General features: G+C 70.6%; 239 protein-coding genes (1 of these 239 running past the window's edge). 89 read left to right on the top strand and 150 right to left on the bottom strand.

Annotated elements, in window-relative coordinates; all coding sequences use genetic code 11:
- The 39 genes from KXC43_RS53525 to KXC43_RS03375 all read right to left on the bottom strand — a co-directional run.
- Positions 1-69, bottom strand: the start of a protein-coding gene (locus KXC43_RS53525; protein WP_438870849.1) for a phage tail fiber protein. Its footprint begins 312 nt before the window's first position; the window shows 69 of its 381 coding nt (coding positions 1-69); it begins with the start codon at positions 67-69; its stop codon lies beyond the left edge, outside the window.
- Positions 66-212, bottom strand: a complete 147-nt coding sequence (locus KXC43_RS03560; protein WP_221374395.1) for a hypothetical protein — start codon at positions 210-212, stop codon at positions 66-68. Before KXC43_RS03560 ends, KXC43_RS53525 begins: the two co-directional genes overlap by 4 nt.
- A gap of 55 nt (positions 213-267) precedes the next feature.
- The gene (locus tag KXC43_RS03555) at positions 268-639 is read right to left on the bottom strand and encodes a hypothetical protein (RefSeq protein WP_221374394.1); all 372 of its coding nucleotides are present in this window, start codon (positions 637-639) and stop codon (positions 268-270) included.
- 105 nt (positions 640-744) lie between these two features.
- On the bottom strand, positions 745-1,218 hold the full coding sequence (locus KXC43_RS03550) for a hypothetical protein (protein ID WP_221374393.1): 474 nt from the start codon (positions 1,216-1,218) through the stop codon (positions 745-747).
- Positions 1,219-1,229: 11 nt separating this feature from the next.
- On the bottom strand, positions 1,230-2,168 hold the full coding sequence (locus tag KXC43_RS03545; RefSeq protein ID WP_221374392.1) for a phage major capsid protein: 939 nt from the start codon (positions 2,166-2,168) through the stop codon (positions 1,230-1,232).
- 93 nt (positions 2,169-2,261) lie between these two features.
- The gene (locus tag KXC43_RS03540) at positions 2,262-2,660 is read right to left on the bottom strand and encodes a capsid cement protein (protein WP_221374391.1); all 399 of its coding nucleotides are present in this window, start codon (positions 2,658-2,660) and stop codon (positions 2,262-2,264) included.
- A 1-nt stretch (position 2,661) separates the two neighbouring features.
- Positions 2,662-4,434 (bottom strand): phage protease, encoded by a 1,773-nt coding sequence (locus KXC43_RS03535; protein WP_221374390.1) that lies wholly within the window; start codon positions 4,432-4,434, stop codon positions 2,662-2,664.
- A complete protein-coding gene (locus KXC43_RS03530; protein ID WP_221374389.1) occupies positions 4,427-4,753 on the bottom strand; it encodes a hypothetical protein in 327 nt (108 codons plus the stop codon). Before KXC43_RS03530 ends, KXC43_RS03535 begins: the two co-directional genes overlap by 8 nt.
- Before the next feature lie 6 nt (positions 4,754-4,759).
- Entirely contained in the window at positions 4,760-5,047 is a 288-nt protein-coding gene (locus tag KXC43_RS03525) for a hypothetical protein (RefSeq protein WP_221374388.1), read from the bottom strand.
- A gap of 34 nt (positions 5,048-5,081) precedes the next feature.
- Positions 5,082-6,053, bottom strand: coding sequence for a hypothetical protein (locus tag KXC43_RS03520; RefSeq protein WP_221374387.1), 972 nt, complete (start codon positions 6,051-6,053; stop codon positions 5,082-5,084).
- Positions 6,050-9,073, bottom strand: coding sequence for an ADP-ribosyltransferase (locus tag KXC43_RS52575; protein WP_221374386.1), 3,024 nt, complete (start codon positions 9,071-9,073; stop codon positions 6,050-6,052). The genes KXC43_RS03520 and KXC43_RS52575 overlap by 4 nt, the downstream gene beginning before the upstream one ends.
- Positions 9,074-9,084: 11 nt before the next feature.
- Entirely contained in the window at positions 9,085-10,527 is a 1,443-nt protein-coding gene (locus KXC43_RS03510) for a phage portal protein family protein (protein WP_221374385.1), read from the bottom strand.
- 17 nt (positions 10,528-10,544) lie between these two features.
- Positions 10,545-11,849, bottom strand: a complete 1,305-nt coding sequence (locus KXC43_RS03505; RefSeq protein WP_221374384.1) for a PBSX family phage terminase large subunit — start codon at positions 11,847-11,849, stop codon at positions 10,545-10,547.
- Positions 11,842-12,171, bottom strand: a complete 330-nt coding sequence (locus KXC43_RS03500; protein WP_255643338.1) for a hypothetical protein — start codon at positions 12,169-12,171, stop codon at positions 11,842-11,844. The genes KXC43_RS03505 and KXC43_RS03500 overlap by 8 nt, the downstream gene beginning before the upstream one ends.
- Before the next feature lie 295 nt (positions 12,172-12,466).
- Positions 12,467-13,009 (bottom strand): hypothetical protein, encoded by a 543-nt coding sequence (locus KXC43_RS03495; protein ID WP_221374382.1) that lies wholly within the window; start codon positions 13,007-13,009, stop codon positions 12,467-12,469.
- A complete protein-coding gene (locus KXC43_RS03490) occupies positions 13,006-13,257 on the bottom strand; it encodes a ParB/RepB/Spo0J family partition protein (RefSeq protein ID WP_221374381.1) in 252 nt (83 codons plus the stop codon). The genes KXC43_RS03495 and KXC43_RS03490 overlap by 4 nt, the downstream gene beginning before the upstream one ends.
- Before the next feature lie 306 nt (positions 13,258-13,563).
- Positions 13,564-13,983 (bottom strand): hypothetical protein, encoded by a 420-nt coding sequence (locus tag KXC43_RS03485; protein WP_221374380.1) that lies wholly within the window; start codon positions 13,981-13,983, stop codon positions 13,564-13,566.
- The gene (locus KXC43_RS03480) at positions 13,980-14,768 is read right to left on the bottom strand and encodes a hypothetical protein (protein ID WP_221374379.1); all 789 of its coding nucleotides are present in this window, start codon (positions 14,766-14,768) and stop codon (positions 13,980-13,982) included. The genes KXC43_RS03485 and KXC43_RS03480 overlap by 4 nt, the downstream gene beginning before the upstream one ends.
- A gap of 104 nt (positions 14,769-14,872) precedes the next feature.
- On the bottom strand, positions 14,873-16,096 hold the full coding sequence (locus KXC43_RS03475) for a hypothetical protein (protein ID WP_221374378.1): 1,224 nt from the start codon (positions 16,094-16,096) through the stop codon (positions 14,873-14,875).
- 210 nt (positions 16,097-16,306) lie between these two features.
- A complete protein-coding gene (locus tag KXC43_RS03470; RefSeq protein ID WP_221374377.1) occupies positions 16,307-16,828 on the bottom strand; it encodes an LOG family protein in 522 nt (173 codons plus the stop codon).
- A complete protein-coding gene (locus tag KXC43_RS03465) occupies positions 16,828-17,145 on the bottom strand; it encodes a hypothetical protein (protein ID WP_221374376.1) in 318 nt (105 codons plus the stop codon). The genes KXC43_RS03470 and KXC43_RS03465 overlap by 1 nt, the downstream gene beginning before the upstream one ends.
- Complete coding sequence (locus tag KXC43_RS03460) at positions 17,142-17,396, bottom strand: hypothetical protein (protein ID WP_221374375.1); 255 nt, start codon at positions 17,394-17,396, stop codon at positions 17,142-17,144. The genes KXC43_RS03465 and KXC43_RS03460 overlap by 4 nt, the downstream gene beginning before the upstream one ends.
- Positions 17,396-17,680 carry a hypothetical protein gene (locus KXC43_RS03455; protein WP_221374374.1) on the bottom strand — a complete coding sequence of 95 codons (285 nt, stop codon included), beginning with the start codon at positions 17,678-17,680 and terminating at the stop codon, positions 17,396-17,398. The genes KXC43_RS03460 and KXC43_RS03455 overlap by 1 nt, the downstream gene beginning before the upstream one ends.
- 80 nt (positions 17,681-17,760) lie before the next feature.
- Positions 17,761-19,092, bottom strand: coding sequence for a replicative DNA helicase (dnaB, locus tag KXC43_RS03450; protein ID WP_221374373.1), 1,332 nt, complete (start codon positions 19,090-19,092; stop codon positions 17,761-17,763).
- Positions 19,089-19,742 carry a P-loop NTPase family protein gene (locus KXC43_RS03445; RefSeq protein ID WP_221374372.1) on the bottom strand — a complete coding sequence of 218 codons (654 nt, stop codon included), beginning with the start codon at positions 19,740-19,742 and terminating at the stop codon, positions 19,089-19,091. Before KXC43_RS03445 ends, dnaB begins: the two co-directional genes overlap by 4 nt.
- Entirely contained in the window at positions 19,739-20,725 is a 987-nt protein-coding gene (locus KXC43_RS03440; protein ID WP_221374371.1) for a helix-turn-helix domain-containing protein, read from the bottom strand. The genes KXC43_RS03445 and KXC43_RS03440 overlap by 4 nt, the downstream gene beginning before the upstream one ends.
- Positions 20,726-20,757: 32 nt before the next feature.
- On the bottom strand, positions 20,758-20,967 hold the full coding sequence (locus KXC43_RS03435; protein WP_221374370.1) for a hypothetical protein: 210 nt from the start codon (positions 20,965-20,967) through the stop codon (positions 20,758-20,760).
- Positions 20,967-21,176: a hypothetical protein gene (locus KXC43_RS03430; protein ID WP_221374369.1), complete on the bottom strand. Its 210-nt coding sequence runs from the start codon at positions 21,174-21,176 to the stop codon at positions 20,967-20,969. The genes KXC43_RS03435 and KXC43_RS03430 overlap by 1 nt, the downstream gene beginning before the upstream one ends.
- A 250-nt stretch (positions 21,177-21,426) precedes the next feature.
- Complete coding sequence (locus KXC43_RS03425) at positions 21,427-21,765, bottom strand: hypothetical protein (protein WP_221374368.1); 339 nt, start codon at positions 21,763-21,765, stop codon at positions 21,427-21,429.
- Positions 21,762-22,022: a hypothetical protein gene (locus tag KXC43_RS03420; RefSeq protein WP_221374367.1), complete on the bottom strand. Its 261-nt coding sequence runs from the start codon at positions 22,020-22,022 to the stop codon at positions 21,762-21,764. The genes KXC43_RS03425 and KXC43_RS03420 overlap by 4 nt, the downstream gene beginning before the upstream one ends.
- Entirely contained in the window at positions 22,019-22,414 is a 396-nt protein-coding gene (locus KXC43_RS03415; protein ID WP_221374366.1) for a helix-turn-helix domain-containing protein, read from the bottom strand. Before KXC43_RS03415 ends, KXC43_RS03420 begins: the two co-directional genes overlap by 4 nt.
- Positions 22,411-22,611 (bottom strand): hypothetical protein, encoded by a 201-nt coding sequence (locus tag KXC43_RS03410; protein ID WP_221374365.1) that lies wholly within the window; start codon positions 22,609-22,611, stop codon positions 22,411-22,413. The genes KXC43_RS03415 and KXC43_RS03410 overlap by 4 nt, the downstream gene beginning before the upstream one ends.
- Entirely contained in the window at positions 22,608-23,042 is a 435-nt protein-coding gene (locus KXC43_RS03405; RefSeq protein WP_221374364.1) for an ASCH domain-containing protein, read from the bottom strand. The genes KXC43_RS03410 and KXC43_RS03405 overlap by 4 nt, the downstream gene beginning before the upstream one ends.
- Positions 23,039-23,374 carry a hypothetical protein gene (locus KXC43_RS03400; RefSeq protein ID WP_221374363.1) on the bottom strand — a complete coding sequence of 112 codons (336 nt, stop codon included), beginning with the start codon at positions 23,372-23,374 and terminating at the stop codon, positions 23,039-23,041. The genes KXC43_RS03405 and KXC43_RS03400 overlap by 4 nt, the downstream gene beginning before the upstream one ends.
- On the bottom strand, positions 23,371-23,577 hold the full coding sequence (locus KXC43_RS03395; RefSeq protein ID WP_221374362.1) for a hypothetical protein: 207 nt from the start codon (positions 23,575-23,577) through the stop codon (positions 23,371-23,373). The genes KXC43_RS03400 and KXC43_RS03395 overlap by 4 nt, the downstream gene beginning before the upstream one ends.
- A complete protein-coding gene (locus tag KXC43_RS03390) occupies positions 23,574-23,885 on the bottom strand; it encodes a hypothetical protein (protein WP_221374361.1) in 312 nt (103 codons plus the stop codon). Before KXC43_RS03390 ends, KXC43_RS03395 begins: the two co-directional genes overlap by 4 nt.
- Positions 23,882-24,298, bottom strand: coding sequence for a DUF4031 domain-containing protein (locus KXC43_RS03385; RefSeq protein ID WP_221374360.1), 417 nt, complete (start codon positions 24,296-24,298; stop codon positions 23,882-23,884). Before KXC43_RS03385 ends, KXC43_RS03390 begins: the two co-directional genes overlap by 4 nt.
- Positions 24,295-24,495 carry a hypothetical protein gene (locus KXC43_RS03380; RefSeq protein WP_221374359.1) on the bottom strand — a complete coding sequence of 67 codons (201 nt, stop codon included), beginning with the start codon at positions 24,493-24,495 and terminating at the stop codon, positions 24,295-24,297. Before KXC43_RS03380 ends, KXC43_RS03385 begins: the two co-directional genes overlap by 4 nt.
- Positions 24,492-25,415 carry a DUF5131 family protein gene (locus tag KXC43_RS03375; protein WP_221374358.1) on the bottom strand — a complete coding sequence of 308 codons (924 nt, stop codon included), beginning with the start codon at positions 25,413-25,415 and terminating at the stop codon, positions 24,492-24,494. Before KXC43_RS03375 ends, KXC43_RS03380 begins: the two co-directional genes overlap by 4 nt.
- A 98-nt stretch (positions 25,416-25,513) precedes the next feature.
- Here KXC43_RS03375 and KXC43_RS03370 point away from each other — a divergent pair, with 98 nt between their 5' ends.
- Entirely contained in the window at positions 25,514-25,759 is a 246-nt protein-coding gene (locus tag KXC43_RS03370) for a type II toxin-antitoxin system Phd/YefM family antitoxin (RefSeq protein ID WP_221374357.1), read from the top strand.
- A gap of 7 nt (positions 25,760-25,766) precedes the next feature.
- On the opposite strand, the gene KXC43_RS03365 is transcribed toward KXC43_RS03370, so the two are convergent.
- The 22 genes from KXC43_RS03365 to KXC43_RS03260 all read right to left on the bottom strand — a co-directional run bounded on the left by KXC43_RS03365 (position 25,767) and on the right by KXC43_RS03260 (position 34,226).
- A complete protein-coding gene (locus tag KXC43_RS03365; RefSeq protein ID WP_221374356.1) occupies positions 25,767-25,985 on the bottom strand; it encodes a hypothetical protein in 219 nt (72 codons plus the stop codon).
- Positions 25,978-26,226 (bottom strand): hypothetical protein, encoded by a 249-nt coding sequence (locus tag KXC43_RS03360; protein WP_221374355.1) that lies wholly within the window; start codon positions 26,224-26,226, stop codon positions 25,978-25,980. Before KXC43_RS03360 ends, KXC43_RS03365 begins: the two co-directional genes overlap by 8 nt.
- Positions 26,220-26,444, bottom strand: a complete 225-nt coding sequence (locus KXC43_RS03355; protein ID WP_221374354.1) for a helix-turn-helix domain-containing protein — start codon at positions 26,442-26,444, stop codon at positions 26,220-26,222. Before KXC43_RS03355 ends, KXC43_RS03360 begins: the two co-directional genes overlap by 7 nt.
- Positions 26,441-26,911, bottom strand: coding sequence for an NUDIX domain-containing protein (locus tag KXC43_RS03350; RefSeq protein ID WP_221374353.1), 471 nt, complete (start codon positions 26,909-26,911; stop codon positions 26,441-26,443). Before KXC43_RS03350 ends, KXC43_RS03355 begins: the two co-directional genes overlap by 4 nt.
- The gene (locus KXC43_RS03345; protein WP_221374352.1) at positions 26,908-27,150 is read right to left on the bottom strand and encodes a LexA family protein; all 243 of its coding nucleotides are present in this window, start codon (positions 27,148-27,150) and stop codon (positions 26,908-26,910) included. Before KXC43_RS03345 ends, KXC43_RS03350 begins: the two co-directional genes overlap by 4 nt.
- The gene (locus KXC43_RS03340) at positions 27,150-27,344 is read right to left on the bottom strand and encodes a hypothetical protein (RefSeq protein ID WP_221374351.1); all 195 of its coding nucleotides are present in this window, start codon (positions 27,342-27,344) and stop codon (positions 27,150-27,152) included. Before KXC43_RS03340 ends, KXC43_RS03345 begins: the two co-directional genes overlap by 1 nt.
- Positions 27,337-27,549 (bottom strand): hypothetical protein, encoded by a 213-nt coding sequence (locus KXC43_RS03335; protein WP_221374350.1) that lies wholly within the window; start codon positions 27,547-27,549, stop codon positions 27,337-27,339. The genes KXC43_RS03340 and KXC43_RS03335 overlap by 8 nt, the downstream gene beginning before the upstream one ends.
- Before the next feature lie 29 nt (positions 27,550-27,578).
- Positions 27,579-28,070, bottom strand: a complete 492-nt coding sequence (gene ssb / locus KXC43_RS03330) for a single-stranded DNA-binding protein (RefSeq protein WP_221374349.1) — start codon at positions 28,068-28,070, stop codon at positions 27,579-27,581.
- Positions 28,067-28,552 carry an HNH endonuclease signature motif containing protein gene (locus KXC43_RS03325; RefSeq protein ID WP_221374348.1) on the bottom strand — a complete coding sequence of 162 codons (486 nt, stop codon included), beginning with the start codon at positions 28,550-28,552 and terminating at the stop codon, positions 28,067-28,069. Before KXC43_RS03325 ends, ssb begins: the two co-directional genes overlap by 4 nt.
- Positions 28,545-28,820 carry a helix-turn-helix domain-containing protein gene (locus tag KXC43_RS03320; RefSeq protein WP_221374347.1) on the bottom strand — a complete coding sequence of 92 codons (276 nt, stop codon included), beginning with the start codon at positions 28,818-28,820 and terminating at the stop codon, positions 28,545-28,547. The genes KXC43_RS03325 and KXC43_RS03320 overlap by 8 nt, the downstream gene beginning before the upstream one ends.
- A complete protein-coding gene (locus tag KXC43_RS03315) occupies positions 28,817-29,005 on the bottom strand; it encodes a helix-turn-helix domain-containing protein (RefSeq protein ID WP_221374346.1) in 189 nt (62 codons plus the stop codon). The genes KXC43_RS03320 and KXC43_RS03315 overlap by 4 nt, the downstream gene beginning before the upstream one ends.
- The gene (locus KXC43_RS03310) at positions 29,002-29,442 is read right to left on the bottom strand and encodes a hypothetical protein (protein ID WP_221374345.1); all 441 of its coding nucleotides are present in this window, start codon (positions 29,440-29,442) and stop codon (positions 29,002-29,004) included. The genes KXC43_RS03315 and KXC43_RS03310 overlap by 4 nt, the downstream gene beginning before the upstream one ends.
- A 5-nt stretch (positions 29,443-29,447) precedes the next feature.
- Positions 29,448-29,693, bottom strand: a complete 246-nt coding sequence (locus tag KXC43_RS03305) for a hypothetical protein (protein ID WP_221374344.1) — start codon at positions 29,691-29,693, stop codon at positions 29,448-29,450.
- On the bottom strand, positions 29,693-29,836 hold the full coding sequence (locus KXC43_RS03300) for a hypothetical protein (RefSeq protein ID WP_221374343.1): 144 nt from the start codon (positions 29,834-29,836) through the stop codon (positions 29,693-29,695). Before KXC43_RS03300 ends, KXC43_RS03305 begins: the two co-directional genes overlap by 1 nt.
- Before the next feature lies 1 nt (position 29,837).
- On the bottom strand, positions 29,838-30,239 hold the full coding sequence (locus tag KXC43_RS03295; protein ID WP_221374342.1) for a hypothetical protein: 402 nt from the start codon (positions 30,237-30,239) through the stop codon (positions 29,838-29,840).
- Between the two features lie 89 nt (positions 30,240-30,328).
- Entirely contained in the window at positions 30,329-30,769 is a 441-nt protein-coding gene (locus KXC43_RS03290; protein WP_221374341.1) for a hypothetical protein, read from the bottom strand.
- Positions 30,766-31,470: an ERF family protein gene (locus KXC43_RS03285; RefSeq protein ID WP_221374340.1), complete on the bottom strand. Its 705-nt coding sequence runs from the start codon at positions 31,468-31,470 to the stop codon at positions 30,766-30,768. The genes KXC43_RS03290 and KXC43_RS03285 overlap by 4 nt, the downstream gene beginning before the upstream one ends.
- Positions 31,470-32,303, bottom strand: coding sequence for a PD-(D/E)XK nuclease-like domain-containing protein (locus KXC43_RS03280; protein WP_221374339.1), 834 nt, complete (start codon positions 32,301-32,303; stop codon positions 31,470-31,472). Before KXC43_RS03280 ends, KXC43_RS03285 begins: the two co-directional genes overlap by 1 nt.
- Positions 32,300-32,677, bottom strand: coding sequence for a hypothetical protein (locus tag KXC43_RS03275; RefSeq protein WP_221374338.1), 378 nt, complete (start codon positions 32,675-32,677; stop codon positions 32,300-32,302). The genes KXC43_RS03280 and KXC43_RS03275 overlap by 4 nt, the downstream gene beginning before the upstream one ends.
- On the bottom strand, positions 32,674-32,859 hold the full coding sequence (locus KXC43_RS03270) for a hypothetical protein (RefSeq protein ID WP_221374337.1): 186 nt from the start codon (positions 32,857-32,859) through the stop codon (positions 32,674-32,676). Before KXC43_RS03270 ends, KXC43_RS03275 begins: the two co-directional genes overlap by 4 nt.
- A complete protein-coding gene (locus KXC43_RS03265) occupies positions 32,856-33,095 on the bottom strand; it encodes a hypothetical protein (protein ID WP_221374336.1) in 240 nt (79 codons plus the stop codon). Before KXC43_RS03265 ends, KXC43_RS03270 begins: the two co-directional genes overlap by 4 nt.
- A 348-nt stretch (positions 33,096-33,443) precedes the next feature.
- Positions 33,444-34,226, bottom strand: a complete 783-nt coding sequence (locus tag KXC43_RS03260) for a BRO-N domain-containing protein (protein ID WP_255643336.1) — start codon at positions 34,224-34,226, stop codon at positions 33,444-33,446.
- 198 nt (positions 34,227-34,424) lie between these two features.
- Here KXC43_RS03260 and KXC43_RS03255 point away from each other — a divergent pair, with 198 nt between their 5' ends.
- Complete coding sequence (locus KXC43_RS03255) at positions 34,425-34,607, top strand: type II toxin-antitoxin system Phd/YefM family antitoxin (protein WP_221374335.1); 183 nt, start codon at positions 34,425-34,427, stop codon at positions 34,605-34,607.
- Positions 34,608-34,611: 4 nt separating this feature from the next.
- On the opposite strand, the gene KXC43_RS03250 is transcribed toward KXC43_RS03255, so the two are convergent.
- The 11 genes from KXC43_RS03250 to KXC43_RS03200 form a co-directional block, all read right to left on the bottom strand.
- On the bottom strand, positions 34,612-34,839 hold the full coding sequence (locus tag KXC43_RS03250; protein WP_221374334.1) for a hypothetical protein: 228 nt from the start codon (positions 34,837-34,839) through the stop codon (positions 34,612-34,614).
- Complete coding sequence (locus KXC43_RS03245) at positions 34,836-35,201, bottom strand: hypothetical protein (protein WP_221374333.1); 366 nt, start codon at positions 35,199-35,201, stop codon at positions 34,836-34,838. The genes KXC43_RS03250 and KXC43_RS03245 overlap by 4 nt, the downstream gene beginning before the upstream one ends.
- Positions 35,194-35,460 (bottom strand): hypothetical protein, encoded by a 267-nt coding sequence (locus KXC43_RS03240; protein WP_221374332.1) that lies wholly within the window; start codon positions 35,458-35,460, stop codon positions 35,194-35,196. Before KXC43_RS03240 ends, KXC43_RS03245 begins: the two co-directional genes overlap by 8 nt.
- On the bottom strand, positions 35,457-35,999 hold the full coding sequence (locus KXC43_RS03235) for an HAD family hydrolase (protein WP_221374331.1): 543 nt from the start codon (positions 35,997-35,999) through the stop codon (positions 35,457-35,459). The genes KXC43_RS03240 and KXC43_RS03235 overlap by 4 nt, the downstream gene beginning before the upstream one ends.
- On the bottom strand, positions 35,996-36,376 hold the full coding sequence (locus KXC43_RS03230) for a hypothetical protein (protein ID WP_221374330.1): 381 nt from the start codon (positions 36,374-36,376) through the stop codon (positions 35,996-35,998). The genes KXC43_RS03235 and KXC43_RS03230 overlap by 4 nt, the downstream gene beginning before the upstream one ends.
- Positions 36,373-36,723 (bottom strand): hypothetical protein, encoded by a 351-nt coding sequence (locus tag KXC43_RS03225; RefSeq protein WP_221374329.1) that lies wholly within the window; start codon positions 36,721-36,723, stop codon positions 36,373-36,375. Before KXC43_RS03225 ends, KXC43_RS03230 begins: the two co-directional genes overlap by 4 nt.
- A 46-nt stretch (positions 36,724-36,769) precedes the next feature.
- Positions 36,770-37,039 carry a hypothetical protein gene (locus KXC43_RS03220; RefSeq protein ID WP_221374328.1) on the bottom strand — a complete coding sequence of 90 codons (270 nt, stop codon included), beginning with the start codon at positions 37,037-37,039 and terminating at the stop codon, positions 36,770-36,772.
- Positions 37,036-37,716: a DNA cytosine methyltransferase gene (locus tag KXC43_RS03215; RefSeq protein WP_221374327.1), complete on the bottom strand. Its 681-nt coding sequence runs from the start codon at positions 37,714-37,716 to the stop codon at positions 37,036-37,038. The genes KXC43_RS03220 and KXC43_RS03215 overlap by 4 nt, the downstream gene beginning before the upstream one ends.
- Positions 37,713-37,883, bottom strand: coding sequence for a hypothetical protein (locus KXC43_RS03210; RefSeq protein WP_221374326.1), 171 nt, complete (start codon positions 37,881-37,883; stop codon positions 37,713-37,715). The genes KXC43_RS03215 and KXC43_RS03210 overlap by 4 nt, the downstream gene beginning before the upstream one ends.
- Positions 37,884-37,985: 102 nt before the next feature.
- Entirely contained in the window at positions 37,986-38,180 is a 195-nt protein-coding gene (locus tag KXC43_RS03205) for a hypothetical protein (protein ID WP_221374325.1), read from the bottom strand.
- Positions 38,177-38,683, bottom strand: coding sequence for a GIY-YIG nuclease family protein (locus KXC43_RS03200; RefSeq protein WP_221374324.1), 507 nt, complete (start codon positions 38,681-38,683; stop codon positions 38,177-38,179). Before KXC43_RS03200 ends, KXC43_RS03205 begins: the two co-directional genes overlap by 4 nt.
- A gap of 107 nt (positions 38,684-38,790) precedes the next feature.
- On the opposite strand from KXC43_RS03200, the gene KXC43_RS03195 reads away from it, so the two are divergent.
- Entirely contained in the window at positions 38,791-39,126 is a 336-nt protein-coding gene (locus tag KXC43_RS03195) for a hypothetical protein (RefSeq protein WP_221374323.1), read from the top strand.
- Here KXC43_RS03195 and KXC43_RS03190 read toward each other — a convergent pair.
- A complete protein-coding gene (locus KXC43_RS03190) occupies positions 39,075-39,344 on the bottom strand; it encodes a helix-turn-helix domain-containing protein (protein ID WP_221374322.1) in 270 nt (89 codons plus the stop codon). The two genes, KXC43_RS03195 and KXC43_RS03190, sit on opposite strands and share 52 nt — an antisense overlap.
- A gap of 135 nt (positions 39,345-39,479) precedes the next feature.
- On the opposite strand from KXC43_RS03190, the gene KXC43_RS03185 reads away from it, so the two are divergent.
- On the top strand, positions 39,480-39,944 hold the full coding sequence (locus KXC43_RS03185; protein ID WP_221374321.1) for a hypothetical protein: 465 nt from the start codon (positions 39,480-39,482) through the stop codon (positions 39,942-39,944).
- Here the strand turns inward: KXC43_RS03185 and KXC43_RS03180 are convergent.
- Positions 39,871-41,262, bottom strand: a complete 1,392-nt coding sequence (locus KXC43_RS03180; RefSeq protein ID WP_221374320.1) for a tyrosine-type recombinase/integrase — start codon at positions 41,260-41,262, stop codon at positions 39,871-39,873. The genes KXC43_RS03185 and KXC43_RS03180 overlap by 74 nt on opposite strands.
- A gap of 134 nt (positions 41,263-41,396) precedes the next feature.
- Here KXC43_RS03180 and KXC43_RS03175 point away from each other — a divergent pair, with 134 nt between their 5' ends.
- Complete coding sequence (locus KXC43_RS03175; RefSeq protein WP_221374319.1) at positions 41,397-42,371, top strand: hypothetical protein; 975 nt, start codon at positions 41,397-41,399, stop codon at positions 42,369-42,371.
- 4 nt (positions 42,372-42,375) lie between these two features.
- Here the strand turns inward: KXC43_RS03175 and KXC43_RS03170 are convergent, their stop codons facing one another.
- The 3 genes from KXC43_RS03170 to KXC43_RS03160 form a co-directional block, all read right to left on the bottom strand.
- Complete coding sequence (locus tag KXC43_RS03170) at positions 42,376-43,377, bottom strand: hypothetical protein (protein WP_221374318.1); 1,002 nt, start codon at positions 43,375-43,377, stop codon at positions 42,376-42,378.
- Between the two features lie 183 nt (positions 43,378-43,560).
- Complete coding sequence (locus tag KXC43_RS03165) at positions 43,561-44,241, bottom strand: SprT-like domain-containing protein (protein ID WP_308128944.1); 681 nt, start codon at positions 44,239-44,241, stop codon at positions 43,561-43,563.
- A 29-nt stretch (positions 44,242-44,270) separates the two neighbouring features.
- On the bottom strand, positions 44,271-45,200 hold the full coding sequence (locus KXC43_RS03160) for a M56 family metallopeptidase (protein ID WP_221374316.1): 930 nt from the start codon (positions 45,198-45,200) through the stop codon (positions 44,271-44,273).
- 83 nt (positions 45,201-45,283) lie between these two features.
- Here KXC43_RS03160 and KXC43_RS03155 point away from each other — a divergent pair, with 83 nt between their 5' ends.
- Positions 45,284-46,678 carry an MFS transporter gene (locus tag KXC43_RS03155; protein ID WP_221374315.1) on the top strand — a complete coding sequence of 465 codons (1,395 nt, stop codon included), beginning with the start codon at positions 45,284-45,286 and terminating at the stop codon, positions 46,676-46,678.
- A 33-nt stretch (positions 46,679-46,711) separates the two neighbouring features.
- Here the strand turns inward: KXC43_RS03155 and KXC43_RS03150 are convergent, their stop codons facing one another.
- Positions 46,712-47,314: a TetR/AcrR family transcriptional regulator gene (locus tag KXC43_RS03150; RefSeq protein WP_308128943.1), complete on the bottom strand. Its 603-nt coding sequence runs from the start codon at positions 47,312-47,314 to the stop codon at positions 46,712-46,714.
- 88 nt (positions 47,315-47,402) lie between these two features.
- Between KXC43_RS03150 and KXC43_RS03145 the strand changes: the two genes are divergently transcribed.
- On the top strand, positions 47,403-48,116 hold the full coding sequence (locus tag KXC43_RS03145) for an SDR family oxidoreductase (protein WP_221374744.1): 714 nt from the start codon (positions 47,403-47,405) through the stop codon (positions 48,114-48,116).
- 95 nt (positions 48,117-48,211) lie between these two features.
- Here the strand turns inward: KXC43_RS03145 and KXC43_RS52570 are convergent, their stop codons facing one another.
- Positions 48,212-49,471 carry an SGNH/GDSL hydrolase family protein gene (locus KXC43_RS52570; RefSeq protein ID WP_221374314.1) on the bottom strand — a complete coding sequence of 420 codons (1,260 nt, stop codon included), beginning with the start codon at positions 49,469-49,471 and terminating at the stop codon, positions 48,212-48,214.
- 117 nt (positions 49,472-49,588) lie between these two features.
- On the opposite strand from KXC43_RS52570, the gene KXC43_RS03135 reads away from it, so the two are divergent.
- On the top strand, positions 49,589-50,305 hold the full coding sequence (locus tag KXC43_RS03135; RefSeq protein ID WP_308128942.1) for an alpha/beta fold hydrolase: 717 nt from the start codon (positions 49,589-49,591) through the stop codon (positions 50,303-50,305).
- An 81-nt stretch (positions 50,306-50,386) separates the two neighbouring features.
- Here the strand turns inward: KXC43_RS03135 and KXC43_RS03130 are convergent, their stop codons facing one another.
- The gene (locus tag KXC43_RS03130; RefSeq protein WP_221374742.1) at positions 50,387-51,409 is read right to left on the bottom strand and encodes a methyltransferase; all 1,023 of its coding nucleotides are present in this window, start codon (positions 51,407-51,409) and stop codon (positions 50,387-50,389) included.
- A gap of 81 nt (positions 51,410-51,490) precedes the next feature.
- Here KXC43_RS03130 and KXC43_RS03125 point away from each other — a divergent pair, with 81 nt between their 5' ends.
- Positions 51,491-52,123 carry a helix-turn-helix transcriptional regulator gene (locus tag KXC43_RS03125; protein ID WP_221374313.1) on the top strand — a complete coding sequence of 211 codons (633 nt, stop codon included), beginning with the start codon at positions 51,491-51,493 and terminating at the stop codon, positions 52,121-52,123.
- A gap of 479 nt (positions 52,124-52,602) precedes the next feature.
- On the opposite strand, the gene KXC43_RS03120 is transcribed toward KXC43_RS03125, so the two are convergent.
- The gene (locus KXC43_RS03120; RefSeq protein WP_221374312.1) at positions 52,603-52,749 is read right to left on the bottom strand and encodes a hypothetical protein; all 147 of its coding nucleotides are present in this window, start codon (positions 52,747-52,749) and stop codon (positions 52,603-52,605) included.
- A 145-nt stretch (positions 52,750-52,894) separates the two neighbouring features.
- On the opposite strand from KXC43_RS03120, the gene KXC43_RS03115 reads away from it, so the two are divergent.
- Entirely contained in the window at positions 52,895-53,470 is a 576-nt protein-coding gene (locus KXC43_RS03115) for a GrpB family protein (RefSeq protein WP_221374311.1), read from the top strand.
- Between the two features lie 251 nt (positions 53,471-53,721).
- Here the strand turns inward: KXC43_RS03115 and KXC43_RS03110 are convergent, their stop codons facing one another.
- The 4 genes from KXC43_RS03110 to KXC43_RS03095 all read right to left on the bottom strand — a co-directional run bounded on the left by KXC43_RS03110 (position 53,722) and on the right by KXC43_RS03095 (position 56,632).
- Positions 53,722-54,459 carry a methyltransferase domain-containing protein gene (locus tag KXC43_RS03110; protein ID WP_221374310.1) on the bottom strand — a complete coding sequence of 246 codons (738 nt, stop codon included), beginning with the start codon at positions 54,457-54,459 and terminating at the stop codon, positions 53,722-53,724.
- A 285-nt stretch (positions 54,460-54,744) separates the two neighbouring features.
- The gene (locus tag KXC43_RS03105; RefSeq protein WP_221374309.1) at positions 54,745-56,025 is read right to left on the bottom strand and encodes an NAD(P)-dependent alcohol dehydrogenase; all 1,281 of its coding nucleotides are present in this window, start codon (positions 56,023-56,025) and stop codon (positions 54,745-54,747) included.
- Positions 56,022-56,249 carry a helix-turn-helix transcriptional regulator gene (locus KXC43_RS03100; protein WP_221374308.1) on the bottom strand — a complete coding sequence of 76 codons (228 nt, stop codon included), beginning with the start codon at positions 56,247-56,249 and terminating at the stop codon, positions 56,022-56,024. Before KXC43_RS03100 ends, KXC43_RS03105 begins: the two co-directional genes overlap by 4 nt.
- A complete protein-coding gene (locus tag KXC43_RS03095) occupies positions 56,243-56,632 on the bottom strand; it encodes a hypothetical protein (protein ID WP_221374307.1) in 390 nt (129 codons plus the stop codon). The genes KXC43_RS03100 and KXC43_RS03095 overlap by 7 nt, the downstream gene beginning before the upstream one ends.
- A 192-nt stretch (positions 56,633-56,824) precedes the next feature.
- Between KXC43_RS03095 and KXC43_RS03090 the strand changes: the two genes are divergently transcribed.
- Positions 56,825-57,109, top strand: coding sequence for a hypothetical protein (locus KXC43_RS03090; protein ID WP_221374306.1), 285 nt, complete (start codon positions 56,825-56,827; stop codon positions 57,107-57,109).
- Positions 57,110-57,174: 65 nt separating this feature from the next.
- On the opposite strand, the gene KXC43_RS03085 is transcribed toward KXC43_RS03090, so the two are convergent.
- A complete protein-coding gene (locus KXC43_RS03085) occupies positions 57,175-58,170 on the bottom strand; it encodes a zinc-binding alcohol dehydrogenase family protein (RefSeq protein WP_255643333.1) in 996 nt (331 codons plus the stop codon).
- Positions 58,171-58,244: 74 nt separating this feature from the next.
- Between KXC43_RS03085 and KXC43_RS03080 the strand changes: the two genes are divergently transcribed.
- Positions 58,245-58,619 carry a winged helix-turn-helix transcriptional regulator gene (locus KXC43_RS03080; RefSeq protein WP_221374305.1) on the top strand — a complete coding sequence of 125 codons (375 nt, stop codon included), beginning with the start codon at positions 58,245-58,247 and terminating at the stop codon, positions 58,617-58,619.
- Between the two features lie 466 nt (positions 58,620-59,085).
- Here KXC43_RS03080 and KXC43_RS03075 read toward each other — a convergent pair whose 3' ends face one another.
- Positions 59,086-60,318: an endonuclease/exonuclease/phosphatase family protein gene (locus KXC43_RS03075; protein ID WP_221374304.1), complete on the bottom strand. Its 1,233-nt coding sequence runs from the start codon at positions 60,316-60,318 to the stop codon at positions 59,086-59,088.
- Positions 60,319-60,425: 107 nt separating this feature from the next.
- On the opposite strand from KXC43_RS03075, the gene KXC43_RS03070 reads away from it, so the two are divergent.
- Positions 60,426-61,535 (top strand): erythromycin esterase family protein, encoded by a 1,110-nt coding sequence (locus tag KXC43_RS03070; protein ID WP_221374303.1) that lies wholly within the window; start codon positions 60,426-60,428, stop codon positions 61,533-61,535.
- Between the two features lie 312 nt (positions 61,536-61,847).
- Here the strand turns inward: KXC43_RS03070 and KXC43_RS03065 are convergent, their stop codons facing one another.
- The 7 genes from KXC43_RS03065 to KXC43_RS03035 form a co-directional block, all read right to left on the bottom strand.
- Complete coding sequence (locus KXC43_RS03065; protein ID WP_308128941.1) at positions 61,848-62,963, bottom strand: alpha/beta fold hydrolase; 1,116 nt, start codon at positions 62,961-62,963, stop codon at positions 61,848-61,850.
- Between the two features lie 156 nt (positions 62,964-63,119).
- A complete protein-coding gene (locus KXC43_RS03060; RefSeq protein WP_221374302.1) occupies positions 63,120-64,301 on the bottom strand; it encodes a serine hydrolase domain-containing protein in 1,182 nt (393 codons plus the stop codon).
- The gene (locus KXC43_RS03055; RefSeq protein WP_221374301.1) at positions 64,298-65,197 is read right to left on the bottom strand and encodes a hypothetical protein; all 900 of its coding nucleotides are present in this window, start codon (positions 65,195-65,197) and stop codon (positions 64,298-64,300) included. Before KXC43_RS03055 ends, KXC43_RS03060 begins: the two co-directional genes overlap by 4 nt.
- A gap of 132 nt (positions 65,198-65,329) precedes the next feature.
- Positions 65,330-66,202: a class I SAM-dependent methyltransferase gene (locus KXC43_RS03050; protein WP_221374300.1), complete on the bottom strand. Its 873-nt coding sequence runs from the start codon at positions 66,200-66,202 to the stop codon at positions 65,330-65,332.
- A 141-nt stretch (positions 66,203-66,343) separates the two neighbouring features.
- A complete protein-coding gene (locus KXC43_RS03045) occupies positions 66,344-66,577 on the bottom strand; it encodes a hypothetical protein (protein WP_221374299.1) in 234 nt (77 codons plus the stop codon).
- A 111-nt stretch (positions 66,578-66,688) separates the two neighbouring features.
- Positions 66,689-67,042, bottom strand: coding sequence for a helix-turn-helix domain-containing protein (locus KXC43_RS03040; RefSeq protein WP_221374298.1), 354 nt, complete (start codon positions 67,040-67,042; stop codon positions 66,689-66,691).
- A gap of 86 nt (positions 67,043-67,128) precedes the next feature.
- Positions 67,129-67,473 carry a GNAT family N-acetyltransferase gene (locus KXC43_RS03035; RefSeq protein WP_308128940.1) on the bottom strand — a complete coding sequence of 115 codons (345 nt, stop codon included), beginning with the start codon at positions 67,471-67,473 and terminating at the stop codon, positions 67,129-67,131.
- Positions 67,474-67,599: 126 nt separating this feature from the next.
- Here KXC43_RS03035 and KXC43_RS03030 point away from each other — a divergent pair, with 126 nt between their 5' ends.
- The gene (locus KXC43_RS03030; RefSeq protein ID WP_221374296.1) at positions 67,600-68,055 is read left to right on the top strand and encodes a hypothetical protein; all 456 of its coding nucleotides are present in this window, start codon (positions 67,600-67,602) and stop codon (positions 68,053-68,055) included.
- Here the strand turns inward: KXC43_RS03030 and KXC43_RS03025 are convergent.
- Genes KXC43_RS03025 through KXC43_RS03000 form a run of 6 tightly spaced genes read right to left on the bottom strand, consistent with a single transcriptional unit; the run spans position 68,037 to position 72,452 of the window.
- Positions 68,037-68,660 (bottom strand): maleylpyruvate isomerase family mycothiol-dependent enzyme, encoded by a 624-nt coding sequence (locus tag KXC43_RS03025; RefSeq protein ID WP_221374295.1) that lies wholly within the window; start codon positions 68,658-68,660, stop codon positions 68,037-68,039. The genes KXC43_RS03030 and KXC43_RS03025 overlap by 19 nt on opposite strands.
- 9 nt (positions 68,661-68,669) lie before the next feature.
- Complete coding sequence (locus tag KXC43_RS03020) at positions 68,670-69,665, bottom strand: hypothetical protein (protein WP_221374294.1); 996 nt, start codon at positions 69,663-69,665, stop codon at positions 68,670-68,672.
- A 25-nt stretch (positions 69,666-69,690) separates the two neighbouring features.
- On the bottom strand, positions 69,691-70,425 hold the full coding sequence (locus KXC43_RS03015) for a 3-keto-5-aminohexanoate cleavage protein (protein ID WP_255643332.1): 735 nt from the start codon (positions 70,423-70,425) through the stop codon (positions 69,691-69,693).
- Positions 70,422-71,249: an isocitrate lyase/PEP mutase family protein gene (locus tag KXC43_RS03010; protein ID WP_255643331.1), complete on the bottom strand. Its 828-nt coding sequence runs from the start codon at positions 71,247-71,249 to the stop codon at positions 70,422-70,424. The genes KXC43_RS03015 and KXC43_RS03010 overlap by 4 nt, the downstream gene beginning before the upstream one ends.
- 10 nt (positions 71,250-71,259) lie before the next feature.
- The gene (locus KXC43_RS03005; protein ID WP_221374292.1) at positions 71,260-71,952 is read right to left on the bottom strand and encodes a PIG-L deacetylase family protein; all 693 of its coding nucleotides are present in this window, start codon (positions 71,950-71,952) and stop codon (positions 71,260-71,262) included.
- 32 nt (positions 71,953-71,984) lie between these two features.
- Positions 71,985-72,452, bottom strand: a complete 468-nt coding sequence (locus KXC43_RS03000) for a hypothetical protein (protein WP_221374291.1) — start codon at positions 72,450-72,452, stop codon at positions 71,985-71,987.
- Positions 72,453-72,576: 124 nt separating this feature from the next.
- Here KXC43_RS03000 and KXC43_RS02995 point away from each other — a divergent pair, with 124 nt between their 5' ends.
- Positions 72,577-73,017 (top strand): diguanylate cyclase domain-containing protein, encoded by a 441-nt coding sequence (locus KXC43_RS02995; RefSeq protein WP_221374290.1) that lies wholly within the window; start codon positions 72,577-72,579, stop codon positions 73,015-73,017.
- Here KXC43_RS02995 and KXC43_RS02990 read toward each other — a convergent pair.
- A complete protein-coding gene (locus KXC43_RS02990) occupies positions 72,995-74,431 on the bottom strand; it encodes a nitroreductase family protein (protein WP_308128939.1) in 1,437 nt (478 codons plus the stop codon). The genes KXC43_RS02995 and KXC43_RS02990 overlap by 23 nt on opposite strands.
- A gap of 62 nt (positions 74,432-74,493) precedes the next feature.
- Between KXC43_RS02990 and KXC43_RS02985 the strand changes: the two genes are divergently transcribed.
- Positions 74,494-74,892, top strand: a complete 399-nt coding sequence (locus KXC43_RS02985) for an HIT family protein (RefSeq protein ID WP_221374289.1) — start codon at positions 74,494-74,496, stop codon at positions 74,890-74,892.
- A 12-nt stretch (positions 74,893-74,904) separates the two neighbouring features.
- Here the strand turns inward: KXC43_RS02985 and KXC43_RS02980 are convergent, their stop codons facing one another.
- Positions 74,905-75,858 (bottom strand): cyclase family protein, encoded by a 954-nt coding sequence (locus KXC43_RS02980; RefSeq protein ID WP_255643330.1) that lies wholly within the window; start codon positions 75,856-75,858, stop codon positions 74,905-74,907.
- Positions 75,859-76,127: 269 nt separating this feature from the next.
- Here KXC43_RS02980 and KXC43_RS02975 point away from each other — a divergent pair, with 269 nt between their 5' ends.
- A complete protein-coding gene (locus tag KXC43_RS02975) occupies positions 76,128-77,399 on the top strand; it encodes a delta-60 repeat domain-containing protein (RefSeq protein ID WP_221374288.1) in 1,272 nt (423 codons plus the stop codon).
- Between the two features lie 94 nt (positions 77,400-77,493).
- Here KXC43_RS02975 and egtD read toward each other — a convergent pair whose 3' ends face one another.
- Genes egtD through KXC43_RS02955 form a run of 4 tightly spaced genes read right to left on the bottom strand, consistent with a single transcriptional unit; the run spans position 77,494 to position 81,732 of the window.
- Positions 77,494-78,453: an L-histidine N(alpha)-methyltransferase gene (gene egtD, locus KXC43_RS02970; RefSeq protein ID WP_221374287.1), complete on the bottom strand. Its 960-nt coding sequence runs from the start codon at positions 78,451-78,453 to the stop codon at positions 77,494-77,496.
- Positions 78,450-79,241: an ergothioneine biosynthesis protein EgtC gene (gene egtC, locus KXC43_RS02965; protein WP_221374286.1), complete on the bottom strand. Its 792-nt coding sequence runs from the start codon at positions 79,239-79,241 to the stop codon at positions 78,450-78,452. Before egtC ends, egtD begins: the two co-directional genes overlap by 4 nt.
- The gene (gene egtB / locus KXC43_RS02960; protein ID WP_221374285.1) at positions 79,241-80,542 is read right to left on the bottom strand and encodes an ergothioneine biosynthesis protein EgtB; all 1,302 of its coding nucleotides are present in this window, start codon (positions 80,540-80,542) and stop codon (positions 79,241-79,243) included. The genes egtC and egtB overlap by 1 nt, the downstream gene beginning before the upstream one ends.
- Entirely contained in the window at positions 80,539-81,732 is a 1,194-nt protein-coding gene (locus KXC43_RS02955) for a glutamate-cysteine ligase family protein (RefSeq protein WP_255643329.1), read from the bottom strand. The genes egtB and KXC43_RS02955 overlap by 4 nt, the downstream gene beginning before the upstream one ends.
- Positions 81,733-82,027: 295 nt before the next feature.
- Here KXC43_RS02955 and KXC43_RS02950 point away from each other — a divergent pair, with 295 nt between their 5' ends.
- From KXC43_RS02950 to KXC43_RS02925, 6 genes are all read left to right on the top strand, one after another.
- Entirely contained in the window at positions 82,028-83,281 is a 1,254-nt protein-coding gene (locus KXC43_RS02950; protein WP_221374284.1) for a pyridoxal phosphate-dependent aminotransferase, read from the top strand.
- Between the two features lie 204 nt (positions 83,282-83,485).
- Entirely contained in the window at positions 83,486-85,054 is a 1,569-nt protein-coding gene (locus tag KXC43_RS02945; protein ID WP_221374283.1) for an alkaline phosphatase D family protein, read from the top strand.
- Positions 85,055-85,064: 10 nt separating this feature from the next.
- Positions 85,065-85,994: a diacylglycerol/lipid kinase family protein gene (locus KXC43_RS02940; RefSeq protein ID WP_221374282.1), complete on the top strand. Its 930-nt coding sequence runs from the start codon at positions 85,065-85,067 to the stop codon at positions 85,992-85,994.
- Positions 85,995-86,058: 64 nt separating this feature from the next.
- On the top strand, positions 86,059-86,577 hold the full coding sequence (locus KXC43_RS02935) for a SigE family RNA polymerase sigma factor (protein ID WP_285904621.1): 519 nt from the start codon (positions 86,059-86,061) through the stop codon (positions 86,575-86,577).
- A complete protein-coding gene (locus KXC43_RS02930; RefSeq protein ID WP_221374281.1) occupies positions 86,574-87,389 on the top strand; it encodes a hypothetical protein in 816 nt (271 codons plus the stop codon). The genes KXC43_RS02935 and KXC43_RS02930 overlap by 4 nt, the downstream gene beginning before the upstream one ends.
- Entirely contained in the window at positions 87,386-88,447 is a 1,062-nt protein-coding gene (locus KXC43_RS02925) for an amidoligase family protein (RefSeq protein WP_221374280.1), read from the top strand. The genes KXC43_RS02930 and KXC43_RS02925 overlap by 4 nt, the downstream gene beginning before the upstream one ends.
- On the opposite strand, the gene KXC43_RS02920 is transcribed toward KXC43_RS02925, so the two are convergent.
- Entirely contained in the window at positions 88,444-90,753 is a 2,310-nt protein-coding gene (locus tag KXC43_RS02920) for a putative bifunctional diguanylate cyclase/phosphodiesterase (protein WP_221374279.1), read from the bottom strand. The genes KXC43_RS02925 and KXC43_RS02920 overlap by 4 nt on opposite strands.
- An 87-nt stretch (positions 90,754-90,840) precedes the next feature.
- On the opposite strand from KXC43_RS02920, the gene KXC43_RS02915 reads away from it, so the two are divergent.
- The 3 genes from KXC43_RS02915 (at position 90,841) to KXC43_RS02905 (ending at position 93,414) form a co-directional block, all read left to right on the top strand.
- Positions 90,841-91,452 (top strand): class I SAM-dependent methyltransferase, encoded by a 612-nt coding sequence (locus KXC43_RS02915; RefSeq protein WP_221374278.1) that lies wholly within the window; start codon positions 90,841-90,843, stop codon positions 91,450-91,452.
- Between the two features lie 24 nt (positions 91,453-91,476).
- Positions 91,477-92,472 carry an LLM class flavin-dependent oxidoreductase gene (locus KXC43_RS02910; protein WP_221374277.1) on the top strand — a complete coding sequence of 332 codons (996 nt, stop codon included), beginning with the start codon at positions 91,477-91,479 and terminating at the stop codon, positions 92,470-92,472.
- A 273-nt stretch (positions 92,473-92,745) separates the two neighbouring features.
- Positions 92,746-93,414 (top strand): YceI family protein, encoded by a 669-nt coding sequence (locus KXC43_RS02905; protein ID WP_221374276.1) that lies wholly within the window; start codon positions 92,746-92,748, stop codon positions 93,412-93,414.
- Here the strand turns inward: KXC43_RS02905 and KXC43_RS02900 are convergent.
- Positions 93,411-94,361: a GlxA family transcriptional regulator gene (locus tag KXC43_RS02900; RefSeq protein WP_221374275.1), complete on the bottom strand. Its 951-nt coding sequence runs from the start codon at positions 94,359-94,361 to the stop codon at positions 93,411-93,413. The genes KXC43_RS02905 and KXC43_RS02900 overlap by 4 nt on opposite strands.
- Before the next feature lie 86 nt (positions 94,362-94,447).
- Between KXC43_RS02900 and KXC43_RS02895 the strand changes: the two genes are divergently transcribed.
- From KXC43_RS02895 to KXC43_RS02885, 3 genes are all read left to right on the top strand, one after another.
- A complete protein-coding gene (locus tag KXC43_RS02895) occupies positions 94,448-94,870 on the top strand; it encodes a hypothetical protein (RefSeq protein ID WP_221374274.1) in 423 nt (140 codons plus the stop codon).
- Between the two features lie 2 nt (positions 94,871-94,872).
- Positions 94,873-95,109: a DUF3817 domain-containing protein gene (locus tag KXC43_RS02890; protein WP_221374734.1), complete on the top strand. Its 237-nt coding sequence runs from the start codon at positions 94,873-94,875 to the stop codon at positions 95,107-95,109.
- Positions 95,110-95,211: 102 nt separating this feature from the next.
- Complete coding sequence (locus tag KXC43_RS02885; RefSeq protein WP_221374273.1) at positions 95,212-96,726, top strand: GGDEF domain-containing protein; 1,515 nt, start codon at positions 95,212-95,214, stop codon at positions 96,724-96,726.
- Here KXC43_RS02885 and KXC43_RS02880 read toward each other — a convergent pair.
- The 4 genes from KXC43_RS02880 to KXC43_RS02865 all read right to left on the bottom strand — a co-directional run bounded on the left by KXC43_RS02880 (position 96,723) and on the right by KXC43_RS02865 (position 101,103).
- Positions 96,723-98,225 (bottom strand): ricin-type beta-trefoil lectin domain protein, encoded by a 1,503-nt coding sequence (locus tag KXC43_RS02880; RefSeq protein ID WP_221374272.1) that lies wholly within the window; start codon positions 98,223-98,225, stop codon positions 96,723-96,725. The two genes, KXC43_RS02885 and KXC43_RS02880, sit on opposite strands and share 4 nt — an antisense overlap.
- Positions 98,222-98,857, bottom strand: a complete 636-nt coding sequence (locus KXC43_RS02875; protein WP_221374271.1) for a PulJ/GspJ family protein — start codon at positions 98,855-98,857, stop codon at positions 98,222-98,224. The genes KXC43_RS02880 and KXC43_RS02875 overlap by 4 nt, the downstream gene beginning before the upstream one ends.
- Positions 98,854-100,548: a putative Ig domain-containing protein gene (locus KXC43_RS02870; protein ID WP_221374270.1), complete on the bottom strand. Its 1,695-nt coding sequence runs from the start codon at positions 100,546-100,548 to the stop codon at positions 98,854-98,856. The genes KXC43_RS02875 and KXC43_RS02870 overlap by 4 nt, the downstream gene beginning before the upstream one ends.
- 63 nt (positions 100,549-100,611) lie before the next feature.
- Positions 100,612-101,103 (bottom strand): cupin domain-containing protein, encoded by a 492-nt coding sequence (locus KXC43_RS02865; RefSeq protein WP_221374269.1) that lies wholly within the window; start codon positions 101,101-101,103, stop codon positions 100,612-100,614.
- A gap of 64 nt (positions 101,104-101,167) precedes the next feature.
- Here KXC43_RS02865 and KXC43_RS02860 point away from each other — a divergent pair, with 64 nt between their 5' ends.
- The 6 genes from KXC43_RS02860 to KXC43_RS02835 all read left to right on the top strand — a co-directional run bounded on the left by KXC43_RS02860 (position 101,168) and on the right by KXC43_RS02835 (position 106,926).
- On the top strand, positions 101,168-102,178 hold the full coding sequence (locus tag KXC43_RS02860) for an AAA family ATPase (RefSeq protein WP_221374268.1): 1,011 nt from the start codon (positions 101,168-101,170) through the stop codon (positions 102,176-102,178).
- A complete protein-coding gene (locus KXC43_RS02855) occupies positions 102,175-103,137 on the top strand; it encodes a DUF58 domain-containing protein (protein ID WP_221374267.1) in 963 nt (320 codons plus the stop codon). Before KXC43_RS02860 ends, KXC43_RS02855 begins: the two co-directional genes overlap by 4 nt.
- Positions 103,134-104,084: a VWA domain-containing protein gene (locus KXC43_RS02850; protein WP_221374266.1), complete on the top strand. Its 951-nt coding sequence runs from the start codon at positions 103,134-103,136 to the stop codon at positions 104,082-104,084. The genes KXC43_RS02855 and KXC43_RS02850 overlap by 4 nt, the downstream gene beginning before the upstream one ends.
- A gap of 82 nt (positions 104,085-104,166) precedes the next feature.
- A complete protein-coding gene (locus KXC43_RS02845; protein WP_221374265.1) occupies positions 104,167-105,036 on the top strand; it encodes a S1C family serine protease in 870 nt (289 codons plus the stop codon).
- Between the two features lie 7 nt (positions 105,037-105,043).
- Positions 105,044-105,727 carry a response regulator transcription factor gene (locus KXC43_RS02840; protein ID WP_221374264.1) on the top strand — a complete coding sequence of 228 codons (684 nt, stop codon included), beginning with the start codon at positions 105,044-105,046 and terminating at the stop codon, positions 105,725-105,727.
- A complete protein-coding gene (locus KXC43_RS02835) occupies positions 105,724-106,926 on the top strand; it encodes a sensor histidine kinase (RefSeq protein WP_221374263.1) in 1,203 nt (400 codons plus the stop codon). Before KXC43_RS02840 ends, KXC43_RS02835 begins: the two co-directional genes overlap by 4 nt.
- Here the strand turns inward: KXC43_RS02835 and KXC43_RS02830 are convergent.
- On the bottom strand, positions 106,923-107,705 hold the full coding sequence (locus KXC43_RS02830) for a PaaX family transcriptional regulator (protein ID WP_221374262.1): 783 nt from the start codon (positions 107,703-107,705) through the stop codon (positions 106,923-106,925). The two genes, KXC43_RS02835 and KXC43_RS02830, sit on opposite strands and share 4 nt — an antisense overlap.
- 96 nt (positions 107,706-107,801) lie before the next feature.
- Here KXC43_RS02830 and KXC43_RS02825 point away from each other — a divergent pair, with 96 nt between their 5' ends.
- The 9 genes from KXC43_RS02825 to KXC43_RS02785 all read left to right on the top strand — a co-directional run bounded on the left by KXC43_RS02825 (position 107,802) and on the right by KXC43_RS02785 (position 116,834).
- Positions 107,802-108,974, top strand: coding sequence for an ABC transporter substrate-binding protein (locus KXC43_RS02825; protein WP_221374261.1), 1,173 nt, complete (start codon positions 107,802-107,804; stop codon positions 108,972-108,974).
- Positions 108,974-109,732 (top strand): ABC transporter ATP-binding protein, encoded by a 759-nt coding sequence (locus KXC43_RS02820; RefSeq protein WP_221374260.1) that lies wholly within the window; start codon positions 108,974-108,976, stop codon positions 109,730-109,732. Before KXC43_RS02825 ends, KXC43_RS02820 begins: the two co-directional genes overlap by 1 nt.
- Positions 109,729-110,409 (top strand): ABC transporter ATP-binding protein, encoded by a 681-nt coding sequence (locus tag KXC43_RS02815; RefSeq protein ID WP_221374259.1) that lies wholly within the window; start codon positions 109,729-109,731, stop codon positions 110,407-110,409. Before KXC43_RS02820 ends, KXC43_RS02815 begins: the two co-directional genes overlap by 4 nt.
- Positions 110,406-111,254 carry a branched-chain amino acid ABC transporter permease gene (locus tag KXC43_RS02810; RefSeq protein WP_221374258.1) on the top strand — a complete coding sequence of 283 codons (849 nt, stop codon included), beginning with the start codon at positions 110,406-110,408 and terminating at the stop codon, positions 111,252-111,254. Before KXC43_RS02815 ends, KXC43_RS02810 begins: the two co-directional genes overlap by 4 nt.
- Entirely contained in the window at positions 111,251-112,648 is a 1,398-nt protein-coding gene (locus KXC43_RS02805; protein WP_221374257.1) for a branched-chain amino acid ABC transporter permease, read from the top strand. The genes KXC43_RS02810 and KXC43_RS02805 overlap by 4 nt, the downstream gene beginning before the upstream one ends.
- Positions 112,645-113,559, top strand: coding sequence for an SDR family oxidoreductase (locus KXC43_RS02800; protein ID WP_221374256.1), 915 nt, complete (start codon positions 112,645-112,647; stop codon positions 113,557-113,559). The genes KXC43_RS02805 and KXC43_RS02800 overlap by 4 nt, the downstream gene beginning before the upstream one ends.
- Positions 113,560-114,441, top strand: a complete 882-nt coding sequence (locus tag KXC43_RS02795; RefSeq protein WP_221374255.1) for an amidohydrolase family protein — start codon at positions 113,560-113,562, stop codon at positions 114,439-114,441.
- A 35-nt stretch (positions 114,442-114,476) separates the two neighbouring features.
- Positions 114,477-114,932: a MaoC family dehydratase gene (locus KXC43_RS02790; RefSeq protein ID WP_221374254.1), complete on the top strand. Its 456-nt coding sequence runs from the start codon at positions 114,477-114,479 to the stop codon at positions 114,930-114,932.
- Between the two features lie 204 nt (positions 114,933-115,136).
- Positions 115,137-116,834 carry an acyl-CoA synthetase gene (locus KXC43_RS02785; protein WP_221374253.1) on the top strand — a complete coding sequence of 566 codons (1,698 nt, stop codon included), beginning with the start codon at positions 115,137-115,139 and terminating at the stop codon, positions 116,832-116,834.
- Positions 116,835-117,018: 184 nt separating this feature from the next.
- Here KXC43_RS02785 and KXC43_RS02780 read toward each other — a convergent pair whose 3' ends face one another.
- Both KXC43_RS02780 and KXC43_RS02775 read right to left on the bottom strand, forming a co-directional pair.
- The gene (locus KXC43_RS02780; RefSeq protein ID WP_255643326.1) at positions 117,019-118,314 is read right to left on the bottom strand and encodes a DUF808 domain-containing protein; all 1,296 of its coding nucleotides are present in this window, start codon (positions 118,312-118,314) and stop codon (positions 117,019-117,021) included.
- 81 nt (positions 118,315-118,395) lie between these two features.
- Entirely contained in the window at positions 118,396-121,059 is a 2,664-nt protein-coding gene (locus KXC43_RS02775; RefSeq protein WP_221374252.1) for a helix-turn-helix transcriptional regulator, read from the bottom strand.
- Positions 121,060-121,193: 134 nt separating this feature from the next.
- On the opposite strand from KXC43_RS02775, the gene KXC43_RS02770 reads away from it, so the two are divergent.
- From KXC43_RS02770 to KXC43_RS02760, 3 genes are all read left to right on the top strand, one after another.
- Positions 121,194-121,919, top strand: coding sequence for a tetratricopeptide repeat protein (locus tag KXC43_RS02770; RefSeq protein ID WP_221374251.1), 726 nt, complete (start codon positions 121,194-121,196; stop codon positions 121,917-121,919).
- 30 nt (positions 121,920-121,949) lie between these two features.
- Complete coding sequence (locus KXC43_RS02765; RefSeq protein ID WP_221374250.1) at positions 121,950-122,756, top strand: alpha/beta hydrolase; 807 nt, start codon at positions 121,950-121,952, stop codon at positions 122,754-122,756.
- Positions 122,757-122,825: 69 nt separating this feature from the next.
- On the top strand, positions 122,826-124,586 hold the full coding sequence (locus KXC43_RS02760) for a hypothetical protein (RefSeq protein ID WP_221374249.1): 1,761 nt from the start codon (positions 122,826-122,828) through the stop codon (positions 124,584-124,586).
- Positions 124,587-124,592: 6 nt separating this feature from the next.
- Here the strand turns inward: KXC43_RS02760 and KXC43_RS02755 are convergent, their stop codons facing one another.
- Both KXC43_RS02755 and KXC43_RS02750 read right to left on the bottom strand, forming a co-directional pair.
- Positions 124,593-127,139: a GGDEF domain-containing phosphodiesterase gene (locus KXC43_RS02755; protein WP_221374248.1), complete on the bottom strand. Its 2,547-nt coding sequence runs from the start codon at positions 127,137-127,139 to the stop codon at positions 124,593-124,595.
- A 57-nt stretch (positions 127,140-127,196) separates the two neighbouring features.
- Positions 127,197-127,511, bottom strand: coding sequence for a cold-shock protein (locus tag KXC43_RS02750; RefSeq protein ID WP_221374247.1), 315 nt, complete (start codon positions 127,509-127,511; stop codon positions 127,197-127,199).
- A gap of 60 nt (positions 127,512-127,571) precedes the next feature.
- Between KXC43_RS02750 and KXC43_RS02745 the strand changes: the two genes are divergently transcribed.
- Entirely contained in the window at positions 127,572-128,462 is an 891-nt protein-coding gene (locus KXC43_RS02745) for an NAD(P)/FAD-dependent oxidoreductase (protein ID WP_221374246.1), read from the top strand.
- A gap of 1 nt (position 128,463) precedes the next feature.
- Here the strand turns inward: KXC43_RS02745 and KXC43_RS02740 are convergent, their stop codons facing one another.
- On the bottom strand, positions 128,464-131,232 hold the full coding sequence (locus KXC43_RS02740) for an FAD-binding and (Fe-S)-binding domain-containing protein (protein WP_255643323.1): 2,769 nt from the start codon (positions 131,230-131,232) through the stop codon (positions 128,464-128,466).
- 16 nt (positions 131,233-131,248) lie between these two features.
- On the opposite strand from KXC43_RS02740, the gene KXC43_RS02735 reads away from it, so the two are divergent.
- Positions 131,249-131,902: a GntR family transcriptional regulator gene (locus KXC43_RS02735; RefSeq protein ID WP_221374244.1), complete on the top strand. Its 654-nt coding sequence runs from the start codon at positions 131,249-131,251 to the stop codon at positions 131,900-131,902.
- Here the strand turns inward: KXC43_RS02735 and KXC43_RS02730 are convergent, their stop codons facing one another.
- Entirely contained in the window at positions 131,903-134,221 is a 2,319-nt protein-coding gene (locus tag KXC43_RS02730) for a bifunctional glycosyltransferase/CDP-glycerol:glycerophosphate glycerophosphotransferase (protein ID WP_221374243.1), read from the bottom strand. It lies immediately after the preceding gene.
- Positions 134,222-134,593: 372 nt separating this feature from the next.
- Between KXC43_RS02730 and KXC43_RS02725 the strand changes: the two genes are divergently transcribed.
- On the top strand, positions 134,594-135,652 hold the full coding sequence (locus KXC43_RS02725) for an FAD-dependent oxidoreductase (RefSeq protein ID WP_221374242.1): 1,059 nt from the start codon (positions 134,594-134,596) through the stop codon (positions 135,650-135,652).
- On the opposite strand, the gene KXC43_RS02720 is transcribed toward KXC43_RS02725, so the two are convergent.
- A complete protein-coding gene (locus KXC43_RS02720; protein WP_221374241.1) occupies positions 135,606-136,151 on the bottom strand; it encodes a PPOX class F420-dependent oxidoreductase in 546 nt (181 codons plus the stop codon). The genes KXC43_RS02725 and KXC43_RS02720 overlap by 47 nt on opposite strands.
- 75 nt (positions 136,152-136,226) lie before the next feature.
- Between KXC43_RS02720 and KXC43_RS02715 the strand changes: the two genes are divergently transcribed.
- Positions 136,227-136,646: a Fur family transcriptional regulator gene (locus KXC43_RS02715; protein ID WP_308128938.1), complete on the top strand. Its 420-nt coding sequence runs from the start codon at positions 136,227-136,229 to the stop codon at positions 136,644-136,646.
- Positions 136,646-138,880 (top strand): catalase/peroxidase HPI, encoded by a 2,235-nt coding sequence (katG, locus tag KXC43_RS02710; RefSeq protein ID WP_221374240.1) that lies wholly within the window; start codon positions 136,646-136,648, stop codon positions 138,878-138,880. The genes KXC43_RS02715 and katG overlap by 1 nt, the downstream gene beginning before the upstream one ends.
- Before the next feature lie 49 nt (positions 138,881-138,929).
- On the opposite strand, the gene KXC43_RS02705 is transcribed toward katG, so the two are convergent.
- On the bottom strand, positions 138,930-139,322 hold the full coding sequence (locus tag KXC43_RS02705) for a DUF6188 family protein (protein ID WP_221374239.1): 393 nt from the start codon (positions 139,320-139,322) through the stop codon (positions 138,930-138,932).
- 275 nt (positions 139,323-139,597) lie between these two features.
- Here KXC43_RS02705 and KXC43_RS02700 point away from each other — a divergent pair, with 275 nt between their 5' ends.
- From KXC43_RS02700 to KXC43_RS02680, 5 genes are all read left to right on the top strand, one after another.
- A complete protein-coding gene (locus tag KXC43_RS02700; protein WP_221374238.1) occupies positions 139,598-141,592 on the top strand; it encodes a bifunctional copper resistance protein CopD/cytochrome c oxidase assembly protein in 1,995 nt (664 codons plus the stop codon).
- Positions 141,593-141,644: 52 nt separating this feature from the next.
- Positions 141,645-142,193 (top strand): copper chaperone PCu(A)C, encoded by a 549-nt coding sequence (locus KXC43_RS02695; protein WP_221374237.1) that lies wholly within the window; start codon positions 141,645-141,647, stop codon positions 142,191-142,193.
- Complete coding sequence (locus KXC43_RS02690) at positions 142,190-143,359, top strand: Dyp-type peroxidase (protein ID WP_221374236.1); 1,170 nt, start codon at positions 142,190-142,192, stop codon at positions 143,357-143,359. Before KXC43_RS02695 ends, KXC43_RS02690 begins: the two co-directional genes overlap by 4 nt.
- Positions 143,356-143,859: a copper resistance CopC family protein gene (locus KXC43_RS02685; protein ID WP_221374235.1), complete on the top strand. Its 504-nt coding sequence runs from the start codon at positions 143,356-143,358 to the stop codon at positions 143,857-143,859. The genes KXC43_RS02690 and KXC43_RS02685 overlap by 4 nt, the downstream gene beginning before the upstream one ends.
- A 349-nt stretch (positions 143,860-144,208) precedes the next feature.
- On the top strand, positions 144,209-144,391 hold the full coding sequence (locus KXC43_RS02680; protein ID WP_221374234.1) for a hypothetical protein: 183 nt from the start codon (positions 144,209-144,211) through the stop codon (positions 144,389-144,391).
- On the opposite strand, the gene KXC43_RS02675 is transcribed toward KXC43_RS02680, so the two are convergent.
- The 6 genes from KXC43_RS02675 to KXC43_RS02650 form a co-directional block, all read right to left on the bottom strand.
- On the bottom strand, positions 144,365-146,056 hold the full coding sequence (locus KXC43_RS02675; protein ID WP_221374233.1) for a hypothetical protein: 1,692 nt from the start codon (positions 146,054-146,056) through the stop codon (positions 144,365-144,367). The genes KXC43_RS02680 and KXC43_RS02675 overlap by 27 nt on opposite strands.
- An 853-nt stretch (positions 146,057-146,909) precedes the next feature.
- The gene (locus KXC43_RS02670) at positions 146,910-149,855 is read right to left on the bottom strand and encodes a 3-keto-alpha-glucoside-1,2-lyase-like domain-containing protein (protein ID WP_221374232.1); all 2,946 of its coding nucleotides are present in this window, start codon (positions 149,853-149,855) and stop codon (positions 146,910-146,912) included.
- 166 nt (positions 149,856-150,021) lie between these two features.
- The gene (locus KXC43_RS02665; RefSeq protein ID WP_221374231.1) at positions 150,022-151,974 is read right to left on the bottom strand and encodes a LysM peptidoglycan-binding domain-containing protein; all 1,953 of its coding nucleotides are present in this window, start codon (positions 151,972-151,974) and stop codon (positions 150,022-150,024) included.
- Between the two features lie 128 nt (positions 151,975-152,102).
- A complete protein-coding gene (locus KXC43_RS02660; RefSeq protein ID WP_221374230.1) occupies positions 152,103-153,074 on the bottom strand; it encodes an aldo/keto reductase in 972 nt (323 codons plus the stop codon).
- Between the two features lie 77 nt (positions 153,075-153,151).
- On the bottom strand, positions 153,152-153,844 hold the full coding sequence (locus KXC43_RS02655) for an esterase family protein (protein WP_308128937.1): 693 nt from the start codon (positions 153,842-153,844) through the stop codon (positions 153,152-153,154).
- Between the two features lie 98 nt (positions 153,845-153,942).
- Positions 153,943-154,740, bottom strand: a complete 798-nt coding sequence (locus KXC43_RS02650; RefSeq protein ID WP_221374228.1) for an alpha/beta fold hydrolase — start codon at positions 154,738-154,740, stop codon at positions 153,943-153,945.
- A 268-nt stretch (positions 154,741-155,008) separates the two neighbouring features.
- Here KXC43_RS02650 and KXC43_RS02645 point away from each other — a divergent pair, with 268 nt between their 5' ends.
- Genes KXC43_RS02645 through KXC43_RS02635 form a run of 3 tightly spaced genes read left to right on the top strand, consistent with a single transcriptional unit; the run spans position 155,009 to position 159,487 of the window.
- Positions 155,009-157,126, top strand: a complete 2,118-nt coding sequence (locus KXC43_RS02645) for a transglycosylase domain-containing protein (RefSeq protein ID WP_221374227.1) — start codon at positions 155,009-155,011, stop codon at positions 157,124-157,126.
- 58 nt (positions 157,127-157,184) lie between these two features.
- Positions 157,185-158,966 carry an alpha-amylase family glycosyl hydrolase gene (locus KXC43_RS02640; RefSeq protein WP_221374226.1) on the top strand — a complete coding sequence of 594 codons (1,782 nt, stop codon included), beginning with the start codon at positions 157,185-157,187 and terminating at the stop codon, positions 158,964-158,966.
- Positions 158,967-159,019: 53 nt separating this feature from the next.
- Entirely contained in the window at positions 159,020-159,487 is a 468-nt protein-coding gene (locus KXC43_RS02635; RefSeq protein ID WP_221374225.1) for a DUF3253 domain-containing protein, read from the top strand.
- A gap of 10 nt (positions 159,488-159,497) precedes the next feature.
- Here the strand turns inward: KXC43_RS02635 and KXC43_RS02630 are convergent, their stop codons facing one another.
- Positions 159,498-161,489 (bottom strand): alpha-1,4-glucan--maltose-1-phosphate maltosyltransferase, encoded by a 1,992-nt coding sequence (locus KXC43_RS02630; RefSeq protein WP_221374224.1) that lies wholly within the window; start codon positions 161,487-161,489, stop codon positions 159,498-159,500.
- Between the two features lie 97 nt (positions 161,490-161,586).
- On the opposite strand from KXC43_RS02630, the gene KXC43_RS02625 reads away from it, so the two are divergent.
- On the top strand, positions 161,587-162,762 hold the full coding sequence (locus KXC43_RS02625; protein WP_221374223.1) for an MFS transporter: 1,176 nt from the start codon (positions 161,587-161,589) through the stop codon (positions 162,760-162,762).
- Here the strand turns inward: KXC43_RS02625 and KXC43_RS02620 are convergent.
- Positions 162,743-164,362 carry a RecQ family ATP-dependent DNA helicase gene (locus KXC43_RS02620; protein ID WP_221374222.1) on the bottom strand — a complete coding sequence of 540 codons (1,620 nt, stop codon included), beginning with the start codon at positions 164,360-164,362 and terminating at the stop codon, positions 162,743-162,745. The two genes, KXC43_RS02625 and KXC43_RS02620, sit on opposite strands and share 20 nt — an antisense overlap.
- A gap of 191 nt (positions 164,363-164,553) precedes the next feature.
- On the opposite strand from KXC43_RS02620, the gene KXC43_RS02615 reads away from it, so the two are divergent.
- Positions 164,554-164,742 (top strand): Flp family type IVb pilin, encoded by a 189-nt coding sequence (locus KXC43_RS02615; protein WP_221374221.1) that lies wholly within the window; start codon positions 164,554-164,556, stop codon positions 164,740-164,742.
- A gap of 164 nt (positions 164,743-164,906) precedes the next feature.
- Positions 164,907-166,148: a formaldehyde dehydrogenase, glutathione-independent gene (gene fdhA, locus KXC43_RS02610; protein ID WP_221374220.1), complete on the top strand. Its 1,242-nt coding sequence runs from the start codon at positions 164,907-164,909 to the stop codon at positions 166,146-166,148.
- Between the two features lie 20 nt (positions 166,149-166,168).
- Here fdhA and KXC43_RS02605 read toward each other — a convergent pair whose 3' ends face one another.
- Positions 166,169-167,407, bottom strand: a complete 1,239-nt coding sequence (locus KXC43_RS02605; RefSeq protein ID WP_221374219.1) for a YndJ family transporter — start codon at positions 167,405-167,407, stop codon at positions 166,169-166,171.
- Between the two features lie 26 nt (positions 167,408-167,433).
- Here KXC43_RS02605 and paaI point away from each other — a divergent pair, with 26 nt between their 5' ends.
- Both paaI and KXC43_RS52565 read left to right on the top strand, forming a co-directional pair.
- Positions 167,434-167,862: a hydroxyphenylacetyl-CoA thioesterase PaaI gene (gene paaI / locus KXC43_RS02600; protein ID WP_221374218.1), complete on the top strand. Its 429-nt coding sequence runs from the start codon at positions 167,434-167,436 to the stop codon at positions 167,860-167,862.
- Between the two features lie 154 nt (positions 167,863-168,016).
- Complete coding sequence (locus tag KXC43_RS52565; RefSeq protein ID WP_221374217.1) at positions 168,017-170,767, top strand: AfsR/SARP family transcriptional regulator; 2,751 nt, start codon at positions 168,017-168,019, stop codon at positions 170,765-170,767.
- 5 nt (positions 170,768-170,772) lie between these two features.
- Here KXC43_RS52565 and KXC43_RS02590 read toward each other — a convergent pair whose 3' ends face one another.
- The 5 genes from KXC43_RS02590 to KXC43_RS02570 all read right to left on the bottom strand — a co-directional run bounded on the left by KXC43_RS02590 (position 170,773) and on the right by KXC43_RS02570 (position 174,670).
- A complete protein-coding gene (locus KXC43_RS02590) occupies positions 170,773-172,074 on the bottom strand; it encodes a VanW family protein (protein WP_221374216.1) in 1,302 nt (433 codons plus the stop codon).
- Complete coding sequence (locus tag KXC43_RS02585) at positions 172,071-172,937, bottom strand: serine/threonine-protein kinase (RefSeq protein ID WP_221374215.1); 867 nt, start codon at positions 172,935-172,937, stop codon at positions 172,071-172,073. The genes KXC43_RS02590 and KXC43_RS02585 overlap by 4 nt, the downstream gene beginning before the upstream one ends.
- A gap of 64 nt (positions 172,938-173,001) precedes the next feature.
- Positions 173,002-173,163 carry a hypothetical protein gene (locus tag KXC43_RS02580; RefSeq protein WP_221374214.1) on the bottom strand — a complete coding sequence of 54 codons (162 nt, stop codon included), beginning with the start codon at positions 173,161-173,163 and terminating at the stop codon, positions 173,002-173,004.
- Between the two features lie 103 nt (positions 173,164-173,266).
- Positions 173,267-173,563, bottom strand: coding sequence for a hypothetical protein (locus KXC43_RS02575; protein ID WP_221374213.1), 297 nt, complete (start codon positions 173,561-173,563; stop codon positions 173,267-173,269).
- Between the two features lie 159 nt (positions 173,564-173,722).
- Positions 173,723-174,670 (bottom strand): GlxA family transcriptional regulator, encoded by a 948-nt coding sequence (locus KXC43_RS02570; protein ID WP_221374212.1) that lies wholly within the window; start codon positions 174,668-174,670, stop codon positions 173,723-173,725.
- Between the two features lie 69 nt (positions 174,671-174,739).
- On the opposite strand from KXC43_RS02570, the gene KXC43_RS02565 reads away from it, so the two are divergent.
- The 7 genes from KXC43_RS02565 (at position 174,740) to KXC43_RS02535 (ending at position 186,838) form a co-directional block, all read left to right on the top strand.
- On the top strand, positions 174,740-175,666 hold the full coding sequence (locus tag KXC43_RS02565) for an EamA family transporter (RefSeq protein ID WP_221374211.1): 927 nt from the start codon (positions 174,740-174,742) through the stop codon (positions 175,664-175,666).
- Positions 175,667-175,753: 87 nt separating this feature from the next.
- Positions 175,754-177,100: a radical SAM protein gene (locus KXC43_RS02560; RefSeq protein ID WP_221374210.1), complete on the top strand. Its 1,347-nt coding sequence runs from the start codon at positions 175,754-175,756 to the stop codon at positions 177,098-177,100.
- 246 nt (positions 177,101-177,346) lie between these two features.
- A complete protein-coding gene (locus KXC43_RS02555) occupies positions 177,347-178,246 on the top strand; it encodes a hypothetical protein (protein WP_221374209.1) in 900 nt (299 codons plus the stop codon).
- A gap of 142 nt (positions 178,247-178,388) precedes the next feature.
- Positions 178,389-182,450, top strand: coding sequence for a SpoIIE family protein phosphatase (locus tag KXC43_RS02550; protein WP_221374208.1), 4,062 nt, complete (start codon positions 178,389-178,391; stop codon positions 182,448-182,450).
- A complete protein-coding gene (locus KXC43_RS02545; RefSeq protein ID WP_221374207.1) occupies positions 182,447-182,752 on the top strand; it encodes an STAS domain-containing protein in 306 nt (101 codons plus the stop codon). Before KXC43_RS02550 ends, KXC43_RS02545 begins: the two co-directional genes overlap by 4 nt.
- Positions 182,753-183,155: 403 nt before the next feature.
- Positions 183,156-185,570 (top strand): penicillin-binding protein, encoded by a 2,415-nt coding sequence (locus tag KXC43_RS02540; protein ID WP_221374206.1) that lies wholly within the window; start codon positions 183,156-183,158, stop codon positions 185,568-185,570.
- The gene (locus KXC43_RS02535; RefSeq protein WP_221374205.1) at positions 185,567-186,838 is read left to right on the top strand and encodes a diacylglycerol/lipid kinase family protein; all 1,272 of its coding nucleotides are present in this window, start codon (positions 185,567-185,569) and stop codon (positions 186,836-186,838) included. The genes KXC43_RS02540 and KXC43_RS02535 overlap by 4 nt, the downstream gene beginning before the upstream one ends.
- A gap of 95 nt (positions 186,839-186,933) precedes the next feature.
- On the opposite strand, the gene KXC43_RS02530 is transcribed toward KXC43_RS02535, so the two are convergent.
- The 6 genes from KXC43_RS02530 to KXC43_RS02510 form a co-directional block, all read right to left on the bottom strand.
- Entirely contained in the window at positions 186,934-187,701 is a 768-nt protein-coding gene (locus tag KXC43_RS02530) for a metallophosphoesterase family protein (RefSeq protein ID WP_221374204.1), read from the bottom strand.
- A 28-nt stretch (positions 187,702-187,729) separates the two neighbouring features.
- Positions 187,730-187,864: a hypothetical protein gene (locus tag KXC43_RS50475; RefSeq protein WP_255643318.1), complete on the bottom strand. Its 135-nt coding sequence runs from the start codon at positions 187,862-187,864 to the stop codon at positions 187,730-187,732.
- A gap of 50 nt (positions 187,865-187,914) precedes the next feature.
- Positions 187,915-188,190 carry a hypothetical protein gene (locus KXC43_RS02525; RefSeq protein WP_221374203.1) on the bottom strand — a complete coding sequence of 92 codons (276 nt, stop codon included), beginning with the start codon at positions 188,188-188,190 and terminating at the stop codon, positions 187,915-187,917.
- Entirely contained in the window at positions 188,187-188,366 is a 180-nt protein-coding gene (locus tag KXC43_RS02520) for a hypothetical protein (RefSeq protein WP_221374202.1), read from the bottom strand. The genes KXC43_RS02525 and KXC43_RS02520 overlap by 4 nt, the downstream gene beginning before the upstream one ends.
- Positions 188,367-188,425: 59 nt before the next feature.
- The gene (locus KXC43_RS02515; RefSeq protein ID WP_221374201.1) at positions 188,426-188,698 is read right to left on the bottom strand and encodes a dihydrofolate reductase family protein; all 273 of its coding nucleotides are present in this window, start codon (positions 188,696-188,698) and stop codon (positions 188,426-188,428) included.
- A 79-nt stretch (positions 188,699-188,777) separates the two neighbouring features.
- Positions 188,778-189,884, bottom strand: a complete 1,107-nt coding sequence (locus tag KXC43_RS02510) for a glycoside hydrolase family 12 protein (protein ID WP_221374200.1) — start codon at positions 189,882-189,884, stop codon at positions 188,778-188,780.
- 407 nt (positions 189,885-190,291) lie between these two features.
- Between KXC43_RS02510 and KXC43_RS02505 the strand changes: the two genes are divergently transcribed.
- From KXC43_RS02505 to KXC43_RS02495, 3 genes are all read left to right on the top strand, one after another.
- Positions 190,292-191,713, top strand: coding sequence for a family 43 glycosylhydrolase (locus KXC43_RS02505; RefSeq protein ID WP_308128936.1), 1,422 nt, complete (start codon positions 190,292-190,294; stop codon positions 191,711-191,713).
- Between the two features lie 251 nt (positions 191,714-191,964).
- A complete protein-coding gene (locus KXC43_RS02500) occupies positions 191,965-192,675 on the top strand; it encodes a DUF3159 domain-containing protein (protein WP_221374198.1) in 711 nt (236 codons plus the stop codon).
- Positions 192,676-193,008: 333 nt separating this feature from the next.
- Positions 193,009-193,182, top strand: coding sequence for a CsbD family protein (locus KXC43_RS02495; protein WP_221374197.1), 174 nt, complete (start codon positions 193,009-193,011; stop codon positions 193,180-193,182).
- A gap of 288 nt (positions 193,183-193,470) precedes the next feature.
- On the opposite strand, the gene KXC43_RS50470 is transcribed toward KXC43_RS02495, so the two are convergent.
- On the bottom strand, positions 193,471-193,602 hold the full coding sequence (locus tag KXC43_RS50470) for a hypothetical protein (protein WP_255643317.1): 132 nt from the start codon (positions 193,600-193,602) through the stop codon (positions 193,471-193,473).
- A gap of 172 nt (positions 193,603-193,774) precedes the next feature.
- Here KXC43_RS50470 and KXC43_RS02490 point away from each other — a divergent pair, with 172 nt between their 5' ends.
- Positions 193,775-194,353, top strand: coding sequence for a DUF3455 domain-containing protein (locus tag KXC43_RS02490; protein WP_221374196.1), 579 nt, complete (start codon positions 193,775-193,777; stop codon positions 194,351-194,353).
- Positions 194,354-194,392: 39 nt separating this feature from the next.
- On the opposite strand, the gene KXC43_RS02485 is transcribed toward KXC43_RS02490, so the two are convergent.
- Genes KXC43_RS02485 through KXC43_RS02475 form a run of 3 tightly spaced genes read right to left on the bottom strand, consistent with a single transcriptional unit; the run spans position 194,393 to position 197,099 of the window.
- Positions 194,393-195,505 (bottom strand): sensor histidine kinase, encoded by a 1,113-nt coding sequence (locus tag KXC43_RS02485; RefSeq protein WP_221374195.1) that lies wholly within the window; start codon positions 195,503-195,505, stop codon positions 194,393-194,395.
- A 5-nt stretch (positions 195,506-195,510) separates the two neighbouring features.
- A complete protein-coding gene (locus KXC43_RS02480; RefSeq protein ID WP_221374194.1) occupies positions 195,511-196,581 on the bottom strand; it encodes a sensor histidine kinase in 1,071 nt (356 codons plus the stop codon).
- Positions 196,582-196,595: 14 nt separating this feature from the next.
- Positions 196,596-197,099 (bottom strand): hypothetical protein, encoded by a 504-nt coding sequence (locus tag KXC43_RS02475; RefSeq protein WP_221374193.1) that lies wholly within the window; start codon positions 197,097-197,099, stop codon positions 196,596-196,598.
- Between the two features lie 118 nt (positions 197,100-197,217).
- Between KXC43_RS02475 and KXC43_RS02470 the strand changes: the two genes are divergently transcribed.
- The 5 genes from KXC43_RS02470 (at position 197,218) to KXC43_RS02450 (ending at position 201,865) form a co-directional block, all read left to right on the top strand.
- Positions 197,218-197,880 (top strand): response regulator, encoded by a 663-nt coding sequence (locus KXC43_RS02470; RefSeq protein WP_221374192.1) that lies wholly within the window; start codon positions 197,218-197,220, stop codon positions 197,878-197,880.
- A 208-nt stretch (positions 197,881-198,088) separates the two neighbouring features.
- Entirely contained in the window at positions 198,089-198,913 is an 825-nt protein-coding gene (locus KXC43_RS02465; protein ID WP_221374191.1) for an alpha/beta fold hydrolase, read from the top strand.
- 91 nt (positions 198,914-199,004) lie between these two features.
- A complete protein-coding gene (locus tag KXC43_RS02460; RefSeq protein WP_221374190.1) occupies positions 199,005-199,949 on the top strand; it encodes a S1 family peptidase in 945 nt (314 codons plus the stop codon).
- 105 nt (positions 199,950-200,054) lie between these two features.
- Positions 200,055-201,038, top strand: coding sequence for an ATP-binding cassette domain-containing protein (locus KXC43_RS02455; protein WP_221374189.1), 984 nt, complete (start codon positions 200,055-200,057; stop codon positions 201,036-201,038).
- Complete coding sequence (locus KXC43_RS02450) at positions 201,035-201,865, top strand: ABC transporter permease (RefSeq protein ID WP_221374188.1); 831 nt, start codon at positions 201,035-201,037, stop codon at positions 201,863-201,865. Before KXC43_RS02455 ends, KXC43_RS02450 begins: the two co-directional genes overlap by 4 nt.
- Here KXC43_RS02450 and KXC43_RS02445 read toward each other — a convergent pair.
- Positions 201,847-205,191, bottom strand: coding sequence for an AfsR/SARP family transcriptional regulator (locus KXC43_RS02445; RefSeq protein ID WP_221374187.1), 3,345 nt, complete (start codon positions 205,189-205,191; stop codon positions 201,847-201,849). The genes KXC43_RS02450 and KXC43_RS02445 overlap by 19 nt on opposite strands.
- Before the next feature lie 160 nt (positions 205,192-205,351).
- Here KXC43_RS02445 and KXC43_RS02440 point away from each other — a divergent pair, with 160 nt between their 5' ends.
- From KXC43_RS02440 to KXC43_RS02420, 5 genes are all read left to right on the top strand, one after another.
- Positions 205,352-206,347, top strand: a complete 996-nt coding sequence (locus KXC43_RS02440) for a Bug family tripartite tricarboxylate transporter substrate binding protein (RefSeq protein WP_221374186.1) — start codon at positions 205,352-205,354, stop codon at positions 206,345-206,347.
- A complete protein-coding gene (locus KXC43_RS02435; protein ID WP_221374185.1) occupies positions 206,344-206,841 on the top strand; it encodes a tripartite tricarboxylate transporter TctB family protein in 498 nt (165 codons plus the stop codon). Before KXC43_RS02440 ends, KXC43_RS02435 begins: the two co-directional genes overlap by 4 nt.
- A gap of 1 nt (position 206,842) precedes the next feature.
- Positions 206,843-208,351 carry a tripartite tricarboxylate transporter permease gene (locus tag KXC43_RS02430; RefSeq protein ID WP_221374184.1) on the top strand — a complete coding sequence of 503 codons (1,509 nt, stop codon included), beginning with the start codon at positions 206,843-206,845 and terminating at the stop codon, positions 208,349-208,351.
- 76 nt (positions 208,352-208,427) lie between these two features.
- Entirely contained in the window at positions 208,428-209,663 is a 1,236-nt protein-coding gene (locus tag KXC43_RS02425; protein ID WP_438870853.1) for an SGNH/GDSL hydrolase family protein, read from the top strand.
- A gap of 49 nt (positions 209,664-209,712) precedes the next feature.
- A complete protein-coding gene (locus KXC43_RS02420) occupies positions 209,713-210,573 on the top strand; it encodes an alpha/beta fold hydrolase (RefSeq protein ID WP_308128935.1) in 861 nt (286 codons plus the stop codon).
- On the opposite strand, the gene KXC43_RS02415 is transcribed toward KXC43_RS02420, so the two are convergent.
- The 3 genes from KXC43_RS02415 to KXC43_RS52560 form a co-directional block, all read right to left on the bottom strand.
- The gene (locus tag KXC43_RS02415; protein ID WP_221374182.1) at positions 210,538-211,371 is read right to left on the bottom strand and encodes an alpha/beta fold hydrolase; all 834 of its coding nucleotides are present in this window, start codon (positions 211,369-211,371) and stop codon (positions 210,538-210,540) included. The genes KXC43_RS02420 and KXC43_RS02415 overlap by 36 nt on opposite strands.
- A gap of 115 nt (positions 211,372-211,486) precedes the next feature.
- Positions 211,487-212,035, bottom strand: coding sequence for an enoyl-CoA hydratase/isomerase family protein (locus KXC43_RS02410; protein WP_221374181.1), 549 nt, complete (start codon positions 212,033-212,035; stop codon positions 211,487-211,489).
- Positions 212,036-212,218: 183 nt separating this feature from the next.
- Positions 212,219-213,121, bottom strand: a complete 903-nt coding sequence (locus KXC43_RS52560) for a TetR/AcrR family transcriptional regulator C-terminal domain-containing protein (protein ID WP_221374180.1) — start codon at positions 213,119-213,121, stop codon at positions 212,219-212,221.
- Between the two features lie 84 nt (positions 213,122-213,205).
- Here KXC43_RS52560 and KXC43_RS02400 point away from each other — a divergent pair, with 84 nt between their 5' ends.
- The 3 genes from KXC43_RS02400 to KXC43_RS02390 all read left to right on the top strand — a co-directional run bounded on the left by KXC43_RS02400 (position 213,206) and on the right by KXC43_RS02390 (position 217,332).
- Complete coding sequence (locus KXC43_RS02400; protein ID WP_221374179.1) at positions 213,206-213,940, top strand: ABC transporter ATP-binding protein; 735 nt, start codon at positions 213,206-213,208, stop codon at positions 213,938-213,940.
- Entirely contained in the window at positions 213,937-215,235 is a 1,299-nt protein-coding gene (locus tag KXC43_RS02395; RefSeq protein WP_221374178.1) for an FtsX-like permease family protein, read from the top strand. The genes KXC43_RS02400 and KXC43_RS02395 overlap by 4 nt, the downstream gene beginning before the upstream one ends.
- 216 nt (positions 215,236-215,451) lie before the next feature.
- Complete coding sequence (locus KXC43_RS02390) at positions 215,452-217,332, top strand: elongation factor G (protein WP_221374177.1); 1,881 nt, start codon at positions 215,452-215,454, stop codon at positions 217,330-217,332.
- A 301-nt stretch (positions 217,333-217,633) separates the two neighbouring features.
- On the opposite strand, the gene gap is transcribed toward KXC43_RS02390, so the two are convergent.
- Complete coding sequence (gap, locus tag KXC43_RS02385; RefSeq protein WP_221374176.1) at positions 217,634-218,629, bottom strand: type I glyceraldehyde-3-phosphate dehydrogenase; 996 nt, start codon at positions 218,627-218,629, stop codon at positions 217,634-217,636.
- Positions 218,630-218,681: the final 52 nt, after the last annotated feature.

Here is a 218,681-nt window from a genome sequence, read left to right as displayed (position 1 = left end):
GGTGTAGGTCGTCCCCCGCAGAACGTTGATGATGGCATGAGCGTGCGTAGTCGACTGACCGACCGTCATCGGGCGTTCTCCTCGTCAGTTGCCTGGGGTTCGTCGACGACGACCTGGCCATTGCGGATGATTTCCATGTCCCCGGTCACGACCATGTGGCCAACAGGGAACGACGCATCGGCCTCTTCCGGCCGCTCGTTTGTTTCGCTCATGGGCCCCTCCTTCGGGCAGCGCAATGGGCCGCCCGAAGCGGCAGGAAAGATCAGGTCAGCTGGTTTTGAACGCCACAACCTGCAACGTCGCCCCGGCAGCAACGGCCAGCAGCGGTGCCCGGACCAACACCGTCACTGTGTTCTCGGCTTTGGCCACGATCCCGGCCACGCTCAGATTGCCCAGCAGTGACGTGGACGCACTGTGCAGCACGGGGATGGCGACGTAGGCGGCACCGGGAATCGGCGGTGAGATCGAAACGACCACCTGGGCCGAGGCTCCCAACGCCAGCGCGGGCACCGTAGCCGAGCCGACAGACGGTGTCACCGCTGCGACCATGGCAGGCATTGCCGCCACCGCCTTGACAGCCTGAGCGGCCATCTGGCGGGCGACGACATCCTGCTGGTTCGGGCGCCACGGCGTGGTCATGCACACCCCCTGAGAGGTGGGTGGGCGCCGGCCGTCCGTACCGGCGCCCACACTCCGCGGGGGAGGAGCGCACGAGACAAGCCCGCACGCTCGACCTCCCCCGAGCTACTTGGCCAGCTTCTGAAGCTCGGCCTTGTCCTGCTTGACGAGCTCGTCGTAGTCGTAGCCGTTCGCGGCCAGGTACTCGACCCACACGTCCTTCGACGCGCGGCCGTCCGGCTCGTCGTTGTTCGCGGGCAGCTTCGCCTTCGCCGCGGCGCGCCGCTCCGCGAGCTCAGCCGCAGCCTTCTCCTCCTCGGAGGTGAGCGGCTGGCCGACGCCAGGCTCGACCGACTGGACGAGGTTGCCGTCCAGGCCCGTACGGATGTCACCGCCAGCCACCGCGCCGACCTCGTGCGTGCCGAGCAGTTCCCCGCCCATCGGAGCGATGAGCCGCAGCGACAGCAGGTGCTCGATCTCCTTGGCCGTCGCCGAGTCCGGGACGATCGAGCCCTTGTAGAGCAGCTCCGACCGCTTACCGCCGTCAACGTTGAGCGTGGTCACGTGGGCGCACTGCCCGACCACCTGATAAGTCGTCACGACAGTGCCTCTCAGTTCGATCCGGTGATGCGGATACCAGCGGCCGGGTCGGTGATCACCGGAACGGTGATGCGGCGGGCCCACATGTCGTGCGCGTCGCGACGGGCGATCCGCTCGACCTGCACCTGGATGCCGTTCGGGGCGGTGGCGTAGCCCGGGTCCTGCTCGACCTCGTCCGCCATGCCGCCGAGGCTGCCCGAGTCGATGAGCCAGATGTCGTCGACTCCGCCCGGCAGGTTGCCGACTGAGGTCTTGGCGACCTTCAGGCCGGCGAAGACGTCGATCAGGCCGCCGTACACCGGGTTGTCCGATGCTTCCCGTCGGCGCAGCGACGCAACCTTCTCGTCGGTGGCCAGGTCGGCGTACTTCTCGTTGCTGATCAGCATCATGTCGAGGGTGTGGCCCAGTTCCAGGTCTTCGACCTTGGCCTTTGCGCCCTCGATGTCACGGAGCATCTTCGCCCCGGCGTTGTCCCACGCCGCCGCCGCCGCGTACGTGGCGGTGATCTTCGAGGCGATCGCGGCGATCGTCAGCCGGTCAACCTTGCGCCGGACAGTATTCGTGACCTTCCGCAGCGCCCAGTCCACCGAGCCGCCCATGGGCAGACTCCGCTTGATCCGCTCGTCGGTGAGTCGGGTTGCCTGACCCCACTTCGTCACCGAAGCCACGGCAGGTACACCGGTCTGCGGGGAAGCGAACGGGTACTCAGCACCCGGGGCCACGCTCTCGACCTCACGGTCGGTGAACAGCGGCTCGTCCTCCTCGTACAGGACAGCGCCACCCGACGAGCGGAACCGCTGCGGCAGGAGCAGGTCGGCGACGAACTTGATGTCGTCGAGCTGCTTCATGCGCCGCGCCAGCAGGGTCGGCTCTCGGAGCAGGTGGTGGATCGTCTTCAGTTCGTCCGACACCGACACGGTCGGCAACGGGTAGGGGGATGCCACGGGCATGCGAGGTTCACCTCAATCTCGGATCGCCCGGAACCCGGGCATGAAAAAACCCGCCGTCGCGGGCGGGCTGGAAAGCTTGTGGAGCAGGGGTGGCTAGATGGCCATCCACTCGACGGCGGCACCGTCCGCAGCGGTCGTCAGGGCGATCCCATCGACGGCGCGCGCGTTGTTGATGTCGCCGGCTGCTGCGCCGGCGGCGGCAGCAATGGAAGCGACCTTCCCGCCGTCAGCAGAGGTCACCTGGTCGCCCGCGGTGATTGCTCCGGAGGCGACAGAGATGTGCACCATGCCCCGGCCGTACATCGTCACGTCAGCGTTGAGGGCGGCGTCGAACGCGGCCACACCCACGTACTTGGCCTTCGTTGCGGCGGTCGCAGTGGCGACGATGCCGGGCCCGGACACGCACACCCGCTGACCGCCGACGACACCACCAGTGCCAGCCTTGACGGTGATGGTGTCGCCGGGCATGTGCTTCGGCATGTAACCGGGCATGTCAGACCTCCTCGGTGATGCCGAAGACGCGGTTGTAGTCCGCGTCGCTGAACGTGCCTGCCCCGGCCAGGACCGGTTCCGGGCCCCCGGTGATGCCGGACGCCATCACCGGAACGGCAGTGCCGGGGGCGATGGACGCGAGAACGCGGGTGACGGCTCCGGGCGACTCGTCGTAGTCGCGCTCCCAGTCACCCTTGTCGGCAGGCTTGATCTTCCCGGCCTGCACGGCGGCATCGATAACGCTGGCCTTGACCGTGGCGGCCTTCTCGGCCTTGGTCGCGGCGAGTTCGTCGGAGACGGACTTCATCTGCGAGGCGAGGATCTGGACCTCCTTGCGGAGCTCGTCCTTCTCCGCCTCAGCCTTGGTGGCCTTCTCCGTCGCGGCGGCACTGGCGGCCACCATCTCCGGGGTCGGCTCGGGGGTCTTCTCGGCGTCTGCCTTGATCTGGTCGACCTTCGCCTCGATGGCGGTCAGGTCGGCGTCGTCGGGCAGGCCGAGCCGCGAGCGGAGACCGCTCAGTTCGGTGGACACAATGTCCTCCTCATTCGGTTCGGATGTGATTTCTTGCTCCGGCTCGGCGGCCGGGAGTTCGGGTGCCGGAATGTCCGGCGGTTCGGAGGCCGCGACCTGCTCGAGAGCGGCGATACGCGTCCGGATTGGAGCCAGCCGGTCGAGGACTGTGGCGGCCGAAGCGGCGACCGTGTCGTCTTCCTCGGGCGGGATCAGCGGGATGTCGGTGATCTGACCGCCCATCGCCACCCGGATCCGGTCGAAACGGATCGGGCCGATCCGGTCGGTGAACGTGGCGAGTTTCGACAGGTCGTCGGTGTATTCCAGGGTCATGTGCGCATGCCACGGACGGTGCGGCGGCGGCACGTCGATAGACCACAGCGCCTCGCGTAGCGCTTCCTCAACGAGGGAGTGCACTGCGTCGATCACGTCACCGGACAGGCCGAGCACGATGCACGTGTCCCGGTCCTTGCCGTCGTCACGTTGTGCGCCCGGCGGATTGAAGCAGTTCAAGGCGAACGCTTCGGCCTCGAACTGAGGAAGCCCGTTCGCGGCGGTGGACACTCCGTCGATGACGTCCTGCTGACCACGTGCGCCCAGTGCCGCCGCCTCGCCGAGGTAGGCGAGAGTGACGTGGAGTTCTTCGGCCGGCTCGCCCCCATCGACTGCGAGCCGCGCTGCATCCTCAGCTGTGGGGATGAGCGCGATCATTGCCCCGGTGTGTTCGGCCTCGGCTGCGACCACGGCGTAGACGCTGTCACCGGTGTGGTCCTCGGCGGCGGCGATGTCGACGCCGTACAGCTCAGCCACGTCGTTCAGCGACCGCAGTGTGGGGATCGCTGGCCGGGTTGTGCCGAGCAGCGACACCGCGTCGAGGGCGAAGTCGTGCCGGTGGTTCAGGGCGCAGCGGTAGTTGTACTTGCCCTCGATCGACCGCTTCGGCCACGCCGACGCCATGATCTGGTCGATCCAGGCGGGCACCCCGACGTAGTCACCTAGGAGCAGTTCGCCGTCTTCGCCGGCGCGGAGGTTGTCGACCCACCCAATGCCGGGCTCGCCGTCCTCGGTCTTGGCGCGCGGTGTGAAGCGCTCATCAAGGTGCCCGATGGTCAGGACCGGCTTGCCGACGGCCGGGCACTTCATGGCCTCGACGGCAGCGAGGATGTCCTTCTTGGTGGGGGTCCAAGATCCGGTGGAGGCACCCCAGGTTCCTGTGCGGATCAGCTCAACACCTTCACGGCGGGCGAGTGCGACGTCAGGCATCGGGCACCGCCTTGCCGCTCAGGAACTCGACGTTCGATGCTCTTGCCCAAGCAATCGAGTCCTGCCCGTACGCGCCGGCCAGGTTCTCGAGGCGTCCGCGCAACCAGCGGGTCTTGCAGTAGTCGGCATCCGGATCATCGGTGATCTCGAAGCACCAGCAGGCGTTCTGCCACGGGTCAGCCGACGGCGACACCCATGCGCCATGCACCTCGTGAGCGGCCCGGCGAATCAGGTCGTCGGTCGCGCTGCGGAATGTTGCCCAGTCGGCTTGCCCGAGCTTGTCGTCGCTGTTCCCGATCGTGACGTAAACGGTCGGCATCGGGCATCACACCCTCGGCGGCCAGTGCCACGTGCCCGGCGCGCCGGCGGGGTCGTAGGCGATGTTCATCTCGTGGAAGCCGGGTAGGCCCGGAGCGCCGTAGACCTCGTGGTCGGTGCGACTCTTCGTGGTGAACACCCACAGGTGCAGGTGCATGTCGGAGTCGAGTGGCACACCCTCGTCGTGTTCGACGTAGGTGGATTGGTCAACGGTGACGATCGCGGGTCGCACGGCATTGACGCCGTGCTTTCCGACGTATCGAACGATGCGGCCGACGCTCGGCTTCTGCTCCACCTCGACCTCCTTTCAGGTCAGGGGAGCGCCCAATTCAGCGCCAGATCATGCGAAGGTGCCCTCGGCAGCGTGACCTGCCCAAACATGCGCGGTTGCCGGAAACTGGGTAGTCCTTCAGCGCCGCGCGCAGGTTGGGGTAGACGTTGTTTGCGGCAGCCGAGCAGGGCTCACACCGGTTGATGTCGTTGATCTCGATCGCCTGCACTTTGTTGCCCGGCTGTTGTTCAAGCACCGCCAGCCGCCCCGCGTGCTGGGCGGCCGAGAGCAGTCCGCCGATCTCGGTGCCGACGAGCCCGTTGGTGGACTGGCTGAGTTCGGTCAGGTGCCGTTCGACTTCGTCACGGACCTCTTGCGGTCCGGCTCCGGCCAGTTGCAGCGCTGTCCGTGCCGCCCCGCTCGCGTACCCGTTGGCGATGATCCGCGCCACCACGTCGGCGTGCTGCCGGACCCGGTCGGCGCCAGGTTCGGACGGGGCGGTGATGGACACGTCTTGTGCTGCGGCTTCCTCCACGACACCCGCAGCTGCCTCCGCCGCCAGGTCGGTGCCTGTCTTGCGGATCGGCACCGCCACCGCCGCCACCACGCCGGCCGAGACTTCAAGCTCAGCCAGGGCGGCCACATCGCCTGCCTCGATGGCAGCTTCGGCCTGGTCGGCGAGTTCGGTGACCATCTTCGCGGCCAGTTTCGGCCAGCGGCGCAGCAGGCGTGCTTTCGCCTTGTCCCACTGCTCCTGCAACCGGCGGGCATCAGCGTCGCCGGCGGCGGCCTGCACCTCAACTTCGGGCGCGACCTCCACGAACCGGTCCGGCAGGACCGCCCGCACGGTCACGTAGCCGTTCGACCAGCCGACCAGCGACCGCAACGCCTGCACCCGGTCCGGGATCAGCTTCAGCCGCGACTCGATCAGCGACCGCGCCTCGCCGGTGGCATAGGTGATCTCGTCGCCAGTGAACGTGACCGTGTCCAGGACGTCGTCGCCGGACACCAGTTGGAGAACATCGGTCACGGTCTCACCCGATCCGTTGTGCCTGTGGCCCGGTCACCGATCTGATCCAAGCGCATCAGCGAATAGTCCAGCCAGTCGCCGCGGCCGAGGCGGACGAAATCGGGCCGCAACGCCTCGACCTGCTGCCGCATCCACGCCACATCAGCCCGGGTCAGGTCGTTGTCGCGCCACGTGTTGCGTTCACCGCCGTAGAACCGTCCAGCGAACTCGCTGGTGAACTGCGGCGGCTTGTTCGGCCCGCCCGTGGTGGACCGCCACGACAAGCCGTGATCAATACCGGCGATCGTGCCGTCCTCGCGGACCAGCCAGTTCTCAGTGTGCCGATCCCCGTTCCCGATGATCAGGTCGAGAACGCCCAGTTTGCGGCCGTCGTCGGAGTCCAGAAACCCCTCCCACGCCCCGCCGCGCGCCACCCCGTACCCGAAACGGCTCAGGGCACTCTCACCCGGTCTAGCGTTCGGGATGTACTCCATGAACACCTCGGCCGGGTTCGTGCGCACCACCTCCGGCACCGGCGCCCCGATCGCCCGGCCCAGCCTGCCCGCCAGATCTTCGGCGTCCGTCAAGTCCTTGACGCTGACCCCGGCGAACGTACGTTGGGCGAGTTTCTGCACTGCCTGGCTGCCGTCGCCGAACGTCACCAGACGAACGTCACCGACCGCGCCACCCGAGAGCAACTTCGCCGACACGATCCCCGACGCCAGACCTCGGCCCAGCGGGCTGTCCGGCAGGGCAGCGATCTGCTCCGTGCTCAGCGGACTACCGGCGGTGGTTTCTGCGGTTTCTTCGACCGTGAACGGGTCAACCTCGGCGCCGGTCTTCGGCAGGACTTCGACGTCGACACGCCGCTGCCCGTCCGCGCCCCGGCCGTGGTCCTTCACCACCCGGAACCGGTGACCGCGGTCCAGGAGGATTTCGGAGTACTGGCCCGCGGATACGACCAGCGCGCCCGTGCCGGCTGGGACGAGGTAGCGGACCAGCACGCCACGACCACCCGTGGCGCCGACCGCCGACTGCTCGGAAGCGGTCACCGCGGGCAAGCCCGGCTCCGACCACTCCTGCCCGGTCATGTCACCACTGGCACGGTCACCGAAGATGTCCTGGGCTGTGGCCGCACCCCGGTGGAACACCACGTCGGCGTCCAGCCGGGAAGCGTTCATGCCTTTGTCGAACGCGGCGATCGACGCTGCCGTGTCGGGGGAGATGACCCCGCCGTCACGCAGCGCCGTGTGGACGTCGCTGCCCTCGCCGATCAGGTAGTTGCGCAGGGCCCGGTTGGCTTCGGGTAGCGCAGCCATCGCCGGGCGGCTGCGGGGCAGCAATCCGAGCGGGACCGCGGCGAGGGCCTGCTTGTCAGTCAGCGCCGTCGAGACCCGCTCGTCGAACCCCTTCGCAGGCTCGGCGCCGGGCGCATCTACCGGGCGTGCACGGTCGGGGACGACTTCGACGTCGAGGTGACGTACCCCGTCGCGGGTGCCGTTGTCGCCAACGATCCGGTAGCGGGTGCCGCGGCCGAGGAGCACCTCGGACACCATCGGCGACATGCCCAGAGCTGGCGTGCCCGACGGGACGAGGACCCGCATCATCACCGGGCTGTTGCTGCGCTTCCCGCCGGCCATCAGACCCTTGGCGAAGTCGCCGGCGGTGAAGTCGTCAGCCGACGTGGACTGGTAGCCCTCCGCCGACCATTCCAAGCCGACCAGGTTCCGCCCGTCCCAGCCGGGAATGGACGCGGCCGGGTCCTGGATACCGCGGTGAACGATCAGGTTCGCCTTGAGCGGGACCGCCCCGACGAGCACGTCCAGGTCGCCGACGATCTGCTTGACCTCGTCGCTGGCGTTCGGGTCGACGTTCCCGTCGTGCCCACGCACCGCCGCGTTGATTGTCACATAGTTGAGGTCCCCGGCACGCGGGTCGCTGCCGTAGGCGACCATCGCCTTCTCGAGGCGCTGCAGCCCGCCCGGCCGTGCCTGGCGTTGCTGGCGCAGTTTGACGAACACGCCGCCGACGTTGGGGGCCAGCAGGAACGCGTTGTCGCCGGTTCGGGCCGTCTCCCACGCGGGGGACCGCTCGACCTCGACCGGGGCGGGCTGCTCAACCGCAGGCTCGACTTCCGGGGCTGCACTCGGCGCCGGGGTGGGCTCGGGGGTGGCAGGTTCAGGCGCGGACGGCGCGTCGGCTTCCGGCTCGGCCTGTTCGTCGCCGGTCTCATCCTTGACCAGCGCGTCGACCATCTGGCTCTTGCGCATCCGACCCGGCTTCAGGCCGCGCTCGCGCATCCGAGCCTGCAGCTCGGGCACGCGCAGCTTCATCAGCTCGGCGCGGCCCGCGTCGTCGCCAGTCTCGTTGCTGTTGTCTGCAACGTCGGGGGTCTCGATGTCCGTCTTCTGGTCGTTGTCGGCAACGGCGGGCTTGGGCGCGGCCTTCGCGCCCTGCTTCGGCAGGACGGTCAGCCACATGTCGTGCCCGCCCGCGTCGTTGCGCTCGACCTTCGCCACGACCATCTCGGTGTCGCGGTCCAACACCACTTCACCGGTGGCCGGGTTCACCGCGGCCTTGGTGCCCGCCGGGGCAGCAATGTGCATCCGCACCTGACCGTCAGTCGGACGGACCGTGCCGAACTGGGTGGGCGCGAAACCGGCGTCACGGACCTTCATGCCCTGCAGCGAGGCCGGGTCGGTCTTGCCGAACGCCGACAGGGGAACCGCCCGGGACAGCAGCACATCGTCCGGGAGCTCCGTCATCGCCGCGTCGACACGCTTCGCAGCGTCCGAATCCCGGCCCGACCGCAAAGCCTTGTTCGCCTCGAGCACGTCCGCGAACGCGCCCTCAGGCTGCCGGTCGGCGACCTGCCGCAGGTAGGCGGAGCGTTCCTGCCGGGACAGCTGCTTCGGCGCGAACCGCTCGGCCACCTCACGGGCAGCCTTACGGTCGGTCGTGTTCGCCTTGACCGTCCGCGACTTCGTGAACCGGCCGAACCGGTCCCTCGGGTGCTGCGCCGGGTTGAAGGTGCGCGCCACACCCGCCCCCATCAGACAGGGGCGAACCCGGCCAAGTCGATGTCCTCGTCGTCGGTGTCGTCGAACAGGCTGGGCTGGTCGGTGGCGTCCGTCTTCGGGCCGCCGAACAAGCCCCAGTCCAAGTCGGCCTGACGCGCGGCGACCTCGGCGGTTGCGTCATCGTCACCCGGTTCAGCGTCGGCGCCGGCTTCCGGCTCGAGGTCGACGCCCGGGGCTATCGCCTTCGGCGGCGTCATGCCGTCCCGTTCGGGAAGGCGGTACTCGCGGCGCACCCAAGCCTCGAGGCCAGGGTCGGCTGCGAGTGCGCCGGAGGACAGCAGTAGCTGCAGTGATTCGGCGGTGACTTCGCGGCGGGAGCCGACACCCGACACCACTACGCGGGGGACGGGTTCGTTCTCGCCGTAGTTCCAGTCGACGATCCGCGCGGCGATCTGCCGGGTGGCGACGTCGGCCGCGAAGTCGCCCTCGGACTCGAGCGCCAGATGGAGGGCGTCCACGAACACGCTGCCCAGGGCACGCGAGCCGTTGGGGGTCTCGCCGAGGTCGAACGCGCCCATGAGCGCGCTCGCCGTGCACTGCTGGTCGAGCCAGCGTAGGAACTCCTGCGAATTAGGCAGGGAGCCCGTGATGCCCAAGATCTTCATGGTGAAGCCGGGCGGCGACGAAGCACCCGCAGCGATCCCGGCGCGGGCGGCCTGGGCCATCTGCGCGGCCTCGCCCATCTGCGCCGGAGTCGGATTGGTGCCGGGCAGGGCTTCCATGACCGGCACGCCGGCGGACCAGCGGACGTTCGCCACGGCATACGCCCGGCGAACCTCTTCCTTGATCAGCCAGCTTGCGTAGGACGGTCGGAGCAGAGACGTGCCCGCCCAGTTCGAACCCTCACGTTCCCGGGCGTACCAGGCCAGGTTCTTGGCCTTAATCTGCGGGGAGTTGAGATTCGCGGCCTGATCCTGGGTGGCGCCGGTCAACAGACCCGTCTTGCCGTCGGTGTGGATGTGGCTGATGGTCCACTGCGGGCGTTCCCACAGCCCTTCGAGCTGGGCCCTGCCGTCGCTGACATCGGCCTCGAGCTCGAACGCCGAGAAGCCGAACGGAACCATGCGCAGCACTGCGCGCAGGTGATCCCCCCATGAGACGCCACGCAGGCGGGCCGCGCCCGGCTTGTCCTTGCCCTTGACCGCCAAGCCCATGCCGTCGGCGACCAGCTGTACAACCTCGGGCCGGCAGCCGGCCGGGTCGAGCTGCCACTGCGCGCGCAGCAGGTTCAACACCCAGCCGGACACGATCGAGGAAAGCTTCGGGTCGCGGCGCATCTTCGAATACACCGGGATCGACATCGGGAACGTCAGGTCCGGGACGTGCTCGAGCAGGTCCGTGTACAGCGAACCGAAGTTGTTGCTACCCAGCGCGTACGGGTCGACGTAGCCCTTCACGGAGGTCGGCGCGGTCATCGAGACCACCGCCTCGACTACATAGCTGCACCCATAAGGTCGACCTCATCGGCGGACCTTGCCGTATGAGGCATCTGGAAGCCGTTCGGCCGGCGCCAGGCGCCCTCAGTGGTCTTCACGCCGTACCTCAGGGCGTCCAGCCCATGGTCATCAACCTTGATCGGCGCGTCCTCGCCACGTAGCGCCTTCTTGTCGTCCCACGAATACCCGGGGAACTCGTCGATGAGCGCCTTGCAGGAGCGATGCACCTTCAACTTCCCGGCGCCGAGGACCGAGGAGACGAGGCGGATGCCGTCGGCCACGCTGTTGTCGGCCGGGGTCGGGGACATCCGATCGCGCCACAACTGCTCGATGAACGATGCGGCGGACGGGTCCACCACGATCGCCTCAGGTGTCACCCCGGTCGCCTGAAGTCCGGGCTGCCGGTAGTCGGCAAGCCACTTCTTCAAGGCAGCCGAGTACTCCGCATCCGTCATGGACCGGCGGGTGTCTCGAGCGCTGTGCCGCCACTCCGACGCCACATAGATCGTCTGGGAGGCGTCGATGCCGAGCAGCAACGCGTGAAGCGGGTTGCTCGTGCCGTAGTCGACGGACGCGCAGATCCACCGCCAGATCGGCGGAATGATGTCGATGACGTGGCGGTCCGAGTCCCACATGTCGTAGACGGCGCCCTCGGCGACAACCCAGAGGCCGTCGATGAAGCGCTTGTACCAGAGGCCCGTGTACTCCTGCTTCAGCGAAGCGATGTACGCCGGGTCGAGCGACGTGTTGTCGTCGAGGGTGAAGTGCCACCACTTCAGGTTCAGCTCGCCGGCCCGGTTGAGGAACTTCTTCCGCAGCCAGTGCGACGGGTTGTCCGGGTTGGTGGTGGCGAAGAGTTGGGCGCCCTTGACGCTGAGACGGGCCAGGAGCTGTGTCCAGTACGCCTCGGGGACCAGGGTGGCTTCGTCGACGTAGGCGCCGGCGCAGGTCATGCCGCGGAGCCGGTTCTCAGCGCGCGAGTCATTCGCCGTGATGATCTCAATGGTGCGGCCGAGGATTGTCGCCGTGGGCGCGCCGCGCGTGTAGTGGATCAGCTTCGACGCCGGGCCGGTGATCTCCGGGTCCATGAGTGGGCCGAACACGTTCCGGGCCACGGTGTCGAACGTCTTGCCGCCGACGATCAGCTGCCCGCCGCGGGGAGCGTTCGCTACGTAGATCAGCCAGCGCAGCAGCGACGCGATCGTCTTGCCCGATCGCACAGCCCCGGTCCACACGTTCACACGGGCCGTGGAATGGGCGATCGACAGTTCTTGCTTCGGCGACAGGCGCAGGTCAGGCATCGCCTGTGCCGTGCTTCGCCTGCAAGCCCTCGAGCAGGGTGCCGAGCAGCGAGCCCATGATGCCCGGGTCGGTGGCGTCGTGGCGCTCGAGGACGACGTGCTTGTCGACTGCAACGCCGAGGGCGACGTACGCCTCTTTGACTTCCTTCAGCGGCGGTAGGTCGAGGGTGACGAGCTCGGGGCCGGCTTGGGCGCGCTCGTAGTACGAGTACGGCTTCCAAGCGCGGGCACGCAGCCGCTCGGCGTCGTCGAGCAGGTCTGAGGCGAGTTGGGCTCGGCGAGAGCGGCTGTCGGCGACGGCAGCCTTCGTGGCTTTTTCCATCTGTGACCGGTCGAAGGCATCGGTCGAACCGGAGTCCTTGGCGATCTTTGAGACCGCGCCAACGGAGACGCCATGGTCGCGGGCTATCTGGTTGCGGCCCTTAGCGCCAACTTGGATGTCAGCGAGGATCGCTGCGCGTTTGTCGTCGGGGAGGCGGGGTGGCACACGTTCCCCCCGATTCTCTACGGACGGTTACGAAGCCGGTCTCAGGGCGGGTTTGAAGATCACTAGCGATCACGCTGTGTTGAAGTCGAGCCGCGCAGGGAGTCGAACCCCGCGCGGCCCACGCTTCAGGTCAGCGACGCCGGGCGTTGTTCTCGGCCTGCTCGGCCGGAACGTCGGTGACCGGCTCGACCGGGGCGTCGACCGGGGGCTGGCCGTCGGTCGGGGGTACGCCGTCGCCGGGCACGTCAGTCGGCACCTCTTCGACGGGCTCGAAGCCGTTGTCGGCGGTCTCAGCAGCCTTCTTCATGTCGTCGAGCGACTGGCCGATCTGGGCGGCGAGGGCCTGCATCTCGGGGGTGACCTCACCGGCCTGCTCGAGGAGCCGGCGCAGTTCGGCGATGTCGGCGGTCTGCCGGCCGATGGCGCCTTGGAGGTTGGAGAAGCTGGTGGCCTGGGCGGCGCTCGCGGCGGTGGTTTGCTGCACGAGTCCGTTGAGGGTGGTCAGCCAGTCGGCCATGTTCTGCTCCATTCGGGGAAGTCGGTCGGTGTTGAGGTAGGCGCGGATGCGGTCGCGTAGGTCCATGTCGGCCTCCAGCTCGTTGTCGAGGCGGCCGAGCAGTGCCCAGCAGGCGACCCAGGCGAGGGCGAGTGCGGCGGTGACGACGTACGTCACTCGTCGTTGGGCTCCACGATCGCGGCGATAGCGTCCCGGCCGGCCAAGTGTCCAGCGATGGTGCGGTGCCTGCCGTCGACGATGCGGTAGTAGTCGCCTTCGGGGCGGACGACGATGGGCGGGTCGACTGGTGAGCTGGTCTTCCGCTGGTGGGTGACCCATAGCCCGATGACGGCCCAGTCGCAACCGGCGGGGACCGGGCGCGGGAACAGGAGGCGGTCGAGGCGGATCTCGACGGGCTCACTCATCGGTGTGCTCGTGTTCCACCCAGTCGCAGATGATGCTGCCCAGGTCGGCGGCGAACGATCGCGGCTGCCAATGGGTGCGCTCTGCGACGACAAGGTGTCCTTGCCGGCAGACAGACAGCGGTTGGGCGCGTTCAGCGGCGCCGAGCAGTGTCTCGAGAGGGAAGGCGATTCTGTCGTCAGGCATTGTGCACCGCCCGCCGCCTGATCACTTCCGGACATGCGAAAAGCCCGCCGACTCGAGTGGAGTCTGGCGGGCAGTGGACGCATTGCGTCTGGACCAACGTAGCAGCCGACCGTCACGTCAAGCTAGTCACCACCGTTGGCGTGTCGGTATCGGGCCATCGCCGCGGCAGCCTCGAGAACGTGCTGGGTGAGGAAGGTTCGTTCCCGGCCGCGCATCTTGAACCGGGGTAGTAGTGGCCGGTTCCGGTCTTCGGGGTGGGTGGCTTGCGCCCAGTCGCGGATCCGCCGGATCGGGACGTTGATCAGTTCGGCGGCTTCGAGGGTGGTGAGTTCCCGGTCGCCGTCGACGATGTCGGGCTTGTCGAGCATCCACGTCTCGCCGAACGCGGCCACCGTGTCGTCGAGCCGGTTGCAGGCGTCGGGGTCGAGCAGGCGCAGGTGAGCGCGGTACATCGAGGCGACCCGCCGTGCCCGGTCGAGGGCGGTGTCGACAGGGTTGGGCCAGGCACCGCGGCGGGGTTGTCGGTTGAGGTCAGGGTTCACGCCGCCACCTCGAGCTCGGGCCACAGCAGCGTCGCCATGTACGTCTCGTAGTCGGGGTACGCCCGGTAGGCGGAGCACTTGTCGCAGTTGACCTGCATGGGGTCGCCCTCGAACTTCGGTTCGGAGCGGTACAGCGGCCCGTCTACCCCACGCACCGGTCGGGATGGGCAGGCCCAGCATTCGCCGGGGATCCAGAACCGGCGGGTGGTGCGCCCCAGCATGCCGCGTGCCCGGCCGTGGAGGTCGGTGAGCTGCTGGACGGCCTGCCAGCCGTACATGTCGGCGGGTTCGTCGTCGACGCCGGTGGGGCACACGACGGTGGCCGGCAGTTGCGAGAGCCGCTCGAGGCGGGAGCCGATGACTTCGACAGCGCGTTGCACAGCGGTCCCGGGCCGGGTCTTGAGCGCGGGTTCGTAGTTGCTGGTGGTGACCCGCCACGACGGGCGGACAGTGCCGGGGTCGGACAGGCGGCAGGCGACCCGCAGTTCGTACTCCCAGGTGGTGGTGACGTGCACGATTTCGGCTTGGAGTGCTTCGACGTGCTGGGAGATGGGGATGGGGCGTTCCTTGGAGCCCGAGGCCCGTTCGGCGATGGCTTGCGACAGGGTCGGCTCGTGCAGCTGGGCGAGGTCGAGGTAGTCGAAGACGAGTGAGCGGATGTTGCGGGCGGCCTGGTCGAGGCAGTCGCCGCACAAAGGCCGGCTGGTGTGGGCGCCGAGTTTCAGTTGCGGGTCGTAGCCGGCGCAGCGGTCAGCGTTGTTGCATGTGCCGTCGTGTCCATCCACGGGGTGAACTCCTCGCGCCGTTCGGGCAGGTACGGTGGCGTCGCTGAGTGCATGTTGTGGAGATCGGAAGAGCGGCGTCGGGTGTGCAGCCCGGCGCCGTTTCGCTATCTGCGCCCGATGTTTATATGGCGCTGTGGGCGCTGCGGGGTGCGTGGGCCATGGGCGACGTCACGGCGGCGCGCTGCCATCCGGGCGAGTGGATGCTCAGGCTCGGGCTTCTGCTCTGGGGCGATCAGCGGCTGCAGTTCACGCAGTCTGTTGACAGCGGAGCCGATCGCCTCACCCATGCTGCGGAAGGCTGATATGACGGCGGGCATCGAGGCGGCCATCGTCCTGAGCGCAGCAGCGTTGGCCTCTGTGGCACGTGCCCGATATGCCTCACCCCATTCGATGACGTCGGGCCGGTCAGGGTTCGCTCGGGCGTAATCAGCCTGCAGCTCGACCTCCAGCCGTTCAAGTCGGCGCCGGATGACGTCGTCGGGATACCGCACCCTTGTCAGGAATTCCTGCGTTACACGCCAACCTGCCTTACGGTCACCGATCCGCATCTGGAATTCGGTGGTGCCGTCATAGTGGTCGAACTGGGCGACCTCCAAGGAGGGGCCCGGGAATGCCCGACGGCAGTTTCCGCACAGGTCACATGACTCGTAGTCGGACATCTGGGAGACGGGTTCGTCGCTACCGAAAGCCGTCACGTCGAACCGCATCAGCCCGGGCCGCATGCCAGGCAAAGCGACGCTTCGCTCACCGCAGTGCAGGCACATCCGTTGCCAGGGGGCGAGCTCAACGCGGCGGCGTCGCGGCTCAGGCGTGTCGTGACGCACTGGGCGGCGCATGACGTCCGCCCATGGGTCGCCGCTCGCATGCCCCGGGTCCGGGTCGAGTCGGCGGCTGTCGGTGAGTTCCCGTTCGAGGCGCTGCCAGAACGCCTCCAATTCCGGGCGCCCCGCCGGGGTGACGCTGAGTTCGCCCGCCTGCTCCGCGGGGACGTCGACGCCGACGAACCGGTACCCGTCATGCAGGCGCAGATGCACGTCGAGGGTGCCGGTGCGGGCGTAGAACTGGGCGTGGAGCCGAGGACTGCGAGGTATCTCCGCGATCAGCGTGAGGTCGCTGTCGTCGACCTCGGTGACCATGTCGGGCCGCCAGCGCATCGCCGTCTCGTCGGTGGTGTGCACGCTGCGATGGGTGGGGGTGCAGTCCTCGGAGCAGTAGGCGGAGCCTTCGCGTGGTTCGGCCCCGCATGGGCAGCAACCATCGATGGCGCGTTCAAGCTGCTGGAGGATGTCCACCACGCCGTTGTAGCAGGCCGGGGCTGGTTTGCCCACGACGCGACAGGCTTTCGGGTTAGGTGTCGTCTTGGGCGGCGAGCAGGTCGAGCAGGTCCGGGCCTTCGTGGCCGATGTCGAGGGTGCTGCCGGTCAGGCCAAGCATGGCGGCGCAGACCGGCCCGAGGGCGTTCACCATGGACGAGGGGTTGGTCGGTGTACCGCAGCGGCGGCACGGGCGCTTAGCGATGCGCTGGGGGCCGTTTCCGGTCATGCTGCGTTCCGCTTCCGGGTACGGCGAAGGACCGTCGTCCGGGCCGCAGGGTCGACGTGGATGATCGGAACGCCTGCCCCGTCCAGCTTCCGCACCGCCGATGCCGTTCCACCCGAGGTCTTCCCCGGCAGCCACACGGCGATCGCCGCCGCCGAGACTTCGATCATCCCGTCGTTGCGGGCGTGCAGCGTCCGGACGTCGTAGTAGCCGCCGTAGGTCTTCACCTTGTCCGCAACCCGGCACAGCCTCTCCCACTCGACCCGGTCGGCGGGCTGCCACTTGTCGGGCTGCTGCGGGAACGGAATGTGCGCCCACAGCTTCAAGCCGGCGCGGTCCACCGAGTCCGTCCACCACAGGTCGGAGCCGATCGCCATGCCCGAGACGCCCACCTGCGTTCCGTGCTCGGCGCGCAGCTTCACGGCCAAGCGGTTGAGCTCGGAACGCACCCATGGGCGGTCGGCAGGGGCGAGGTGCTGCGGCCGGTGACCGGTGACCATCACGGTGGGCCAAGCGGCCATCAGTCGCCCTCACCCACGTCAATCACGCCAGCCGCCTTCGCTTTCCGCCAGGCCACCGCGGTTGCCTGCGGTGTCTCGTGGTCGCGCTGAAACGGCCTGGCGAGGACGCTGCTTGCGTGTCGTACGCAGCCACACGCACCCCACTCGGCGTCGACGAACTCGTGCCCGTGTCGTGCTTCGCGGGCGGCTCGCTCGGACATCTCGCCGCCCCAGTGGCAGCGGCCTTCGAGGCAGTCGCCGCAGGTATCGTCGAACAACTCCTGAAGGGCGTCGCCTTCGTCGTCAGTGAGATCAGGCCAGTACGGGTGCTTGGTCATCGCCGGATCTCGCTTTCCAGGATCTGCGGCGGTGTCGCCCCGCCCCACTGGTCCAGTTCGTAGCCGTGCTCGTCGAGCTTCGGGCCACCGGACACGTCGTACTCGGCGCACTCGGACCAGCCGCACGGGCAGCCGAACGGGCCGCAGATGATCCCCACGCCGTTGTCCACCTCGTCACGGGAGGTCGGCGTCAGGCAGCGCGGGCAGTCCATGGTGCGGCGCAGTTCGGCGTAGTAGGCGTCGGAGAACATCAGGCGCTCACCTTCGGCTTGGCCTCTCCGAGGTAGTCGGGCTTCCCGCACCAGGTGCAGCGCGACCACTTGTCGCCGTTCACGCCGTCGACCACCAGCCGCAAGACCAGCGATCGAAGGTCGGCGACGGCGATCCGGCCCACCTGCTCTCGCACCTGGTTGGCGAGCACGTTGTGCTGCGCATGGTCGGGCATCGGGCCACTCGTGGCGACCTGGCGCCGGTTGAGTTCGGCCTCGTGGAGTTCACGAAGGATGGTGTCGACACGATCGCTCTGGCTAGACATGTGGATCTCCGATCTTGGGGTGGGGCAGGATGAGGGCAGGGGAGCGGAGCGTTACCGGCGTTCCGCTCCCCGTCTGCGTCTTACGCGATGGTCATGTCCGCGAATTTGGACAGGTGGAGCTGGGCGGCGACCGTGATCGTGTCGGTCGCGCCGGCCCGATTTTTATCGACGATAAAATCGGCCTCCCCCGCACGCGGTGACTCGGGGTCGTAGTAGTCGTCGCGGTGGATCAGGACGATCACGTCGGCGTCGTTCTCGATAGCACCGGACTCGCGCAGGTCCGACTTCGTGGGTCGCTTGTTCGGCCGGTTCTCGGGTCCGCGGTTGAGCTGGCTGACGGCAATCACCGGGATGGCCAACTCCATCGCCAGCAACTTCAGGCCGCGCGACACGGCGGCGATCGCGTTCTGCCGGTTCTCGGCGCGAGCGGTTTCGATCAGTTGCAGGTAGTCGACGACGAGCAGGCGCAGCCCGTGCTGCCGGTGGAGTTTGCGCGCCCGTGACCGGATGTCAGCGAGGGTCATGTTGGGGCTGTCGTCGATGAACAGGGGGTGCTTGTCCCCGTCGTTAGCCAGCTCCTTGATCCTTTTCCATCCCTCCCCTTCAACGAGCCCCGACTTGAGCTGGTGCAGGGACACTCGGGCTTCGGAGGCCAGGATTCGGGTGCCGATCTCCACGTCGCGCATCTCCATCGAGAACACCGCCGCAGGGATGCCTTTCCGGAAGGCGGCGTTCACTGCGAACCCGGTCGTGGCTACCGACTTGCCGACGCCAGTACGGGCAGCGACCACGATGAGCTGACCAGGCAGCCAGCCGCCGAGGAGTCGGTCCAGATCGTCGAGCCCGGTCGGCACTCCGGGGAGGGTGCCCGTGTCCGCCTCGGCTTTGCTGACCGCGTCGAGTACGTCCGGCAACACCGCCGCCCAGCGGCGCGGCCCTCCGTCCTGGGCCAACGCGTCCTCGACGCCGGCCAGAGCCTCGCGGACGAAGTCCATCAGGTCGCCCGGGTCGGCGGGAGTTTCGCCGTAAACGCCGTGGCTGACCTTGTCGGCGAGCAGCCCGAGCCGGCGCAGCATGGCTTTGCGGGCGACGATGTCGGCGTAGTGCCCGACACCTGCGGCGAAGGGCACGGCGGCGTAGCAGTCGGTCAGGTAGCCCAAGCCGCCCACTCTGGTGATCTGTCCGAGGTTCAGGAAGTGCTCGGCGAGTGCGACGGGGTCAGTCGGGTGGCCCTTCGCCCGCTGATCGACCAGAGCGGTGAAGATCAGTTCGTGGGCTGGGCGGTAGAAGTCACCCGGCTTGAGGATCTCTTCTGCGGACTCCGAAGCCTCGGCGGAGGTCATCATGCAGCCCAGCACGATGCGCTCGGCGTCAAGGCTGTGCGGGGGCGTCCGCTTCAGCTCGCCGGTCATGCGGCGTTCGCCCGACGGTCAGGGCCACCCATGACGATCCGCTCGGCCGCGGACAGCCGGGACAGAACTCGGTCGCCAACGGCCTGAGCAAGGTCGGCGGGCGGAAGGTTGGTGGAGTAGATCGTCGGCTTACGGTGCTCCCAGCGGTGGTTGACCAGCCGGTAAAGGTTCTCGGCGGTCCATCCGGTGTTGAGGCCCGCGCTGATGTCGTCGAACACGAGCAGGTCGATGTTCATCAAGTCGTCGAGAACGGCTTCCCCGGAGATGTCGCCACCGGGACGCATGGCGGCGTTGAAGGTCGGGTGGGAGATTGTCTTCCAGTAGCAGCCGCGGCCCATCGCGGCGAGCCCCTCGGCGCATGCACCGATGATGCCCCACGCCTCCCAGGTCTTACCGCGCCCCGTCCGGCCGGACAGCAGCAGGGAGCCGACCTTGGTGGGGGCTTCGATGTAGCGGCGAACCCAGTCAAGGGCGACAGGATGGGTGGCCTTGGCGTTCTCGAACTCTCCGGGCCGCTTGGCGAGGTTCCTCTCCGCCTGTTCGAGCCGAAACGCGACGAGGTCGAACGGGGGGATCCTCTCGTCGAGGCGGGCGGGGTCGATGCCGAGGCGTCTGAGGATCTCGACGGCCTTCGGGTGGTGTTCGGTCATCGGGTTACTGCGCTCCAATCGTCGTAGGCGCTGTCGTCGTCGGCGTTGCGGTACTGGCCGGGGTTGCTGTTGTGGTTCCTCCGGCCTGACGCGTTGCTGTTGTAGCCGCTGCCGTTCGAGGCTTTGGCGCGCTGCTCGATGTCCTGCTGATCACGGAGAAGCCAGTTGCGCCAAGTTAGATCCCAATCCTTTTTTCGCTTGCCGTCACCGAAGTACGTGATGAAGCGCTCGGTAGCGATTCGGCAAATGACGTCGCGGGTTTTCTCTTTCGCCCACGCTTCCATTTCGGGGGAGACGGACCAGTCGACGGGCAGGGTCTCGGGGTTCTTGGTGACCGTGCGGCTGAGACGCTTCCGTTTCGGTGCGGCCTTCTTCGCGGGTTCCTCGGTGATGGTTTGTGTCTGGCAGCCTGGCTCGCGTTGGTTCGGCACCGAGAAGAGCGCATCGGGGTCAACGGTTTCGTCGCGCGGACCCTCCTCCGTAGGAGGAGGTGGTTCACCTTGGTACACATGGTTCAGTTCTTTGTGTCCCGCTGTGGCACTAGCCTGGTCCCGTTCTGGCACTAGCCCTAGTCCCGCTGTGGCACTAGTCCCGCTCTGGGACCAGCCCTCAAGTTGGTCCCGCTCCGGGACTAGTCCCGCTGTGGCACTAGCTCGCTCAGGCTCCTCGGGGTCGTCGGCGGGGGCGTTGGCAGGGATCACCAGAAGGTAAGAAGTGCGTTCCTTGTTCTTCTGCGATGCGTGCTTCGGCGGCACGGTCCGCTTTATCCATCCCCCATTCTCCGCTGAATTCAAAGCGCGAACAACGGTCGAGCGGCCCAACCCCGTGAATCCTGCAAGGTCCGTGAGGCTCGGCATGAACCGCTCCGGAATGAGGCCCGTTGCCGGGTCAATGAGGGTCGCCAGCGTCAGGAGGGTGTGCCGTTCCGGCGCCGGGAGCCCGGATCGTCGAATGGCACGCATGAGCGCCCAGATGTCGGGCACGAGACCTCCTTGGGGTGGGCGAAGGGGAAGGGCTAGTTGTCGTACTCATCGACGACGTAGGTGACTGGCCCGCCCTCGTCGCGCCGGGAGTTGATCCGTAGCGTCGTGCCGTTGAACTCGACCTCCGTGCCGCTGTAAACGCACGTCACGACGCCGGTCTGGGCCGACAGTTCGGTGAGACCGTCGAGGAAGGCCGTGAGCGCCCTCAGGTCGTCAGTGCTGGCGGTCCACGAGCCGGCCATCAGGCGACGTCCGCAGCGAAGTCAGCCCATTCGTCCACGGGCTGCACCTGCTTGCGCCGCTCGATCTCCTCGACGACGCGGGGGAGTTGTTTCTTGAGTGCTTCGGCGACGATCTGGCTGACGCTGAGGTCGGTTTGGTCGGCGACACGCTGTGCGGCACTCCAAAGCGACTCATCGGCGGAGCGGATGTACAGGGTCTTGTGCGCCATCGGGATCTCCTCTCCTGACTGCTGAAACATGCGAACCGTGTACGTACTCAACCTATCCGGTCGTGTACGTACACACAAGCTGCAAGGCTGATCAAGTGCGGCGAATCGTGTACCGACACGACGTACTCTCACGACATGGCCGAGCCGAACCCCAACCGGCGGCGAATCACCACCCGCCGTCAGATCGCGCTGTCCGACGCGCTGTGGGATCGACTCGGGTTACTCGTCGGTGACCGCGGACGCTCTGAAGTCATCCGGAGTCTGGTGGCCTGGTATCTACGAGAGCCGGGCGCGAAGTTGCCGGAACGGCCGCCCCGACAGGGCTGACCTGCCGCACGGTGACCGGCGCCGACCGTGCCGCCGCCTCAGCGAGTACCTGCTCGCCCAGCCCGGTCAGCCGGTACGTGCCGCCCGAGTCCGGCTGTTCGGTCACCCAGCCCTGCGTGACGGCTTTCGCGTGCAAGCTGTCGCGTCGGCCTGCGGACCACAGGCCGCGCAGGACGGGCAGACCGCCGTCGGACTGGGTGACCTGGCCGGCATCGACCTGGCGCAGGTAGCGGCGGTCTTCGAGGGTCACATAGGTGGTCATGGCGTGCCGTCCGGGACGTGCGTGGTGCACCAGGAGTCACCACATTGCGAGGGCTCGCCACACGTCTCGCAGGCACTGAGGGGCGCGCCGCAACGTCGGCAGACCCACTTGACCTTCACGGTGTCCGGCGGGACGAGGGCGCGGTCACGGCGTTCGAGGCGGTAGTCCCGCTCGACGATGGCGAGGACAGCCTCCAAGGCGCGATGCGCGGACTTGCCGAGCATCACCCGAAGCATCTCGGCGGTTGGCTCGATCATGACTTCCCTCCCGGCAGCTTGCGCAGGTCGTGGCGAATGTGGCTGATGACCGCCCCGACCCCGGCCGACAGCCCGAGCCCGTGGTCCCGTGCCCACGCCATCAGGTCGTCGTTGCCGACCGGCAGGGTGTCGATGCCCTGCGCGAGGGTCAGGTGCGGCGGGCTGTAGCTGGCGTCGATGGCGGCCCGTTCACCGTCTTCGGTGAGCCACGCCCGGACCGTCTTCGGTTCGATGCCGGACATCAGCGACACCAGGCCGGCCTTCTCCAGCTCTCGCAGCGCCTGGAGCACCGAGGTGGGGAACGTCCACAGGCGTTCACCGAGACGGCGGCGCGAGGCAAGAACTTCGAGGCAGAGGTACTGGGTGGCGGGGAGCTTGTCGGTGTCGATCACGACGCCACCTCCCGCCGCGCGTCCGTCAGTTCGACGAGCGCAGCCCACAGCCGGTCAGCTTCTTCCTCGTTGCGGCAGTACGCGGCGGTGTAGACCACCGAGCCCCGCCGAATGGTCACGCAGATGCTCTTGCGCAGCGGGTGGCGGGTGACGCCGACAGCGAGGTCGCCGCGTTCCAGTTCGCCCCAGCCGCTCACGATCGCACCGCCTCGGCAACTTCGGCCAGCGTCTGCGACGTCGGTTGCCAGAGCCCCTGCCTGCCGTTCGCGGGCACCGGACTACGTAGAGCCCGCACGTTGGTGAGCCGCCAGTGGCACTGGCCCGGCATGGCCCACTCGCCGCACCCGCAGCGGACGGTGTCCGAGTGACGCGACGTGTCGCAGGCGAAAGAAAGGTCCGCTACGGCGACGATCGCCGAGGTGTGCGGCTCGCCGATGCACTCGGCCGTTGCGGGTCCGCGATCCCAGCCCTTCCCGGCGTGGATCAGCAGCGTGTGGACGCCGTCCCAGGGCATCCAGGACCGATTCTCGACGTCCTTCCCGTAGTGGGCGATCAGGTGGGCCCACGGGTTCTTGAGGGTTATGGCGTGCGCGTCGCGCAGCTTGGACGGAATGATCAGATCGGTCACGGCTTCTCCCCAATGACGAGGCCCAGCGCGTCCACGTACGCCTTCTGCCGACGCTTCCAGTCGTCGCAGCAGTACTGCGAGTCCATCTCGTCGAATGCCTTCCGGCAGGACTCGCAGTCGTCGTTCATCAGGTGACCCTCCTGCTCGTGCTGGTCGGTCATGGCGTTGTGGAGCTGCCAGGCGACGGCCCGCAGCCGCTCCACCTCCCGGTACAGCTCCAACATGACGGGCCGGTAGTCGCCGGTCGGGCAGGTGCACGAGCCCATGCCGATGTCGCAGGAGCCGCACACGTTCAGAAACGGGTCGGCGCGCTTGAGCAGGTCGTCGGTCATCGGGCACCTTTGTTTCGGCGTCGGTCGCTGGTCAGCCATGCGAGCGGCGGCAAGGTAATGGCGGCACCGATGAGCGTTCCGGCCGCCGCCCACGCCACGAGGTCCATTTGGCGGGCGACGATCCAGGTGAGCAGCAGCATCAACGTCCCGACGGTGAACGCAACGACCAGCGCGACCTTCGCAAGGCTGCGCTGGGAGATCATCGGGCTACCTCCTTCTCGGCGTCGAGCTGGGCGGTGATCCACGCCTGCCGGTCGTCGTCGGTGTAGCCCTCGGCTTCGTCCCACCACTTCTGGGCGGCAGCGATGTTCTCTTGGCGCCAGCGCGGCTTGAACGGGCGCGGGTGCATCTCCCCGTCGGTCCACATGTCGCCGCAGTTCAGGCAGGTGATGGTTTGGCCGTACCACATGGCGAGGTAGCCGGCCATGCGCTGCTCCGAGTTGCAGGTGGGGCAGTGGATGGTGCGGCGGACAGGGAAGGTGTCGGGTCGGCAGAGCGCTCCAGCGGTCATCGTGTGGCCTCCTGATCGGCGGTGGCATAGCAGCAGCCGCGCAGATGGAAGCCGCCGTCGCAACCGATCGGCTGGCACGGCTCCGGCATGTCCATGCCCGGCTCCCTGGCGGCTTGGCGGCGGCGGACCGCGATGATCGCGCCCATGTCGCGCAGGTCGATCGCGGTCGCACCCATCGCAATGGCGGCAGTGCGCTTGCCGTCGACCACGTCGTAGTGGAAATGGACACAGACGCCGTCGAGGGTGGGGCACTTGGCGTGCTTGCAGTGGCCCTGGAACCACTCGCGGCGCTGACCGAGGCGGCCGGCGAACTCGTGCAGCTCCTCGACCGTGTCAGCGGTCAGATGCGACCAGCGGGCGTTGATGCGGCCGACGGTGGCAGGTGCGCGGAAGTTGTCGACGTAGACGGTCATCGGGCCTCCTCCATCGGCACGTCTGCCCGGTCGGTGAGCGCCGGCTCAAGCAGCCGCCGGAACGCCTCGTACTCGTCGGGGCGCATCGTCAGCAGCCCGCACAGGCCGAGGTGGGCATCGCCGGTTGCCGCGTACAGGCGGAACCGGACGTGGTAGCCGTTGTTGTCGTCGACCTTCAAGCCGAAACGGGCGGTCATCGGGTGGCCTCCGCAGCGACGCGCGGGTATTCACGGATGCGCAGCTCCGGCGACCAGAACTGCCAGTCGCCGCCCTTCTTGTCGACCGCCGAAACCGGGGAGTCGGATGCGGAGACCGACCACTCATCGACGGTTACCTGAGGCGTCTTGCTCGCCCAGACCGAGCCGAGCTGCTTGACGAACACGGCCGTGTTCGAGGCTTCAGCCATCGCGATCAGTTCGCGGAACCAGCCGAGGTCGAGCGGTCGGGAGCCGGGGCCGGACTCGCCGCCGAGGATCAGCCAGTCGATGCCGGTCAGATCGAGCGACGGGAGCGGTCCGAGGAGCGGTTCGGCGGAGATGAACCGGATGGCGGCGGGTGTCTCGCGCAGGGCGTCAGCACGGCGGACGTACTTGTCCGACTCGATCGATGTGCCGAGCCAGACGTTTCCCAGCGGCCAGGTCGGCAGGTCACGCGGCGGGCCGTTCAGGTCCAGGACGCTTTCGCGGGTGAACATCTCCGAGCGCCAGTTGCGGTCGGCGAGGATGCGCGCCATCCGCTCGGGTTGCTTGGTCAGCACTTGGTAGGTGTGGCGCGGGGTGGCGGCCATGACGGCGAAGACGCGGGTGAGGAAGTCGTTCGGCACCCGGGCGTGGAACAGGTCGCTCATCGAGTTGACGAACACGGTGGCAGGCTTACGCCACCGCAGCGGATCCCCGAGCGCGTCGGGGTGGACGGTCAGGCCGAAGCCGGGTCCGGAGGTGCGCGGGTCGCCGTCGTTCTGGTACTTGGCCTGGCCCATGCCCTTGAGGCGCTTGGCCATGGTCAGGGCGTAGCAGTTGTCGCAGCCGTTGCTGATCTTGTCGCATCCGGTTGTCGGGTTCCACGTCTTGCCGACGGTGCCCTCTCGGTGCGTCCACTCAATCGCAGTCTCGGTCATCGGAGCCTCTCTGTTCGCATCCGTTGCCTGGTCAGGCACTGTCGCCGTACTCTTAGCTGACAGGTAACCTCACAACGAACCTTACAGGAGAGCTTCCAATGATCGCTACGATGAGCGCGCCTGACGTTTCACCTGCCAGCGAGCTGTACGCTGCCGATGTGGCAAAGCGGCGACTGGTCGGCATCCAAGAGGCCCGTGACCACTTCCGCGCGCTCGTCGACAACGCCGTGAAGGACGACGAACACACGGTGGTTGCGCGGCGCGGCAAGGCAGTGGTCGCCGTCGTACCCATTGAGTGGTACCGACGTATGGCTGAGCTCGACGGCGAACCGACTGAGCTGTAGGCACAGCTCACGCCTTCACCCGCCGCAGCCCACCCCGCGACGTCACCACGAGGAACCCGTCGGCGAACTCCACCAGCGCCGAATTGCCTGCCCGGGACCGCACCACCACCCGGCAGCGCACCCCCGCCCGGTCCACGCCGTCGCCGAACCACGGCACCCGAACGGTCACGCCCGGCAGCGCCCAGGTGCGGGTGCGCCACGTCCACACGTACGGGAACTCAGTCACCGGTTCCTCCGGTGATCACAAACGACGCCTTGATGACGACGACGTCGCGGTCCTCGTCGTACGCCACGACCTGCTCGGCCGGGATTGCGTAAGGGGAGTGACCGGAGGTGTCGTCGCGAAGCTCAGTGCGTTTCTCCCAGATTGCGCGCTCACCTTCCGGGTCGTCGTCGACCAGCACCTCAATGCGGACGTCGTTGTTGCGCCGGGCCAGCAACGCCCGCGCCAACTCGTGACTCAGCACTCCAGATCTCCCGCCTTGCGCGCCAGTCCGACCATCTCCCGCTGGCTGGACGCCGAATACCGCCACAGCAGGTCCCGGATCCGCGTCCGCACCGTCCCCACCGTCGTCCCCATCCGGGCGGCGATCTCCGGACCGGTCAGTCCCTCCGCGACCAGGCCGAGCAGTTCACGCTGCCGCGGCGACAGCGGGCGCTGGCCGATCTGCGGGCCGCCCCTCACCACAACACCTGCGCGGTCACCAGGTCGAGCGCCTCACGGGCGTAACCGGGCACCTCCGAACGCACCCGCGACAGGCCATCCAGCGAGCTCAACGGCGCCCACACCGCCACGTTCACCTCGTCCTCGGCGTGACGCAGCGGCACCCGGGAATCGGCGAGGCCGACGAACAGAAGGTCGTCGTGGGTGTGGGGCGGCTCATCCGGCCTGCCGGGGCGGCCCGTCTTGGCCGGCGCCGCGTGGTCCTCCCGTTTGAACACCTTCACGCTGTACAGCTCCGCCAGGACGCCGGTCTCCTCGAACACCTCCCGCCGGGCCGCCTCCCACGCCAGCTCACCCGCCTCGACGTGCCCGCCCGGGAACTGCCACAGCCCCGACGCCAGGTGATGCACGAGCAGCACCAGCCGCTGGTCGGGGTCGAGGACCACCATGGACGCGGTCTGGTGGCGGGTGTCAGCGGTGACCGTCATGCCTGCCCCGTCGCAGGGTCCAGCACCACGATCGCCCTCGACCGGCCCGGCGCCCGCCGGATCCAGCCCTTCTCGTTCAGCTGGCCCAGCTGGTACTGCACCGACGACACCGACATGCCGCACACGTCAGCCACCTCCCGGATCGACGGCGCGTAGCCGTGCTCGGTGGCATAGCCGCGGATGGCGGACAGGATGCGCGTCTGGGTGCGCGACAGAAGCGGCGTCACGGTGGCGGGCATCAGGACTCCTTCTCGGTGGTCAGATGCCAGCCGGCGTTACGGATGTACACCGCCAGCTCGGCACCCTTGCGCTTGTCAATCAGCCGCAAATGGTTCGGCGACCACCGCTTGCTGTTGTTGGTGCCGGGCAGACACTCGAGCGCGTGGTAGGCGGCAGCGAGCATCTGGACGGCGTCGGGATCGGGATCAGTCACAGCTCGACGACGAGGACGAGCCGGAGTCCGACGAACTCGACGACGAGCCCGAGTCGAAGGAGCTCGACGGGCTGTAGGCGCTCGTGTCGTACGCGAACGTGTCCGTGTAGGGGGCACTCGAGTCGGAGCTGTCGGGCCGGCGACGGGCGGCGCGCTTACACGCGTCGGCAGTGCAGTTCTTGCGGTTGTGCGCGGTGCAGATCATGGTGTTCTCCTTCGGTTGGGCTGGTTGATCTAGAACGGAGGCTCGTCAGTGGCGGCTTGCTGGCGTCCACCGAACCCGCGGTCAGGCTGCGCGGCCTGACTCGCCCACGGGTCGCCGCCGCCCTGCTGACCCTGCGGCTGCTGGCCGCCACCGTTCGAGCGGGACATCCTGTTGACCTTCGCGGTGGCCCACTTCAAGGTCGGGGCGATCGTCGGGAACACCAGCTCGAAGACCGTCCGTTTGGTGCCGTCCTTCGCCTCGTACTCCCGCTGGCGCAGCTTCCCGGACACCAGCACCTCGTGGCCGCGCTGCAGCGACTCGGCGATGTGCTCGGCCTCCTCGTTCCACACCGAGGCTTCGAGGAAGATCTTGTCGCCGTCTTCCCACTGGTTCGTCTGCTCGTTCTTCTTGCGGTCCGAGAATGCGAGCCGCACCTTGGCGACGGCTTTGCCGCCGCTTGTAAAACGCAATTCCGGGTCGTCGACCAGGCGGGCAGTTCCAGTGATAAGGGGGAGGCTCATGCTGCCTTCTTTCGTGATCGGTTCTGACGATGTGGTTGCGAGTCGAGATCCCGCGCGCATTGGCGGCACCGTCGACTATTTGGCTTGGAGGGCTGCCGGTAGGTGTTTGCAGCCGAGTACTCATGCCCTGCTGGACAGAAGGTCTTGAGCTTGTTGAACGTCGCGACGCCTAAACCGCGAAGCGTGTTGACGCCGAGCGTCACCGCTTCAAGGTGGCGGGGGTTAACGCACCGTCGGTTACGGCAGAGGTGGTCGATCACCAGACCGTCAGGAATCGGGCCGATCAGCGCTTCGTATGACCAGCGGTGGGCCAGAACCATCGAGGTCTTGGTGGGATGAAAACCGCCGTACCCCTGTTTGGTCGTTCCCGCAGTCCATTGCCAACAGGGTCCACGGTTGCGAAAGGTCGACGGGGAAGGTCCATCCTTGTCAACCTTGACCCAGAACCGCACTTCAGGCGGGGTGGAAACACGCTTACCCACGAGCCCCTCCGATTGGAGAGGCCAGTTCGTAGTCTTCGCAGGGGATGAGCGCCAGGTCGAAGCCGAGCGCCCGCAGTGCAGGGATCAGGTAGGGGAGGGTCGGCACTGCGCGGCCGGTCTCCCAGTCCGACAGCCGGGCCTGATGCATGCCGATCTCTTGGCACAGCTCCCGCTGGCTGAGCAGGCACATCGAGCGCAGGCCGGCGACCAGTGCACCCACCGTCGCCGCATCAGTGATCGGAATCGGCCGTAGCGTTTCGGCGGTCATGCCGCCTCCCCGGTGAACGGGTCGACCTCGGCCAGGCGGAGGGCCTCGAGGTGGGTCTGCGCTGCCGACATCTCACGGCTGGCCCTGTCGTCGCCGACACCCAGCACCGTGGCGACCGTTGCCACGCTGTGGTTGCGGGCCAGCAGCCGCAGGATCGTCTTCTCACGCTCCGACAGCGGGGTCACGGCGACACCTCGGTGATCGTCACGACGGCCAGACCCAGCGGGTGCACGTTCTTGTCGACCTTCTCGCCGATCGCAATGAACGGGCCGGCCAGCTTGCGCGAGTTGTCGTCGTCGACCAGCTCGTAGCCGGGCTCCACCCGAACACCGCGCTTGCCGTTCACCGTCCGGGGGCGACACAGGCCGTCCACCATCGGCTTGGCCACATAACGGTGGTAGTTGCCGGAGTCGCGGTCCCGGGCATCAGTGAAGTGCAGCGTCACGTCCACGCGCACCCGCTCGACATGCTTGGGTAGCCGGGCCTGCGTGGCGTACAGGAACGACGCCTCACGCCACGCCTTCACCGCCGGGCCGGTGACCCGCCAATGGTGACGGGAGTTCTCCGACAGCATCTTGGCCGGCGCCGGGACGGTCAGCTGCCAGGTTCTGGTCTCGGTCATGGCGGTCACCACTCGACCCCCGCCAGGTCAAGCATGGCGTCCCACAGCGGCTCAGCCACCCCGAGGACGTTCGCGAGCCGGTTACCGCATTCGGCCAACGCCTCCATCCGCGCCCGATGAACCAGCACCGTCGCCGTGCCCTCGAGAACGGGCACAGACATCAGCTCACCGACGAGCTTCGCCGACCGGTAGTAGTCCTCGACGATCGGCTTGAGCACCTCGTCATGGACGCGCTGGTCGGAGGCGGTCATCACGCCACCTCGCTGTACGCGTAGGCGTCGTCGTCGAACTCGACCTCACGCAGGTCCATCACCGTCTCGGCGCTGGCGGCCTCCACGACAAGCTCGTGCAGGTCGCGGTCGGCCTCGGAAAGAGCGGGCAGCAGTTCGTTCATGTCAGTCCTCCTTGGTCGTGGGTTCGATCGAGCCGGAGTCGTCAAGCAGGACCCATCGGCCTCTGCGCAGGACGGGTTCCTTCAACGGGTTCTGGTGTTCGCGCAGCATCCAGCCGTTGCGGTACGCCTCGGCGGGCATCAGATGTCCGCGGCCGTGACAAGCCCTGCAGGCCGCCAACGCGTTCGACAACACGTGATGAGCCTTCGCTGCCTCGCCCTTTCTGCCGCCGGCGCCGACCTTCTTGCGATGCGCCAAATCGGTGGCGGTGCCCGTGCAGGTCAACGTGGCGATCTCGCACCAGCCCTCCGAACGGGCGACCAAGGCGGCACGCAGGCTCTTCGGGATGGGATAGCCGGTACGCAGGCGGGGCTGATTCGAGCGCTTAGCGCGGTCATGCGCCACGGAAGCGGCGGCGGGGGATCGGTTGAGGGCCGTACGCCGAAGCTCGGAGCGGGTCTCGAGCGGTGTGCGGCGGGTCAGCGGGGTCTTCTTCATCGGTCCAGCCCGACCGCGCCGTGGATCTGCTTGACGACACTGCCGAGCTGACCCATCGAATACGCCAGCGTCTTCACCACGCCGACGTGATCCTGCGCGGCCTGGTGGGTCATCTTCGCGGTCTTGTAGTCCCACTCCAGGTCGCCGTACTTTGCCTGAATCCAGTCGGCGATCCAAGCGTCGCGGTAGGCGACCGTCACCCCGGCCGACCGCACCTGTGGGCAATCCGTGTGCAGCGTCGCCTCGTACACCGCCATCTGGTACGCCTTCGCCGCGACAGCCTCAGCCGACGAAGCAGCCTTCAGCGCCTTCCCTGCCTCGAACATTGCGCGGACCGCCCACTGGTGGTGCCGCTTCGCGTCGAGCAGGCTCAGCGGGTCGACGTAGAGGGACGGGTCGTCCCACTCCATCTGTTCGCCGTGGTCGGTCCGGCTCACTGGTCGGCGCCAACAGGCTCAGCGACCTTCTCAGCGCGCTTCTCGGCAGCCCGCCGCAGCGACGCCATCACCTGGTCGGCCTCGGCCTGCGTCAGCTCCGTCGCCGACTTCACCTTGCGCTTGACCACCGCGACCGCGTAGTCCAGCTTCTCGGCCTTCTCGTCCAGGCCGGCGCTGACAAACAACGCCTGCATGTCCTTGAGCTGCTCGGCGTTGATGCGCGGCTCCTGCGGCTGCTGCTGGGCGGCGAGCTTCTCCTCGACCCGTTCCACCTTCTGGCGGCGGGCTGCGGCCTCGGCCAGCACGGCGTCCTCGTCGTCGTTGTCCGGCGCCAGGCCGGTTACGGCGCACAGGCAGTACCGGCGCGCGTAGGTGACAGCGGACCCGACCTCCTGCGGGGTGCCACGACCGGGCAGGGGATACATCCCCTCGATCATTTCGCCGGAGATGTGCCGCAGCTCGTACACCAGCACCAACTGCTCACCGGCCATCGTCGGGCGCGAGGTGAATGACAGGCCGAGCTTGCCGAGCAGGGGCAGCAGCTGGCGGGAGATCTCGGCCAGGTCGGCGTACTGGTACGTGTACTTGCCGCCGGACTTGGTGGGCACCTCCGCCCTGTTGTTCTTGGCGATGTGCGGTAGTTGGGTCTGCAGGTCAGCGAGCGCCGCGTTGATGCCGGCGGGAACGGTCTCGGTGGTCATCAGTAGATCCCCTCGCTGTAGCGGCGCTGCGCGTAGTAGGGCAGCGAGATGCGTTCGACGGTGTTGGAGTAGCCAGGCCAGACGCCCGACTCGAGGCAGCTGCGGTAGATCTCGCGGGCCTGGACGTTGCGCTCGTGGCCGATCTTCAAGGCGACGTCGTCGAGGTCGACCACGGTCACCAGGTAGGGCGGGTTCTTGTCCTGGAACACGAACCAGAACTCGGCGTCCGGGGCGACCAGGTCGAGGTGGACGGCGCCCGACAGATACCAGTCGGCCTGCATGTAGTAGCCGAACTCGTCGACCTTCTTCGCGATGTGGCCCGGCTCGGCGCTGGTGCTCGTCTTGTAGTCGCCGACCAGGTGCGACAGCCAGTCCAGCCGGGCACGGCACGGCACACCCGTCTCGGGGTCGGTCCAGAACAGCGACTGCTCGGCGAGTCCGGGGCCGGAGAAAAGGGGGCCGGCGATCGGGTGCTCCCGAACCTTCGCCGCCATGGCCTGAACCTGGTCGAACTCGCGCGGCAGGACGGGGATGTCGCCGCGGTCGTACGCGGCGTCGCGCTCGGTCTGCGCCTTCTTTGTCAGGTAGTTGCCGGCGTCGACCACGTGCAGCTCGGAGCCCTCACCGAGGACGACCTTGTGGGCAGCGTGGCCCAGGTCGAATTCGCGCTTACGGGGGGTCGGGTTGTCCTGGCTGTGGCGGTAGAGGGCCGGGCAGGACGGGTGCAGGAGCTTCTTCGCGCCGGAGAACGACAGTGCCGGGTGGGCGTGGTAATCGTCCTCCGGCATGTCGACGATGCCTTCGAGGGCTGCCGGCTCCATGACGGCGGTCATCGGTTGGCCTCCCACAGGTCGCAGTGGAGGATCGGGCCGGGCGGCACGGGCTTGTCGTTGGTGATGCAGTCAGGACAGTCATCGATGCCGGGCTTGCCGAACGGGTTGTCAGGGTCGGTATGCGCCGGGCACAGCGCGAGCCACGGCTTCCCAGCGAGGCTGACGCCCAATTCGCACCACTCACCACCGGTCAGCCCGACGTCCGGTTCGCCGGGGTCCTGCTCGAAGTGCTCGCAGGTCTTGCAGCCCCGGTTGTCCGGGTTCGCCCAGCAACGGTCGACATGCTCAAGGGCGCGTTTCCGGCTCGACTCGGTCCGGGGACAGCAGGGGCAGCCGTACCGGGTGACCTGGATGACGCGCAGCTCGGCGGTCACAGATCCACCGACCTTGCGACGCTGCGATCCCAGCCCGCGGTGCATGTCGCACACTCCGGGCCGTCGCCGTACTCGCCGCAGATCACACACCGGTCAGCGGCCCACTGGTCGAGCTTGGTCTCCATCGCCGCCCACGGGTCGGAGCTGTGACGGACGAAGATCGGGAGCAGGGTGTCGGTCACTGGTCGTCACCTTCGATCGGCTCGACGTGCGTCAAGGCGATGCAGCCCGAAACGTTGTTGAGCCAGACGACCGGCGTGTGACCGGAGAGCACCTCCGCTGCCGTTTGGGTCGTGGAACGTCGGCCTTCGCCTGAGCGGACGCCCGGCCAGTACCGCACCGGAGTGCCGATCGGGTTGTCGCGGTTGAAGCGCTCGACCGTCTTGCGGTCAGCAGCTTTCACCTTGAAGTCGCTCACTGGGTCCTTCCTTCGGAAGTCTCGGCCTCGTCGCGGCGGTGGTAGTTCGGGCTGGCCGGGCAGATCACGCAGCGCGGCTTCGACCCCGGCGGCCGGCACGGGTTGTCGGGCACGTTCGCCGCCGTCTCAGGGGTGCACTTGAGCGGGACGGGGGAGTGGGAGGTCATGAGGGCTCGCCGCCGCTCGTCTCGTTGAGCAAGCGACCCAAGATGACGCAGCGGGAGCAGGTCACCATGGACTCTGGATCAGTGGTGGGCACGCCTTTGCAAGCCCAAAACTGGCACTCAAGTTGATCGAGAAAGTCAACGAGATCGTCAACTAGCACTGGAGAGAGCTGCCCGATGGCGCTCACGCCGCACCCAGCTCAAGTTGCTGCGGGCCGACGAGGTGGGTGTAGTACTCGTCGAAGACCGCGTCGAACAGGAACCGGTCGCGCTCGTAGTAGCCCTTGACCGGACGCTCCCGGCCGTTCAGCAGGGCCGGAACCTCTTCGGGCTCGCGGTTGTACTCAGCGACGTAGGCGGCCTTGACGCGCTTGCCGAACACCGAACCGATCGAAGCGATGTCGGCCTTGCTGACTCCACGCTCGACGAGGTACGGCTGGACCATGAGCAGGCGGTCCTCGGCGGCGATCTCGGGCTTCTCGCCTTTGTAGACCGCCCAGGTGTGGCGGGCCAGGGACTCGCACCACTTCGGGTCGACAATGCCGCCCATGGCCTGAATGACGCTGAGATCGAGGCGCGCCGCCGTTGCTCGCCGTTGTTCGTCGTCGCCGGCGCCGAGCGCGACGATGGCGCGGCTCTCGTCTTCGTACCGGCCGGTCTTGCGGATGGCGGGAAGAACCTCGTGCGTCACCCAGCGCTTGAAGACCCTCGCCTCGGCTTTACGGCTTCGAAGGATCAGCGAGTACATGCCCGGCTCGTTGACGACGGTGACCTGCTGCTCCCCGCCGGGGGTGTCCATGGTGTGGACGCCCTTCTCGTCCTCGTCGAGGAGAGCGAGGGAGCTACGTGGGTTGCCCAGCGCAAGAGCTGAGGTGATGTCTGAGGCGAAGAACCAAGGGTCTCCGCCGATGACGATGGTGCGGAGTTCGTGCTCGCCGAACTCGAATGCTCTGGTGATGGTGGACAACGTCCAACCTCCAAAGATCGGGATTGGTGACCAGCGAGGCGTTGCCCTGCTGTCGCCATCAGCTTACAGTAAAAGTCACAGAACTAGTGCACCTAGAAGTCACATAACTCAGGAGTGCGAACCGTGACGATCACCGCGACACCCCCAACCGCCGATGCGAGTCACAGAACTCAGCACAGAAACCCGTACGATCACGACATGGCGAAGCGCGTCCTCAAGGGCATCCAAGAACTCCGGCGCGACCTCAAGGCAGTCGTAGAACTGGTCACCGCAGGCACGCACGTCGTCTTCACTCGTCACGGCAAAACCGTTGCCGTGCTCGTGCCGATGGAGTGGTACCGAGAGGCTGCCGAGAAGATGGGCGAGCCCACCGAGCTCTGAGTCATCACCCCGGCTCCCGCGTCTCCGCCACCGGCTCCCCGCCCCGCTGCCCCGGAATGCTGACCAGCGGTGCCGCCGCGTCCTCACACGCCCGCAACACCCGGCGCCGTTTACGCGCGACCAGACGGCTGCGGACGCCGGCCACCACCACACCACCCACCGCCACCACAACCAGTGCCGGAACCACAGGCCACGCCAGGACAGCAGCGCCCGCATCCTCCAGCCACCTCACCGCGACCGCCAGCCCGAGTTGCCGCGCAGCCGCCGCAGGTTCGGATCCGTGTGGCCCTCACCGACCCGATGCCGCGGGCCAGCAGGGACAGCAGCAGGCTCCGGCTCCGGGTCAGGCCGGCGCATCGGGACCGGCGCCTGCGGCAACGGGGCCGCCTCCACCTTGATCTCCCCGTCCTTCACCCCGTCGGCGAACCGGTCCAGCAACCCCACCGCGTCCAGCAGACGGGCCTGCGTCGGCCGGTTGTCGTCGCCCTTCAACTGCTGCACCAGACGGCCCAGATACATCTGCGCCTGCCGTGCGTTGTCCAAAGCCTGCTGCTCCGGGGTGCGGCTTGACGGCCACACGTGGGTGTCACTCACCGGGATCGCCGCCGCCCCAACCCTCGGCCTGCGCCGCCGCTTGAGCGGCCTGACGCCGGGCCTCAGCCGCGCACAACCCCACCGCCTCGGACACCACACCCGCGGCCTGGTGCTCGTCCAGCCACTCGTTGAGCTTCCGGACCGTCTCCGTCGTGTCCTTCGCAGCGTTCAACGCGGCCGGGGAACTCGACGGGCGCTCGTTCCAGTTGACGAACCGGCGCCGGTAATGCCCGCCGTTCTGGTTGCGGGGGGCGGTCATTGGGGATCACCGCCCGCTTCAGAGCGAAAGGCTCGACTGCGCCACGCAACGGCGTCCTCGAAGTCAACGCCGGCCGCCTCAGCGCACGCAGCGTCCTCAGGCCGGTCGCCGACCATAAGCCCCATGTACGGCGGGTAGATCTCGCCGGGCCGTCGGGCGGCAAGGTCTAGCGCCGACTCGATCAGCAACCCCGCCTTAGGCTTGCGGCACCAGCAGCGAGCCATCTCTGGGTGTTCGGCGTTCGGGTGGTGGCGGCAGTAGGCCATCTTGTCGAAGAGTTGCCCGGCCTGCCGGTGGGTCTCCATCATGGCGGCGGCGACCTGCCGCTCGTCGACGATGCCGAGGGCGATGCCGCCCTGGTTGCTTACGCCGATGATCCGGCCGCCGCCGGCCTTCCACCGGCGCATCATCTCGACCGCCTCCGGGAAGACGACGACGTCTTCGGGGCCGTTGACGAAACGGCCGAGGGCGTCGTCCTTGCCCTGCCGGACAGTGCCGTCGATGTCGAGGTAGAGCACAGGCGTTGGCTTGTCAGTCACCGGTTGCCGCCCTCGCCGCCCTCGAGCGGCTGGTCGTCCAGCCAGTGCGCGGTGTCGAACCGGTCCCCGCAGCAGCGCCCGTGCAGGTCGGAGTACCGCGGGTTGCCCAGCAGCACCAGCAGCTCAACGTCCAGGTCCAGATCGGCCATGACGCGGCGCGCGTACCGCTCCGCCCCGAGGCTCGTCCGCCGCCACCGCAGCAGCACCCGCAGGCGCAGCCACGCCCACCCGGCACCAACCGTGCGGGCCCACTCGGCGGCGAACGACTTCACCAACGCGACCAAGGTGACCGCGGCGACCAGCATCAGCAGTCCCCACACGGCGAGGCGGGGCACGTCGTGGACGACAACGAACGTCAACACGTCATCGAAGGTCACGCCGCACCACCCCGGCGCAGCGCCTTCAAGCCGGTCGCCAGCGCGCTGGTCCACAACTCGGCCAGCCACGCCGCCCGCGGCTTCCGCGACGGCAGCACAGGGGACGGGACAGGTTCGGGCAGCGGGATCACCGCGGTCGGGCCCTCGCCGACCAGCGGCTTGAAGGCCAGCGGTCGCGCCGGCTCGACCACCTTCGCCAACTCGCCGGTCTCGGCGGCATACCGACGCGGCTGGTAGGCGGTCTTGTTCTGGTTGGCGCCCGACGACCGGTGCCGGCCACGCTTGCGGTACTCCAGCAGGTCAACGGTCAGCTCACCGGTGTCGGCGAGACGGGAATCGAAAGGCATGAAACACCCCAGGCAAGAGAACGGAAGGATTTCGGAAGAACGGAGATCAGGAATGGGGGAGTGAGTCCCAGATCCGCGGCGTCGCATCAGGGCGCGGCACGGCGCGCCACTGGCTGAGGCCCGGATCGTCCTGCCGGTCGGCCAAAGACCACTCGGCCTTCTTCGGCTTGGTGGCCGGCGGCGGGGGAGGACCGATCAGCCGGGACTGGCGGTCAGCGTCACGGGCGGCGAGGAACGCGCCGAGCTCTTCGGACGCCCACGTTGGGATGTGCTTCGCCGCGGACAGGCGCAGCCACCACCAGCGGCGGGCGGTCATGCGGCAACCGCCCGACGCTCGAGCACAGCAGACATCAGCCGCTCGCCCAGAAATTCGGTGTACGCCGGCGGGATACCTTCTGTGCAGCCATCACGGCTCGCCCACGGCATACCCATCGCCTCACGGGCCCGGTCAGCAGCAAACCCATACCCGCGGCCACCATTCACGCCCTGCTCGCCGTGCCCGTACACCCCGCCGACCAGTCGGCCGCGGCATGTGCATGCCGGAACAAGCAGCGGGAACGAGGTCAGGAACAGGCGGTGCCGCCGCAGGATCCGCCAGTTGCCGCGCGAGTCCTCAGCGCCAAGACCGAACATGGACCCGCACAGGCGGATCGCACCGGGCATGTGCGCCCGGACGGCCTTGCTCTCCACGTTCTCAATCACGAACGGCAGGCCAGACTCCCGCAGGCGGGTCACTGTGTGCGGCAGCAACCAGCCCGTGCCCCGATCGTTCAGGCCGAAAGCCATCGTCACCGAATGGTCCTCGCACGGCGGGGAGGCATGCACCGCGTCGAAGCCAACGAGCGACCACGTCGAGGCGTCGCCCTGGTGGAATTCGTACGGGTAGCGCGGCTGGGAGTCGATGTCCACGCCGACCACGTCGAAGCCAGCGCGGGCATAGCCAGTCCCGGCGCCGCCCTCGCAGCAAAAGAGGTCCAACAGCCGCGGCTTCATGCGGCTACCCCGCGCAGATCCCAGAACAACGGTTCGGCGAACACGTCGTCGCCCATGTCCAGGCACTCGCAGTCGTCGCCGGCCAGGCAGCCGCACCGCTTGACCGGGATCGTGCACGTCGGGGTGATGGGTGTGCCATCGAGTCGGGTGCGGCTGGTGGTCTTCACGGCCGTCGGGCTAGCATTCATATCGGTCAACATCACTTTCCTCGTCAAAGTGCGTTGGTCAGGAAGAGAAGCCCCGGGCCTGCACGCCTGGGGCTTCCGCGTTCAGGAAGTCAGCGCCGGCGAGGCGGCCAGCACGTCCGGCGCCAGAGCCGGGAACGGCAGCACCTCGGCGGTCATCCACGGGTGCTTACGGACCTCAGCAAGGGCGGCTGGGGTGTTGTCGAAGGTCTGCTCCACGCCGCGGAACGACAGGACGGCCTTACCGCCGGGCAGGGGCTGGATCGTCGCGGGGGTCATGCGGCGGCCCCTGCGAGTGCGACACGCCTTACTCGGGCCACAGCCTGCCTGTTGTAGAGCGGACTCTCGGTCGCGATCGCGTGCAATTCGGCGGCGAGGGCTACGACGAGGTTTGGGTAGGTCGTCAACGAATGACGGACCTGGAGCGGCCACCAAGCGGCCGACTTCGAATATGGGCGACTGTGCCGGCGGAAGCGCTTAAGCACGTTCTCGCTGCAACCGACGTAGAGCAGGCGACCTTGCGCGTCGAAGAACCGGTACACCGTCGGCTCGAGGATGTCGGCCAGGATGCAGTCGTCGCACCCCTCCATGTCCTTCGGCGGATCGATGGACACCTCGCAGTTGGTGATCCAAGCGCCGCACAATGCAGCGGCCCCACGCATCTCGTTGCCGGTGTAGTGGCCGGGGTACGAGTGATCCACAAGGTGCAGCCACTTGCCGGTGTAGCCGCGAAGCCAGACGTGTGGCGGCAACGGGTGATCGACGCTGTAGATGCCGTTCATGCGACTGCGTTCCGGCGGTTGCGCGGAGTTGTCCGACTGGCGCCCGAGTGGCGAGTCATCTCTAGGGCCTGCGCTAATCCGTTGCTTGCGCTGCGCCCAAGGTTGCGGTGAGCAAGGTCGCCGCCTTCTGCATGACGGGAGACAAGGAGTTCCAGTTGCCGGGGGGTCATCCCGCGGAAGTCGCCACGCTTGGTGTGTTCGAGAATGCCTGCACGGCAGTCGAGGGTGAGCTGGCGCAGGGCGAAGCCGGTGCGCTCTGCCACCTCGGGAAGGCTGTAGACGACGCCATCTCCGTGACCTACGCCGCGGAGCTCATTGGTCGCCTCATGAAGCAACCGGGCGGCTTCGTTAAGGAGCATGGCTGCTCGTTCCGGCTCGCCAGCGCCGGGCTTCATGCCGCGGCCTTGACTCTGCGCTGGGCGTCCTTGGTGAGCAGCGTGTAGCGCTCGTCCGCGGGGATGGCGAGCGCATCGCACAGGCGGACGAACAGCGGTGGGCTCGGGTTGCGTTTGCCTCGTTCGAGGAGGCTGACGTGGGTGACGTGAACACCGCACTGCGCCGCAAGGTCAGCCATGGTCCGGCCGCTGTACTTGCGCTTGATGCGGAGCTTGACGCCGTCGATCTCAACGCCAGCCGGTTCAGCTGTGGTGTCCTTCGGCATGCAAAGAACCCTACCGAACAAGACAACTCTCGACAACCCGCGACATGCTAACGTGGCCTAGTTCGACCAGTATCTATACCGTTCTAGATCGGGTTAGACTTTGTGAGACGAACGGGGACTGACAAGATGGGCACCGTGAGCGCCGCTGACACCACCCCCCAAGACGCCGACAACCGCCGCCGTCTAGCCGATGCAGTTCGCACCCGACGCCTTGAGCTGGGCTTGAGCGTCCGAGCCGCAGCAGCACAGACTCGCGTCGCCCGCGACACCTGGATCGGCTTGGAGGAAGCCACCAGGCGTACCGCCGAAACCAACTACGCCGGCATCGAAGACACCCTCCAATGGGCACGCGGCGCCATCCGGATCATCCTCGACGGTGGCGAGCCTGTAACAGCCTCACCCGCCGAAAGCGCCCCGAAGCGGGGGACCTTCATCAGTCACGACTCTGCCGACACCACTCTTATCCGGATCATGAACGACCCCAGCCTCACCGACGCACAGAAAGCCAAGATCGTGCGCGCGGTAATCATCGAGCAGCAACGCGTCGGCGAGCAGTACGCCGATGAACTGATCGCGCAGGCTCGCGCCGAGCAGCAGTAACCGGGCGGTCCGGCAGCAGCAGTGTGTCCACTGCGTGCAACTCGCCCTCGTCGCCGGTGTTGAACAGATGACCATAGGTGTTCATGGTCAACAAGTAGTTGCTGTGACCCAACCGCACTTGGATCTTCTTCGCCGACCAGCCCGCCCCGATCAGGTCCGAAGCATGACTGTGCCGAAGATCGTGGAACCTGGGCGTCCGGTGCAGCCGTGACTCGCACGCGCACGTCGACACCTCATCCACCCGCAGGTGCCGGCGCACCCCCTTGGACGGCTTCGGTGGCTCCGGTGGGGGATGCTCAGCACACCGCTGCGCCGCCGCGATCGCCTGACGCCAGTAGTTGTTCCGCAACGTCGACGGATCGCAGATCCCGCCTTGTGGCGCCGTGAACACGTGATCGGCCGGACGCTTCCCGGCTACCTGTTCCCGCAGCACCCGCGAACCGGTAACCCCGACGGTGATGTCCCGGCGCCCAGCAGCAGACTTCGGCGGCCCGAACCGTCGACCGCCCCGGCGCGGCCCGGACTTCAGTGTCCGGCGCACCTTCACCACCCCACCCGCCCCGTGCAGATGAACGTCCTCGACCCGCAACGCAATCAACTCACCGATCCGCATCCCCGTCGCCAGGGCCGCCAGCATCATGCTGCGGACCAGCGGCCGGCAGTGCGCGAGGATCAGCTCGCGTTCCTCATGAGTCAAATAGATGGCGTCGTGCTTCTCCACCTTCGGCAAACCCGCCGGGTTCCGGCGCGCGCCTGCGGGCCGGGCCGCAGGGTTCACCGCGATCCAGCGGGGAACAGCAGCTCCGAGGCAGTGGTGCAGCGTGTCGAAGATGTTCCGAACGGTCTGAGCCGAGATTGTCCGGTCGGTGAGGACTTTGTTGCGGCTGCCCTTGGTGGCCCGCTGGGCGGATACCCATCCCACCCATTGCTTGATCGTGTCCGGGGTGACATCGGACACGCGCAGGTGCCCCATCCACGGGACCACCCGCAACATGAGGTCGCGCCGGTAGCGGCGGATCGATTCAGGGTCCAGGTCGGCCCGGTTTCCCAGCTCGGCTAGCCACGTGTCGACCCACTGCTTCACCGTCGGCGTCGCCGAGCTGGCGCCGGTGTCTTCACCGAGGATGGCGGCGTACAGCTCGGGGCGGGTCATGTCATGGTTGCGGGCCTTCAGCAACTCGTGGGCGAGCTCGGCCACCTCGAGGGCATCCTCAGGGGTTGGCCCGCGGAAGGTGCACGACTGGGCGGCGCCGGCGCTGGACCCGCCGAGCCTCCACCACACTCGGTAAGCGTCGCCGCGCCGTTGGATCGTCGCCATGCGGGGACGCTACCGGAAACGACTGCATCCCTGGATGCATCCACACGGTCATTCCTGGACTCTGTTTGGTCGTACACGGTCGAGATCACCAGGGCTGACCTGCATCTTCGCAGGTCAGAATCTGCTCCCTGAAGATGTACGACATCTCCGGCTGGAGCCACCGCCTGCTCTGGGGTGCCCCCGTCGACATCAGCCGCTTCGCCGCGCCTCGGGTCGCTTCCGTGCCGGTGTCGGCCGCCACCGGCACCGGCACGGTCACCGCCGGTCGGGGTCAGGATCTCGCCCTCACCCTGAGCGACGGCTCCGACGTACGGGCTGTGAACGCCCTGCTCGACCGGAACATCAAGCTGACCCGGACCGGAGCGGCCACGGTCGTGGTTCCGGCCTCGGCACGGCGCCAGGCCGAGGAGGTGGCCGACCTTCACGGCGTACGCTTCGAGGCCGCTCGCCGTGCCCCCGCCGGCGCTCCCTTCGCCAAGCCGGCCCTGGCCGCCGCGGTCGCCGCCGACGAGCTGTTCGTCCTGCGGGAGATGGGTTTCGACGTGCAGCCGGTCTCGACCGCCCTGCTCAACGGCGGCGCCACGCTCACCGGCGTCGACACGCTGATCGTCTCGTCGGGCCTCAACTACACCCAGCTGAACGCCACCGGCAGGGCCACGGTCGACGCCTTCCTGGCCGCGGGCGGCGGCGTGGTGACCAGAGGCGCCACCGGGGCCGCCTTCAACACCGCAGCCGCCCTGCTGCCCGCCACCGCAGTCACCGGCCGCGGCGACGCGAACGGCGTGGTGGCCGTCGACAACCCGGGCCCGGTGGTCGGCGCCGGCTCCCTGCCGAACTCCTTCGTCTACTCGCCGCTCTGGTTCACCGGCACCGGCTTCAACGTCGAACAGCGCTACGCGGCGACGGACCCCCTGGTCGCCGGCCATTGGCAGCCCACGTCGCCCGGCGTCGCCGGCCCCGACCAGGCCGCGGGCCAGGCATCGGTGATCTCCGGCACGACCGCCGCCGGCAGCCGGGCCGTCCTCTTCGGCACCGAACCCCTGTTCCGAGCCCACCCCAAGGGTCTCTACGCCCAGTTCGCCCGAGCCCTGTTCTGGACGTCGGCCTGATGCCTCAGGCGCCGCGCTGCACGACGGCCGGGCCGACCAGCGCCGTGAGCGTGTCGCCCAGTTGGTCGGCGAGGTCCTTGATGTTCTTGTAGCGCAGGCACCGATGGCCTTGAACGTCGAACTTGACCTCGTCCGAGTCCCGGCACAGCAACACCGTGGGCACGTTGCGCCCCCACGCGTAGCCGACTTCCAGGTAGACGTTCGGATTGGCCCCGGTCAGGTCGGCCACGACCACTCGCGCGTCCGCGATCTTCGAAGTCATCTTGGCCACGACGTCGCCGACGAACTGAACCTCGTCCATGCGTTCGCAGATCAGCCCGGTCCGCCGGATCGGATCCGCGATGCCGAAGTGGAAGACGTCGATGAACTCGTCGGCGAACGGCATGGCCACGAAGGCGCGCTCCTTCTGTGACGTGTCATAGCCGACCGAACGCAGATGGCGAGCCGTCCGCGAAGCGATGCCCGGGGTGGCGAACGGGGAGCGGGCCGAGACGCTGTGCGAGGGGACGATGCGCCGGAGGGCCGCTCGTAGCCGTTCGGCCCGGCGTTCGTCGCGGTCGACGAAGACGACCGATCGAAGGGCCGCCGGCATTGTGCGCGCGGTCAACGCGTCGAAGACACCGGCGAGCTGCGATTCGAACGCCTCGGCCTCGTCCAGGCCGAAACCGGGACCATGGATGGTCATGACAATGTCCCGGGCCTCGGGGCATTCCGCGGCGGCCACGGTAAGCGCCCGCTCGCCGATGCTGCGGATGTCCCGGTAGTCGAAATCCTCGATCGGAGGCACGCCCAGGAACAGCACGGTGCGCGCCAACAACCGGCCACGGCTTTGAACAACGAGGTGCTCACCCACAGCGGGTAGCCGATCGTCGTCCAGCGTCAGACGCGTCGCGGCCGCGCGATCCACGCCGTAGCCGTATTGCGCGTACTTCAGCGCAAGGACGTCGGCCGGGCGGGCAAACGCATCGGCGCATTCGACGTCGATCGCAATGTCAGGGTTTCGCATCCATGCGTCCTGCCGGGGAGAAGGAACATCCATGTGACTCCCTCGACAGGCTTTCCACAACCCCCGCGGTGTGTCGAGTTGGCGACGCGTCGGACCGTGCGGCGGGCGAAGGGATGGGTCGCCTTGGCCGCGCCCATCGTCGATACCGGCGTCGATGGCTGTGGGGTGAATCCCGCGGCGCTGCTAAGCGTCCGTCGTCAGAGGTTGCACTGCGGTGAAGGGTGCGCTCAGCAGACCCACCGCTGTCCGTACCTGGTAGCGGCTGCGTCCCCGCTTCAGGACGGTGCCGGTGAGGCCGTGGTACTTGCCGGCGCCGGTCAGCCGGACCCGCTCGCCGACCCGGACCGGCGCTGCTGCCTGTGGCGGGGGTTGCTGCAGCAGGCGGGCCAGTTCACTCTCGTAGCGAGGGTGCATCGGCGCCGGACGGCCGCTGCGGGTCCAGGTGTAGCGGGCGGCCAGGTCGAAGCCGGGGGAACAGTTCGGGCAGGAACGGACCCGGATGGGCTGCCGGTGGGCCGTCACCCGGTGGCCGGCCGGGCAGCTTCCCTCCCAGGCGCCCTCGACCCGGGGCGCGTCCGCGGGTATGCACCGCGTCGGTGAGCAGCCGAGGCGTTTCGCGGTAGCGCGCCACACCCGGTCGTGGCCGTGGCCTGGGCCGGTCAGCGCGTGGGCGATCTCGTGCAGGATCGTGTCGGTCACCTGCTCGGCGGAGTGCAGGGCGGTCAGGACCCGGGAGAGGCCGATCTGCTTCCGGTCGTAGCGGCACACCCCGGCCCGGGTGCGGGCGTTGTCGAAGATCAGGCGCCAGCCGGTCAGACCGTGCTTGTTCATCAGGTCGGTGGCGAGTTCCCTCGCTTCGGCCACGTCCACGTCCGTTGCTCCAGTTTCACGGTTCAGTGCAGCATGCCCGCTGCGTAGAGCAGTTGACCGAGGTCGGCCACGCACTCGCCGGTCCAGATTACCGAGCCGGCGGCGACGGCGACCGGCACGGCGACCAGCGTCATCAGGCGGGCGGCGTAGCGAGGCGCGAGCAGCGACGCCACCCGGCGGGGGACCACGCCGGCGCCGCGCAGGTCGCGCCGGCCGGGCGCCATCGACAGGCCGAGCCGGGCCTCCGAGGCGCTTCGGGCGGCGGCGCCGATCGCGCGGGCCACCACGCGGCGGTCGCCGAGTTGTTCGGCCGCGCGCTCGTCGGCGGCCCGCTCGACCAGGAAGTCGATGCGCCTGGTCAGTCCCCAGAAGACCGGATGCACGGCCGCGGCCAGCCGAGCGAACAGCACCAGAGCGTGGTGCCGGGATTCGAGGTGGGCTCGCTCGTGGGCCAGCAGAGCACCGTACTGCTGGTCGTCGAGGACCGACCGCATGCCGGTGGTCACCACGACCCGGCCGGGCGGGCCGGGCACGGCGAACGCCTCCACCCGCGCGTCGTCGATCATCGTGACCCGGTCGGCGTCGACGGGCAGGCCCCGGAACTCGCGGGTGACGTTCATCTCGCGCCGGTGCAGGCGCCAGACACGGACCAGGCCGGCGACGGCGGCCACGAACAGCGACGCCGACAGGACGGACACCCACGGCTCGCGTTCGGTGTCGGCTCGCACGACCGCGTCCGAGTAACCCAGCCAGAGCCCGACCGCGTGCACCTCGGCCACGGCCTTGAGGGCGAACGCGGCCAGGCTGACCAGGCAGGCGGCCGAGGCGGTGACGATCGAGAGGACCAGGACGGTGACCGCAGCCTCCGGGCGCAGCCGGTCGGCCAGCCACCGGACCGCCAGGGCCACCAGCACCGGACAAACCACAACGGAGACCACGAAGTGGTCGAACATGTCCCCTCCCTCACGCGGAGCACCCCAGTCTCACACCCCGCGCGGTGGACCTGAAGCGTGCTTGAAGTCATAAGGTCGACGCCATGGGGGTCATCCAAGGTCATGTGCGCGTCTTCTACCAACTGCTGGTCAACACCCTGCTCGTGTCGGTCACCAACTTCACGGTCTGGTTCGCGATCACCTTCTACACGTACATCGAAACCCGCTCGGTCTTCGCCACCGGCGTCATCTCGGGCATCTTCCTGGTCCTCACCGCTCTGACCGGCATCTGGTTCGGCAGCCTGGTCGACCACCGCCCCAAGAAGCTGATGATGCAGATCTCGGCCGGGGTGTCCTTGACGCTGTACGTGGTGGCGCTGGTCCTCTACCAGGTGACCCCGCGCGAGGAGTTCCGGGACCCGGCGAGCGTGACCCTCTGGATCTTGATCGTGCTGCTCATGGTCGGGGTCATCGCGGGCAACATCCGTACGATCGCCCTGCCCACGATGGTGACGGCGCTCATCGAGGAGGACACGCGGGACCGCGCGAACGGCCTGGTCGGCACCGCCTCCGGGGTGTCGTTCCTGGTCACCTCGGTGATCAGCGGCCTGCTGGTGGCGCTGGGCGGCATGTTCTGGGTGCTCGTGGTGGCCCTGGTCGTGCTCGGCCTGTCGATCGTGCACCTGGGTCTCGTACGGGTCCCGACCGGCCTGACCGAGGCAGCCGCAGCGCCCGCCCAGCCCGCGAAGGTCACGGCGGCAACCGGCGAGCCCGCCTCCGGCGACGCCACCGTCAGCAACATCGACCTCCGCGGCACGATACGGGTCATCGCCCAGGTGCCCGGCCTGACCGCGCTGATCATCTTCTCGGCCTTCAACAACCTGCTCGGCGGCATCTTCATGGCGCTGCTCGACGCGTACGGCCTGTCGATGATGTCGGTGCAGGGCTGGGGTCTGCTGTGGGGCGTCCTGAGCACGGGGTTCATCGTCGGCGGCCTGCTGATCTCGCGGACCGGCCTGGGCCGCAACCCGGTCCGCCTCCTCCTGCTGATCAACATCGTCTGCTGGACGGTGACCCTGCTCTTCCCCCTGCGCGACTCGGTCGTCTGGCTGACCGTCGGCCTGTACCTGTACATGCTGGTGGTGCCGTACGCCGAGGCCGCCGAGCAGACGATCCTGCAGAAGGTCGTCCCCTACGAGCGTCAGGGCCGCGTGTTCGGCTTCGCCCAGAGCGTCGAACAGGCGGCGTCACCCTTGACGGCGTTCCTGATCGCCCCGGTCGCCCAGTTCGTCTTCATCCCGTACATGACCGACGGCGCCGGGGCCCGCCTGATCGGCGACTGGTTCGGCACCGGCCCTGCCCGCGGCCTGGCGCTGGTCTTCGTCCTCACCGGAATAGCCGGCCTGATCGCCACCGTCATCGCCCTGCGAAGCCGCCCCTACCGCCGCCTGAGCAAGCGCTACACACAGGCCCCCGACACCGTTGCCGTCAGCGGCTGACACGTGGCAGCCGCCGGGTCGGCGCTGCGCGCTCTATTTCTGAGTGATGCCGCGCAGCAGGTTGCGCAGCAGGGCATCGACGAAAGGGAGCGTCAGGGGCTCGGCCGGCATCAGGAGGCGGTGGTAGCAGGCGCCCCAGAGCTGATCGATGATCACCTGAAGGTCGACGTCGGGGGCGATCTGGCCGGCCTGCTGGGCCCGGCGCAGGCGTTCCACGGCCAGGGTGCGTCGCGGGACGGTGTACTGCTCGGCCAGCACGGCGGCCAGGTCGGGGTCGTGCTGGGCAGCGCCGACCAGGGCGGCGATCACCGGGCCGCCGCGGTCGGCGGTCAGCAGGCGTACGAAGGAATGCAGCTGACTGCGCAGGTCGCGCTCGATGTCGCCGGTGTCCTCGAAGGCCAGCCGGTGCTCGACGGCCGCCGAGTAGGCCTCGAAGGCCAGCGCGCCGGGGGAGGGCCACCACTTGTACAGGGTCATCTTGCTGACGCCGGCCCGCTGCGCGATCTTGTCGAAGGTCAGGCCGGCCAGGCCGCTCTCGAACAGCATCTCGCCGGCCGCGGTCAGGGCGGCGGCGCGGACGGCCTCGGCGGGACGGCGGCCGCGGCCGCGCCGGAGCCCGTTCTGCAGGTCACTCACCCTTGCAGTATATGGACAAGGCGTCTACTTTTAAATGGACAGCTTGTCTACAAAATGTGAGGGATGGTCACTATGAGCAGGGTTTGCGATCGTCACCGGCGGTTCGGGCGGCATCGGCCGGGCGGTGGCCGAGCGTCTCGCGGCTGACGGTCTGGCCGTGGTCGTGCACTACGCGGCCAACCAGGCGGCCGCCGAGGAGGTCGTCGCCAAGATCACGGCGGACGGCGGCCAGGCTTTCGCGTACGGCGGTGACGTGGCCGACGAGCAGGCCATGACCTCGATGTTCGACGCGGCCGAGGAGCGCTTCGGCGGTGTCGACGTGGTCGTCAACCCGGCCGGCATCATGCTGCTGGCCCCGGTGACCGAGATGAAGCTCGACGACTTCGACCGCATGATGCGCACCAACATCCGCGGCACATTCGTGGTCTCACAGCTGGCCGCGCGCCGGCTGCGCAGCGGGGGAGCGCTCGTCAACGTCTCGACGTCGGTGGTCCGGCTGCAGCAGCCGACGTACGCGGCGTACGCGGCCACCAAGGGCGCCGTCGAGGCCATGACCCTGATCCTGGCCCGCGAGCTGCGCGGCCGCGACATCACGGTCAACGCCGTGGCGCCCGGGCCGACCGAGACGCCGCTCTTCCTCGACGGCAAGCCGCAGGAGTTGATCGACCGGGTGGCCGCGGCCAACCCGTTCGGGCGCCTCGGCACGCCGGACGACATCGCCCGCAGCGTCTCGTTCCTGGCCGGCCCGGACGGCCGCTGGATCAACGGCCAGACCCTGTACGCCAACGGCGGCGCCGCCTGACCTCAGCCGCGGTTTGGCTGCGATCCGGCTTGGTTCGGCTCGGGCGCGCCGGCGGGCTGCGGGGCTGGTTCGGCTCGGCCGCGCCGGGGCTCCGATCAGGCGAACAGCTTCAGATCCACGGCGGCGGCGAGCGCCTCCATTCCGGCGTCGTTCGGGTGGAGGTGGTCGCCGGTGTCGTAGCGGCTGTTGTAGCGGGTCGGGGCGTCCGGGTTGTGCGTGGCCGTGTCGAAGTCGATCACCGCGTCGCAGCCGCTGCCGTCGGCCTTGATGAAGTCGTTCACCGCGTCCCGCCCGGCCTCGCCCTCGGCGTTCCAGTAGCCCGCGCCCTCGTACGGCGTGAGGGTCGCGCAGAAGATCTTGATGCCCGCGTCGTGGCTGCGCTGGATCAGCTGCTGCATTCCGGCGATCAGCTCGTCGCCGCTGGGCGGGTTGTCGCCGCCGAGGTCGTTGATCGCAGCATCCGACACGATGACCCACTTGACCCCGGTCTGACCGAGAACGTCCCGGTCGAAGCGGTCGACTGCGCTCTGCCCGGCGCCGTCCCCCAGGAGCATGTTGCCGCTGATGCCGGCGTTCAGCACGCCGACCGGCTGACCCGCCGTGACCAGCCGCCGGGCCAGTTGGTCGGGCCAGCGCCGGTTCTCGTTGAAGGTCGAGTCGAAGCCGTCGGTGATCGAGGCGCCGAGCGTGACGACCGCGCCCGCCGCGTCGGGATTCTGCACGTCGATGCCGGCCAGGAACGCGTAGTTGTCGAACGTCTGGACGCCGCTCAGCGAGCCCTTGGTGCTCTGGTTGCCCGCGACGACATAATTGTTGCGGTTGGCGAACGTGTGCTGGGTGACCGAGCCGATGCGCTCGGGGACGTAGGCGCTGACCGCCACGTCGCCGCCCGCCGGCAGGGTGAACCGGACCGGGTCGCTGACCTTGGTCTGGCCGGCCTCGATGGTCACCGAGTCGCCGCCGTCGAAGGTCACGTGCGCGTTGGTCTTCGCGTCGACCGTGCTGGTGCGCAGGTGGTTGGCGAGATACACGGCGCTGACGGTCAGCGGGTCGCTGCCGAACTCGTTCGAGAGCCTGATCCGTACGGTGTCACCGCCGACACTCGTGCGGACCACCTGGCGTACGGTCTGCTGCTCGAAACCGCGCCCGCCGTTCTGGACGGCCACCGCCCAGGTGCCCGTCCACGGCGTCTCGCCCGGCGTCGCCGACTGGCTGGGCCGGCTGTTCGTGCCGGGCGTGGGGCCGGCGCCGGCTGTCTCTCGCGACGAGTCGCGCCGCACGAACACGACCGCTGCCACCACGAGGACCACGAGGGCTGCCGAGATCGCTAGCGTCGTCTTCCTGGTCCATTTCACCGCGACCACGGTACTGGGTGCGATCACTCCTTCCCGTTACCGGTGAGCTGGGAGGTTCCTGACAGTACGGTGTACGCGTGACGCGGATCTCAGGCGCCGGTACGGCATGCTGACGGGGTGACCGATCTGCGTGTGCTGCGCGGCGGCGAGTCGTCGCCCACCTACCTGTTGCTGCACGGCCTCGGGGCGACCGCCGACGTCTGGCACGGCCTGACCGGGCTGCTCGGGGACGCGTCCTGGGTGGCTCCGGATCTGCCGGGGCACGGGGGATCGTCCCCGCTGCCGTCGTACTCGTTCGCGGGCGTCGCCTCCGCAGTGTCGAGCCTGATCGACCCGCGCGGGACGGTGATCGTGGGGCACTCCTTCGGCGGCGTGGTCGGACTGCACCTCGCCGGGCGCCCCGGGGTGCTCGCGGTGGCGGGGCTGGGCATCAAGTCGGCCTGGTCGGACGAGGAACTGGCCAAGGCGGCCGCGATGGCGCAGCGGCCGGCGCCCACCTACACGACCCGGGCCGAGGCGGCACAGCGGCACCTTCGGGTGGCCGGGCTCGAGGGCCTGATGTTCGAGGCGCCCGACGCGGCGGTCGTCGAGACCGGCGACGGCTGGCGACCGGCCTTCGACCAGCGGGCCTTCGGGATCGGTGACCCGCAGGTCGACGTGCTGGTTGCGGCCTCGCCGGTGCCGGTCGTGCTCGCGCGGGGCGAACACGACCGGATGGTGCCGGCTTCGAGCGCGCCGGTGGCGCTGCCCGGACTGGGTCACAACGCCCACGTCGAAGATCCGGGCGCGCTGCTCGCCCTGCTCAGTACGCCGCCGCTCAGGCCGCTTGTCTGACGCCGTTCACCGGTCGATCCGTTGGTTCGAGGCCGTTCACCGGTCGATCCGCCTCGTCGAGGTCGGCGCGTCGTCGTCCGCTCAGCCGTGCGGCTTGACGCCGATCACCGCGCCGTTCGCGCCCGGGGCGTCGAAATGGACGGTGTTGATGTCGGTGAAGCCGGCGGCGGCCAGCCACGCGGCGTACTCGGCGTCGGAGTAGTTGCGGCCGCCCTCGGTCTCGATCAGCATGTTCATGCCCATGAGGGCGGCTGCGGCGGGGCCCGTACGGTCGGCGTTGAGCAGCAACTCCGAGATCACGACACGGCCGCCGGGCGCCAGGGCCTCGTACGCGTGAGAAAGTAGCCGCTGATTGGTCGGCTCGTCCCAGTCGTGCAGGATCATGCTGAAGAGCACGACGTCATGTCCGCCGGGGAGGCCGTCGCCGGTGAGGAAGTCGCCGGCCGTGGTGGCGATGCGGTCGCCCAGCCCCGCCTCGGCGACGTTGGCGGCGGCGATCTCGCAGACGTGGGGCAGGTCGAAAACGGTGGCGCTGAGGCCGGGCAGCGAACGGCACAGTTCGATCGCGTACGCCCCCGAGCCGCCGCCCACGTCGAGCAGCCGGGTGCTGCCGCTGAGGTCGACGTGCCGCCCGAGCGCCTTGGCGGTGAAGATCGACGTCGAGTACATCGCGCCCCAGAAACTCTGCAGCATCTGCGGGTCGGCCGTGTCGAACATGGACTCCTGCGTGGCCGGATCCCAGGTGAGCGGCCGGTCGGTGCGCAGGGCCTCGCCGACCCGGTGCCAGGGCAGATAGGTGCGCTCGTCGCAGTAGGTGACCTGGCCGCCGAAGTAGTACGGCTTGCCCTTGACCAGGAACTCCTCGGCCAATTCGGTGTTGCGGTAGCCGTCGCCGTGCCGCTCCAGCAACCCGAGGGAAGCGCACGCCGTGAGCAGCAGATCGGCCGGCCGGTCGGGCAGCCCCAGCTCTCCCTCGGCCGCGGCGACCGTGATCGTCCGCCCGCCGGACAGCTTGGTGAAGAGCTCGAGCTCCACCGCCGCGGCGAACGTCTTGAAACTCCAGAACCCGGTGACCAGCCCCATCAGAGGCGTCGGTGTCGGCATGCTCATGGATCGATGATCATACCTGGAATTTATACAAGGCCGGCTGAGTTGAAATGCCGCCATGCGCGTCCGGTGTGTGTCGTGAGCGGCCGCCGGCTCGACGTCCTGCGGACGCTGCAGGAGTCCGGCGAGCCGCTGAGCATCGGCGAGATCGCCCGCCGCCTGAGCGTGCACGTCAACACCGCCCGATTCCACCTCGAAGCGCTGACCGGGACCGGACAGGCGGAACTGGTCGAGACCCAGCCGAACGGCCCGGGCCGGCCCCCTCTGAAGTACCGCGCCCACCGAGGCATGGATCCGGCCGGCCCGCGCAACTACCGCTTCCTCGCCGACATCCTGACCGCCGAGCTGGCCGAGACCCCCGACCCGTCCGCGACCGCCGCCGAGATCGGGCGGCGCTGGGGTGCCCGTTCCACTGTGCCGCCGGAGCGGCCGATGACCACCGCCCAGAGCGTCGCGTGGCTGACCCGGATGCTCGCCGAGCTCGGCTTCGAGCCCGAGCCTGGCCACGGCGAGATCTCTTTGCGCAACTGCCCGTTCCTCGATGTGGTGGAACCACACAACCGGGTCACCTGCGGGCTGCATCTCGGCTTCATGCAGGGCGCCGTCGAGCGGGCCGGGGCCGCGCTCGAGGTCACCGAGCTGATCCCGTTCGCCTCGCCGTACCGGTGCCAGGTGGCCTACCGGCCTTCGCGCCGGGCTTCTTCGGGCTGACGCTCTCCCTCGTGTCAGAGGTTTCGTACGTGCCGAGCCGCCTTTCTCGCGCCGCCGACTGGCATGCTCTTGTGCGATCGGCCCCGGTCTGTTCTTGTGCAGTCGGGCCGGCCTTTCCTCGTGGGGTCGGGCCGGCCTGTTCCTCCTTGTTGCCGGGCCGCCCGTTCCTGTGCGATCGGGCCGGCTTTCCTCACGCGGTCGCGTCAGTGTGGTGCGGTCAGGCGGCCGTCAGCAGGGCGCCTGAGGTGATGAGGGCGGCGACCTCGACGACGACGTAGGCCACGTGAGCGTGGGAGCGCGGGCCCTGCTCGCCGTCCAGCACCCGGGCCGTGTGCCGGCTCTCAGCCGGGGACGGACAGCCAGAAGCTGAACCAGCAGCAGCGCCGGCGCAACACAGACCGCAATTCCGGCCGCAATGCCCGGCCGCCCCGCCACGGCTAACGCGCCGACGCCGACCCCCAACGCGTCCTCAGCGCCGTTCAGGGCGCGGAACAACGGCCGGCCCGCCAGAGTCCGATGTAGAGCATCACGCCGGGCGCGCGGAACTTCAGCGGAGCTTCCAGGAACGAGATGGCAATGATCATGCCGAGCCAGACAAAGGTCAGCGCAGCCGCGATGCCGGTCATGGACGCTCACGTCCTGAGCGCTCGTCGTCAGCGGCGGTCAGGGGAATGTCCGATCCGCCGAGCAAGGATCGATGGTCTTAATCGGTTCCCAGCGCCCTCCGGGCGTGGTTAATCTGGCCGACTTCCCTATTTCCGGAGGTACGCCATGCCCGACTACCCACCCGAGGTCAGGAATCGTTTCGTCGGCGACAGCAAGCCCGGTCTCGTGGGCGTGACGCCCAAGCGCTGGTTGTCCCCGGTGGCCATCGAGGACTACGACCCGGCCTGGGTCGACCGGTATGCCGAGGTCCGCGCCGGGATCGAGTCCGCGCTGGGCTCCCGGGTGCTGGCGATCGAACATGTCGGGTCGACGTCGGTGCCCGGTCTGCCCGCCAAGCCGGTCATCGACGTTGACCTGCTGGTGCACGACTCCGCCGACGAGGCCCGCTACGTCCCCGCACTGGAACCACTCGGCTACCGGCTTCTGCTCCGAGAGCCCTGGTGGCACGGCCACCGCATGCTGATCGGCGGCGACGAAGACATCCACCTGCACGTGTGGCCGCACGACGCCGCCGAGCCGATCCGCCACCGCCTCTTCCGCGACTGGCTACGCGCCCATCCCGAAGACCGCGACCTGTACGCCGACACCAAGCGCCGCCTGGCCGAAGAGCAGTCCCCGGACTACACGATGGCCAAGAGCGACGTCATCGACCAGATCTTCGCCCGCATCTTCGCCGCCTGATCAAATCCCGCACAAGCGGTGCCGCCATCACTCAGCCAGCGGATCCCGCCGTCGTCCTGGCGGATCCTGCTGCGATGACTGTCGGCGGTGCATTGCCGTTCTTGGTCCGATCGCCGGAACTTTCGTCTCGACTGTGCCATCCGGTGGGCGCTGCCGTCTTCGCTCAACGATCAGGGGAAGACAGCAGCGCCACTCTGTCCGCGGCCTGGTCGTGGACGGCCCTACGACAGGCTTGCCGCCGGCATTGGCGGTCAGGCCTCGGCTACGACCAGGTACAAGGTGAAGCCGGCGACGAGCGGACCGGTCTCGAGCCTCTTCAGCCAGGCCTGCGCCGCCGCCGGAGCGATGTCGCCGTTGTCCACAGCCCGGACCGAGTTTCGTTCCAGGCCGAGGATGTGGCTGGCTGTGGCGAAGTCGCGGAACAGGATGGGGACAGGCTCAACCGTCCGGATGTGGAAACCCGCGATGGTGCACAGACGCACGAGTTCGCGGCCGATCGTCGGGTTGCGCACGCGGCGGCCGTTGAAGCGGGCAAAGGCGCGGCTGGTTTCCACATCCTCGTCTGCGACGGCGAGGGTGTCCCAGTCGGGTTCCGCCATCGCGAACAGGCCGCCCGGGCGTAACGCCCGCCGTGCTTCCGCAACCGCCGCCTGTGGGTCGTCAACATGTTGAATCACACGGTCAACCTTGACGCAGTCAACACTGTGGTCGGCCAGCGGCAGCGCGTGCAGATCCCCTTGACGAATGTCAGCGCCGGGGTGCCTTCGCCGCGCCTCGTCGACCATCCCGGGATCCCGGTCGACGCCGATCACCCGCCCGTCGTCACCCACCGCCTCCACCAGCGCCCCGAGGTCCGTACCGGGCCCGCAGCCGATATCCGCCGCGGTCTGCCCAGGCCTGATCCCCAGTAACTCGAGCAGCCGCCGCTTGTACGACATCCCCACGTCGGTGGCCGCTGCGACATCCATGTACGCGATCTGGTCGGTCATCCACAGACCTCATCAGCTTTCCGGCGCCATGTGGTGTCGATCCTGTGGAGGAATCGCGGAGCCTTCGACTCCGGCAGCGCCTGCATCCCGGTTGGCGACAACACTGCGCCTGTCGAGCCTCGGTGTTGTCGTAGCTGCGTGCGCGGTTGCTGGTGCAGGTCGACGTCGGCGCCAATGGCCCGCCAGCGCGACGCTGCCGGTCTGTGAGCGCGACGCTGCCGGTCTGCGAGCGCGACGCTGCCGGGTCGGCGTCGAAACGCACCGATGCTGATTCCGGCCCGCCGCCTACAGCGTCAAGGCCACCTTCCCGGCTATCTGCCCCGTGGCCAGGCTGTGCATGGCGTTGCTTGCCTCTTCCAGTGGATAGGTGCGTTGCAGCGGTGATCGGATCGAGGTCAGCGCGGCCAGGTCGTCGCGCTTGGCGATCACGATGGGGGCGCGCAACGTCTGCTTCAAGAACGGCGAGACGGACAACGCCTTCAAGTTCCGCTCCAGCCCACCGAAGAACCGGCCACCCTGCTCACCGCCCGCGATGCTCAGGACACCACGCGGTTTGAGCAGGCCGCGCAGCTGCGACAGGGACCGGTTCCCGGCGATGTCCACGATGAGATCGTAGGAGCCTGTCAACGGTTCCCGCGTGTAGTCGATGACGCGGGCGGCGCCGAAGCCGCGGACGGCCTCGACCTTGCCCGTGCTGCACACCGCGGTCACCACGTCGCCGTTCGCCTTGGCCAGCAGGACCGCGAACGACCCCACCCCGCCACCGGCGCCGATCACCAGAACTTCACGCCCGGAACCGGCGGACGCTGTTCCACCGACCGCCCAAGGGCCGACTCCCGGCTCTTCAGCTTCGGACGAGGACGAGTCGTGATCGTTGGCGCTGGGCGGGGTGGAGCCGGGAGGCTGGGGCACGCGTGACGCCGAACCGAGTCCGTGGACTGTGGATGACGGTGACCCGGGCCCTGTGGATGACGGCGAGCCGGACCCGTGGGCTGTGGATGACGGTGAGTCGGGGCCGTGGGTTGTGGGTGACGGTGAGTCGGGGCCGTGAGTTGTGGGTGACGGTGAGTCGGGGCCGTGAGTTGTGGACGAGGGTGAGCGGGGGCCGGCGGCTGTGGATGACGGTGAGCTGGAGCCGAGGGCTGTGGGTAACAGCAGCATGTGCAAGGCGGTTGCGCCTGACGTGGGGATCACGGCGGCCTGGGGGAACGTCAGGTGGGGTGGTTTGTGCAGCAGGCGGTGGGGCTTGGCCCGGGCGTACTCGGCCCAGCTGCTCGAGCCCTCGCCGAAGACCTCGTCGCCCGGCTTGAAGTCGGTGACCTCGGCGCCTACGGCTTCCACCACTCCGGCCAGGTCGAGGCCGGGGATGCGGTTGCGAGGGCGGCGCAGGCCGAAGCCGAGGCGGGCGATGAGCGGCAGGCCGGTCATGGCGTGCCAGGCGCCGCGGTCTACGCCGGCGGCGTGGACGCGTACCAGAACCTCTTGGGGTTTGATCGTGGGTTTCGGCATGTCGGCCAGGTGCAGGACGTCGGCGTCGCCGTAGATGTCGCGGACTATGGCTCTCACGATGGCTCCTCCGCTGGGTATTGAAAGACGTCGTCCAGGCCGACTCCGAAGACCCGCGCAATGCGGAACGCCGTCTCCAGCGACGGCGAGTAACGGCCCTGCTCGATGGCGATCACGGTCTGGCGGGTGACGCCGATGCGCTCGGCCAGCTCGGCCTGCGTCATCTCGCCCGCGGCGAAGCGCAATGCCCGGATCTCATTGGTGATGCTGGTCGGCTTCACCACGGGTGGAAGCCCCGGCGGTAGGCGAAGATCTTGGCCGTGGAGCCGAGGATCGCGGAGAGTACGAATGCCAGGTAGATGACATTGGCGATCCAGAAGTAGCGGGCCTCGAACAGTGCCAGCAGCATCGCCGCCACCGCGCCCGCAACCACCAGCGACTGGCCGATGTGGTCACCGAAACGCCCGATCTCCCGGTCGCGCTGGTCGGACTTGTGCCCGCGCCCGAACGAGATGTCAACCGCGATGTTCACGACGATCGCTCCACCGACCGTCCACAGCAGCGCCGGCACATACGCCGCCCCGCTCAGCAGCACGACAAGGTAGACCACGTAGGCGATCAGACTGGTCACGGCCAGGCTCCAGGCCCGTCGCTCCTCACTAGTCATGCCCTCAAGGTAAAGAAAGACCGACACGAGGTCAAACTTCTTTTACATGACTCTCAGCTGCACCTCAGTTCCGCGGGTGGCACGACATGGCACGGCGTAGCCCAGGGTGGGAGGCGCGTGGGTGCGGCCGGTCAGGTGCGGGGCGCGCGTACCGGGGGAAATGTGAGGAGAGCGTCGAGGTGAGCTTGCGGCGTGTCGGCGGCTCAGCCGCTGCCGCAGCTGCTGCCGGAGCTGCTGCCGGAGCTGCTGCCGGAGCTGCTGCCGGAGCTGCTGCCGCTGCCGCTGCCGGAGCCGGAGCCGGAGCCGCTGCCGGAGCCGCTTCCTCGGGTGCTGCCGGTTCCGCTTCCTCGAGTGCGGCCGGTTCCGCTTGCTCGGGTGCTGCCGCTGTCGCTGCTGGGGTGCGACGGTGCGGGAGGCCACGCCGTGCTGGCTGCGGCCGATGAAGCGAATCGTCAAACAGGCCGCTGTCAACTGTGAACCAGCGGCCAATAGGGTTCCGCTCCTCAGCGCGGGCCCGTCCGGGGGCTGGGCCGTCGTCCGGACTAGAAACCGGTCAGGACTGTTTTGCCGATTGCGCGGCCTGTCTCCTGGGACTCGTGTGCACGCTTCATGTTGACTGCATTGATTCCGTCAATATGTACAGTCAACGTTGATTGGAGGACGTCCTTGTCGACCAGGGTGGCCACCTGGGTCAGGATCTCGTGCTGGGCGAGGCTGGTCGGGTGGTACAGGGGACGGGTGAACATCAGCTCCCAGTGCCAGGCGATGCTCTTGGACTTCAGGGCTACCAGGTCGAGGCCGGCGGGTTCGTCGATGGCGACCACCGCGCCGTACGGACGGATGATCTGGGCGAACGTGTCGACCATGCCGGCCGAGTGAGGGCTGAAGACGTAGTCGACGCCGTCGGGTAGCTGGGCGGGCAGGTCGCCGTGGTGGTCGACCACGGAGTGGGCTCCGCGGTCGAGCACGTACTGGCGGGACTCGGGACGGGACGCCGTGCCGATGACCTCTACGTTCGTCAGGCGGCGCGCCATCTGGACCAGCACCGCTCCCACTCCGCCGGCAGCGCCCAGCACCAGCAGGCGGCCGGTACTGTCGGCGGTCAGACGGAGGCGGTCGAACAGGGATTCCCAAGCGGTCAGCGCGGTCAGCGGCAGGGCTGCGGCGGCCGCGAAGTCGAGCGAGGCAGGCTTGCGGGCCGCGATCCGTTCGTCGACGAGATGGAGCTGCGAGTTCGTGCCGGGGCGGGCGATGGAGCCGGCGTACCAGACCTCGTCGCCGGGCTGGAAGAGCGTGACCGACGGGCCGACCCGTTCAACGACGCCGGCGGCGTCGAAGCCGAGGATCCGGGGCTCGCCACCGGGATCGGACCCGGCTCGCACCTTCACGTCAACCGGGTTGACCGAGACCGCCTCCACCCGTACCTGAAGGTCGTGTTCGCCGGGCGTGGGCACCGGCACCTCCAGGTCGAGCAGGGCGGACGGGTCGGAGATCGGCAGGTTCTTGCGGTAGCCCACCGCGCGCATCAGATCGGTCATGAGCTGGACGGTATTCCGGTCGCCCCAGTTACCCGCAATGGCTGTTAGTTCCCTTTGGGTACTACGATCGCGGCGTGCACACGACCAGTTGCGACCGAAAGCACGACGTCTACGACGGTTCCTGCCCCTGCCGCCAGGTGCTCGATCTGCTGGCCAACAAGTGGAGCGCCCTCGCGCTGGGCGCGCTCGAGAACGGGCCGCATCGCTTCGGCGTGTTGCGGGAACGGCTCGATGGCATCAGTCCCAAGGTGCTCACCGCCACACTGCGCCGGCTCGAGGAGCAGGGTCTCGTCGACCGCACGGTCTTCCCGAGCGTCCCGCTGCACGTCGAATACTCGTTGACCGCCCTCGGCAGGGACGCCTGCGCCCCACTGGCCGCCCTGCGCGAATGGGTGGTCGCCAACATCGAGCGCTTCCCGGCTGCCGGCGCCAAGACCGGCGCGCGCTGAGGGCCCGAGTGCGACGCGCCTGGTTGGTTGCGCTGTGGGGGTGAGTGGCCACCGACTTCGAATGCCCCGGGCTGCCAGCGCCGGTGCCGGTGTCGCTGATGGCTCGAGTGCGCTGGTGCTCGGTTGGCTGCCCTGTGTGGGTGAGCGGTCGCCGACTTCGAGTGCGCTGGTGCTCGGTTGGCTGCCCTGTGTGGGGTGAGCGGTCGCCGACTTCGAGTGCCTCGGGCCGATGGCATCGGTGCCGGCACTGATGGAATTCAATCCGCTTGTGCTGGTGGCCCCGTGCTGGGGTGGGCGGGGCCCCCTCGAGCCGTTTCGGGTGGCTTTTGAAGTTGTGGGGGCGTTCGGGCACGTGTCGACGGCATCGCGCGGGTGGGTGGTCGCGGGAACCGGGCGTTCGAGAGAACGGTGGCTGCCGGTCAGGCCCGGCCGCCGGTCTGAGGCGGCGGCCGGGGTGTGGAGTTGGTCAGCGCTTGAGGTCGAGCCAGACGAGGCGGTGGTCGGAGGTGGGGAAGCCGTTCACCGGGGACCACACCGGGTCGAAGACGCCGCTCAGACGGGACAGCGGGTCTGCCTGTACGGGCCAGAAGACGCCGGAGGCGGTCACCTTCATGCCGGCTCGCGGCAGCACATAGTCGGCTCGGAGGTTGCCGGGGGCGGTGTCGGCGAAGTCGGCCGTGTCGTAGCTCGGGTTGCCCACGTGCGTGGCGTTCGCTCCGCCCTGCAGGGTGGCCGCCTCGGCCGCGCCGTGGCTGAACGGGGTGGTGCGGGCGTTGATCAGGGGGTGGGTCAGCAGCTGGTCGATGGCGTCGTCGTAGGAGTCGCCGTCGTTCGGGTCGGCGTTCTGGTCGCCGGCGATCACGAACGGCTGGCCGGGGCGTAGGCCGCCGCGGTGGCCCCTGTCGTCGTAGATGTAGGCCGAGCGCTTGCCGGGGGTCACGTAGTCGGCCCAGAAGCGGATCTCGTCGTGGTTGCGGCGGCCGTTGCGGTCCTCGGGGCCGTCGAACGTCGGGGGAGTGGGGTGCGAGACCAGGAAGTGCAGCGTGCGGCGGCCGACCCGGATGGGGACGTCCCAGTGGCTCTTCGACGACAGGCGCAGCACGGCCTGTGCGGCCGGCGTGTAGAAGTCGGCCGGCAGCAGGTTGCCGGGCATGTCCTTCCACTTGAAGAGCTGGAACGTTCGGACAGCCTGGGTGTCGATCGGGTACTTCGAGTACACGACCATGCCGTACTGGCCGGGGAAGAGGCCGAAGCCGTACGAGTCGTCGCCGTACGCCTGGTCGCCCGGCGTCGTGTCGGCCACGCCGTTGTTGTTCAGGTCGAGCCCGGACGACACGCCCGTGTTCGACGGCGCCACATACCGGTACGGGTAGCGCTGCGCCCGGGCTCCGTTCTGTGACACCGCCAGGAAGTTGCGCTCGAACAGCCGCGCCGCCTCGGGGTCGTAGTCGAACTCGTTGAGCAGCACCACGTCGGGGTGCGCCCGCTGGATCACCTCGGCGACGTTGCGCGCCTGCCGCCGGTAGACGTCGTCCACAGCGGGGTTGGCCAGATGCTCGCGCAGCAGCCCGGCGGACGGCCGGTTGAGCGAAAGGTTGTACGTCGCCACCCGCAGCGAGCGCTCATGTGCAGAAACCGGAGCGGCGTAACCCAGCACCATGGCCGAGGCCAGCGCCGCACCAAGAAGAAGTCGCCTCATGTTCCCTGTGTCTACCGGACCGGCCGATGACACGCCACGCCGTCACGGCCTCCGACGTGGATAGTTCATCCTGTGGACACCGGCGCCAGGCCCTAAGGTCGGACCCCATGCAGATCGACTTCGAACCCCTGGCCGAGCGCATCGGCAACGCCCGAGTCGTCGCCATCGGGGAGTCGGCCCACTTCGTGCGTGAGTACCACGTGCTCCGGAAGCAGCTGATCGGCTTTCTGCACGAGCGTTTCGGGTTCGCGACGGTCGCGTTCGAGTCCGGGTTCAGCGAAGGGCTGGCCGTGCGCGAGTGGATGCGCGGCGGCGAGGGCGATCCGCCCGCGGACGGCATGACGTACCGGTTCGGGCGGTCGGCCGAGATGCGCGACCTGCTCCACCTGATGAAGCAGCGGGGTATCGACTACTGGGGTCTCGACCTGCCCGGCGATCTGGGCTCGCCCGGGCCCGCGCTCGATCATCTCGACCGGCTCCCGGGTGCGCCGCGGGAGACCCTTTCCCAGGTACGGCGCCAGGTGGCCAAGTTCGCGTCGGCCTACACGATTCCGGCCTTCTCGGCGTACCGGGAAATGGCGCTCATCGACCGTGACGCGCTGACGCTGGCCCTGGCCGAGGCGAGCGCGCGCCTCGACGCGACGCCCGGACCGGCCGACCCCGTCGCCCGCCACGAGTTGCGCCTCGTCATCCTGCTCGACCAGATGCTGCGGGCGCAGGCCGCCGCCGTCGAGGGCTCGCCCGGGTACGCGGGCCTGAACATCCGCGACGGCGCGATGGCCCGCACGGCCGAATGGATCCTCGAGCGGACGCCGGGCCGGGTGATCATCGCCGCCGCCAACTCGCACATCCAGCGCCGGCACCCCGCGTTCGACGTGCTCGGCGCCCACCTGTCGGCGATGCTCGGCGACGACTACGTGGCGATCGGCGTGACCTGCGAGGGCGGCCGGGTGGCGACTCGGCGGCTCGCGCCCGACGCCCCCGCGATGGCGGAGACGGTGGAGGTCGGGCTCGAGCCGCCGGTCGCGGGGAGCATCGAGGCGGCGATGGCGAGTGGACGGGTCACCATCGCCGACCCGAGCCGGTTCGGCGCCGACAAGATCAGACTGCTCGACACGTACGCCGAGCAACCCGTCGCCGAGGCCTTCGACCTGGTGGCCTGCGTGCCGGTCAGCACGCCGACGGAGCAGGCGATCTGGTCAGGCGGCCGTCCCTAGCCGCGACGGCACGCGCCGCAGGCGGTCGGGCCCCAGGTGGAGCGGCCCCGACGAGAGGCGTCGCGGGTGGAGCGGCCCCGACGAGAGGCGTCGCAGGTGGAGCGGTTCCGACGAGAGGCGTCGCGGGTGGAGCGGTTCCGACGAGAGGCGTCGCGGGTGGAGCGCCCTGACGGGACGCGTCGCGGGTGGAGCGCCCTGACGGGACGCGCCGAAGGTGGAGCGCCCTGACGGGACGCGCCGCGGGTGGAGCGCCCTGACGGGACGCGCCGAAGGTGGAGCGCCGTGACGGGACGCGCCGCCGAGGATCGGGCCTCAGGTGAAGCGGCCGGCGATCCAGTCGGCCACCAGCGTCGTGCTCTGGAAGACCGCGCCGTCGTGGGTGGCGCCTTCGAGCTCGACGAACTGCACCGGCTGGTTGTACGCGGTGAGCTGGGTCAGCAGCGGGCCGGCGGTGATCACGTACGGGACCGCCTCGTCGGCCGTGCCCTGGATGAGCAGGATCGGGGCGCTCGGGGCCTTCTGCGCCGGGTTGGCGTAGCGGGACAGCTTGGTGATGACCGACGGCGGCAGGGCGCCGCCGACCAGCAGTTCCGAGGCGGTCAGGGACTCGTACGCGGCGAGGATCTCGTTCAGGCAGCCGCTCTGCAGCACCCCGGTGCGCTGCCGGGCGGGCGCCGCCAGCAGGGTGTTCGGGTTGACCGTCGGGTCCACCGCCTGCAGCCCGAACAGGGCCATCACCAGGTAGCCCTGCGCCGGCGTGCCGGGGATCAGCGGCGCGAACAGGTCGGCGTTGGAGACGGGGGCGATCGACGAGACGCCGCGCAGGGTTAGCGCGCCGTCGTACGAGGGCGCGAGCTCGTTGGCGAACAGCGCGCCCTGCCCACCCTGCGAGTGGCCGTCGATCACGTACTGGGTGCTGAGCGCGCTGTCGAGGTTGCGGGCCGCCTTGACGCTGTCGATCATCGAGCGCCCGGCGCTCGCGCCGACCAGGTACGGGTGGGCCTGCAGGGTGCCGAGGCCGGGATAGTCGGGCGCGGCGACCGTCCAGCCGCGCTGCAGCAGCACAGCGATCGCGGCCCTCGCCTCGGGCCAGAAGACGGCCTGGCTCGCCGAGGGCGCGCACTGGTCGGCCAGCCCGGTCGTGCCGTGTCCCCACACGACCGTACGGTTCTTCTTGTTTGTCTTCGGGGTCAGAATCAGGCCGGTGGCGGTAATGGGCAGGCCGCTCACATTGGACGAGACATACGAAACGCGTTTGCCGTTCGCGAGCGGCGCCAATTCGGCCGGAAGGGCCGCTGCGGCGCTGGTGAGAACGGCTCCCGCCAATACGGCGGCGCGGGCCGGCTTACCGGGCACGAGCGTGGCCGAAACGGCGAGCAGAACAATCAGAATGGACGCGAGAACGTTTCTTCTCAGGGCAGGGTTCACCGATGTTTCCTTTCGAAGGGAAAGAGCACAGGCAGAATCGTTCGCGCCACCCGGGCGGGCGGCGCGAACACCGTGCGAGGGGTTCAAAAACCGGCCGGACCTGGCCGCGCAGGGCCAGGTCCGGGCAACGTGGTGCGACCGGTCGGTAAGGGGGAGCTAGCGCGTGGCGAAGTGGTCGGCCACGCGGCGGAGGGCGGCGACGGTCTCGGCGTCGCGGCGCTCGTCGTCCTGCGTGGGCCACGCGCTGCATTTCACGATGACGACCTCGGCCGTCGGATCGACGAACAGGTACTGGCCGTGGACGCCGAGGCCGGTGAAGGCGTTGTAGCACTCCGGGCCGAGGGTCCACCACTGGTTGCCGTACCCGTAGTGGGGGTAGCCGCTGGGGCCGAGCGCGCCCACCGCGAGATGCGGGCGGTCGTCGCCCCGGCTGCGGCGCACCCACTCGCTGGGCACGATGCGTTCGCCGTTGAAGACGCCGTCACCGGCCATGAGCAGGCCGACGCGGGCGACGTCGCGGGCGGTCGCGTTGAGCGAGCCGGCGCCGATCGCCGTGCGGGGCCGGCCGCGGGTGAGCCAGTAGTACGCGTCGCGTTCGCAGCCCAGCTTCTGCCAGAGGCGCTCCGAGGCGTACGCCGCCAGGCTCTGGCCCGTGGCCGCCTCGAGGATCCAGCCGAGAATCTGCGTGTCGAAGGTTGAGTAGTTGAAGCGCTCACCGGCCGGCGCGGTCCGCGTTGCCGCGCGGACCACGTCGGCGATGTCGCCACCTCCCATCACGGCTTGCTCGAAGCGTTTGATGCCGCTGTCGGAGACGTCCCAGGTCTCCAGGTCGCCCACGCCGCTCGTCATGTCGAGCAGTTCGGCGATCGTGTTCTCCTCGTACGCCGTACCGAGGAAGTCGGGCCGGTAGTCGGTGATCCGGTCCTTCTCGCTGCCGATGGCGCCGTCGTGCAGCGCGATGCCGAACAGGATCGACATGACGGACTTCGACACCGAGAACAGCTGCATGCGGGAGCGCGGCCCGGTGAAGGCGCCGGGGTAGGTCTCGTGCACGATCGTGCCCCGGTGCAGCACGACGAACGCGGTGGTGTGGGTGTGGCGGTGCAGGTCGGCCAGCGTGTGGTCGCGGCCGTCGAACCGGTACGTCGGGGGAAGCGGCTGGATGTCGACCGGCAGGGGGATCGCGGTGCCCCCACTGGCGACGCGTTCCGTCGGCATCAGCCAGTTCATGTGAGTGAACGTCCACTCGTTGAACGGCCGGCGCATGATCAGATCGCCCTGCTTGTCCCACCAGGAGGGCTCCCGGTTTCCGGCGGGCCTCTCCGTGGTACTTGTCATGTCGGTCCCCCGTTGTTGTTCACATTGTTGTTCGCCGCCCGTTCGAACAGCTCGCGCAAGGTCAGGCCGGACGGCTCGTCGACGGGTTCCAGGTACGCGGCCATCAGGCCGAGCACGCCCTTGCCGACCAGGTTCTCGGTGGGGCCGTGGTCGGCGATGTCCACCGTCGGGTCGCCCAGATGCCGCACGGCCAGACCCTCGGTGACCGCGGCCAGCAGATTGCTGAACTCCTGGATCGTGATGCCGGGGCGCAGCCGGTAGCCGCGCGCGGCGATCGTCTCCTCGTAGATCTTCATCCACGGCTCGAGCGCGCCCGCGTAGTTGTTGGCGATCGAGTTGCGGATGCCGTCGTTGCGGTGCGCCGTCGCCACCATGATCAGTTGCAGCTTGAACAGCGGCATGCGGCACAGCGCCATCAGCTCGTGGTAGCTGGACCGGTCGACCGCGTCGACGAAGCTCTCGTCGGTGGCCAGCCAGTCGCCACGCGTCTCGACGTCGGCCCCGTACTGCGGGTCGTAGTTGATGGCGTGCAGCATGAACGCGAGCAGGTCGTTGAGGTAGTCGTCGTGGCTGGCCCAGGTCGACCGGTAGGGGCCGGCGCCCTTCTGCCGCAGGAACGGCAGCTCCAGCTCTTCGACCTCGGCCGAGAGCGCACGTTCGGTCAGGAAGCTCAGGCCCGACCAGTACTGCTTGCGGCCGTCGCCGGTGGCGGTGGCGGGCCGCTGCGCGCCGAGATTGCGCTCGATCAGGTTGGCGCCGGCCTTCAGGTACGACGCCACCTTGAGCGAGTTGACCAGGGCGGCACGGGTCGACTCGCGCACTCCCTTGACGCGGGTCACGATCCCCGAGAAGTCCGCGCAGTACGGGTAGGGCAGATCCTTCTTGCCGTACGTCATGCAGGTGATTGTTGTCGGAATCCTCGGACCTTCAAGTGCGCACGTGCGTAGTACTCGCAGGCTAGGCCTTCGGGCATTTAGCACGCACAATCTGTGATTGATCGATTGCGCTCCGTGGATTTTCCCAGCTCGTCAGGGGTGCAGAGCGCGGAGGTACGCGGTGGCGAGCGTACGCCGCGTAGGGGTGCCTGACTGGGCAAGTTGCATCATCCGCGTGTCGAGACGCTCACACTCCGCCTCGGACAGGGCCGTCCGCATCGCCTCGCCGTACGTCGGCGCCAGCGGATTGGGCGAGGCGTTCTTGAGCGCCGCCCAGTCGGCGATCGGCTCGGCCGGCACGTCGAGCTGGGCCCGGTAGTCGACCTCGATGCCGTCGAAGCCCGCCTCGGCCGCCCAGCGCAGCAGGTCACGTTCGTCGAAATCGGTCATCGGGTTCTCGCCGCGCCGCGCCCCGTCGCGGTAGACGGCGACCACTTTGGTCAGCAGATCGGCGACCTCCGGATCCCGCAGCCCGAACAGGCTGTCCGGGCGGTGCTCGAGCAGGAAGCGGTTGATCGGCTCGAAGATGGAGAGCCGGCCGCCGGGCCGCAGCACCCGGAAGAACTCCTGGAAGGCCTGCGCCTTGCGCTCGCAATAGATGAGCACCGAGCGGGTGGTGACGACGTCGACGGAGTTGTCGGGAACGGCCGCGAGGTCCTCGGCCGGCGCGTGCACAAAACTGCACCGCTTGTCGTCGCCGGCCCGGTTGCGGCATTCCTCGAGTCCCGCCTCCGAGACGTCGCTGAAGATGACGTGCCCGTCCGGGCCGAGCCGGTCGAGGGCGCCGAAGGCGATCAGGCCGGTGCCCGCGCCGACATCGAGAACCGTGTCGGTGGGCGCGAGCGCCGCCCGGTCGAGCACCTCGTCGCGGAAGACCTCCAGCGCGGTGGCGTGTTCCGCCCGCAGTGCGGCGTTGCCGCCGTCGCGGCGCGTGAGCAGCCACCGCGTCCACTCGTCCGAACCCATCGGATCACCGTAGGGCACGACATCTCTCGATGGGTGAGACATACGCGGGAGGCAATGGAAACGTGATCAGTGATGGGGTTCCGACAACGTCCCGCGTATGTCTGAGCCGTGAGTTTCCGGCCACGACCACCGCGGCCGGAATCAGATCGGTGAGCACTTGCACGCGGGTTCGACGACGGTCGGCCCGGCCCAGGTCGGCCCGGCCCAGTCCGCCGGCAAGCGGTCCCAGTTCGTGCCGGCAACGATCGTGTCGGTGCCCGTGACGCCCTTGCCGGCGACGGCTGCGCCACCCACCCCGGCGCCGAGCAGGACCGCGCCGAACATCGCGGTGCCCGTCCCGAGCGTGATCAGGCTGCGGCGTGCGAATCGGTTCATGATGGTGTCCCCGTTCCATCGAAGGTCCGCCCCGGCCGGGACGTGACCCCAGCGTGCCGCCGGCGCGGGGCGCGGACCAGCGGCAACACCTGCCGGGAACATCCCGGGACGTCAGCGGCGCCCGAGCGCCCACCCGACCGCGCCGGACGCGGCCACCAGCGCGCACACGCCCACCACCGGCCCGAACCGCCGCTCGGCGGGCCGTGCGGCAGCAACCTCGGCGACGACGGGCCACCGGGACTGCCGGCGGGCCCGCCGCGCGTCCTCCCAGAGCTGCCGCAACCGGACGTGATCACCCCCGCCGAGGTCGGCCAGCGTCACCACCACCTCCCACGGGGGCAGCGCCTGCCCGGTGAAGTAACGGGACAACGACGAGTCGCTGACGTGCGCCTTCAAACTGAGTTCCCGCAGCGTGAGACCTGCCTCGCCGCGCAATCCACGCAATTCGCCAACCAGAGCATCCATCGCGATTCCTTCCCCCGAACGTCCGCGATGGCGTCCATTGTGGGCCGGAACTCCAAGATCCCGCGCCCCGGCCGGGCCGGCAAGTCTCAGGGGGACAGGTCGAGGACGTGCCGGACGCACGGCTGCCCGCCGCGCTCGACCTCGCCCACCGGCACGAAGCCCGTGGCCCGCAGGACAGCCCGCGACGCGCCGTTGCGGATCTCGGCGTCGGCGATCAGCCGTACGAGCCCGTAGCCGCCCCGGGCGAGCGCGATCACCTGCCGTACGCCCGCTCGGGCCACACCGCGACCGGACGACGCCTCGGCGACCCGGAATCCCAGCTCGGCCACCCCGTCGACCACGTCGAAGAGGTTGAACCGGCCCACCACCCGGCCGTCGTCGTCGAGGAGGACATACGGCGGCGAAGTCAAATGCGGCGGCGACTTGTCCACAACCGGCGTCGCAGCGTACGCCCGCGTCCCGACGTTGTCCCCAGGGACTCGACCAGGGTGATGACCGGCTCGACCCGCACCAGCGAACGGCGACGCTGGAACGAGCCACAACGAGAGGGAACCACCATGCCGACCATCCGCATGCACGCCGTCACCACCGCCACCCCCGAGCAGTTCCTCGCCGGCCTGACCGACTTCGGCCCCGGCCGCAAGCAGCTGTTCGCCAACAGCGACGACGCCGACCTGGTGCTGCACGAGAAGGGCGACACCCGCGCCGACGTCACCGAGGGCGCCGGCGGCGTCTGGGAGCGCCTGCACTACGACTGGTCGAGTCCCCGCCGCATCACCATGCGGACCGTCGACTCGAACGTCTGGGGCGGCGCCTCCGGCCACACCTACACCCTGTCACCGCGGCCCGACGGCACGACCGCCGTCGATGCCGTTGTCGTCCGGGAGGGTAAGAACGTCAAGGGCAAGCTGATCGGCCTGCTGCTCGGCTCGGTCGGCAAGGGCGCCCTGACCAAGGCGTTCGCCAACTCGGTCAAGGCGATCGAGGCCCGCGATCACACGCCGCGCGCCTGAAGGATCTCGACGCCGGGTCCCGACAGTTCGGGGTGGTACGCCCGGCGCCCGGCCAGGGCCATGGTGATGGCCAGCGTCGTGCCGGTGACGAGCGGCCCCGATCCACTGGCGAAGGGGCCGTCGGTCGCCTCGAGCCGCAGCCCCCGGGCGGCCTTGCGGCTGTTCACGGTGAAGTCGCGCGCCACGAAGAACCTCGCCACCTCGGTCACCGACTCGACCCGCGCCGAAGGCGGCAGTCCGAGCGGCTTACGGATGTCCTCGCCGTGCACCACGACCTCGCCCAGCCAGGCCGGCAGGTGCTTCGAAGCCGCCGTGGTGCTGGTGACCACCTGACGGAAGAGGTCGAGCGTCTCGGACGGAGTCGCACCCCGGTGTTCCTCGAGCCGGCGTCGGTTGTGCCGGTCGGCGTCGAAGCGGGCGCCGACGATGCTCCGGATCCACCGCAGCGGTCCGGTGCTCGCGCCGGCCGTCAGATGGGCCACGACCTCGTCGACGGTCCACTCGCCGCACAGCGACTGCTGCCGCCACTGCTGTTCGCTCAGCCCGGCCAGGTCGTCGGCCAGGGCCGCGCGCTCGGCATGGATGGCAGACCAGAGGTCCCGCATCGCATGATCTTAGCCGTCGGCGGTGAGCGCGCCCGGGTCGTCGGGCCGGTACAAGGCCCAGCGCCGGGCCGAGCGCGCGCGGGACAGGAACGCGCCGACCTTGCGGGCGGTCACCAGCTCGTACACCAGGGAACCGGTCTTCGTGTCCTCCAGCAGACCGTGATATTCGGAGGCCGGAGCCGGCCGGAAGCCTCTGGTCTCGATGACCTCCGGTGGCTCGGGGAAGACGGTGACGGTCGCGCCGGGTTGCACGGCGGCCCGCACCGCCGCCACATCGCCGTCGGCCGGCACGAGCAGCCAGCGCCGGTCCCCGGCCGGCGTCGCTTCGAGCAGAGCCAGTTCAGCCCGTACGCCGGAAGCCGCCCGCCGCACCTGCTGCCAGTACTCGTCATCGGTGGCGGACTGGGGCCGCGCCGCAACCGTCGCCGCCGGCCGGTCGGGCAGCGCCGTCGGCCGGTCGTCGGACGAATGGGCGGTCCTGGTGGCGAACCTCGCCCGCACCGCCTCCCGGATCGCGATGACGCCGACCAGCAGGAAGGTCACCCCGGTGATCCGCACGGCGTGGAGCAGAGCATCCAGCAGCAGCGCATCCGTGACCGATGACCACTGTTCGGGCGGACCGAGTCGAAGGTTGCCGACGAAGGCCGCCACGAGGGTGATCTGCCAGACTCCGATGGTCCAGTGCCACGGCATCGGCCGGTCGCCCAGACCGTGCTCGGCCAGCTCCCGCCGGGTCTGCCGGCGCCAGACGACGTAACCCGCGAGGTAGCCGATGGCGATCACGGAGTAGATCGAGCTGATCGGGTAGGCGTAGTCGATCACGAAGGCGACGAACGGCGAGATGCCGTCGGCGCCGCCGGTGCTGAGGAAATGCCGGCCGGCCAGATCGGTGGCGAGCATTACGATGCCGAGGCCGCCCACGGCGATGATGCTGACGATCAGGACGAAGGTGGACAGCTCCCAGGGACGGGGCGGCCGGGCGACGCGGAGCGTGGTGGTGGACACCGCGGGGAGCATAGTGGAGAGTTGATCATCCGGTCCGGAGGGCCACCGCCGCCCGTACGAGGTCGGCGTTGGACCTGGCCGTGCGGCCGTCCGGCAGGAGCAGCGAGTCCTCGAAGCCCACGCGGGTGTCGTGGCCGCGGCGGAAGGCGTCGCGGACCAGGGGCCACGTCCAGTCGTTCATGCCGTGGGTCAGCCGCGGGCAGGTCGAGCCGGCCTCGTCGAGCAGGTCGTTGACCCGCTGGGCCACGGTCTCGGGCGGGCCCTCGAGGAAGTAGGGCTCGCCGGCGTCGAGTTCGATGCTGACCCGGGCCGCCCGCGGCAGCAGCCCCGACGCCAGCAGGGCGGGCATCTCGGCCGGCGACCACAGGCCGACGTCGATGCCGATGCCGACGTCGAGCAGCGCCCGCATGACCTCGTCGAACCCGGCCTCGGACAGGTTGACGGTGGCCACGTCGACGCCCTCCCACTCGCGGATCATCGCGATCCGGTCGGCTCGTTCCGGCACGATCCAGGCGCCGGTGGTGAGGCCGACCTCGACCGGGCCGCCGGCCACCTCGCGTACCCGCCGGCAGGTCTCGTTCACGATCGCCGGGTCGAGCGTCTCGGCGCCCGACTCGTCGCGCACGTGCAGGTGGACGCCGGTGGCTCCGGCCGCGAAACACTCGCGCACCTCGTCGACGACCTCGTCCGGCGAGACGGGCATCGCCGGGTGCGCGTCCTTGCCCCAGGGCCCGTTCGGCGTCACCTGCAACATGGTCATGACCCCAGACTGGCCGAAGCCGGCCGCTCCCCGCCACCCGGCGAGCCGGACGACGAGCCCGGGGCGGAGGCGGCCGAGAGCGCGGCGAAGGCGGCCCACGGCATGCGCTCGACGTCGTCGGCGGTGCCGTCCTCGGCGATCGCGCGGTAGGCCTGCGAGGCGGCGCGGACGGCGGCCAGCAGCGCGGCCAGCGGGTAAAGGACGAGGCGTACGCCCAGGGCCGCGAGGTCCGCGTCGGCCAGGGCGGGCGCGGCGGGTCCGGCTTCGGTGCGCGACAACACCAGCGGTACGCCGGGGAGCGCGGCCTTGAGACGGAAGAGTTCCTCCGGCGTACGCACCCCGGCCGGCAGCACCGCGTCAGCGCCCGCCTTCGCGTACGCCCGGCAGCGCTCGACCGCCGTGTCGAGCCCATCCGTCGCGTACGCCGTGGTCCGCGCGATGACCGCGACGTCCGGCGCCTGCCGGGCCATCGCCGCGACGTGACCGCCGTCGTGATCGGTCAGCACCAGCGCCGAGACCCCGGCGCGCTGATAGGCCAGGGCCGTCCACGCGGCGTCCTGCGCGGTGTCGAAGCCGGCCCCCGCGTCGGCCATCAGCGGCACCCCGTCGAGCACCGGCCCGAGGGTGGCCGCCCGGTCGGCGATCTGAGTGGCCGGCACGTAGTCGACGTCCGGCCGTCCCATCATGACCGCGGCCACCGCGTTCTTCGAGAGATACACCGCCCGGTGACCCGCTTGCACGGCCAGCGTGGCGCTCAGCGGATCGTGCACCCCCGGCACGTGGGTCACACGGGCGGCGGCGAGCAGCTCTCGAAAGGCGTTCATGAACAACTATTTAACGCGGTCCTCGCCCGCGCTCGACGAAGGCCTCGTCCGCGACCCACTCGGCGTACCGTTCGCGGCCCATCGCGCCGATCAGCGCCGCCGTCTGGCTCCGCTGGGCGGCCAGGGCCCGGACCTTGAGATCGGTCGTGTCCGGGTCGAGCACCAGGTCGATCGCGAGGTCGTCGTCCGGGACCAGCACCGGGTAGCCCGGGTAGAAGACGTTCAGCCCCTCGTTCAGGGGCGCCCAGCGCCGGGCCCAGCGCTCGCCGACCGCACTTTGCAACAGTCGTGCACCCGCCGGAGCGGCCAGGTCGAACGCGGCGGCGGCCCAGACCGCGACCGTACGATGGTCCGCGTGCCCGGTGTTGCCGTCCGGCCCGAAGGTCAGCACGGTGTCCGGCCGGACCTCGCCGATCAGCGCCGCAAGCTTGCCGACCGCCTCCGCCACCGGCACCCCGGCGCAGCCGCCGTCCGGGTAGTCGAGCCAGTGATGCTCGCCCACCCCTAAAACCCCGAGGCAGCGGTCGAGTTCCCGCCGCCGCGCGGCCGCCGCGCCGGCCAGCTCCCCACAGGTGGCCGTCACGCACACCACCCGCTGCCCGCGGGCGGCCGCCATCGCCATGATCCCGCCCGACAGATACGCCTCGTCGTCCGGATGCGCCCAGATGCCCAGGATCGTGCCCAGCTCGCCAACGTCGAACATGCTTCTCGTCCCTCCTCCGGTCGCGATGAGCATCAGCGACGCCGCTTGCGGTTCCCTTGCCAACCGCTTGCGGAGCGCCGGACCAGGACGACGGCTGCCACCGGCAGCGCGGCACACACCGCCAACGCACCTGGGAAACCGGCCCGGTCCGCGACCACCGCCACGGCCGGCCCACAGCCGATCGTCCCCACGTAGTCGACCTGGGCCAGCAGCGAGTGGACCGTGGCCCGTACGGCCGCAGTGGCCTGGCCGTTGACCCAAAGGGGATAGATCCCGAGACCCAGGACCAGCATGGCCGCCCCCGCCGGCATCATCGCCGGGCTGCGGCCGATGATCCATGCCAGGCCGCCCAGCGCGGCCAGACCGGCGACCGTCCCGGTGAGCTGAGCCCGCTCGGCGCGGAGGAGAACGGCCGGGACCGTGACCAGCCACCACCCGCGATGCAGCACGGCCCGGCACCAGATCCATGGCACGTACCGGGCGCTGAGATCCGCGGTCATCCGGCGTTACTACGCTCTTTCGCCGCTGCCCACGACCTGGTTTCGGGACCGGCCGAACCCTCAAGTCGGCTCCGCCGCACCCGATGGTGCGCAGACCGGGATCGACGGAGTGGCGAGGGGGACCATGGACATCCGGAAGTGGCGGTTCCGCCGTGCCGCGACGCGTGCCCTGTCCGGCCGCCATCACACCGCCATCGTGATGATCGACGTGGTGCAGCCCGTGCCCTCGCAGTTCCAGCGGATCCTGGGCAGCTGCGTCCCGCCGTCGGGCCGGCTGTGCCGGCTCGGTGCCGACGAGTTCGCGGTGCTGCTGCCGGATCTGGCCTTTGCCGAGCAGGCGTACGACGTGGCCGGCGGCATCGCCTCGGCGCTGAGCCCGGTCATCGCCGGCGGCCGGCTGGTGCCGCTGGCCGCGGCCATCGGCGTCGCCGTCTCGGCCCCGGGCGAGCTGACCCACGACGAACTCGTCGACCGGGCCCGGAAGGCCATGCGCCGCGCCCAGCAGGTCGGCCCGCAGACCCGCTGGGCCGTGTGGCAGGAAGTCAGTCCACCATTCGCGGCATGACCGCGCGCACGTCGACCGGCGCGCCGGGCCGGCCACCGGCCCGCGCCTTGTACTCGGGCACGCCGACGCACGTGAACAGCAGCGTGACCAGATCGCCGGGCTCGTGCAGCAGCGCGGGCACCTCGGAATCCAGGAACGTCATGCCGGTCGCGCTCGCCCCCACGGCGTACGCGGCCAGGTGCAGCCTCCCCTCGACCAGCCCCGCCGCGAGCTGCGCGGCCCGGTAGCCGCGGTCGTCCAGGCTCCCGGCCCGCACGGCCGCGATCACCACGTACGCCGCCTCGCCCGACAGCGACTGGCCGAGCGACACCCGCACCAACTCCGAACGCAGGTCACCCGTCGCGATCGGGTCGCCCAGATCCGGCCAGCGGTAGATGCCCGGCTCGACGCCCTCCACGGCGTGCACGGCCACCCAGTGCGGCACGTCGATGCCCCGCAGGGCGGCCGCCATCGGCCAGTCCAGAGCCTCCCGGGGCAGCGACTGCGACCGGTCCATGCGCCGCTGCGACCCCCGCCGGCGAACCACGCCGTCGACCGTCTCGGCGGTCCCGGGTGCCGCCACCTCGTCACCGACCGGCCACGGCTCACCCAGAACCGTGCCGTCGCCGGCCCGCTGCGCCGCCGTCACCAGCGGGAACTCGACCGGCGGCAGCTCACCGGGCGCAGCCGCCCCCGTCGCCTCGATCGCGGGAGCGCCCGCCCCGAACGTCAGCAACGCCAGGGGGAACTCGTGCACGCCGTCGGCCCCGACCAGATCACGGACCGCGTCGTCGGGAAAGCCGGTGCGCAGGCGCGGATCGAGCCCGGCCGACGCGGCCGCCGCCTCGAGCTGGGACAACAGGGTGCCCGCGTCCCAGTAGAGGTGCCGGAAACCCCGCTCGCGGTAGCGCCACCCTGTCCGCCACGGAACGCCGGTGACCACCAGGGTGGTCGCGTCGCCGCCCGTCGCCGGCCCGACCTGTACGAGCGAGTGCGCCACCGGGTCGTACCAGTGAACGCCGTCCTCGACCCCGGCCACCCCGCGCGTCACCGCGTACACCTCCAGCGGGAATCGCGCCCCGGCCGAGCCGGAAGCACGGAAGAGCCAGGAGCGCCCGTTGCGGTCGGAGGTGCGGACCACGCCGGCGCCGAGGAAGAGCACGCGACCCAACTGGGCGGCATCGAGCGGCTGCGGCGGCGAGACCATTCCCGACAGTACGGCGGACGCCGGCACCCCGGGATCCGGAAGATCCCGAGGCAGAGGCAGGGTGGGCAGCCCGTCCGGGTACCGCTTGACCTGAGGCGGGAGCGTCTCGGGATCGTTCGACTTCAGATCCTGCCGCACCCGGGGATCTTCCGGCGGAACGTCCCACTCGCGACCGGGGGAGTACGAAGTCAGCACGTGCAGCAGGCCGGCGCCCGAATCGAGGTCCACATCCACACTCTGCCAGTCCGCACGCCTTAAGGTGGGGGCCGAACTCAGCGGAGAGGCAGACGATGGCGACCATCTTCACGCAGATCATCAACGGCGACATCCCGGGCCGGATGATCTGGACCGACGACCGGGTGGCCGCGTTCCTCACCATCGCCCCGCTGACGGCCGGGCACACGCTGGTCGTGCCCCGCGACGAGATCGACGACTGGACCCAGCTGTCGCCCGAGCTGCTGGGCCACGTCATGGCGGTGAGTCATCGGGTCGGGGCGGCGTTGAAGAAGGCCTACGAGGCCCCGCGGGTGGGGTTGGTCATCGCGGGCTTCGAGGTGCCGCACGCGCACGTTCACGTGTTCCCGGCCTGGGAGATGGCCGATTTCGACTTCGCCCGGGTCGATCCGAACGTTCCCGGGACGCGGCTGGACGAGGATCAGAAGCGGATTCTGGCCGCGCTCGAGGACTGAGCGAGTTCCCGGTCAGAACGTCGCGATCGGATTGACGGGGCTGCCGGAGGTGCCGGCCAGGCGGAGCGGGGCCAGTGCGAGCTGGAAGTCCCACTGCGCGAGCTCGGCGGCGGTTGCCGCGCAGGCTTCCAGGTCGCAGTTGTCCAGCAGCCACAGACCCATCGCGACGAGGCTCACGGCGTGGACCGGCATCAACACGTCGTCGTAGCCGGACGGCTGGACCTCCTGGGGAGAGTCCGCGCCGATCAGTGCGACGTCGCGCTCGCGCAGCCACGGCAGGCAGGACGCGTGCCAGCCGGGTTGGGTGAAACCGGCGGTGTCACGGGCCTCGCGGCGTGCGCGGGCGTGGCCGGTCCGCAGGAGCACCGCGTCGCCGGGGCGCACCTGGACGCCCTGGCGACGTTCGGCCTCGTCCAGATCGCCGGGAAACACGCCCTGGCCCGGCTCCAGCCACGGAACGTCGCGGACCCGTGCGATGTCCAGCAGGACGCCGCGCGTGACGATTCCGTTCGCTGCGGCCGTGACGGCGCCCCACGCCGATCCGGTCGCGGCCTCGACCAGCTCGTGGGACCGGCCGTTGTACATCCGGCCGTCCCAGAAGATGTGGCAGGGCGAGTCGAGGTGGGTGAGGGTGTTGCCGTGGAACGTGATGCCCAGGCGTTCCGAGGAGAAGCCCCAGTGCCGGTCGGCGTGGAAGGCGGGCGGCATGTTCTCGGCGCCCGGCATGTCGGCGGCGCACGGGCACGTCGTCGTCGACCGCTCCATGTCGCCGGGTGCGGCAAGCTCCCACGCGCACGAGACGCTGCGACCGTGGCGCACGGCCCGCGCCGCCGCCAGCCGGACGCCGTCGGTGATGTGGTTCAGGGTTCCGAGCTCGTCGTCGTCGCCCCACCGGCCCCAGTTCGACAGCGTGCCGAAGTAGCCGAGCACGTCGTCCTGCGGGGGCACGGATCGCGCGGCCGTCATCCCGGCATCGGCTCCTTCGGTCACACGGTTCGAGGCATCGCCGGTAGGTTAGCCCGCCGCCGGGGCGCCGCTGACCACACACGCCGACGCGTCCCTTGCTACCCCACCCTGTGCGCGGCATCCATGTCGGCCCTGCTGCCGGCGGAATGGAGGCAATGACGTTGTTGGCGGATCGTGGGGACGGGCGGGCACGCGGACCGCTGAGCGGGTGAGACTACGGCGTGACGCCGCTGGTCCACGGTGGACCACGCGGACGGGAGGTGGTCGCCATGCTCGTGCGGAGTTTGCTGACCGGAGTGCTGATCGCCGGGGCACTGGCGGCGCCGGCTGGTGCCGCGGCGCGCGGGCCCGTGCTCGACCCGTCGTTCGGTTCGGGCGGCTGGGTCACGGCCGACTACGGCGGCGGTGACTACGTGCGTGACGTCGCCCTGCAGCCCGACGGCAAAATCATCGCGGTCGGCAACGGCAACGAGGGCTACTTCCTGATCGAGCGGCGCCTGCCGAACGGCGCGCTCGACGACTCGTTCGGCACGTTCGGGGTGGTCGTCACCGATGTCGACCCCGATTCGTACTGGGACGACCCGATCGCGGTGACGCTGCAGCCGGGCGGCCGCATCCTGGTCGCGGGGACGGTCTCGCGATCTGGGTTCTCGCAGCTGGCGCTCGTTCGGTACCTCGCCGACGGCAGCATCGACCCCTCGTTCGGCGCCGACGGCCGGCTCTTCCCGGCGCTCGGCGACGCCGTCCACGGCACCCGGCCCGCGGGCCTGGTGCAGCAGCCGGACGGCAAGATTCTGCTGGGCGTGAGCGCCGCGACCGACGACGGCAGCGTCCCGCCCGTTCTGCTGCGCCTGCTGCCCAGCGGGGCCGCCGACCCCACGTTCGGCACCGGCGGCGTGGTCCGCGCCGACCTGGGTCCGAACGAGTTCGAGTCGGTCACCACCATCGCCCTCGCTCCCGGCGGCGACATCGTCGTGGCCGGCGCCAGCAGCTACTGGAGCACGCTGCCCGAACCCACCGCCGACGTGCTGGTGGCCCGCTTCACGCCACGCGGCCGGCTCGACACGTCGTTCGGCTCCGGCGGCCGGGTGGTCCGCGACCTGACCGGCCCCCAGGCCATCGACGGCTCGGCCGGCCTGGCCGTCGGACGGGACGGCCGGATTCTGCAGACCGTCTGGACCCAGAAGGACGACATCCGCCGCGACGGCATGCTGCGCTACCTGCCCAACGGCAAGCCGGACCGTTCGCTGGGCCGCAACGGCTTCACGTACGTCGCGGGCCCCACCACGTCGCCGGTGCTCCGCCCCAACGGCCGCATCACGGCCACCGGCTCGATCGGCAGCGACATCGCCGTGGCCCAGTACCGCGCCGACGGCACCCTCGACCCGGCCTTCGGCACCCGCGGCCTGGTGACCACCGACCTGGGCGGCGACGACCGCGGCAATGTCCTGAAGATCCAGCCCGACGGCCGCCTCCTGATCGGCGGCAGCGGCGGAGTCCAGGGCGGCGACGCCTTCGCCCTGGTCCGCTACCTCCCGTAGCCACACGTCCAACGCACCCACCCGACCCGCTCCGAGGCGGCGACCCCGCCAGGCCGCCGTCTCGGAGCGCCCGCGCTGGGCCGGGTTGGTCGGGTCAGGGCGTGGCGTGAGCCAGGGAGAGGGCGAAACGGGCCTCGGGGTCGGTCCACCACTGATCGAGGGTGAAGCCGGCCTCGGTCAGCTCCTTGTCGACGCCCTCGCGGCGGAACTTGGCCGAGATCTCGGTGCGGATCTCTTCGCCGGAGGCCAGTTCGATCACCAGGTCGACCGCGGGGATCGTGACGCGCATGGGCCAGCGGGCACGCAGGCGCATCTCGATCCACTCGTGGTCGGCGTTCCAGAGGGCCACGTGGGCGAAGCCGTCGACGTCGAAATCGGCCTGCAGGTGGTGGTTGAGGACGCGGAGCACGTTCTTGTCGAACTCGGCCGTGACGCCGGCCGCGTCGTCGTAGGCCGGCACCAGCACTCGCGGGCTCTTCACCAGGTCGGTGCCGAGCAGCAGATGCTCGCCGGGGCGGAGCACCCCGCGCACGTCGGCCAGGAAGCGCGCCCGGTCGGCCGGTTCGAAGTTGCCGATCGTGCCGCCCAGGAAGGCGATCAGGCGGCCGGAGGCATCGGGCAGGGAGTCGAGGTGCCGCGTGATGTCGCCGACGATGCCCCGCACGGGCAGCGCGGGGAAGTCCGTGGCTATCTGGGCGGCGGCCGCCTCGAGCGCGGTGGGGGAGACATCCATCGGCACGAACAGAGCGGGGTGCAGCGCCTCGAGCAGCAGGCGCGTCTTGGTGGAATAGCCGGAGCCGAGCTCGATCAGCGTGCGCGCGCCGGTGAGCCGGGCGATCTGCGCGGCCCGCTCGGTGAGGATCGCCCGCTCGGCCCGGGTCGGGTAGTACTCGGGCAGTTCGGTGATCTGCTCGAACAGTTCGCTGCCGCGCGCGTCGTAGAACCATTTCGGCGGCAGCCACTTGGGAGTCGCGGTGAGGCCGGCGATCACATCGGCGCGCAGCGCACGCTCCTGGTCGCCGGCGTCGAGATGGACTTCGAGAGGGACGGTCATGCTTCTCCCCGCGTGGTGGGCCCGGCGTGAATCGCCCGGGCAGGCTGGCTCCCGCTGAGGGGGATCTGTTCGAGGCTTCCGGGGGTGGCGACCAGGATCGTGCCGTCGGGGACGGGGCGCCAGGACGGGTCGGCGTCGAGCGGCTCGGAGCTGACCAGCACCGAATGCTCGTCGGCGCGGACGGACAGGGCGTGACCCACCGTGCTCGCCACCACCGTCGTGCCGTCGGTGAGCAGCAGGTTGAGCCGGGAGCCGGGGGCCGCCGCGGCGACCGTTGACACTGTGTCGGCCACCGCCTCGAACAAACCCGAGCCGCGCCGCAGCTGGTCGCGGACCAGCGCCCACAACAGCGCCGAGTCGGTGGGTGCGTCGAGCGTCAGCAGATCGTTGAGCGGTAGCGCGGCGGCCGCCTTCTCGACCGAGGCGGGCCAACCCGCCACGACGCCGTTGTGGCTGAAGAACCAGGGGCCCTCGTTGAACGGCGCGGCCGCGAACGGGGTCACCGGCATGTCCACGGTGGCGCTGCGGACGGCGGCCAGCACCCCGCCCGAGCGGACCGAGCGGGCCAGCGCCGGCAGATCAGGGTCGCTCCACAGCGGGCCGGCCCGGCGGTAACGCACCGGGCCGTCGGTCGTGTGCCAGCCGACGCCGAAACCGTCCGCGTTGATCGTGCCGCCGCCGCGCATGTCGTGGGGCGCCCACGACTGGTGCGACAGCGAGTGCGGGGGCTCGAAGAGCAGGCGGGACAACGGTATCGGCGGGCCCACGTAGGCCAGGTGACGGCACATCAGGCGTCCCGCGCGCAGCGGAATCCGGTGAAGATCTGCCGCCGGATCGGATAGTCCCAGTTGCGGAACGTGCCCCGCACGGCCGACCGGTCGGTGCCGAACGAGCCGCCGCGCAGCACCTTGTAGTCGGGGCCGAAGAACACCTCGGAGTATTCGCGGTAGGGGAACGCGGCGAAGCCGGGATAGCCGTGAAAGTCGCTCGACGTCCATTCCCACACGTCGCCGATCAGCTGATGCACCCCGAGCGGCGACGCCCCGGCCGGGAACGCACCCGCGGCCGCGGGCCGCAGATGCAGCTGGCCGAGGTTGGCGTGCTGCGGCGACGGAGACTCGTCACCCCAGGGGTAGCGGCGGGAGCGCCCGGTCGCCGGATCCCAGCGGGCGGCCTTTTCCCACTCGGCCTCGGTCGGCAGCCTCTTGCCGGCCCACGTCGCGTACGCCGACGCCTCGTGGAAGCCGACGTGGACCACCGGCTCGTCGGGCACGATCGGTTCCGTGCGGCCGAACGTGGTGGCCGCCCAGCCCTGGCCGTCGCGCCGCCAGTGGGCGGGCGCCACCAGCCCGGCCTCCTGCCGGTGATTCCAGCCCGGCGAGCTCCACCAGCGCGGGTCGTCGTAGCCCCCGGCGTCCATGAACGCGGCGTAGTCGGCGTTGGTCACCGCGGCCCGGTCGATGTGGAAGCTCGGCACGAAGACCTGATGCGCGGGACGCTCGTTGTCGAGAGCCCACACCTCGGTGTCGGTGCCCATGGTGAACGTCCCGCCCGGTACCAGCACTTCGCCGGTGACGGGCGTCGCTGGTGCAGGTGGTGGGGGTGCTGACAGAACGGGTGGGCCGGAACGCAACTGGTGGGTGGCGAGCATGGTCTCGTCGTGTTGCTGCTCGTGTTGCACGATCATGCCGAACGCGAAGCCGTCGGCGACCAGGCGGCGGCCCTGGTCGAGGCGGGCGTGGTCGAGCACGTCGAGCGCCTTGTCGCGCACCTGGGCCACGTAGCGGCGGGCCTCGGCCGCGTTCAGCAGCGGCAGGGCACGGCGGTCGCGGCGGGCGTGCTTGAACGCGTCGTACAGCTCGTCGATGTCGCGGCGCACCGGCTCGCGGCCGCCGACGTCGCGCACGAGCCAGAGCTCTTCCTGGTTGCCGACGTGGGCGAGATCCCACACCAGCGGGGACATCAGCGGCGAGTGCTGGGCGACGAGGTCGCCCTCGTCGACGGCCTCGGTGAGCCGGACTGTGCGGTCGCGGGCGCGGAGCAGTTCGGCGGCGACGCGCTCGCGCAGCCGCTCGGTCTCTGTCGTCATCGCAGCTTCCGTTCGATCGTCTCGGTGACGCCGCGGTCGAACGAGCCGCGGCGTTGCGCCAGCTCGAGGACGGCGTGGGCGGTGCGGCGCAGCGCGGGATCGCCGAGCCCGGACCGCCAGGCCGGGACCCAGCGGTCGGCGGTGGGCAGGGCCAGGTCGAGCGCGGCGCTGGTGGTGGCCGGATCGGCCAGCAGGGTGGCGAGCACGGCGACCGGGGCGAACCAGTCGTCGCCGGCCTGGGCGTCGAGGTAGCGCACCTCGAGGTAGCCGCGCGGGCGCACGGGTGGGAACAGCGTGCTCAGGTGGTAGTCGACGTCGGCCGCGGTGAGCGGCAGCGGGAGCGCGCCCCGGATCCAGTCGCCCAGGGTGGCGCCGGGCGGGGCGTCCCAGCAGTCGCCGTCGCGCCGGACGCAGGTGAGCGGGGCCGCGAGCGCGTAACGCACCCAGTCTTCCGCCGGGTCGGCCGAGACGCCCACGGGGTGGGTGAGCCGGGGATCCATGGCCCACCAGGCGGCCATGCGCGCCGAGGAGAACCCGGTGTCGCGACCGGCGTGGAAACGGGAGTTGCCGAACGCGGCCAGCAGCGGCGGGCCGAGGGCCGACACGGCCGCCCAGCGCAGCGGCAGATCGGCGCCGGCGTCGAGGCAGACCTGGAGCCCGGCCGTGCTGCACATCATCACGCGGCCGTCGCCGCCGCGCTCGTCGAACGCCTGCTCCATGGCGTCGTAGCGCGGGGTGCGCACGAGGCGGCGGGGAGCGCGGTGGGGGTCGATGCCGTGCGAGCCGAGGAACAGGCCGGAGGCCTCGAGAAGGACGGTGAGATGAGCCAGGTCGGCGGAGACCGCCGCGTGCAGCGCGCTCAGGGTGGGGAAGGGGGCGGACGAGATCTCGACCTGGCCGCCGGGCTCGATGCTGATCGTGCCGCCGGCGGGGAGGGGATGCGGCGGGTGGGACGAGCCGAGGGTGGCTGGAGTGTGCCGGCCGAGCGCCTGCCGCAGCGTCTCGACGGCCAGCGGCGCCTCGGGCGCCGCGATGTTGTGCACCGTCCATTCCAGTTCGGCGCCGATCAGCGCCGGGGGGCCGGTCTTGAAGCAGATGGCACGGATGCGCGCCTCTACCTCGCTCTGGGTGCGGAGGACGGCCGCCGGGTCGGCGTCACCTTCCGCCAGCAACCGCATGCTGTTGGTCATGAGCCCGAACTTACGGCCGGGGTCCGACATTTTTCCGGCGGCCCGGTGGCCGGTCCAACGTGTACCGCCGACACGCTGGGAATTCCCCTGACAGTGATCTGGGTCACCAAAAATGGGAAGCGTTTCACTTGATCAAGGGATTCGGTTAAGCGCCGCTTAAGGTCACGAAACCGGCACCCACCTGCGGAAACGTTGATTCCTTGGAGAATCCTGAACCCTTCATCGACACCCTTCGTACCTTCTGTCGCGCGTCCCGGCGGAGTGGCGCGCACACCGGTGGAGTTAAGGAGTCTCGATGGCGGGGACCGGAATCGACACCTCGATCCTGCACAAGGGCGCCCACAGCGCGTCCTACTTCGACCTTTCCCGCAGCGCGGGCGAGGGCGTCGAGATCGTGGACTTTTGTATCCCCTGCAACCCGTACTTCCCGACGCCGGAGATGTTCGACGAGCTCAGCCGCGACCTGAAGAACATCCTGAAGTACTACCCGAGCGACTCGTCCAGCATCACCAAGAAGCTGTGCAGCGTGCTCGGCCTGCACCCGCAGACCGTGGCCATGGCCAACGGCTCGACCGAGCTGATCACCTGGATCGACCACCTGCTCATCAAGGAGAGCGTGGCCATCCCGATCCCGACCTTCGGCCGCTGGACCGACCAGCCGCTCGAGACCGGCAAGCGGGTCGACATGTTCCCGCTCCAGGAACGGGACGGCTTCCGGCTCAACCTCGACGACTACGTGCGGTTCATCCGCGACCGTGGCTCGCGCGTCGCCGTGGTGTGCAACGTGAACAACCCCGACGGCTGCTACCTGCCCCGCCGCGACGTCATCCGCTTCATGGACATGCTCGGCGACCTCGACCTGGTCATCATCGACGAGTCGTTCATCGACTTCTCCGACCTGGAACAGTACCCGTCGGTCGGCCCGGACGCGGTCATCCGGTCCAACGCGATCGTGCTCAAGAGCCTCGGCAAGAACTTCGGCCTGCACGGCATCCGCTTCGGCTACCTGATGGCGAATCCGGCCATCGCCGGCAAGATCGGCAAGGCGCTGCCCAAGTGGAACCTCAACTCGCTGGCCGAGAAGGTCGTCTTCATGATCCAGGAGCACGAGGACGAGTACGAGGACAGCCTGCGCCTGCTCAGCCGCGACCGCCGGGCCATGGCGGGCGAGCTGGCCCGCATCCCGGGCCTGACCGTCTTCCCCTCGCAGGGCAACTTCATCCTGGTCAAGCTGCCCACCGAGTGGTCCGGTACGGCGCTGCGCGACCACCTCGTGGCCAACCACGGCGTCTACACCCGCGAGTGCGGCAACAAGCTGGGCATGACCAGCCAGTTCATGCGTCTCGTGGTGCGTCCCGCGCGCGACGTCGACCGCCTCATCGACGGCATGATGGACTACGGCCGTCAGTTCCGGGTGCGCTCGTACGAGGAACCGGCCGAGCCCCGCCGCGGCTGGGAGACCCCGCGCGAGGAAGCCCCCGACAACCTCATCCAGTACCCGTCGCGACGTTCGGGCGAGTACACGGCCCGTCGTGCCGCCAATGCGTAGCTGCCTGGTGCGCCGGCCGCACAGGTGGGCCCGGTCCCGCCGGCCGAGGAGTCCCCGGCGACGCCGCAAATGACCGCTGCGCGTCGACCGCCGTGATCGATCGACAGTCATCTTCGCGTCACCCGAGTGTCGCCACGCCGTCGCACCCTTGCCATGAGCCGCCGCAAGGGTGACCGTCGATGAACGTCCGCTGAGGAGGCGCCGATGCCCACCCGCCGTCAGCTACTGTCCGGTGCCGCCGTGGCGGCCGGGGTCGCGGCCCTGCCGCCGGCCGAGCAAGCCTACGCAGAGGCCGCCCAGGCACACGGGGGCGGCAGCCTCTTCCCGCTCGGCGTGGCCAGCGGCGACCCGCTACCCCACGCCGTCATTCTCTGGACGCGGTTGATCCGGGACGGCCTGCGCCGCCCGGTCGAGGTGGAGTGGCAGGTCGCCAAGGACGAGCGGTTCCGCCGGATCGTCCGGCACGGCCGCACGATCGCCCGGCCCGAGCTCGCCCACTCGGTGCACGTCGACGCCCGCGGCCTCGACGACGGCCACGAGTACTTCTACCGGTTCCGCGCGCTCGGCCGGATCAGCCCGACCGGCCGGACGAAGACCGCCGGTCCCGCCGGGACGCTGCGCTTCGGCGTCGTGAACTGCCAGGACTTCCAGAACGGCTACTGGCCGGCCTACTGGGGGCTGGCCGCCGAGGACCTCGACGTGGTCGTGCATCTGGGCGACTACATCTACGAGTACGACCCGAGCAGCCGCTTCGCCGACCGCCGTCACACCACGCCGGCCACTCCCGGGATCGACCAGCTGGTCACGCTCGACGACTACCGGGCCCGCCACGCGCAGTACAAGACCGACCCGGCGCTGCAGGCGGCCCACGCCGCGTTCCCGTGGATCGTCACCTGGGACGACCACGAGACCGAGAACAACTACGCCGGCCTGATCGACGAGATCGACGACACGGGCGCCAAGCGCCAGACGCTCGCCCAGTTCACCCGCCAGCGCGCCGCCGCCTACCAGGCCTACTACGAGCACATGCCGATCCGGGCCGACCTGCGCCCGGGGCGGGCCGACCTGCGCATCTTCCGCCGGTTCGACTTCGGCCGGCTGCTGCGCCTCAACGTGCTCGACACCCGCCAGTACCGCAGCGATCAGCCCGGCGGCTTCCCCGGCGACTTCGGCCTGGCCGCGGCCGGCGAGACCAACACCGGCACGCTCACCGGCGAACACCAGGAAAGCTGGCTGAGGGCCGGGCTCGACCACTCGCCGGCCCGCTGGAACGTCGTCGCCCAGCAGGTGATGATGAGCCGGATCAAGTTCCCCAATCCGACCGGCGCCCCGGTGCCGCCGATCGTCGCCAACCTCGACCAGTGGGACGGCTACGCGCCGCAGCGCGCCCGGTTCCTCAACTACCTGGCTGACAAGCGGGTCGAGAACCCGGTGATCCTGGCCGGCGACATCCACTCGACCTGGTTCTCCGAGCTGCGCACCGACTTCGACCGGCCCGAGCTGAAGCCGGTCGCCGTCGAGTTCACCGCGACCTCGGTCAGCTCCGACTTCCCGATCGCCTTCGACGCGCCGCTCAAACAGGTCAACCCGACGCTCAACCCGCACGTGCGCTACTTCGACGGCTCCCGGCGCGGCTACCTGCGCTGCCTGGTCACCGGGGGCGCCTGGCACACCGACGTGCGCACGGTCGACACCATCGACGTCCGCGAGACACCGGTCACCACGAGCTCGTCGTGGACCGTCGAGGCGGGGACCAACGTCCTGACCCGATAAAGTCGACGGGATGCGCACGAAGGAGCAGTTGACCGAGGACATCCGCGACGACAAGCGCGCGGTGCTGGTGGTCAACACTCACTCGCGCCGCGGGCGGCTGCTCTACGAGGCCGCGCGCGACCGCCTGATCGAGGCGGGGTTCACGCTGCTCGGCGCGTGCGCGGTCGACCGGCCCCGGCAGCTGCCCCACATCCTCGCCGAGGGTCTGGCCAAGCAGCCCGACCTGCTCATCGCGGGCGGCGGCGACGGCACGATCAGCACCGCGGCCCGGCTGCTGGCCCACCAGGACGCCGCGCTCGGGCTGCTTCCCCTGGGCACCACGAACAACTTCGCGCGCACCGCCCACACCCCGCTCGACCTCGGCGAGGCGGTCGAGGTGCTGGTGAAGGGCAAGGTGATCGACCTCGACCTCGGGCTGGCGGGCGACGAGCCGTTCACCAACCACGTCGGGGTGGGGTTGTCGGCCGAGGTGATGCTCAAGGCGCCGCGGCCGCTCAAGCGCCTGCTCGGCCGCTACGCCTACCCGCTCACCGCGCTGGGGCTGCTCACCAGGCACGAGCCACTGCGCATCACCGTACGGACGGCCGGCCGCAGCCACGACTTCCGGAGCCACCAGGTGTACGTCGCCAACGGCGGCCACCACGCCGGGCGCCCCATCGCGGGCGACGCCGACGCCGACGACCGGCTCCTGGTGGCGTACACGGTCGGCGGCCCCTCGCGGCGTGAGCTGCTCGTCGAGACTGCGCGCAACGCGGCCCGGGGCCCCTCGCGCACGCTGCGGGAAGAACCGTTCCTCGCGGTCGACGAGCTGTGGCTCGAGACCGACCGCCCGGCCCGCGTCGAGGTCGACGGCGAGCCCGCCGGCAGCACGCCGATGCGGATCGGCCTGGCCGCCAACGCGCTGCGGGTGATGGCGCCCGTCGATGCGCCGGACCGCTGACCGGCCGGGAAAATTAATTCCGGCACGACTGCACAGACTCGGCACGGGGGGCGTCGTAGTGGTTGTGACCTTCGAGCAATTCGCGATGGCCCGGCTTCCGAGTCTCCTGCGCTACGCGGTCGTCCTCACCGGCGACCGCGAGCTGGCCCAGGACGTCGTTCAGGAGGTGCTGGCCCGGGCGCAAGTCCGATGGCGGCGGATCAGCGAGGCGGAATCGCCCGAGGCGTACGTGCGGCGCATGGTGCTCAACGAGTACCTGTCGTGGCGGCGCAGCTGGGCGGTCCGCCACGTGCACTCGGTCGGTGAACGGCTGGTCGAGCTGGATGATGCCCGCGGCGGCGTGCGCGATCACGCCGAGGGTGTCGTCATGGCCGACATCCTCTGGCGGCGCCTGGCCACCCTCGGGCGCAAACAGCGGGCCGTCCTGGTGCTGCGCTACTACGAGCAGCTGGACGACGACCAGATCGCCGACCTGCTGGGGTGTTCCCAGGCAACGGTGCGCAGCCATGCCTCGAGGGCTCTGAAAACGCTCCGGCTCTCACCGGAGCTCATGGAACGCATTCCCGCCGAGGAGAAGTCGTGACCGACCGCAATCAACTGCGCGAGGCCTTCGAGAGCCACGAGCACAACACCCCTGACCCCTCCGCGGTCTACGCCCGCGTTCAAGAGCTTTCCCAGAAGTACAAGCGGCGCCGGCGGGGCGCACAGATCGCCGCCGGTGGCGTGCTCGGCGCCGGCCTGATCGCCGGGGCCATCAACCTGCCCGCGTTCCTTCCGGCCAACAACGCGGCGAACAACACCGCCGCCGGTGTGCCGGCTGCAGCGCCCGCCAGCCCGAGCGCCGACCCCGAGAAGCAGCGCGACGCGCAGCTCGAGGCCTACTACGACGCCGGCTTCGGCTACGACGACGCCGGCCGCCTGGCCAAGATCTGGAAGCTGAGCGACGACAACCGGGTCGCGGTCAAGGCCGAGGCCGGTCGCCGTCTGCTGCTCGGCGAGACGCTGCCGATCAAGCCGCAGCCCGACGCCCCGGTCGAGGAAGAGACGACCAGGCCGATGGACGACGCGCGGTTCACCGCGTTCTTCAACGCCGGCTACACCTGGACCGAGGCCGAGAAGCTGGCCAAGATCTGGAAGATCGCCGACCCGTCCGACGCCAAGCTCGAGGCGGGCAAGCGCCTCCTGGCCGGCCAGGAACTGCCGGTCAAGCCGACGGCCGAGGGCGTGAAGGAGGCGCTCACCTCCAAGCGGGTCAGCAAGTTCTTCGACACCGGCTACGACGTCGAGGACGCGGTCAAGCTGGCCAAGTTGTGGAACCTGAAGGACGCCTGGTCGGCCAAGGTCGAGGGCGGCAAGCGCCTGCTGGCCGGTCAGACCCTTCCGATCCAGCCGTGACGGCTCGGTTGCGCCGGCGCATCGGCTTCGAGATCGAGCTGATGGCGCCCCGCGGCGCCAGCCGGCGCAGCCTCGCCGACGACCTGGCCGCCCGCTGCGGCGGCCGGGTCCGCCCGGTCTGGCACCGCGACAGTGAGCCGTCGCTGGTGCCCGGCCTGGGCAAGTTCCTCAACCTCACGCTGGGCTTCGCGGTCGACCGGCCGGACGGAAGCCCGCTGTGCGCCCTGGTCGACGACATCACCCTGCTCGACGGCCTCGATCCGCGCACCCCGGCCCGGCCGGGCTGGTTCCGCGTGCTCAGCGACGAGCCGCGGCTGCTGAGCCTGCTCGCCGAGCAGTGCGACCCGGCCGGACCGCTCGACACGGTGCTCGACACGGCCGCCTCCCTGTGGGGCACCAAGCCGTCGCAGATCGGCGACGTCTACCGGCTCGACGATCCCGACGGGGGCACGATCGCGCTGGCCGCCCCGGCCGGTTCCGAGCGTGAGCGGCCGTGCGAGATCGTGACGCCGCCGATCGCCGCCGGTCACGACGAGGCCCTCGAGGAGCTGCTCGGCCCGGCCCGTGAGCTCGGCTTCACGGTTCCCCACGAGGCCGCCGTCCACCTGCACTTCGACGGCGGCCCGTTCCGGGGGCCGACGGCCCTGGCCAACGTGGTGCGCCTGTTCGCCGGCTGGCGCGAGCCGTTGCGGGCGCTGCTGCAGACCAATCCGGCCTGCCGCCGCCTCGCCCCGCTGCCCGGGCCGCTGGTGGCCGCCACCGCCGGCCGGCCCGGGTGGGACGAGCTGCGCGCAGCGGCCAAGGAGGGCGGGCTCACCAAGTTCTTCGACATCAACCTGACGCAGCTGTTCGCCGAGCGCCCGGTGCGCGACACGGTCGAGGTCCGCATCCTGCCCGGGGCGATCACCACCGCCGAGGTCGTCGACCGCGCCGCCCTGGTCGAGCTGCTGCTCGAACGCTGCCTGTTCTCGTCGTCGCTGCCCGAGCCCGACCCCGACCCGGCCGAGGCCGTGGAGCAGCTGATGCATTTCGCGGCCGAGGCCCTGGCCCGCCGCTAACCGATCCCCACTGTGCTCTCGGCGGAGAGTCGGATGGACGCGGCAGTGGGCGGGCCCGGACGGCCGAAGAGCCAGCCCTGGCCGCGGTCACAGCCCAGGGTGCGCAGCAGTTCGGCGTGGTGGGCGGTCTCGACCCCCTCGGCCACGGTGGTCAGCCCCAGGCTGCGGGCCAGGTCGACGATCGCGCGCACCAGCGCGGCCTGCTGGGCGTCGGCCGGGTCGACCGGCATGAAGGATCTGTCGATCTTCAGGATGTCGATCGGGAGGTCGCGCAGGTAGGCCAGCGACGAGTACCCGGTGCCGAAGTCGTCGATCGCCACCCGCACGCCGTCGGCGCGCAGCTCGCTCAGGTGGCTCAGGGCCAGTTCGGTGTGTGCCCCCGAACGCACCAGCACGCCCTCGGTGATCTCGATCGTCAGAGCGTTCGGCGGCAGGCCGCTGTCGGCCAGGGCCTGGCGCACCTGGTCGGCGAAGTACGGTTCGGCCAGCTGCCGGGGCGACACGTTCACCGCGATGGTCGTGCCGTGCCGTCGGTGCCAGGGAGCCGCCTCGGCGCAGGCCTGCCGCAACACCCACTCGCCCAGGGCGACGATCAGACCGCTGTCCTCGGCGGCCGGGATGAACTTGTCCGGCCCCACCGGCGGCTGCCCGGGCGGCGTCCACCGCACGAGGGCCTCGAAGCTCACCGAGGCGCCCGATCGCAGCGCGACGATCGGCTGGTAGTGCACCGCGAACTCGCCCGCGTCGACGGCCGCGCGGAGCCGCTCGACCATGCGGATCCGCTCGGCCTGCTCGCGTCGCAGGCGAGGATCGAAGAGCTCCTGGCGGTCCTTACCGGCCGCCTTGGCCGCGTAGAGCGCCAGGTCGGCGTCGCTGAGCAGCTCGTCGGGGCCGGCCGGGGGCGCCAGACGGCGGATGCCGACGCTGGCCGTGACGTGCAGCGTGTGCCCGCTGACCTCGACCGGGCGGCGCAGCGTGGCCAGCACGGCGTCGGCCCGGGCCTTCACCTCGGCGATGCCCGCGGCCGGCAGCAGCATCACGAACTCGTCGCCGCCGGGGCGGGCCAGGGTCTCGCCGGGGCCGAGCAACCGGCCCAGCCGGTCGGCCGCCTCGATCAGCAGCTGGTCGCCGATCGGGTGGCCGAGCCGGTCGTTGACGTCCTTGAAGCCGTCCAGGTCGAGGATCAGCAGCGCGCCCCGGCGCTGACCGGCCTGACAGACGAGGGTGAGCCGCTCGTCGAACAGGTGACGGTTGGGCAGTCCGGTGAGGTTGTCGTGCAGCGCCATCCGCCGCATCGACTCCTGCAGCTCGGCCTGCTCGGCCAGCGCGCGGCCCAGCGACGCCGCCTGCTGCTCGGCCAGCCGGATGGCCAGAGCCATCCGGACCGCCAGCAGCACGGCGCCGATCGCGGTCAGGGTGAGCGGCACGCTCAGGTAGTGCGGTCCGAGGTCGTGCGGGCCGCGGTCGGTGAACAGGGAGTGGGCCATGGCCAGGGGGCTGACGACCACCAGGGCCACGTGCAGCGCCAGCGAGCGCCGGGCGCTCACCCGGGCGCCGGGCACCGGGTCGAGCCGGGCAGCGCCGGGGTGCAGCGCCGCCGCCCCGATCAGCACGTACGCCCCGATGCAGGCGCCCACGCTCAGCGTCATCGCGCCGTCGAGGGCCTCGCCCCGGGTGACCTGCAGGAAGTAGCGGACGTCGGAGGCGGCTATCAGCAGGGCCGCGGCGAGCACGATGAGGTGCGGGTGGGTCAGGCGCGCCTGGACGACGATCAGCCGCACCGCCAGCCCCATGACCAGCGCGTCGAGGAAGGGGTAGGCGATGACAACCGGGTTGGGGTGCGCCGCCGGGTTGTCGAGGACGTACGGGTCGTACAGGAGGACCCAGGCCAGGACGGCGCCGGTGCAGAGCACGACACCGGTCTCGGTGAGCCCGGCCCACCGGGAGACGCCGGACCGGTCGGCGAGCAGCGCAAGCCCGGCGATCAGGGCCGGATACGAGGCCAGGAACAACGCGTCGAACAGCGTTATGCCGGGCCCCGGAACCAGGATGACGTCCGGCGCGACGGCCCAGGCGAGCGGCCCGGCCGCCACGAACACGGCCGCGACCGCGAGCAGCGACCAGGCCAGTCGCCGGTCCGGCCGGTGCAAGCGGATGCCGAGCACGACAGCGGCGACCGCGCAGGCGCCGGTGAGACCGTAGACGGTCAGCTCGCCCGTGGTTCCCAGCGCCGGCGAGACGAGGATGAGCGGCGCCGCGACGGCCAGGAGCCAGCACCACCACCATCGGCGGGCACGCGAGAGCATCGCGCCCCCTCCTTTCGGCCCGACACCGTCATCTGTCCCATCGGCAGGGCGCGGCGTTCCTCAAGCGATCCGGTAAGTTGTCGTCGCGTGGCACGAGCTCTCGACGACGCGCAACCCCCGGCCGACTCCGTCTCGCTGGATTACTTCACCGGGCTCTACCTGGCGAAGGACGATCCGTGGGATCTGGCGACGAAATGGCACGACCGCCGCAAGTACGCGGTGACGGTGGCCAGCCTGCCCCGCGAGCACTACCGCCGTTGTTACGAGCCGGGCGCCTCGATCGGGCTGCTCACCGCCCTGCTGGCGCCGCGCTGCGACGAGGTGCTGGCCGTCGACTCGGTGGACTCCGCCGTCGAGCAGGCCCGCGAGGTGGTTCGCGACTTGGAGAACGTACGGGTGGAGCGGGCCAACCTGCCGGCCGAGCTGCCCGACGCCACCTTCGACCTGATCGTCGTGGGCGACCTGCTCTACTACTTCAACGAAGCTGACCTGCACGCCACCCTGGACGGCCTGGTGCAGCGGCTCGAGCCGGGCGGCGACATCGTCGCTGTGCACTTCCGCGACCGGGCCACCGGCGGCAACTACGACGGTTTCCAGGTGCACGGGGCGCTGGCGGCCCGGCCCGGGCTCGAGCGGGTCGTCCACCACGAGGACGAGTGGTTCCTGCTCGACGTGTTCCGGCGCACAGTGCCGGTGTAAGGACCGCGGAGTACGTTCGGTTCCATGGTGACCGCGCTCTCGATTCTCGACCTCGCCCCGATCAGCAGCGGGCAGACCCCGCTCGAGAGCTTCGAGGCCAGCGTCGCGCTGGCCCGGGCCGCGGAACGTACGGGCTACGAGCGCGTCTGGTACGCCGAGCACCACAACATGCCCAGCATCGCGTCGTCGGCGACCAGCGTGGTGATCGGCTACGTGGCCGCCCACACCGAGCGCATCCGGCTCGGCTCGGGCGGCGTCATGCTGCCCAACCACTCGCCGCTGGTGATCGCCGAGCAGTTCGGCACGCTGGCCACGCTCTACCCCGGCCGCATCGACCTGGGCCTGGGCCGCGCCCCCGGCACCGACCAGAACACGATGCTCGCGCTGCGCCGCGACAACAGCTCCGCCGACTCGTTCCCGCAGGACGTTCTCGAGCTCAACGGCTACCTCACGGGTCACACCCGGGTGCCGGGCGTCCAGTCGGTGCCCCGCCCGCAGTCGCCGGTGCCGCTCTACATCCTCGGCTCGTCGCTGTTCGGCGCCCAGCTGGCGGCTCAGCTCGGCCTGCCGTACGCGTTCGCCTCGCATTTCGCCCCCGACGCGCTGCACCAGGCCGTCACCGTCTACCGCGAGACGTTCAGTCCGTCCGAGCAGCTGGCCGAGCCGTACGTGATCGCCGGGGTCAACGTCTTCGCGGCCGACGACACCGCGACCGCGGAAGAGCAGCGCACCCGGGCCTACCGGGCCCGCACCCGGGCGATGATCACGCGGGGCGCCCGCGGGGCCAACTTCACCGACGCCGAGATCGACGCCTTCCTGGCCTCCCCGGCCGGGGCCGGCCTGGCCAACATGACCCGGTACACCGCGGTCGGCACGCCCAGCGAGGTCCGCGAGTATCTGGAGAAGTTCGCCGAGGAGGCCAAGGCCGACGAACTCATCACGGCTCACCACGCGTCGGCCGTGACCGACCGGGTGCGCTCGGTCGAACTCACCGGCGAGATCATGCGGGCATCGAAATAGCTCGAAGTGATTCTGGGATAGGGTGGCCATCGTCACCCTGTCGGGTTTGTTTCATTCACTGAAACACTGCGTCACCATTGCCGGGGAAATGTGATTCCGGTCGCCGTATAAATCGGTCTTAAGTGCACGTTCGTGACGGTGTTCCCGGCCACTGAGCTGCCCGTCCGCACCCTGAGTGGCCGGGCGGGCGGCGAGCGCGGCCTTTCTCGGCCTAAGATCCTTTGAATTCGGAGAATGCATCGTGGGCACGTGGCCGAGGGGTGAAGCGACGTTATGGTCGACCGACCGATCCGGGAGTGGAACGGCCTGACCATTCCCGACACCGGTGTGTACAAATTGGACGATGCGCACAAGCGGCTCGGATTCCTCGCCCAGCACATGATGGTGAGCCCGGTCCGCGGCGAGTTCTCCCGCGGCAACGCGACGATCTTCGTGGCGGAGGACCCGATGCGCTCGTCGGTGACGGCCACCATCGACACCACCAGCCTCACCACGCACAACGCCGATCGCGACACACACCTGTCGGGCCCCGACTTCCTCGACGTCGAGCGCTACCCGGTGATCACGTTCCGCAGCACCGGCGTGCAGTGGCAGCAGAACAACGACGAGATCTTCCTGTGGGCCCGGCTGCGCAACAACCCGCTGTCGCGCCGGCCCAACGCCGCGGCGGTGCCGGCGGCCCGGCCCAGCGGCAAGTTCGTGGTGAACGGCCTGCTCACCATCCGCGACGTGACCCGGCCGATCGACCTCAACGTCGAGTACGGCGGCGCGCGGCGCGACCCCTACGACCGTGACATCTTCGGGTTCAGCGCGACCGCCGACTTCGAGCGCGAGGACTTCGGCCTGGTGTGGAACGTGCTGCTCGAGAGCGGCGGCTTCCTGGTCGGCAAGAGCGTGCGCATCGAGATCGCGGGCGAGGCCATTCTCGAGACCGACACCTAGAACTGCTCCGTGCGGAAGCTCCGGCGGTAGCTGTGCGGGCTGGTGCCGACGACGCGCTTGAAGCGGTCGCGGAAGGCCGTGGGGGAGCCGAAGCCGACCTGTGAGCCGATCCGGTCGACGGGGTGGGCGGTCGTCTCCAGCAGGTGCTGGGCGCGGCGGATGCGGGTCCGGTGCAGCCACTGCAGCGGCGTGGTGCCGGTCTGTTCGCGGAAGCGCCGGTTCAGCGTCCGGGTGCTCATGCCGGCCCGGCCGGCGATCGCCTCCAGCGTCAGGTCGTGCCCGGCGTTGTCGTCGAGCCAGCGCAGCAGCGGTTCCAGCTCGGACCCGCGCGGCGCCGGCGGCTGCTCGGGCACGATGAACTGGGCCTGGCCGCCCTCGCGCTCCAGCGGCATCACCGACAGCCGGGCGGCCTGTGCGGCCACCGCCGAGCCGTGGTCGCGGCGCAGCAGGTGCAGGCACAGGTCGAGCCCGGCGGCGGCGCCGGCCGAGGTGAGGAACTGCCCCTCGTCGACGTACAGCACCCCGGGGTCGAGCTCGACCGCCGGGAACATCGCGCGGAACTGGGCGGCGCCGAGCCAGTGGGTGGTGGCCCGCCGGCCGTCGAGCAGGCCGGTGGCGGCCAGGACGAACGCGCCGGCGCAGATCGAGGCGATGCGCGCGCCGCGGCTCGCAGCCGTCCGAAGGGCGGTCAGAACCTCTTCCGGTACGGGCTGAGTGGCGTCGTGACAACCCGGGAGCACGATCGTGCCGGCCGACTCGAGCGCCTCCAGGCCGTGCTCAGCCCGCACGGTGAAGGCCTGCGCGCTGACCTCGGGCTGCGGGGCGCACACGCGTACGTCGTAGGGCCGCGAGCCGTCGGCCAGGCGCACCCGGCCGAAGACCTCGAGCGGGGTGGCGAGGTCGAAGGCGACGACGTTGTCGAGCGCGAGAACGGCGAGCTGATGCATGCCCGGCAGTGTATGGCGAGAATCCGTTGACCTGTGTCATTCGAGCCACTTCCGGATCTTCGAGCCCGCCCATACGGTCGGTGACCGTGACAAAAGTACTGCTCTCCCTGCATGTTCTCGCCGCGATCGTGGCCATCGGCCCGGTGACCGTGGCGGCCAGCATGTTCCCGGCCGCGGTGCGCCGGGCCGACCTCGACCAGATGCGCACCCTGCACCGCATCAGCCGCGTCTACGCGCTGGTCGGGCTGGCGGTTCCGGTGCTCGGGCTGGCCACCGGGGCGTCGCTGGGCGTCCTGACCGACGCCTGGCTGCTCGTCTCGATCCTGCTCACGGTTCTGGCCGCCGCGGTGCTCGGCTATGCGATCCTGCCGGCTCAGGCGGCCGCCCTGTGGTCGAAGGACCCGGTCGACGCCGGCCGCCTGGGCATGGTCTCCGGCGTCTTCAACCTGCTCTGGGCCACGGTGGTCGTCCTGATGATCGTGCGCCCCGGCTCGACGACGGGCGCGTGACGATGAGGCTGTTGCGGACCGCCACCGGTGTCGAGTTCTTCTCGTTGGTGGTGTTGCTGGGCAATCTGGCCACCGTTCACGTGCCGTGGGTCGCCACGCTGCTCGGCCCCCTGCACGGCTGCGCCTACCTGCTGGTCATCGGGGCCACCGCGGCGGCGACCAGCCGGACGCGGCCCCGGCTGCTCGCCGTGGTGCCGGGCGTCGGAGGGCTGCTGGCACTGCGAGCAATACCGGCGTGACGCGCGTCGCCGGGCGGGACCGACTTCTCAACCGTGCGTCTGCGGTGTCGATACGGAGCGTCATGGGTCGCCGTGGCCCGTATCGAGCGGAGGGAGTCCCGCATGGCCGACTCCGTGCCCACCGTGGCCAGACTGCGCCGCGACCCCCTCCTGCTCGCCTTCGTGGCGTGGATCGGGCTCGCGGCGGTGTTGTTCGTCCTGCTCGACGGGCATGCCGCCGGCCCGGTCCGGGTGTTCTGGGCGGTCCAGCCGCCGATGGACCTGATGCTGGCGTTCTGCTCGTGGCGGGTGGCCCGGCTGGCCACCGGCGCGGTCCGCCGGTTCTGGCTGGTCCTGGTCGCCGTCGGCCTGCTTTTCACGGTGGGCGACACCTCCCAGACGATCCTGACCTTCACGCCCGGGGAGTGGACGACGGCCGGCGGCACGGTGCAGACCGTCTGCCTCGGCATCGGGCTGACCGCGGTGGTGGTGGCGATGCTGGCCCACCCGCATCCGACCCGGTCCGGCCGCGAACGCCTCGGCTACTGGCTCGACTCGGCGACCGTGCTGGCGGCCGGCGGCGTGGTCGCCTGGTGCCTGCTGGCGACGCCCGGCGAATATTCCCAGCCGGAGCTGCTGGCCGTGATCGCGGCGACCGGTGTGAGCATCACGGCCGCGTTCGCCGCGATCAAGATGATCCTCAGCGGCAACGCGCCCATGCACACGGCGGCCGCCATCCCGATGATCGGCTCGGCGGTCGCGATGACCGTCGGCATGGTCCTCTCGCGGGAGGACGGCGGGGTGGCGGCGCCGCTGGTCTACCTGGTGTGCCTGCTGCCCACCCTGCTGATCACCAGCGGACCGCGCATCCAGCTCGTCCTGGCCGGCGCCGACCGGGCCGCGGCGTTCGGCCAGCGCCGGCGCAAGCCCTACAGCCTTCTGCCGTACGCCGCCATGGTGGTCGCCTTCGGCGCGCTGATCGTGGTGTTGCCGGCCGGCGTGAACGCCCGCCTGTGGGGCGTGGTGGCCGGGCTCGTGCTGATCTGCGGGCTGGTCGCGGGCCGGCAGCTGGTGGCCTTCCACGACAACAGCGCGCTGATCGACCGCCTGCGCGAGCACGAGATCCGCCTGCGGCACCAGGCGAACTTCGACGGCTTGACCGGCCTGGCCAACCGCACCCACTTCCACGACCAGGTCGCGCACGCCCTGGCGGCGCCGTCGGCCCGGGTGTCAGTGCTGCTGGTCGACCTGGACGGCTTCAAGGCCGTGAACGACACGATGGGCCACGCGGCCGGCGACGCCCTGCTGATCGCGGTCGCGGACCGGCTGCGCACCGCGATCCGCGCCGGTGACCTGGCCGCCCGTCTGGGCGGCGACGAATTCGCCGTCCTGCTGCCGGACTGCGCGGCGCCCGAGGCGTCCCGGACGGCCGAACGCATCCTGGCCGCCCTGGCCGTTCCCGAAGAGATCGACGGCATCCCGGTGCGAGCCGCCGCCAGCATCGGCGTGGCCGCCGCCACCCCGGGTTCCGACGTGACGTCCCTGCTGCGCGACGCCGACGTGGCCATGTACACGGCCAAGCGCCGGGGCACGAACACGTGGCTACGTCACGACCCCACCATGACCCACGCGAGCTAGTACTCCACCAGGTCGGTCAGGGGTGTGGGCTGGCTGATGTTGGCCGGCGCGTTCCACTTCTGCAGCTCGGACCGGTTGCACACCGAGACCTTGACCTTGCTGGTGCCGTCGCCGTGGAAGTCGTTGGCCACGCCGCTGCCCTGGGCCGTCGGTTGCAGGCAGTTGCCCTGGTAGTCCTTGATGCGGTAGCTGGTGCCGTAGTCCCCGGTGTCGTGATAGACGGTCCACGTCAGGTTCTGCTGGGCCTGGGCGGCCGGGGTGGTGCATGACACGACCGTCACCCACGAGGTCGCCGTCACGATGCCGGGGGAGCGCAGGCAATAGTTCTTGGCGGCGGAGCCGTTCTTGCTGTTGCTGGTTTGGTTCGTGTGGTTGACGATGATCGGTCCGGTCGCGGTGATGTTGGGAATCACCGGTGTCGGGTGGACCCATTGCTGGTTCCAGTCGACGACGCCGCCGGGGTCCTGCTTGCAGAACCAGGCGATCATGTACGCCCAGTCCTCCTTCTGGTTCGTGACGTCCAGGCACCGGCTGAACTGGGCGTAGTTGACCAGCTGGTTGGTGCTGTCGCCGGCCATGCCCGCGCCGACGCCGGTCGCCGAACGCCAGATGACCGTCTGGCTGTTGTCCGAGCAGCCGCCCAGCACCACCGCACGGTCCGCCGTCGAGCCCGGGGACTTGACGTTCACGCAGGAACCGCCGTCCGACTTGCTGTCCGTGGTCGTGGAGTGGAATCTCGAGCTGCCGTCCAGCGCCCACTGGAACGTGGTGGTGCGGACGGCCGGGCAGGGCCGGAAGACCAGAGCCGTACCTGCCTTGCGGTCGCCCGAGTACAGGCACATACCGGACGAGGCGCCGGACGACTCCGAGTTGATCAGCTTGAGGTACAGGTCGGCCGTGTAGCCGAACTGCTGCCGGCTGCTGCCGTCGCACGGGGCCATGAGGACAGCGGTGTTGGCCGCCGGGGCCTTGCTCGACGTGGAGTCCAGGCACTGGTTGCCGAGGGGGGACGACGCGATCCGGATCTGGCCGCCCGGGATGTTCGTGTTGCTGGTGGAGAACACGTAGGTGGCGACCAGGTTCCGCTTGGTCGAGCCGCCGGTCCCGACCGAGCTGACGATGGCCGTGGTGGGCACCTCGGTGGCGGGGCAGGGCATGTCGAGGCCGTCCTGGTCGCGGTATTTCAGGGTCACTGCGTACGTGAGCTTGTCGCCGTCCGACCTCAGGCCGGCCTCGCCGGCGAGCGTGCACGGGGGCAGGTTCTCCAGGTAGCCGCTCTGGGTGTCCTGGTCGGCGGCCGCGCGGACCCGGGCCATCATCACGTCCATGCCGGCCTGGGCGGCGTTGAGCGCGGCGACGCGCTCGGCGAGGTTCTGTGTGGCCCTGATCTGGCGCAGCACCAGCGGGACCATCAGCGCCGACAGCGACAACACCACCGTGACGACCAGCATCGCCATCGGCATCGAGCCCCTGTCGTCGCGCAGCCACGAATGTCTCATGCCGTGGGCCTCGCCTTGCTGCAGTCGTTGGGCGTCAGCTTGCCGTTGTCCGAGAACACGTTGCTGGCGTTGGTGTTCTGGGCCGTGAAGAGCACGTCGAAGGGCAGGCTGGTCGGGCCCAGCGCGCCGGTGAGCCGGATCCGGACCTGGGTGTGCGCGAGTTGGTAGTCGTTGCCCACCCCCGCAGTCCCGGGGCTGGCCGACGCGAACGGCTGCGAGTTGGGCAGGTAGACCGTGAAGGGGTCCGTGGCACCGGTCTGGGTCAGGTTGGTGCCGATCGTGGCCGGCGTGCCCGGCGTGGTCGACGGCAGGTTCCAGCTTGCCGTGGTCAGCACGCCGTTCCGGAGGACGAGTTGCCGGCAGCCGAGGGGAGTGGCGTACTCCATGTACCAGTCGCTGCCGACCTTGCCGGGCGTCGAGACCCAGCTCGCGTAGCGCAGCTCCTTGTCGAGCCGGCGGAAGCTGGTGGTGAGCTGTTCGCGGGCGGCGCTCATGGTGTCGGCCCGGTTGACGTTCGAATAGACCTCGGCCACCCCGCTGGTCACGATGATCAGCACCACCGACATCAGGCCCATGGCGACCAGCAGCTCGGTGAGGGTGAAGCCGGCGTCGTCGCGTTCGTCGTCGATCATGTGACCGTCCAGACGAGAGTGAGGACACTGGTCGCGGTCACCGTGGTGGCGGTCGCGGTCACCGTGTACGCGCCCGCGGTGGTCGGCGTGCCCGAGATGGCTCCGGACAGCGCGTTGTAGGTCAGGCCCGGCGGCAGGCCGGTGACCGTCACGACCGGGCTCAGGCCGAGCAGCGACCCGTTGGTCGCCAGCGCCAGCGACGCCGGGGTGCCCCGGACGGTCGTCTGATCGGGCGCGGCCAGAGCCGGGGCCGTGAAGATGAGGGAATTGGTGGTGTTGACGATCAGGACGAACCGCTGGTTCGCGGTGCCGCCGGCGCCGCCGAGGCTGTCGGTGACGGTGATCATGGGCAGGAAGCGGCCGGTTACATCGACCTTTTCGCTGATCTTGCCGTTCTTGTCGTTGATGGTCACGCCGGGGGGCAGTCCGGTGGCGCTGTACGAGTAGTTCCCGTTGCCGCCCGCGCCGGCCGCGGTCACCGAGAGCTTGGACTTGATGTCGATCGCCTGGTCGGTCAGCGGGCCGAGGGTGACGGCGGGGAGCACCGTGTGGGTGTAGGTGCTCGAACCGGCGATGCCGTTCTGGTCGGTGGCGGTGATCGTCGAGGTGTAGGCGCCGGCGGTGGTGATCGCGCCCGTGATCGCGCCGGTATCGGGGTTGATCGTGAGCCCGGGAGCGAGGGTCGAGGAGCTGTAGACGTACGGGCCGACGCCGTTGGCCGCCGTGGCCTGCAGGGCCACCGCATCGCCGACGTGGCTGGTGGTGCCGGCGGGCGCGGTCACGGTGGTCGGCAGCACCACCGTGAACCTGATGGGCTCGGTGTCGGTCCGGTTCAGCTTGTCGGTGACGGTCGTCGTGGTCACGGTGACGCCGGCCGTGGTCGGAGTGCCGTTGATGACGCCGAGCGGGGTCATCGAGAGCCCGGCCGGCAGCGCGCCGACGGTCCAGGTGTTGGGGAGCTGACCGCCGCGCGCCTCGAGCTGGGCGGCGGTCAGGATGCCCCGGTAGAAGGTGAGCGACTTGGTGAGGACGGTCGGCGACGGCCGGTGCACGTCGAAGTTGGGCTCCGGCGCGCGCGAGACGAGCGTCGACGTGACGTACAGGCAGGTGTTCGGCGGATTGCCCGGGGTCACGTCGCACGAGTTGTCGGGCCAGGTGATCAGCACGACGGCGCGGAAGAATTTCAAGATCTTGGTCTTGTCGGCCGGCTCGGCGCTGCTGCCCAGCGGATAGACGCAGTCGCCGGTGCGGGTCAGATAGACCTCACACATCCCGATGTAGATCATCCGCGTGTACGGGGTGCCCTCGACGGTGGTGACCTGGGCCGCGGTGGAGATCGGGGCGTCGGCGCCGTCGGTCGGCAGCACGCCGTCGTCCTCGTCGTGCCCGACCTGCATGGTCGCCAGATAGGGCTTGACCGCGGCGGGCGCGGCGGCGAACTGCTCCTCGCCGGCCTGCCGGCCGTGCCCGGTCAGCAGTGAGCTGCCCTTGAGACCGCGCACCTGCTCCATGGCGGTGTCGGCCAGCTGGATGGCGGCCTGCTCGGTGCGCTGCTTGTTGACGCTGCGCAGGCTGCCCACGAAGAAGGGGGTGCTGGCGAGCAGGGTGATGGACAGGACGGCCAGGGCGACGAGGACCTCAACGAGGCTGAAGCCCTCCTCGCCGGCGCCGCCGGAGGCACTGTCCCGCATACGTTCCTTCCGGCACGCTGGTCCGATTCCTCACCAGCCTGATCGGCGGAACGCGGGCGACCCTTAGGGTTTGCCGTCGAGCCAGATGTTGTCGTGCTTGGCGTAGAACTCGGCGCGCTCCTCGTCCTCCATCCGGGCGATCTCCACGAGCCCCTCGAAGTACGCCTCGCGCGGCGCCCCCGGCGAGAAGTGCAGCAGCATCGAAGCCGGCGCGCCCGACCGGTTCTTGAACCCGTGGATGCCGCCGATCGGCACGTGCACGTAGTCACCCGGCTCGGTGGTGACCCATTCCGTGCCGTTGTAGATCGTCATGCTGCCGCTGAGGATGTAGAACGACTCGGCGATCGAGCGGTGGAAGTGGGGGTCGGGCCCGGTGACCCCCGGCCCGCATTCCCAGCGGTAGAGCCCGAACAAGCCGCCCGTCGAGTCTCCGGTCGACAGGTAGGACACCCTGGTGCCGTTCGGATACACGAACTCGGGCGGTGTGTCCTTCGGCCGGTACGTGGCGCTGACTTCTCCGGTGATGCCGTGGTATCGCGGCGGGGGATATGTCATGCGGTCAGGCTATCCACAGTTTGGCCTTCGGTTGGTTTTCGGTGTCAGTTGGTGTCATCGACGCATGACAGACGAAGCAACCGACCGCCGGCTGGAGCGGACCCTGTTCGAGGTCAAGAAGGTGATCGTCGGACAGGACCGTCTGGTCGAGCGTCTGATGACCGCACTTCTGGCCGGCGGTCACTGCCTGCTCGAAGGCGTACCCGGCGTCGCCAAGACCCTGGCCGCCGAGACCCTGGCCGTCGCCGTCGGCGGCTCCTTCAACCGGATCCAGTTCACCCCCGACCTGGTGCCCTCGGACATCTTCGGCACGCGCATCTACCGCGCCGGCAAGGAGTCGTTCGACGTCGAGCTCGGCCCGATCATGGCCAACATCGTGCTCGCCGACGAGATCAACCGGGCCCCGGCCAAGGTCCAGTCCGCCCTCCTCGAGGTGATGGCCGAGGGCCACGTGTCGCTCGGCGGCCGCACCTACCCCGTGCCGCAGCCGTTCCTGGTGCTGGCCACCCAGAACCCGATCGAGAGCGAGGGCGTCTACCAGCTGCCCGAGGCTCAGCGCGACCGCTTCCTCATGCGCGTGATCGTCGACTACCCCACCGAGCAGGAGGAGCTGGGCATCCTCTACCGCATGGGTGGCGCCCGCCCGGTCGCCCAGCGGGTTCTCGACCCGGTGATCCTGCACGAGCTCCAGGGGCGGGCCCGCGCGGTCTTCGTCCACCACGCGCTGGCCGAGTACGTCGTGCGGCTGGTGCTGGCCACGCGCGAGCCCGAGCGGTTCGGTCTGCCCGAGGTGGCCTCGCAGCTCGCGTACGGGGCCAGCCCGCGTGCCACGCTGGGCCTGGTCGCCGCCGGAAGGGCAATCGCCCTGCTGCGCGGCCGGGACTACGTGCTGCCCGCCGACCTGCTCGAGATCGCCCCTGACGTCCTCGCGCACCGCCTGGTTCTCTCGTTCGACGCGGTGGCCGACGGCGTGCAGCCCGAGGACATCGTCCGGCGGATCCTCGAGGCCGTCCCGTTGCCCCTGATCGCTCCGGCCCAGGAGAACACCGGCCCGGGCCTGGGGATGGCCGCATGAACGAGGGCGGCTTCCGGGCCGAGCTCGTGCCGGAGCGCCGGCTGCGGCGGCTCGAACTGATGATCACGCGGCGGCTCGACGGGCTCCTGCACGGCACGTATCTCGGCCTGCTGCCCGGCATCGGCAGCGAGCCCGCGGGCAGCCGCGAGTACCGCCCCGGCGAGGACGAGGTGCGGCGGATGGACTGGTCCGTCACGGCCCGCACCACCGTGCCGCACGTGCGCACCCTCGACGCCGACCGGGAGCTCGGCACCCACGTGCTGGTCGACGCCAGCGCCAGCATGGACTTCGGCACGGCCGACCTCGAGAAGCGGGAGCTGGCCATCGCCGCGGTGGCAGCCGTCGGGTTCCTCACGCTCGGCAACGGCAACCGGCTCGGTGCGCACCTGCTGACCGGCGGGGGCGTACGGCGGTTCCCCGCTCGCGGTGGCCGGCAGGCCCTGCTCTCGTTGCTGCGGGCCATGATGCTGACGCCGCGCAACCAGCAGGCGACCGGGTTGGGCGACGGCATCGAGGCGCTGCACCGGCAGACGCCGCGCACGGGCCTGGTCGTGGTGGTCTCCGACTTCCTCGACGGGCTCGACGAGGACGGCCTGGGCCCGGCCGCCCCGTCCTGGGAGGAGCCCCTGCGCCGGCTCGGTTCCCGGCATCAGGTGCTGGCCGTGCAGGTGGGCGATCCGCGCGAGCAGGAACTGCCGGACGTCGGCCTGCTCACGCTGGTCGACCCGGAGACCGGCCGGCGCCGCGAGGTGCCCACAGCCAGTCGCAAGCTGCGCGAACGATACGCGGCAGCCGCCGCCCAGCAGCAGGCCACGATCGCGCAGGCGGTCAAGCGGGCCGGCGCCGCCCACCTTCCCCTTCGGACCGACCGCGACTGGGTCGCCGACATCGTGCGTCATGTGCATGCCCGGCGGCGGCTCAGCCGGGGTGCGACGAAACCTCAAAGGACACCGAGATGACCTGGCTTTCCCCGGAACGGCTGTGGCTGCTGCTCGGCGTGGCCGCGCTCGTCGTCGCGTACGTGGTGGCGCAGCGCCGCCGCAGCAGGTATGCCGTTCGTTTCACCAACCTGAAGCTTCTCGACCGGGTGGCGCCGCGCCGCCCGGGCTGGCGGCGGCACCTGCCCGCCTCCCTGTTCCTGGCCATGCTCGGCCTGCTGGTCGTCGGGTTCGCCCAGCCGCAGGACGAGGTGCGGGTGCCGCGGGAGCGGGCGACCGTGCTCGTGGCGGTGGACGTGTCCCGGTCGATGCTGGCCGACGACGTCGCACCGGACCGGCTGAGCGCGGCCAAGGACGCCGCCCGCCTCTTCGTCGAGGACCTGCCCGAGCAGTTCAACGTCGGGCTGGTCGGGTTCGCCGGGCAGGCCTCGGTCTTCGTCCCGCCGGGCACCGACCGGGCCCAGCTCGGCACGGGCATCGACCGGCTGGCCGACGGGTCGGCGGGTCAGGCCGGCACGGCCATCGGCGACGCGATCGCATCGGCGCTCGACCAGATCCGGTCGGTCGACTCGGCCGCCGAGGAAGATGTGCCGCCGGCCCGCGTGATCGTGCTGTCGGACGGCGCCAACACCGCGGGGCAGGACCCGGCCGAGGCGGCCCGCATGGCGAGCGAGCTGGGCGTGCCGGTCGACACCATCGCCTTCGGCACGACGAGCGGCACCATCGGCGACGGCCAGCAGGTGCCGGTCGACGGCGAGACGCTCCAGTCGGTCGCCGAGGCCACCGGCGGGCGCTACTTCGAGGCCGCCAACACCGAAGAGCTGCAAAACGCGTACGCGGACATCGGTTCCTCCGTGGGCTACCAGACCGAGGTGCGGGACGTGTCCGCGCGCTTCATCGGCATCGGGCTCGGCCTCGCGCTCCTCGCGGCCCTGGCGTCGATGTTCTGGTTCGCCCGCCTCCCCTGACGTTTCGCCCGGCTCGTCGGACGTCTCGCCTGCCTCCCCTCATGTTTCGCCTGCGTCCTCTGACGTTCGGAAAGGACTGCTCATGTCTGGACTCGGCTCACCTCGCGGTCCGGAGTTCCACTCACCCGATTGGGCATCGGCCCCTGCGCCGGGCGTCACCGCCGGGCCGGCGCACGCAGCGCCGCGCGGCCGCCGCCTTCCGGCCGCCGCCCTCGCGGCCCTCGCCGTCATCGGGCTGTCGGCCGGTGCCGGGGGAGCAGCCGGTTACGCGGCCGGCCGCGACGACGACGGCGGCGGCACCGAGCCCGCCACCGCCGCTCCGCCGCCCGTCGGCGGGGTGCCGTCGGACCTGGTCGGCGCGGCCGCCCGGGTGCTGCCCGGCGTCGTGTCGGTGCAGGTTCGCACCGCCTCGGGTGGCGGCTCCGGCTCGGGGTTCGTCTTCGACGACCGCGGCCACATCGTCACCAACAACCACGTCGTCGCGGCCGGCGGTCGTGGCGGGAACATCACCGTCGTCGGGTCGGACGGCCGCCGCCTCAACGCCGAGGTGGTCGGCACCGACCCGAGCAACGACATCGCCGTCCTGCGGGTCGACGACGCGGCCGCGCTGGACCGGCTGGCGCTGGCCGACCCGAGCGCGACCCGGGTCGGGGAGCCGGTGCTGGCCGTGGGATCCCCGCTCGGGCTCAGCGGCACCGTGACGGCGGGCATCGTCAGCGCGCTGGACCGGCCCGTACGGCTGGGGGGAAGTTCGCGGCAGACGGCGGTGCAGACCGACGCGTCCATCAACCCGGGCAACTCGGGCGGACCGCTCGTGAACGCCCGGGGCGAGGTCATCGGGGTGAATACGGCCATCGCGACCCTGGAGGGCGGCGGTTCGATCGGGATCGGCTTCGCGGTTCCCATCGAAAGGGCCCGGCAGGTCGCCGATTCCCTCATCGCGCGTGGATAGTCGAAGAATGCGGTTGCTGGTAGTTGAGGACGAGGAAGATCTGGCGGAGGGCCTGCGCGTCGGGCTCGCCCGCACCGGCTACGCGGTGGACGTCGCGTTCGACGCCGCCCAGGCCTATGACCGGCTGACCGTCAACGAGTACGACCTGATGCTGCTCGACGTGAACCTGCCCGACGGCAACGGGTTCGACCTGTGCCGTTCGCTGCGCACCGGCGAACTGCCGACGCCCGGCGACGGCGACCCGCGGGTGCTCATGCTGACCGCCCGCGGCGGCCTGGACGACCGGGTGCGCGGCCTCGACGACGGGGCCGACGACTACCTGGTCAAGCCGTTCCACCTGGCCGAGCTGCTGGCCCGGGTGCGGGCGCTGCTGCGGCGCGACGGCGGCGGCGGGTCGTCGCAGCTCACCGTGGGCGACGTCGTGCTCGACGCGGCCCGCCACACGGTGACCGTGGCCGACCGGCCGCTGTCGCTGACGCCCAAGGAGTTCGGCGTGCTGGAATACCTGATGACCCGGCCCGGGCACGTCGTCTCCAGCGAGGAGCTGCTCGAGCACGTCTGGGACGCCAACGCCGACCCGTTCACCCAGACCGTGCGGGTCACCGTGGGCACGCTGCGGCGCAAGCTGGGCGAGGGCTCGATCGAGACGGTCGTGGGCCGCGGCTACCGGCTGCGGGAGGCGGCGGCGTGAATCTCCCCGAGGTGTTCCGGTCGATCCGGTTCCGGCTCACCGTCATCTATTCGATGGTGTTGTTCGCCGTCGCGGCCGTGACCCTCGGGGCAATCTACCTGGCGGTCCGTCAGACCACGGAACCGCAGCCGGTGACGGCGCAGCTGGCCAAGGTGTACGACCAGAACCGGCAGTTGCAGCGAGTCACGAACGTTGCCGAGATCGGCCAGATCGAGGCGGCGGTCAACTACAACACCCTCACCACCCTCCGGTCGTACTCGATGATCGCCCTGGCCGTGCTGTTCGTGGCCAGCCTGGCCATCGGGTGGGTGCTGTCGGGCCGGGCGCTGCGGCCGGTCGGGGCGATCACCCGCACGACCCGCGACATCCAGGCCACCGACCTGTCCCGGCGCATCCGGCTCGGCGGGCCACGCGACGAGCTGCGCGACCTGGCCGACACCATCGACTCGATGCTCGACCGGCTCGACCGCGCGTTCCAGGCTCAGCGGCAGCTCATCGACGACGCGTCGCACGAGCTGCGCAGCCCGCTGGCGATCATCCGCACCCACCTGGACGCGTCGCTCAACGTCGCCGAGGCGACCCCGGAGGAGCGGCAGCGGGCCGTGGTCATGGTCGACCGGGCCACCACGCGGATGTCCCGCCTGGTCGAGGACCTGCTGGCCACGGCCCGGCGCAGCGCCGAGACCAGCCTCGACGCCGATGTCGACCTCTCGGTGGTGGCGCGCGAGGCGGGCGAGGAGTCGTTCGTGACCGACCGGCCGCTGCGGCTGCGTTACGAGACGACGCCGGGCCTGCACCTGATCGGCGATGCCGACGCGCTGCGCCGGGCCGCGGGAAACCTGCTGTCGAACGCGGTGCGGCTGGCTCCGGCGCCGTCGACCATCACCGTGGCCACCGGCCGTTCGGGCTCGTGGCTGTGGCTGGCCGTCGCCGACGAGGGGCCCGGCATCGCCCCGGACGACCTGCCCCGCGTCTTCGACCGTTTCTGGCGCGGGGCCGACGGCGGGGCGGCCGCCGGCGTACGCCGGGAACGCCGCACCGGCCTCGGGCTGGCCATCGTCCGCCAGATCGTCGAGTCGCACGACGGTCGCGTGGCGGCCTACTCCACGCCCGGCAACGGCAGCACGTTCGTCCTGTGGCTGCCCGCCACGGGCCGCACCGAGGATGCGCCGCCCCCACACGGGAGCCCCTGGCCCTAAAGAACGTCGAGCAGGTCGTCGGCGATCGCGCGGGCGGCCGGTCGGGACGCCGTCTCAAGCTCGCGGAACACCTTCTGGGCGCGGACGGCCGGCCACTGCGGGGGCAGATGCTCGACCGGCAGGCGCGGGTCGCGGCGGATGGCGTGCAGCCACTCGGCGATCAGGCTGAGCCGGGCCGCCAGCGGGTCGGTGAGCGGCGGCGGGCCGTCCCACCGGTCGAGGAACTCCGCGTAGCGCCCGGCCAGCCCGTCCAGGTCGTACGCGTCCCGGACCATCGCCTCGATGTCGGTGAGCGCCCCGGCCCGGGCGTGGAAGACGCGGGCGTGCGCCTCCAGCCCCAGCTCGCCCACGATCTGCTGGGCGCCGACCTCGCCGGGCGCTATCCACAGGCCGCCCTGGATCGGGCCGAAGCCGGCCCACGCGAGCTGGGAGCGCAGGTCGTGCCGCTGGCGCTGCCACGACTCGGGCAGCGAGAAGCTGAGCAGCGTCCAGGTGCCGTCCCAGCGGTCGTTGACGGCGCCGGTCTCCCAGATGCGGGTGCGGCCGTCGCGCAGGATCGCCGTGGACCGGTCGGTGAGCCCGAAGTACATGCGCCGCCCGTCCCGGCGTCGTCGCAGCAGGTCGCGATTGACCATCCGGGTCAGCGTCGAGCGGGCGGCGTGCTCCGAGATGCCGAGCCGCGCGCACACCTCGATCACGCTGCCCGAGAAGACGCTGACCCCGCGGTCGAGCACGAAGTCGCCGAACAGCATCAGCAGCAGGGTCTGCGGTTGCGCCATGCGGAAGATGTTAGGCAGATTCTTGACGGCAGTTCCAGACACGCCTAACTTCGGTGCAGACATTCACGGCTTTCACGCTCCCACTGGGGGTACACCGTGCGACTCGTCCTCGTTTGTCTCCTCGTCCTGGCGACCGCCGGGTGCGCCGCCGATTCCTCCGGCGGCTCCTCCGGTGAGGTCGTCAAGGTCGGTCAGATCGTCTCGCTGACCGGCAACTACTCGCCCCTGGGCACCGAGAACCAGAAGTCGGTGGCGCTCGCCGTCGACCAGATCAATGCCGCCGGTGGCATCGGCGGCCGCAAGATCGAGCTTTCCGTACGCGACGACAAGAGCCTGCCCGACCAGGCGGTGCTCGCGTTCAACGAGCTCAAGGACGACTCCGACGCCGTCATCGGCTCGCCCTTCAGCAACTCGGCGCTGGCCACCATCCCGCTGGTCGACCGCGAACAGATCCCGTACCTCTCGCTGACACCGGCCGACGAGCAGGTCACGCCCATCCACCCGTACGTCTTCGTCGTGCCCGCCCTCTCCGGCACGTACGCCGAGGCCGCGCTCCAGTACTTCCAGGCTCAGAAGCTGACCCGCGTCGCCGTCGCCTACGACACCCGCAGCAGTTACGCCTCGGCCGGCTTCAAGGGCCTGCAGGCCAAGGCTTCCGCGTACGGGGTGACTCTCGGCCCGGTCGAGCAGTTCCAGACCACGGCCACCGAGTTCAGCGCCGTGTTCACCCACGTGCGGGCCTCGGACGCGCAGGCCCTGATGGTGTGGGGCACCGGTGCGCCCGCGGTCGCGCTGACCAAGCAGTACGCGGCGTCCGGCCTGAAGATTCCCCTGGTGCTCACCGGATCGCAGGCCAGCAAGCTGTTCCTCGACCCGGCCGGGCCGGCCGCGGAAGGCGTGACGATCGCCGGCTCGATCGGTGTCGTCGGCGACGCGTTGCCCGCCGGTCCGCAGAAGACCGCGATCGAGGAGCTGTCGACCGCGTTCGAGGCGAAGTACGGCTACCCGCCGCCGCAGTTCGCGCAGGACGGCTACAGCGGGGTCAAGCTGCTGGCGGCGGCCGTCGAGAAGGCCGGTGGCACCGAGCGCGAGAAGGTGCGGGACGCGTTGGAGGGCCTGACTCTGACCACGCCCAACGGCACCTACAAGTACTCGGCCGGCAACCACAGTGGACTGACGACGGACTTCATCGCCATCACCACCGTGCGCGGCGGGATCCTGGAGCCGACCGCGTACTCGAAGGCCAAGCTGGCCACGGTGGGCGGCTGATGGGCGCGGCGCTCACGGTCGCCGGCGCGTCCCGGTCGTTCGGCGGGGTCTACGCCGTACGCGATGTGGACCTCACCGTCGAGCCGGGCGAGCTGCGGGCCGTGATCGGGCCCAACGGTGCCGGCAAGTCGACGCTGTTCGCGCTGATCGGTGGGCAGCTCGCGCCGGACGCGGGAACGGTGGAACTCGACGGGCGCCGCATCGACCGGTTGCCGGCCCACCGGCGCGGGCTGGGCGTGGTGTTCCAGGCCGCTCGCATCTTCACGGGGATGACGGCGCTCGAGAACGTGATGGTGGGCGCGCACGGCACGACCCGGGCCGGATTCGTGAAAGCAGCCCTGCGGCTGCCACCGTTCCGGGCCGAGGAGCGGGAGATCGAGGCCCGGGCGCGGGAATGCCTGGCCCGGACGGGAATCTCCGAGTGGGCCGGGCGACCGGCCGAGACGCTACCGCTGGGGCAGCAGCGTGCGCTCCAGCTGGCGCGGGCGCTGTGCGGGCAGCCGCGGCTGCTGTTGCTCGACGAACCGGCGTCCGGGCTGCGCGCGGGGGAGCGGGAACGGCTGGCCGTGCTGCTGGGCGAGCTGCGCCGTGAGGGGCTGACCATGCTGCTGGTGGAGCACGACGTCGGCTTCGTCATGCGGCTGGCCGACCGGGTCACCGTGCTCGACCTGGGCCGGGTCATCGCGCAGGGTCGGCCGGAACAGGTGCGCGCCGACTCCGCGGTGATCGACGCCTACCTGGGCGAGGCGGCGGCGTGACGGCTGTCGTGCGGGTCGAGGGGCTGGTCGTCCGGTACGGCGGGGCGACCGCGCTGGACGGGGTCGACCTGACCGTCGAAGCGGGCGAGATGGTGGCGCTGATCGGGGCCAACGGCGCCGGGAAGTCCACCTTGGTGAAGGCTCTGTCCGGCCTCGTGGGGGCGGAGGCCGGACAGATCACCGTGCGGGGCCGGCTCGCGCAGGTGCCGGAGGGGCGGGAGGTCTTCGCCGGTCTGAGCGTCGACGACAACCTGCGGCTGGGCGGCTGGCGCAACGGCCGGCGCGGCCGGGACACCTCGGGCATCTACGAGCTGATGCCCGAACTGAGCGGGCTCCGCCGGCAGGCGGCGGGCACGCTGTCGGGCGGTCAGCAGCAGATGGTCGCGATCGGGCGGGCGCTGATGGCCCGGCCCGACATCCTGGTCGTCGACGAGCTCAGTCTGGGGCTGGCGCCGCTGGTCGTCCGCACCCTGGCCGGCCATCTCGAGGCGCTGCACCGGGAGCGGGGGCTGGCCGTGCTGCTCATCGAACAGAACGCGCGACTGGCCCTGTCGATGTGCCGGCGGGCGTACGTGCTGGAGGCCGGGCGGACAGTCCTCAGCGGGAACGCGGCGGAGCTGGCGCGGGACCCCCGCGTGGCGGCGGCCTACCTCGGCGGTCACGTGGCGGCGGGATGAGCGACCTCATCGCGTACGTGGTGACGGGTCTCGGCATCGGCGCCGGGTACGCCCTCGTCGGCAGTGGGCTGGTCGCGATCTACCGGGTGACCGGGGTGGTGAACTTCGCCCAGGGCGCGTTCGCGGTGGTGGCCGCGATGCTCACGTCGACGCTGCTGTCGGCCGGTCTGCCGCACGTCCTGGCCGAGTCGGCGGCCGTCCTGGTCGCGGCCGGGGCCGGAGTTCTCGTCGGCCTGATCGCGACCGGGGAGCCCGGTGCGGCGCTGATCATCACGCTCGGGGTGGGAGTCTTCGCGTACGCGGTCGAGATCGTGGTCTGGGGCGACCAGCCGCGCTCCTTCGCCGGACTGCCCGGGGTGCTGACCGTGGGCGACGCCCGGATCCAGGCCCACTACCTGCTGATCCTGGCCGTGACGGTGCCCGTGTTCGTGGCCATGGGCGCGTTCTTCGGCCGCACCGACCTCGGCAAGGCCCTCACCGCCTGCGCCAGCAACCGCTACGCGGCCCGGGTGGTGGGCATCGACGTGCGCCGGATGGGTTTGCTGGCGTTCGCGCTCGGCGGTGCGCTGGGCGGGCTGGCCGGCGTGCTCACCACCCCGATCCAGCAGGTCACCTTCGACAGCGACGTGACCCTGATCGTGAACGGCTTCGCGGCGGCGATCCTGGGCGGCCTGACCCGGCCGGGTGTCGCCCTCGCGGGCGGGCTGCTGCTGGGCGTGGCCCAGACGCTGATCGCGGGCTTCGGCGGTGGCGCGTATCAGTTGGAGGTGGCCTTGCTGCTCATGCTGACGGTGATGGTCGTGCAGGCTACGCGGGCGGGCGCACTGGCCGGGGTGGCGCGATGAGCGGGCGGACGGCCGGTGACGCCGGGAAGTGGTGGCTGGTGGCGCTCGCCGCCGTCGTGACCCTGGCGCTTCCGCCGCTGCTGCCGGAGCGGCACCTCACGACGTACGTGCTGCTGGGTCTCACCGCGGCCGTCGCGGTGGGGGTCTCCCTGCTGATGGGGTACGCGGGGCAGGTGTCGCTCGGGCAGGCGGCGTTCTATGCGATCGGCGCCTACGGCGCGGGATTGCTCGCGGTGCACGGGCTGCCCCCGGTGGTCGGTCTGCTGGCCGCGCCGGTCATTGCGGCCGCGGCGGCGGTGCTGCTCGGCGCGCCGCTGCTGCGGCTGCGCGGCCATCACCTGGCCTTCGCAACGCTGGCTGTGCAGCTGATCCTGCTCTCGCTGCTGGGCCAGGGAACGTGGGCCGGCGGCGCGATCGGTCTGCAGGGCATCCCACGCCTGTCGGTGCCCGGTTACGAACTGCGCGACGACCTCGGCTACGCCTACCTGGCCTGGCTCGTGCTGGCGGTGGTCCTGCTGATCTCGCGCAACGTGGTGAAGTCCCGCCCGGGCCGAGCCTTGCGGGCCGCAGCCAGCAGCGAGATCGCCGCCGCCGCAGCCGGCGTGCCGGTGGGCGCGTACCGCCTGGCGGTGTTCGCCCTGTCAGCCGCGTTCGCCGGCCTGGCCGGAGGCGTCTACGCCTTCTATCTGGGATACCTCTCCCCGGGCTCCTTCCCGGTGCTGCTCTCGATCGAGTTCGTGGTGATGGCCGTGGTCGGCGGCCTCGGCACCCTGACCGGCCCGGTCGTCGGGGCCGTGGTGATCGTGCTGCTGGTCCAGGTGCTCAACACCGTCGGCACCCAGCCCGGCATGCCCAGCTACGCCCCGACCGTCTTCTCGTACGCGGTCTACGCCCTCGTGCTCATCGCGGTGGTCCGCTACCTGCCGCGCGGCATCGTCCCGGCCGTGAGCCGCTTGCTCCGACGCCGCGGCCACTTCCCGTGGGCCGGCCCCGCCCCGGCTGCCGCTGCCGTCGGTCCCGGGCCCGGTGGCCCCGCTGCGGCTGGTGCCGAGTTCGGTGGTTCCGCGTCGGGTGCTGGTATTTCCGACAGTTCTGGATTCGGTCGCCCTGTTTTGCCTGGCGTTGCGTCCGGTGGCTCGGCGTCGGGTGCTTCGGGTTCTGTGGCCGAGGGCTCCGCTCCTGAAGGCGACGGTTCTGCCGGCTCCACAGCGGGCGTCGGTATCGCAGATGCTGCGGCCGATGGGTCGGGCTCAGCCGGTGTTGCGTCCGGCTCCGGTGGCGACGGTTCTGCCTCGGGAAGTCCGGTGGACGGTGATGCCGCTCCTGGCGGTGGGGTCACGGCGTCCGGGAATTCGGCATCGGTTCGGTCGGAACCAGGACGGGAGAAACGATGACACTTTCCGGGAAGGTCGCTGTGGTCACGGGAAGCGGGCGAGGGCTGGGGCTGGGCTACGCCCGGGCGCTGGCTGACGCGGGAGCTGCTGTGGTGGTGAACGACATCGAACCGGAGGCTGTGGACAACGCGGTCGACGCGATTGTTGCCGGTGGGGGCCGGGCGACCGGGGTGGTTGCCGCGGTGGGGGAGACGGCGACTGCCGAGTTACTTGTGGATACCGCGGTGCGGGAGTTCGGGCGGCTCGATGTGATGGTCACCAACGCCGGGATCCTGCGGGACCGGGTGCTGTGGAAAATGAGCGACGACGACTTCGACGCTGTGGTCAACGTGCACCTGCGCGGCACGTTCACCTGTGGACGGGCGGCCGCTGTCCACATGCGGGAACGCGGGGAGGGCGGCCGGCTGATCCTGGTCTCGTCGCCGGCGGGGCAGCGGGGGAACTTCGGCCAGACCAACTACGCCGCCGCGAAGGCCGGGATCGCGGCGATGGCCCGTACGTGGGCGCTGGAGCTGGCGCGGGCCGGCATCACCGTGAACGCGATCGTTCCGGTCGCCGTCACCGAGATGACCAAGACCATTCCCGCGTTCGCCCCGGTGATCGAGGAGGCCGAACGCACCGGAACGCCCCTGCCCACGTGGTTGCGCCGCGACGAGGGCATGGGCACGGTCGACGACGTCACCGGCCTGATCGTCTTCCTCGCGTCGGACGCCGCGAAGGACGTCACCGGCCAGGCGATCGGCATCGGCGGCGATCGGCTGACCCTGTGGTCCCATCCGCACGAGAAGACTGTCGCGTTCGCTGACGGCGGCTGGACCAGCGAGGCGATCGCCGCGGCCTGGGCCGGCAGCATCGGCGCGGAACCGGAGACGTACGGGATCCCCGCCCCCACCCTGCCCCCGGCGGCCTGAGTGAACGTCGGCGAGCTGGTGGCCATCGACGTCCACACCCACTGCGAGGTCGGCCGGGACGGGCACGGGTCGCTGAGCCCGGAGTTGCTGGGCGCTTCCGCCGCGTACTTCGGATCGGGTGGCCCGAGGCAGCCGACGGTCGACGAGACCGCGGCCTACTACCGGGAACGCCGGATGGCCGCGGTCATTTTCACGGTCGACGCCGAGCATGCCACCGGCCATCGGCGCATCCCCAACGAGGAAGTGGCGGACGCCTGCGCCCCGCACGACGACGTGCTGATCCCGTTCGCCTCGATCGACCCGCACCGCGGCCGGGCCGGCGTGCGGGAGGCCCGCCGGCTGGTGCGGGACCACGGCGTGCGGGGATTCAAGTTCCACCCCAGCCTGCAGGGCTTCGCACCGGACGACCGGATGGCGTATCCGCTTTACGAGGCGATCGAGGAACTCGGCGTACCGGCGCTCTTCCACACCGGGCAGACCGGAATCGGCGCGGGCGTGCCCGGTGGCGGCGGTGTCCGGCTGCGCTATTCGAACCCGATGCTGGTCGACGACGTGGCTGTGGACTTCCCCGGGCTGACGATCATCCTGGCCCACCCGTCGTTCCCATGGCAGGACGAGGCCCTCGCAGTCGCCACCCACAAGCCGCTCGTGCACATCGATCTGTCCGGCTGGTCGCCCAAGTACTTCCCGCCCCAGCTGGTCCGCTACGCCAACACGCTGCTGAAGGACAAGGTGATGTTCGGCTCGGACTATCCGGTGCTGACCCCCGACCGCTGGCTGGCCGACTTCGCCGCACTGGACATCAAGCCCGACGTACGCCCCAGAATCTTGAAGGACAACGCGGCCCGGCTCCTCGGGCTGACCGACGACGGCGCTCGCTGACGGGCCCAGGCGCACCGACGAGAAGGAGACACCACATGATCACTGTCAACGGACTGGACGGGCTCCAGGCGCTGGTCGGGCAGGAGCTCGGCCCCAGCTCGTGGCTGGAGATCACCCAGGACAGGGTGAACGCGTTCGCCGCGGCCACCGACGACCACCAGTGGATCCACGTAGATGTCGAACGCGCCGCCCAGGGCCCGTTCGGTGGGACGATCGCCCACGGCTATCTGACGTTGTCGCTGGTCATCCCGTTCTTCTCGGAGCTGCTGGCAGTCGACGGCATCAAGATGGGCGTCAACTACGGCCTCGACAAGGTGCGTTTCCCGAGCCCGGTCCGCGTCGGCTCCAAGATCCGTCTGGCGGCCACGGTGGACGAGGTCGAGCAGGTGGCCCGCCGCTGCGTCCAGATGTCGCTCACGTTCACCGTCCAGATCGACGGCGTCGACAAGCCCGCCTGCGTGGCCCACCCGATATACCGCTACTACGCATGACGTCCGAGGCCACCCCGGCCCGGTGCCGGCCGGGCCGGACGGGACGCGACTGTGACAGGTGCAGGGCCGGCATGGCGGGGCGCGACTGCGACGGTCGCGCGGCCGGCGTAGTGGGGTAAGGACCGCGACATGTGCGGGGCTGAGGGGCCTGGTCGGCGCGGCATTGAGTTGATCGGTGTTCTTGGTTGACGGCCGACCGGCGGGATGGGAGGCGGTTTCATGACGATGGCGAATGTGGGACTGGGGGCTTGGCCGGCGCGACGTGCGGCTATCTCGCCGGGCCGGACTGCGCTGGTCTTCCAGGGCGACCGGATCACGTACGCCGAGCTCCACGCGCGGGTGGGCCGGGTGGCCGCACGTCTTCGGGCCGAAGGGGTCGGACCGGGTGACCGGGTCGCGTATCTCGGTCCCAACCATCCCGCGTTCGTCGAGACGATGTTCGCCACGCATCGCCTGGGAGCGGTGTTCGTACCGCTCAACTTCCGGCTGACCGCGCCCGAGATCGATTACATGCTCCTCCACAGCGGCACGTCGCTGCTCGTGTACGGCCCCTCTTGCGCGGAAACCGTCCAGTCCTTGTCCACAGTCGTCATACCGATGCCATTGAGTGCCATCACTGGTCCTGGCGGGCGCTCTGTGGACAACGGCTCGGCGACGTCGCCGAGTGCCTCGGCTATGGGCGGCAGGGCGTCTGTGGACGAAGGCGTGGCGAGGGCAGTGGGTGCTTCGGCGGTGGGTAGTGGGGCGTCTGTGGATGAGGGCGTGGCGCTGTCACCGGGTGCTTCGGCTGTGGGTAGTGGGGCGTCTGTGGATGAGGGCGTGGCGCTGTCACTGGATGACGCGGCCTTCATTCTCTATACGTCCGGGACCACCGGGCGGCCGAAGGGGGCGGTGCTCACGCACGGGAACGTCGTCTGGAACTGCTTCAACCTGTTGGTGGGGGTGGACGTCGGCGGTGACGAGGTGGGGTTGATCGGGGCGCCGCTGTTTCATGTGGCCGCGCTCAACCAGTGTCTGCTGCCGACCTTTCTCAAGGGTGGCGCCAGCGTGATCATGCCGCGCTGGGAGGTGGACGAGGCTCTGGCCCTGATCGCTTCGCAGCGGGTGACCTGGATGTTCGGCGTGTCGGCCATGTTCGCGGCCCTGGCTCGGTCGCCGCGGTGGGCATCGACTGATCTGTCGTCGGTGCGCAGCGTCATGAGCGGGGGCGCCGCTGTTCCGCCGGCGCTCATCACCGCGTACCAGGAGAGGGGTTTGACCTTCTGCCAGGGCTACGGGCTGACCGAGACCGCGCCTGGGGCGACGTTCTTGGAAGCTCGGGAGAGTTCGGCGCACGTCGGGTCGGCCGGTGTGCCGGTTTTCTTTGCGGACGTCCGTTGTGTGCGACCGGATCTCAGCGACACCGCGGCCGGTGAACCGGGTGAGGTGTGGGTGCGGGGAGCGAACGTGACACCCGGTTACTGGAACGATCCGGCCGCCACGGCGGCCGCATTTGCCGACGGTGGCTGGTTCCGGTCGGGTGACATCGCGGTGGTGGATGACGAGGGGCACTTCCACATCGTCGACCGGCTGACGGACATGTATGTGTCGGGCGGCGAGAACGTGTATCCGGCCGAGGTCGAGGCTGTCCTCTTCGAACATCCGGCTGTGGCCGAGGCGGCCGTGGTCGGCGTGCCGGACGAGAGGTGGGGCGAGGTGGGGCGGGCGTTCGTCGTGGCGGTTCCGGGCCGAGAGGTTGATCCGGCCGAGGTGCGTGAGTTTCTGGGCGGGCGGCTTGCCCGGTACAAGCTGCCGGCCTATTTCGACGTGGTCGACGACCTGCCCCGCACCGGCTCGAACAAGGTTCGCAAGGCGCCGCTACGAGCCCGGCCACTGGACACGGGCACGACCGGCGAGCGGTGACTCTGCGCGGCGGTGAGGATGGGCACGTCCGGTCAGAGGCGATTCCGCGCCTGGGTGACAAGCGGCCTGCCGGGGTGAGGGGAATTCATGTGCCCCGCGGTGATTATGGGCAAGCCCGGCGATCTGTGGCTCGTGCGGACGGCAGAGCAGGCGGGACCACCGGGCTCGGCGGTCCCGCCCACCGTCAGTGGGACTCGGTGTTCGGTTGGGGCTTGGGGTCGCCGCCCGCCGGTTCATCCTCCGTAGCCGTAGCCGCAGCCCGAGAACGACCTTCACGCTGGGCGTCGGCTACCGGCTGGGCGTCGGCACCAGGCTGGGCGTCGGCTACCGGCTGGGCGTCGGCTACCGGCTGGGCGTCGGCACCAGGCTGGGCGTCGGCTACCGGCTGGGCGTCGGCACCAGGCTGGGCGTCGGCCACCGGCTGGGCGTCGGCCCGGGTGTCGGTCGTGAGCTGATCACCGGCGGTTGGTTCGGTGCCGGCGACGGGAGCGGCGGTCGCGGCCCCAGTCGCACCGGGAGCCGCGGTGTGGGCCTCGGGGGCGTGGGCGGTGTCGTGGGTGTCGGGCTTGCGGCGGTGGATGGTGTAGGTCAGCACGACGACGATCAGGGCGCCGACCACGAGGCCCAGGATCGCGCTGGCCACCGTGTTGACCAGCCAGCCGATCAGGCCGCCGAGCGCGCCGGTGGCGTCGTGCGCCGCCTCCTCGAGGTGGTGCACCTGCTCGTACAGGAAATGCCAGCCCAGCTCGTCGGCGCCGACCAGCAGGATGTGGCCGCCGACCCAGAGCATGGCGGCGGTGCCGATGATCGTCAGGGCCGTCAGCACGATGGGCATGGCCTTGACCAGCCCGCGGCCGAAGCCGGCGATCGGGCCGGAGAGCTGGGACAGCCGCAGCCCGGCGTCGTCCATCTTCACGATCAGGCCGACCGCGCCGTAAACGGCCACCGTCATGACCAGGGCGACCACGGCCAGGATGGCCAGGCGCGACCAGAACGGCTCGTCGATCACCTCGTTGAGCGTGATGACCATGATCTCGGCCGAGAGGATCAGGTCGGTGCGCACGGCCCCGCTGATCAGGGTCTTCTCGTCGGGGGCCTTGTCGTCCGCGCCGTGGGCGTCGTGGTGGGCGATCTTGGCCCACACCTTTTCGGCGCCCTCGTAACAGAGGTAGGCGCCGCCGAGCATCAGGATCGGCGTGAGCAGCCACGGCACGAACTGGCTGAGCAGCAGGATCGCGGGCAGGATGAAGAGGAACTTGTTGCGGAGCGACCCGAGCGCGATGCGCTTGATGATCGGGACTTCCCGCTCGGCCGCCAGGTTGCGCACGTACTGGGGCGTGACCGCGGCGTCGTCGATCACGACACCGGCGGCCTTGGCGCCGGCTTTCGCCGCTGCCACCCCGATGTCGTCGACCGACGCGGCAGCGGCGCGAGCCAGCACCGCCACGTCGTCCAGCAGGGCTACGAGTCCACCGGCCAAGACAAGGTCCTTCCTCAGTTGGGCACGTCCGTGCATGCCCATTCTCGCCTAAGCGGGCCCGTCGCGCCGTCGGGGCCGGTATCAGGCGACGGACAGGCCTGCCGTGATGACCCGGGCCAGCTCGGCCCGCGACCGGACGTTCACCTTCGGATAGATCCGGTACAGGTGGGTGCTGACCGTCCGCGGCGACAGGAACAGCCGCTCGCCGATCTCGCGGTTGCTCAGTCCCTCGGCGGCCAGCCGCGCGATCTGCTGCTCCTGCGGGGTGAGCGTGTCCAGCGTGTCCATCGGCCTGCGGCGGGTCTCACCGCTGGCGCGCAGCTCGGCGCGGGCCCGGTCGGCCCACGGCGTGGCCCCGAGGGCGTCGAAGGTCGTGGCGGCGGCCCGCAGCAACGGACGGCTCTCCGAGATCCGGAAGGAACGGCGCAACACGGAGCCGTACGTCAGTTGCAGGCGGGCCCGGTCGAACGGCCAGTCGGTCAGGTCGTCGGCCAGGGCCCTCTCGTAGTCGCCGGTCAGCACGGCCCGGGCGTAGCCGAGCCCCACGCGCAGGGCCGGCGACTGGCTGCGCTCAGCCACCGGTTCGAGCTGCTCGGCGACCGGCCGCAGCTCGTCCAGCAGGCCGCCGAGCACGGCCGCCTCGGCCAGATGCCCCAGCAGGTGCAGGTGCTGGTGGGGAAAGTACGCCGTGTCGGCGGGGTCGAAGACGCGCATGAGCTGCCGGAACGCGTCCTCGGCGTGGCCCTCGGCCAGGGCCGCCAGCCCGCGTGCCCGCTGCACGAGAGACAGCATGGGGAACCGCCGGGCCGAGGACAACGCCTGTTCCGCCTCGTCGGCCCGGCGCCGGGCCGATTCGGTGTCGCCCCGCAGCGCCTCGGCCTGAGCCGTGATGAGGATGCCGCCCAGCACCCAGGTCCGCTGCCCGATCTCCGTCGCCAGCGCGATGCTCTCGGCGGCCAGCGGCAGCGCCGAACGGGTGTCGCCCAGCGAGGCGTGGGCGGCGGCGGCCGCGTTGAGCGAGACCGACAGGGTGCCGATGCGCCCCTGGTGACGCAGGTCGGTGGCGCTCGAGAGGCCGATGGTGGCGGCGATCTCGAACGCCCCGACGGCCCAGGCGGCCACGGTCAGGTCGGCTCGCCACGTCGGCGGGATGTCCGTCCGGTGGACGAAGCGCCGCAGTCGCTCCAGCACGACGGCGCCCTGTTCGATGGGCGCGATCTGCCCGAGGATCGCGGTCAGGCGGGGGCTGTCCTCGTCGAGGCCGAGCGCGAGGGCCGCGTCGACGAGTTGCTCGCGGATGTGCGCGGGGGCGTTGCTGTAGTGGACCCCGAGCGCGATGTCGCACATGGCCTGGACGGCCATGTCGGGATCGCCGCCGTCCCGCATGGTGCGGATCATGCCGGCGTAGGCGGGCAGCCTTTCCGGGCCGTTGCTGACGCCGGGGAAGTAGTGGTCGCGCATGAAGACCACCCGGACGCGGTCGGGCGCCCGCAGCTCGCGGTCGTCGATCTCGGTCAGGATCCGCCGGGCCGTCTGCGGGTCGCCCTGCTCGTGCGCCGCGTGGACGGCCCAGATCTGCCGCCGGGCCCGCTCGGCCGGATCCTCACTGAGCTGCACGGCCCGGTTCGCCGCGGCTAGGGCGAAGGCGACCGTCTGCCGCTGGACGGCGTCGGCGGCCAGCACGGTGAGCTCGCGGGCCAGGGCCTCGTCCCGGCCGGGCACGGCCGAGGCCCGGTGCCAGAGCCGGCGGATCGGGCTGTCGCCGAGCACCTCGGCCAGCGCCGCGTGCATCCGGCGGCGGTCGCCGGGCGCCGCCTGCTGGCGCAGTGCCGAACGCAGCAACGGGTGCCGGAACCGCAGCTCGTACTGCTCGTCGACGGTCACCAGCCGCGAGGTCACCGCGGGCTGGATCGCCTCGGTGGGCACCTCGGCGCCGGTCAGGATCGCCCCGGCGGCCCTGATCTCGTCCAGGCTGCTCCCGTCGTTCAGCGCCGCGAGCAGCAGCAGGTCGCGCGTCAGCGGGGGCAGCTCCGCGACCAGTCCGGCAAAGGTCCGTTCCACCCGGGCGCTCAGCGGCAGCGACGACGGCAGCAGCGCCGGCCCGCCGAAGCGGGCCGCGGCCGAGCCGAGCTCGACCACACCGAGCGGGTTGCCGGCGGCCTCGTCCAGAACCCGGGCCCGCAGGGTCGCGACGAGATCGGGCGCATGGCGATCGAGCAGGATCTCGGCGTCGGCGGCCGGCAGGGGGTCGAGCCGCAGCTCGGGCAGCCCGGCCGCGGCCAGCCGCCGGTCGACGTCCTCGCCGTCGCGCACAGCCATGATCACGGCGATCCGGTCGGACCCGACGCGCCGTCCCAGGAAGGTCAGCGTCTCCCAGGTCTCCGCGTCCAGCCAGTGCGCGTCCTCCACGGCCAGCAGCACCGGCTCGTCCGCCTCGCCGAGCAGACCCAGAACCTCCACTGCGCGGCGGTACGGCGATCCGGCCCCCACCGCGGCGGTGCGCACCGGACGGAGCAGCTGGTCCAGCCCGGCGTACGGAATCCGGCCCTCGGCCTGCACGCCGGTGACCCGCAGCACGCGCATTCCGCGCTCGCGGCCGGAGCGGACCGCGCGCTCGAGCAGAACGGTCTTGCCGATGCCGGGCTCGCCCCGCAGCACGACCGTCGCCCCGTGCCCGCCGACCGCTTCGCCGAGAAGCGCTTCGATGGCGCTGATCAGCGCATCCCGCCCGACGATCTCCCCCATGCCCCCATACTGCAACGGCACTCGGGCCGGCCCCAACCAGCGACGCGTGTGCCGCGTCAACTGGTCGTCAACTGGGCCCGGCTACCGTGCCCGCGGAGCGTGATGGACGCGACATCAGACAGCATGGAGAAACGATGAGCTTCAGCGACCGGGTGCGATCGGCCTTCCGGCGGGGCGAGACCGACGCCGTGGTGAGCATGAGCGAGGCCGAGATCGCACGGGCCTCGGCCGCGGGCGACCCGGCGGGTGAGGTGGAGGCCCGCTACAGCCTGGCCCGGGTCGCCATCCGCGAGGGGGACCTGGCCACCGGCGAGGCCCGGGCCCGGAAGGCGCTCGAGGTGGCCCAGCTCTCCGGCGACCGGCGGCTCGAGGAACGGCCCCGGCACGTGCTCGCCGGGATCGCGCGCATGTCGGGCGACCTGCTGCGGGCCCGCGACCTCTACCGGGCGAGCATCGCGGTCAACGAGGAGCTGGGCCGGCCCGTCCAGGTCAACTCGGAGTATCACAACCTTGCGTTCGTCGAGTTGAAGCTGGGCCGGCTCGACGAGGCGCGCCGGCTGTTCGCCGAGGGACGCGAGCGGGTGTTCGGCCACGGGTGGAAGGACTTCGTACCGTACGTCTGCCTGGCCGAAGCGGCCCTCGGCGCCGCGGAGGGCGACTTCGCCCGGGCCGCGCTGATGGTCGGCGTGACCGATGTCGCGTTCGCCGAAATCGGCCAGGTGCCCGACCCCGACGACGCCGCCGACCTGGCCGCCGTCCGCGCCGCCGCCCTCGAAGCGCTCGGCCCGGTCGCCTACGCCGCCGAGTACGCCCGGGGTGAGCTGACCGATCCGCGGGCGGCCTTCGCCGGAATTCACTGACTGTCCAGTGGGCCGTCCTAGCGTGCCCGCATGAACATGATTCCGATGGCGGCGGCCCGGACGGTGGTCTTCATCCACGGCCTGTGGATTCACTCCGGCTCGTGGGAACCGTGGCAGGAGCTCTTCGCCGGGCAGGGCTACGAGACGCACGCCCCGGGCTGGCCGGGGGACGCCGAATCGGTTGCGGCCACGCGGGCCGACCCCACCGGCATGCACGGGGTCGGCGTCGAGGAGGCCACCGACGCGTACGCCAAGTTCCTGGCCGGTCTCGACGAGCGGCCGATCCTCGTCGGGCACTCCTTCGGCGGCCTGATCGCCCAGAAGCTGCTCGACCGCGACCTGGCTGCGGGAGCGGTGACGATCTCGCCGGCGCCGATCAAGGGTGTCCGGGCCGTGCCGTTCAGCCTGTTGCGCTCGGCCTTCCCGGTGCTGCGCTCGCCGGCCAACCGGGGCCGTGCTGTCGCCCTGACCGAGAAGCAGTTCGCGTACGGGTTCGGCAATGCGCTCACCCCGGCCGAGTCCTCCGACATCCATCGCCGGGTGGCCATCCCGGCGCCCGGCCGTCCGCTGTTCGAGGTGTCGTCGGCCAATTTCACCCGGGACGCGCCCTCGGCCGTCGACACCGCCCGCGCCGGCCGGGCCCCGCTGCTGATGATCGCCTGCGGCCGCGACCACACTGTGCCGGCCGTCGTGGTCCGCGGCGCGCACCGTCTCTACGCGGGCTCCCGCACCGACCTCGTCGAGTTCCCCGACCGCGGCCACAGCGCGCCGCTCGACCGCGGCTGGCGTGACCTGGCCGAAACCTCCCTCACCTGGATCGGCACGCACACCGCATGACGTACGCCCGCAACGGCATCCGGCGACACGAGCCGGCCGGGCGGTTCGCGGGCACGGTAGTTTGCCGAGGTGGGGAGCGAGGACGAGCTGCGGCTGCTGCGGGCGTACGAGCCGGTGGCGCGGTTCACCCAGGGCGAGTACTTCTTTCCGGTGTCGGCCGAGAAGTACGTGGCCCGGGCCGGGCTGTGGCGGCTGGAGGCGGGTGAGAGCCCCCTCGAACAGGCGCCGCCGGGCGGGTTGACGCTCGACGGGCTGGCCGAGTCGGCCGGCGCCGGGCAGGGGCTTCAGCTGTCGCTGTCAGGGATCGGCAACGGCCGCGGGCAGCTCGGGGTGGCCCACATCCCGTTGCGTGAGCGGCCGTCGCACCTGCGGCGGGCCAGCCGGCTGGCCTCGGTCGGGCTGACCGCGCGGTTCATCGACACGGCCAACAAGGTCTCGCTGTTGTTCCGGGGCAGCGTGCCCGGCGGCAGCGCGGCCCGCTCGTGGCTGCTCCAGCGCGACCACCTGGAGCCGGAACGGCCCACCTACTACGGCCGGGTGCTCCGCGACGACCCGTGGATCGTCTGCCAGTACTGGTACTTCTACTGCTTCAACAACTGGCGGTCGGCGTTCGGCGGGGTCAACGAGCACGAGGCCGACTGGGAACAGGTGACCGTCTACCTCGACGGCAGCGACGGCGCCGACGCGGACGGGTTGCCGCCGCCGCGCTGGGTGGTGTTCTCGGCCCACGACGAGGTCGGGGACGACCTGCGGCGGCGCTGGGACGACCCGGACCTGGCGCTGGTGGACGGGCGGCACCCGGTGGTCTACGTCGGGGCGGGCTCGCACTCGGGGGCCTACCTGCCGGGCGACTACCTGATCACCGTCCGGCCGCAGCGGTTGCGGGGTCTGGTCGGCGCGCTGCGCTGGTCGGGCCGGCTGTTCGCGCCGTGGGCGGGGGAGGGGCAGCACGGTGTCGGCATCCCGTACGTCGACTACGCCCGCGGGGACGGCCGTTCCGTCGGCCCGGGGCAGCCCGAGACCTGGCATCCGGTCGCCATCGACGACGACACCCCGTGGGTACGGGATTTCCGCGGCCTGTGGGGGCGGGACACCCGCGACCGGCTCGGCGGCGAGCGCGGACCGGCCGGTCCGCGCTACGAGCGGGACGGCACGGCCCGGCAGTCGTGGGCCGATCCGGTCGGGTGGGCCGGCCTGGCCAAGGTCGCACCCAACCCCCGGGCGGAGCGGGCGCTGATCGAACGCCGTACGCGCGAGAACGACGACCGGCTGAAGGCGCTCGACACCGAGATCGTGGCCCTGCGCCGGGAGTTGTCCCTGGCCGCGGCCGGTCTGCCGGTGGCCTCGCCCGAGGTGCGGGCGCTGCACCCGCAGGAGCGCCGGCTCCTGGCCCTGCGGATGGAACGGACGCGGCTGGCCGACGAGCAGGCCCGCACGGTCACGGCCGAGACGGTGGCCCAGCCTCCGCATGCCCACCTGATGCACCGGCGGCTGCCGATGGAACCGGCGGCGGGGTTCCGTGCGCGCGCCCTGTCGTGGTGGGCGGTGCTCAGCACCCCGCTCATCCTCCTGGCCCTGGGTGCGGGGGTCTCGCCGCTCGGCGTCGGCGGCCTCGACATCGCCGCTGTCTGGCTCCTGGGCCTGCTGTGCGTCGAGGGTCTCGTACGCGGAAAGCTCCTGGCTGTGCTGCTGCGGCTGCTGCTGGTCGCGACTGCGCTGGCCCTGCTGGTGGTGTTGTGGTTCGAGGGCCGATACGTCGTGGCCTTCGGCTTGTTCGCCGCCGCGGCCGGGGTGCTGCTGGTCAACGTGCGCGAGGCCTGGCGGCGCTGACCGCCCTCACCGCCGCCCGGTGTCGTGGTGCTCCGCGAGCAGGGCCTCCAGCCGCTCGGCGGGCATCGGGCGGCCCAGCAGGTTGCCCTGGCCCAGGCGGCACCCGGCGGTCTGGGCGGCGTCCAGGTCGGCGTCGTCCTCCAGCCCCTGGGCGATAACCTCGAGGCCGAGTCGCCGGCCCAGCGTCACGGCCACGTCCATCACCGCACCGGGCCGGCGGAACGACAGGGCCGGGTCGAGCACCTCGCGGTCGATCTTGAGCAGGTCGATCGGGAGGATGCGCAGGCGGCTGAGCGTGGTCGGGCCGGTGCCGAAGTTGTCCACGGCCGCTCGCACGCCCTGCGCCCGGAGCCGGCCCAGCGCGGACGAGATCTCCTCGACCGGTGGCTGATGAGCCTCATCGCGTACGTCGGAAAGGTGTTGCTCCGCGATCTCGAGCACCAGGGCCGAGGGCGGCAGGTCGTGCTCCTCCAGGGCCGTCTGGAGGGCGGCCTGGAACGCCGGATCGACCAGCTCCCGGGGCCGGACGTTCACCGCCAGCCACAGGTCGCCGTGCAGCCGCCGCCAGCCCGCGAGCAGGCCGCACGCCGTTCGCAGCACCCCGTGCCCGACCGTGGCCAGCAGACCCAGATCCTCGGCCAGGGCCAGCAGTTCCTCCGCGGCCACCGGGCCCACCGTCGGGTGCCGCCATGCCGGCACCGCCTCGATGCCGGCCGGGCGGCGGCCCGGCAGTTCGAAGATCGGCTGGTAGCTCACGTCGATCTCGCCCCGGCCGGCCGCGCCCGGCAGGTCCTGCTCGAGGGTCGAGCGGCGCAGCAGCCGGGCCTCCATCTCGGTCTCGTACCACTCGACCGCGCCCGGCGGCCCCGAGCGCACGGACCGCAGCGCGAGCGACGCCCGGCGGATGACCTCGTCGGTGCCGTTGTCGGCGGTCAGGTCGGCCAGACCGGCCCACGCGGAGAGATGGGCGACCGTGCGGCCCGCTAGGTAGGGAGCGGACAGCGCGTTCACGAGCTGCCCGGCCATCAGCTGGGCCCGGATCGCGCCGCAGTGGGTCAGCACCGCGAAGCGGGTCTCGGTCAGCCGGGCGGGCACGTCGGCGTCGCCGACCCGGGAACGCAACCGGCGGGCCGCCTCGACCAGCACCACCTCGGCCAGGTCACGCCCGTGCACGTCGCCGACCGCGGTCAGTCCGCCCAGCTCGACGACGATCATCGCGGCCGCGTCCGGGATGAGGTCGGCCGCCCGCGACAGCCCCTCCCAGTTGGCCAGCCCGGTCTGCGGGTCGAGGTGGGTGACCTGGCTCAGCGCCTGTTCGAGGTCGTGCGTGTTGGTGACGTCGCGGATGTGGACGACCAGCGTGGCGCCGGGCTCGGCCGGGTCGGCCCCGGTGGTGGTCCATTCGGTCTGCCGCCACCGCCCGAAGCCGTCGCGCAGGCGCACCGGAAGGGCGCTCGCCTGCGGCTGCTCCATCCGCGCGGTCAGGTAGTCGTGCACCGCCTCGATCTGGTCGGGGTGCACCAGCACCGACACCGTGCGGCCGAGCACCTCCTGTTCGGACAGGCCGAACTGGCGGGCCGCGGCCGGCGACTGCCAGCGCACGGCCAGGTTGGCGTCGAGGATCATCGCCACCTCGGTGGAGCCGAACATCAGGCTGCGCAGCCGGTTGCCCTGATCGGTGAGGTGCCTGGCCTGCCGGCGCAGCGCCGTCGCCGACACCCACTCCCGGACGGCCACGGCCGTGATCGCGACCGCGCCCAACATGATCGAGATGGAGTCGAGGTGACCGCCGTTGATCAGGTGGTACACCGTGGCCAGGGCGGAGCCGAGGACGAGCAGTCCGAGCAGCGGGAAGCCGGCGATCGACTCGCTGCCGGGCGGCGGTACCGGGCGGGTGTCGGGCGCCGTCCGCACCGAGCCGTGCCACAGCCCGGCCGCGGCCACGTTGATCGCGACCGCCGCGGCCAGCCCGGCGATCACGGCGTTGGGCCGGCCGGGGAAGTCCCGGGCGATGACCAGCGCGGTCAGGCCGGTCAGCGAGAGTGCCGCCGCCGTTCCGCACCACTGGAGCGCGGCCCGGTGGCGCAGCGCGTGCACTCCGGTGACGGCGGCCAGGGCGATGGCGCCGCCGCCGAAGATCAGCGCGGTGATCGACGCGCCCCGCCGTTCGCCGACCGTGAAGAGCAGCATCCAGCCCGCGTACATGATGCTGGCCCAGACGCCGAGCGTGTCGAGCCCGACCCGCAGCCGGGCCGGCGCGTCCCGGCGCTGCGGCGGGCGCAGCAGGGCGGGCAGGTAGAGCAACGCCACGAGGAACACACAGACCAGCGGAATCTCGGCGGGGAGGGGGACGCCGCCCACGAGCACGTCCGGCCGCCAGAGCGCGGCCAGGCCACTGCCGATCCCGGCCAGGGCGGTGAGCGCGACGCCGGCGGCCAGGGCGAGCGCGCGCGGGCTGGGCCCGGCCGCCCGTCCTTTCCGGACGGCGCGCGCCATGAGCACGGCGAATACGCCGGAGCAGCCGGCCAGCAGGCCGGCGACCACACCTTCCATCACAGTCGTCCAGATCGTTCCGAGGGGTTCTGGTTCAACGAGCGACCGCGGCAGTGGTTACGGCCGCGGCGCGTCCGGTTCGTCGAATGTCAGCGTCAGGGTGCTGCTGTAGGCCGCGGAGTTGCCCCGGGCCGGCGGCTGATCGGGAGGTTCGTCCGCTCCGGTCCACACCTTCGTCGCCCGGAAAGCGAAGCCGTCCTGGTTCGCCGCCTCGGCGCGGAAGGTGACCCGTTGTCCCGCCACCAGCGCCCGGAATCCCGGCATCTCGATGGCGGAGAAGTTCACCCAGCACCCGCCGGGCACATCCGGGCCGTCGATCACGCCCCATCCTTCGTCCGCGTCGAACGTGCGCACCGAACCCGAGCTCGTCATGGGCCCAGTCTGCCCTAGCCATGCCGGGATGCGGGCGGGGGAACTGGGTAGGTTCCGGTCATGGACGTTGTCGTGGTGGGGGCGGGCATCGCCGGTTTGTCGTGTGCGCGGGCGCTGGCCGAGGGCGGGGCCCGGGTTCGTGTGGCCGAGCGGGGGCGGGTGGTCGGTGGCCGGCTGGCCAGCAAGCGCTACGACGGCCGTTACGCGGACATCGGGGCTGCCTATTTTGTCGCCGACGACCCCGGTTTCGCGGCGCAGGTGGCGAAGTGGGAGTCAGGCGGACTGGCCCGGCCGTGGACCGACACGCTGCGGGTCTATCCCGGCGGAGAGCCGACGACCGGGCCGGTGCGGTGGGCGGCTCCCGGTGGGCTCCGGTCGCTGGCCGCCGATCTGGCCCAGGGGCTCGATGTGCGGCTCTCGACCGAACTCGCATCGGTGCCGGAGGACGCGGACGCCGTCGTGCTCGCCATGCCGGGTCCCCAGGCGCTCCGCCTGGCGCCGCCGCCGGCGGTCGCCGCGGTCGCGCGGGCCCAGACCTGGAAGCCGGTGATCGCCGCCGTTCTGACGTATCCGTCCCGGCAGTGGGGCGACCTGCGTGGCGCCTTCGTCAACGGTCACCCCGCGCTCGCCACCGTCTGCGACGACGGAAACCGCCGTGGCGACGGAGCCCCGGTCCTGGTCGCGCATTCGACCGCGGAGCTGGCCGCCCGGCACCTCGACAATCCGGAGAGCGCCGGGCCGGTCCTGGCCGACGCCGTCCGCGAGGTGCTCGCACTCTCCGCCGAGCCCGAGGTGCATGTGCACCGCTGGACCTACGCCCAGCCCGAGCAGATCGACGGTCCGTACGCCGTCGACGGCCGCGTCTGGCTCTGCGGTGACGCCTTCGGCCGCCCCCGCGTGGAGACCGCCTGGCTTTCCGGCCACGCCGTCGCGCGAGCCCTGCTCGAGTGATCTACTCGGACGTGCGGTCCAGCAACTGAGCCAGGTGGACGGCGGGGCGGTCGCGCAGGTCGGCCACCTGCGTGCGGCACGAGAAGCCGTCGGCCAGAACCACCGCGCCGGGGGAAGCGTCCAGGGCCGGCAGCAGGTTCTGTTCGGCCACCGCCACCGACACCTCGTAGTGGCCGATCTCGACGCCGAAGTTGCCGGCCAGGCCGCAACAGCCCGCGAGCCGCTTCACCTCGGCTCCGGTCGAGGCAAGCAGGTCGGCGTCGGCCTTCCAGCCGAGGACGGCGTGGTGGTGGCAGTGCGGCTGGGCGACCACCGTGACGCCGGACAGGTCGGGCGGCGTCCAGCCCGGGGTCTCGGCCAGCAGTTCGGCCAGCGTCCGCACCGAGGAAGCGACCACGGCCGCGTCGTCGGAGCCGGGGAGCAGTTCGTGCACGTCGGAGCGGAGCACCGCCGTGCAGGAGGGCTCGATGCCGACGATCGGGATGCCGTCGCGGGCATCGGGCGCCAGGGCGGCCACCGTACGGGAAAGGATCTTCTTGGCCGAGTCCAGCTGGCCCGTCGTGATCCAGGTCAGGCCGCAGCACACCGAGCCGGACGGGAGCCTCGGCTCGTAGCCGGCCGCGCGCAACACCCGTACGGTCGCCTCGGCCACCTCGGGCGAGAAGGCGTCCGAGAACGAGTCGGCGAACAGGATCACCGGCCGCCCCTCCGAGGACGCCGGCCGGAACGTACGCCGGAACGGGCGCCGGGCGAAGGCCGGAACGGACCGTCGCTTGTCGACACCGGCCAGCCACAGCGCCAGCGTCCGGATTCCCGGCAGCCGCGTGCCGAGGTTCGCCAGCCGCGGCGTCCATCCGGCGAGCCGGGCCCAGAACGGCAGCTTCCCGAGCGTGTAGTGCGACCGCGGCCGCAGGCGGCCCCGGTACGTCTGGTGCAGCACCTCGGACTTGTACGTGGCCATGTCGATGCCGGTAGGGCAGTCCGACGCGCATCCCTTGCACGACAGGCAGAGGTCGAGGGAGTCGTGCACCGACGGGTCCGACCACGACAGCTCGCCCCGGACGACCTCCTGCAACACCCGCGCCCGGCCCCGCGTCGAGTCCTTCTCCTCACGGGTGGCCAGATAGGACGGACACATGACGCCGTGCGCCGCCGAGTTGTCGGCCCGGCACTTGCCGACACCGGTGCAGCGGTGCACAGCCTGAGCGAGGTCGCCGCCGTCGTGCGGGTAGGCCAGGGCGAGCCCCTTGACCGGGTAGTGCCCGGCCGGTCGCACGTCCGCGTCGACCGGGTCGGGGTCGACCAGCACGCCGGGGTTCAGCACGTTGCCCGGGTCGAAGGCGTGCTTGATGCCCGCGAACAGGGCGAGCGCGTCGGGGGAGTACATGTGGGGCAGCAGCTCCGAGCGTGCCCGCCCGTCCCCGTGCTCGCCCGACAGCGATCCGCCGAACTCGCCCACCAGCTTCGCGGCGTCGACCAGGAATTCCCGCATCACCTTCGTGCCACCGGGCTGGTCGAGCGGGAAGTCGAGCCGTACGTGCATGCAGCCGTCCCCGAAGTGCCCGAACGGCGCCGAGGTCATGCCGTACGTGGCCACGAGCTCGTCGAAGCGGGCCAGGTAGGCGCCGAGCCGCGCCGGCGGGACGGCTGCGTCCTCCCATCCCGGCCACGCGGGCCGGTCCGAAGGCGCCCGCCCGGCCAGGCCCGCGCCGTCCTCGCGGATGCGCCACAACCGGGCCTGGGTCGCCGGATCGGTCACCACCAGCGCGTCGTCCGCGATGCCGTCGCCGGCCAGCTTCCGCGCCCGGGATTCCACCTCGCCCAGCTCGTCACCCGCCAGCTCGACGAACAGCCAGGCGCCCCCGCGCGGCAGCGCCGGCACAGCGTCCGGCCCGCGCCGCGCCCGCAGCACGTCCAGCAGCCGGGAATCGAGGCCCTCGCACGAGGTCGGCCCGTGCGCCACGACGGCGGGGGAGGCCTCGCCGGCCGCCACGATGTCGCGGAACCCGAGCACCACGACCACGCGTACGGGGGAGTCGACGACCAGCTTCACCGTCGCCCGCGTGATGACGGCGAGGGTTCCCTCCGAGCCCACCATGGCCTGCGTGAGGTCGAAGCGCTCCGGCAACAGATGCTGCACGGCGTAGCCCGAGACCTGCCGGCCGAAGCGGTCGAACTCGGTCCGCGCCGTGGCGAGGTGCTTCCCGACGACCGCCTTCAGGCCCTCGACGACGGGCCCCCGCGGCGCGGTCGTGCTGAGGGAGGCGCCGTCCGCGGTCAGCAGCTCGAGCCCCGCCACGTTGTCGGAGGTCCGCCCGTACGCGAGGGACCGCGAGCCGCAGGCGTTGTTCCCGATCATGCCGCCGATGGTGCAGCGCGGATGCGTCGACGGGTCGGGCCCGAACCGTACGCCGTGCGGCGTGACCGCCTTCTGCAGAACCGCATGCACCGTCCCCGGCTCGACAACCGCCGTCCGCGCCGCCGGGTCGACCTCGAGCACCCGGTTGAGGTGCCGGGAGAAGTCGAGCACGATGCCCCGCCCGACCGCGTTCCCGGCCACCGACGTGCCCGCCCCGCGCGACGTGAACGGCGTCCCCGTCGCCCGGGCCACCGCCAGCGCCGCCGCCACCTCGTCGACGTGCCGCGGGCGCACCACCGCGAGCGGCGGAATGCGGTAGAGCGAGGCGTCGGAGGCGTACATGCCCCTCGTGCCCGCGTCGGCCCGGACCTCGAGCCCGGCCTTCTCCAGTGCCGCCACCACGTCGCTCATGGGTAACATGTTACCCATGCCGTCGCTGAAGTTGCCGCCGGAGGCTCCGTCCCTGGCCGATGCCGTCGCTCGGGCCGTGCGGGAAGGGATCGCCGCGGGGGAGCTGGTGCCCGACACCACGTACTCGGTGTATCAGCTCGCCGATCTGCTCGGCGTCTCACGCAGCCCGGTCCGCGAGGGCATGCTGCGGCTGGCCGAGGCCGGCCTGGTCGAGATCCACCGCAACCGCGGCTTCCAGGTGCTGCCGCCCCGGGCCCACGACATCGAGGAGATCGTCGAGATCCGCCTGGCGCTCGAGCCCGCCGCTGCCCGCAAGGCCGCCCTGCTCGGCACCGACGAGCAACACGCCGCCATCCGGTCCGCGCTGGACGCGATGGCGGTGGCCGACGAGGCCGCCTTCTGGCCCGCCGACCGCGCCCTGCACGACCTGTTGCTGCGAGCGGCCGGCAACGCCCGGGCCGCTGCCATCGTCGCCCAGCTGCGCTCCACGACAGCCCTGCTCGGCCCGCCGACCACGGCCAGCGGCCGCACCCTGGCCGAGATCCACGCCGAACACGAGCCCGTCGTCACCGCCGTGCTCGCCCGGGACGGCGACGCCGCCGAGGCCGCCATGCGCAGCCACCTCGAATCGACGGGCCGCCTGCTGGTGACGAACCTCGCCGGCCGCTGATCAGCGGCCGACGACGGCGCTGGGCTCCTCGGAGATGTCGGTGTCGTCCTCGGTTACGGCTTGGGCGGTGGAGAGGTCCCGCGGCTGGGACTCGTCGAAAACGCTCCGCAGCTCCTGCAGCTGCTCGGTGTGCACAACCGGCACCGCGCCCGCATCCGGCAGAGCCGGGGCCGGCTGGTTGAGGAACACGCGGCGCACGACCCGCTCGGACGCGTGGCCGTCGTCGAGGTAGCAGAAGCGGTCGCGGAACACCTTGCGGGTGGCGGCCGCCGTCTCGCCGAAGACCTCGCCCGAGATGAACAGGTCGACCAGCTCCGACTCGTTGCGTGCCGTGACGCCCGGGCCCTCGGTGAACACGTCGAGGTAGGCGCCGCGGTTGGCCTTGTACTTGCTCCAGTCGGCCGCGTAGATGGCCAGCGGCCGGTCGAGCACCGCGTAATCGAACATGACCGAGGAGTAGTCCGTGATCATCGCGTCGGCCGCCAGGTAGATGTCCTCGACGCTGGGGTAGTCGCCCAGGTCGATGACCCGCGGGTGGGTGCCGGACACGTGCGAGCGGTCGAAGTGGTGCACCCGCACGAGCAGCACCGTCTCGGGCGGCATCCGGTCGGCGAAGCGCTCGACGTTCAGCAGCGCGTCGCTGCCGAACTCGTAGTCGCGGTAGGTCGGCAGGTAGGCGATGGCGGTCTGACCCGGCTTGAGGCCGAGCCGCTCGCGGGCCGCCGCCACATCGGCCGGGGTGGCGTTGGCCAGCGCGTCGTTACGCGGGTAGCCGACCTCGAGCGTCTCGTAGTCGCACGGGTACGCCCGCTCCCAGATCTCGGAGGTGTAGGCGTTCGGGCTGATGTTGAACGTCCACCGGTCGCACCGCTTGAGCAGCCAGTTCATGTTCATGCCCTGCAGGCCGGCCGGGAACTTGAGCTGGTCGACGCCCATCGCCTTGACCGGGGTTCCGTGGTTGGTCGACAGATGCACCGCGTCGCGCCGCTTGACCACCCAGCCCGGGTAGTTCACGTTGGTGATCAGGTATTTGGCCCGCGCCAGGGCCTTGTAGTGCTCCATCGTGCCGATGGTCACGGTGGCGATGCCGGGCGGCACGCTGTCTTCCTGGCCGGGCTTGACCTCCCAGACTCCCCGTACGCCCGGAGCCAGCTCACCCATCTTCTCGTACACCGCCTTCGGGTTGCAGGCGTAGCCCTTGCCCCAGTAGGCGGAGTAGACCGCGAGGTTCTTGTCGATCGGCCGGCGCAGCTGCTGGCGGTAGTACCGCATCCGCAGCCGGCTGCGCAGACGCACCTTGCGCTGCAGCTTGTCCTTGCGGAACTTGACCGAGTTGGTCAGCCGGAGCGTGACGCGGGCGATCCGGTAGCGCATCCAGGACCCGCGGGCGACCAGCCGCTGCCGATGGCCCTCCTGTCCCTCGGGCAGCTCGTAGCCCCCGCTCGGCAGGTGCCGCCGGTACGCCTCGGCCAGAGCCTGGAAGAACTCGCGCCGGTCGGCCTTGGCCACCCGTTCGCGATTCTCGAGCACGAGCAGGCACTGGTAGAGCATCCGCCCGAAGACCAGGGCCCGGAACGGCTCGGCCCGCGCCCCGATCTTGTCGAGCCGCTGGAACAGCAGGTCGTACTGGTCGAAGACCTCGAAGTGGCGACGGCCGGGGGTGGACGTGATCGCCCCGCGCCGGCGCTGCCGGTAGTAGATGCAGACGCGCTCGAGCACGGTGATCCGATCGGCCACCATGAGGACGGGGTAGCCCACCGGCACGTCCTCGTACAGTCCGGTCGGGTACGTGATCTCGTTCTTGATCAGGAAGTCGCGCCGGAAGATCTTGTTCCACGCGACGTGGAACGTCTTGATCATGTTGGGGTACTCGGCCAGCGTGAAGACCCGCGGCAGTTCCTCGGCCCGGACCAGGCCGGACAGCTTGCTGCGCCGGCTCTTGTTGTTCCACCACACCTTGGCGTAGTCGACCACCAGGACGTCCGGGTCGGCCGTGATCAGACGATCGGCGACCGCGGCGAGGGCGCCGGGCGCGATCCAGTCGTCACTGTCGATGAACCAGACGAACTCGCCCGTCACGTGCTGCATCCCGGCGTTGCGGGCCTCGCCCAGGCCGACGTTCTCGGCGAGGTGGACGACCCGGACGCGCTTGTCGCGGGCGGCGTACTCGTCGAGGATCGCGCCGCAATGGTCCGGTGAACAGTCGTCCACGGCGATCACCTCGACGTCGGTGAACGTCTGCTCGAGGATCGAGTCGAGACATTCCCGCAGGTAGGCCTGGACGCGGTAGACCGGGAGAACAACACTCAAGAGGGGCATGTGGTTGAACCTTCGATCGAACGATCGATCCGGGCCCACGGGTCGCCCGCGGACGGCTCACCGCCGGAAGGATCCGGCACCGCCCAGCGCGTTGCTCCCCGTGTGCCCTCGCCGATCAGACGGAGGGGGTGTTCCGCCTTGCCGGACAATGGCGGCGTGACGCTATCAAAGCGATCACCGGATGATCAGTTGCGCGTAATCAGCCGTTCATCTACGGCGACCGATTTGCCGTGTTGGTAAGGGATGTGAAGAAACTTCGGCACGTTCGGTCGATCTGGATGGTCTGATCGGACGAGAACGTGCCGGGAATAGGTGGTCCCTCGACAGATGTTCTCCTCGCGCGGCGGTTTCCACAGCAAGGAGAGCGACACCATGACCGACAGATCAGCGACTGTCGTGGTCATCGGAGGCGGCCAGTCCGGGCTTTCCGCCGCCTATCATCTGCGCCGGCGTGGTCTTGATCACGTCGTCCTGGACGCCGAGCCCGCGCCGGGCGGCGCGTGGCGCCATCGCTGGGAATCGCTGCGGATGGCCACCGTGAACGGCATCTTCGACCTGCCCGGCCTGCCCCAGGATCCGCCCGACCCGGCCGAACCGAGCCGGGTGGCCGTTCCGCGGTACTTCGCCGAGTTCGAGCGCAAGTTCGATCCGCCGATCCTGCGCCCGGTACGGGTCACCGCGGTCCGCCGGGGGGATCCCGGCCTGATCGTCGAGACCGACCGCGGCCGCTGGACGACCCGGGCAGTCATCAATGCCACCGGAACCTGGACCAACCCGGTGCGCCCGCGTTATCCGGGCCAGGAGAGCTTCCAGGGCCTCCAGCTGCACACGTACGACTATGTGTCGGCCGATCAGCTGGCCGGCCGCAGGGTCGCGGTCGTCGGCGGCGGCATCTCGGCCCTGCAGCTGCTCGAGGAGATCTCCCGGGTCGCCAAGACCTTCTGGTACACCCGGCGCGAGCCCTGGTTCCGCACGGACGGCTTCCAGCCCGAGGGGGCCGGCCGCGAAACCATCGCCAAGGTGGTCGCCGACGTCGAGGCGGGCCGCCCCTCCGGCAGCGTCGTCTCGTACACCGGGCTCGCCTGGACCCCGTACGCCCTGGAAGCGAAACGACGCGGCGCGCTCGAACGGCGTCCCATGTTCACCGCGATCGAACCGACCGGCGTGCGCGAGGCCGACGGCACCTTCACGAGCGTCGACGCCATCGTGTGGGCCACCGGATTCAAGGCCGCCCTGTCCCACCTCGACCCGCTGGGACTGCGCAACGAGCTCGGCGGCATCCGGATGCTGGGCACCCAGGTGGCCGACGAGCCCCGCGTGCACCTCATCGGCTTCGGCCCGTCCCAGTCGACGGTCGGCGCCAACCGGGCCGGCCGCGACGCGGTCAACGCCATCGCCAAGCGGCTGGCGCACCACCCGGCGGCAATCTGATTTCCCGTACGCGGGAAGGGCCGGGCCCGCCGTCGCCGGCGAGCCCGGCCCTCGCGTTCCCCGCCGCTGCGTTCACCCGCGCATGGACTGGCCATAGACATGCTCGACGCAGAACCAGCAGGACGCGACGGTCGGACACCATGACCTCCCGGTACTCCCGCCAGTCCGGGTGCTCACCGGCGGCCCGCCGGTAGTAGTCGACCAGGGCGTCGACCTCGGGACCGTCCGGGTCGTCGCCCGGGCCGATCAGCTCGACCGTGCCCTCGGCGGTGGCCCAGGCCCAGCCCTCGGGGTGGGTCACCTCGAGGGCGGCCCGCGGATCACGCCGTACGTTGGCCGTCTTGGCCCGGCCCTCGGTGACCGAGACCGAGATCGTGCCGGCCTCCCGGTCGTAGAACGGGGTGACGGGGGAGAGCTGCGGCAGGCCGCTCGACTTGATGGTGGCCAGCACGCCCAGGCGGCTCTCGGCCAGCAGCGACCGGGGATCGAAGTCAGTCATGCCCCATTCTCCATCCCGCAACCCCACCGTTCCTAAACTTGATTTGTTCCAATCTAGGGGTCTAGGGTTCTGCGGGTGATGGTCGACTTCGAGGCACAGCTCCGGGGCGCCTCGTTGCGGGTGACGAGGCCGCGGCTCGCGGTTCTCGCCGCTCTGCACGACCATCCGCACGTCGATACCGACACGGTGATCGCGCTCGTCCGCGCCGATCAGCCCAAGGTCTCCCACCAGGCGATCTACGATGTGCTGCGGGCGCTCACCGAAGCCGGGCTGGTGCGCCGCATCCAGCCCGCCGGCGCGACCGCCCGCTACGAGTCGCGCGTGGCCGACAACCATCACCACGTCGTGTGCCGCTCCTGCGGCGCCATCGCCGACGTCGAGTGCGTCGTCGGTCATGCCCCATGTCTCACCGCCTCGAACAATCACGGCTTCGTGATCGACGAGGCGGAAGTCGTTTACTGGGGCGTCTGCCCCGACTGTTCGGAAGGAAACTGATGAGCGACATTGACCCCAAGGGCGCAGGCTGTCCGGTCGCGCACGACTCCGTGACCGCGCACGGCAGTGAGAGCGAGAACCCGGCGATCGACTCGCCGACTCCGAAGACCGGTGGCCGTCCGCGCACCAACCGCGACTGGTGGCCCAACCAGCTCGACCTGTCGGTGCTGCACGCCCACTCGTCCAAGGCCAACCCGCTCGGTCCCTCGTTCGAGTACGCGAAGGAGTTCGCCAAGCTCGACGTCGAGGCGCTCAAGAGCGACATCGTCGACGTGCTCACCACCTCGCAGGACTGGTGGCCGGCCGACTTCGGCCACTACGGCGGCCTGATGATCCGGATGAGCTGGCACGCGGCCGGCACCTACCGCATCCAGGACGGCCGCGGTGGCGCCGGCGACGGCGGTCAGCGGTTCGCCCCGCTCAACAGCTGGCCCGACAACGCCAACCTCGACAAGGCGCGCCGCCTGCTGTGGCCGGTGAAGCAGAAGTACGGCCAGAAGATCTCGTGGGCCGACCTGCTGGTGCTGGCGGGCAACGTGGCCATGGAGTCGATGGGCTTCAAGACCTTCGGCTTCGGCTTCGGCCGGGTCGACACCTGGGAGCCGGAGGAGATCTTCTGGGGTCCCGAGGACACCTGGCTGGGCGACGAGCGCTACGTCTCCGAGCAGTCGATGTCCGAGGGCGTCGGCGCGACCGAGATGGGCCTCATCTACGTCAACCCCGAGGGCCCCCGCGGCAGCGCCAACCCGCTGGCCGCAGCGCACTTCATCCGCGAGACGTTCGCCCGCATGGCCATGAACGACGAGGAGACCGTCGCCCTCATCGCCGGCGGCCACACCTTCGGCAAGACCCACGGCGCGGCCCCGGCCGACAACCACATCGGCCCCGAGCCCGAGGGCGCCCCGATCGAGGCGCAGGGCCTGGGCTGGCTGAGCACGCACGGCACCGGCAAGGGCAAGGACACCATCACCAGCGGGCTCGAGGTCACCTGGACCGACAAGCCGACACAGTGGAGCAACCGCTTCTTCGAGATCCTCTTCGGGTACGACTGGGAGCTCACCACCAGCCCGGCCGGCGCCAAGCAATACGTGGCCAAGACGACCGACGAGATCATCCCGGACCCGTACGACCCGGACAAGAAGCACAAGCCGACGATGCTGACGACCGACCTGGCGCTGCGCGTCGACCCGGTCTACGAGAAGATCTCGCGCCGCTTCCTCGAGAACCCCGATGAGTTCGCGCAGGCGTACGCCAAGGCCTGGTACAAGCTGCTGCACCGCGACATGGGCCCGGTCAGCCGCTTCCTCGGCCCGTGGGTGCCCGAGGCGCAGCTCTGGCAGGACCCGGTTCCCGCCGTCGAGGGCCCGCTCGTGTCGGACGCTGACGTCGAGTCCCTCAAGGCCAAGGTGCTCGAGTCCGGCCTCACGGTCGAGCAGCTGGTCTCCGCCGCCTGGGCGTCGGCCGCCAGCTTCCGCTCCACCGACAAGCGCGGTGGCGCCAACGGCGCCCGCATCGCCCTCGAGCCGCAGCGCAGCTGGGAGGTCAACCAGGGCGTCACGCCGACGATCGACGCGCTCAAGGGCATCCAGCAGGAGTTCAACGCGGCCGGCGGCGCCCAGGTCTCGCTGGCCGACCTGATCGTGCTGGCCGGCTCGGCCGCGGTCGAGAAGGCGGCGGCCGACGGCGGCGTCAAGGTGACCGTGCCGTTCCGCCCGGGCCGCACCGACGCCACCCAGGAGCAGACCGACGTCGAGGCGTTCCGCGTCCTCGAGCCGCGCGCCGACGGTTTCCGCAACTACCTGCGCCCGGGCGAGAAGACCCAGCCCGAGGTGCTGCTCGTCGACCGCGCCTACATGCTCAACCTGACCGCGCCCGAGATGACCGTGCTGCTCGGCGGTCTGCGCGCCCTCGGCAACAACTTCGGCGGCGCGCGGCACGGCGTCCTCACCGACCAGCCGGGCAAGCTCACCAACGACTTCTTCGCCAACCTGCTTTCCCCCGGCACCCGGTGGACGGCGTCGAAGACCGAGGAGCACGTGTACGAGATCCGCGACCTCGCCACCGACGAGGTGAAGTGGACCGCCACGGCGGTCGACCTCATCGTCGGCTCGAACTCGCAGCTGCGGGCCCTGGCCGAGGTCTACGCGAGCGACGACGCCCGCGAGAAGTTCGTGGCCGACTTCGTGGCCGCGTGGACGAAGGTCATGGAGCTCGACCGCTTCGACCTCGTCTGAAAAGTTCCGCAGTACGAGGCCCGGCCGGTGCACCGGCCGGGCCTCGCGCCTATCGTGCCTCGCGTCGGATGACCACCTTGGACGGCCCTTCGGTCCAGGCCGCCACCTCGCCCCCGGGCAGGCAGACGACCAGGCAGCCGTCCTCGCTCGCCACGGCCCACGACTCGGCGTCCTCGTCGGGACCGACCGCCAGTTCCGGGCCGCCCTCGAAGACGAGCGTCAGCTCACCGCTGTCGCGCACTGCGGCCGTACGCACGACGTCGCCGAGCACCGTGCCGAGCGCGTCCGAGGGGCGGTAGCCGGGCTCGACCTCGGCCCGTCCGTCCGGCCCGTCCAGCCGGGCCACCGTCTCGATCACCACCCGGCTGCCGCCCGAGAAGCCCAGCACGAGAGCCGGCCCGAGCTGCACGTAGTCCAGCCTCTGCCCGGCGAGCAGACCCACTGCTTCCGCTCCCTGCGGACACCGTCCGGCGACTGCGGCTGGCACCATGACAAACCTCGATCAGCTCGTATCGATCAGCGACCGCAGGAACGTAACGCGCGCTCTCATAAAGGATCCTTAAAGGCGTCGAAAAGGCGGTGGAAAATCGACGGGGAAAACAGTAAACAATACTTCCCGTTAAATCGATCGATATTCCCCGATCAATGACGGGGTGGCATGTTGATTTTCCGGCGCCGCCGGGGAACTTCGGCGGCGGCTGCGGCGACTGATGGGCTGTGCGGAAAGGTCTGGTAGGAGCGGGCGCGGCGGCTGTCCTCGCGTTGGTGGCGGCGTTGCGGTTCGGCGGGGCGGTCGACGACACGGTGCTGCCGGGTATCCCGAGCCCCGGGCCGGTCACCGAATGGGCCCTGCCGGTGCTCACGATGGTGGCCACCGTGCTCGGCGTGCTCACCGTCGGGCTCAGCGTCACCGCGGCCTTCCTGCTGCCGGGCGACGGCCGCAGCGTCGCCGCGCACGGCTGGGTGCTGTTGCGACGCGTGACCTGGCTGGCTCTGCTGTGGGCGGCCACCTCGGCCGCCCTGGTCGTCCTCACCGTGTCGGACGTGCTGGGCCTGCCGGTCGACCGCCTGGGCCGCTCGTCCATTCTGAGCTTCGCGCTCTCGGTCTCGCAGGGGCAGTCCCTGATGTGGCAGGCCGGCCTGGCGATCGCGGTGGCTGTGGCTTCCCGGGCCGGGTTGTCCCGCGGCGTCGCCGCCGTGACGGCCGGCCTCGCCCTGGGCGCCGTGCTGCCGCCCGCCTTCACCGGCCACTCGGCGGGCGCGGGCAACCACCAGCTGGCGGTGAGCAGCCTGGCCCTGCACGTCGTGGCGGCGTCGCTCTGGGTGGGCGGTCTGACCGGCCTCCTTCTCGTACGCCGCCATCGCCGCTTCGGTGAGACGGCGGCGCGCTACAGCCGGCTCGCGCTGGCCTGTTTCGTGGCGACGGCGATCAGTGGGGTCGTCAACGCGGGAATCCGGCTCGGCGACTGGCCGGCGCTCTGGTCCTCCCGGTACGGGGCACTGGTGCTGCTCAAGGCGGTCGCGCTGCTCGCCGTGGGGGCGATCGGCGCTGCTCATCGCGCCCGCACGCTACCCGCGCTGCGATCCGGCACTCCGTGGGCTTTCGTACGACTGGGCGTCGGCGAACTGATCGTGCTGGCCGCCGCCGTCGGCCTGTCGGTCGCGCTCTCGCGCAGCCCCACGCCGGTGCCCGAGACCGCGGTGGAGCCCGACCCGCTCGTCGAACTGCTCGGCTTCGCCCAGCCGGGACCGCCCACCGCCGTACGCATGCTCGCGGACCCGCTGCCGGACATGTTCTTCCTGACCGTGGTCGTCGCCGGCATCCTCGCCTACCTCGCGGGCGTGCGCCGCATGCGCCGTGCCGGCCACCCGTGGCCGGTGAGCCGCACCGCCTCGTGGATCGGCGGCCTGCTGCTGCTGGGCGCGATCACCGGCCTCGGCGTGGCGCGATACGCGTACGTCCTCTTCAGCGCCCACATGGTGCAGCACATGGTGTTGTCGATGGTGGTGCCGATCCTGCTGGTCGGCGGCGCACCCGTGACGCTGGCGCTGCGCGCCCTGCGTCGCCCGGCCGACCCGCAGGTGCGCGGCGCCCGCGAATGGCTGCTGCTGGCACTGCACAGCCGTCCCGCGCGCGTCCTCAGCCATCCGCTGGTCGCCCTCGGCATCTATGTGACCAGCCTCTACGGCCTCTACCTGGGTGGGCTGCTCGGCACGTTGATGCGGTACCACCTGGGCCACCTCGCCATGCTGACGCACTTCGTGCTGGCCGGTTACCTGCTGTTCTGGGTGCTCATCGGCGTCGATCCGGGCCGCCGCCGCGTGCACCCCGCGCTGCTCGTCGTCGTGCACTTCCTGGCCATGGTGGCGCACGCCTTCTTCGGCTTCGTGCTGCTCCAGTCCACAACGGTCATCGCCGACGACTGGTACACCGCCGTCCACCCGCCCTGGGCCTCCTCCCTGCTGGCCGACCAGCACCTGGGAGCCGGGCTGGCCTGGGCCTTCGGCGAGCTCCCGGCCGCGGCGATCCTTCTTCTTCTCGTACGCCAGTGGATCCGTTCCGACGAACGCGAGCAGGCCCGCCTCGACCGTGCCGCCGACCGGGCCGAAGCCACCGGCGCGGACGACGATCTGGCCCGCTACAACGCGTTCCTCGCCGCCACCCGGCCCGGCTCGTCCACCATGCCCGAGCACCATGCTGACAATTCATGAAATTTCCCGCCACAGCGGGAACTATTCGTGGGCGGTCGCCGACCTATGCAGCATGCGAACCAACGTTCTCCGCGCGGCTGCCGCGCTGGCTGTGGCCACCCTCGGGCTTGCCGGCTGCGGCGGCAGCGGCAGTGACGCCGCGGCGCCCGCCCCGGCTCCCTCGGCCACCGCGACGGCCACCACTCTGACCATGAAGGACCCGTGGGTGAAGGCCGGTCCGGCGGGCGAGATGACCGCGGCCTTCGGCACGATCGTCAACGACACCGACGCCGACATCACGGTCACGTCGGCCGAGTCCCCGGCCTCACCGCTCGAGCTGCACGAGATGACCATGAAGGACGGCAAGATGGTCATGCAGCCCAAGGCGGGCGGCTTCGTCATCAAGGCCAAGGGCGACCACGAGCTCGCACCCGGCGGCGACCACCTCATGCTCATGAAGCCCGCGAAGGCCATCGAGCCCGGCGACGAGGTGACGTTCACGCTGAAGCTGGCCGGCGGCCAGACAGTGCCGTTCACGGCGATCGCGAAGCCGTTCGCGGGTGCGGGGGAGAGCTACGACCCCGGCCACTCGATGGCGCCGATGGGCAGCGCCGCTCCGTGACCTCGCGCCGACACCTGCTCACCGGGGCCGCGGCGGCCGGCCTCGGTGCGGCGGCGGGCGCCGGCCTGACCGCCGTGGCCGGCGCGGACAATGTCGTGCCGGCGGCGGCGGTCGAGCCGCTGACCACCGGCACGGCCACCGTCCCGTTCCACGGGCCGCGTCAGGCCGGGATCGCCGAGGATCCGCCCGCGCACGCCGCGTTCGTGGCGTTCACGCTGCCGGCCGGCACCGACCGGCGGGCCCTGGCCCGGATGATGCGGCTGCTCACCGACGACGCCCGCCGCCTGACCCAGGGCGTTCCCGCGCTGGGTGACACCGACGCGACCCTCGCCCCGCTGCCGTCCCGCCTGACGGTCACCTTCGGTCTCGGCCCGGGCCTCTACCGCGCCGCGGGGCTGAAGGCGCCCGTCGCCGACCTCCCCGAGTTCCGCATCGATCGCCTCGAACGGCGCTGGTCCGGTGGCGACCTGCTGCTCCAGATCTGCGCCGACGATCCGCTGACCGTCGCCCACACCCAGCGCATGCTCATCAAGGACACCCGCCCGTTCGCCGCCGTCCGCTGGGTGCAGCAGGGATTCCGGCGCAGCCCCGGCGTGCAGGCCCCCGAGCACACCCAGCGCAACGTGATGGGCCAGCTCGACGGCACGGCCAACCCGCGCGGCGCCGAGATCGACCCCGCGGTCTGGAACGCCGACGGCTCGACGACGCTCGTGGTGCGCCGGGTCCGGGCCGAGATGGAGACGTGGGACATCCTCTCGGTCGCCGACAAGGAGAACGCCGTCGGCCGCCGCCTCGACTCCGGCGCACCGCTGAGCGGCGCCCAGGAGCACGACGAGCCCGACTTCACCAAGCTCGACGCCTCCGGCCTGCCCGCGATGCCGGACTTCTCCCACGTCACCCGGGCCCACGTCACCGACCCGGCGCTGAAGATCCTGCGCCGGCCGTACAACTACGACGGCGCGCCCAACGCTGCCGGCCGGCCCGATTCGGGACTCATCTTCGCGTCGTACCAGAAGGACATCGCCCGCCAGTTCGTGCCGATCCAGCAGCGCCTGGCCGAGAAGGACCTCCTCAACGAGTGGATCACCCCGATCGGCTCGGCCGTGTTCGCCGTGCCGCCCGGCTGCGACGAGGACGGCTGGATCGGCGAGCAGGTGCTCGGATGAGGCGCCTGCTGCTCTCGGCGGCCGTCTTCGTCGCGGTGCTGGCCCCTAGCGCTCCCGCCTGGGCCCACGCCCAGCTCGTCAAGGCTGTCCCGGCCCGGGACGCCGCCCTGCCGAGCGCGCCGTCGACCGTCGAGCTCACCTTCAGCGAAGACCTCAACCCCGAGTTCACGACGATCGTGGTCAGCGACGTGGCCCGGCAGCGGGTGCCCGCGTCGGCCCCGGCCGTCGACGGCCCGTCCGGCACGCTGACGCTGGGCCGGCCCCTGAACGACGGCGCCTACACGGTGGCCTACCGCGTGGTGTCGGCCGACGGCCACACCGTCCAGGGCTCGTACGGTTTCACCGTGGGGGACCCCACCCCACCCGTAGCCGCCCCGGCTCCCGGATCCGCCGGTATACCACCGGCCGTCCTCATAGGACTCGGCGGACTCGGTGTGGTGCTCGCCGGTGCCGCCGCCTACCTCTATCTCTCCGGAAAGCGACGGCGCATGACGACGTGACCAGGTGACGACGACTCGGTTCACCATGGATTCCGGGCCCGCTGCGAGCCGGCCCCGAACGGTTCCGGCCCATGTGACCTCCTGACCGCAGCGGCGGACCTCGGCCACCCAACGTGCCCGTTGCCGATTCCGGCAGCACCTCCGATCCGGGGCAGCCGCTTCACTTCACGTCGCCGTCCGCCCGGCATTCGCAGCGACCATTGGCATGCCATCGGACGGTTGTGGCTGTTCCCCGCTCGCGTGGGTGTGGCGGCGAGGGCGGAGCACGACGACATCGTCAACGGCACAACCAACGCCGCCGGAAAGGCCCGCGCTCGCCGACGGCGACTGCCCGGCGACATTGCTGGCGGTGCACACCTATGACGCGCAGCTCACGGTGGGGGCGGCGCAGCCGCTGCTGGCCGAGAAGGCGGCGTGTGACGCGCTCGGCTTCCCGCCGCCCGGTGGTGGAGTCGCCGCCGGGCGGCGCGCTGCGGGCCGCCGCCGGCCGCCGATGACGCACTGGTCAGCCGGCCGCCGGCGGGGTTGGTAGCAGGCCGCAGGCGGCGGCCAGCGCGTCGGCGTCGGACCGGTCGCCGTGGCGGGCCAGAGCGGCCGCGAGGTGACGGGCGATCAGCGCGGCCTCGGGCTCGTCGGTCGCCTTCTCGAGGAGGATGCCGAGGGTGTCGAAGTCGCCTGTCCGGGCTGCCGCCTCGGCCAGCCAACCGGTCAGCCGGCCGGGGAGGCGGTTGGGCAGGAACCGGTCGATCAGCCGGGCGGCCGTCGCACGACCGGCGGGGCCGAGAAGGACAGCGGGGGCGGAACTCAGCGGTGGCGGGTACGCCGACAACGCCGCGACCATGCCGAAGACCTCGGCGAAGAGATCAGGGTCGTGCTCGGGCATGCCGGCCTTCGCGGCGGCCGAGATCAGGTGTCCCGCGGAGACAAGGTGCCGCCGGTCGGGCGCCGCCGCCGACACGGCGCGCAGAATGGCCGCACCCTCGCCCACCTGGCCGATCTCGATCAGCCCCGCCGCCAGGCCGATGTCGGCCTGCGCCGGGTCATGGGGGACCAGCCTCGCCCGGAACGCTGCCGCGCGCGTGCCGAGGAGCTCGGCGCGCAGGGCCGGACCGGCGAGCACGAACACGCCGTGAAGCAAGGCAGCGATCCGCAGTGACAGCTCGTAGGGCCGCAGATGCGCCGTCTCCAACGCGTCGAGAACGGCTCGCAGTCGCTCGTCGGTGACCAGCTCGGGCCGCCGGCCGAGCCGTTGCACGATCTCTGCCGCCAGGTCGATGGGGGCGGACGACGCGAACGGTCGGCCGCACATCTTGGACAGCTCGGTCAGCGCCTCGTCGACCCGGCCGAACCCGAGAAGAATCAAGGCCAGGTGGTGCTGGTGGGCCAGCTGCTGGTGGCGTTCGCGGCCGCCCTTGGGGCAAGCACGGAATGCAGCCACCACGGCCGTCGTCTCGCGCTCGCCGGTCACGACCTCGGCCACGGCCAGCAACGCCCGCTGCCGGACGAACGGCTGCAGCCGGGCGGCCAGCTCCAGGGCTTCCTTCGTCCGGCCGGCCTCGGCGAGGGCTCGCGCCAGGGGCGCTGCCTCGGCGGTGTCGGTCTCGGCGTCCATCTCGCCGCAGCGCCGGTCGATCTCGGCGAGACCGAGCGGGGCGAACAGGCCCGCCGCCGCGGCCAGCCGGGGACGGTCGGCCGCGCCGAGGATCGACGCCCAGAGATCCAGCCGCTCCGGTTCGCCGGGATGCGCCTCGGCCAGCGCGCCCACAACCGCGGCGACGCGGTGCATCCGCTCGCGGTGGGGGCCGTACTCCGGCCGATCCTCGTACTCCTCCACCACGAGCACCGCCCGCAGCAGCGCCTCCTCGGCCTCGTCCGACCCCGCGGCGAGGTGGGCGAACCCGCCGGCCAGCTCTGGCCTGCCGGCGATCGCCGTGGTGACCCGGTTGTTGTCGATCGCGGCGGCCAGTACGGACCGCGCCCGGTCAGCGGGGAGGCGGCGGGCTATCTCGGGCAGGGTAGTGGGCGACGGGCCGGCCTGCAGCACGGCGATCAGCTGCTTGGTGGCAGCGGCTGGATCGCCGCTGCCGATCAGCGCCTCGGCCCAGGCGGTTTGTTCGTCGGGCGACGCTGCCGGAGCGTCGTCGACGGCGAACCGATCGAGGATCTTGAGGGCGGAATCGACGACAGCTGAACTCATGCGGCGGATGATAGTGACGGCCCCCGACAGAATCGCCGATGCGCGCAGCGACGGCCCTGGGTTCCGACGTCACCGTTTGGCGCGCTCCCGCTGTCCGGGTTGACGCGCTCCCGCTGTCCGGGTTGAAAGGCCAACCCTGGGGCTCCGCCCCAGACCCCGACCGCTCGAGAAGATCAATGAACTTCCTACTGCGAGGCTTGGCTGATCTCCCCGGGACGGCGGCCAGAGCGAATCGCAAGATGAGGGGACCCGCAACCAAACCCCAGTTGCGGGTCCCCTCATCTCACGATGAGCTAAGGCTGCCGCCCCGGGGAGATCAGCCAAGCCAAGGCCCAACCCATGCCCGGGCGACGGCCCAACAACCGTGGGCGCCGACCCTGCGCCCCCATGCCCACCAACCAGCCGGGGCCCGCGCACCATGCCGAAACCTCAGGCGGCCGCCCCGACAACAAGCGGCCGCGCGTAGGTAGCTCTCCCCCCTGCAAGGAGTCATACCCCCACCACCCACTGTCCTTTGTCCACCCGGCCGCGCAAGCGGCACGGTGCGAACGCGCACCCCACCACCCAGCCCGGCCTGAGTGAGGGAAAGTCCTGGTTTCATCCCCAACGCGGAAGCCAGACCACCGACCCGCACGGGTTCCCCCCAGCCCAGCCCGGCACCCAGAGAAGCGCCGACCACTCACTCACCGCAAGGTGAAACCCCCGCAAGGATGGGGCCGAGAGTGACCACGCCAGGCGTAGTTGCTCTTCAGCCTGGCGTGGTCACTCTCGGCCCCATCCGTCCAAGCGCAAGAAAGCCACACAAACAAACTTCCCGGCGGCCGAAAACGACCGCCGGGAAGCCAGTCACAACTTAGGCAGGCTCAATCCAGATATTCCGATACTGCACCTTGTTCCCGTGATCCTGAAGCCGAATGGCTCCCGTGGAAGGCCCCTCCGGGATGTTCCCCCCAGTCCCGTTGGGAAGCTCGACATCACGATGCACAACACGACCATTCCAAACAACCGAAACGCGAGCATTAGACGATTTGGCTCCAGCATCGTCATACCTGGCGGCGCGGAACGTGATGTCGTAGGTTTGCCAGGTTTCGGGCGCGGTGGACATGTTGGCGTCCGGGGCCTTGATGGTGTAGAACGCGCCGGCTTCGTTGTTGGCGAGGGTGGTGTCACCGAACGAGTCGAGGATCTGAAGCTCGTATCTTTCCTGCTGGTAGACGCCGCTGTTGCCGCGGTTCTGGCCGGTCACGTCCGGGGGCAGCAGCGGGACCTTGAATTCCACGTGCAGTTTGTAGTCGCCGAAGGCTTCCTTGGTGCGCAGGTCGCCGCAGCAGACTTCTACCGCGTTGCCGGCTACTGCGGGCCACTGTGACTTCCGGCCGTCGGTGTGGATCCAGTTGTCCAGGCCCTTGCCGTCGAACAGGGTGATTCTCTTGCTGGGCTTGCGGACGCTGAGCAGGTCGAGGTTGACGTGGCCGCTGTCGAGGGCGTCGACCCGGTACTGGATCGCGTTCACGCCCTTCCTGAGGGTCAGCTTCTCGGTTACTGTCGCCCATTCTTCCCAGGTCACCGTGGAGGGCAGCGACACCTGCTTCACCTTTTTGCCGTTCACGTGGACGCTGATCGTCTTGGTGCCGGCCGACGGGTTGGGGCCGTTGGAGTAGCGCAGGCCGACGTCGTACTCGCCGGCCTTGTCCACCGTCACGTGGCTGGTGGTGGCGGCGTTGAGGTTGCCGAGGCCGGCCACGAAGCCGATGCCGGAGAAGCCCCTGTGGTCCGTCGCCAGGGCCGCGCTGCCCTCGCGGTAGCCCTCCTCAGCCTCGTAGAAGACCCGCTGCGGCTGCGGGCCGGGCTTCTCGTTCATCGTGTACCAGGCTTCGGTGCTCCACAGGGTCTCGCCGTCCCGGGCGCTGAACGGGCGCGGGGAACGCAGGTGCACCACGCGGTCGCTGCGCAGGCCGGGCACTGTGAGCGTGACCGTCTTCTTGTCGCTGGAGACCTTGGCCGCTGTTACTGCCAGCGCCTCGCGGTCGACCTCGGGGCCGCCGTATTGGGCGGTCGGCACGTAACGCCACTGCTCGAGGGCGTACGCGGAAGGCAGTTTGGCGATCGTGTCGTCGGACAGGGGCTTGGTGTACTCGATTTTGAAGCCGGTCTCGGTGGCTTTCATGGTCTTCATGTCGAAGACGAGTTTGCCGTTGGGGGTGAGCTTCTGGAGGCCGAAGCGCAGCTTGCCGTCCTGGCCCCAGTTGCCGTCTGCGCCGAGGCCGCCCAGGTAGATGGCGCCGTCCGGTCCAAGGGCGACCCGGTTGATGCCGGCCTCGAGGCCCTGCGTGTGCCGGAAGACCGCGCCCTGTTCCTGGCCGTTCACCGTTTCGAGCGCCGCCCGCTGCAGGCCGCCGTAGGTGACGTCGCCGATGACGAGCTGGCCCTGGAACGGGCCGGACCTGAGCAGCACGGGGGTGCTGGGGGAGTTCGCGATCTGGTTCTGCGGCAGCCACAGGACGGGCTTGGTCGGCGGCTGGGCGTCGTACCTGCCGTCGGGGTTGGTGTAGTGGTTGTAGAAGGCGCCCTCTTCGATTTTGAGCAGCTTCGAGGAGGGGAGCCAGCCGCCCTGGTTGTCGGTGACGTAGAGGTCGCCGTCGGCGCCCCAGCCGAGGCCGTTCGGGGTGCGCAGGCCGCCCGCGACTGTCGTCACGTCGCCGGTTCTGCGGTTGACCACGATGCTGGTGCCGCGGCCGCCGACGGGTTGCGGGTCGGTCGTGGCGCCGCCCAGGTTGATCGACACCGACAGGTTGACGTAGAAGTTGCCGCCCTTGTAGAGCAGGCCGAACGCGAACTCGTGGAAGTTGCCGCCGAACGGCCACACGGCGACCGTGCGCCGGGTGTCGAGCACATCGTCGCGGTCGGTGTCGCGCAGCTCGGTCAGTTCGTGCTTCTGCGTCACGTACACCAGGCCGTCGACCACCGCGACGCCCATCGGCTCCTTGAGGTTGCCGGCGATCTTCTTGTACGTCACCTTGTCCGGCCCGGTCGTGCCGGAGGTGCCCGAGACCAGGTAGACCTCGCCGGCCACCTTGTCCGTGCCGCCCCACGTGCTCAGCACCATCTTGCCGTCGGGCCGCCACGCGATGCCGGTGACCTGCGGCTCGAAGCCCGGCGGGCGCAGGTTGGTGAGGGTGTAACCGGGGTTGACCGCGGTCAGCGGCAGGCCGTCGCCCGGGGCGTCCGTGCCGGCGACGCATTCCTTGGTGCCGGGGGCGGTCACCCGCACCACGCCGGCGTCCGTGCTGAGCGCGCTGGTCGGCACCACGGCGAACTCGCCGGCGCCGGGCGGGCGCCACGACAGTGTCAGGCGCTGGCCGCCGTCGCGGTCGAAGTGTTCGACCCGCAGGGCGTGCACGCCCGCGGACAGTTCGACCGTGCCTTCCTTGGGCGGCTCGACGTCGTGCGGACCGTCGTGGTCGACGACGAGCTTGTCGTCGATGAACAGCTTCGACCCGTCGTCGCTGACGAGCCGGAAGGTATAGGAACCCGCGGCGGGCGCGGTGAGATTGGCGATCGCGTGCGTCACGAACTGGTTGTCCAGCCCGAACTGTTCGGTGGTGGACCAGTCCACGGTGGGCATGAGTTTGTCCACATTGGGGGTTTGGCCGGGCTTGAGCTCGCAGACCCGGCTCATCTGCTGCCCGATGTGGTAGGTCCGGAGCGTGACGCCCGGTTCCTGGGGCGGGTCAGCCGCGTAGGCGGGCGCCGCGGCGAAGGTGGAGACGAGCAGTGCGGCCAGCAAGATACGTTTCATCGCGCTCCCCGGTTACCGGTTCTATTCAACGTTGTGAACATCCTGGGTCACTTCTGCCGGGGCGTCCATATCTTTCTATGTTTCAATCCCAACTTTTGTTCGTCTGGGCAAAAGCGACGGACCAAGCCGGGTGGCGGCTTGGTCCGTCGGGCTGTGGTGCGCGGGGTCAGGCAGCGGGCAGGATCAGCACCTGGCCTGCGATGATGCGGTCGGGGTTGGTCAGAATGGCGCGGTTCAGGGCGAAGATCTCCGGCCAGCGGTCGGCGTCGCCCAGCTTGTCGGCGGCGATGCCGCTCAGGGTGTCGCCGCGCTGGACCGTGTGCAGGCGCGGGATGTCACCGACCGGCTGCCGCGGCGGCAGTACGAAGACCTGGCCCGCGAAGATGCGGTCGGGGTCGCGGATCAGGGCCTGGTTCAGCGCGTAGATCTGCGGCCAGCGGTCGCCGTCGCCCAGCTTCGCCTCGGCGATGCCGAAGAGGGTGTCGCCGGCCTGCACCGTGTGGGTCGCGGGAGCGACGCCCCCGGCCAGGACGCCGGCCAGGCGCAGGATGTCGGCCAGCTCGAACGCGCCGGGCTTGGCCGACGGCAGCGACGGCGTCCAGCCGGGCTGGGCCAGGATCGAGTCGGGGCTGCGGCGCACCAGGCCGACGAGCACCTCGGCGATGAGCGTGCTGCCGACCGGGCCGAGACGGTTGCCGTTGCCCAGCACCTTGGCCTCGGCCAGGACGTAGTACCAGAGCGGCGTACGGAACTGGAACCCGCCCGCCTCCAGCGCGAGACGCTGGTCCTCGCCGCCGGCCTCGAGGATCTCGTCCTTGGTGAGCACCTGGGCGCCGATGTGCTCGGCGACCGCCTGGCCGGTGGGCAGGCGCAACCGGTAGCCGCGCAGCAGGTTGCGTACGGCGAGGCGGGCGGCCAGGTCGGGCTGCTCCGGCTGGCCGGTCACATCCTGCAGCGCGAACAGCGCCTGGAACCGGTTGTTCTTGAACGCGGCCAGGCTGGGATCGAGCAGGCGGGCCAGGCTGATGTTCGGGTCGTCGCCGATGATGTTCTCCCACTGGATGATCCAGTTCTCCGGGAGCGTCTCGAAGTCGCCGAGGCCGTCGCTCAGCGCGGTGAAGGTGAAGAGCAGGTCGAGCGTCGCCGGGATCCCCCCGCGCAGGTTGAAGTTGTCGTTGAAGTGGTAGGCGAAGCGCACCATCGAGTGGCCGAAGCGGTAGCCGGCGACCGAGAACTCCAGCGGCATGAACGACGGCTCGCTCAGCGGGTCGAACCAGCGGTTGCCGTTGGCGACGATGTCGTCCACGACGGCCGGGTCGGCCACCCGCTTGAGGAAGTCCTGAATCACCACGTACTGGTAGTGCTGGCGCAGCACCCGGCGGGCCTGATCGAACGAGAGCCCCTGGTCGACCAGCGCGTTGTGGGCCCGCAGGAAAGCGGTGTGCAGCTGGCCGATGATGGTGTTCTCGTCGTTGCGCGGGTCGCCGATCACGGCCGCGCGGTCGTGGTCGATGTTGCCGGGGCTGCGGCCCTCGCGGGGCAGGTCGTGGAAGTCGTCGCCGGCCTTGCTGTCGGGACGTTTGCCGGGCGGGGTGGTCGAGTTGGTCGTCGACACCGTGCCGACCAGCATCTTGTTGCCGTCGGCGGGGTCGCGCGGGGCCGGCAGCCCGTACACGCTGTCGAGGTCGAGCGCCGGCGTGCGCTGGTTGAGCAGGGCGTTGCGGATGGCGGCCACGCCCAGCGGGACCATCGCCGGGTCGAGCAGCTGGGCCATGGTGGCCGAGCCGAAGCCCTGCTGGATCTCGAGCGTGATGTCGTGGTCGACGAACTGCCCGAAGTAGGTGTATGCGGCCGGGATGTCGCTGTCCTGGCCCACCACGTCCGTGTCGACCATGGCGTTGCCGAGGTCCTTCAGCAGGGCCGGGGTGTTGGCCGCCGGTGGCAGCAGATTGGCCTCATCGTCCTGCAGGCCGGGGAACAGGAAGTCGAAGCTGTGACCCTCGACCGGCCGGACCAGCGAGAATGCGCCTGCGCTGGTGGCGGCGGCCTGGGCGAGATTTCGTTCTGCGGTCTCGAGATCGTTCTGCGTGATCGACTTTCCGTGTCCGAGTCGCGGCATGGTCACTTCCCCCTGTGACGAGATGACTGACGGCTGCGGTCACGTTAAGTAGTCGATGCGCCCGAGGCAGGCAGAAAACCGACACTGACGGATCAGCTGCACTTATCGTCATCTTGCCGTCGGGGACCTCAGTAGCCCGAGGGCAGTCGCGGGGTGTAGTGCTCCTCGAGTGCAGTGACCTCGTCGTCGGTCAGTTCGAGATCGAGGGCCGCGACCGCGTCGGTCAGGTGGTGGGGCTTGGTGGGGCCGACGATCGGCGCGTCGACGACCGGGTTGTGCAGCACCCAGGCCAGCGCCACCTGGGCCATCGGCACGCCCCGGGCCTCGGCGACCCGGCGGACGGCCTCGACGATGGGCCTGTTCTCATCGCCCTCGTACCGGGCGTGCAGCGGGTCGACCTTGGCCCGCTGAGTGCTCCGCTCGTCCCACGGGCGGGCCAGGCGCCCCTTGGCCAGCGGGCTCCACGGGATCGAGCCGACGCCTTGGTCGGCCAGCAGGCCGAACATCTCGCGCTCCTCCTCGCGCTGCACGAGGCTGTACTGGTTCTGCATCGACACGAACCTGGTCCAGCCGCCGAGGTCGGCCGCGTGCTGCAGCTTCGCGAACTGCCAGGCCCACATGGACGAGGCGCCGAGATAGCGGACCTTGCCCGAGCGGACCACGTCGTGCAGCGTCTCCATCGTCTCCTCGACCGGGGTCTCGGGGTCGAAACGATGGATCTGGTACAGGTCGACGTAGTCGGTGCCGAGGCGGGCGAGCGACGCGTCGATGTTCTCCAGAATCGCCTTGCGGGACAGCCCGGAGCCGCCGGGCCCGTCGTGGAGCCCGAAGAACACCTTGGTGGCCAGCACGATCGAGTCGCGGTCGGTGTACTTGCGCAGGGCCCGGCCGACGATCTCCTCGGAGCTGCCGGCGCTGTAGATGTTGGCCGTGTCCCAGAACGTGACGCCGAGCTCGATGGCCTGCCGGAACAGCGGCTCGGCCGCCTCGTCGCCGAGGGACCACTGGTTGGTGCCCCGGTCGGGCAGGCCGAAGCTCATGCACCCGAGCGCGATCCGGCTGACCTTGAGACCCGAGCTGCCCAGACGTGTGTATTCCATGTTCTCAACCTATGCCCGTCCGGTGCGGGCCGCGCGGCCCGCACCGGAGAGGGTCTCAGGGCTCAGAAATCGTCCGCTCAGGGTAGATGGGCATCGATGTGTTTCGCCAGCTGGGCGCGCCACGACGGCCAGTCGTGCGGCGTGTCGGCGCCCCACAGGTCGTACTCGTGCCGGATGCCTTTGACCGCAAGCAGTTCGGCCATCCGGGGCGTCGACGCGAGCGCGCCGGTGGTGTCCTCCCACTGGCCCTGGCCGCAGACCAGCAGGATCGACAGCCGCTCGCGGAGCCAGTCCAGGTGGTCGCCGTGCAGGTGGGCGACGTAGTCGGCCGGATTGTTGAAGTAGACGGCGTCGCCCCGTTCGCCCCAGCCGTTCCAGGTGCCCGGGTCGTAGTTCCCCGAGAAGCACAGTGCCGTCGGAAACAGGTCGGCTCGGCGGAAGGCGAAGTTCAAGGCGTGGTACGCGCCCAGCGAGCACCCGATCGCGCCGAGCTCCGTCTCGTCGCCGCTGTCGGCGCGCACGTGCGGCACGACGCTCTCCAGGATCCAGGTCTCGTAGCCCGCGTGCATCCGCGCCCGTTCCTCGAGCGGCAGGTGGTGGGCCGACCACGTGCCCGCGTCGAACGAGTCGACGCAGTACAGCTTGAGCCGCCCGGCCTCGATCAGCGGCTCGACGGTTTCCACCATGCCGTTCGCGGCCCACTCCCACGCGTTGCCGCCCTCGGTGGGAAACACGATCATCGGCCGGCCCCAGTGACCGTAGGCAGCCACGGTCCCGCTCGCACCGTTCGAAGCTTCCAGCTCTACGGAGTAGTGGCGCATGAATGACCAGTCTGCCGCACCGGTCGGCATCCGCATGCCGGTCCGCGTCAGGTCCTGATGAACGCCAGCAGGTCGGTGTTGATGGTGTCGGCCTGGGTGGTCGGCATGCCGTGCGGGAAACCGGCGTACGTCTTCAGGGCGCCGTTCCTCACGAGATCGGCCGTCCTAGGCGCGGTCCCGGCGTACGGGACGATCTGGTCGTCGTCACCGTGCATCACCAGCACCGGGACGGTGATCTTCTCGAGGTCCCCGGTGTAGTCGGCGCCGAAAGTGGCGATGCAGTCGTACTGGGCCTTCGCGCTCCCCACCATGCCCTGACGCCACCAGTTCTGCACGACTGCTTCGGACAGCCCGGCGCCGGGCCGGTCGAAGCCGTAGAAGGGTCCGGACGCCACGCCCCGGTAGAAGTCCGAGCGGTTCGCGGCCAACTGGGCCCGCATTCCGTCGAAGACCTCGGGCGGCAACGGCACCCCGGGCGTGATCGAGCTGATCAGGGCGATCTTGGCGACGCGGCTCTCGCCGTGCCGGCTGAGGTAGCGGACCACCTCGCCGCCGCCGGCCGAGTGTCCGACGTGAATCGCGTCACGGAGATCCAGGTGTGCGGTCAGGGCGGCCAGATCGTCCGCGTAGTGATCCATGTCATGGCCGCCGGACACCTGGGCCGAGCGGCCGTGCCCGCGCCGGTCGTGAGCGATCACCCGGAAGCCCTGGGCCAGGAAGAACAGCATCTGGTTGTCCCAGTCGTCGGCCGACAGCGGCCACCCGTGGCTGAAGACGATCGGCTGCCCCGCGCCCCAGTCCTTATAGAAGATCTCTGTGCCGTCCGTGCTTGTCAGAGTCGTCATGGGGGCAAGCTAGGCGGCCCCACTGAACGATCAGTTGATTCGGTTCGCAGGCAACTGCCAGGCACTCTTGAGAGATTGGCGGTGTGTGTAACCCCCGGTTCCGGGTACCGGAGCCACGCGGCCGGGGCGGACAGCAAGATCACGTACGCTTTCGGGCGGTCCGTGCGGGGGTGGCGTACTGTGCCGAGTCGCTGCGGCGCTTCCCGATTCGCCGGGGCGATTCATCGACGAGAAAGGTGTCTGGAGATCCGTGACTGTGGGTGACCGGATGAAGAATCGATCGTTCGCCGGCAAGGCCGGGCTGCTGCTCACGTGCGGCCTGCTGACCGCCGTGGTGGTTTCCGCCGCCTCGTTCCCGGCCGTCGCGCTCGGCGGCCTGGTGGCCAAGGCCGGCGCCGAGGGCTTCGCCGCGATGCCGAGCACGATCGAGCAGCAGTCCGCCCCGCAGGTGACGCGGGTCTTCGCGAGCGACGGCAAGACGCAGATCGCCGTCCTCTACGACGAGTTCCGCAGCGACGCGCCGCTGAGCCAGATCAGCCAGAACATGCAGAACGCCATCGTCGCCGCCGAGGACCACAAGTTCTACGAGCACAACGGCGTCGACGTGAAGGGCATCGCCCGCGCGTTCGTCAACAACAGCCAGGGCGGGTCGCAGCAGGGCGCCTCGACGCTGACCATGCAGTACGTGCGCATGGCCCAGGCGTACGGCGCGAAGACGCCGCAGGAGGCGATCGACGCGACCAAGGACAGCCCCGAGCGGAAGATCGCCGAGATCAAGTACGCGCTGCAGATCGAGAAGGACCTCGACAAGAAGGAGATCCTCCGGCGCTACCTGAACCTCGCGCCGTACGGCAACGGCGCGTACGGCGTCTACGCCGGCAGCCAGGTCTACTTCAACAAGTCGCCCAAGAACCTGACCATCGCCGAGGCCGCGCTGCTGGCCGGCATGGTGAAGGCGCCGTCGGCGTTCGACCCGACCACCAAGACCGGCTACCCGCAGGCGCTCGACCGGCGCAACTACATCATCGACAACATGGTCGCCCTCAAGCAGATCACCAAGGCCGAGGGCGACGCGGCCAAAAAGACGAAGCTCAAGCGCACCGCCAACCGGCCCGGCAACGGCTGCACCTCGGTGTCGGTCAACAGCTGGGGCTTCTTCTGCGACTACTTCTACCGCTGGTGGATGGAGCAGAAGGCGTTCGGGGCCAACGCGTACGAGCGGGAGCGCCAGCTCAAGACCGGCGGCTACACGATCGTCACGTCGCTCGACATCAAGGCGCAGACCGCGGCCCGCAAAGAGATCACCAGGAAGATCGACGACGACAACAAGAACGCCGCTCTGATCGCCGGGATCGAGCCCGGCACCGGCCACGTCAAGTCGCTGGCGGCCAACCGCAAGTTCAAACTCGACGACGGTACGAACCCCAAGAGCTCGAACCCGCAGGCGCGCAGGGCCGGGGCCCGGGCCACGTACCCGAACACCACCAACCCGATCATCACCGGTGGCGGCGACATCAACGGCTACCAGGCCGGCTCGGTGTTCAAGATGTTCACCATGGTGGCCGCGCTCGAGAACGGCTTCGAGCTCGACCACCAGATCACCTCGGGATCGACCTACAAGTCGAGCTACCCGATCGCGGCCGGCGCGCCGGCCGCGTGCCCGGGCACGACGTTCTACTGCCCGAGCAACGCCTCGCCCAACGAGAAGGGCACCTTCAACATGTGGACCGGCTTCGGCAAGTCGGTCAACACCTACTTCGTGCCGCTGCAGGAACAGGTCGGCGCCGAGAAGGTCGTCGACGTGGCCAAGCGGTTCGGCATGCAGTTCCGCTCGCAGAGCGAACGCGATCTGGTCGACACCCCCGAAGCCGCGCACGACTTCGGCGCGTTCACCCTGGGCGTCACCACCTCGACGCCGCTGGACATCGCCAACGCGTACGCCACCCTGGCCGGCGACGGCATGTACTGCACGCCGACGCCGATCAGGCAGATCACCGCGGCCGACGGCTCCAAGGTGAAGGCCGGGCAACCGTCCTGCCGGCGGGTCACCGACGCCGACGTGGCCCGCAAGGCGCTCGACGCGGCCCGCTGCCCGGTCGGCGACCGCGCCCAGCTGGGCAACTGCGCCGGCGCCACCGAGCCCGACGCCTACCGCACGATCGGTCACCCGGTGTTCGGCAAGACCGGCACCACCGACGCCGACAAGACAGCGTCGCTGGTGGTCGGCACGCGCAGCATGGTCGTGGCCGGCTATCTGGTCAACCCCGACTGGGCCAACCACACCGACCGCATGAGCCACAACATCATCAACCCGGTCGTCTACCGCACGCTCGCCGACTACATGGAGGGCGCGGAGCGTCAGGAGTTCAAGAAGCCCGGCGAGTAGCTGTCGGATCTGGGATGCACCCGGTGAGGTCGATCGCCGGGTGCACTTGGATGGCGTCATGAGCTTCCGACGGGTCTCCGACATCGACTTCGACCGGCTGATCGGCGACCGCGCGTTCCATCCGTCGCCGGCCGCCTGGGAGGACGAGGTCCTCTACTTCCTGATGCTCGACCGGTTCGCCGACGGAGACGACACGACGCCGATGCTCACCGACGCCGACCGGGACAGCGCCTGGCGTACGGAGGAAAGCAAGCAACAGTGGCAGCGGGCCGGCACCGAATGGGCCGGGGGCACGCTGGCCGGTCTGCGGGGCAGGCTCGGATACCTGAGCCGGCTCGGCGTGACCGCGGTCTGGATCAGCCCGATCCTCAAGCAGGCGCCGCGCACGAACAGCTACCACGGCTACGCCACGCAGAACTTCCTCGAGGTCGACCCGCACTTCGGCCGGGCCGACGAGCTGCGTGACCTGGTCGCCGAGGCGCACGGGATGGGCATCCGCGTCATCCTCGACGTGGTGCTCAACCACGCGGGCGACGTCTTCGCGTACGAGGACGGGGACGTCCGCTGGGACGGCCGGCCGCACGCGGTGGCCGGGTTCCGCGACGCCGATCGGGCGCCCACATTGCCGTTCGGCCCCGTCGACGCGGCCGCCGGCCCGGACGCCGCGGTGTGGCCGGCCGAGCTGCAGGATCCCGGCACCTTCACCGCCAAGGGCCGGATCGACAACTGGGACTGGTACCCGGAATACCTCGAGGGCGACTTCGAGGGCCTGAAGGACATCGCGCTCGGCTCCGGCCCGACTGACGGCTACCGGCCGTCGCCGGCGCTGCGGGCGCTGACCCGGGTCTACCAGTACTGGATCGCCTACGCCGACCTCGACGGCTTCCGCGTCGACACGGTGAAACACATGGACCCCGGGGCGGCCCGGTACTTCACCTCGGCCGTTCACGAGTTCGCGCAGTCGCTCGGCAAGGAGAACTTCTATCTGATCGCCGAGATCACGGGCTCTCGCGAGTTCGCGTACCGGACGCTCGAGCAGGTCGGGATGGACGCCGCGCTCGGCCTGGCCGACGTCCAGGACCAGATGGAATGGCTGGTCAAGGGCTTCCGTGACCCGCGCGAGTACTTCGGCCTGTTCCGCGACTCGCTCCAGCTGGGCAAGGACTCGCACACCTGGTTCCGCAACCGGGTGGTGACCGCGTTCGACGACCACGACCAGGTGCGCAAGGGCGCGAGCAAAGCCCGGTTCGCGGCCGACGATCCGGGCCGGAAGCTCGGCGTGGCGGCGATCGCGTTCAACGCCGCCACGCTCGGCATCCCGTGCCTGTACTACGGCAGCGAACAGGGTCTCGACGGCAGCGGCCCCAACGACCGCTACCTGCGCGAGGCGATGTTCGGCGGCGAGTTCGGCGCCTTCCGCAGCCGGGGCGCCCACTGCTTCGACGAGAACAGCCGGACGTACGCCCAGGTCGCGCGCATCCTCGCCCTGCGCCGCCGCCTGCCGGCCCTGCGCCGGGGCCGGCAGTACCTGCGCCCGATCTCCGGCAACGGGGTGGACTTCGGCTACCCGCAGCTGTTCGGCGGCGAGATGCGGTCGGTGCTGGCGTGGTCCCGCCTGTTCGCCGGCGCCGAGGTGGTGGCGGCCATCAACACGGATCCGGACCAGCCCCGCACGGCCTGGGTGACCATCGACGCCGACCTGGACCCGGCGGGCGGCAAGCTGACCTGCCTGTTCAGCACGGACCCGGGACAGGAGGGCTCGCAGCTGCCCATCGAGCCCCGCAACGGCAAGGCCGTCGAGGTGACTGTGCCCGCCGCGGGCTTCGTGGTGTACGGCTGAACGCTGTCCGAGTGGACGAGAATGGTCCGGTGGAACCGGGCGAGGACCGAACGATGACGGCGGACGGGCGATACCTGATCGTGTCCGGCCGGCGGTGGCGGGCCACGGACCCGGCCATCCCCGGGCCGTTGCGACAGGAATTGGTGAACGAGCTGATGGCTGCTCGCCGCCTCGTGCGCAGCGACCCCGAGACGGCCCGGCCTCGCGTGCAGGACGCCAAGGTGGCGCTGGGGGAGAGGGGCGACCCCTGGTGGGAGCCGACGCCCGGCGGGCAGCGCGTGCGACTGGCGGCAGCGATGCGCGCCCTGTTGCGGCACCGCCGACCCGAGGCCACCATCTGCCCGAGTGACGCGGCCCGGGTCGCCGGCGGCGAGTCGTGGCGTGACCTGATGGATGCGGCGCGCGAGGTGGCCGCCGAACTGTCGCGCGCGGGAGTCATCGCCGTCCGGCAGGGCGGCGCCGACGTCGACGTGACGTCCGCGAAAGGGCCGGTCCGCCTGGCCCGTGGCCCCGAATGGTGAGGCGGACCGCTCAGTAGGGCCGGACGTGGATGATGTGCACCGGCTCGGTGTCGGGGCCGAGCCGGACAAAGGCGTGCGCGCCCCAGTTCCAGTGCTGGCCGGTGATCAGGTCGTGCGCCACGAACGTGTCCGTCCATCCCATCCCCAGCTCCGGCATGGTCAGGTGGATCGTCGTCTCGCGGGTGTGCGACGGGTCGAGGTTGGCCACCACCAGGATCACGTCGTCCCGGTCGTAGACCCGGCGGGCCTTCGAGAAGACCAGCACGTCGGGGTCGTCGGCGGCGTGGAAGCGCAGGTTGCGCAGCCAGTGCAGGGCCGGGTGGGCGCGCCGGATCTCGTTGAGCCGGGTCAGGAACGGGGCCAGGGTCCGGTCGCCCCGCTCGTCCCAGCGCCGGTCCTTGTACTCGTACTTCTCGTTGTCGATCTGCTCCTCGGCGCCGGGCCGGGCGACGTTCTCGACCAGCTCGTACCCGGCGTAGATGCCGTACGTGGGCACCAGCGTCGCGGCCAGCGCGGCCCGCATCACCCACCCGGCCGGCCCGCTGCGCTGCATGAACGGGGTGAGGATGTCGTGCGTGGTGGGCCAGAAGCTGGGTCGCATGTACGCCGCCGCGGGCCCGGACAGCTCGCGCACGTACTCCTCGATCTCGGCCTTGGAATGCCGCCACGCGTAGTACGTGTACGACTGCTGGAAGCCCACCTTGGCCAGGGTGTGCATCATCGGCGGGCGGGTGAACGCCTCGGCCAGCCAGATGATCCCGGGGTGGTCCCGGGCGACGTCGGCGATCAGCCACTCCCAGAACTCGACCGGCTTGGTGTGCGGGTTGTCGACCCGGAAGATCGTGACGCCGTGGTCGATCCAGAGCTGGATGATCCGGCGGATCTCGGCGTAGATGCCGTCGGGGTCGTTGTCGAAGTTCAGCGGATAGATGTCCTGGTACTTCTTCGGCGGGTTCTCCGCGTACGCGATCGAGCCGTCCGCGCGGGTGGTGAACCACTCCGGGTGCTCAGCGACCCACGGGTGGTCCGGCGCGCAGTTGAGCGCCACGTCCAGCGCGACCTCGAGGCCGAGCCGGCGGGCTTCGGCGACGAACGCGTCGAAGTCGTCGAGCGTGCCCAGATCGGGATGGACGGCGTCGTGGCCGCCGTCGGCCGAGCCGATCGCGTACGGCGAGCCCGGATCGAGCGCGTCGGCGCGCAGGCTGTTGTTCCGGCCCTTGCGGTTGATCCGGCCGATCGGGTGGATCGGGGTCAGGTAGATGACGTCGAAACCCATGCCGGCCACGGCTTGCAGGCGCCGGGCCGCGGTGGCGAACGTGCCGCTGACCCACCGGCCGGTGGACCCGTCGAAGCGGGCGCCCTCGGATCGGGGGAAGAACTCGTACCAGGCGCCGTAGAGGGCGCGTTCCCGTTCGACCAGCCACGGGATGTCGGGGCCGGGCGACACGTGCTCGCGCAACGGGCGTTCCCGCAGCTCGTGTACCACGACCGGGGACAGGCCGGCGTTCAGGCGCACCTCGGGAGAGTTCCCGGTGTCGCGCAGCGCCGCCGCGGCGTCCTCCAGAGCGGCCGCCTGCTCCTTGGTGCGGGGCACCTCGGCGACGGCACGCTCCAGGACGCGGGCGCCCTCCTCCAGCATCAGCTCCACGTCGACCCCGGCGCTGACCTTGATGACGGCGTCGTGGTTCCAGGTCCCGTACGGATCGGACCAGCCCTCGATCCGGTACGTCCAGAGCCCGGCGCTGTCCGCGGCGACGGTCACCGCCCACGCGTCCAGCCCCGCGTTCACTCTCGTCATGGGCAGCAGATGCTGTCGCCCGGACGGATCGACGAGCACGGCGGTGGCGTTGACCGCATCGTGGCCCTCCCGGAACACCGTGGCGGTGACCTCGAACTCCTCGCCCACGACGGACTTCACGGGACGCCGGCCACCCTCCACGACCGGCGCGACGTCAACCACGGGGATTCGGCCGATGCCGCGATGCGTCGGTGAGGCGCTCATGACCCGACGCTAACGGCTCCCGCGGCCTCGCGCTCGGCAGGCAGCCGAAGCTCCGGCCAACGGTAGGAGTCCGTCGGCTGTGGGGTAAGCCTTGATCATGACACGTCGGCTCACGCTTCTGTTCGCTGTGGCCGCGGGGGCGGCCGTGGCGAATCTCTACTGGTCGCAACCGCTGCTCGACCTGATCGCCGACGATGTGAACGCCGGGCCGGCCGCGGCCGGGTGGCTGATCACCGCGACGCAGCTCGGATACGCCGCGGGCATCCTGTTCCTGGTGCCGCTGGGCGACGTCGTCGAACGGCGCCGTCTCGTGCGGACCATTCTGTTGTGCTCGGCCGGCGCCGCGCTTCTGTGTGCCGTGGCTCCTTCGCTGGGGCTGCTGACGGGTGCGCTGGTTCTGCTCGGGGTGACCGCCGTGTCCGGGCAGATCCTCGCGCCGCTGGCCGGGGACCTGGCTGACGACGCCGATCGAGGTCATGTGGTCGGCACGGTGATCTCGGGGATTCTGGTCGGCATCCTGATCTCCCGTACGGTGGCGGGGCTGGTGGCCGGAGTGGCGGGGTGGCGGGCCATCTATGTGATCGCGGCGCTGATCGCCGTCGGCTCGGCGGTGGTGCTGTCGCGGCGCATCCCCGTGCTGCCGGCGCGTGAGCACATTCCGTACCGGAGCCTGATCGCGTCCGTCGGTCAGGTGCTGCGGCGGGAACGGACCGCCCGGTGGACCGTGGTGCTGGCGGCGACGGCATTCGGCGCCTTCACCATGTTCTGGACGGCGCTGACGTTCCTGCTGAGCAGCCCGCCCTATCACTATTCGGTGCAGGCCATCGGGTTGTTCGGGATAGCCGGGCTGGCGGGCGCGCTCGCCGCCCAGCGCGCCGGGCGGTTGCACGACCGCGGGCTGTCACTGCCGGCCACCGGCGTGGCGTGGGCCCTGCTGCTGGTGGCTTTCGGGCTCGCGCTGGCCGGCCGGAACTCCGTCGTGGCCATCGTGATCGCCGTCGTGCTGCTCGACGCGGCGGCGCAGACCATCGGCATCCTCAACCAGACGCGGCTGTTCGCGCTGGCGCCGGGGGCCCGCAGCCGGCTCAACACCGTCTATGTCACCAGCAACTTCCTCGGCGGCGCGGCCGGTTCGGCGACGGCCACCCTGCTGTGGTCGGCCGGCGGCTGGGTCGCCGTCTGCGTGGCCGGCCTGGCCGCGTCCGCCTTCGCCCTGGCGGTGTGGGCCGTCGGCCGCCGCGGGGCTCTGGTCCCTAGTCCTGGTCGATGGTGAGCAGGCCGTTGGTGAGCACCGCGGGGGTCAGGTGGCGGTAGCCGACCGAGTCGAACAGCACCGAGAGCTCGTGGTCGTCGCGGGCCAGCAGCAGGCCGGAACCCCAGTACTTGTGGGTGACGCGCGTGCCGTCGCCGGTTGCCGGTGACCACGACGGACCCGGGGGCGGGGCGTCGTCGTTGTCGCAGTTGCCGCAGGGGGCGGCGTAGTGCTCGCCGAAGTAGGCCAGCAGCTCGGCCCGGCGGCACCGCGTGGTCTCGGCGTAGTGGCGGGCGGTGTCGATCTGGCTGGCCAGGATGGTCTGGCGCCGGTCGCCCGAGGCCAGCACGGCGTCGCGGGCCGAGGCCGGCACGGGGACGCCGACCGTCACCTCGTCGTGGCCGGACGGGGTCAGGAAGTGCTGGTCGACGAGTTCGGCGGCGACCCGCTGGGCGGCGGCGTGGCTGACCCCGGCCGTCCGGGCCACGTCGGCCAGCGCCACCCGGCCGTGGGCGGTCTCGAGCTGGTCGACCACGGCGGTGACGGTGTCGGCGGGCACCCGGGCCCGCGCGGCCAGCAGCCGGGGGATCCGCATCGCGCGGCTGTCGTGCACCAGCACGGCGGCCCCGGGCCGGCCGTCGCGACCGGCCCGGCCCACCTCCTGGTAGTACTCGTCGAGGCTGCCGGGAACGCCCGCGTGCACCACCGTACGGATGTCGGGCTTGTCGATGCCCATGCCGAAGGCGCTGGTGGCGACGACGATGTCGAGCTCACCGGCGAAGAACGCGTCCTGGACGCGGCTGCGCTCGGCGGCCGGCACCCCGGCGTGGTACGCGGCGACCTTGTACGAATCCCTCCGCAACCGCTCGGCCAGCTCCTCGCAGTGGGCGTGGGTCAGCGCGTACACCAGGGCCGGCGTCTCGTGGGCGAGCATCACCTCGACCGTACGATCCTCGATCGCCTGCGCCTCGGGCCGGTCGGGCCGGGTGCGGCGCACCGACAGGCTCAGGTTGGGGCGGTCGAAGCCGGCCACGATCACCTTCGGGTCGGTCATGCGCAGCCGGCGGGTGATGTCGGCCTGCACGGGCGGCGCCGCGGTCGCGGTCAGCGCCAGCAGCGGCGGCCGCCCGAGCGCTTCGGCGACGTCGGCGAGGCGCAGGTAGTCGGGCCGGAAGTCGTGGCCCCACTGGCTGATCAGGTGGGCCTCGTCGATCGCGATCAGCGTCACCGGGCGGCTGCTGCCGGCGATCGCGGCCAGCGTCTCGTCGTTGGCCAGCTGCTCCGGTCCGAGCAGAACGAAGTCGGCCGACCCGTCGCCCACGGCGGCCAGCGCCTCGGCCCGTTCGGCGTGCCGCAGGCCCGAGTTCAGCATCCGCGCCGCCACGTGCCGGCCGGTGAGCGAGCGCAGCTGGTCGCGTTGCAGGGCGACCAGCGGCGAGACGACGACCGTCAGCCCGCCGCGGGCCAGGCCGGCCACCTGATAGATGGCGCTCTTGCCGCTGCCGGTCGGCAGCACGGCCAGGGTGTCCCGGCCGGCGGCGGACGCGGCCGCCGTTTCCTGCTGGACGGGCCGCAGGGTGAGCCCGAGCACCGACTCGGCGATGGCGTTGACGTCAGACACCCGGTAAGTGTGGCCCGTGCCCCGGCGAAGAGCATCCGACATGTGACCAGCGCGGCAGCGGACTCTTCCCGGCTGCGGAACGCATCGGCAACGAGACTGCACCCCTGGGGTCGCTCCGGTTCCCGCCCGGCAGGGCCGATAGGGGGATCGGTCCCGGTGATGAGAGGCCGGCCGAAACGGGGGAGTGCGCGATGTTCCACAACCTGGCAGCCCGGCTGCAGTCCCGCCGGCCGTGGGCCGACGACGAGGGCGCGACCGCCGTCGAGTACGGCCTGCTCGTCTCGCTGGTGGCCGTCGTGATCATCGTCGGCGCCACCACGTTCGGCCAGCAGATCAGCGACCTGTTCGGCGCCGTCGCGGGAAAGATCAAGATGCCGTGAGTCGCCGGGCCGGCCCCGCGGGTCGGCCCGCGACGAATGAGGCGGATGTCGGTATCGACCTCTTTCGCTACTACTCCGGGTTCTGTTTCTGTTGCCGTGCGTGAAGCATGACGGTCATGGCGGCGTGACCATCCCGGCCGCCGGTCCGACGATGGGAGGCAACGATGCCAGCCAATCGCGCGGTGGTCTACGAGGGCCCCGGCACCGTCGAGGTCCATGACATCGACTACCCGACGTACGAGCTGAAGGACGGCCCGGGCGTCAACAAACTGAACATCGGCCGCAAGGTGCCGCACGGCGCCATCCTCAAGACGGTCGCCACCAACATCTGCGGCAGCGACCAGCACATGGTCCGGGGTCGCACCACTGCCCCGCAGGGTCTCGTGCTCGGTCACGAGATCACCGGCGAGGTCGTCGACGTCGGCCCCGGCGTCGAGTTCATCAAGGTCGGCGACGTGTGCTCGGTGCCGTTCAACATCGCCTGCGGGCGGTGCCGCAACTGCAAGGAGGGCAAGACCGGCGTCTGCCTGAACGTCAACCCCGACCGGCCCGGATCGGCCTACGGCTACGTCGACATGGGCGGCTGGGTCGGCGGGCAGGCCGAGTACGTGCTGGTGCCGTACGCCGACTGGAACCTGCTGAAGTTCCCCGACCGCGACCAGGCCATCGAGAAGGCGCTCGACCTGGCCATGCTGGCCGACATCTTCCCGACCGGCTACCACGGCTGCGTGTCCGCGGGCGTGACGAGCGGCTCGACCGTCTACATCGCCGGCGCGGGACCGGTCGGCCTGGCGGCGGCCACGTCGGCGTGGCTGCTCGGCGCCGCGGTCGTCATCGTCGGCGACCTGAACGAGGAACGGCTGGCCCAGGCCCGCAGCTTCGGCTGCGAGACGGTCGACGTGGCCCAGGGCGACCCGGTCGAGCAGATCTCCCGGATCCTCGGCAACGACGCCGCCGCCATCGGCGAGCCGCTGGTCGACTCCGCAGTCGACGCCGTCGGCTTCGAGGCCCGCGGCCACGGCGAGAACGCCGGCGTCGAGCAGCCGGCCACGGTGCTGAACTCGCTGATGCAGCTGACCCGCGCGGGCGGCGCGATCGGCGTACCCGGTCTGTACGTCACCGGTGACCCGGGCGGCGTCGACGAGGCGGCCAAGGTTGGTTCGCTGTCGTTGCGCCTGGGGCTCGGCTGGGCCAAGTCGCACTCGTTCGTGACCGGCCAGTGCCCGGTGATGAAGTACAACCGGAGCCTGATGATGGCCATCCTGCACGACCGGGTGCAGATCGCGAAGAACGTCAACGCCGTGGCGATCCCGCTCGATCAGGCCCCGCAGGGCTATCGGGACTTCGACCAGGGCGCGGCCAAGAAGTACGTCCTCGACCCGCACGGCATGGTCGGCAAGCGGTAGGCCCGTCCGGCTCCGGTTCGTCATCGGCGAACCGGGGCCGCGGCCGGTTTCGCGGTACGCAGGGCGGTGGCGCAGCGGGCGATGAACAGCCGTTGCGCGACCGGGACGAGCGGACCGGCGAGCCGGGCCACCAGCAGGACGGGCTGCGAGCGCACGGTCACCTCGAAGCGCACTGCCCCGTCCTGGGCGAGCAGCACGGTGAAGCTCTCGTCGCCGGCGAAGGTGTGGCCCGGCAAAGCGACGTAGCGCATGATGGTGCGGTCCGATTGCCGGACGACCTCCGTCACCCGGCACGGCTCGGGCACTCGTAGGCGGCCGAAGCCGAGGGACGAGAGCATGTGCAGCCCGGGGGTGGCCGGGGGCGTGGCGGGGTCGACCCAGGCGCCCGAGCGTCGGTGCATGTCCCAGGTGAGCAGCGCGGCCGACGCCGCCTCGAAGCGATCGCGGCCGGCGCCGATCCGGTGCGACCAGGTGTGCCGGGACCAGGGCTGGTCGCGGCCGGCCCAGGCCACGACGAGGGCGGTCAGGACGGCGGCCGCGTTCAGCACGCCGTGGGTCAGCACCATCCAGGTCAGGCCGAGGTGGGGGAGGCTGGTGACCTGGCCGGCCGCGTAGAGCAGGGCCAGCGTCATCGTCACCAGGCTGAGGGCGAACATCCAACGCGCGCCGCGGCCCGCGTGGGTGGCCAGGGCCAGCCAGAGTCCGGCGGTCAGCACGCCGGCGCCGATCAGTTCGACGACGTCGCCCGCGGCGCCGCCGACGAGGAACCCGGCGCCCACGATCGCCACGCCGGCCGGGGCGAGCAGGCGGTAGCGGGCCTCGGTCAGCGCCAGCAGCAGGAGCGCGCCGAAGCCGGCCACGTGGAAGTGGGCCGCGGTCAGCCCCAGGACTCCGGCCGGGAACCCGAGCAGCGCGATCCCGGCCCGCTCGGCCGCCAGCCCGGCCGCGGCCACCGGCAGGCACGCCGCCGCGAAGGCCACGAGCCGTTCCCGCCGCAGCACCACCGGCACCACTAGGCAGGCCAGCAGGTAGGGAAGGCAGAGCAGCCCAGCCAGGGCCCCGCGCGGCAGAGCGAGCGCAACCACGGCCGGTACGGCGGCGACCGGCCACCACTGCACGAGCCGCCGCCCGCGGCCGAGCGCGCTCAGCCCGAGCGGAACGAAGAGCACCACGCACACCGCCACCACGATGTGCAGGCCCACCCAGCCGGGTCCGGTCAACCTGTCCATGCCCGCCCTCGCCTTCTTGAACGCGTTCAACTTAGCACGGTGTTACGTTGGGGCGGATGTCAGAGGAAGCGCGGAAGGTGGCGCGGCGCAGCGCCGAGATCATGCTCGGCCGGGACGCGGCCAGCGCCGGGCTCGGCATCGAGCTCGAAGAGGTCGCGCCGGGCCGCTCGGTGCTGACCATGCGGGTGCGCGACGACATGGTGAACGGCTACGGGCTCTGCCACGGCGGCCTGCTCGCGTCCCTGGCCGACAGCGCGTTCGCCGTGGCCTGCAACTCGTACGGCGAGGTCGCGGTGGCCGCCGGCTTCGACATCACGTTCCTCGAGTCCGGCCGCGCCGGCGACCTGTTGCGCGCGCGTGCCGTCGAACGGGCCCGCCGCGGCCGGTCCGGCCTCTACGACGTGACGGTCACCCGGGCCGCCGACGACGTGGTGCTGGCCGAATTCCGCGGCCGCAGCCGTTCCCTGGGGCGGCCCATCGCCTGACCGGCGGGCGGCATCCGGCGTCCCCCGTGCACGCCGGACACCGCCCCGGTGGGGTGGCGCGACAACGATCCCGGACATCGACACAGATTTTTCACAGGCCGCCGGGACGGTTCGGGCCCGGCGACGCTGTGCGTGAGCGGATACAGTCGCGAGCGTGATCGTGGGCGGGGGCCACCGGGGGCCCGGTTTCTGGATTCTCGGGCCGGTCGAGGTGCGCGCCGACGGTCCGCTCCCGCTCGGTGGGCCGCGCGCCCGCAACCTGCTCGCGTGCCTGCTGCTCAACGCCGGCCGCGTGGTGGGCGTCGAGCAACTCATCGACGCGGTGTGGGGCGACGACCCGCCGTCCGGCGCCCGCATCCAGGTGCAGAACAGGGTCTCCACGCTGCGGGCCCAGCTGCGCCGAGCCGGGTTGAACGCCACTCTGGACCGGCGGGCGCCGGGCTATCTGCTGAGTCCGGGCCCGGTTCCGTACGATCTGGCGCGGTTCGACGACGAGGAGCAGCGCGCCCACGGACTGATGGCGACCGGTGACGCGGCCGCCGGGGCGGATGCGCTGCGGGCTGCGCTGGGGTTGTGGCACGGGCCGCCCTTGTCGGGGGTTGACACCGCGCCGCTGCGCACGGCCGCCCACGCGCTCGAGGAGCGCCGGATGGCGGCCTGGGAGACCTGCCTGGGCTGGGAACTCGAGCTGGGCCGGGCGGACGCGGTGGCCCGGGAGCTGACAGCTCTGGCCCGCGACAACCCCTACCGGGAACGGTTCGCCGTGCTGCTCATGCGTGCTCTAACCGCGGCCGGGCGCCGGGCCGCCGCGCTCGAGGTCTACCGCCGCACCCGGCTGCGCCTGGTGGCCGATCTGGGCATCGAGCCCGGTCCCGAGCTGGCCGCGACGCTGGCCGCGCTGCTGGAGGAGGCGCCCGGCCGCGACCTGGCCGAGCTGGTGCCCGCGCAGCTGCCGGCCGATGTCCGCTTCGTCGACCGCCGCCGCCATCTGCGGGCGCTGGACGCGCTGGTGCCGGGCGGCGCGTCGTGCGTGGTGATCACCGGCCCGGCCGGGGTCGGCAAGTCGGCGCTGGCGGTCCACTGGGGACATCGGGCGGCGTCCCGCTTTCCCGACGGCCAGCTGCATGTCGGGCTGCGGGGCTGGGCGCCCTCGGGCCGCTCGCTGAGCGCGGGCGAGGCGTTACGCGGCTTCCTCGAGGCGCTGCGGGTGCCGCCCGAGAAGGTGCCGACCGGCGTGCAGGCGCAGGCGAGCCTGTACCGCAGCCTGCTCGCCGGACGCCGGATGCTGGTCGTGCTCGACGACGCCCGGGACGCCGAGCAGGTGCGGCCGCTGCTGCCCGGCGCCGAGGGCTCGCTCGTGCTGGTGACCAGCCGCGAGCCGCTGACCGGGCTGGCCGTGACCGGCCGGGCCGAGCACCTGGCGCTGGACCTGATGGACGCGGCCGATTCGCACGAGCTTCTCGCCGTACGCGTGGGAAAGCCCCGCCTGGCCGCCGAGCCCGACGCCGCCGCCGAGATCGTGCGGTGGTGCAGCGGCTTGCCCCTGGCCCTGGCCGTGGCGGCGGCCCGGGCTGCCACCAGCCCGGCCCCGTCCGCCCTGACCGACTTCGCGGCGCAGCTGGCCCGGGCCGGGCGCCCGCTGGACGCGTTCACCGGCACGGCGGACCGGAGCAGCGACCTGCGCACGGTGCTGACCGTCTCGTATCGCCGCCTCTCGACCGGCGCGGCCCGCGTCTTCCGCCTGCTCCACGTGCGCATCGGCGACCGGATCGGCACGGCGGCGGTGGCGGCGCTGGCCGGCGTCGAGCGGGACACGGCCGCCCGGCTGCTCGGCGAGCTGGCCGCCGCCGGGTTCGTGCACACCGACGGCGACCACCACACCGGACACGACCTGCTTCGCGCGTTCGGGGCCGAGCTGACCACCGGCGCCGACGAGTCCGCGACCGCCCTGGGGCGGCTGCTCGACCACTATCTGCACCGGGCGTACGCGGTCGACCGCGCCCTCTATCCCGACCGCGACCAGATCGGCCTGCAGAAGGGCGACGCCGGCGACTTCGACAGCGTCGCGGCCGCGATGGCCTGGGCCGCGGAAGAGCGGGCGGTGCTGGTCGAGGCGGTCGACCGGGCCTTCGCGGCGGGCGAGGACGAGCGTGCCTGGAAGCTGGCCTGGGCCCTGACCACGTACCTGAACCGCAGCGGTCGGTGGCACGACTGGGCCCGGGTCCAGCGCCGGGGCCTGGCCGCCGCGAACCGGTTGGGTGACGTCCAGGGCCAGGCATGGTGCCACCGCGATCTGGCGAACGCCGCCACCCGGCTCCGGCGCTACGGCACCGCGCGGCGGCACCTGCGGGCGAGCATCGAGCTCTTCGAGCGCATCGGTGATCTGCCGGCGCTGGTGAACTGCCACAAGAACGTCGCCTGGCTGGAGGAGCGCGAGGGCCGCCTGGCCGACGCCCTGCGGCACGCCGAGCGGGCACTGGAGATCAGCCACCGGCTGCCCGGCGACCGGCGGCTCGCGAGCTCGCTCAACGCCGTCGGCTGGTACACGGCTCTGCTCGGTGACCACGCGGCCGCGGCCGAACTCTGCCGGGAGGGGCTCCGGCTCTTCCGGCAGGCCGGCGACCGCTACGGCGAGGCCCACACGCTGGAAAGCCTCGGCTATGCCGAACAGCATCGCGGGAACCATGCCGCAGCCATCGAGCTGTACGAGCGGGGTTCGGTCCTGTGCGACGAGATCGGCGAGCGCTACCTGAAGGGCCAGCTGCTGACCCGGCTCGGCGAGACGTTCCTGGCGGTCACCGAGCCGGACGCCGCCCGCCGGTCCTGGCGGGCGGCGCTGGACATCTTCGACGAGATCGACCCCCGGTCCGCGGCCGACCTGCGGGAGCGGCTCGGCCGTGACTGAGACGGTCAGTCGAGGCCCTGATAGGTCCAGTTCAGGGTGTCGGTGCCGCGCTCGGCGCCGTCCTGCTTGACCGTGCGGGTGACGGTGATGCGGAAGCCGCCGTTGTCGCGGGGGCGGCGTGGGCCGGTCACCGACTCGACCTCGCGGTTGCCGGTGTGGCCGTAGATGCCGACCGTGACCGACGTGTCCGTGGTGCGCGCCCGGATGACGAACGGCGCCTCGGTGTCGTTGTGGATGACCTGGTCGATCGAGCGCCAGTCCAGCGTCGCCTCGCGGCCCGGGGGATAACGGCTGATGTAGAGCGAGTGCGGCTGGTGCTTGCGGATGTCGAGGCCGGCGAACCAGGCCGCGTTGAACAAGGTGGTCGAGAACTGGGAGACGCCGCCGCCCAGCTGGTCCTCCAGCTCGCCGTCGACGATGGCGGGGGCGGGCACGAAGCCGGCGGCCCGGGTGCGCTCGCCCGCCGCGTCGTTCAGCGAGAACGTTTCGCCGGCGGGAACGACCGTGCCGTCGATCAGCTCGGCGATGCGGTGGATGTTCGTGACGCGCGGGGCGCAGCACGGGTGGTAGGTGGTGAACGTGCCGATCAGTTGGTCGACGCCGGCCAGCTTCGGGGTGTCGTTGCCGGGCGGCAGCGTGGTCACGGGCAGGCTCAGCGTGGCGCCGCCGCCGCGGACGGTCTCGGTCAGCAGCCGTACGGCATCGGTCGTCTGCACGCCACGGCCGGGCTCACCCCGGTCGAGGGTCACCCCACGGTCCGAGGCCGTGTACGCGAGATCGCCCTTCCCGTCGAGCACGGTCTGCGGCGGCGCGAGTCGCACCGACGCGTTGCGGGCCGGGCGGTTGAGCTGCTTCAGTGCGGCATCCAGACCGTCCTGCGCGCGCGACTCGTCCACGGTCAGCACGGGTGGCAGGTCGCGCCGCCCTTCGCCCGGCAGCCGGAAGCGGGTCGTGCCTACGCTGCGCTCGGTGGCGGCCACGTCGAGCCGGATGCCGAGCTCGGCCGGGCGCACGGTGAACCGCTCCGAACCCGCCACGACGGCCACCGGTTGCTCGACCTTCAGGCGGACCGGCCCGTCGATCGCACCCCGCAGCGCTCTGTCGTCCAGGCCGCCCAGGGCCACCCCGGCGACGTACGTGCCGGTCGGCACCGCCGCGCTCGGCCGCACCAGCAGCACAGCGGCCCCCACCACGACCACGAGCAGGCCGAGGGTGAGCCACAGGATCCAGCGGCGCGATCGCCGCGGTGGCGGCGGCGCCGGGATCGCCGCCGAGGCCGTCCAGCGTTGATTCCCGTACGTCGTCATGCCTTGATCATGCGCCCGGCGCACGGCTCCGACATCGGTCGTTTGACTGCCGTCACGTCCGCTGTGACCAGCGCCTCCCGGGCCTGGCGGAGGGTGCGTCGGCGGCCCGGATCGGCAGCCAGCAGACCCTCGATGACCGGCCGCAGCGGCCCCGCGAGGCGGAACGGCGCCGGGGTGGCCTCAGTCACGGCCAGCATCGTCGCGACCAGGTCGCCCCGGTCGAACGGCGAGCGGCCCTCGACGGCGGCGTAGAGGGTCGCGCCCAGCGTGAACAGGTCGCTCGCGGGTTCGGGCGGCGCCCCGCGCAGCTGCTCGGGCGAGACGTAGGCCGGGCTGCCCTCGAAGCCCTCGGCGGGCGGCCGCGGTCCGTACGCGGAGCAGGCGATGCCGAAGTCGATGAGCACCACGCGGCCGTCGGCGCAGAGCTGCACGTTGCCCGGCTTGACGTCGCGGTGCACGATGCCCGCCCGGTGCACCGCTTCCAGCGCGTCGAGCAGGCTGAGCCCGATGCGGCGCACCCGCTCGACCGCCAGCGGCCCGTCCTCGCGCAGAACGTCGGCCAGCGTCCGCCCGCTCAGCGCCTCCATCACGATCCAGGGCTCGCCGCCGTCACGCACCACGTCGAGGATGCGCACCGTGCCGCAGTGGACGACGCTCGCCGCGGCCCGTGCCTCGTCCAGCGCCCGGCCCGGCTCGTCGGCCCGCTTGACCGCGACCGGCCGCCCCAGCAGCTCGTCGTGGGCGAGCCACACCGATCCCATCCCGCCCCGGCCCAGCAGCGCGCCGAGCCGGTAGCGTCCGGCAACCAGCCGGCCGGCCGGTCCGGCCCCCGCGTGCCGGGGTTCGTACGGGAGAGTTTCCATGCCTTTGACAATGGCGATCTCCCGCGCCCGTGTCGTCACGGCGAGCACCCAACCGCACTACCGGCTACCCGGAAACCGTGGCGCTGTCGCCGTCCTCGTAGCGCAGCACGGCGCCGATGCCGTGTTCGAGCTCTATCTGCTCGGAAGTGACCAGGAACAGCTGTGCGCCGGTGCCCGCGACGGCACGGACGACCAGGGACGAGACGAGCGACACGGTGACTGTCACGTTTCGCGAGGCCCGCTGGTCACCCAGGGTGGAGCGAGAGGGGCTGCCCATGAGGGGCCGAGGGGAACTGTCATGAGGGTCGGCGTGCTGGTTGCGGGGCTGGTCAGGCGCCCATCCGGATCAGGGCGTTGCCGCCGAGCATGAGCACGTCGGCCCCGGCCACCAGGGCCAGGCTCAGGTGCAGGTGGCGGGCGGCGACCTCGGGATCGTCGCCCTTGATGCCGCGCAGCGCGAAGACCCCGGCCGCGATCACCAGCGGGACGCCGCCGATCAGCAGCAGGCCCACCGTGCCCGGCGTGTGACCGCCGGTCACCAGCAGGGTCAGCAGCACCGTCGGCACGATGCCGAACACCACCACGGCGATCCCGCTGTACCAGCGCAGCGGCCTCGTCGCTTCCATGTCTGTCACCCTCGACCTCATCTTCGGACGATCTTCATGTGATCCGCACGGCGCATTGCGGACGCGATGCGGACATTGACCCTCTGGATTCTGACGGCTCCGGTCGATCAAGCCCGGCCCGGGTACGAGATCGTCCAGCGACCCGGTGACGCTACCGGCTCACTGGCGGAAGGCTGCCCGGTAGGTCTCCGGCCCGACACCCCGTACGCGCCGGAATTGCCGCCGCAGCGTGTCGACGCTGCCGAACCCGCAGCGCCGCGCCACCGACGCGATGGTGGAGTCGGCCCGTTCCAGGAGGCGTTCGGCGTGGCGGACGCGCTGCTCGCGCACCCAGGCGGCCGGGGTCGAGCCGGTCGCTGCCGCGAAGTGACGGATGAACGTGCGCGCCGACATCGAGGCGCGTGCCGCCAGGGCCTCGACCGACAGGTCCTCGTCGAGGTGGTCGGCGGCCCAGTCGAGCAGTCCGGCCAGGCCGTCCCCCGCGGGCGGTGGCACCGGGAGCCGCGAGAACTGGGCCTGGCCGCCGCTGCGATGGGCCGGGACGACCATCTCGCGGGCCACCCGGTTGGCCACGTCGGCGCCGTGCTCGCGGCGGATCAGATGCAGGCAGAGGTCGATGGCAGCCGACGCCCCGGCGCTGGTGGCGATCGTGCCGTCGACGACGTAGATCCGGTCCACCTCCACGGTGATCCGGGGATACCGGGTTGTCAGGTCGTCCGCGTACGCCCAGTGGGTGGTCGCCCGGCGTCCGTCGAGCAGTCCCACGGCGGCCAGGGTGAATGCGCCCGTGCACAGCGCCGCCACCGTGGCGCCGCGGTCGGCGGCGGCGCAAAGGGCACTGGTCAGCGCGGTCGACGGCGGCGGCACCGGCGGGGTGGATCCGGTCACGATCACCAGGTCGGCGCGTTCGAGACGGTCGAGACCGTCGGTCGGGGTGATGTGGAAGCCGGTCGAGGTGCGCAGCGGGCCGGACGACTCGGCGCAGACCGCGTAGCGGAAACGGGGGAGTTCCGGGTCGGCCCGGGGCAGCCCGAAGATCTCGCTCGCGATTCCCAGCTCGAAGGCGGGCACCGGTTCGGCGACCACCACGGCGACATCGACCGTCATGTCGTCAGAATGGCACGGAATGCCGCCCGCGTGGCAGATCTGCCAATCGGGACCGGGTACGCGAGAGGCATGACCTTCCTCGGACCGTTGCTGATCGTGTACGTCGTCTGGGGCTCCACCTATCTGGCGCAGAAGGTGGGCCTGGAGTCGCTACCCCCGCTGACCATGAACGCGATCCGGTTCCTGGTCGCCGAGGCGCTGCTCTACGCGTACTGCCGGTGGCGCCGGATGCCGAACCCGGATCGTCCGCAGTGGCGCGCGGGCGCCGTTCAGGGCCTGCTGCTGCCGGCCGCGGGCACCGGCGGGGCGGCCTGGGCCGAGCAGTACCTGTCGTCCGGCGTCACCGCGTTGTTCCTGGCCACGATCCCGCTCTGGATCGTGCTCGGCCGCCGCGTGGCCGATCACGAGAAGATCACCTGGCCGGTGACGCTGGGGTTGCTCGCGGGCTTCGCCGGGGTCGCCGTGCTGGCCCGGCCGTCGGGTGGTGGGGGCGACGTGGTGGCGATCATGGTCGCGCTCGGCGGCGCGCTGTGCTGGGGGCTCGGCACGGTGTACGCCGGTCACGCGCCCCGGCCGGCGTCGGCGCTGATGGCCAGCGCGATCGAGATGATCTGTGCCGGCGCGATCCTGGTGGCGCTGTCCGGCCTGACCGGCGAATGGGATCGGATCGGCGTCACCGGGCGGTCGGCGCTCGCGGTCGGGTATCTGATCGTCTTCGGCAGCCTCATCGCCTACACCGCGTACACCTGGCTGCTGGACAACGTCGCGCCGCGGATCGTCGGCACCTACGCGTTCGTCAACCCGGTGGTCGCCGTGCTGCTGGGCTGGTGGATCCTGAGCGAGCCGCTGACCGCCCGCACCCTGCTGGCCACCACGGTGATCGCGGCCGGGGTGGCGCTCATCGTTCTCGCTCCGGCGCCCGCTGATTCTGCTCCTGGCGCTCCGGACGCTCGTGAGGGAGATGTTCCCGACCGGGAATCCTCGTACGGCAAGTGACCCATCGCGCATCCGTTTGCGGGTGCTGGGGCTTCGGCGGCAGTGTGGGGGAGGATGGAGCGGTTGCTTGTTGATCAGGAGGGGCCCATGCGGTCACGCACCGACGTAGTCGAAGACTTGATGGCACGCTTTCCGCACGTTCCGCGCGAGGCCGTCGTCAAGGAGGACCTGCTGCGCGGCGGGCTGGCGTTCGACGACTCGGCGCTGAGCGACAACGAGAACGGCGACGTCAAGCCGAAGTCCTACTTCATCTTCTCGTTCGACCACCGCACGCTGCCCGAGCTGGGCACGGCCGCGCTGCGTCGCCCGCCGGAGGAGATCGTGCTCACCGGGGGTCCCTACGACTTCCGCCGTACGGTCGTGTCGGTCCGCGTCAACCCCAGCTCGCCGTACCGGGTGAAGACGGACGACGACGGTCGCATGCACCTCTACCTCGACGGCAAGCCGATCGCCGACGTCGGGCTGCCCCCGATGCCGGACTACTACCGGCACACGCTGGCCAACGGCAAGCGGGTGATGGAGGTGGCCCCGACGATCCAGTGGGGCTATCTGATCTACCTGACCGCCTTCCGGGTCTGCCAGTACTTCGGCGCCAAGGAGGAGTGCCAGTACTGCGACATCAACCACAACTGGCGCCAGCACAAGGCGGCCGGGCGGCCCTACACCGGGGTCAAGCCGGTCGACGAGATCCTCGAGGCGCTCGCGATCATCGACAAGCACGACACCGCGCGGACGTCGCAGGCCTACACGCTGACCGGCGGCAGCATCACCTCGCAGGTGCAGGGCAAGGCCGAGGCCGACTTCTACGGCCAGTACGCGCAGGCGATCGAGGAGCGCTTCCCCGGCCGGTGGATCGGCAAGGTGGTCGCCCAGGCGCTGCCCAAGGCCGACGTCCAGCGCTTCAAGGACTACGGCATCCAGATCTACCACCCCAACTACGAGGTGTGGGACAAGAAGCTGTTCGAGCTCTACTGCCCCGGCAAGGAGCGCTACGTGGGCCGGGAGGAATGGCACCGCCGGATCCTCGACTCGGCCGAGATCTTCGGCCCGCGCAACGTGATCCCGAACTTCGTGGCCGGTGTCGAGATGGCCGCGCCGCACGGCTTCACCACCGTGAACGAGGCGATCGACTCGACCGCCGAGGGCCTGCAGTACTTCATGTCGCGCGGCATCACGCCCCGGTTCACCACCTGGTGCCCCGAGCCGACGACCCCGCTGGGCAAGTCGAACCCGGAGGGCGCGCCGCTGGAATACCACGTGCGGCTGCTCGAGACCTACCGCGCGGTGATGGACGCCAACGGGCTGTCGAGCCCGCCCGGGTACGGGCCGGCCGGTGCCGGCCGGGCCGTGTTCTCGGTGAGCTCGTTCATGGACTCCCTGCCCGCGAACGACGAGACGGCGGAGGTCACCGCCCCGGTGACGTCCGGCTCCTGACAGAAGCGGTCGACGCCGCCGGCCGGGGTGAACCGGGTCGGCGGCGTTTGTCCCTTTGCGCGCCGAGTCGTAGACACGTGGGCCTGGCCTCCGTGGGTAGTCCTCGTCGCCGTCGCTTTGGGTTAGCAGACGCGATGTGACGGCCGCGCCACGGAATGGTTTTCGCGGCGCGCTTTACGGGATCGTTTATTCCGATTTCCCCGGGGCCTGGCTGGTCAGGTCAGTCAATTCCGAGATCATTTACCGGTGATCTTTGTCGACCGTGTTGAACTGCAAAAACGCTATATTCGGCGCGTTGTCAACCCATCAATTCCGTACGGCACAAAGGCTGTTGACGGGGTCGGCAGTATGTGGGTCGTGGCAGCGGAATTATCTGACCCCACCCGAACGCGGCGGCGTCGCCGGTCCTCAGTCCCGGGCTACGCACCGTCATCGCCCCGGCATTCCTACGAGATCCCGGGCGCCCCCGTCCCGCCGGCGGTCGTGCGCGGCGAGGGGATCGAGGCCCTCACCCACGACGTGCTCATCCGGCGCAACCTCGAGGTGTCGCCGAACGGGTTCATCACGATCATCAGCATCATCCAGGGCGTCGCGCTGGCGCTGCTGGCCGAGAAGACCTTCGACAAGCCCAGCCTGCTCGTCGCCGTCCAGAGCGTCTCGCTGCTGCTGATCTTCGTCAGCGTCTTCTACTGGTACCTGACCCTCAGCGTCTTCATCCGCTGGGCGCCGTCCTTCCTGGACTGCCTCCTGCCGTTCGCCATCGCCGGATTGGAGATCCCGCCCGCGTTCTTCCTGGGCGATTCGCGCGCCTGGAACCTGTGGCTGGCCATGTTCTGGGCCGGCACCGCGGTCGGCCTCTGGATCACCAAGAAGTGGTGCCCGCCGTCGCATTTCGGCCCGGCCCGCGAGGCCTATCGGATGTTCATCGATCTGCTGCGCGAACTCCAGATGATCGCCGGCGTGGGCGCGCTGGCCCTTGCCTTCTGCGGCATCTTCGCCTACCTCGACTGGACCCACAAGTTCTTCTGGGGAATGGCCGGAGCTCTCACCGTGCTGACCACCGTCGCCTTCGTCGTCTACCGCGTCGAACACGGAGCCGCGCGGATCCATGAGCACTTCGGCGTGAGCCGTCCCCCGTTCAACTGAGCCGGGGTGGTGCTTCCCAGGGGTAAATGATCTCGACCGGGGTATGTGGCCTCCCGCCCGGAGGACGTCCGGGCGGGAGGGTTTGCGTATCCTACGAGCGGCCACGCGCCCTCGGGGCTGAGAAACGGGAGACGCTCGCGCGATGACTCAGGACGTGTTCGCCGATGGCGGTGACGTCGGGCGGGACCTCGCGGCGGTGGACTGGGACCGCACGCCGCTCGGCCCGCCGCAGCAGTGGCCGCAGAGTCTCCGCACAGCGGTCAGCATCCTGCTCTCGTCCCGCTTCCCGATGTGGATGGCCTGGGGTCCGCAGCTCACGTTCTTCTGCAACGCGGCCTACCGCCGCGACACACTGGGCCGTAAGTACCCGTGGGCGCTGGGCCGCCCGGCCAACGAGGTGTGGGCCGAGATCTGGGACGACATCGGCCCGCGCATCACGACGGTGCTCTCGACCGGCCAGGCCACCTGGGACGAGGGCCTGCTGCTGTTCCTCGAACGCTCCGGCTACACCGAGGAGACGTACCACACCTTCTCGTACAGCCCGCTGCGTGACGACGACGGCGCGCTGGTCGGCATGCTCTGCGTGGTCAGCGAGGACACCGAGCGCGTGATCGGTCAGCGGCGGATGGCGACCCTGCGCGACCTCGGCTCGGACCCGAGCGTGGTGCGCACCGAGCAGCAGACGCTGGCCTTCACCGGCGCTCAGCTGGGCCGCAACCTGCACGACCTGCCGTTCACGCTGACCTATCTGTTCGAGATCGACGGCGTACGGCTGGCCGAGGCGACCGGCATCCCGGCCGACCACCCGGTGGCACGGCCGGGCGCCTGGCCCGTCGAGGCCATCTCCCGCGGGGAGTCGGTCGTGGTGCCGATCGAGGGCGACCTGCCGCTCGGGGCCTGGCGCGAGCCGCCCGTCGAGGCGCTGGTCGTGCCGCTGCTGCAACAGGGCGACAGCCCGTACGGGTTCCTGGTCGCCGGCCTCAACCGTTTCCGCGCGGTCGACGACGGTTACCGCGGGTTCGTCGAGCTGACCGCCGGGCACGTGTCCGCCGGCATCGCGAGCGCCCGCAGCTATCAGGCCCAGCAGCGCCGGGCCGAGGAGCTGGCCGAGCTCGACCGGGCCAAGACCGCGTTCTTCTCGAACATCAGCCACGAGTTCCGCACCCCGCTGACCCTGATCATGGGACCGCTGGAGGAGCTGCTGACCCGGTCCGACCTCACCGACGACCAGGGTGTGCGGGCCGAACTCCAAGTCATCCACCGCAACGGGCTGCGCCTGGGCAAGCTGGTCAACGCGTTGCTCGATTTCTCCCGTATCGAGGCCGGCCGCATGCAGGCCCGGTTCGAGCCGGTCGACCTGGCCCACGCCACCGCCGAGCTGGCCAGCGTGTTCCGGTCGGCGATCGAGCGGACCGGCCTGACGTTCGAGGTCGACACCCCGCCGCTGGCCCAGCCGGTCTACCTCGACCGCGGGATGTGGGAGAAGATCGTCCTCAACCTGCTCAGCAACGCTCTGAAGTTCACCTTCAGCGGCGGGGTGCGCATTGCCGTACGCGGGGAAGCCGAAGCTGCCACGGTGACGGTGACCGACACCGGGGTCGGGGTGCCCGAGGACGAGATGCCGCGCCTTTTCGAGCGCTTCCACCGCATCGAGAACGCCCGGTCGCGCTCCAACGAGGGCAGCGGCATCGGCCTGGCGCTGGTGAAGGAGCTGGTCGAGCTCCACGGCGGCACGATCACGGCGGACAGCACGTTCGGCCGGGGCACGACATTCACCGTCCGGCTGCCGCTGGGAGCCGCCCATCTGCCGGCCGAGGCCGTGAACACCGCGCCGAGCGCCGGTCCGAGGTCGTCCGGCGCCGAGCCGTACGTGCAGGAAGCGCTGCGCTGGACGCCGGGCACAACCGATTCGTCGGACGAGGCCGTGCCCGTGGCCAAGTCGCCCGCCACGGTGCTGGTGGCCGACGACAACGCCGACATGCGCGACTATCTCGCCCGCCTGTTGCGCTCGGCCGGCCACCGCGTGCTGGCCGTCGGGGACGGGCAGGCCGCGCTCGAGGTGGCCCGCCGGGAAAATCCCGACCTGGTCGTCAGCGACGTCATGATGCCCCGCCTCGACGGGCTCGAACTGGTGGCGGCGTTGCGGACCGATCCGCGTACGGCCGGGACGCCCGTCCTGCTGCTCTCGGCGCGCGCCGGTCAGGAGGCGTCGATCGAGGGACTGGACGCCGGCGCCGACGACTACCTGGTCAAGCCGTTCTCGTCGGCCGAGCTGCTGGCCCGCGTACGCGCCAACGTCGAGCTGGCCCGGCTGCGCAACCACCACGCTCGCTGGCGCACGGCGCTGATCGACTCGCTCCAGGAGGCGTTCTTCGTCTGCGACGAGGACGGGGCGGTCATCGAGATCAACTCGACGTTCACCGACGTCCTCGGCTTCGGGCCCGAGGGCCTGCCGTACGCGCCGGTGCACCCGTGGTGGCCCGACCGCGAGGCCGACCCGGAGGCGTACAACCAGGTCGCGGACGCGCTCGCCCTGCTGGTGGGCAGCACCCGGGGCACCTACACGATCCCGGTGCAGCACCGCGACGGGCATCGGCTGTGGGCCGCGGCGTCCTTCAACCAGGTCGCCGACCCGGACACCGGCCGCAAGGTCATCGTGGGCACCTTCCGCGACGTCACCGCCGAGCATTACGCCGTGCAGCGCGACAGCGCCCTGGCCGCCCTGAGCGTGCGCCTCTCGCAGGCCGAGAGCGTCTCCAGCGCGCTGGACGGTGTGCTGCCGGATCTGGGCGAGCTGTGGCAGGCACGGCAGGTGTACGCCGCGGTCTTCCACGACTCGGGCCCGCCCACCCTGGTCACCGACGACGAGCAGATCCGCTGGGAAAGTCTGACTCCCGAGCGGCGTACGGCGTTGACCGCGCTGCGGGACGAGCCGCTGCTCACCCCGGTCGCCGACCGGCCCGGCGGCGCCGGCATCGCGCTCGAGCACCCGGACGGCACGATGGTGCTCCTGCTCGAACTGACCGAGCGGCGCCCGTTCACCGAGCAGGACAGGACCCTGCTGACGCTGCTGGCCGGGCATCTCGGGCAGGGACTGCACCGCATCCACCAGATCGACCAGCAACGCGAGACGGCGCTGGCCCTCCAGCGGGCGATCCTCGGGCCGGCCGAGCTGCCCGCCGGGTTCGCCGTCCGCTACGCGCCGGCCACCCGCCCCCTCAAGGTCGGCGGCGACTGGTACGACACCGTCATGCTCACCGCCGGCCGGATAGGCATCGTGGTCGGCGACTGCGTCGGGCACGGACTGCGGGCGGCCACCGTCATGGGCCAGCTCCGCAGCGCCTGCCGTGCCCTGCTGCTGCAGAACACCGACCCCGCGCAGACGCTCACCGCCCTCGACCGGTTCGCCGTCCAGCTGCCGGGCGCGATGTGCGCGACCGTCTTCTGCGGCGTGCTCGACCCGGCGACGGGAGAGCTGACGTACGCCAGCGCCGGGCACCCGCCCGCGGTCGTCGCCCACCGCGACGGGACCACCGACCTGCTCGACCACGGCCGCTCGCGCCCGCTGGGGGTGCGCTCGACCGGTGAGCGCCCCGAAGCGCACTACACCGTGCCGGTGCGGGCCACGCTGCTGCTCTACACCGACGGCCTGGTCGAACGCCGCCGGCAACCGCTGACCGCCGGCATCGAGCGGGTGGCGGCCGCGGTGCAGCAGGGCCGGACGGCCACGCTCGAAGAGCTGGCCACCGAGGTCATGGCGAACATGGCCCCGTCCGCGGGCTACGACGACGACGTGGCCATGCTGCTCTACCGCCACCCCGGCCCGCTCGAGCTCGACTTCCCGGCCGAGGCGACGCGGCTGGCCCCGCTGCGGTCGATGCTGCGTACCTGGCTGGCCCGCTGCGGGGTCGACCCCACGACGGCCCAGAACGTGCTGGTCGCGGCGGGGGAGGCGTGCGCCAACGCGATCGAGCACGGCCACCGCCACCTGCCGGGCGGCCTGATCAGCCTGCGGGCGGCGGCCACGGCCGACGACCTGCACCTGACCATCACCGACAGCGGCCTGTGGAAGACCCCGGAGCCCGCCGCCAACCCGCACCGCGGGCGGGGCTTCGCCCTGATGCGGGCGCTGATGAGCGAAGTGACCGTGACGACCGGCGCCGCCGGCACCATCGTCGGCCTGCAAGCGAGGATTCCCCGATGAGCACACCGCTGACCTGCACCACGGGCCGCCGGCCGGACGGCGCCGTCGTGCTCACCGCCACCGGCGAGATCGACATGAGCAACGCCGCCGCCTTCGCCACGGCGCTGACCGGGGCCGACGACGAGTCGGCCGGGTCCCCGTTCGTGGTCGACCTGACCCGGGTGGAGTACATCGACAGCGCGGGCCTGGCCGCTCTCTTCCCGCATGTCGACCGTCTGCGGCTGGTGTCCAACCCGCTGTTGTCCCCGGTCCTGACTATCGCCGGCCTCGACGACATCACCACGACCGCGGCCGAGTCGTAGATCTACCACTTCCTCCGCCCGTACGGCCGACGCGCCGCGACCCCTCGTTGAGCAGCGTCTTCATCGCGACGCCGGCGGCCGGCGTGTGGCGGGCCGACCCCGCCCGCCAACCTGCCCCGCCCGTGTCTGGCTGGGCATTCACTTCCGTACGGCGGACACGGCGGCCCGCACACTCGGTGTCGACCTGGCCGACTGGGTGGCCCGTCACTACTTCCGCTCCAGGCGGTGACTCTGCGTCGCGTGGGGTCGCCGGGAAGGCGTACATCGGCTTTCTGGTTTGGATCTTTTGGTCGAAGATTGTGGGGGAAATGCCGGACTGAGGCGCAATTGCCGGGCCCGCGCCTTGACAAAGCAAGGTGAAATAGACGGGACTCGCTCCCGACGAGGCTCTGGTGGTGGTTCGGTGAGTTCGTGGTGGCGCAGGCGTGATCACAACGTCTTCTTCAATGTGTTCGCGCTGCTGACCTGTGGGCTGGTGGCGGGCGTGGTGGTGGCGGCCGCGGCGTTCCCGGTGGCGGCGATGTCCGGTCTGACGGCCAAGGTCGGCAACCAGGCGTTCGCCAGCCTGCCGAGCGAGCTCAAGGATTTCGCCTCGCCGCAGATCACGCGGGTCTACGCGTCCGACAACAAGACGCAGATCGCGCAGTTCTACGACGAGTTCCGCAGCGACGTGCCGCTCAAGCAGATGTCGCCGCACATCCGCGACGCCATGGTGGCCGCCGAGGACCGCGAGTTCTACAACCACAACGGCGTCGACCTCAAGGGCGTCGCCCGGGCGGTGGTCAACAACAGCGGCAAGTCGGAGTCCAAGCAGGGCGCCTCGACGATCACCATGCAGTGGGTGCGCATGTCGCTCGCCTACTCGGCGACCAGCCCGTCCGAGGTCGTCAAGGCCACCGAGGACACGAACGTCCGCAAGGTCACCGAGATCAAGTACGCCATGCGGGTCGAGCAGGAGCTGAACAAAGACCAGATCCTCGAGCGCTACCTCAACATGGCGCCGTTCGGCAAGCAGACGTACGGCATCTTCGCCGCCAGCAAGGTCTACTTCAACAAGAGCCCCAAGAACCTCACCATCGGCCAGGCCGCCCTGCTCGCCGCCGTGGTACGGGCGCCGTCGTTCTACGACCCCACGACCAAGCAGGGGTACGACGAGATCCGCCAGCGCCGCAACAACTACGTCATCCCGGGCATGCTCGAGATGGGCGCCATCACGCCGGCCCAGGCCGCGGCGGCCAAGAAGGAGGCCATCCCGCGCAAGGTGGCCCCGGTCGGCAACGGGTGCGTCTCCGTGGCGTACAACAGCTGGGGTTTCTTCTGCGACTTCTTCTACCGCTGGTGGATGGATCGCCCCGAGTTCGGCGCGACGAACTTCGAGCGCGAGCGGCGCCTCAAGAGCGGCGGCTACCGCATCACCACCACGATCGACCTCAAGGCCACGAAAGAGGCCAAGGCCCGGGTCGGCGACCTGATCAAGGAAAAGAACAAGAACGCCCTGCTGCTGGCGGCGGTCGAGCCGCGCACGGGCAAGGTCAAGCTGTTGGTGACCAACCGCAAGTACAGCCTCGACGACTCGAAGAACCCGCTCTCGTCCGACCCCAGGAAGCGGCGGGCGGGCGTCAAGGGTTCCGCCCCCAACACGGTGAACCCGCTGATCACCGGCGGCGGCGGCGTCAACGGCTACCAGGCCGGCTCGGTCATGAAGATCTTCACCCTGATCGCGGCGCTCGAGAAGGGCTACCCGCTGCACTACACGATCAAGGCCGAGAAGTTCTACAAGTCGCGGTACATCGTCGAGCGCAGCAGCGACTCGGCCTGCCCGGGCACGCATTTCTGGTGCCCGCAGAACTCGGGCGGCGGCGGCGAGGGCGTCTACAACATGTGGAGCGGGTTCGGCCGCTCGATCAACACGTACTTCGTGCCGCTGGAGGAGCGGGTGGGCGCCGACAACGTGGTGAACGTGGCCAAGCGCTTCGGCATCAAGTTCCGCGACCCCGAGGACGCCAAGCTCGCGTCGGACGGCTACTCGCACCAGTGGGGCGCCTTCACGCTCGGCGTGTCCGCGACCACCCCGCTCGACATGGCCAACGCGTACGCGACCCTGGCCGCCGACGGCATGTACTGCGAGCCCACCCCGATCGAACAGATCACCACCCGCGACAACCAGAAGCTCGACATCGGCAAGTCCCACTGCGAACGGGCCACCTCGGTCGACGTCGCCCGCGCGGCGCTCGACGCAGCCCGTTGCCCGGTGGGTGACCGCGCCCGCACCGGCAGCTGCGAGGGCGCCACCGCCCGGGTGACCCGCGGCGTGGTCGGGCACCCGGTGTTCGGCAAGACCGGCACCACCGACCGCGACCGCACGGCCTCGCTCATCGCCGGCACGACGTCCCTGGTGGTGGCGGGCTACCTCGTCAACCCCGACTACCAGGCCCACAAGGACCGGATGGACCACGACCAGGTCAATCCGGCCGTCTACCGCACGCTCGGCGACTACATGGACGGCAAGCCCAAGGTCCAGTTCAAACGACCCGAGAACCGCAAGATCGTGTACGGCGACCAGCGGCGCATCCCCGACGTCGAGTGCCTCTCGCTGACGCGGGCCCGTGACCGCATCGAGAACGCCGGATTCGACGCGGTGGTGTCCAGCAGCGAGGTCGAGTCCAAGTGCCCCGCGGGCACGGCGGCCGGCACCAGCCCGAGCGGCCGCACGGTCAAGAACGGCGTCGTGGCCATCGAGGTCAGCAACGGCAAGGGCGCCGAGCCGCCGGACGGACCGGGCGGCACACCGCCGATCATCGTTCCACCACCACGGTGACCAGCCCGGCGGTGACGCCCGGCGGTGGCCGGCGCGCCGCCGCCGTCATCGCCCTGATCGCGCCGCTGCTGGCCGTCGCGGCCACGCTCGAGACGACGGTGCTGCACTTCGGCACGTTCGTGTCGTTCGTGCTCGCGGTCGTGGTGGTGACGACGGCGACCTGGTACGCGCTGACCCGCCGCGGCCTGCTGCGCTGGCTTGCCGTGCTGGTGGCGGCGGTCGGCGTCCTGATGATGGTCACGATCGGCCTGTCGTTGTTCCTGACGCAGGCGGCCATGCTGATCGTGTTCGCCGTGGCCGGACGCTACGCGCTCGGCCCGCACAGCTCGGCGACGATCAGCGGCGGTCATCCGGCCCGTCCGGTCCCCGCGGCCCGTCGCGGCGTCCTGCTGATCAACCCACGGTCGGGTGACGGCGTGGCGGCCCGGGCCGGCCTGGCCGAGGCGGCCGCGGCCCGCGGTCTCGAGGTGATCACTCTCGGGCCCGGCGACGACCTGGCCGCGCTGGCCGAACGGGCCGCCGCGGAGGGGGCGGACGTGCTGGGCATGGCCGGTGGGGACGGCTCGCAGGCGCTGGTCGCCACCACGGCGATGCGCCACGGTCTCCCGTTCGTCTGTGTGCCCGCCGGCACGAGAAACCACTTCGCTCTCGACCTCGGGCTCGACCGCACCGACGTGGCCGGCGCGCTGGACGCCTTCACCGACGGCGTCGAGCGGCTCGTCGACCTGGCCTCGGTGAACGACCGGATCTTCGTCAACAACGCCTCCCTCGGCGTCTACGCCGAGGTGGTACGGGCCAAGGGCTACCGCAAAGCCAAGATCCGGACGTGGGGACGGCTGCTGCCCGACCTGCTGGGCCCCGCGGCCGCGCCGTCGGACCTCGAGTTCGACAGTCCGGAGGGGCCCCCGATCAGCGGGGTGTCGCTGGTGCTCGTCTCCAACAACCCGTACGACCTGTCGCGGGTGGGCCGGTCGGGCGGGCGGCCACGCCTCGACACCGGCCGGTTGGGGATCGTCGCTGTGCGCGGCGCCATCCCGGCGGGGGAGTTCGTGGCCCGCAAGTTCACGGTGCGCTCCAAGGCCGACGTGGCGGCCGGTGTGGACGGCGAGGCGATCCTGCTGACGCCGCCGCTGGTCTTCCGATCGCTGCCCGGCGCCCTGCGGGTGCGGGTGCCCCGCTCGTCCGGTGCCCGGCCGCGCGCCGCGGCGCTCAGCCGGCGCGACCTGAACGCCCTGGTCCGGGTGGCGTCAGGCGCGCCCGCCGTCTGACGCGACGCTTCTCGTCTGCCATTTGCGTGGGCTTGGCTGCGTGGTGGACACGGCGCTCGGCCTTTTGCGCTCTGCCGCTTCCTGGGTGCCGTGTTTCAGGCGTGCCAGCCGTCGGAGGTGCGGCGCCAGTGTGTCGTGCGCGCTGGTCGGAAGGCGCCGTCGAGCCAGTGCCGTACGGTCAGCCGCAGGTCGGCGCCGTCGAGGTCCAGCATGGTCCAGGACTGGCTCTCGTCGGCTCGCACGCGCCAGGAGCAGGCCGTTCCGCTCATCAGGCCGATCATCCCGCTCAGACCGGCCTGCGCCGCCACATGGTCGTGCCCGCACAGGATGACGTCGACACCGGCCGCGGCCGCCGCTCGCAGCGTGTCGCCGGCGCCGTGCACGAGGGCTTCGTCCGGCCGCTGCTCCGAGCGGAACACCGGGTGATGCAGCATAAGGATTTTGAGATCGGCCGCCCCGGCCAGGTCCGAGCCGATCCGAGCCAGCTGCGCCCCGTCGATCCGGCCGCCTTTCCACAGATACGGCCGAGGCGAGCTCAGCCCGAGCAGGAGCAGACCGCCGTCGCGGACAGTCGGCTCGGGCTCCTGATCGACGAACTGCCGATAGGCGCCCAGCGGGTCGAAGGCCCGGGCCGGCCGGTCGAGCGGCAGGTCGTGGTTACCCGGCACGCACGTCCAGGGCCTTCCGACCGACCCCAGCAGGTCAACCGCGGCCCGGAACTGGTCGTCCCGGGCCCGCATGGTCAGGTCGCCGCCGACCAGCAGCCGGTCGGGCGCCTGGGCGATCAGGTCGGCCCGCAGCCCCGCGACCACGGCCGGCTCCTCGGCCCCGAAGTGCAGGTCGGTGATGTGGGCCAGGCGCATACCCCCGAGCCTAGATCCGGGGGAACAGTCACGCCGTGGTGTAACCGGTGATCCGGTCGATCTCGATCCACGATCCGTCCTTCACCTGAACCTCGACGTGGCCGTCGGGTGACTTGCCGACGTTGGTCACCAGCCGGGGGACGGGTTCTCTGCTCGTGGCCACCCTGACCCGGTTCGGGAACGCGGTCAGCAGCCCGAGAAGACTGTCGTCCGTCAGCGGTGCGGTGACGCCGGCAGGGCCGCGGTGGCGTGCAGGAAAGCCGCAGCGACCGCGGCCCGGCCGGTGTTGCGAGCGGCGGTCGCGACGCCGCGCGATTCGACATCGGCCTTGACGAACAGCGCCGGCGCGATCGCTGTCGCGGAGAGGACGAGCGCCGCCGCCCCGATGAGTGCCACCGCGACCGGCGTGTTCGTGTTGTCCATCAGTACCTCGAAGAAGGCGCCGACCATGGCCAGAACGCCGCTGATCCCGCCCGCGGCCCCGGTCACGGCAATCGGCGTTTGGACAAGGCCAGCGCGCCGGACCGAATGACCTGCACGGACGGCGGCGTCGTCGTCCAGAAGCCGGCGTTCTTGGCGGCGTCCACCCGGGCCGCATCGGTGGCCATCAGCTGCAGACAGATGAGCAGGTTGTCGAGGGTGATGGTGGGTGCGGTGCCGGACACCGCCGTCGGCCAGGTCAGCTTGCTGAGCGGCTTGGAGTCGGCAGGGTTGGCGTGGTCGCCTACCGGCGGACGAGGTAGCGCAGGTGGGTGACGCCCGTGCCGTTGACTACGCCGACGGGGCCCTCCAGCAGCAGGGGGCCGCCGGCGAACTGGCCGACGAACGGGGTGCCCGCGCCGAGCAGCACCGGCACCAGGTCGATGTGGAACTCGTCGAGCAGGCCCGCCTCCAGGGTCTGGCGGGCCATCTGGTCGCCGTTGACGCCGACGTCGCGCCGGCCGGCGATTTTCTGAGCGGTGGCGATGGCCTCCTCGATGCCCCCGGTCACGAACACGAAGTCCTCCTCTGACCGAACCGGCGGTGACGCCGCCTGTGTCCTCAGGTCGGAGCCGTCACCGCCGTCTCGACATGCCTCAGCTGTAATTCAGGGAGAAGGCGTTGGTGGTGAAGTTCGACTGCCCGGCGGTGCCGGTGATCTCGAAGCCGAACTGCAGCTCACCGACGGTGACGTTGCCCCACCAGTTGTTCGTGCGCAACCAGTTCATGACGGCCAGCAGGTCGATCGTGCCCGAGTTGGTGTCGGTGCGGATGAACGAGAAGACGGCGTTGGCCCCGTTCGAGCCGCGGTAGACGTTCCAGGTGTGCCCGCCGACCGAGAGGTTCCGGACGTTCGGCACGGCCCCGTTGGCGTCGTAGCTCTCGGCGATCGGGCCGACCGCGCCGTGCTGGTTGGTCCAGATCATCACCTCGTACGCGTGGTTGTCGGCCCAGATGTCGTAGGTGGTGGCGAAGTCACCGTCGGCCGGGACCGACACGTTGAACGAGCTGGTCACCGAGGACAGCGAGCTCAGCGTGCGATTGAGCGTCTTGCCGGTGTTCGGGTACGACTTCACCCCGCTGGTGCGCGGGTGGTTGGCGACCACGCCGAAGTTCGTGCCACTGCGGGCCCAGATCGTCTGCGTCCCGGCGCCCCCGCCCCAGATGTTGTTGTAGAGCGTGTACCCGTTGTTGGTCCACGAGGCCCACTGTCCCGAGTCGACCCAGGCCGCGTCGGACGGCACGCCGTTACCCGGGTTCGAGGGCGGGGGAGTGGTCGGGGTCGGCGGGTTGGTCGTGGCACCGGTGCAGGCTGTCCCGTTGAGCGTGAAGGCGGTCGGCACGCTGTTGGTCCCGCTCGCCGCTGCGTTGAAGCCGAACGAGACCGTCCCGTTGGTGCTGATCGCCCCGTTGTAGCCGGCGTTGCGGGCGGTGACCGTCGAGCCGCTCTGGCTGACGGTGGCGTTCCAGGCCTGGGTGATGGTCTGGCCGTTGCCGTACGACCAGGCGAGCGTCCACGACGAGAGCTGATCCCCGAGGTTGGTGATCGTCACGTTGGCCCCGAACCCGCCCGGCCACGTGCTGCTGACCGTGTAGGCGACGCGGCACCCGGCCGCCGCCGAAGCGGGAAGGGCGGTGAGGACGGCCGCTCCTCCCGCGACAACTGCCACGGCCGTCGAGAGCGCAAGAACACGTCTGCGCATGATGTCCCCTCTGTTCCGGACGCCCTGTCGAAGCGCTTCGACGGTGGCATCAAGCGTCGAAGGACGTCAATGTGTGTGTGCCGCGATGCTAGAACCCGCGAGCGCCCACGGCAACCGGGGTCGCCCGAGCTTGACCGCGATATTGTTATCGCTAACAATGTCGCCAGGCGCTTCGAAGGTCGTCGATGCAATGTCGTCGAGCGTGTTCAGGCAGCTGTTCGTCATACAAGCCGGTCATCAACCGCCGGCACGGCCGTCCGTCGCGCAGCCGCTCGTCATACAACTGCTGGTCATACAACTGCTCGTCATACAACTACTGGTCATACAACTGGTCGTCGTACAACTGCTCGTCCTACAGCTGGCGGTCTTCTTCGGCCGTCGACCGAGTGCCGGAAAGGCGGTGCGGTGTGAAGCGACTCGTCAGTCTGCTCATCCTGGCGGCGGCTGTTCTTCTTGTTCCGGCGAGGCCGGCGGTGGCCGCGCCGCCGGTGGCCTACTCGAACCCGATCGCCAATCAACGGGCTGACACGCACGTCTGGAAGCACACCGACGGCTACTACTACATGACCGCGACCGTCCCCGAGTACGACCGCATCGTGCTGCGCCGGGCCACGACCGTTCAGGGCCTGGCCGGCGCGAGCGAAACGGTGATCTGGCGTAAGCACGCGAGCGGCGAGATGAGCGCCAACATCTGGGCGCCGGAGATCCACTTCATCGACGGCAGGTGGTACGTCTACTTCACGGCCGGGCGCGCCGACGACCGGTTCCGCATCCGGATGTACGTACTCGAGAGCTCGTCAGCCAACCCGCTGACCGGCGCCTGGACCGAGCGCGGACGAATCGTCACCGCCTGGGACACGTTCTCGCTCGACGAGACCACGTTCGTCCACAACGGCGTCCGCTATCTCGCCTGGGCGCAGCAGGAGCCGGGCATCGCCACCAACTCCAACCTCTACCTGGCGCGGATGTCGAACCCCTGGACGATCACCGGCACACCCGTGCGCCTGGCTGTCCCGACCCTGGCCTGGGAGACCCGTGGGTACGCGGTGAACGAGGGGCCGGCCGTGATCGCGCGCAACGGCCGGGTCTTCATGACGTATTCGGCCAGCGCCACCGATGCGAACTACTGCCTCGGGCTGCTCACCGCGTCGGCCACCGCCAACCTGCTCAGCGCCTCGTCGTGGACCAAGAGCCCCAACCCGGTCTTCGTCAGCAACGCGGCCACCGGTCAGTACGGCCCCGGGCACAACTCGTTCACCGTCGCCGAGGACGGCCAGAGCGACCTGCTCGTCTATCACGACCGCAATTACCGCGACATCAGCGGTGACCCGCTCAACGACCCGAACCGCCGCACCCGCGTGCAGAAGTTCTACTGGAACGCCGACGGCGCCCCGAACTTCGGCATCCCGATTCCCGACGGCCTTCATCCCGTACGGCTGAGGTCCCACAACGTCCCCGACCGCCACCTGCGTCACTGGGAGTTCCGGGCCCGCCTCGACCCGAACGTGACCGTGCTCGCCGACTCGCAGTTCCGGATCGTTCCCGGTCTGGCCGGCGGCGGCTCGGTGTCGCTCGAATCGACCAACTATCCCGGTTCCTACCTGCGCCACCGCAACAACGAGGCATGGGTCGACCGCGCCGACGGAACGGCCCTGTTCAACGCGGACGCCAGCTTCCAGCGCCGCTCCGGCCTGGCCGACGCGGCCGGCGTCTCGTTCGAGTCGGTGAACTTCCCCGGCCGCTATCTGCGGCACGTCAACTATCTGCTCCGCCTCGAGACCGCTCCCGACGCCCTGAGCCGCGGCGACGCGACGTTCCACCTGGAGTGAGCTCCCGCGCCTGACGCTCTGAGTCGCGGCGGCGCGACGTTCCACCTGGAGTGAGCTCCCGCGCCTGACGCTCTGAGTCGCGGCGGCGCGACGTTCCACCTGGAGTGAGCTCCCGCGCCTGACGCTCTGAGTCGCGGCGGCGCGACGTTCCACCTGGAGTGAGTCCCCGCGCCGGCTGCAGTTAGGCTTTCCTAACTGTCGAGCAGACGGTCCTCTGCCGGGTCCGTCTGCCGAGCGGACGGGGTGTGGGGATGACGCAGCCGGAGTCGCTGCCGCAGCTGCTCAACGGGCGGCGTGCCGCGGTCGACGCCACGCTGCCGGCCGTCGGGTTCGTGGCCGGCTGGCTGGCGGCCGGCCAGTCGATCTGGGCCGGCGCCGGCGTGGCGGTCGTGTGCGCGATCGCCATCTCGGTCTGGCGTCTGCGCCGCGGCGAGAAGCCGCGCGCGGTGCTGATCGGCCTGCTCGGTGTGTGCGTGGCCGCGCTGATCGCCCTGCGTACCGGCCGGGCCGAGGACTTCTTCCTGATTCAGCTGCTGAGCAACGCCGCCAGCGCTCTGGCCTGGGCGGTCAGCATCGTGATCCGCTGGCCGCTGCTGGGCCTGATCGTCGGCGCCGTCCTCGGCCAGCGAGCCCGCTGGCGTCGCGACCCGGCTCTGCTCCGCTCGTACGGCCTGGCCAGCTGGGTGTGGGTGCTGCAGTACGTCGTACGGCTGGCCGTCTTCCTGCCGCTCTACGCGGCGGGCCAGGTGGTCGCGCTGGGCGTCGCGCGGGTAGCCCTGACCTGGCCGCTGGTGGCCGCCTGCCTGGCCGTGAGCTGGTGGGTGATCCGCCGCACCCTGCCCGCTGACCACCCCGGCCTCCGCCACCCCCGGACCCCCGGCCGGCCCACCGAAGTCACCCCGGACGCCCGCAACGATGCCACCCCTGACCAGCGCACCGAGGTCGTCCCCGACGGCCAATAGCGCCTACCGCCGACCATCGTCGCGGCCTGCGAGCGCCGGCGCCTTCAACCGCCCGTGGAGATGACCCCTGTTCGGCGTCGGCATTGCCCGATCTGAGTGCAGCCGCCGACCCTTTCCGGACCGGTGCGAGAACCCGGGCGTCAGGATCAGGCGCCGCTCGGCATTGCCGGGTCTGAGTGCAGCCGCCGACCGTCCTCGCCTGGTGCGAGACCGTCGCCGCCAGGATCAGGCGACCCGCGGAGGTGTCAATCTCGGATCTCGCCGACGGAAATGATTGCCGCCGGGCAAGGAGGGGTACCCCTAGGTTGTTGGCACGACGAAGTGGAGGCTGACATGGCATTCGATGACAAGGTCGACAACAAGGCTGAAGAGGTTGGCGGCAAGGTCAAGGAGGGCGTCGGCCGGGCCACGGACGACGAGAAGCTCGAGGCCGAGGGCAAGGCCGACCAGAGCAGCTCGAAGGTCAAGCAGGCTGTCGAGAACGTCAAGGACGCTTTCAAGTCCTGACCGCCCCGCACACCACGAACGGCCCGCGGCTCTCGAAGCCGCGGGCCGTCGTCATGCGCGGGCAGCGACGCCGGCCACCAGTAGAGCACCGCTCACCTCCGCGCCGGACGGCAGCACGCCGGGCCCGCGCCGATGTCGTACGGCCGATCAGAGCGTTCGCCCGCGAGGCGGGGGAGTGGGAAAAGAGGACCGTCACGGTGAAGCCGGGCGGAGTCGCTTACTCGCTGTTGATCTGGCCCCACTACGTGAACTTCGACCGGACCGAGTGCGAGCGGTCGAGGTGCGCGGCTACCGGGTCTGTCCGCCGGACGAGACGGCCTCGATCTTCGTCAGCAGCACCCAGGCCATCTGCTCGGCGAAGGTGTCGGGACAGGGCGGGTACGTCCGACGGCCACCCGCGCGGGTTGCGGCAGGATGCATCCTAAGCTGCGGAAATGCCTTCGGAAACCGCTACTTAACAGTAGGGTCAGCCGAACGGGCCATCCATCGAGGACGAACGGGCAACATCGACTGTGATGTACATCTGGAGGCGGCCGGGAACCGTGTCAGGAGGCGAAGGGGCGACGCTCACGCCCCCAAACAAGGAGTTTCCATGCTCAACACGAAGCGTTCCCGGGTTCGCGCCGCCGCCGGGGTGGGGATGGCGGCCGTGGTCGCCACCGTCGGCGCCGTGACCTTCAACGCCTCAGCCGCCGAGCAGGCCGCCGTCGCGCCGGCCGCTGTCGGGGCCGATGCCCGCGCCGTGTCGATCCCGGGCATCCCGGACGCGATCAAGCCGCCGAAGGGCGCCAAGCCGATCGGCGCGTACTTCGTCGCCTCCGGCACCCAGACCTACACGTGCGCCGGCGGCATCTTCACCGGCGCGTCCGTGCCCGAGGCCCAGCTGATCGGCACCGGCGGCCGCATCCACCACTTCGGCGGCCCGAGCTGGCAGTCGACCCGCGACAACTCGCTCGTCAAGGCGAAGAAGATCGGCGAGAGCGCGCGCACCGGCACGATCCCCGAGCTGCTGCTCGAGGTCACCGAGAAGTCGGGCAGCGGCGTCATCGGCACCTCGACCCACATCAGCCGCCTGCTCACCTCGGGCGGCACCGCCCCGGCCGGCGCCTGCACCGACGGCGCCAAGAAGGCCGTCAAGTACGGCGCCGTCTACGTCTTCTGGAAGGCCTGACCGCCACGCTCCACGCCGTCGGCTCGCGCCTCGACTGGGTCAACGCCCGGTCGAGGGCGCGGCCGGCGATCGAAGGGGCAGCTCGGCCCGCACCAGCCATCCGCCACCGGGTGCCGGACCGGCGTCCAACCGGCCACCCGCTTCCCGTACGCGGTCGCGCAACCCGGCCAGGCCGCGCCCGGTGCCGCCCAGGGCCAGCGCGTCCTGGATCGGCTGGTCGTTCTGCACCCGTACGCGCAGGGCCCGGCCCGAGCCGGCAACCTCGACCCGTACGGCCGCTCCCGGCGCGTGCCGCAGGGCGTTGGTCAGGCTTTCCTGCACCACGCGGAACGCGATGTGCGCGACCGGCGCCGCCACCCCGTCGCGGTCGCCCGAGAAGCGGCACGTCACGTCGAGGCCGCTGCCCGCCGCCCGGGTGACGACCTCCTCGATCAGCGACAGGTCGGGCCCGCCGACCTCGGTGCCGCCGAGCAGTTCGACGAGCCGGCCCAAGTCCTCCCGTCCGCGCCGGGCCGACTCGGCGATGGCGTCGAACGCCGCCCGGGACCGTTCCGGATCGTCGACGAGCCGTTGCCCGGCCGCCGCCTGGATGATCAGCACGCTGATCGCGTGGCCGACGATGTCGTGCAGCTCAGCCGCTATCCGGGAGCGCTCGTGCCGCCGGGCCAGGTCGGCGAAGAGCTCCCGCTCCTCCTCCAGCTCGCGGTTGCGGGCGTCGAGCCGGGCCGCCGCCTCCTGCCGCAGCCGAAGCACGGTGCCGGCGAAGAAGCTGGGCACACTGAACATCGCGACCGCCACGAGGCTGGTATCCACTATGGACCAGAGAAGCCAGACGTACGCGACCAGTCCCGCCCCGGCCACCCGGGCCGCCCGCCCGCGCCAGGCCAGGGCGGCCACCCCGGCGAGCAGCGCCATGATGACCAGCGCCGGGTCGGGGAACCACCCGCCCGTCCCGATCAGCGCCGCGAGCAGCCACAGCCCGCCGCCCACCCCGACGACAGCCCGCGGGTGCTCCCGCCACCACAGCAGCGTGCCCCCACTGGCGAGCAGCAACCCGGTCAGCGGGACGTTCCACGAGCCGTGGACGGCGGTCGGCAGCGCGACGACGGCCAGGACCATCAGCACGATGCCCACCCGCTCGAGCTGCCGCACGGCGCTCACCCCGGCACGGGCAGCTGGGCCACCACCCGCGCCCGGCCCCGTGTGAGCTTCACGTCGACCGAGCCGCCCAAGAGCCGTGCCCTTTCCCGGGCCCGGGTCACCGCCGCGCGGACGTCAGCCCCACGGCTCACCGAACCGTTCACGTGGATCTCCAGAATGTCGTCGGCGAACCGGATCGCCACCTCGAGCCCACCCAGCGAGCCGGCCAGATATTCGACGATCCGGTAGGCCGAGAGCTCCACCGTGGCCGGCAGCGAGCGCGGATCGCCGGTGACGGTGAGCCGCGAACTCGCCGAGCGGGCCAGCAGCGCGTCGAGGTGCGCCACCGTCGGGGCCGGCGTCAGGTCGGCCTCACCGCCGCGCAGCAGCCCGACGATCTCCCGCATGTCGTCCATCGTCCGGCGCCCGCCCACCTCGATCTGTTCGAGGAGCGTTCGGGCCTGGGCGGGCGCCAGCCCTTCGGCCGACTCGGCGGCGCGGGCCAACTGTTCCAGCCTGTCCTGCAGCAGGCCGTCGAGTTGCCGGGAGAGCTGCGCGCGGTCGTCGGCGACCACCAGCGTGGCCCGCTCGTCGCGCAGCCGTCGCAGTTCCTCGTCGCGGGCGCGCAACTGCCGGTTGAGGAAAGTCCGGTGCCGGGCCGCCCGCCCCACCCCGAAGACGATCAGCGCCACCGGCGTCGCGAGCACCATGGTCCCGACCCCGGCCGCCGTGTCCAGCGCGAGCACGGCCACACAGAGCAGCAGGCTGAGAGCGAAATTCACCCACGCTTTCGTACGGCTGTAGGCCAGCGCCCCGAGAAAGGCCAACGTGAACGCGAGGGGCAGCCCGGCACCGCAGCGGGTGACCCACCCGAAGACGAGGTCGTGCAGCACCATGACGGCCAGCGCGAGCCCGCTCACCACCAGCACGCTGCGCCGCCACCACAGCACCGGCACGGTGGCCGCGGCGAAGACCGGGATCAGCCAGGCCGAGCCGTCGAACTCGGCGATGTCGTAGCTCATCAGCACCACACCGAGGGCGGTGAGGATTCCCGCGACGAGCCCGTCGACGGCTCTGACCCTGCTCATGGCCGGTCCTCCCCTCAGGCGGCGACCAGTTGCTTCCTGGCCACCCGATTCTGGACCGTGAGACCGATGCCGTAGAAGAGGGCAGCGACCGGGAGTCCGATTTCCAACCCACCGGGCAGTCCACCGATCGAGCTGTCCCGCACCAGCGTCAGCACGATCAGGGCCACCACCCCGGCCAGCCCGATCGCCTGATTGCGCAGGCCGCCGGCGAAACGGGCGACGGCGTACGCGAGAGCGGCCGCCAGCGGCAGGCCGACCCCGCACCGGGTGAGCCACCCGAACGCGAGCACGTGCGCCGCCATCACCGCGACGGTGAGCCAGGTAGCCGCGAGAGCGTTGCGCCGCCGCCACAGGATCGGCACGGCCACCAGCAGGAAGGTCGGCAGGATGAGCCACGACGTGGTCGACACCGGGTGCGCCAGAGAGGTGTCGCCGTCCGCCATCAGGTTCTCGACCATGAGCAGAATGCCGCCGGCGGTGAACAGTCCCGCCAGCACGTAATCCGAAGTTTTTCTCATGCCGCCGACGTTAGGAAGCCGGCCCCGTAGCCTTCGTCTGCCTGAAGGACGATGTTCGGCGACGGCATCGTCCGCAGGGATGACCCGCCGGACGCCGTCCCGGCGGGACAATCGCGGGATGACCGAGAAGATCCGGGTGCTCATCGCGGACGACCAGACCCTCGTCCGCACCGGCTTCCGCGTCATCCTCGAGGCCGAGGGCGACATCGAGGTGGTGGCCGAAGCGGGCACCGGCACCGAGGCTATCCGCCAGGCCGGCCTCACGGCCCCCGACGTGATCCTGATGGACATCCGCATGCCCGAACTCGACGGCCTGTCCGCCACCGAGCAGATCCTCCGCCACCCCGACCCGCCCACCATCGTCGTGCTGACCACCTTCGACCAGAACGAGTACGTCTACCGGGCGCTGCGGGCGGGAGCGGCAGGCTTCCTGCTGAAGGATGCACCCTCCACCCGACTGATAGCCGCGGTCCGAGCGGCCGCCACCGGCGACTCCCTGATCGAGCCGTCCATCACCCGGCGCCTGGTCGAACGCTTCGGTGCCCCGCAACGGCCCGCGGGCCCGCCACCCGAACTGGCCGCCCTGACCGACCGCGAGCGGGACGTGCTGCGGCTGATCGCGCGGGGCCTGTCCAACGCCGAGATAGCCACCGAGCTCGTAGTGGCCGAAACCACGGTCAAGACGCACGTGGCCCGGATTCTCACCAAGCTGAGCATCCGCGACCGCGTCCAGGCAGTCGTGCTCGCCTACGAAACCGGCTTCGCCGCCCGCTCGTCCTGATCAGCCTCGCCGGGGGATTTCAGTCTTGTCCGCCGACAACTCCGGCTTCGCCCGAATGGCCGAAATCGTCGCCGGGACCACCCTCCGGGCGTTGGCGTGACAGCGAATTCGAAAGTTGTCGTTCATCACGTATTGCTGTCGGAGAGCACCTCCGCGGGCATAGCTTGGCCGGTGGGAGCACTCCCAGCACAGATGAGCGGAGACCGGCATGGGTTACGTAACCACTTCCGACGGCGTCGAGATCTTCTACAAGGACTGGGGCTCGGGGCAGCCCATCGTGTTCAGCCACGGCTGGCCGCTGTCGGCCGACGACTGGGACGCGCAGATGCTTTTCTTCCTGAGCAAGGGCTACCGGGTCGTCGCGGCCGACCGGCGCGGGCACGGACGGTCCACTCAGGTCAGTGACGGCCACGACATGGACCACTACGCCGACGACCTCAAGGCCGTCGTCGAGCACCTCGACCTGCGCGACGCGATCCACGTCGGCCACTCGACCGGCGGCGGCGAGGTCGCCCACTACATCGCCCGGCACGGCGAGGAGCGGGTGGCGCGGGGCGTGCTCATCAGCGCCGTTCCGCCGTTGATGGTGCAGACCGAGGCCAACCCGGGCGGCCTGCCCAAGGCCGTGTTCGACGACCTGCAGGCGCAGCTGGCCGCCAACCGGTCGGAGTTCTACCGGGCGCTGCCGTCCGGGCCCTTCTACGGCTTCAACCGGCCGGGCGTCGAGTCCTCCGAGGCGATCATTCAGAACTGGTGGCGCCAGGGCATGATGGGCGGCGCCAAGGCTCACTACGACGGCATCGTGGCGTTCTCGCAGACCGACTTCACCGAGGACCTCAAGAAGATCACCGTGCCGGTGCTGGTCATGCACGGCGTCGACGACCAGATCGTCCCGTACGCGGACTCCGCCCCGCTCTCGGCCAAGCTGCTGAAGAACGGCACGCTGAAGTCGTACGAGGGCTTCCCGCACGGCATGCCGACCACCCAGGCCGACACGATCAACGCCGACCTGCTGGAGTGGCTGCAGTCCTGAGCCGTTCGTCCCCGGGGGCCGGCGTCCCCGGGGACCTGTGTCCTCAGGGATGCGGTCCGTAATTGGCGGTCTGCCTCTATTGTCGTCCCCGATGAGAACGCTATCGAGGGTCCTCGTCGCGTTGGCCGCCATCGTGGCCACCGGGACGGTGAGCACGCCGGCCCACGCGATCGCGAACGGTGACGGCGTGCCCGACGGAACGTACGAGTTCGCGGTCAAGCTCACCGACATCGGCATCCCGACCGCCGACGGGGGCAAACGGAACAGCTCCTGTTCGGGCGGGTTGATCTCGCCGCACTGGGTGCTGACCGCCGGTCACTGCTTCAAGGACGAGAACGACAAGCGCGTCTCGCGCACGGTGGCCGACAAGACCATCGCCACGATCGGCCGCGCCGACCTCAAGGGCAAGGCCGGAGTCACGGCCAACGTCGTCGAGGTGCGCCAGCACGGCTCGGCCGACGTGGCGCTCGCGCGGCTCGACAAGGCGATCACCGGCATCACCCCGCTCAAGCTCAACCGCAGGAAGCCCGTCGACGGCCAGCGGTTGCGCCTCGTCGGCTTCGGCCTGACCAGCGGCACCGCCAAGCGGACGGCCTCCCGCCTGCAGACCGGCCAGTTCGAGGTCACCTCGGTCTCGAAGGTCGAGCTGGGTGTGGAGGGCGCGGCCCCGCGCAAGACCACCAGCGCCTGCCCGCACGACTCGGGCGGCCCCTACTTCACCGACGGCAAGCCGGCCGTCGTGGTGGCTGTGGTGAGCCGTGGCCCGCGCTGCCCGCACAGCGGCGCCGACACCTCGACGCGCGTAGACGCGATCGCCCCCTGGATCCTGTCGGTGGTCGGCAAGGATCTCGCGCCCCGTCCGTCCGCGAAGCCCGCGCCGGCCAAGACGCGCGCCGCGCCGCTACCAACCGCAGGGCCAGTGAGCGAGCCCACATCACCCCTGCTGTGGATAGCCGCGATACCCCTGGTTGTGCTGGTCGGCGGGTTGATCGTGTGGACCGTGAAGCCGCGCCGGGGAACCCACCGCCGCCGCTGACACGGCTGTGTCAGCGATATGTGCGCAAGATGTCAGCGCACCGCGCGAACCTTCTCGTCGAGAGCCGGCGCCACACGGCGCCGCTCGCGACGGGAGGAAAGTGACATGAGTGACCTCGTAGTGCGCGCGGAGGGACTCCGCAAGCGCTTCGGCAAGACACAGGCACTCGACGGGGTGGACCTCGCGATGCGCCGCGGCACCGTGCTCGGCGTGCTCGGGCCGAACGGAGCCGGCAAGACCACGGCCGTGCGCGTCCTGGCCACCCTGCTGCGCCCCGATGAGGGCTACGCCGAGGTGGCCGGCATCGACGTGCTCAAGCAGCCGGCCCGGGTGCGCCGCCGCATCGGCCTCACCGGCCAGTACGCCAGCGTCGACGAGGACCTGACCGGCACCCAGAACCTGGTGCTGATCGGTCAGCTGCTCGACCTGCGGACCAGCGACGCCAAGAAGCGGGCGGCCGAGCTGCTCGAGTGGTTCGACCTCGCCGAGGCGGCCAACCGGATGGCCAAGACCTACTCCGGGGGCATGCGGCGCCGCCTCGACCTGGCCGCCAGCCTCGTCGGCCACCCCGAGGTGATCTTCCTGGACGAGCCGACGACCGGCCTCGACCCGGCCAAGCGCGAGGACATGTGGGGCGTGGTGCGCACCCAGGTCACCCAGGGCTCCAGCGTGCTCCTCACCACGCAGTACCTCGAAGAGGCGGACGCCCTGGCCGACGAGATCGTGGTGATCAACCACGGCAAGGTGATCGCCCACGACACCCCGGACGGGCTCAAGCGGCGCGTCGGCGGCCTCACCCTGAGCGTCCGCCCGGCCGACCCGGCCAAGGTGCCCGACACGTTGCGGGTGCTCGACGCCGTTGCCGCGCCCGGCACGAGCGCGTCCGCCGAGACGGCCGCGGGCGCCCGCCCCGGCGCGGTCAGCGTGCCCGTGGCCGGCGACCTGGCGCTCGACGAGGCCGTTCCGGCGCTGCGCCGGGCCGGCGTCGAGGTCGTCGACTTCGGCCTGCACCTGCCCAGCCTCGACGAGGTGTTCCACGCCCTCACCGAGGGAACCCCCGCGCCCAAGAAGGAGTACGAGCTCGTATGACCACCCTCGACGTTCCCACCCGCGGCGGCTTCACCGGCGACATCGACCGTCCACGCGGCGGCGCGCCGGCGGCATTGATGCGTCACAGTCTGGCGCTGGCCCGGCGAAGTCTGATCAAGACCGTTCGCACGCCCGAGGCCCTGATCGACGTCACCGTCCAGCCGGTGATCTTCCTGCTGCTGTTCACCTACCTGTTCGGCGGGGCCATCGGCGCCGGCGACCGGGGCGCGTACCTCCAGTTCCTGCTGCCCGGCCTGCTGGCGCAGTCGCTGGCGCTGGGCGGCATCGCGCTGGGCCAGAACCTGAACGCCGACATCGAGAAGGGCGTCTTCGACCGGTTCCGCTCGCTGCCGGTCGCCCGCTCGGCTCCGCTGATCGGCGCCGTCTCGGCGGACGTCGTTCGCTATCTGACGGTCTGCGTGTTCATGCTGGGCTTCGGGACGTTGATGGGCTTCCGGGTCGAGACCGGCTTCGTGCCGGCGGTGGCTGCGGTCGCGCTCAGCATCGGCTTCGGCCTGTGTTTCTGCTGGATCTCGGTCTGGGTCGGCATGCTGGTCCGCACCCCGGGCGCCGTGCAGGGCGTCATGTTCCTGCTGATCTTCCCGCTCTCGTTCGGCAGCAACGTGTTCGTGCAGACCGACACGCTGCCGGGCTGGCTGCAGGCCTTTGTCCACGTCAACCCGATCACCCCGCTGGTGTCGACGATCCGCGGACTGCTGGTCGGCGGCCCGGTGGCACACAGCCTGACGATCACCCTGGCCTGGATGGCCGGTCTGCTGGTCGTCTTCGTCCCGCTGGCCCTGCGCGCCTACGCGCGGCGGGCCTGAACGGGGGGCAGTTCGCCGCGGCGCAGACGGGCCGGATCGACCTGGACGGAAGCACTCCTGCCGTCCAGGTCGAAACCTTCCCCGTACGCCGCGGTGAAGCCCTTTTCGCCCAGAGCGGTCCGGGTCCGGGTGGTCACCTCGCGGATGTTCGGGTCGCTGCGATCGTGGCTGCCGCGCAGACGGGCGGCCGCGCCGAGCAGGCGGGCCGCCTCGCCCGGGTGGCCCTGGCGTTCGGCGAGACCGGCCGCGGCCACCGCCACGAAGGCCAGGACCGGTTTGTCGCGGCTCTCCACGGCTGCGGTGTAGGCGCCGGTGAGCGCCCGCTGGGCGCCGGCCAGATCGCCCACCTCCACGTTGAGCGATGCCCGCACGGTGCCGGCGATGGCCCGGCCGTGATCGCCGGCGAACAGCGGGTCGGCCGCCATCTGGGCCTCGGCCAGGTCGATGAGCTCGCGCGCCCGGCCCAGATCGCCGAGGCGGATCCACATCCCGGCCTCCAGCGCGTTGAGCAGCACCAGCATCTCCGGGGCGGCGCCGTGCAGGGCCCGTTCCCGCAGGGCGACCAGCATGGCGACGGCCTGCTGCTCGTTGCCCTGGCGCATGTGCAGATCGATCCAGCGCAGATCGATGAAGAGCTCGTCGTTGAGGCTGAGCGACCCGAACTCGCGGGCCAGCGAGCGGGCCCGGCTGAGGTCGGTCAGCGCACCGTCCAGATCGGCGCCGTACTGGCGCAGCAGGGCCCGCATGGGCAGCGCGGTCGCCTGGCCCCAGCGGTCGCCGACACCGGCGAAGCACTCCAGCGCGGCGGTCACGTGGACGTCCATCGTCTCGATGTCGCCCTCGTTCTCGGCGAACTGGGCCCGGAACAGGTGGGCCAGGCCGGCCAGCCAGACGTCCCGGCCCTTGATCAGGCGGTTGATGACCGACAGCGACCCCTCGTCCTCCCGCAGGAAGAAAAGCGACAGGGCGGTCAGGGCGCCGGCCAGGCCGGGCAGCGCCGGGTAGGCGAGCAGACGGTCGGTCAGCGCCCGCAGCTCCGCCTCGCTCCGCTCGACGGCCTCGGTCGTCATCGTCGAGCGGGCGCCGACCCGGTTGAGCAGCAGCATGGCCTCGGCGCAGTCCCGCCGCAGCGAGTGCCCCGCCGCCGGCGCCTCGAGCGCCTCGGCCAGCCAGAACGTCGCGTCGGTGTGCCGGCCGAACATCTGCCAGTACCAGGCCAGGTCCATCGCGAGGGCGACCGCGCCGGCGCCGTCGCCGATGTCGCACAGGTGGCGCAGGGCGGCGAGGGCGTTGTCGTACTCGGCGTTGAGCTCGCGCAGCGCGCCCAGCTGACGACGGTCGCGCAGCTGGGGCTCGAGGCGGGCGACGAGCCGGGCCAGATGGCGGGCGGCCAGGCCCCGTACGGCGGTCAGCTCGGCCCGGTCGGCCAGGCGCTCCATGCCGTACTCGCGCAGGGTCTCGAGCATGCGGTAGCGGCCCGGCTCCGGTGCGAGCTGGAGCAACGAGCGGTCGACGAGGGCGCCGAGCAGCTCCGGGATGTCGGCCGGGGAGACGGTCGTGCCGGCACAGACCGCGGCCGCCGTGGCCGCGGTGACGCCGCCCGGCAGCACGGCGATCCGCTCGGCCACCGTACGTTCGTGGTCGCCGAGCAGATCCCAGCTCCAGGCGATGACCGCGCGCAGCGTGCGGTGACGGGGGCTGGCGGTGCGGCTGCCCGTCGTGAGCAGGCGGAACCGGTCCGACAGGCCGGTCGTGAGCTCGGCCAGCGACAGTGTGCGCAGCCGAGCGGCGGCCAGCTCGAGAGCCAGCGGCATGCCGTCGAGCCCCCGTACGACCCGCACGATGTCGTTCCCGGTGGTCTCGTCGACGTCGAAGCCGGGGCGCACGGCTGAGGCCCGTTCGACGAAGAGCCGGACCGACGCCGTACGCCGGACATCGTCGACACTGTCGCCGGGCGCGGGCAGGGCCAGCGGCCCGAGCGGCACCAGCGCCTCGCCGTCGACCGCCAGGGGCTCGCGGCTGGTGGCCAGCACCTTGAGGCCCGGGCACCGTGGCAGCAGGGCGGCGAACAGATGCGCGACGGCCTCGATGAGATGCTCGCAGTTGTCGGCGACGAGCAGGCTCTCCCGTCCGCTGAGCTGCTCGACCAGGACGTCCAGCTCCGCCCCGGATGTTTGCATCCGGGCCGACGGCTCGAAGAGCGCCGACCCGCGCAGCCCGACCGCGGTCAGCAGGGCCGCGCCGACCTTGGCGGGCTCGGTGACCGCGGCCAGGTCGATCAGCCAGGTGCCGTCCCGGTACTCGTGCCGCCGCCGTCGCGCGGCCTCGATCGAGAGCCGCGTCTTACCGGCCCCGCCCGGCCCGACGATCGTCACCAGTCGCCCGGCCGCCAGCAGCGTGTCGATCCGCGCCAGATCGTCGTCCCGCCCGACAAAGCTGGTGAGGGGCGCCGGCAGGTTGCTGGGCGGCAGCGCCTCGATCCGGTCGGCCGACCCGGGGGTCTCCGCGCCGGAGGGCGGGGCAACGCCGGGCGCCGGCCGCGGGTGCGCGGTCGCGGTTCCGGCGGGAGAGCGTAGGAGGCGCAGATGGCGCTCGTGCAGGGCGGTTCCCGGGTCGGCGCCCAGCCGGTCGGCGAGGATCTCGCGCATCGCTTCGTAGACACCCAGCGCCTCGGCCTGCCGGCCTTGGGCCGCGAGAGCGTCCATGAGCAGGGCCGCAGCCCGTTCGTCGAGCGGTTCCTCGGCCAGCAACGCCGTGAGCCGGGCGGCCGCGTCGCCGGCCCGCCCCAGCACGAGTTCGGCCTCGGCCAGGTCGGCCACCGCCTCGACCGAGATCCGCCTCAGCCGGGTGGCCGTGGCCGGCGCCACCGTGGCGACGGTGGCCGGCTCCGCGGCGACCGGACCCACCCACAGGGCCACCGCCTCGGCCAGCAGGCCGGCGGCGGCCCGTGGATCCTCGGTCCGCAGCTTCTCGCGTCCGCCCGCGGCCAGCCGTTCGAAGCGCAGCGCGTCGACATCGTTCCCGGTCACATCGAGCCGGTAGCCACCCTCGACCGGCACCACCGCACCGGGCCGGCCCAGGATTTTCCGCAGCCGCGACACCAGGGCCTGCAGCGCGTTGCCCGGTTCCGCCGGCCGCCCGTCGGCCCAGACCGCGTCGACCAGCGTCCCCGCGTCGACCGGCCGCCCGCCGCCCAGGGCCAGCCGCACCAGCAGCCCCCGGACCCGGGCGCCGGGAACGGCAACCACGGCCTCGCCGCAGCTCACCTGAAAGGCGCCCAGCAGCCGCACCCGCAGCCGCGTCGCCGCATCCCCGTCCCCGCCCACGTCCTGATCCTCCCGCGCCGCACCGCACGGACCCAAACCACCCCTCAGCATTCCGGCTCGTGAGCGGGTAGCCGGGTGCGGGGCGATTGACTAAAAGATCCAGGTAGCTGAATCTATGAGGAGTGTCGGGCGGAACGTCACGAAAGCGCGGTGAGGACCGATGCGGTACTCCTGGCGACCCGCCGTCGCGGGGCCCTTCGTGGCCGCGGCGGTGGCAACGTTGCTGCTGGTCGCGGCGCTCGTGGGAGGCGGGGACGACGACGCGGGTTTTCTCAACGGGAAGCAGTTGCGGCTGATGGCGCCGGCCGGCCCGGGCGGGGGATGGGATCAGACGGCGCGTGAGATGCAGACGGCCCTGCGGGAGCAGGCCGGTCGCACCGAGGTCTACAACGTGGCGGGGGCGGGCGGGACGATCGGTCTCAGCCAGTTCGTCCGCTACGAGGGGGACCCGACCCAGCTCATGGTCATGGGGCTGGTCATGGTGGGCGCGATCGAGAGCAACGACTCGCCGGTGGCGCTCGACCGGACGACGCCGCTGGCCCGGCTGCTCACCGACTACGAGGTGATCGTCGTGCCCGCCGACTCGCCCGTGAAGAACGTGACCGACCTGGTGTCGGCCATGAAGGACGACGTCGGCAAGGTGAGCTGGGCCGGCGGGTCGGCCGGCGGCATCGAGCAGATCCTGGCCGGGCTGGTGGCCGACGCCGTCGGCGCGGATCCGGCCGAGGTCAACTACGTGGCTCACTCGGGCGGCGGCGAGGCGCTGTCCACGCTGCTCTCGGGGCGGGCGACGGCCGGCGTCTCCGGGGTCTCCGAGCTGGTCGGGCAGATCAGGGCGGGCACGATCCGCCCGATCGCCGTCTCCAGCCCGCAGCGCCTGCCCACCCTGCCCGATGTGCCCACCCTGAAGGAGCAGGGGGTCGATGTGGAGCTGGCGAACTGGCGCGGCGTGGTCGCGCCGCCCGGCATCAGCGCCGCTGACGAGCGGCAGCTGGAAGACCTTCTCCTGCGGATGACCCGCACCGACGCGTGGCGGGAGACCCTGGAGCGGCGCGGCTGGCTCGACGCCACCCTGACCGGCGACCAGTTCGAGCAGTACATCGCGGGCGAGCGCCGCACGGTCACGGACGTGCTGGTCAAGATGGGCCTGGCATGACCGACATCGAGGAGGGGCGCCCGCTCCCGGAGACTCCCGAGGTCGCGCACCGCGAGGCCCGGGCAGCGGGCGCGCTCGGCGTGCTGATGGTCGTGGCCGCGGTCGTCGTGCTGATCGACGCCGCCCGCCTGCGCGATTCCGACGACGCCCTCGGCCCGGCGGCCGCGCCCACGCTGCTCGGCATCCTGCTCGGACTGCTCGGGGGCGCTCTGGCGTTCCAGTCGCGCCGGTTCCTGCGTACGCCCGGAAGCCCCGGACGGCGCCTCTGGCGCCTGGCGGCCCTGGTGGTGGTCCTGGTCGCGTTCGCCCTGCTGCTGCCGATCATGGGGTACGTGGTGAGCAGCGCCGGCCTGTTCACCGCGGCCGCCCTGCTGCTGGGGGCGCCGCACCCGGCCCGCGTGGCCGCCTACGGCTGGACCCTGGCCGTGGTGGTGTTCCTGGTCTTCGACGTGCTGATCGGGCTGTCGCTGCCCACCGGGCCGTGGGGGTTCTGACATGGGTGACCTGCTCAACGGCTTCGCCGACGCGCTCACCCCGGGCAACCTGCTGTGGGCGTTCGTCGGGGTCACGATCGGCACCGCGGTCGGCGTGCTGCCGGGCATCGGCCCCGCGCTGACCGTGGCGCTGCTGCTGCCCGTCACGTTCCGCCTCGAACCGGCGGCCGCGCTCATCATGTTCGCCGGCATCTACTACGGCGGGATGTACGGCGGCTCGACCACCTCGATCCTGCTGAACACGCCGGGCGAGAGCGCCTCGGTGGCCACCGCGCTCGAGGGCAACAAGATGGCCCGCGCCGGGCGGGGTGCGGCCGCGCTGGCCACGGCCGCGCTCGGCAGCTTCGTGGCCGGCACCATCGGCACGATCGCCCTGTCCGTCGCGGCGCCTCTCGTCGCCGACATCGCGGTCAACTTCGGGCCGCCCGAGTACGTCGCCCTGATGGCGGTCGCCTTCGTGACGGTCAGCGCCCTGCTCGGCCCGAGCCTGCTCAAGGGCGCGGCCGGCCTGGTCATCGGGGCCACCATCGGCCTGGTCGGCATCGACACCCAGACCGGTCAGGCCCGTCTCGCGTTCGGTCTGCCCTCGCTGTTCGACGGGATCGACGTGGTGATCGTCGTGGTGGCGCTGTTCGCGCTGGGCGAGACGTTCGCGCATCTGATCGCCGGCACCGGGGGCAGCCGGGTCGAACCCCTGCGGGGCCAGCCGATGCTCTCCCGCCAGGACTTCCGCCGCTCGTGGCCGGCCTGGCTGCGGGGCACCGCCCTCGGTTTCCCGATCGGCAGCCTGCCCGCGGGCGGCGCCGACGTGCCCACGTTCCTCAGCTACAGCGTCGAGAAACGGCTCTCGAAGCGGCCCCAGGAGTTCGGCCACGGCGCCATCGAGGGTGTGGCCGGGCCCGAGGCGGCCAACAACGCGGCGGCGGCCGGTGTGCTCGTGCCGCTGCTGACCATCGGCCTGCCCACCTCGGCCACCGCGGCCGTCATCCTGACCGCCTTCCAGTCGTACGGCTTGCAGCCCGGCCCTCAGCTCTTCAGCGAGTCCGGGGATCTGGTGTGGGCCCTGATCGCCAGCCTCTACATCGGCAACGTGCTGCTGCTGGTGCTGAACCTGCCGCTGGCCCGGGTCTGGGTGCGGCTGCTGGGCATCCCGGCGTACGGCATCTATGCCGGCGTTCTGGTCTTCGCCTGCCTGGGCGCCTTCGCGGCCGGCGGCACGATCGCCGACCTGATCGTGCTGACCGTGCTCGGGCTGGTCGGCCTGCTGATGCGCGAGGCCGGCGTACCGGTCGCGCCGGCCGTGGTCGGGCTCATCCTGGCCCCGCTGGCCGAGCAGCAGTTGCGCCGGGCGCTGGCACTCTCCGAAGGGGACTGGACGACGCTGGTCTCGTCGCCGCTGACCGTGGCGCTGTGGATCGTCGTCGTGCTGGCCCTGGTGGCGCCCGTGGTGCTGGCCCGGCGCCGCCGACGGGTTTCACAAACCCTTGACGAAACATCCTCGACACATTGACGACCTCCGAACCAGATGATCGGATCGGAGTTCCGAAGATTATTCGGTTCTTCCGGTTCTGGAGGCCGCCTTGTCCGTGTGGCGTCGACTCGCCGTGCCCGTTGTGCTCGCCCTCACCGCCCTGACCGCTACCGCCGTTCCCGCGCAAGCCGCCCCGCCCACCGCCGCCGTCGCGCTCGGCGACAGCTTCATCAGCGGTGAGGGCGCCGGCGCCTACCAGCCCGTCGTCGACGTGAACGGGCAGGCCCAGGCCTTCCCGGGCTGGTCCGCGGCGAACAGCAACGCCTTCTTCTGCCACCGCTCGGCCAACGCCTCGCTGCTGCGTGCCTCGCTGCCGGGCATCCAGGACAGGTTCAACCTGGCCTGCTCGGGCGGGCAGCCGCACGACATCGCCACCGCGTCGAACGCCCGCGAGAAGGGCCGAACGGTGGCGTCGCAGCTCGACCAGTTGCGCGCGGTCGGGCGTACCCATGACATCGACCTGGTGCTGATCGGGCTGGGTTCCAACAACAGCCAGTTCACCTTCGGCGACGTCGCGGTCAAGTGCGCCAACCGCTTCGTGGCCGACGCCTGGACCGGGTGGTGGGAGTTCTGGGCCTACATCGGCGGGCCGGTGCCGCAGGCCCCGTGCGCCGCCGGCGACCTGGCCACGGCGGCACAGTTGAGCGCGGCCCGGAGCGAGACCCTTTCCGCCGTACGGGAAATCCTGCGCACGCTCGACCAGATCGACGCCGACGGAGCGCACCGCGTGGTCTTCCAGGACTACACGAACCCGCTGCCGACCGACCTCGAGAGCACCCTGTGGGAACAGGACGGCCGGGCCGACGACCGGGACAAGTTCCGCGAGCTCGGCGCCGAACGGTACCGGGCCGGCTGCCCGATCCACCGCGCCAGCCTCGCCGCCGGGCACCTGTTCTCGGGCGGGCTCGGCACGCTCGTCTCCGAGGTGCACAGCTCGCTGCGGGCCGAGTTCCCCGGCGACGACCTGATCTATCTGAACGTGCAACGCGCCTTCGACGGCGCCCGGTTGTGCGAGCGCACCGGGAGCCCCGGCAATGCGCTGGCCACCCCGATCCGGCTCATGGACGGACCCACGGGAACGTTCCTGACCGACCTCTCCGGCTACGACAAGATCGCCATCCAGCGGATCGCCAACTCCTGCGTCACGTACTTCCAGACCTGCCAGGAGTCGTGGCACCCCAACGCGGCCGGTCACGGCGTTCTCGGCCAGTGCCTGGCCGGAGCCGCGGTCACGGCCTCGCGTTCCGTCCAATGTGTGCGCTCCCCGAGCGGCACGATAACCGTCGGCTGACCGGGTAAACCCGGCCGCGGTGAGGCCGCGGCCGGGCTATCCTCTGCGCGTGACGGGATCCCTGGACACCGGACAGCCGCATGTCGCGACGTTTGTGACCGCCGGGCCGCTGCGGCTGTGGACCGAGCGGATCGGGGACCTCGCCTGTCCCGCGGTGCTGCTGATCGCGGGCGCCTCGGCTCAGGGCTACACCATGCCCGACGCGCTGGTCGCCCGGCTCGTCGACCGCGGCGCGCAGGTGATCAGGTACGACCACCGCGACACCGGGCGCTCCAGCACGGTCGACTACGACCAGGACCCCTACGGCCTGACGGAACTGGCCGGCGACGCCGTGGCCGTCCTCGACGCGTACGGCGTGGAATCCGCCCACATCGTCGGGGGATCCATGGGCGGCATGATCGCGCAGTGGCTCGGCTTGCACGAACCGGCTCGCGTGCGCTCGCTGACCCTGCTCTCGACCAGCCCGGTGGGCATCGACCCCGCCTCGTCCCCGCTGCCGCCGCCGGCTCCGCATTTCCTGCGGCACGAGGCCGGCCCGCCCGGCGTCGAATCCGATGTGGTGCTCTTCCGCCTGATGAACGGCGACGTCCGCCCGTTCGACGAGCCGGCCACCCGGGCCATGCTGGAACGCTGCTGGGCGCGGGCGGCCGACCCGTCCGCCGCGGCCAACCACGGCCGGGTCGCCCAGCGGATGACCCCCGACCTGCAGGTCCCGCTGTCGACGATCACCGCGCCGACCCTCGTCGTCCACGGCGACCAGGACCCGATCTATTCGCCGGCCCACGGCGAGGCGCTGGCCGCCGCGATCCCGGGCGCGCGTTTCGAGCTCGTGCCGGGCATGGGCCACGTCTACCTCTCGCCGGGCCTGCCGGAGCTACTGGCCGATCTGGTGCCGGTGCACACCGCCTGACCAGGTCAGCGTCTCCCACCAGTCCGCCGGGGAGGGCGTGTGGCCGGCCTCCTCGCTGATGCGCACCTCGGCGTCGGGCAGACGGGCGCCGACCAGGGCCGCATCCGGGACGGCCCGCCCCGGATCGCGGCGACCGGCCCAGATCAGCACGCGACCGGGCACGTCGCGTAGTGCGAACCCCCACGGGTGGACGTCGGTGGCGAGCCAGTCGCTGATCAGACCGGCCGAGTTCTGGCGAGCGCCCTCCCGCTGGGCGTCCTCGGCCGGCCGTAACCACGGGTCGTCGCCCGCGGCGAGCGCCCGCCGGTGCTGGGCAAGGGGATCCACGGCGTACCACTGGGCCGCGTGCGTGACGAAGCGGCGGCCCGCCCCGGGAACGAAGCGCATCTTCCAGCTCTGCCAGAGCTGCCGGCCGCGGACGGTTCCCAGCTCCCGGTACGGCCCGGTCAGGGCGACCGCCGCCACCCCGGTGAGCCGGTCCGCCAGCCGGACCCCACAGGCCAGCGCGTACGGCGCCCCGCCGGAGAACCCGGTCACCCCGAAGCGCTCGATCCCGAGCGCCCTCGTCAGCGCCCCGACATCGTCGGCCACGCCGAGCAGGGTGGACCGTTGCACCGGGTCGGACCGGCCGTAACCCGGCCGGTCCATCGTGATCAGCCGGATGCCGCTGAGCGCCTGCTCATCCGGTCGGCTCAGTCGCGAGCCGGGCGTGCCGTGCAGGAACACCACCGGCAACCCCGCCGGATCGCCGAACTCGGCCCAGCTCAGAACCCGCCCGCCCGGCAACACCAGATCCATGACCGCCCCCGCCTCCGCGCTGGGCAACTATTGAAACAGATCGATGCGATGCGAGGTCGGGCGGTACACCGCAACGAACGACCCCGTCCGTTTCCGACAGGACAGGCTTCACCCCTCACCGATTGGCTATCGCTGCTCCCAGGTGGGTCTCGACTCCGTCCGGTTGTTGCAGGCCCTGCTCGAAGAGGGACTGCACGAACGGGCGGTGCTCGGGGCGGCCGGCGGTGGAGAAGTAGGCCTTCAGGCCCGCGGCCAGCTCCTCGTCGGCGGGGAGGGTGGCCACGTCGACCAGGGACTTGATGCCGGCCACGGCCACCCGGTCGAAGGCGGCCATGCGGCGGGCGAAACGGTCGGTGAACCCGGCCAGCTCGGCGTCGGGCACGACACGGTTCACGTAGCCGTAGTCGGCGGCCACGGCCGCCACCAGATCGTCGCCGCCCAGCAGGATCTCGAGCGCGCGGCCGCGGCCGACCAGGCGGCCCAGGCGGGCCATCGCGCCGCCGCCGGGGACGGCGCCGACGCCGACCTCGAACTGGCCCAGCACGGCCTGGTCGGACGCGAAGCGGATGTCGGTGGCCAGGACGAATTCGCTGCCCGCGCCGCGCGTGCGGCCGCCGATGTGGTCGATCAGGGCGGCCAGTTGCTCGACGGTGTCCGGGTCCATCAGGTTGACCCGGGGGGTTGCCGAACGTCACCCGCCAGTACGCGGGGCTGACCTCGGTGAGGCGGAACTGTTGTGCGGCTGTCATGCAAACAGCTTCGGCCCCGGGCCCCCGGTCGCGCCCCGCCCGCACGGTGACTTCCCTTGCGCGGGCGACCACGGCCGTTGCCACCGCCCTGACCGGGGCTACTTCGCGCGCCCTGACAGCTGGGTCTCGAGGCCGTCGAGCAGGCGTTGCAGGCCGTATTCGAGGAGCAGGTCGAGGGTCAGCTCGCGGTTGTCGGAGGCCATGAACCGCGCCATCAGGGGGAGTTTGCCGGTGGCCAGCACCTCGGTGAAGCGTTGCTGCTGGGCGTTCATCCATTCGGTGTCGGTCATGCCGGTCTCCTGAACTGCCTGCTCTTCCTCCTCAAGGTTGACGGCGGTTCCCCGCACGTAGTTCGCGATGGTCACCGCGGCCCGGAACTGGGTGTTGGGGTCGAGGCCGCGGCCCTCCAGCGCTCGCATCGTCCATTCGGTGTGGGCCATGGCGTTGGGCGCCAGCAACGGGCGGGTGAACGAGATGGCCTGGGCCAGCCAGGTGTGGCGGCGGTACATCGACCACTGCAGGCGGGCCAGGGCCTCGACGCACACTCGCCAGTCGTCGCGGGACGGGTCGAGGCGGGGCGGGGGTGGGTTGGCCGCCATGACCTTGTCCATCATGAGCAGCACCAGTTCCTCTTTGTCGGTGACGTGGCGGTAGACCGACATCGTGGGGATGTCGAGCTCGCCGGCCAGGCGCCGCATCGTGAGGCCGGACAAGCCTTCGGCGTCGGCGATCATGATGGCGGTGCGGACCACGAGATCGCGATCGGGGGCGGTGCCGGTCGGCCGGGTGGCGCCGGCCACGATGGTGCCGACGCCCGGTTTCGGCCGCACCAGGCCCTCGGCGCGCAACTGGTTGATCACCTTGGTCGCCGTCGCCATCGCCACGTCGTACTCGGCCATGATCTGGCGGGTCGACATGATGCGCTCGCCCGGGGGTGGTTCGCCCGCGGCTATGCGGTCGGCGAGCTCGGCGGCGATCCGGCGGTAGACAGGAACCTGCACTAGTGCACATTACCCCTCCGCACTACGTGAAACGGGGTGCTGGCACTACCGATTTCCAGGGTAGTGCGTTCGTACGGTGTACTCATGACAGACGTTGTGAGCCTCGAAGCCCTCTACAAGACGTACGACGGTGGCGTCACCGCCCTCGATGGGGTGACCGCCTCTTTCCCGGCCGGGAGCTTCACGGCCGTGATGGGTCCCTCCGGGTCCGGCAAGAGCACGCTGTTGCAGTGCGCGGCCGGCCTCGACCGGCCCACCGGCGGCCGCGTGTTCATCGACGGCGCCGAGTTGACGGCCACCAAGGACACCGCGATGACGAAGTTCCGGCGCACCCGGGTCGGCTTCGTGTTCCAGGACTACAACCTGCTGCCGTCGTTGACCGTGGAGCAGAACGTCGTGCTGCCGTTGCGGCTCGCCGGTCGCCGGGCCGACCGTCACCGCGTACGCGAAATTCTCGACCGCCTGGGCCTGGGCGACCGCCGGGACGAGCTGCCGGAGCGGCTCTCGGGCGGCCAGCGGCAGCGCGTCGCCGTGGCCCGCGCGCTGCTGGCCCAGCCCGCCGTCGTCTTCGCCGACGAGCCCACCGGCGCGCTCGACCTGCGCAGCGCCCGCGAAGTGCTGACCCTGCTGCGGTCGGTGGTGCACCAGCACGGCCGTACGGTCATCATGGTCACGCACGACCCGGTCGCCGCCGCGTACGCGGACTCCGTGCTGTTCCTGGCCGACGGCCGGCTGGCCGGTTCGTTGCGCGCGCCGACCCCCGACGCCGTGGCCGAGCGCCTGGCCCACCTCGGCGACCGCGTGGGGGTGCCGGCATGATCGCCGTCGCGCTGCGCAATCTGCGCCACCGTCCCGGCGGCTTCGTCGCCACGTTCCTGTCCGCCTTCCTGGGCGCGGCGCTCATCATGGCGTTCGCGTCGTTGCTGGACACCGCTTCCGGCGCCGACGCCGCGAGCAACGAGTCGCTGGTGACCACGGCGAGCGTGGGCGGTGGCTGGTGCCTGGTCATCGTGGCGTTCGCGGTGACCTCCACCTTGACGCTGGCGGTACGGCAGCGCGACCAGCAGTTCGCGCTGCTGCGGTCGGTGGGGGCGACCGGCCCGCAGCTACGCCGGATGATCGTGGGGGAGGCCGTGGCGGTCGCCCTGCTGGCGTCCGCGGTGGCCGTGCCGGTCGGGTGGGCGCTGGGTCGCGTGCTGGTCGATCTGTTGCAGAACACCGGCCAGGTGGCGTCCACCATCGACCCGGTGTTCGGCCCGGTCGCGCTGGGCGCCGGCTTCGGGGTCACGCTGACCGGTTCGCTGGTGGCGGCGGTCGCCACGGCCCGGCGTACGGCTGCTCGGGACCGCCGGAGGCAACGGCCGCTGCTGCGGCGCATCGGCGCCGGGCTGTTCCTGCTGATCGGCGCCAACTGTGCCCTGCTGACCGCGACGCTGATGGACGGCAAGGGCATCGACGCGATGCAGACCGCCGGTCAGGCCGGCATCTGGGCGGCGATCGGCCTGGCGCTGCTCGCGCCCGAGTTGCTGCGGCTGGTCACGGCCGTGCTGGGTCCGGTCGTACGCCTCTTCGGCGCCCCCGGCGAACTGGCGCTCAGCGGCCCGCGCCTGTCCTCGGCCGTGATGCCCGTGCTGCTGTTCACCGGCATCGCCACCGGCACCGTCTACATGCAGGGGATCGAGGACCGCGCGGCCGCCGGCCAGATCCAGCCCGCCTACGCCCAGGACATCCAGACGCTCAACTACGTGGTGGTCGGCATGGTCACCGTCTTCGTGGCCATCATGCTGGTGAACACCCTGATCGCCGCGACCACCCACCGCCGCCGGGAGTTCGCCCAGCAGCGCCTGGCCGGCGCCACCCGCGGCCAGGTGACCGGCATGGTCGCTCTGGAGGGTGTCCTGATCACGGTGACCGGGGTCCTGGGCGGCCTGGTGGCCTCGCTGTTCACCGTCCTGCCCTTCGGCTCGGCCCGCGCCGGCCGCGTCTGGCCCGACGCCTCCCCGGCCGCGTTCGGCATCGTCGCCGCGATCGCTGTCGTGCTGACGGCTTCGGCCCTGGTGCAAACGGCCCGCCGCACACTCCACGGCCCGGCCACCGCCGCCGTGCGGGCGTGAAAACCGGTCGACAGGGGCGGAGGGAGGTCCGTACGGTTTCCGAAGTTGATCGTTGAGCGAGGGGAGGACGCCGTGCAGTACCGCACAGCTCCTCTCCTCGTGTCCGGTGTGCCCAGCCTCGGCTGCGCCACCGAGGCTGGTCGTTCCTGACCGCGTCCGCCTGGACGCGGCGGGTGGGCGCTGTCCACCGCCGGAACTCCCGAAAGCCGTTCAACCATGCGAAATCTCGGCATCCTCGCGCACGTCGACGCGGGCAAGACCACCCTGACCGAACGCATCCTGTTCCTGACCGGCGCCACCTGGAAACGGGGCGAGGTGCGGGACGGGACGACGGTCACCGACTTCGACCCTCAGGAACGGGAACGGGGGATCACCATCTTCGCGGCCGCGGTCAGCTGCGACTGGAACGGCCGGCGGCTCAACCTGATCGACACCCCGGGGCACGTCGACTTCACCGATGAGGTCGAGCGCTCGCTGCGGGTGCTCGACGGCGCCGTCGTCGTGCTCGACGGGGTCGCCGGGGTCGAGCCGCAGAGCGAAGCCGTGTGGCGGCAGGCCGACCGGTACGGCGTGCCGCGAATCGTCTTCGTGAACAAGCTCGACCGGCCGGGGGCCGACCTCGACGCGGCCGTGCGGTCGCTGCGGGAGCGGCTCGGCGTCACGCCGCTGGTCGCCCAGGCGCCGATCGAGGGCGGTGTCGTCGACCTGGTCGGACGGCGCACCCTCACCTGGCGGGACGGCGAGCTGGTGGTCACGCCGGGCGGCGATCCGGCGGCGCGGCAACGGCTGGAGGAGGCCGTCGCCGAACTGCACCCGGCCGCTCTGGAGGAGTTGGGCGCGATGTCGGACGAGACCCTGAGGACGACCATGCGCGATCTGACGACGCAGAACAGGGCGGTCGTCGTGCTGTGCGGCTCGGCTTATCGCGGCATCGGCGTCGAGCCGCTGCTCGACGCGGTGGTCGACTATCTGCCGGCGCCCGGTGTCGACGACGAGGCGCCACCGGCCGCGCTCGTGTTCAAGGTGCAGAACGGACGGCAGGGGCGCCTGACCTTCGTCCGCGTCTACGCCGGCACGCTCGTCAAGGGCGGCACGGTGTGGGACGCGGTCGAGGGCCGGGCCGAGCGGGTCGGGCGCATCCTGCGGGTGCAGGCCGACCGGCACACCGACGTCGAGCGGGCCACGGCGGGCGACATCGTGGCGCTGGCCGGGCTCAAGGCGGCCCGGCCGGGCACGACGCTGTCGACCCGGGAGCGCCCCGTGGTGCTGGAGGCGCCGGTGACTGCCGAGCCGCTCGTCTCGGTCGCGCTCGAGGGGCGTACGCGGGCCGACGCGCACCGGATGCCCGGTGCGCTGGCCGCGCTGGTCGAGGAGAACCCGTCGCTGTCGGTGCGAACCGACAGCGAATCGGGGCAGACGCTGCTCAGCGGAATGGGGGAACTGCAAGTGGAGGTGGCGGTGACCAGGCTGCGCGAGTCCGGGGTGAACGTCACGGCCGGGCGGCCCCGGGTGGCGTACCGGGAAACCGTGGTCCGTGGCGTCCGCGGTCTGGCTCACCGGCACGTCAAGCAGGACGGCGGATCCGGTCAGTACGCGCACGTCGTGCTCGACGTCGCGCCGGCCGAGGGCACCGGGTTCGCCTTCGCGTCCACGGTGACCGGCGGGCGGGTGCCGGCCGAGTTCGTGCGTGCGGTCGAGGCGGGCTGCCGGGAGGCGCTGGCCCACGGGCCGCTCGCCGGGCACCCGGTGGCCGGTCTGCGGGTCACGCTGACCGACGGCGCCACGCACGTGAAGGACTCGTCGGAGATGGCGTTCCGCGCGGCGGGCCGGTTCGGTCTGCGGGCGGCCCTCGAGGCGTGCGAGCTGGCGCTGCTGGAGCCGGTCGCGGACGTGACGGTCCACGCCCCGGCCGAGAACCTGGGCGGTGTGCTCGGCGACCTCGCGGCTCGTCGCGGCCGGGTCACCGCCTCCGACGGCGAGTCGGTGTCGGCTGTGGTGCCGCTGGCTGAGCTCTTCGGGTACGCGACCGATCTGCGCAGCCGTACGCGGGGTCGCGGCACCTTCTCGACCCGACCGGCCGGCTATCGCCCGGTCTGAGGCACGAAGCGGGTGGCGTCCCCGAATCCGGGGACGCCACCGGCGACGATCAGCTGGCCGCCGGTGAGCTCAGCCGGGTCGGCACTGGCTTCCTGCCGACGTTGTCGGGGGACGGGCGCACGTGTCCACCGAGGGTGTCCGGGCCGACGCCGAGAGCGGCAAGGTCGTGCAGGGCGTGCCGATGTCGGGCGACGGCCGGTTCCCGAGGACACCAACCTCGCCGGCGACGTCTACCTCTGGAGCCGGATCTAGGTGACCGCGGCCGGGCCGGACCACGCGGTCCGGCTCGGCCGCGAGCTTCCTAGGCGGCCAGCAGTTCCAGGGTGTCGATCACCCGGTTGCTGAAGCCCCACTCGTTGTCGTACCAGGCGACGACCTTCACGTGGCGGCCGTCGACGCGGGTCAGGGCCGAGTCGAAGATGGACGAGGCCGGGTTGCCGACGATGTCGGACGAGACCAGGGCATCCTCCGAGTATTCGAGGATCCCGGCCAGCGGGCCTTCGGCGGCCACCCGGTAGGCCGTCAGGATCTCGTCGCGGGTGACCTCGCGGGCGACCGTCGTGTTGAGTTCGACGATCGAGCCGACCGGGACCGGCACGCGGATCGAGTCGCCCGACAGCTTGCCCGCCAGGCGGGGGAGAACCAGGCCGATCGCCTTGGCCGCGCCCGTCGTGGTGGGGACGATGTTGACCGCGGCCGCCCGGGCCCGGCGCGGGTCGCGGTGCGGGCCGTCCTGCAGGTTCTGTTCCTGGGTGTAGGCGTGCACCGTGGTCATGAAGCCGTGTTCGATGCCGGCCAGCTCGTCCAGCACCGACGCCAGCGGGGCCAGGGCGTTCGTCGTGCAGGAGGCGTTCGACACGATGGTGTGGACAGCCGGGTCGTACGCGGCGTTGTTGACGCCGTAGGCCAGCGTCACGTCCGCGCCGTCCGAGGGCGCGCCGACCAGAACCTTGCGGGCCCCGGCATCCAGGTGCGCGCGAGCCTTCGACGCGGCGGCCAGCCGGCCCGTGGCCTCGAGGACGATGTCGACGTCGAGGTCGTTCCAGGGGAGCGTGGCCGGGTCGGGTGACGACAGGACGGCGATGCGGCGGCCGTCCACGACCAGGGTGGAACCGTCCACGGTCACCGGGCGGCCCAACCGGCCGGCCGTGGTGTCGAAGGCGAGCAGGCGGGCCAGGGCCGCCGGCTCGGTGAGATCGTTGACGGCGACGACCTCGAGCTTGCTGTCCCGCTCGAGCAGCGCCCGCAGCACGTTGCGCCCGATGCGGCCGAATCCGTTGATGGCGATGCGAGTCATGCGTTCAGCCTCGCCCGCGCGCCACAGCGGAGACAGTGGCGGCCACGCCACC

Origin of the sequence: Paractinoplanes polyasparticus (assembly GCF_019710575.1) — a bacterium.
Taxonomy (GTDB): domain Bacteria; phylum Actinomycetota; class Actinomycetes; order Mycobacteriales; family Micromonosporaceae; genus Actinoplanes; species Actinoplanes polyasparticus.
This window is presented reverse-complemented; position numbering and strand designations above follow the sequence as displayed.

What these genes read in the sequence shown, in the direction of transcription:
- KXC43_RS02740 (WP_255643323.1), bottom strand. Translation starts at nt 131,232, where the DNA reads ATGAGCGACGTGGTGGCGGCACTGGAGAAGGCCGGGCTCGAGGTCCGG.
- KXC43_RS02440 (WP_221374186.1), top strand. Translation starts at nt 205,352, where the DNA reads ATGCGGTACTCCTGGCGACCCGCCGTCGCGGGGCCCTTCGTGGCCGCG.
- egtC (WP_221374286.1), bottom strand. Translation starts at nt 79,241, where the DNA reads ATGTGCCGTCACCTGGCCTACGTGGGCCCGCCGATACCGTTGTCCCGC.
- KXC43_RS02830 (WP_221374262.1), bottom strand. Translation starts at nt 107,705, where the DNA reads ATGGCGCAACCGCAGACCCTGCTGCTGATGCTGTTCGGCGACTTCGTG.
- KXC43_RS03430 (WP_221374369.1), bottom strand. Translation starts at nt 21,176, where the DNA reads ATGGCGCACAAGACCCTGTACATCCGCTCCGCCGATGAGTCGCTTTGG.
- KXC43_RS03055 (WP_221374301.1), bottom strand. Translation starts at nt 65,197, where the DNA reads ATGACGTACGGCAAGAAGGATCTGCCCTACCCGTACTGCGCGGACTTC.
- KXC43_RS02480 (WP_221374194.1), bottom strand. Translation starts at nt 196,581, where the DNA reads ATGAGCAGGGTCAGAGCCGTCGACGGGCTCGTCGCGGGAATCCTCACC.
- KXC43_RS02455 (WP_221374189.1), top strand. Translation starts at nt 200,055, where the DNA reads ATGAGTGACCTCGTAGTGCGCGCGGAGGGACTCCGCAAGCGCTTCGGC.
- KXC43_RS02545 (WP_221374207.1), top strand. Translation starts at nt 182,447, where the DNA reads ATGAGCACACCGCTGACCTGCACCACGGGCCGCCGGCCGGACGGCGCC.
- KXC43_RS02790 (WP_221374254.1), top strand. Translation starts at nt 114,477, where the DNA reads ATGATCACTGTCAACGGACTGGACGGGCTCCAGGCGCTGGTCGGGCAG.
- KXC43_RS02495 (WP_221374197.1), top strand. Translation starts at nt 193,009, where the DNA reads ATGGCATTCGATGACAAGGTCGACAACAAGGCTGAAGAGGTTGGCGGC.
- KXC43_RS02465 (WP_221374191.1), top strand. Translation starts at nt 198,089, where the DNA reads ATGGGTTACGTAACCACTTCCGACGGCGTCGAGATCTTCTACAAGGAC.
- KXC43_RS03075 (WP_221374304.1), bottom strand. Translation starts at nt 60,318, where the DNA reads ATGAGGCGACTTCTTCTTGGTGCGGCGCTGGCCTCGGCCATGGTGCTG.
- KXC43_RS02735 (WP_221374244.1), top strand. Translation starts at nt 131,249, where the DNA reads ATGCCGTCGCTGAAGTTGCCGCCGGAGGCTCCGTCCCTGGCCGATGCC.
- KXC43_RS03240 (WP_221374332.1), bottom strand. Translation starts at nt 35,460, where the DNA reads ATGACCGCCCCCCGCAACCAGAACGGCGGGCATTACCGGCGCCGGTTC.
- KXC43_RS02570 (WP_221374212.1), bottom strand. Translation starts at nt 174,670, where the DNA reads ATGACGGTCGATGTCGCCGTGGTGGTCGCCGAACCGGTGCCCGCCTTC.
- KXC43_RS03530 (WP_221374389.1), bottom strand. Translation starts at nt 4,753, where the DNA reads ATGCCGACCGTTTACGTCACGATCGGGAACAGCGACGACAAGCTCGGG.
- KXC43_RS03130 (WP_221374742.1), bottom strand. Translation starts at nt 51,409, where the DNA reads ATGCCGACACCGACGCCTCTGATGGGGCTGGTCACCGGGTTCTGGAGT.
- KXC43_RS02900 (WP_221374275.1), bottom strand. Translation starts at nt 94,361, where the DNA reads ATGCATCAGCTCGCCGTTCTCGCGCTCGACAACGTCGTCGCCTTCGAC.
- KXC43_RS03045 (WP_221374299.1), bottom strand. Translation starts at nt 66,577, where the DNA reads ATGAACCGATTCGCACGCCGCAGCCTGATCACGCTCGGGACGGGCACC.
- KXC43_RS02920 (WP_221374279.1), bottom strand. Translation starts at nt 90,753, where the DNA reads ATGCTCTCGCGTGCCCGCCGATGGTGGTGGTGCTGGCTCCTGGCCGTC.
- KXC43_RS02855 (WP_221374267.1), top strand. Translation starts at nt 102,175, where the DNA reads ATGAACGAGGGCGGCTTCCGGGCCGAGCTCGTGCCGGAGCGCCGGCTG.
- KXC43_RS02870 (WP_221374270.1), bottom strand. Translation starts at nt 100,548, where the DNA reads ATGCGGGACAGTGCCTCCGGCGGCGCCGGCGAGGAGGGCTTCAGCCTC.
- KXC43_RS02615 (WP_221374221.1), top strand. Translation starts at nt 164,554, where the DNA reads ATGTTCCACAACCTGGCAGCCCGGCTGCAGTCCCGCCGGCCGTGGGCC.
- KXC43_RS03010 (WP_255643331.1), bottom strand. Translation starts at nt 71,249, where the DNA reads ATGAACGCCTTTCGAGAGCTGCTCGCCGCCGCCCGTGTGACCCACGTG.
- KXC43_RS02860 (WP_221374268.1), top strand. Translation starts at nt 101,168, where the DNA reads ATGACAGACGAAGCAACCGACCGCCGGCTGGAGCGGACCCTGTTCGAG.
- KXC43_RS03465 (WP_221374376.1), bottom strand. Translation starts at nt 17,145, where the DNA reads ATGACCAAGCACCCGTACTGGCCTGATCTCACTGACGACGAAGGCGAC.
- paaI (WP_221374218.1), top strand. Translation starts at nt 167,434, where the DNA reads ATGTCAGAGGAAGCGCGGAAGGTGGCGCGGCGCAGCGCCGAGATCATG.
- KXC43_RS03060 (WP_221374302.1), bottom strand. Translation starts at nt 64,301, where the DNA reads ATGACAAGTACCACGGAGAGGCCCGCCGGAAACCGGGAGCCCTCCTGG.
- KXC43_RS03175 (WP_221374319.1), top strand. Translation starts at nt 41,397, where the DNA reads ATGTACGACATCTCCGGCTGGAGCCACCGCCTGCTCTGGGGTGCCCCC.
- KXC43_RS02885 (WP_221374273.1), top strand. Translation starts at nt 95,212, where the DNA reads ATGGCCGACTCCGTGCCCACCGTGGCCAGACTGCGCCGCGACCCCCTC.
- KXC43_RS02645 (WP_221374227.1), top strand. Translation starts at nt 155,009, where the DNA reads ATGAAGAATCGATCGTTCGCCGGCAAGGCCGGGCTGCTGCTCACGTGC.
- KXC43_RS03205 (WP_221374325.1), bottom strand. Translation starts at nt 38,180, where the DNA reads ATGACCCCCGCGACGATCCAGCCCCTGCCCGGCGGTAAGGCCGTCCTG.
- KXC43_RS03110 (WP_221374310.1), bottom strand. Translation starts at nt 54,459, where the DNA reads ATGACCGACCAGATCGCGTACATGGATGTCGCAGCGGCCACCGACGTG.
- KXC43_RS02805 (WP_221374257.1), top strand. Translation starts at nt 111,251, where the DNA reads ATGAGCGGGCGGACGGCCGGTGACGCCGGGAAGTGGTGGCTGGTGGCG.
- egtD (WP_221374287.1), bottom strand. Translation starts at nt 78,453, where the DNA reads ATGACCGTCCCTCTCGAAGTCCATCTCGACGCCGGCGACCAGGAGCGT.
- KXC43_RS02950 (WP_221374284.1), top strand. Translation starts at nt 82,028, where the DNA reads ATGGCGGGGACCGGAATCGACACCTCGATCCTGCACAAGGGCGCCCAC.
- KXC43_RS03470 (WP_221374377.1), bottom strand. Translation starts at nt 16,828, where the DNA reads ATGGCCGCTTGGCCCACCGTGATGGTCACCGGTCACCGGCCGCAGCAC.
- KXC43_RS03225 (WP_221374329.1), bottom strand. Translation starts at nt 36,723, where the DNA reads ATGCCTTTCGATTCCCGTCTCGCCGACACCGGTGAGCTGACCGTTGAC.
- KXC43_RS03000 (WP_221374291.1), bottom strand. Translation starts at nt 72,452, where the DNA reads ATGACCGCGGATCTCAGCGCCCGGTACGTGCCATGGATCTGGTGCCGG.
- KXC43_RS03095 (WP_221374307.1), bottom strand. Translation starts at nt 56,632, where the DNA reads ATGACTAGTGAGGAGCGACGGGCCTGGAGCCTGGCCGTGACCAGTCTG.
- KXC43_RS02475 (WP_221374193.1), bottom strand. Translation starts at nt 197,099, where the DNA reads ATGAGAAAAACTTCGGATTACGTGCTGGCGGGACTGTTCACCGCCGGC.
- KXC43_RS02770 (WP_221374251.1), top strand. Translation starts at nt 121,194, where the DNA reads ATGAGCTTCAGCGACCGGGTGCGATCGGCCTTCCGGCGGGGCGAGACC.
- KXC43_RS03220 (WP_221374328.1), bottom strand. Translation starts at nt 37,039, where the DNA reads ATGACCGCCCGCCGCTGGTGGTGGCTGCGCCTGTCCGCGGCGAAGCAC.
- KXC43_RS02395 (WP_221374178.1), top strand. Translation starts at nt 213,937, where the DNA reads ATGATCGCCGTCGCGCTGCGCAATCTGCGCCACCGTCCCGGCGGCTTC.
- KXC43_RS03400 (WP_221374363.1), bottom strand. Translation starts at nt 23,374, where the DNA reads ATGACCGACGACCTGCTCAAGCGCGCCGACCCGTTTCTGAACGTGTGC.
- KXC43_RS03070 (WP_221374303.1), top strand. Translation starts at nt 60,426, where the DNA reads ATGCAGATCGACTTCGAACCCCTGGCCGAGCGCATCGGCAACGCCCGA.
- KXC43_RS03170 (WP_221374318.1), bottom strand. Translation starts at nt 43,377, where the DNA reads ATGCGAAACCCTGACATTGCGATCGACGTCGAATGCGCCGATGCGTTT.
- gap (WP_221374176.1), bottom strand. Translation starts at nt 218,629, where the DNA reads ATGACTCGCATCGCCATCAACGGATTCGGCCGCATCGGGCGCAACGTG.
- KXC43_RS03375 (WP_221374358.1), bottom strand. Translation starts at nt 25,415, where the DNA reads ATGACCGAGACTGCGATTGAGTGGACGCACCGAGAGGGCACCGTCGGC.
- KXC43_RS02975 (WP_221374288.1), top strand. Translation starts at nt 76,128, where the DNA reads ATGCTCGTGCGGAGTTTGCTGACCGGAGTGCTGATCGCCGGGGCACTG.
- KXC43_RS02450 (WP_221374188.1), top strand. Translation starts at nt 201,035, where the DNA reads ATGACCACCCTCGACGTTCCCACCCGCGGCGGCTTCACCGGCGACATC.
- KXC43_RS02650 (WP_221374228.1), bottom strand. Translation starts at nt 154,740, where the DNA reads ATGACGACTCTGACAAGCACGGACGGCACAGAGATCTTCTATAAGGAC.
- KXC43_RS02565 (WP_221374211.1), top strand. Translation starts at nt 174,740, where the DNA reads ATGACCTTCCTCGGACCGTTGCTGATCGTGTACGTCGTCTGGGGCTCC.
- KXC43_RS02430 (WP_221374184.1), top strand. Translation starts at nt 206,843, where the DNA reads ATGGGTGACCTGCTCAACGGCTTCGCCGACGCGCTCACCCCGGGCAAC.
- KXC43_RS02810 (WP_221374258.1), top strand. Translation starts at nt 110,406, where the DNA reads ATGAGCGACCTCATCGCGTACGTGGTGACGGGTCTCGGCATCGGCGCC.
- KXC43_RS03280 (WP_221374339.1), bottom strand. Translation starts at nt 32,303, where the DNA reads ATGACCGCCGTCATGGAGCCGGCAGCCCTCGAAGGCATCGTCGACATG.
- KXC43_RS02575 (WP_221374213.1), bottom strand. Translation starts at nt 173,563, where the DNA reads ATGGAAGCGACGAGGCCGCTGCGCTGGTACAGCGGGATCGCCGTGGTG.
- KXC43_RS02630 (WP_221374224.1), bottom strand. Translation starts at nt 161,489, where the DNA reads ATGAGCGCCTCACCGACGCATCGCGGCATCGGCCGAATCCCCGTGGTT.
- KXC43_RS02845 (WP_221374265.1), top strand. Translation starts at nt 104,167, where the DNA reads ATGTCTGGACTCGGCTCACCTCGCGGTCCGGAGTTCCACTCACCCGAT.
- KXC43_RS03500 (WP_255643338.1), bottom strand. Translation starts at nt 12,171, where the DNA reads ATGGAAAAAGCCACGAAGGCTGCCGTCGCCGACAGCCGCTCTCGCCGA.
- KXC43_RS02695 (WP_221374237.1), top strand. Translation starts at nt 141,645, where the DNA reads ATGCGAACCAACGTTCTCCGCGCGGCTGCCGCGCTGGCTGTGGCCACC.
- KXC43_RS03180 (WP_221374320.1), bottom strand. Translation starts at nt 41,262, where the DNA reads ATGGCGACGATCCAACGGCGCGGCGACGCTTACCGAGTGTGGTGGAGG.
- KXC43_RS02865 (WP_221374269.1), bottom strand. Translation starts at nt 101,103, where the DNA reads ATGACATATCCCCCGCCGCGATACCACGGCATCACCGGAGAAGTCAGC.
- KXC43_RS03115 (WP_221374311.1), top strand. Translation starts at nt 52,895, where the DNA reads ATGCCCGACTACCCACCCGAGGTCAGGAATCGTTTCGTCGGCGACAGC.
- KXC43_RS02750 (WP_221374247.1), bottom strand. Translation starts at nt 127,511, where the DNA reads ATGACGAGCTCGGGTTCGGTGCGCACGTTCGACGCGGACGAAGGATGG.
- KXC43_RS02665 (WP_221374231.1), bottom strand. Translation starts at nt 151,974, where the DNA reads ATGCCGCGACTCGGACACGGAAAGTCGATCACGCAGAACGATCTCGAG.
- KXC43_RS02490 (WP_221374196.1), top strand. Translation starts at nt 193,775, where the DNA reads ATGCTCAACACGAAGCGTTCCCGGGTTCGCGCCGCCGCCGGGGTGGGG.
- KXC43_RS03510 (WP_221374385.1), bottom strand. Translation starts at nt 10,527, where the DNA reads ATGACCGCGCCGACCTCCGTGAAGGGCTACGTCGACCCGTACGCGCTG.
- KXC43_RS03490 (WP_221374381.1), bottom strand. Translation starts at nt 13,257, where the DNA reads ATGAGTGAGCCCGTCGAGATCCGCCTCGACCGCCTCCTGTTCCCGCGC.
- ssb (WP_221374349.1), bottom strand. Translation starts at nt 28,070, where the DNA reads ATGAGCCTCCCCCTTATCACTGGAACTGCCCGCCTGGTCGACGACCCG.
- KXC43_RS03435 (WP_221374370.1), bottom strand. Translation starts at nt 20,967, where the DNA reads ATGGCCGGCTCGTGGACCGCCAGCACTGACGACCTGAGGGCGCTCACG.
- KXC43_RS02660 (WP_221374230.1), bottom strand. Translation starts at nt 153,074, where the DNA reads ATGGAATACACACGTCTGGGCAGCTCGGGTCTCAAGGTCAGCCGGATC.
- KXC43_RS02985 (WP_221374289.1), top strand. Translation starts at nt 74,494, where the DNA reads ATGGCGACCATCTTCACGCAGATCATCAACGGCGACATCCCGGGCCGG.
- KXC43_RS02590 (WP_221374216.1), bottom strand. Translation starts at nt 172,074, where the DNA reads ATGACGACGTACGGGAATCAACGCTGGACGGCCTCGGCGGCGATCCCG.
- KXC43_RS02785 (WP_221374253.1), top strand. Translation starts at nt 115,137, where the DNA reads ATGGGAGGCGGTTTCATGACGATGGCGAATGTGGGACTGGGGGCTTGG.
- KXC43_RS02800 (WP_221374256.1), top strand. Translation starts at nt 112,645, where the DNA reads ATGACACTTTCCGGGAAGGTCGCTGTGGTCACGGGAAGCGGGCGAGGG.
- KXC43_RS03540 (WP_221374391.1), bottom strand. Translation starts at nt 2,660, where the DNA reads ATGCCCGGTTACATGCCGAAGCACATGCCCGGCGACACCATCACCGTC.
- KXC43_RS02625 (WP_221374223.1), top strand. Translation starts at nt 161,587, where the DNA reads ATGACACGTCGGCTCACGCTTCTGTTCGCTGTGGCCGCGGGGGCGGCC.
- KXC43_RS02400 (WP_221374179.1), top strand. Translation starts at nt 213,206, where the DNA reads ATGACAGACGTTGTGAGCCTCGAAGCCCTCTACAAGACGTACGACGGT.
- KXC43_RS03190 (WP_221374322.1), bottom strand. Translation starts at nt 39,344, where the DNA reads ATGCCGAAGGACACCACAGCTGAACCGGCTGGCGTTGAGATCGACGGC.
- KXC43_RS02725 (WP_221374242.1), top strand. Translation starts at nt 134,594, where the DNA reads ATGACCGACAGATCAGCGACTGTCGTGGTCATCGGAGGCGGCCAGTCC.
- KXC43_RS03050 (WP_221374300.1), bottom strand. Translation starts at nt 66,202, where the DNA reads ATGGGTTCGGACGAGTGGACGCGGTGGCTGCTCACGCGCCGCGACGGC.
- KXC43_RS03300 (WP_221374343.1), bottom strand. Translation starts at nt 29,836, where the DNA reads ATGAACGAACTGCTGCCCGCTCTTTCCGAGGCCGACCGCGACCTGCAC.
- KXC43_RS02640 (WP_221374226.1), top strand. Translation starts at nt 157,185, where the DNA reads ATGAGCTTCCGACGGGTCTCCGACATCGACTTCGACCGGCTGATCGGC.
- KXC43_RS03030 (WP_221374296.1), top strand. Translation starts at nt 67,600, where the DNA reads ATGCCGACCATCCGCATGCACGCCGTCACCACCGCCACCCCCGAGCAG.
- KXC43_RS02470 (WP_221374192.1), top strand. Translation starts at nt 197,218, where the DNA reads ATGACCGAGAAGATCCGGGTGCTCATCGCGGACGACCAGACCCTCGTC.
- KXC43_RS02685 (WP_221374235.1), top strand. Translation starts at nt 143,356, where the DNA reads ATGAGGCGCCTGCTGCTCTCGGCGGCCGTCTTCGTCGCGGTGCTGGCC.
- KXC43_RS02635 (WP_221374225.1), top strand. Translation starts at nt 159,020, where the DNA reads ATGACGGCGGACGGGCGATACCTGATCGTGTCCGGCCGGCGGTGGCGG.
- KXC43_RS02820 (WP_221374260.1), top strand. Translation starts at nt 108,974, where the DNA reads ATGGGCGCGGCGCTCACGGTCGCCGGCGCGTCCCGGTCGTTCGGCGGG.
- KXC43_RS03085 (WP_255643333.1), bottom strand. Translation starts at nt 58,170, where the DNA reads ATGACCGATCTGATGCGCGCGGTGGGCTACCGCAAGAACCTGCCGATC.
- egtB (WP_221374285.1), bottom strand. Translation starts at nt 80,542, where the DNA reads ATGACGACAGAGACCGAGCGGCTGCGCGAGCGCGTCGCCGCCGAACTG.
- KXC43_RS03535 (WP_221374390.1), bottom strand. Translation starts at nt 4,434, where the DNA reads ATGCCTGACGTCGCACTCGCCCGCCGTGAAGGTGTTGAGCTGATCCGC.
- KXC43_RS03385 (WP_221374360.1), bottom strand. Translation starts at nt 24,298, where the DNA reads ATGACCGTCTACGTCGACAACTTCCGCGCACCTGCCACCGTCGGCCGC.
- KXC43_RS02775 (WP_221374252.1), bottom strand. Translation starts at nt 121,059, where the DNA reads ATGGGGGAGATCGTCGGGCGGGATGCGCTGATCAGCGCCATCGAAGCG.
- KXC43_RS02720 (WP_221374241.1), bottom strand. Translation starts at nt 136,151, where the DNA reads ATGACTGACTTCGATCCCCGGTCGCTGCTGGCCGAGAGCCGCCTGGGC.
- KXC43_RS03155 (WP_221374315.1), top strand. Translation starts at nt 45,284, where the DNA reads ATGGGGGTCATCCAAGGTCATGTGCGCGTCTTCTACCAACTGCTGGTC.
- KXC43_RS03380 (WP_221374359.1), bottom strand. Translation starts at nt 24,495, where the DNA reads ATGACCGCCCGTTTCGGCTTGAAGGTCGACGACAACAACGGCTACCAC.
- KXC43_RS03445 (WP_221374372.1), bottom strand. Translation starts at nt 19,742, where the DNA reads ATGACCGAACACCACCCGAAGGCCGTCGAGATCCTCAGACGCCTCGGC.
- KXC43_RS03215 (WP_221374327.1), bottom strand. Translation starts at nt 37,716, where the DNA reads ATGAAGCCGCGGCTGTTGGACCTCTTTTGCTGCGAGGGCGGCGCCGGG.
- KXC43_RS03015 (WP_255643332.1), bottom strand. Translation starts at nt 70,425, where the DNA reads ATGACCATGTTGCAGGTGACGCCGAACGGGCCCTGGGGCAAGGACGCG.
- KXC43_RS03305 (WP_221374344.1), bottom strand. Translation starts at nt 29,693, where the DNA reads ATGACCGCCTCCGACCAGCGCGTCCATGACGAGGTGCTCAAGCCGATC.
- KXC43_RS03040 (WP_221374298.1), bottom strand. Translation starts at nt 67,042, where the DNA reads ATGGATGCTCTGGTTGGCGAATTGCGTGGATTGCGCGGCGAGGCAGGT.
- KXC43_RS03350 (WP_221374353.1), bottom strand. Translation starts at nt 26,911, where the DNA reads ATGACGGTCACCGCTGACACCCGCCACCAGACCGCGTCCATGGTGGTC.
- KXC43_RS02940 (WP_221374282.1), top strand. Translation starts at nt 85,065, where the DNA reads ATGCGCACGAAGGAGCAGTTGACCGAGGACATCCGCGACGACAAGCGC.
- dnaB (WP_221374373.1), bottom strand. Translation starts at nt 19,092, where the DNA reads ATGACCGGCGAGCTGAAGCGGACGCCCCCGCACAGCCTTGACGCCGAG.
- KXC43_RS02530 (WP_221374204.1), bottom strand. Translation starts at nt 187,701, where the DNA reads ATGCGCCTGGCCCACATCACCGACCTGCACTTCGGGGCCGAGGAGCCG.
- KXC43_RS02500 (WP_221374198.1), top strand. Translation starts at nt 191,965, where the DNA reads ATGACGCAGCCGGAGTCGCTGCCGCAGCTGCTCAACGGGCGGCGTGCC.
- KXC43_RS03390 (WP_221374361.1), bottom strand. Translation starts at nt 23,885, where the DNA reads ATGACCGCTGGAGCGCTCTGCCGACCCGACACCTTCCCTGTCCGCCGC.
- KXC43_RS02410 (WP_221374181.1), bottom strand. Translation starts at nt 212,035, where the DNA reads ATGGACCCGGACACCGTCGAGCAACTGGCCGCCCTGATCGACCACATC.
- KXC43_RS02460 (WP_221374190.1), top strand. Translation starts at nt 199,005, where the DNA reads ATGAGAACGCTATCGAGGGTCCTCGTCGCGTTGGCCGCCATCGTGGCC.
- KXC43_RS02875 (WP_221374271.1), bottom strand. Translation starts at nt 98,857, where the DNA reads ATGATCGACGACGAACGCGACGACGCCGGCTTCACCCTCACCGAGCTG.
- KXC43_RS02945 (WP_221374283.1), top strand. Translation starts at nt 83,486, where the DNA reads ATGCCCACCCGCCGTCAGCTACTGTCCGGTGCCGCCGTGGCGGCCGGG.
- katG (WP_221374240.1), top strand. Translation starts at nt 136,646, where the DNA reads ATGAGCGACATTGACCCCAAGGGCGCAGGCTGTCCGGTCGCGCACGAC.
- KXC43_RS03285 (WP_221374340.1), bottom strand. Translation starts at nt 31,470, where the DNA reads ATGACCACCGAGACCGTTCCCGCCGGCATCAACGCGGCGCTCGCTGAC.
- KXC43_RS03345 (WP_221374352.1), bottom strand. Translation starts at nt 27,150, where the DNA reads ATGCCCGCCACCGTGACGCCGCTTCTGTCGCGCACCCAGACGCGCATC.
- KXC43_RS02755 (WP_221374248.1), bottom strand. Translation starts at nt 127,139, where the DNA reads ATGGAAGGTGTGGTCGCCGGCCTGCTGGCCGGCTGCTCCGGCGTATTC.
- KXC43_RS03120 (WP_221374312.1), bottom strand. Translation starts at nt 52,749, where the DNA reads ATGACCGGCATCGCGGCTGCGCTGACCTTTGTCTGGCTCGGCATGATC.
- KXC43_RS03455 (WP_221374374.1), bottom strand. Translation starts at nt 17,680, where the DNA reads ATGTCTAGCCAGAGCGATCGTGTCGACACCATCCTTCGTGAACTCCAC.
- KXC43_RS02550 (WP_221374208.1), top strand. Translation starts at nt 178,389, where the DNA reads ATGACTCAGGACGTGTTCGCCGATGGCGGTGACGTCGGGCGGGACCTC.
- KXC43_RS03005 (WP_221374292.1), bottom strand. Translation starts at nt 71,952, where the DNA reads ATGTTCGACGTTGGCGAGCTGGGCACGATCCTGGGCATCTGGGCGCAT.
- KXC43_RS02670 (WP_221374232.1), bottom strand. Translation starts at nt 149,855, where the DNA reads ATGAAACGTATCTTGCTGGCCGCACTGCTCGTCTCCACCTTCGCCGCG.
- KXC43_RS03505 (WP_221374384.1), bottom strand. Translation starts at nt 11,849, where the DNA reads ATGCCTGACCTGCGCCTGTCGCCGAAGCAAGAACTGTCGATCGCCCAT.
- KXC43_RS03555 (WP_221374394.1), bottom strand. Translation starts at nt 639, where the DNA reads ATGACCACGCCGTGGCGCCCGAACCAGCAGGATGTCGTCGCCCGCCAG.
- KXC43_RS02675 (WP_221374233.1), bottom strand. Translation starts at nt 146,056, where the DNA reads ATGAGTTCAGCTGTCGTCGATTCCGCCCTCAAGATCCTCGATCGGTTC.
- KXC43_RS02415 (WP_221374182.1), bottom strand. Translation starts at nt 211,371, where the DNA reads ATGGATCTGGTGTTGCCGGGCGGGCGGGTTCTGAGCTGGGCCGAGTTC.
- KXC43_RS02840 (WP_221374264.1), top strand. Translation starts at nt 105,044, where the DNA reads ATGCGGTTGCTGGTAGTTGAGGACGAGGAAGATCTGGCGGAGGGCCTG.
- KXC43_RS02390 (WP_221374177.1), top strand. Translation starts at nt 215,452, where the DNA reads ATGCGAAATCTCGGCATCCTCGCGCACGTCGACGCGGGCAAGACCACC.
- KXC43_RS03395 (WP_221374362.1), bottom strand. Translation starts at nt 23,577, where the DNA reads ATGATCTCCCAGCGCAGCCTTGCGAAGGTCGCGCTGGTCGTTGCGTTC.
- KXC43_RS03310 (WP_221374345.1), bottom strand. Translation starts at nt 29,442, where the DNA reads ATGACCGAGACCAGAACCTGGCAGCTGACCGTCCCGGCGCCGGCCAAG.
- KXC43_RS02890 (WP_221374734.1), top strand. Translation starts at nt 94,873, where the DNA reads ATGAGGCTGTTGCGGACCGCCACCGGTGTCGAGTTCTTCTCGTTGGTG.
- KXC43_RS02585 (WP_221374215.1), bottom strand. Translation starts at nt 172,937, where the DNA reads ATGGAAACTCTCCCGTACGAACCCCGGCACGCGGGGGCCGGACCGGCC.
- KXC43_RS03545 (WP_221374392.1), bottom strand. Translation starts at nt 2,168, where the DNA reads ATGCCCGTGGCATCCCCCTACCCGTTGCCGACCGTGTCGGTGTCGGAC.
- KXC43_RS02995 (WP_221374290.1), top strand. Translation starts at nt 72,577, where the DNA reads ATGGACATCCGGAAGTGGCGGTTCCGCCGTGCCGCGACGCGTGCCCTG.
- KXC43_RS03460 (WP_221374375.1), bottom strand. Translation starts at nt 17,396, where the DNA reads ATGTTCTCCGACGCCTACTACGCCGAACTGCGCCGCACCATGGACTGC.
- KXC43_RS02905 (WP_221374276.1), top strand. Translation starts at nt 92,746, where the DNA reads ATGGTCGACCGACCGATCCGGGAGTGGAACGGCCTGACCATTCCCGAC.
- KXC43_RS02765 (WP_221374250.1), top strand. Translation starts at nt 121,950, where the DNA reads ATGAACATGATTCCGATGGCGGCGGCCCGGACGGTGGTCTTCATCCAC.
- KXC43_RS03370 (WP_221374357.1), top strand. Translation starts at nt 25,514, where the DNA reads ATGATCGCTACGATGAGCGCGCCTGACGTTTCACCTGCCAGCGAGCTG.
- KXC43_RS03320 (WP_221374347.1), bottom strand. Translation starts at nt 28,820, where the DNA reads ATGACCGCCGAAACGCTACGGCCGATTCCGATCACTGATGCGGCGACG.
- KXC43_RS02980 (WP_255643330.1), bottom strand. Translation starts at nt 75,858, where the DNA reads ATGACGGCCGCGCGATCCGTGCCCCCGCAGGACGACGTGCTCGGCTAC.
- KXC43_RS03025 (WP_221374295.1), bottom strand. Translation starts at nt 68,660, where the DNA reads ATGCGGGACCTCTGGTCTGCCATCCATGCCGAGCGCGCGGCCCTGGCC.
- KXC43_RS02560 (WP_221374210.1), top strand. Translation starts at nt 175,754, where the DNA reads ATGCGGTCACGCACCGACGTAGTCGAAGACTTGATGGCACGCTTTCCG.
- KXC43_RS02850 (WP_221374266.1), top strand. Translation starts at nt 103,134, where the DNA reads ATGACCTGGCTTTCCCCGGAACGGCTGTGGCTGCTGCTCGGCGTGGCC.
- KXC43_RS03200 (WP_221374324.1), bottom strand. Translation starts at nt 38,683, where the DNA reads ATGAACGGCATCTACAGCGTCGATCACCCGTTGCCGCCACACGTCTGG.
- fdhA (WP_221374220.1), top strand. Translation starts at nt 164,907, where the DNA reads ATGCCAGCCAATCGCGCGGTGGTCTACGAGGGCCCCGGCACCGTCGAG.
- KXC43_RS02730 (WP_221374243.1), bottom strand. Translation starts at nt 134,221, where the DNA reads ATGCCCCTCTTGAGTGTTGTTCTCCCGGTCTACCGCGTCCAGGCCTAC.
- KXC43_RS02510 (WP_221374200.1), bottom strand. Translation starts at nt 189,884, where the DNA reads ATGCGCAGACGTGTTCTTGCGCTCTCGACGGCCGTGGCAGTTGTCGCG.
- KXC43_RS02435 (WP_221374185.1), top strand. Translation starts at nt 206,344, where the DNA reads ATGACCGACATCGAGGAGGGGCGCCCGCTCCCGGAGACTCCCGAGGTC.
- KXC43_RS03560 (WP_221374395.1), bottom strand. Translation starts at nt 212, where the DNA reads ATGAGCGAAACAAACGAGCGGCCGGAAGAGGCCGATGCGTCGTTCCCT.
- KXC43_RS02880 (WP_221374272.1), bottom strand. Translation starts at nt 98,225, where the DNA reads ATGAGACATTCGTGGCTGCGCGACGACAGGGGCTCGATGCCGATGGCG.
- KXC43_RS02910 (WP_221374277.1), top strand. Translation starts at nt 91,477, where the DNA reads ATGGTGACCGCGCTCTCGATTCTCGACCTCGCCCCGATCAGCAGCGGG.
- KXC43_RS03160 (WP_221374316.1), bottom strand. Translation starts at nt 45,200, where the DNA reads ATGTTCGACCACTTCGTGGTCTCCGTTGTGGTTTGTCCGGTGCTGGTG.
- KXC43_RS03420 (WP_221374367.1), bottom strand. Translation starts at nt 22,022, where the DNA reads ATGATCGAGCCAACCGCCGAGATGCTTCGGGTGATGCTCGGCAAGTCC.
- KXC43_RS03335 (WP_221374350.1), bottom strand. Translation starts at nt 27,549, where the DNA reads ATGATCTGCACCGCGCACAACCGCAAGAACTGCACTGCCGACGCGTGT.
- KXC43_RS02745 (WP_221374246.1), top strand. Translation starts at nt 127,572, where the DNA reads ATGGACGTTGTCGTGGTGGGGGCGGGCATCGCCGGTTTGTCGTGTGCG.
- KXC43_RS03425 (WP_221374368.1), bottom strand. Translation starts at nt 21,765, where the DNA reads ATGACCACCTATGTGACCCTCGAAGACCGCCGCTACCTGCGCCAGGTC.
- KXC43_RS50470 (WP_255643317.1), bottom strand. Translation starts at nt 193,602, where the DNA reads ATGCATCCTGCCGCAACCCGCGCGGGTGGCCGTCGGACGTACCCGCCC.
- KXC43_RS02955 (WP_255643329.1), bottom strand. Translation starts at nt 81,732, where the DNA reads ATGACCAACAGCATGCGGTTGCTGGCGGAAGGTGACGCCGACCCGGCG.
- KXC43_RS03255 (WP_221374335.1), top strand. Translation starts at nt 34,425, where the DNA reads ATGGCGAAGCGCGTCCTCAAGGGCATCCAAGAACTCCGGCGCGACCTC.